General features: G+C 64.7%; 203 protein-coding genes, 4 tRNA genes and 1 rRNA gene (1 of these 208 cut by a window edge). 115 read left to right on the plus strand and 93 right to left on the minus strand.

Going from position 1 to position 230,686, the window contains the following annotated elements; translation table 11 throughout:
- Together rrf and MC381_RS06505 are read left to right on the plus strand one after the other, a co-directional pair.
- Nucleotides 1–99 (plus strand): 5S ribosomal RNA (gene rrf / locus MC381_RS06500); the annotation flags it as partial.
- 456 nt (nt 100–555) lie between these two features.
- The gene (locus MC381_RS06505; RefSeq protein ID WP_251976931.1) at nt 556–756 is read left to right on the plus strand and encodes a hypothetical protein; all 201 of its coding nucleotides are present in this window, start codon (nt 556–558) and stop codon (nt 754–756) included.
- A gap of 80 nt (nt 757–836) precedes the next feature.
- Here the strand turns inward: MC381_RS06505 and MC381_RS06510 are convergent, their stop codons facing one another.
- From MC381_RS06510 to MC381_RS06520, 3 genes are all read right to left on the minus strand, one after another.
- A complete protein-coding gene (locus MC381_RS06510) occupies nt 837–1,667 on the minus strand; it encodes a Tim44 domain-containing protein (RefSeq protein WP_251976932.1) in 831 nt (276 codons plus the stop codon).
- A gap of 116 nt (nt 1,668–1,783) precedes the next feature.
- Complete coding sequence (yaaA, locus tag MC381_RS06515) at nt 1,784–2,572, minus strand: peroxide stress protein YaaA (RefSeq protein ID WP_251976933.1); 789 nt, start codon at nt 2,570–2,572, stop codon at nt 1,784–1,786.
- Between the two features lie 46 nt (nt 2,573–2,618).
- The gene (locus MC381_RS06520; protein WP_251976934.1) at nt 2,619–3,656 is read right to left on the minus strand and encodes an NADP(H)-dependent aldo-keto reductase; all 1,038 of its coding nucleotides are present in this window, start codon (nt 3,654–3,656) and stop codon (nt 2,619–2,621) included.
- Between the two features lie 300 nt (nt 3,657–3,956).
- On the opposite strand from MC381_RS06520, the gene MC381_RS06525 reads away from it, so the two are divergent.
- On the plus strand, nt 3,957–4,451 hold the full coding sequence (locus MC381_RS06525; protein WP_319022834.1) for a tetratricopeptide repeat protein: 495 nt from the start codon (nt 3,957–3,959) through the stop codon (nt 4,449–4,451).
- Nucleotides 4,452–4,569: 118 nt separating this feature from the next.
- Nucleotides 4,570–5,064: a hypothetical protein gene (locus MC381_RS06530; protein WP_251976936.1), complete on the plus strand. Its 495-nt coding sequence runs from the start codon at nt 4,570–4,572 to the stop codon at nt 5,062–5,064.
- Nucleotides 5,065–5,117: 53 nt separating this feature from the next.
- Here MC381_RS06530 and MC381_RS06535 read toward each other — a convergent pair whose 3' ends face one another.
- A complete protein-coding gene (locus MC381_RS06535; protein ID WP_251976937.1) occupies nt 5,118–6,035 on the minus strand; it encodes a LysR substrate-binding domain-containing protein in 918 nt (305 codons plus the stop codon).
- 172 nt (nt 6,036–6,207) lie between these two features.
- Here MC381_RS06535 and MC381_RS06540 point away from each other — a divergent pair, with 172 nt between their 5' ends.
- Complete coding sequence (locus MC381_RS06540) at nt 6,208–7,173, plus strand: DMT family transporter (protein WP_251976938.1); 966 nt, start codon at nt 6,208–6,210, stop codon at nt 7,171–7,173.
- A 15-nt stretch (nt 7,174–7,188) separates the two neighbouring features.
- Here MC381_RS06540 and MC381_RS06545 read toward each other — a convergent pair whose 3' ends face one another.
- The 5 genes from MC381_RS06545 to MC381_RS06565 all read right to left on the minus strand — a co-directional run bounded on the left by MC381_RS06545 (nt 7,189) and on the right by MC381_RS06565 (nt 10,055).
- The gene (locus MC381_RS06545; RefSeq protein WP_251976939.1) at nt 7,189–7,734 is read right to left on the minus strand and encodes an LOG family protein; all 546 of its coding nucleotides are present in this window, start codon (nt 7,732–7,734) and stop codon (nt 7,189–7,191) included.
- Between the two features lie 103 nt (nt 7,735–7,837).
- Nucleotides 7,838–8,359 carry a DUF501 domain-containing protein gene (locus MC381_RS06550; protein WP_251976940.1) on the minus strand — a complete coding sequence of 174 codons (522 nt, stop codon included), beginning with the start codon at nt 8,357–8,359 and terminating at the stop codon, nt 7,838–7,840.
- Nucleotides 8,328–8,654 carry a hypothetical protein gene (locus MC381_RS06555; RefSeq protein WP_251976941.1) on the minus strand — a complete coding sequence of 109 codons (327 nt, stop codon included), beginning with the start codon at nt 8,652–8,654 and terminating at the stop codon, nt 8,328–8,330. Before MC381_RS06555 ends, MC381_RS06550 begins: the two co-directional genes overlap by 32 nt.
- Complete coding sequence (gene ybaK / locus MC381_RS06560) at nt 8,651–9,133, minus strand: Cys-tRNA(Pro) deacylase (RefSeq protein WP_251976942.1); 483 nt, start codon at nt 9,131–9,133, stop codon at nt 8,651–8,653. Before ybaK ends, MC381_RS06555 begins: the two co-directional genes overlap by 4 nt.
- Nucleotides 9,134–9,584: 451 nt before the next feature.
- Nucleotides 9,585–10,055, minus strand: coding sequence for a hypothetical protein (locus tag MC381_RS06565; protein ID WP_251976943.1), 471 nt, complete (start codon nt 10,053–10,055; stop codon nt 9,585–9,587).
- Between the two features lie 40 nt (nt 10,056–10,095).
- On the opposite strand from MC381_RS06565, the gene MC381_RS06570 reads away from it, so the two are divergent.
- On the plus strand, nt 10,096–11,247 hold the full coding sequence (locus tag MC381_RS06570) for a MalY/PatB family protein (protein WP_251976944.1): 1,152 nt from the start codon (nt 10,096–10,098) through the stop codon (nt 11,245–11,247).
- A gap of 73 nt (nt 11,248–11,320) precedes the next feature.
- Here MC381_RS06570 and MC381_RS06575 read toward each other — a convergent pair whose 3' ends face one another.
- Entirely contained in the window at nt 11,321–12,256 is a 936-nt protein-coding gene (locus MC381_RS06575; protein ID WP_251977464.1) for a tetratricopeptide repeat protein, read from the minus strand.
- A 112-nt stretch (nt 12,257–12,368) separates the two neighbouring features.
- Between MC381_RS06575 and MC381_RS06580 the strand changes: the two genes are divergently transcribed.
- On the plus strand, nt 12,369–13,193 hold the full coding sequence (locus MC381_RS06580) for a DUF3750 domain-containing protein (RefSeq protein ID WP_319022835.1): 825 nt from the start codon (nt 12,369–12,371) through the stop codon (nt 13,191–13,193).
- 156 nt (nt 13,194–13,349) lie between these two features.
- Here MC381_RS06580 and MC381_RS06585 read toward each other — a convergent pair.
- Both MC381_RS06585 and MC381_RS06590 read right to left on the minus strand, forming a co-directional pair.
- Nucleotides 13,350–13,426, minus strand: a tRNA-Met gene (locus tag MC381_RS06585).
- A gap of 28 nt (nt 13,427–13,454) precedes the next feature.
- On the minus strand, nt 13,455–16,226 hold the full coding sequence (locus tag MC381_RS06590; protein WP_251976945.1) for a DUF349 domain-containing protein: 2,772 nt from the start codon (nt 16,224–16,226) through the stop codon (nt 13,455–13,457).
- Between the two features lie 234 nt (nt 16,227–16,460).
- Between MC381_RS06590 and minC the strand changes: the two genes are divergently transcribed.
- The 4 genes from minC (at nt 16,461) to sbcB (ending at nt 19,923) form a co-directional block, all read left to right on the plus strand.
- The gene (gene minC / locus MC381_RS06595) at nt 16,461–17,201 is read left to right on the plus strand and encodes a septum site-determining protein MinC (RefSeq protein ID WP_251976946.1); all 741 of its coding nucleotides are present in this window, start codon (nt 16,461–16,463) and stop codon (nt 17,199–17,201) included.
- 46 nt (nt 17,202–17,247) lie between these two features.
- Entirely contained in the window at nt 17,248–18,069 is an 822-nt protein-coding gene (gene minD, locus MC381_RS06600; RefSeq protein WP_251976947.1) for a septum site-determining protein MinD, read from the plus strand.
- Nucleotides 18,066–18,335 (plus strand): cell division topological specificity factor MinE, encoded by a 270-nt coding sequence (gene minE / locus MC381_RS06605; RefSeq protein ID WP_251976948.1) that lies wholly within the window; start codon nt 18,066–18,068, stop codon nt 18,333–18,335. The genes minD and minE overlap by 4 nt, the downstream gene beginning before the upstream one ends.
- 109 nt (nt 18,336–18,444) lie before the next feature.
- Nucleotides 18,445–19,923: an exodeoxyribonuclease I gene (gene sbcB, locus MC381_RS06610; protein WP_251976949.1), complete on the plus strand. Its 1,479-nt coding sequence runs from the start codon at nt 18,445–18,447 to the stop codon at nt 19,921–19,923.
- Between the two features lie 86 nt (nt 19,924–20,009).
- On the opposite strand, the gene MC381_RS06615 is transcribed toward sbcB, so the two are convergent.
- Nucleotides 20,010–22,829, minus strand: coding sequence for an insulinase family protein (locus tag MC381_RS06615; protein ID WP_251976950.1), 2,820 nt, complete (start codon nt 22,827–22,829; stop codon nt 20,010–20,012).
- A 115-nt stretch (nt 22,830–22,944) separates the two neighbouring features.
- The gene (locus MC381_RS06620; protein WP_251976951.1) at nt 22,945–23,619 is read right to left on the minus strand and encodes an SOS response-associated peptidase; all 675 of its coding nucleotides are present in this window, start codon (nt 23,617–23,619) and stop codon (nt 22,945–22,947) included.
- Between the two features lie 277 nt (nt 23,620–23,896).
- On the opposite strand from MC381_RS06620, the gene MC381_RS06625 reads away from it, so the two are divergent.
- A complete protein-coding gene (locus tag MC381_RS06625) occupies nt 23,897–24,511 on the plus strand; it encodes a TetR/AcrR family transcriptional regulator (RefSeq protein WP_251976952.1) in 615 nt (204 codons plus the stop codon).
- Complete coding sequence (locus tag MC381_RS06630; RefSeq protein ID WP_251976953.1) at nt 24,508–26,409, plus strand: MFS transporter; 1,902 nt, start codon at nt 24,508–24,510, stop codon at nt 26,407–26,409. The genes MC381_RS06625 and MC381_RS06630 overlap by 4 nt, the downstream gene beginning before the upstream one ends.
- Nucleotides 26,410–26,466: 57 nt before the next feature.
- Here the strand turns inward: MC381_RS06630 and MC381_RS06635 are convergent, their stop codons facing one another.
- On the minus strand, nt 26,467–27,750 hold the full coding sequence (locus tag MC381_RS06635) for an HlyC/CorC family transporter (protein WP_251976954.1): 1,284 nt from the start codon (nt 27,748–27,750) through the stop codon (nt 26,467–26,469).
- 164 nt (nt 27,751–27,914) lie between these two features.
- On the minus strand, nt 27,915–28,718 hold the full coding sequence (locus MC381_RS06640; RefSeq protein ID WP_251976955.1) for a cytochrome C assembly family protein: 804 nt from the start codon (nt 28,716–28,718) through the stop codon (nt 27,915–27,917).
- Between the two features lie 327 nt (nt 28,719–29,045).
- On the opposite strand from MC381_RS06640, the gene ffh reads away from it, so the two are divergent.
- The 11 genes from ffh (at nt 29,046) to MC381_RS06695 (ending at nt 40,161) form a co-directional block, all read left to right on the plus strand.
- Complete coding sequence (gene ffh / locus MC381_RS06645; protein ID WP_251976956.1) at nt 29,046–30,482, plus strand: signal recognition particle protein; 1,437 nt, start codon at nt 29,046–29,048, stop codon at nt 30,480–30,482.
- A 171-nt stretch (nt 30,483–30,653) separates the two neighbouring features.
- The gene (gene rpsP / locus MC381_RS06650) at nt 30,654–30,905 is read left to right on the plus strand and encodes a 30S ribosomal protein S16 (protein ID WP_251976957.1); all 252 of its coding nucleotides are present in this window, start codon (nt 30,654–30,656) and stop codon (nt 30,903–30,905) included.
- 12 nt (nt 30,906–30,917) lie between these two features.
- On the plus strand, nt 30,918–31,472 hold the full coding sequence (gene rimM, locus MC381_RS06655) for a ribosome maturation factor RimM (protein ID WP_251976958.1): 555 nt from the start codon (nt 30,918–30,920) through the stop codon (nt 31,470–31,472).
- A gap of 61 nt (nt 31,473–31,533) precedes the next feature.
- Nucleotides 31,534–32,298 (plus strand): tRNA (guanosine(37)-N1)-methyltransferase TrmD, encoded by a 765-nt coding sequence (trmD, locus tag MC381_RS06660; protein ID WP_251976959.1) that lies wholly within the window; start codon nt 31,534–31,536, stop codon nt 32,296–32,298.
- Between the two features lie 118 nt (nt 32,299–32,416).
- A complete protein-coding gene (gene rplS, locus MC381_RS06665; RefSeq protein ID WP_251976960.1) occupies nt 32,417–32,773 on the plus strand; it encodes a 50S ribosomal protein L19 in 357 nt (118 codons plus the stop codon).
- A 137-nt stretch (nt 32,774–32,910) separates the two neighbouring features.
- Nucleotides 32,911–33,798 (plus strand): site-specific tyrosine recombinase XerD, encoded by an 888-nt coding sequence (gene xerD, locus MC381_RS06670; protein WP_251976961.1) that lies wholly within the window; start codon nt 32,911–32,913, stop codon nt 33,796–33,798.
- 3 nt (nt 33,799–33,801) lie between these two features.
- Entirely contained in the window at nt 33,802–34,563 is a 762-nt protein-coding gene (locus tag MC381_RS06675) for a DsbC family protein (protein WP_251976962.1), read from the plus strand.
- A 128-nt stretch (nt 34,564–34,691) separates the two neighbouring features.
- Nucleotides 34,692–36,008: a homoserine dehydrogenase gene (locus MC381_RS06680; RefSeq protein WP_251976963.1), complete on the plus strand. Its 1,317-nt coding sequence runs from the start codon at nt 34,692–34,694 to the stop codon at nt 36,006–36,008.
- A 91-nt stretch (nt 36,009–36,099) separates the two neighbouring features.
- Nucleotides 36,100–37,488 (plus strand): threonine synthase, encoded by a 1,389-nt coding sequence (gene thrC / locus MC381_RS06685; RefSeq protein WP_251976964.1) that lies wholly within the window; start codon nt 36,100–36,102, stop codon nt 37,486–37,488.
- Between the two features lie 8 nt (nt 37,489–37,496).
- The gene (gene recJ, locus MC381_RS06690; protein WP_251976965.1) at nt 37,497–39,293 is read left to right on the plus strand and encodes a single-stranded-DNA-specific exonuclease RecJ; all 1,797 of its coding nucleotides are present in this window, start codon (nt 37,497–37,499) and stop codon (nt 39,291–39,293) included.
- Between the two features lie 256 nt (nt 39,294–39,549).
- Entirely contained in the window at nt 39,550–40,161 is a 612-nt protein-coding gene (locus MC381_RS06695; protein ID WP_251976966.1) for a YitT family protein, read from the plus strand.
- A 106-nt stretch (nt 40,162–40,267) separates the two neighbouring features.
- Here the strand turns inward: MC381_RS06695 and MC381_RS06700 are convergent, their stop codons facing one another.
- Together MC381_RS06700 and MC381_RS06705 are read right to left on the minus strand one after the other, a co-directional pair.
- Entirely contained in the window at nt 40,268–43,072 is a 2,805-nt protein-coding gene (locus MC381_RS06700; protein ID WP_335342012.1) for a heavy metal translocating P-type ATPase, read from the minus strand.
- The gene (locus tag MC381_RS06705; RefSeq protein ID WP_251976967.1) at nt 43,069–43,530 is read right to left on the minus strand and encodes a MerR family transcriptional regulator; all 462 of its coding nucleotides are present in this window, start codon (nt 43,528–43,530) and stop codon (nt 43,069–43,071) included. The genes MC381_RS06700 and MC381_RS06705 overlap by 4 nt, the downstream gene beginning before the upstream one ends.
- Nucleotides 43,531–43,839: 309 nt before the next feature.
- Here MC381_RS06705 and MC381_RS06710 point away from each other — a divergent pair, with 309 nt between their 5' ends.
- Complete coding sequence (locus tag MC381_RS06710; protein ID WP_251976968.1) at nt 43,840–45,147, plus strand: OmpP1/FadL family transporter; 1,308 nt, start codon at nt 43,840–43,842, stop codon at nt 45,145–45,147.
- Between the two features lie 64 nt (nt 45,148–45,211).
- Here MC381_RS06710 and MC381_RS06715 read toward each other — a convergent pair whose 3' ends face one another.
- From MC381_RS06715 to MC381_RS06780, 14 genes are all read right to left on the minus strand, one after another.
- Nucleotides 45,212–47,284, minus strand: coding sequence for a M13 family metallopeptidase (locus MC381_RS06715; protein WP_251976969.1), 2,073 nt, complete (start codon nt 47,282–47,284; stop codon nt 45,212–45,214).
- Between the two features lie 93 nt (nt 47,285–47,377).
- Nucleotides 47,378–50,203, minus strand: a complete 2,826-nt coding sequence (locus MC381_RS06720; protein ID WP_251976970.1) for a TonB-dependent receptor — start codon at nt 50,201–50,203, stop codon at nt 47,378–47,380.
- 186 nt (nt 50,204–50,389) lie between these two features.
- Nucleotides 50,390–50,791: an ExbD/TolR family protein gene (locus MC381_RS06725; RefSeq protein WP_251976971.1), complete on the minus strand. Its 402-nt coding sequence runs from the start codon at nt 50,789–50,791 to the stop codon at nt 50,390–50,392.
- A gap of 48 nt (nt 50,792–50,839) precedes the next feature.
- Nucleotides 50,840–51,538, minus strand: coding sequence for a MotA/TolQ/ExbB proton channel family protein (locus MC381_RS06730; protein WP_251976972.1), 699 nt, complete (start codon nt 51,536–51,538; stop codon nt 50,840–50,842).
- Nucleotides 51,539–51,611: 73 nt separating this feature from the next.
- On the minus strand, nt 51,612–52,493 hold the full coding sequence (locus MC381_RS06735) for an energy transducer TonB (RefSeq protein ID WP_251976973.1): 882 nt from the start codon (nt 52,491–52,493) through the stop codon (nt 51,612–51,614).
- A 532-nt stretch (nt 52,494–53,025) separates the two neighbouring features.
- Nucleotides 53,026–54,930 (minus strand): oligoendopeptidase F, encoded by a 1,905-nt coding sequence (pepF, locus tag MC381_RS06740; protein WP_251976974.1) that lies wholly within the window; start codon nt 54,928–54,930, stop codon nt 53,026–53,028.
- A 61-nt stretch (nt 54,931–54,991) separates the two neighbouring features.
- Nucleotides 54,992–56,599 carry an ABC transporter ATP-binding protein gene (locus MC381_RS06745; protein WP_251976975.1) on the minus strand — a complete coding sequence of 536 codons (1,608 nt, stop codon included), beginning with the start codon at nt 56,597–56,599 and terminating at the stop codon, nt 54,992–54,994.
- Nucleotides 56,600–56,609: 10 nt separating this feature from the next.
- Nucleotides 56,610–57,605: an ABC transporter permease gene (locus MC381_RS06750; RefSeq protein ID WP_251976976.1), complete on the minus strand. Its 996-nt coding sequence runs from the start codon at nt 57,603–57,605 to the stop codon at nt 56,610–56,612.
- A gap of 11 nt (nt 57,606–57,616) precedes the next feature.
- On the minus strand, nt 57,617–58,543 hold the full coding sequence (gene oppB, locus MC381_RS06755; RefSeq protein ID WP_251976977.1) for an oligopeptide ABC transporter permease OppB: 927 nt from the start codon (nt 58,541–58,543) through the stop codon (nt 57,617–57,619).
- A gap of 67 nt (nt 58,544–58,610) precedes the next feature.
- Entirely contained in the window at nt 58,611–60,209 is a 1,599-nt protein-coding gene (locus MC381_RS06760) for a peptide ABC transporter substrate-binding protein (RefSeq protein ID WP_251976978.1), read from the minus strand.
- A gap of 84 nt (nt 60,210–60,293) precedes the next feature.
- Nucleotides 60,294–61,844 (minus strand): peptide ABC transporter substrate-binding protein, encoded by a 1,551-nt coding sequence (locus MC381_RS06765; RefSeq protein ID WP_251976979.1) that lies wholly within the window; start codon nt 61,842–61,844, stop codon nt 60,294–60,296.
- 160 nt (nt 61,845–62,004) lie between these two features.
- Nucleotides 62,005–63,000, minus strand: coding sequence for a C40 family peptidase (locus MC381_RS06770; RefSeq protein WP_251976980.1), 996 nt, complete (start codon nt 62,998–63,000; stop codon nt 62,005–62,007).
- Between the two features lie 4 nt (nt 63,001–63,004).
- Nucleotides 63,005–64,603, minus strand: a complete 1,599-nt coding sequence (locus MC381_RS06775; protein ID WP_251976981.1) for a peptide ABC transporter substrate-binding protein — start codon at nt 64,601–64,603, stop codon at nt 63,005–63,007.
- 174 nt (nt 64,604–64,777) lie between these two features.
- The gene (locus MC381_RS06780; protein WP_251976982.1) at nt 64,778–66,358 is read right to left on the minus strand and encodes a peptide ABC transporter substrate-binding protein; all 1,581 of its coding nucleotides are present in this window, start codon (nt 66,356–66,358) and stop codon (nt 64,778–64,780) included.
- Nucleotides 66,359–66,661: 303 nt separating this feature from the next.
- Here MC381_RS06780 and prfB point away from each other — a divergent pair.
- The 7 genes from prfB (at nt 66,662) to MC381_RS06815 (ending at nt 73,432) form a co-directional block, all read left to right on the plus strand.
- Nucleotides 66,662–67,760, plus strand: a protein-coding gene (gene prfB, locus MC381_RS06785; protein ID WP_251976983.1) for a peptide chain release factor 2 whose coding sequence is annotated in 2 segments (ribosomal slippage) — nt 66,662–66,736 and nt 66,738–67,760 — 1,098 coding nt in all. Because the reading frame shifts where the segments join, the coding sequence is not laid out codon by codon here.
- Between the two features lie 211 nt (nt 67,761–67,971).
- The gene (gene lysS / locus MC381_RS06790) at nt 67,972–69,501 is read left to right on the plus strand and encodes a lysine--tRNA ligase (RefSeq protein ID WP_251976984.1); all 1,530 of its coding nucleotides are present in this window, start codon (nt 67,972–67,974) and stop codon (nt 69,499–69,501) included.
- A gap of 274 nt (nt 69,502–69,775) precedes the next feature.
- The gene (locus MC381_RS06795; RefSeq protein WP_251976985.1) at nt 69,776–70,162 is read left to right on the plus strand and encodes a hypothetical protein; all 387 of its coding nucleotides are present in this window, start codon (nt 69,776–69,778) and stop codon (nt 70,160–70,162) included.
- A 64-nt stretch (nt 70,163–70,226) separates the two neighbouring features.
- Nucleotides 70,227–71,615 (plus strand): MFS transporter, encoded by a 1,389-nt coding sequence (locus tag MC381_RS06800; RefSeq protein ID WP_319022836.1) that lies wholly within the window; start codon nt 70,227–70,229, stop codon nt 71,613–71,615.
- A gap of 138 nt (nt 71,616–71,753) precedes the next feature.
- Nucleotides 71,754–72,065, plus strand: coding sequence for a BolA family protein (locus tag MC381_RS06805; protein WP_251976986.1), 312 nt, complete (start codon nt 71,754–71,756; stop codon nt 72,063–72,065).
- Complete coding sequence (locus tag MC381_RS06810) at nt 72,062–72,919, plus strand: hypothetical protein (RefSeq protein WP_251976987.1); 858 nt, start codon at nt 72,062–72,064, stop codon at nt 72,917–72,919. Before MC381_RS06805 ends, MC381_RS06810 begins: the two co-directional genes overlap by 4 nt.
- 24 nt (nt 72,920–72,943) lie before the next feature.
- Complete coding sequence (locus tag MC381_RS06815; RefSeq protein ID WP_251976988.1) at nt 72,944–73,432, plus strand: GNAT family N-acetyltransferase; 489 nt, start codon at nt 72,944–72,946, stop codon at nt 73,430–73,432.
- Between the two features lie 108 nt (nt 73,433–73,540).
- On the opposite strand, the gene MC381_RS06820 is transcribed toward MC381_RS06815, so the two are convergent.
- Both MC381_RS06820 and rsmD read right to left on the minus strand, forming a co-directional pair.
- Nucleotides 73,541–73,744, minus strand: a complete 204-nt coding sequence (locus MC381_RS06820) for a cell division protein ZapB (RefSeq protein ID WP_251976989.1) — start codon at nt 73,742–73,744, stop codon at nt 73,541–73,543.
- A gap of 111 nt (nt 73,745–73,855) precedes the next feature.
- Nucleotides 73,856–74,500: a 16S rRNA (guanine(966)-N(2))-methyltransferase RsmD gene (gene rsmD, locus MC381_RS06825; RefSeq protein ID WP_251976990.1), complete on the minus strand. Its 645-nt coding sequence runs from the start codon at nt 74,498–74,500 to the stop codon at nt 73,856–73,858.
- 161 nt (nt 74,501–74,661) lie between these two features.
- Between rsmD and ftsY the strand changes: the two genes are divergently transcribed.
- The 4 genes from ftsY to rpoH all read left to right on the plus strand — a co-directional run bounded on the left by ftsY (nt 74,662) and on the right by rpoH (nt 78,962).
- Nucleotides 74,662–76,206: a signal recognition particle-docking protein FtsY gene (gene ftsY, locus MC381_RS06830; RefSeq protein WP_251976991.1), complete on the plus strand. Its 1,545-nt coding sequence runs from the start codon at nt 74,662–74,664 to the stop codon at nt 76,204–76,206.
- On the plus strand, nt 76,203–76,871 hold the full coding sequence (gene ftsE / locus MC381_RS06835; RefSeq protein WP_251976992.1) for a cell division ATP-binding protein FtsE: 669 nt from the start codon (nt 76,203–76,205) through the stop codon (nt 76,869–76,871). The genes ftsY and ftsE overlap by 4 nt, the downstream gene beginning before the upstream one ends.
- Nucleotides 76,868–77,848, plus strand: a complete 981-nt coding sequence (gene ftsX / locus MC381_RS06840) for a permease-like cell division protein FtsX (RefSeq protein ID WP_251976993.1) — start codon at nt 76,868–76,870, stop codon at nt 77,846–77,848. Before ftsE ends, ftsX begins: the two co-directional genes overlap by 4 nt.
- 247 nt (nt 77,849–78,095) lie before the next feature.
- Nucleotides 78,096–78,962 carry an RNA polymerase sigma factor RpoH gene (rpoH, locus tag MC381_RS06845; protein WP_251976994.1) on the plus strand — a complete coding sequence of 289 codons (867 nt, stop codon included), beginning with the start codon at nt 78,096–78,098 and terminating at the stop codon, nt 78,960–78,962.
- A 184-nt stretch (nt 78,963–79,146) separates the two neighbouring features.
- Here the strand turns inward: rpoH and slmA are convergent, their stop codons facing one another.
- From slmA to MC381_RS06915, 14 genes are all read right to left on the minus strand, one after another.
- Entirely contained in the window at nt 79,147–79,764 is a 618-nt protein-coding gene (gene slmA / locus MC381_RS06850) for a nucleoid occlusion factor SlmA (protein WP_251976995.1), read from the minus strand.
- Nucleotides 79,765–79,865: 101 nt separating this feature from the next.
- Nucleotides 79,866–80,774 (minus strand): acetylglutamate kinase, encoded by a 909-nt coding sequence (gene argB, locus MC381_RS06855; RefSeq protein WP_251976996.1) that lies wholly within the window; start codon nt 80,772–80,774, stop codon nt 79,866–79,868.
- 75 nt (nt 80,775–80,849) lie between these two features.
- A complete protein-coding gene (locus MC381_RS06860) occupies nt 80,850–82,250 on the minus strand; it encodes a phosphomannomutase/phosphoglucomutase (RefSeq protein ID WP_251976997.1) in 1,401 nt (466 codons plus the stop codon).
- A gap of 18 nt (nt 82,251–82,268) precedes the next feature.
- Entirely contained in the window at nt 82,269–82,832 is a 564-nt protein-coding gene (locus MC381_RS06865; RefSeq protein WP_251976998.1) for a YaeQ family protein, read from the minus strand.
- Between the two features lie 25 nt (nt 82,833–82,857).
- Nucleotides 82,858–83,337 carry a dUTP diphosphatase gene (gene dut / locus MC381_RS06870; RefSeq protein ID WP_251976999.1) on the minus strand — a complete coding sequence of 160 codons (480 nt, stop codon included), beginning with the start codon at nt 83,335–83,337 and terminating at the stop codon, nt 82,858–82,860.
- Between the two features lie 83 nt (nt 83,338–83,420).
- On the minus strand, nt 83,421–84,683 hold the full coding sequence (gene coaBC / locus MC381_RS06875; protein WP_251977000.1) for a bifunctional phosphopantothenoylcysteine decarboxylase/phosphopantothenate--cysteine ligase CoaBC: 1,263 nt from the start codon (nt 84,681–84,683) through the stop codon (nt 83,421–83,423).
- Nucleotides 84,684–84,787: 104 nt separating this feature from the next.
- Entirely contained in the window at nt 84,788–85,975 is a 1,188-nt protein-coding gene (gene uxuA / locus MC381_RS06880; RefSeq protein WP_251977001.1) for a mannonate dehydratase, read from the minus strand.
- Between the two features lie 2 nt (nt 85,976–85,977).
- Nucleotides 85,978–87,528 carry a mannitol dehydrogenase family protein gene (locus MC381_RS06885; RefSeq protein ID WP_251977002.1) on the minus strand — a complete coding sequence of 517 codons (1,551 nt, stop codon included), beginning with the start codon at nt 87,526–87,528 and terminating at the stop codon, nt 85,978–85,980.
- 1 nt (nt 87,529) lies between these two features.
- Nucleotides 87,530–88,813: a TRAP transporter large permease gene (locus tag MC381_RS06890; RefSeq protein ID WP_251977003.1), complete on the minus strand. Its 1,284-nt coding sequence runs from the start codon at nt 88,811–88,813 to the stop codon at nt 87,530–87,532.
- Between the two features lie 9 nt (nt 88,814–88,822).
- Nucleotides 88,823–89,404, minus strand: coding sequence for a TRAP transporter small permease (locus MC381_RS06895; RefSeq protein ID WP_251977004.1), 582 nt, complete (start codon nt 89,402–89,404; stop codon nt 88,823–88,825).
- A 68-nt stretch (nt 89,405–89,472) separates the two neighbouring features.
- Nucleotides 89,473–90,441 (minus strand): TRAP transporter substrate-binding protein, encoded by a 969-nt coding sequence (locus MC381_RS06900; protein WP_251977468.1) that lies wholly within the window; start codon nt 90,439–90,441, stop codon nt 89,473–89,475.
- A gap of 124 nt (nt 90,442–90,565) precedes the next feature.
- On the minus strand, nt 90,566–91,588 hold the full coding sequence (locus tag MC381_RS06905) for a Zn-dependent oxidoreductase (RefSeq protein WP_251977005.1): 1,023 nt from the start codon (nt 91,586–91,588) through the stop codon (nt 90,566–90,568).
- A gap of 78 nt (nt 91,589–91,666) precedes the next feature.
- Nucleotides 91,667–92,878 (minus strand): D-mannonate dehydratase ManD, encoded by a 1,212-nt coding sequence (gene manD / locus MC381_RS06910; protein ID WP_251977006.1) that lies wholly within the window; start codon nt 92,876–92,878, stop codon nt 91,667–91,669.
- Nucleotides 92,879–92,916: 38 nt separating this feature from the next.
- Nucleotides 92,917–93,618 carry a GntR family transcriptional regulator gene (locus MC381_RS06915; protein WP_251977007.1) on the minus strand — a complete coding sequence of 234 codons (702 nt, stop codon included), beginning with the start codon at nt 93,616–93,618 and terminating at the stop codon, nt 92,917–92,919.
- 202 nt (nt 93,619–93,820) lie between these two features.
- Between MC381_RS06915 and radC the strand changes: the two genes are divergently transcribed.
- The 7 genes from radC to MC381_RS06950 all read left to right on the plus strand — a co-directional run bounded on the left by radC (nt 93,821) and on the right by MC381_RS06950 (nt 98,499).
- Complete coding sequence (radC, locus tag MC381_RS06920) at nt 93,821–94,495, plus strand: RadC family protein (RefSeq protein WP_251977008.1); 675 nt, start codon at nt 93,821–93,823, stop codon at nt 94,493–94,495.
- Between the two features lie 343 nt (nt 94,496–94,838).
- Nucleotides 94,839–95,075 carry a 50S ribosomal protein L28 gene (gene rpmB / locus MC381_RS06925; protein ID WP_189444370.1) on the plus strand — a complete coding sequence of 79 codons (237 nt, stop codon included), beginning with the start codon at nt 94,839–94,841 and terminating at the stop codon, nt 95,073–95,075.
- Between the two features lie 11 nt (nt 95,076–95,086).
- Entirely contained in the window at nt 95,087–95,242 is a 156-nt protein-coding gene (gene rpmG, locus MC381_RS06930; RefSeq protein WP_035472447.1) for a 50S ribosomal protein L33, read from the plus strand.
- A 112-nt stretch (nt 95,243–95,354) separates the two neighbouring features.
- Nucleotides 95,355–96,170: a bifunctional DNA-formamidopyrimidine glycosylase/DNA-(apurinic or apyrimidinic site) lyase gene (gene mutM / locus MC381_RS06935; protein ID WP_251977009.1), complete on the plus strand. Its 816-nt coding sequence runs from the start codon at nt 95,355–95,357 to the stop codon at nt 96,168–96,170.
- 231 nt (nt 96,171–96,401) lie between these two features.
- On the plus strand, nt 96,402–97,592 hold the full coding sequence (locus MC381_RS06940) for a class I SAM-dependent rRNA methyltransferase (RefSeq protein WP_251977469.1): 1,191 nt from the start codon (nt 96,402–96,404) through the stop codon (nt 97,590–97,592).
- 79 nt (nt 97,593–97,671) lie between these two features.
- Nucleotides 97,672–97,998, plus strand: a complete 327-nt coding sequence (locus MC381_RS06945) for a putative signal transducing protein (RefSeq protein ID WP_251977010.1) — start codon at nt 97,672–97,674, stop codon at nt 97,996–97,998.
- Nucleotides 97,999–98,058: 60 nt separating this feature from the next.
- Nucleotides 98,059–98,499, plus strand: coding sequence for an acyl-CoA thioesterase (locus tag MC381_RS06950; protein ID WP_251977011.1), 441 nt, complete (start codon nt 98,059–98,061; stop codon nt 98,497–98,499).
- Between the two features lie 126 nt (nt 98,500–98,625).
- Here the strand turns inward: MC381_RS06950 and MC381_RS06955 are convergent, their stop codons facing one another.
- From MC381_RS06955 to MC381_RS06970, 4 genes are all read right to left on the minus strand, one after another.
- Nucleotides 98,626–100,149 carry a sodium:solute symporter family protein gene (locus MC381_RS06955; protein WP_251977012.1) on the minus strand — a complete coding sequence of 508 codons (1,524 nt, stop codon included), beginning with the start codon at nt 100,147–100,149 and terminating at the stop codon, nt 98,626–98,628.
- A complete protein-coding gene (locus tag MC381_RS06960; RefSeq protein WP_251977013.1) occupies nt 100,142–100,420 on the minus strand; it encodes a hypothetical protein in 279 nt (92 codons plus the stop codon). Before MC381_RS06960 ends, MC381_RS06955 begins: the two co-directional genes overlap by 8 nt.
- A 54-nt stretch (nt 100,421–100,474) precedes the next feature.
- A complete protein-coding gene (locus MC381_RS06965) occupies nt 100,475–101,866 on the minus strand; it encodes an amidase (RefSeq protein ID WP_251977014.1) in 1,392 nt (463 codons plus the stop codon).
- Nucleotides 101,867–102,054: 188 nt separating this feature from the next.
- Entirely contained in the window at nt 102,055–102,954 is a 900-nt protein-coding gene (locus tag MC381_RS06970; RefSeq protein WP_251977015.1) for a LysR family transcriptional regulator, read from the minus strand.
- Nucleotides 102,955–103,242: 288 nt separating this feature from the next.
- Here MC381_RS06970 and ald point away from each other — a divergent pair, with 288 nt between their 5' ends.
- From ald to MC381_RS06990, 4 genes are all read left to right on the plus strand, one after another.
- Nucleotides 103,243–104,361 (plus strand): alanine dehydrogenase, encoded by a 1,119-nt coding sequence (gene ald, locus MC381_RS06975; RefSeq protein WP_251977016.1) that lies wholly within the window; start codon nt 103,243–103,245, stop codon nt 104,359–104,361.
- A 114-nt stretch (nt 104,362–104,475) separates the two neighbouring features.
- Complete coding sequence (locus MC381_RS06980) at nt 104,476–105,489, plus strand: tryptophan--tRNA ligase (RefSeq protein WP_251977017.1); 1,014 nt, start codon at nt 104,476–104,478, stop codon at nt 105,487–105,489.
- A gap of 287 nt (nt 105,490–105,776) precedes the next feature.
- Complete coding sequence (locus MC381_RS06985) at nt 105,777–106,991, plus strand: YeeE/YedE family protein (protein ID WP_251977018.1); 1,215 nt, start codon at nt 105,777–105,779, stop codon at nt 106,989–106,991.
- Between the two features lie 316 nt (nt 106,992–107,307).
- Nucleotides 107,308–108,990: an NAD-dependent malic enzyme gene (locus MC381_RS06990; protein WP_251977019.1), complete on the plus strand. Its 1,683-nt coding sequence runs from the start codon at nt 107,308–107,310 to the stop codon at nt 108,988–108,990.
- Between the two features lie 481 nt (nt 108,991–109,471).
- Here MC381_RS06990 and acnA read toward each other — a convergent pair whose 3' ends face one another.
- Nucleotides 109,472–112,234: an aconitate hydratase AcnA gene (gene acnA, locus MC381_RS06995; RefSeq protein ID WP_251977020.1), complete on the minus strand. Its 2,763-nt coding sequence runs from the start codon at nt 112,232–112,234 to the stop codon at nt 109,472–109,474.
- Nucleotides 112,235–112,591: 357 nt separating this feature from the next.
- Here acnA and MC381_RS07000 point away from each other — a divergent pair, with 357 nt between their 5' ends.
- The 3 genes from MC381_RS07000 (at nt 112,592) to trxB (ending at nt 114,702) form a co-directional block, all read left to right on the plus strand.
- A complete protein-coding gene (locus tag MC381_RS07000; protein ID WP_251977021.1) occupies nt 112,592–112,798 on the plus strand; it encodes a zinc ribbon domain-containing protein in 207 nt (68 codons plus the stop codon).
- Between the two features lie 182 nt (nt 112,799–112,980).
- Complete coding sequence (locus tag MC381_RS07005; RefSeq protein WP_251977022.1) at nt 112,981–113,583, plus strand: peroxiredoxin; 603 nt, start codon at nt 112,981–112,983, stop codon at nt 113,581–113,583.
- Between the two features lie 165 nt (nt 113,584–113,748).
- A complete protein-coding gene (gene trxB / locus MC381_RS07010; RefSeq protein ID WP_251977023.1) occupies nt 113,749–114,702 on the plus strand; it encodes a thioredoxin-disulfide reductase in 954 nt (317 codons plus the stop codon).
- Between the two features lie 228 nt (nt 114,703–114,930).
- On the opposite strand, the gene MC381_RS07015 is transcribed toward trxB, so the two are convergent.
- The gene (locus MC381_RS07015; protein ID WP_251977024.1) at nt 114,931–115,209 is read right to left on the minus strand and encodes a SlyX family protein; all 279 of its coding nucleotides are present in this window, start codon (nt 115,207–115,209) and stop codon (nt 114,931–114,933) included.
- Nucleotides 115,210–115,369: 160 nt separating this feature from the next.
- Between MC381_RS07015 and MC381_RS18260 the strand changes: the two genes are divergently transcribed.
- Nucleotides 115,370–115,852: a cold-shock protein gene (locus MC381_RS18260; RefSeq protein ID WP_286009686.1), complete on the plus strand. Its 483-nt coding sequence runs from the start codon at nt 115,370–115,372 to the stop codon at nt 115,850–115,852.
- A 161-nt stretch (nt 115,853–116,013) separates the two neighbouring features.
- Here the strand turns inward: MC381_RS18260 and MC381_RS07025 are convergent, their stop codons facing one another.
- The 5 genes from MC381_RS07025 to MC381_RS07045 form a co-directional block, all read right to left on the minus strand.
- Nucleotides 116,014–116,958 carry a cation diffusion facilitator family transporter gene (locus tag MC381_RS07025; protein WP_251977025.1) on the minus strand — a complete coding sequence of 315 codons (945 nt, stop codon included), beginning with the start codon at nt 116,956–116,958 and terminating at the stop codon, nt 116,014–116,016.
- A 56-nt stretch (nt 116,959–117,014) separates the two neighbouring features.
- Nucleotides 117,015–117,407: a hypothetical protein gene (locus MC381_RS07030; protein WP_251977470.1), complete on the minus strand. Its 393-nt coding sequence runs from the start codon at nt 117,405–117,407 to the stop codon at nt 117,015–117,017.
- 7 nt (nt 117,408–117,414) lie between these two features.
- Nucleotides 117,415–118,587, minus strand: a complete 1,173-nt coding sequence (gene dapE / locus MC381_RS07035; RefSeq protein WP_251977026.1) for a succinyl-diaminopimelate desuccinylase — start codon at nt 118,585–118,587, stop codon at nt 117,415–117,417.
- Nucleotides 118,588–118,609: 22 nt separating this feature from the next.
- The gene (gene dapD, locus MC381_RS07040; RefSeq protein ID WP_251977027.1) at nt 118,610–119,635 is read right to left on the minus strand and encodes a 2,3,4,5-tetrahydropyridine-2,6-dicarboxylate N-succinyltransferase; all 1,026 of its coding nucleotides are present in this window, start codon (nt 119,633–119,635) and stop codon (nt 118,610–118,612) included.
- 124 nt (nt 119,636–119,759) lie between these two features.
- Complete coding sequence (locus MC381_RS07045) at nt 119,760–120,107, minus strand: ArsC family reductase (RefSeq protein ID WP_251977028.1); 348 nt, start codon at nt 120,105–120,107, stop codon at nt 119,760–119,762.
- A 134-nt stretch (nt 120,108–120,241) separates the two neighbouring features.
- On the opposite strand from MC381_RS07045, the gene copM reads away from it, so the two are divergent.
- Nucleotides 120,242–120,628: a CopM family metallochaperone gene (gene copM, locus MC381_RS07050; RefSeq protein ID WP_251977029.1), complete on the plus strand. Its 387-nt coding sequence runs from the start codon at nt 120,242–120,244 to the stop codon at nt 120,626–120,628.
- A gap of 41 nt (nt 120,629–120,669) precedes the next feature.
- Here the strand turns inward: copM and MC381_RS07055 are convergent, their stop codons facing one another.
- Both MC381_RS07055 and map read right to left on the minus strand, forming a co-directional pair.
- Complete coding sequence (locus tag MC381_RS07055; RefSeq protein ID WP_251977030.1) at nt 120,670–123,345, minus strand: [protein-PII] uridylyltransferase; 2,676 nt, start codon at nt 123,343–123,345, stop codon at nt 120,670–120,672.
- Between the two features lie 29 nt (nt 123,346–123,374).
- Nucleotides 123,375–124,166 (minus strand): type I methionyl aminopeptidase, encoded by a 792-nt coding sequence (map, locus tag MC381_RS07060; RefSeq protein WP_251977031.1) that lies wholly within the window; start codon nt 124,164–124,166, stop codon nt 123,375–123,377.
- Between the two features lie 377 nt (nt 124,167–124,543).
- On the opposite strand from map, the gene rpsB reads away from it, so the two are divergent.
- The 18 genes from rpsB to tilS all read left to right on the plus strand — a co-directional run bounded on the left by rpsB (nt 124,544) and on the right by tilS (nt 145,628).
- Nucleotides 124,544–125,275 (plus strand): 30S ribosomal protein S2, encoded by a 732-nt coding sequence (gene rpsB / locus MC381_RS07065; RefSeq protein ID WP_251977032.1) that lies wholly within the window; start codon nt 124,544–124,546, stop codon nt 125,273–125,275.
- A gap of 161 nt (nt 125,276–125,436) precedes the next feature.
- Nucleotides 125,437–126,306 carry a translation elongation factor Ts gene (tsf, locus tag MC381_RS07070; RefSeq protein ID WP_251977033.1) on the plus strand — a complete coding sequence of 290 codons (870 nt, stop codon included), beginning with the start codon at nt 125,437–125,439 and terminating at the stop codon, nt 126,304–126,306.
- A gap of 159 nt (nt 126,307–126,465) precedes the next feature.
- Nucleotides 126,466–127,221 carry a UMP kinase gene (pyrH, locus tag MC381_RS07075; RefSeq protein WP_251977034.1) on the plus strand — a complete coding sequence of 252 codons (756 nt, stop codon included), beginning with the start codon at nt 126,466–126,468 and terminating at the stop codon, nt 127,219–127,221.
- Nucleotides 127,222–127,231: 10 nt separating this feature from the next.
- A complete protein-coding gene (gene frr / locus MC381_RS07080; RefSeq protein WP_251977035.1) occupies nt 127,232–127,789 on the plus strand; it encodes a ribosome recycling factor in 558 nt (185 codons plus the stop codon).
- Between the two features lie 61 nt (nt 127,790–127,850).
- Nucleotides 127,851–128,612, plus strand: a complete 762-nt coding sequence (gene uppS / locus MC381_RS07085) for a polyprenyl diphosphate synthase (RefSeq protein WP_251977036.1) — start codon at nt 127,851–127,853, stop codon at nt 128,610–128,612.
- Complete coding sequence (locus tag MC381_RS07090; protein WP_251977037.1) at nt 128,605–129,405, plus strand: phosphatidate cytidylyltransferase; 801 nt, start codon at nt 128,605–128,607, stop codon at nt 129,403–129,405. The genes uppS and MC381_RS07090 overlap by 8 nt, the downstream gene beginning before the upstream one ends.
- Before the next feature lie 7 nt (nt 129,406–129,412).
- Nucleotides 129,413–130,612: a 1-deoxy-D-xylulose-5-phosphate reductoisomerase gene (gene ispC / locus MC381_RS07095; RefSeq protein WP_251977038.1), complete on the plus strand. Its 1,200-nt coding sequence runs from the start codon at nt 129,413–129,415 to the stop codon at nt 130,610–130,612.
- 14 nt (nt 130,613–130,626) lie between these two features.
- Nucleotides 130,627–131,982, plus strand: coding sequence for a sigma E protease regulator RseP (rseP, locus tag MC381_RS07100; RefSeq protein WP_251977039.1), 1,356 nt, complete (start codon nt 130,627–130,629; stop codon nt 131,980–131,982).
- Between the two features lie 192 nt (nt 131,983–132,174).
- Nucleotides 132,175–134,511: an outer membrane protein assembly factor BamA gene (gene bamA / locus MC381_RS07105; protein WP_251977040.1), complete on the plus strand. Its 2,337-nt coding sequence runs from the start codon at nt 132,175–132,177 to the stop codon at nt 134,509–134,511.
- A gap of 125 nt (nt 134,512–134,636) precedes the next feature.
- Entirely contained in the window at nt 134,637–135,140 is a 504-nt protein-coding gene (locus MC381_RS07110) for an OmpH/Skp family outer membrane protein (RefSeq protein WP_251977041.1), read from the plus strand.
- A gap of 22 nt (nt 135,141–135,162) precedes the next feature.
- Nucleotides 135,163–136,203 carry a UDP-3-O-(3-hydroxymyristoyl)glucosamine N-acyltransferase gene (gene lpxD, locus MC381_RS07115; RefSeq protein WP_251977042.1) on the plus strand — a complete coding sequence of 347 codons (1,041 nt, stop codon included), beginning with the start codon at nt 135,163–135,165 and terminating at the stop codon, nt 136,201–136,203.
- A gap of 158 nt (nt 136,204–136,361) precedes the next feature.
- On the plus strand, nt 136,362–136,805 hold the full coding sequence (gene fabZ / locus MC381_RS07120; protein ID WP_251977043.1) for a 3-hydroxyacyl-ACP dehydratase FabZ: 444 nt from the start codon (nt 136,362–136,364) through the stop codon (nt 136,803–136,805).
- Nucleotides 136,802–137,569: an acyl-ACP--UDP-N-acetylglucosamine O-acyltransferase gene (lpxA, locus tag MC381_RS07125; RefSeq protein WP_251977044.1), complete on the plus strand. Its 768-nt coding sequence runs from the start codon at nt 136,802–136,804 to the stop codon at nt 137,567–137,569. Before fabZ ends, lpxA begins: the two co-directional genes overlap by 4 nt.
- A 69-nt stretch (nt 137,570–137,638) precedes the next feature.
- On the plus strand, nt 137,639–138,805 hold the full coding sequence (gene lpxB, locus MC381_RS07130; RefSeq protein ID WP_251977045.1) for a lipid-A-disaccharide synthase: 1,167 nt from the start codon (nt 137,639–137,641) through the stop codon (nt 138,803–138,805).
- A gap of 13 nt (nt 138,806–138,818) precedes the next feature.
- Nucleotides 138,819–139,442, plus strand: a complete 624-nt coding sequence (gene rnhB / locus MC381_RS07135) for a ribonuclease HII (protein ID WP_251977046.1) — start codon at nt 138,819–138,821, stop codon at nt 139,440–139,442.
- Between the two features lie 100 nt (nt 139,443–139,542).
- Entirely contained in the window at nt 139,543–143,052 is a 3,510-nt protein-coding gene (gene dnaE, locus MC381_RS07140) for a DNA polymerase III subunit alpha (RefSeq protein WP_251977047.1), read from the plus strand.
- 113 nt (nt 143,053–143,165) lie between these two features.
- Nucleotides 143,166–144,119 (plus strand): acetyl-CoA carboxylase carboxyltransferase subunit alpha, encoded by a 954-nt coding sequence (locus MC381_RS07145; RefSeq protein WP_251977048.1) that lies wholly within the window; start codon nt 143,166–143,168, stop codon nt 144,117–144,119.
- Nucleotides 144,120–144,353: 234 nt separating this feature from the next.
- Nucleotides 144,354–145,628, plus strand: a complete 1,275-nt coding sequence (gene tilS, locus MC381_RS07150) for a tRNA lysidine(34) synthetase TilS (protein WP_251977049.1) — start codon at nt 144,354–144,356, stop codon at nt 145,626–145,628.
- On the opposite strand, the gene MC381_RS07155 is transcribed toward tilS, so the two are convergent.
- Nucleotides 145,616–147,124 carry a Ppx/GppA phosphatase family protein gene (locus MC381_RS07155; RefSeq protein WP_374708161.1) on the minus strand — a complete coding sequence of 503 codons (1,509 nt, stop codon included), beginning with the start codon at nt 147,122–147,124 and terminating at the stop codon, nt 145,616–145,618. The genes tilS and MC381_RS07155 overlap by 13 nt on opposite strands.
- A gap of 120 nt (nt 147,125–147,244) precedes the next feature.
- Between MC381_RS07155 and MC381_RS07160 the strand changes: the two genes are divergently transcribed.
- The 5 genes from MC381_RS07160 to folM all read left to right on the plus strand — a co-directional run bounded on the left by MC381_RS07160 (nt 147,245) and on the right by folM (nt 152,505).
- Complete coding sequence (locus tag MC381_RS07160) at nt 147,245–147,634, plus strand: thioredoxin family protein (protein ID WP_251977051.1); 390 nt, start codon at nt 147,245–147,247, stop codon at nt 147,632–147,634.
- Nucleotides 147,635–148,021: 387 nt separating this feature from the next.
- Nucleotides 148,022–149,281, plus strand: a complete 1,260-nt coding sequence (gene rho, locus MC381_RS07165) for a transcription termination factor Rho (RefSeq protein WP_251977052.1) — start codon at nt 148,022–148,024, stop codon at nt 149,279–149,281.
- Nucleotides 149,282–149,387: 106 nt separating this feature from the next.
- A complete protein-coding gene (gene ubiD / locus MC381_RS07170; RefSeq protein WP_251977053.1) occupies nt 149,388–150,887 on the plus strand; it encodes a 4-hydroxy-3-polyprenylbenzoate decarboxylase in 1,500 nt (499 codons plus the stop codon).
- Nucleotides 150,888–151,015: 128 nt separating this feature from the next.
- Nucleotides 151,016–151,822, plus strand: a complete 807-nt coding sequence (locus MC381_RS07175) for a ferredoxin reductase domain-containing protein (RefSeq protein WP_251977054.1) — start codon at nt 151,016–151,018, stop codon at nt 151,820–151,822.
- Complete coding sequence (gene folM, locus MC381_RS07180; RefSeq protein ID WP_251977055.1) at nt 151,819–152,505, plus strand: dihydromonapterin reductase; 687 nt, start codon at nt 151,819–151,821, stop codon at nt 152,503–152,505. The genes MC381_RS07175 and folM overlap by 4 nt, the downstream gene beginning before the upstream one ends.
- A gap of 48 nt (nt 152,506–152,553) precedes the next feature.
- On the opposite strand, the gene MC381_RS07185 is transcribed toward folM, so the two are convergent.
- Nucleotides 152,554–153,261: an anti-sigma factor gene (locus tag MC381_RS07185; RefSeq protein WP_251977056.1), complete on the minus strand. Its 708-nt coding sequence runs from the start codon at nt 153,259–153,261 to the stop codon at nt 152,554–152,556.
- A complete protein-coding gene (locus MC381_RS07190; protein ID WP_251977057.1) occupies nt 153,240–153,794 on the minus strand; it encodes a sigma-70 family RNA polymerase sigma factor in 555 nt (184 codons plus the stop codon). The genes MC381_RS07185 and MC381_RS07190 overlap by 22 nt, the downstream gene beginning before the upstream one ends.
- A gap of 383 nt (nt 153,795–154,177) precedes the next feature.
- On the opposite strand from MC381_RS07190, the gene MC381_RS07195 reads away from it, so the two are divergent.
- Both MC381_RS07195 and MC381_RS07200 read left to right on the plus strand, forming a co-directional pair.
- A complete protein-coding gene (locus MC381_RS07195; RefSeq protein WP_251977058.1) occupies nt 154,178–155,260 on the plus strand; it encodes a 3-deoxy-7-phosphoheptulonate synthase in 1,083 nt (360 codons plus the stop codon).
- A gap of 102 nt (nt 155,261–155,362) precedes the next feature.
- Nucleotides 155,363–157,492 carry a PhoX family protein gene (locus tag MC381_RS07200; protein WP_251977059.1) on the plus strand — a complete coding sequence of 710 codons (2,130 nt, stop codon included), beginning with the start codon at nt 155,363–155,365 and terminating at the stop codon, nt 157,490–157,492.
- A 108-nt stretch (nt 157,493–157,600) separates the two neighbouring features.
- Here MC381_RS07200 and ppk1 read toward each other — a convergent pair whose 3' ends face one another.
- The 15 genes from ppk1 to MC381_RS07275 all read right to left on the minus strand — a co-directional run bounded on the left by ppk1 (nt 157,601) and on the right by MC381_RS07275 (nt 173,895).
- The gene (gene ppk1 / locus MC381_RS07205) at nt 157,601–159,835 is read right to left on the minus strand and encodes a polyphosphate kinase 1 (RefSeq protein WP_251977060.1); all 2,235 of its coding nucleotides are present in this window, start codon (nt 159,833–159,835) and stop codon (nt 157,601–157,603) included.
- Nucleotides 159,836–159,876: 41 nt separating this feature from the next.
- On the minus strand, nt 159,877–160,887 hold the full coding sequence (gene hemB, locus MC381_RS07210; RefSeq protein ID WP_251977061.1) for a porphobilinogen synthase: 1,011 nt from the start codon (nt 160,885–160,887) through the stop codon (nt 159,877–159,879).
- A 160-nt stretch (nt 160,888–161,047) separates the two neighbouring features.
- A complete protein-coding gene (gene tatC / locus MC381_RS07215; RefSeq protein ID WP_251977062.1) occupies nt 161,048–161,821 on the minus strand; it encodes a twin-arginine translocase subunit TatC in 774 nt (257 codons plus the stop codon).
- Complete coding sequence (tatB, locus tag MC381_RS07220; RefSeq protein WP_251977063.1) at nt 161,818–162,279, minus strand: Sec-independent protein translocase protein TatB; 462 nt, start codon at nt 162,277–162,279, stop codon at nt 161,818–161,820. Before tatB ends, tatC begins: the two co-directional genes overlap by 4 nt.
- A gap of 6 nt (nt 162,280–162,285) precedes the next feature.
- Nucleotides 162,286–162,558: a Sec-independent protein translocase subunit TatA gene (tatA, locus tag MC381_RS07225; protein ID WP_251977064.1), complete on the minus strand. Its 273-nt coding sequence runs from the start codon at nt 162,556–162,558 to the stop codon at nt 162,286–162,288.
- Between the two features lie 40 nt (nt 162,559–162,598).
- Nucleotides 162,599–162,940, minus strand: coding sequence for a phosphoribosyl-ATP diphosphatase (locus MC381_RS07230; protein WP_251977065.1), 342 nt, complete (start codon nt 162,938–162,940; stop codon nt 162,599–162,601).
- 77 nt (nt 162,941–163,017) lie between these two features.
- Nucleotides 163,018–164,640 (minus strand): ubiquinone biosynthesis regulatory protein kinase UbiB, encoded by a 1,623-nt coding sequence (gene ubiB / locus MC381_RS07235; RefSeq protein WP_251977066.1) that lies wholly within the window; start codon nt 164,638–164,640, stop codon nt 163,018–163,020.
- Nucleotides 164,637–165,260, minus strand: coding sequence for a ubiquinone biosynthesis accessory factor UbiJ (locus tag MC381_RS07240; RefSeq protein ID WP_251977067.1), 624 nt, complete (start codon nt 165,258–165,260; stop codon nt 164,637–164,639). The genes ubiB and MC381_RS07240 overlap by 4 nt, the downstream gene beginning before the upstream one ends.
- Before the next feature lie 151 nt (nt 165,261–165,411).
- Nucleotides 165,412–166,158: a bifunctional demethylmenaquinone methyltransferase/2-methoxy-6-polyprenyl-1,4-benzoquinol methylase UbiE gene (gene ubiE, locus MC381_RS07245; RefSeq protein WP_251977068.1), complete on the minus strand. Its 747-nt coding sequence runs from the start codon at nt 166,156–166,158 to the stop codon at nt 165,412–165,414.
- 168 nt (nt 166,159–166,326) lie between these two features.
- On the minus strand, nt 166,327–166,710 hold the full coding sequence (locus MC381_RS07250) for a gamma-butyrobetaine hydroxylase family protein (protein WP_251977069.1): 384 nt from the start codon (nt 166,708–166,710) through the stop codon (nt 166,327–166,329).
- 204 nt (nt 166,711–166,914) lie between these two features.
- Nucleotides 166,915–168,291: an ATP-dependent protease ATPase subunit HslU gene (gene hslU / locus MC381_RS07255; protein WP_286009688.1), complete on the minus strand. Its 1,377-nt coding sequence runs from the start codon at nt 168,289–168,291 to the stop codon at nt 166,915–166,917.
- 14 nt (nt 168,292–168,305) lie between these two features.
- A complete protein-coding gene (gene hslV / locus MC381_RS07260; protein ID WP_251977070.1) occupies nt 168,306–168,824 on the minus strand; it encodes an ATP-dependent protease subunit HslV in 519 nt (172 codons plus the stop codon).
- A gap of 207 nt (nt 168,825–169,031) precedes the next feature.
- Nucleotides 169,032–169,730 (minus strand): SPOR domain-containing protein, encoded by a 699-nt coding sequence (locus tag MC381_RS07265; RefSeq protein WP_251977071.1) that lies wholly within the window; start codon nt 169,728–169,730, stop codon nt 169,032–169,034.
- A gap of 3 nt (nt 169,731–169,733) precedes the next feature.
- Nucleotides 169,734–171,419: an arginine--tRNA ligase gene (gene argS / locus MC381_RS07270; RefSeq protein WP_251977072.1), complete on the minus strand. Its 1,686-nt coding sequence runs from the start codon at nt 171,417–171,419 to the stop codon at nt 169,734–169,736.
- Nucleotides 171,420–171,636: 217 nt separating this feature from the next.
- The gene (locus MC381_RS07275) at nt 171,637–173,895 is read right to left on the minus strand and encodes a primosomal protein N' (protein WP_251977073.1); all 2,259 of its coding nucleotides are present in this window, start codon (nt 173,893–173,895) and stop codon (nt 171,637–171,639) included.
- Between the two features lie 202 nt (nt 173,896–174,097).
- On the opposite strand from MC381_RS07275, the gene rpmE reads away from it, so the two are divergent.
- Both rpmE and MC381_RS07285 read left to right on the plus strand, forming a co-directional pair.
- Nucleotides 174,098–174,313, plus strand: coding sequence for a 50S ribosomal protein L31 (rpmE, locus tag MC381_RS07280; RefSeq protein ID WP_251977074.1), 216 nt, complete (start codon nt 174,098–174,100; stop codon nt 174,311–174,313).
- Between the two features lie 598 nt (nt 174,314–174,911).
- Entirely contained in the window at nt 174,912–176,180 is a 1,269-nt protein-coding gene (locus tag MC381_RS07285) for a malic enzyme-like NAD(P)-binding protein (RefSeq protein WP_251977075.1), read from the plus strand.
- Nucleotides 176,181–176,346: 166 nt separating this feature from the next.
- Here the strand turns inward: MC381_RS07285 and MC381_RS07290 are convergent, their stop codons facing one another.
- Both MC381_RS07290 and MC381_RS07295 read right to left on the minus strand, forming a co-directional pair.
- On the minus strand, nt 176,347–177,093 hold the full coding sequence (locus MC381_RS07290; protein ID WP_251977076.1) for a DUF481 domain-containing protein: 747 nt from the start codon (nt 177,091–177,093) through the stop codon (nt 176,347–176,349).
- Nucleotides 177,094–177,185: 92 nt separating this feature from the next.
- The gene (locus MC381_RS07295) at nt 177,186–179,708 is read right to left on the minus strand and encodes a penicillin-binding protein 1A (protein WP_251977077.1); all 2,523 of its coding nucleotides are present in this window, start codon (nt 179,706–179,708) and stop codon (nt 177,186–177,188) included.
- A gap of 236 nt (nt 179,709–179,944) precedes the next feature.
- Here MC381_RS07295 and pilM point away from each other — a divergent pair, with 236 nt between their 5' ends.
- The 10 genes from pilM (at nt 179,945) to MC381_RS07345 (ending at nt 193,582) form a co-directional block, all read left to right on the plus strand.
- Nucleotides 179,945–181,000, plus strand: coding sequence for a type IV pilus assembly protein PilM (gene pilM / locus MC381_RS07300; protein WP_251977472.1), 1,056 nt, complete (start codon nt 179,945–179,947; stop codon nt 180,998–181,000).
- Entirely contained in the window at nt 180,997–181,560 is a 564-nt protein-coding gene (locus MC381_RS07305; RefSeq protein ID WP_251977078.1) for a PilN domain-containing protein, read from the plus strand. Before pilM ends, MC381_RS07305 begins: the two co-directional genes overlap by 4 nt.
- The gene (locus MC381_RS07310) at nt 181,557–182,231 is read left to right on the plus strand and encodes a type IV pilus inner membrane component PilO (RefSeq protein ID WP_251977079.1); all 675 of its coding nucleotides are present in this window, start codon (nt 181,557–181,559) and stop codon (nt 182,229–182,231) included. Before MC381_RS07305 ends, MC381_RS07310 begins: the two co-directional genes overlap by 4 nt.
- Nucleotides 182,228–182,779: a pilus assembly protein PilP gene (locus tag MC381_RS07315; RefSeq protein ID WP_251977080.1), complete on the plus strand. Its 552-nt coding sequence runs from the start codon at nt 182,228–182,230 to the stop codon at nt 182,777–182,779. Before MC381_RS07310 ends, MC381_RS07315 begins: the two co-directional genes overlap by 4 nt.
- 44 nt (nt 182,780–182,823) lie before the next feature.
- Nucleotides 182,824–184,911 (plus strand): type IV pilus secretin PilQ, encoded by a 2,088-nt coding sequence (locus MC381_RS07320; protein WP_251977081.1) that lies wholly within the window; start codon nt 182,824–182,826, stop codon nt 184,909–184,911.
- Nucleotides 184,911–185,471 carry a shikimate kinase AroK gene (gene aroK / locus MC381_RS07325; protein ID WP_251977082.1) on the plus strand — a complete coding sequence of 187 codons (561 nt, stop codon included), beginning with the start codon at nt 184,911–184,913 and terminating at the stop codon, nt 185,469–185,471. The genes MC381_RS07320 and aroK overlap by 1 nt, the downstream gene beginning before the upstream one ends.
- Before the next feature lie 6 nt (nt 185,472–185,477).
- On the plus strand, nt 185,478–186,593 hold the full coding sequence (aroB, locus tag MC381_RS07330; protein WP_251977083.1) for a 3-dehydroquinate synthase: 1,116 nt from the start codon (nt 185,478–185,480) through the stop codon (nt 186,591–186,593).
- Between the two features lie 673 nt (nt 186,594–187,266).
- Nucleotides 187,267–191,718, plus strand: a complete 4,452-nt coding sequence (gene gltB, locus MC381_RS07335) for a glutamate synthase large subunit (RefSeq protein ID WP_251977084.1) — start codon at nt 187,267–187,269, stop codon at nt 191,716–191,718.
- Nucleotides 191,719–191,747: 29 nt separating this feature from the next.
- The gene (locus MC381_RS07340; protein WP_251977085.1) at nt 191,748–193,178 is read left to right on the plus strand and encodes a glutamate synthase subunit beta; all 1,431 of its coding nucleotides are present in this window, start codon (nt 191,748–191,750) and stop codon (nt 193,176–193,178) included.
- 167 nt (nt 193,179–193,345) lie between these two features.
- Entirely contained in the window at nt 193,346–193,582 is a 237-nt protein-coding gene (locus MC381_RS07345; RefSeq protein ID WP_251977086.1) for a hypothetical protein, read from the plus strand.
- A gap of 130 nt (nt 193,583–193,712) precedes the next feature.
- Here MC381_RS07345 and MC381_RS07350 read toward each other — a convergent pair whose 3' ends face one another.
- Nucleotides 193,713–194,921, minus strand: a complete 1,209-nt coding sequence (locus MC381_RS07350; RefSeq protein ID WP_251977087.1) for an NAD(P)/FAD-dependent oxidoreductase — start codon at nt 194,919–194,921, stop codon at nt 193,713–193,715.
- Nucleotides 194,922–195,192: 271 nt separating this feature from the next.
- Between MC381_RS07350 and MC381_RS07355 the strand changes: the two genes are divergently transcribed.
- From MC381_RS07355 to eno, 4 genes are all read left to right on the plus strand, one after another.
- Nucleotides 195,193–196,494, plus strand: a complete 1,302-nt coding sequence (locus tag MC381_RS07355; protein ID WP_251977088.1) for a solute carrier family 23 protein — start codon at nt 195,193–195,195, stop codon at nt 196,492–196,494.
- A gap of 132 nt (nt 196,495–196,626) precedes the next feature.
- Nucleotides 196,627–197,316: a gamma-glutamylcyclotransferase gene (locus MC381_RS07360; protein WP_251977089.1), complete on the plus strand. Its 690-nt coding sequence runs from the start codon at nt 196,627–196,629 to the stop codon at nt 197,314–197,316.
- Between the two features lie 151 nt (nt 197,317–197,467).
- Complete coding sequence (gene pyrG, locus MC381_RS07365) at nt 197,468–199,126, plus strand: CTP synthase (RefSeq protein ID WP_251977090.1); 1,659 nt, start codon at nt 197,468–197,470, stop codon at nt 199,124–199,126.
- A gap of 218 nt (nt 199,127–199,344) precedes the next feature.
- Nucleotides 199,345–200,637: a phosphopyruvate hydratase gene (eno, locus tag MC381_RS07370; protein ID WP_251977091.1), complete on the plus strand. Its 1,293-nt coding sequence runs from the start codon at nt 199,345–199,347 to the stop codon at nt 200,635–200,637.
- Nucleotides 200,638–200,732: 95 nt separating this feature from the next.
- Here the strand turns inward: eno and fdxA are convergent, their stop codons facing one another.
- The gene (gene fdxA, locus MC381_RS07375) at nt 200,733–201,056 is read right to left on the minus strand and encodes a ferredoxin FdxA (protein WP_251977092.1); all 324 of its coding nucleotides are present in this window, start codon (nt 201,054–201,056) and stop codon (nt 200,733–200,735) included.
- 263 nt (nt 201,057–201,319) lie between these two features.
- Between fdxA and MC381_RS07380 the strand changes: the two genes are divergently transcribed.
- Nucleotides 201,320–201,772, plus strand: a complete 453-nt coding sequence (locus MC381_RS07380) for a DUF1203 domain-containing protein (RefSeq protein WP_251977093.1) — start codon at nt 201,320–201,322, stop codon at nt 201,770–201,772.
- 16 nt (nt 201,773–201,788) lie between these two features.
- Here MC381_RS07380 and mutS read toward each other — a convergent pair whose 3' ends face one another.
- Complete coding sequence (mutS, locus tag MC381_RS07385) at nt 201,789–204,371, minus strand: DNA mismatch repair protein MutS (protein WP_251977094.1); 2,583 nt, start codon at nt 204,369–204,371, stop codon at nt 201,789–201,791.
- Between the two features lie 233 nt (nt 204,372–204,604).
- Here mutS and MC381_RS07390 point away from each other — a divergent pair, with 233 nt between their 5' ends.
- From MC381_RS07390 to MC381_RS07435, 10 genes are all read left to right on the plus strand, one after another.
- Complete coding sequence (locus MC381_RS07390) at nt 204,605–204,787, plus strand: hypothetical protein (RefSeq protein ID WP_251977095.1); 183 nt, start codon at nt 204,605–204,607, stop codon at nt 204,785–204,787.
- A 379-nt stretch (nt 204,788–205,166) separates the two neighbouring features.
- The gene (locus tag MC381_RS07395) at nt 205,167–205,733 is read left to right on the plus strand and encodes a CinA family protein (protein WP_251977096.1); all 567 of its coding nucleotides are present in this window, start codon (nt 205,167–205,169) and stop codon (nt 205,731–205,733) included.
- A gap of 99 nt (nt 205,734–205,832) precedes the next feature.
- Nucleotides 205,833–206,897, plus strand: coding sequence for a recombinase RecA (gene recA, locus MC381_RS07400; RefSeq protein WP_251977097.1), 1,065 nt, complete (start codon nt 205,833–205,835; stop codon nt 206,895–206,897).
- A 26-nt stretch (nt 206,898–206,923) separates the two neighbouring features.
- Complete coding sequence (locus tag MC381_RS07405; RefSeq protein WP_251977098.1) at nt 206,924–207,376, plus strand: regulatory protein RecX; 453 nt, start codon at nt 206,924–206,926, stop codon at nt 207,374–207,376.
- Nucleotides 207,377–207,892: 516 nt separating this feature from the next.
- Nucleotides 207,893–210,496, plus strand: a complete 2,604-nt coding sequence (gene alaS / locus MC381_RS07410) for an alanine--tRNA ligase (RefSeq protein WP_251977099.1) — start codon at nt 207,893–207,895, stop codon at nt 210,494–210,496.
- A 62-nt stretch (nt 210,497–210,558) separates the two neighbouring features.
- Complete coding sequence (locus tag MC381_RS07415) at nt 210,559–211,803, plus strand: aspartate kinase (RefSeq protein WP_251977100.1); 1,245 nt, start codon at nt 210,559–210,561, stop codon at nt 211,801–211,803.
- A gap of 232 nt (nt 211,804–212,035) precedes the next feature.
- Entirely contained in the window at nt 212,036–212,233 is a 198-nt protein-coding gene (gene csrA, locus MC381_RS07420; RefSeq protein ID WP_251977101.1) for a carbon storage regulator CsrA, read from the plus strand.
- Nucleotides 212,234–212,450: 217 nt separating this feature from the next.
- Nucleotides 212,451–212,543, plus strand: a tRNA-Ser gene (locus MC381_RS07425).
- 65 nt (nt 212,544–212,608) lie between these two features.
- Nucleotides 212,609–212,685: transfer RNA gene (locus MC381_RS07430), tRNA-Arg, on the plus strand.
- Between the two features lie 44 nt (nt 212,686–212,729).
- Nucleotides 212,730–212,806 (plus strand) — tRNA-Arg (locus MC381_RS07435).
- Nucleotides 212,807–213,093: 287 nt separating this feature from the next.
- On the opposite strand, the gene MC381_RS07440 is transcribed toward MC381_RS07435, so the two are convergent.
- From MC381_RS07440 to MC381_RS07470, 7 genes are all read right to left on the minus strand, one after another.
- Nucleotides 213,094–214,092 (minus strand): tRNA dihydrouridine synthase, encoded by a 999-nt coding sequence (locus MC381_RS07440; RefSeq protein ID WP_251977473.1) that lies wholly within the window; start codon nt 214,090–214,092, stop codon nt 213,094–213,096.
- A 228-nt stretch (nt 214,093–214,320) separates the two neighbouring features.
- Nucleotides 214,321–215,826: a tripartite tricarboxylate transporter permease gene (locus tag MC381_RS07445; RefSeq protein ID WP_251977102.1), complete on the minus strand. Its 1,506-nt coding sequence runs from the start codon at nt 215,824–215,826 to the stop codon at nt 214,321–214,323.
- A 57-nt stretch (nt 215,827–215,883) separates the two neighbouring features.
- Entirely contained in the window at nt 215,884–216,417 is a 534-nt protein-coding gene (locus MC381_RS07450) for a tripartite tricarboxylate transporter TctB family protein (protein ID WP_251977103.1), read from the minus strand.
- Nucleotides 216,414–217,427 carry a Bug family tripartite tricarboxylate transporter substrate binding protein gene (locus MC381_RS07455; protein ID WP_251977104.1) on the minus strand — a complete coding sequence of 338 codons (1,014 nt, stop codon included), beginning with the start codon at nt 217,425–217,427 and terminating at the stop codon, nt 216,414–216,416. The genes MC381_RS07450 and MC381_RS07455 overlap by 4 nt, the downstream gene beginning before the upstream one ends.
- Nucleotides 217,428–217,608: 181 nt before the next feature.
- A complete protein-coding gene (locus MC381_RS07460; protein ID WP_251977105.1) occupies nt 217,609–218,139 on the minus strand; it encodes a chromate transporter in 531 nt (176 codons plus the stop codon).
- Complete coding sequence (locus tag MC381_RS07465) at nt 218,136–218,729, minus strand: chromate transporter (RefSeq protein WP_251977106.1); 594 nt, start codon at nt 218,727–218,729, stop codon at nt 218,136–218,138. The genes MC381_RS07460 and MC381_RS07465 overlap by 4 nt, the downstream gene beginning before the upstream one ends.
- 3 nt (nt 218,730–218,732) lie before the next feature.
- Nucleotides 218,733–220,370, minus strand: a complete 1,638-nt coding sequence (locus tag MC381_RS07470; RefSeq protein ID WP_251977107.1) for a gamma-glutamyltransferase family protein — start codon at nt 220,368–220,370, stop codon at nt 218,733–218,735.
- A 175-nt stretch (nt 220,371–220,545) separates the two neighbouring features.
- Here MC381_RS07470 and MC381_RS07475 point away from each other — a divergent pair, with 175 nt between their 5' ends.
- The gene (locus tag MC381_RS07475) at nt 220,546–221,223 is read left to right on the plus strand and encodes a GntR family transcriptional regulator (RefSeq protein ID WP_251977474.1); all 678 of its coding nucleotides are present in this window, start codon (nt 220,546–220,548) and stop codon (nt 221,221–221,223) included.
- A gap of 66 nt (nt 221,224–221,289) precedes the next feature.
- Here MC381_RS07475 and MC381_RS07480 read toward each other — a convergent pair whose 3' ends face one another.
- Complete coding sequence (locus tag MC381_RS07480) at nt 221,290–221,901, minus strand: IMPACT family protein (protein WP_251977108.1); 612 nt, start codon at nt 221,899–221,901, stop codon at nt 221,290–221,292.
- Between the two features lie 8 nt (nt 221,902–221,909).
- Entirely contained in the window at nt 221,910–222,383 is a 474-nt protein-coding gene (locus MC381_RS07485; protein ID WP_251977109.1) for a LexA family protein, read from the minus strand.
- A 156-nt stretch (nt 222,384–222,539) separates the two neighbouring features.
- On the opposite strand from MC381_RS07485, the gene ccmA reads away from it, so the two are divergent.
- The 10 genes from ccmA to smc form a co-directional block, all read left to right on the plus strand.
- Complete coding sequence (gene ccmA / locus MC381_RS07490) at nt 222,540–223,169, plus strand: cytochrome c biogenesis heme-transporting ATPase CcmA (RefSeq protein ID WP_251977110.1); 630 nt, start codon at nt 222,540–222,542, stop codon at nt 223,167–223,169.
- A gap of 11 nt (nt 223,170–223,180) precedes the next feature.
- Entirely contained in the window at nt 223,181–223,882 is a 702-nt protein-coding gene (gene ccmB / locus MC381_RS07495) for a heme exporter protein CcmB (RefSeq protein WP_251977475.1), read from the plus strand.
- Between the two features lie 50 nt (nt 223,883–223,932).
- Nucleotides 223,933–224,664 (plus strand): heme ABC transporter permease, encoded by a 732-nt coding sequence (locus tag MC381_RS07500; protein ID WP_251977111.1) that lies wholly within the window; start codon nt 223,933–223,935, stop codon nt 224,662–224,664.
- Between the two features lie 15 nt (nt 224,665–224,679).
- Complete coding sequence (gene ccmD, locus MC381_RS07505; protein WP_251977112.1) at nt 224,680–224,859, plus strand: heme exporter protein CcmD; 180 nt, start codon at nt 224,680–224,682, stop codon at nt 224,857–224,859.
- Nucleotides 224,856–225,311 carry a cytochrome c maturation protein CcmE gene (gene ccmE / locus MC381_RS07510; protein WP_251977113.1) on the plus strand — a complete coding sequence of 152 codons (456 nt, stop codon included), beginning with the start codon at nt 224,856–224,858 and terminating at the stop codon, nt 225,309–225,311. The genes ccmD and ccmE overlap by 4 nt, the downstream gene beginning before the upstream one ends.
- A gap of 45 nt (nt 225,312–225,356) precedes the next feature.
- Complete coding sequence (locus MC381_RS07515) at nt 225,357–227,393, plus strand: heme lyase CcmF/NrfE family subunit (RefSeq protein WP_251977476.1); 2,037 nt, start codon at nt 225,357–225,359, stop codon at nt 227,391–227,393.
- On the plus strand, nt 227,390–227,917 hold the full coding sequence (locus tag MC381_RS07520) for a DsbE family thiol:disulfide interchange protein (protein WP_251977114.1): 528 nt from the start codon (nt 227,390–227,392) through the stop codon (nt 227,915–227,917). The genes MC381_RS07515 and MC381_RS07520 overlap by 4 nt, the downstream gene beginning before the upstream one ends.
- A complete protein-coding gene (locus MC381_RS07525; protein WP_251977115.1) occupies nt 227,908–228,393 on the plus strand; it encodes a cytochrome c-type biogenesis protein in 486 nt (161 codons plus the stop codon). The genes MC381_RS07520 and MC381_RS07525 overlap by 10 nt, the downstream gene beginning before the upstream one ends.
- On the plus strand, nt 228,390–229,643 hold the full coding sequence (gene ccmI, locus MC381_RS07530) for a c-type cytochrome biogenesis protein CcmI (RefSeq protein ID WP_251977116.1): 1,254 nt from the start codon (nt 228,390–228,392) through the stop codon (nt 229,641–229,643). The genes MC381_RS07525 and ccmI overlap by 4 nt, the downstream gene beginning before the upstream one ends.
- A gap of 80 nt (nt 229,644–229,723) precedes the next feature.
- Nucleotides 229,724–230,686, plus strand: the 5' portion of a protein-coding gene (gene smc, locus MC381_RS07535; protein WP_251977117.1) for a chromosome segregation protein SMC. The gene runs 2,559 nt beyond the window's last position; 963 of the gene's 3,522 nt are visible here — the first part of the coding sequence; its start codon is at nt 229,724–229,726; its stop codon lies beyond the right edge, outside the window.

Genomic DNA, 230,686 nt, shown 5'->3' on the forward strand with positions numbered 1-230,686 from the left:
AGTGGGAACCACCTGATCCATGCCGAACTCAGAAGTGAAACCACTCCGCGCCGATGGTAGTGTGGGGCCTCCCCATGCGAGAGTAGGTCATCGTCAGGCATCTATACCGAACCCCAGCCAATCGGCTGGGGTTCTTCTTTTTGGGCACCCCGGTCTCGCCAGAGGCCGGGGTGTTCGCGTCTCCGGGCCGCGAAAACCGGGCGTATGGTCTTCGCCCCCAGGCCTGGCGTCATCCCGCATGCCCACCCTCCGGCCTGCCTGAAAGCATCGACATACGCATCGAGGCCGGTGCGGCGGTCGCTACGAGCGAACCACGAGCGAACCCGATCCCGTTAAGTTATCCCCAGTCGGTTCGATGTCAGGCGCGCTAATCCGCTTGTGGATAAGGGGGGGTGGGGAAGATCGGCGAGTGACGTCGCCGGCCGACAGGCTGTAACGAAATGTGCGGCAATGCGCAGGTATTGCGAAAGCGCTTCGATGAGGTGGCTGACTGTGTGATCCCTGACTATGGTGTAAGGGCAAAATCATGGAAGCAGTTATCAAGGAGAGTTTGAGATGCGTACCGATCTGCTAAAGAAAATGGCGATGGCCATGTTGCTGGGTCTGATGGCGTTTGGCGTCGTTGCCTGCGATAACGATGATGGCCCTGCTGAGCAGGCGGGCGAGTCCGTCGACGATGCCGTGGATGACGCGGGCGATGCGATGGAAGACACCGGCGAGAACATTCAGGAAGAAGCCGAAGAGGCGCAGAACTGATTTCGTCACACGCCAGTGACATGCTGATGATCAAAAAAAGCCGGGCAGATTGCCCGGCTTTTTCACGTCCAGAATAACGATCAAGTCGTCGGATTCTGCTCGATTCCCTGGATATACCACGGCGCACCATCGCGCAGCGCCCGCTTGAGGTGCCAGGTCTCGTTGAACTCGCTCTCTTCACCATTCTCTTCGAGGATGCCGTGGAACAGAACCGTCGCTTCGGCTTCGTCGTTCAACGCCTGCACGCTGCCCAGCTCCGCGAACAGGCGAACGATTTCAGTCCGGTTATTGGCGGGCTGCTGTGCTCTTTCACTCTTGAGCAGGTTGTAGAGCTCCGGGGTGACGTACTCCTGGATACGCTCCAGATCGTTATTGTCCCAGGCACGCTGCAGCGTCAGGAAGTGCTCCTTGGCGCCCGCCAGGAAGCGTTCACGATCGAACCATTCCGGTTCGGTCGCGATGCCGCCGCCTGATGTCGGCTGGCCGTCGGCCATGAACGGTGTCGGCTGGGGGTGATGGGGCGCTTCATGATGCGTCGCTTCACGCTGGCTTGCCGCGGCTGTCGCCTGACGCTTGCGTCCGGCGAGCAGTCGGAAGGCGATAAAGGCCAGCAGCGCGATCAACGCGATATCGAGCATGCGGATACCGTCGAAAGCTCCGCCGAAGAAGAGCGAGGCCAGCAGGCCGCCCGCCAGCATGCCGGCGAGTGGGCCAGCAAAGCGGGACAGTCCGGCGCTTGGTTGGCGGGGCGGTGTCGAAGCCGTGCTGCGGCTGGTCGACGGCGTGGATTGGACCGAGCGGGAGTAGGAGCCGAAGCTCTTGCCGCCGCCGAAGCGTCTGGCATCGGCGTGCTCGATTGCGCCCGCAAAGCCGAGCAGGCCGACCATCAACATGACGAGCAGATGTCGCATGAAATTCTCCTGGAAAACCTCTGAATGCAGAACGGTGCCGGTCGCGCACACGCGTCGTCGCGCGCATTGTCGCAGACCGGCATGAATGCAAGCTGAACGGTGGCTGACGTCTCGGGTCAGGCGGCGTCCCGATCCGCCTCACGTCGGCGGAAGACCGGCTTCCCGGACGTAGATTCATCGGCGGCATAACGATAGCCGGCCACGTTGAAGTCGAGCAGGGCGCGAGGATCCTCGACCTGCTTCTGGATCAGCCATGCTGCCATGAGGCCTCGGGCCTTTTTGGCATAGAAGCTGATGATCTTGAACTGGCCGTTCTTCTCATCCTTGAAGACCGGCGACACCACGTCGGCCTCGAGCTGCTTGAAGTCGATCGCCTTGCTGTATTCGTTGGAGGCCAGATTCACCAGGACCTTGCTGTTGCTGGCGGCGATCGCTCGATCGAGATCCTGGGTCAAGGTCTTCTGCCAGAAGGCATAAAGGTCCTTGCCGGCCGGGTTCTCCAGCCGAATCCCCATCTCCAGCCGGTAGGGCTGGATCAGGTCAAGTGGCCGCAGCAGACCATAGAGACCGGAGAGAATGCGCAGGTGCGACTGGGCGAAAGCATTATCGGCGTCGCTGAAGTTCGCAGCATCCAGGCCGACATAGACATCGCCCTGAAACGCCTGAGCGGCGGGCTTGGCGTTATCCAGCGAAAACGGTGGGTGCCAGTCGGCGTAGCGAGCGGCGTTGAGGCCAGCCAGCTTGTCGCTGATGCCCATCAGCGCCGCCAGGCGCTGTGGAGAGTAGTCGCGCAGGATCTCGATCAGCGACTGGCTGTGCTCGAGATAGTCCGGCTGCGTGACCGCTTGCGTGGTCGAGGGCGTCTCGAAATCCAGCGTCTTGGCCGGAGAGATAATACTGAGCATGGCGTGCCTTCCTGATCGTGGTGAGAGACGGGATTGAGCGAACGTCTCAGGGGCAAGGGTTGGAAATGCGACGGTGCACGTTCTCGATCGCCTCCAGAACCTCGTCGGATAGCGTGAGGGCATCGCTTTCGAGATTGGCGTCGAGCTGCTCCAGCGTGGTGGCGCCGATGATGTTGCTGGTCACGAAGGGACGCGAGGTTACGTAGGCGAGCGCCATCTGCGACGGATCAAGGCTATGCTCGCGGGCGATATCGACGTAGGCGCGCGTCGCTTCCTGCGCCAGCTCGGAGGTATAGCGGGAGAAGCGTTCGAATAGCGTCAGACGACCGCCGGCAGGCTTCTGCCCATCGAGATACTTGCCGCTGAGGACACCGAAGGCGAGCGGTGAATAGGCCAGTAGCCCCACGGCCTCGCGATGAGCAATCTCGGAAAGTCCCACCTCGAAACTGCGGTTGAGCAGGTTGTAGGGATTCTGCACGCTGGCGACCCTCGGTACGCCCTGGGTCTCGGCAAGGTGCAGGCAGCGCATCACTCCCCAGGGGGTATCGTTGGAGAGGCCGATGGCGCGGATCTTGCCCGCCTGGTGAGCTTCCTTGAGGGCGTCGAGCGTCTCCTCCAACGGCGTGGCCTGGCTGTCGTCTCCCGGGAGATAGCCGAGCTGTCCGAAGCAGTTGACGTGGCGGTCGGGCCAGTGCAGCTGGTAGAGGTCGAGATAGTCGGTCTGCAGACGCTGGAGGCTTGCGTCCAGCGCCTGATGAATCTGCTCACGGGTATGTTGCGGACCGCCGCGCAGATGCGGCATGCCGCGCCCGGCACCCGCAGCCTTGCTGGCGATGATCAGATCCTCGCGTCGTCCGCGCCGTTTCAGCCAGCTGCCGATATAGGCTTCGGTGCGCCCCTGGGTTTCTGCCTTCGGCGGCACCGGGTACATCTCCGCGGTGTCGATGAAGTTGATGCCGGCGGCAGTCGCGCGATCCAGTTGTTCGTGGGCTTCGGCTTCACTGTTCTGTTCGCCGAAGGTCATCGTACCGAGACACAGGCGAGAAACCTGCATACCGGTCTTGCCAAGTGGGCGTTGCTGCATGTCGCGCTCCAGGTTAAAGGCGGAAAAAACGGTCGCAAAATCGTATGTTACTGGGGGCTTGGAAAAGCGGCAAACGGCCCGTGAACAGGGGGGTTGAGTCGCCACCGGGGTAGGCGTATCCTTGCGGCCTTTCGCCACTCGGGCTCCGGGTGTGCTTGCGAAGGGTCGATTCCGACGCGCTACCAACAGCGTTGCGTCATAAAGAACAAGATGCGTCTTGATCGACAGGGTAGTCCGGATCGTCAGCGGCGGTCCCCGTCACCAAGGTCACTGTCAGTTATGCCACAGGCGTTCTCTTTCTTGACGCGGGTTCAGTTCCGGCTGGCCACGCAGCTATGTCACACCCGCTGGATGACACGCTCTCCCGGCAAGCAGCGTCTCATGCTGCGCTGGTTCAAGCGCTGCGCCGATGCGGGGCACGTCCCGGCACGGTCGCTCTACGGGCGTGTGCTACTGCACCGCGGCATCTCGGCGCGGGAGAAATCCACGGGTGCGCGCTATGTGCTGCAGGCGGCCCAGCAGGGGGATCGGCACGCCCAGTATCAGGCGGGGCGTATCTACGAGCTGGGCTGTTCCCAGTATCAGCCCAATGATCAGCATGCTGTGACCTGGTATGCGCGCGCAGGTGAAAGCGGCCACGCCCAGGCGGCAGAGCGTCTTGCCAGTGCCTACCGTGAGGGGGAGCTTGGGCTGCCCTGCGATGACCGCCGAGCCGACGAGTGGCAGCAGCGTGCGCGCGAGTCAGGCCACGAAGGGGCGCACGACACCACGCGTCCGGCGCTGGCCGTTCACTAGGCCGGCATAACCGGCGCTCTCTCATCCGCGATGGGTGAACTCGGGCGCCAACGCTGTCATGATGGCGCATCATCGGCGTCGCAAGATGAGACGGCATCATGGATAGGGAGCCCGCAAGGTGTTGCTGCCCACCCTGTTAGACATCGAGGCCTCCGGCTTTGGCCGGGGTAGTTATCCGATCGAGGTCGGGTTGGCGCGTGCCGACGGCAGTCAGTGTGCCTTTCTGATCCAGCCGGCCGAGGCGTGGACCCACTGGGATCCCAAGGCGGAGCTGCTGCATGGTATTTCCCGGGCACGCTTGATGCGCGAGGGCCATCCGGCCGTGGAAGTGGCGCGATGGCTCAACGACGAATTGAGCGACATCGGTATCGCCTATAGCGACAGCTGGGGATATGACAATACCTGGCTGTCGCTGCTTTTCGACCAAGCTGGCATGCTGCCGCGCTTCCGCCTCGAATCCCTGCGCCGTCTGCTCTCCGAAGCACAGCTCACCTGCTGGAGCGAAACCAAGGAAACGCTGATTGCCGAACACGGCATTCGGCGCCATCGTGCCGGTGAGGACGCCAGACTCCTCCAGCTCACCTACGCCGCCTCGCGCGATCGGTGTGGCTGAGAGGGCTTGCTGACGACAGCGTCATCTTGCGCCTGCCCAGTCACGGTTCCCGATCAGGCCGACACAAGTAACGGGGCATTGAGCTCGGTCTCGAGCCAGGCCAGTACTCGGTCAGTGCTGGCCTCGTCGCCACGATCCCATCCCCTGTAGAGGCCAATGCCCCGGGCTTGGTGAAGGCTCTCCCGAACCGGATTGACCAGCACGCCGCGCTCGATGAGATCGCCCAGCCCGCGCGCCCAACCGAGCCCGATCCCCTCTCCCGCCATAACTGCCTGGATCATTAGCGGATAGCTATCGTAGACCTCCGCCGGCGGCCCCAGTCGGCCATGAAATCCGACCTGTCGCATCCAGCCTTCCCAATCCAGCCAGGTATCGCCCTCGAGCCGAGTGAACGAAAAACGACGGCACGTGGCCAGATCTTGCAGTGTCAGCGACCCTTGGCTTGCCAGGTCGGGAGCGCAGAAGGGGAAAATCTGCTCGGCTGCCGTCAGACAGCATTCGTATCCACCGTCCGGGCGCTCGGTGCTCTGGATCGCAAGGTTGAACGAGGTCTCCGCCTGACTCAAAGGCTCGGTCGCCGCCGCCAGCTGCACGCGAAGATCGGGATTGGCACGGTGAAAGGCTCCGAGGCGTGGTACCAGCCAGTACATCGCCAAGTAGAGTTCGATACGCAATACGACGTGACCACGGCTTCGTGACCGAATCGCGCGGACGCCGCCCTCGATTTCGGACAAGGCTCGCGCAACCGAACGCGCCAGCGTTTCGCCGTTCGCCGTCAACTTCACTTGGCGATGACCCCGCACGAAAAGCTCGCAGCCGACGTGTGTCTCAAGCTGACGAACCTGGCGACTGATCGCCGCTTCACTGAGCGAGAGTTCCGCCGCAGCGCGTTTGAAACTGAGATGACGCGACGCGGCCTCGAACGGGCGCAGCGTTGCCAGTGGGGGAAGAGAAGGGAAGCGAGTCGGCATGCTTTGACTTTACGCAAACGCAAGTGAAGCGACAAATACATCGTGTGACGACGGGGGCGATGGGGATCAGTATCGAGTCGAATCCATGGATCGATGCCTGTCTATGAGCTGCCCCGAAGGCGGGGCCGATGTTAACGGTGCTCTCATGTCGAAAACCGCCCATAGCCCAAGTATGACGTATGCCGACGGTCGTACCGATCGCGGCGTGGTCGATGCCTCCTCGATGCAAGGTGTCCCTGCGATTCTGACCGGCGTTGCTGCCATGGCCGCCGGCGATGCGCTGGTCAAGTCGCTGGCAACCGACGTTTCCTTATCGTGGCTGATCGTGGTGCGCTCCGCGGCCGCGGTTGTGTTGTTAGCGGCGCTCTATGGCGTATCGCGCCGTGGCAATTCGGCGCGTGCGCGGCGCACCGATACTCGGCATCACTGCGGCCTCGTCGCGGTGAGAAGCCTTCTCCTCGCCGGTATGTGGCTCTGTTATTACGTTGCGCTACCGCACCTGTCACTGTCGTTGGCGGCGGCGCTTTTCTATACCTCGCCGATCTTCATCTGCCTGTTCAGCATCGTGATCAAGGTGGAGTCGTTCAGCCCTCGCCGAGCGCTGGCCCTGGCGGTGGGCCTCACCGGCGTGGTGACCTCGCTTGAGCCGTGGCGGGCCGAAATCAATGGCTACACGCTGCTACCGATTCTAGCTGCCGCTTTGTATGCCGTCGCTCAACTGATGACGCGCACGCGGCTGCGAAATACGGATTCGACCATCCTGGCGGCGGCGATGAACACAGCGCTGCTGTTGTTGAGTGGCGTCATCATGATCGGCGGTATGCTGCCCTGGGGGTGGGAGTCGTTCAGCCCTGCGCCCGAAGCCGTGGCCTGGAGCTGGATGGGCGCTGCTGCCATTACCGCGCTGGCGGTCCTGATCAGCATCACCGCGAAGATGACCGCCAAGGCATTTCAGACCGGTTTGCCGACGGTGATCGGTATCTTCGACTACGCCTATCTGCTTTTCGCGGCGGTGCTGGGATGGCTCTGCTTTGGCGAGACGCCGGCCATGAACAACCTGTTGGGCATGGCGCTGATCATGGCCTCCGGTGCGATCCTGTTGCCGGGATGGCGCCGACTGATGCCCGACCGGCGGTGAGTGCTTCCCGTTGACTTACCGCTGTTGTGACTGCGCTAGCCGATCCAGCAGCGGTTCGATGTTGGTATCGGCGATCAGCGTCCGGCGCGTGCCCGGATCGAGAAAGCCATACTCGACCGTGGTGTCGAGGAAGGTCAGCAGCGGCGTATAGAAGTCGGCGGCATTGAGCACGCCGAGTGGCTTGTCATGCAGGTCCAGATAGCGCCAAGTCCAGATCTCGAACAGCTCTTCCAGCGTGCCGATGCCGCCCGGCAGGGCGATAAAGGCATCGGCGTGTGCGGCCATGGCTGCCTTGCGCTCATGCATGCTGTCGACACGAATCAGGCGTGTCAGGTGCTGGTGAGACACCTCACGCTGGACGAGATGCTCCGGCATCACGCCAATTACCTCGCCGCCGCCGGCCAGGCAGGCGTTCGCCAGGCGCCCCATCAGGCCGTTGCGGGCACCGCCGTAGACCAGACCCCAGCCGCGTGCGGCGATGGCGGCGCCAAGCGCTTCGGTGGCCTCGACAAAACGCGGGTCCTTGCCTTCTCGCGAGCCCAGATAGACACAGATTTGCACGTTGACGCTCCTTGCGATCGTGGAAAAGAGTAACTTGGAAATCGTCGCTCGCTGGGCTGGCCGTTCACTCAACCCCTTTTACACAGCCCCTTTTACACAGCGCTCAGGGAATGCTGTCAGCCACGTCGTGCTGCGCATCGAGCCAGCGGCCGATGGCATTGTCGCCGCAGAGATGATGCGCGTACTGGGTGTGCAGACAGCGGACCTGGTCCCAGTTGGTGATGCCGCCGACACCGCGTCGCCGCATCAGCTCACCGAAGCCGCGTTGCTCGATCTCGTCGCGCTGCGCATCGGTCATGAACTCCCAACGCTGGCGGACATAGTCCTCGTGGCTGGCGTGGTAGCTCGCCAGCCACTCGGGGTCGCGCTGCAGGCTGGCTTCGAGTTCCTTGATCACGCCCGCCGCTTCGAGCCGCGACAGCACGACCTTAAGGCGCTCGCAGCTGAGCCAGTAGAGCGTCGGAAAGGGGGCGTCGTCGACGATCGGTGCCATGCGTAGCACCAGCGGACGGCCGGTGCTGTCGGTCGCGGCGACCGCTTCCAGTCCTCGCGGCGGACGCCCCAGCTGCTCGGTGATCACGGCAAGTTGGGCGTCAGTCGGGGTCTGATGGGTGAGAATCACCATGGTGAGAATCCAGTATGACCTTGTTGGAGCGAGCCACGGCACGATAGAAGGCTCGGCTCAGCTGCATCGGCGTGGGCGAGTAGCAATACTCGCGCAGACAGTACTCGCGTGCGCGTTCGACCAGCGTCGTGTACAGGCGATTGAACGGCGCATCATAGTCGTAGGGATCAGGCCCCGGCAATCGCAGGTGCGGGTAATCCGCCAGGCGCTGCATGAAGTATTCCTCGAGCGCGCGTTCGACCAGGCGGTGGCGCTTGCGGTCGTCGGGGTCGATCCACAGGTCGAAATCGATCACGGGGCTTCTTGGCGGCGCGCCAACGGGTGTGTGCCGGCCTGGGTCAACGCGATCAGATCGGTCGGCGCCAGCGTCAGCTCGAGGCCGCGACGCCCGGCACTGACATGTACGCGGTCCAGCGTGAGCACGCTGGCATCGATAAAACTCGGCAGCGACTTCTTCTGGCCCAATGGACTGATGCCGCCGACCTGGTAGCCGGTGCTGCGCTCGGCGGCAGCGATGTCGGCCATCCGTGCCTTGCGCGCGCCCGCGGCCTTGGCTAGCGCCTTCAGGTCGAGCGTGGCGTCCACCGGGACCATGGCCACCACCAGACGGCCGTCGTCGAGCTGCGCCAGCAGTGTCTTGAAGACGGCGGCCGGGTTCAACGACAGCGCGCGCGCGGCATCGAGGCCATAGGACTCGGAGGCGGCGTCGAGCTCGTAGGCGGTGACGTCATGGGGGATGTCGTGGCTCTCGAGAAGACGAACGGCTGGTGTCATGGGCGCCCTCGATGGGTCCGGCGGTGAACGTCGACGGTTTCTATGTTGATCACCCTATGAAGCCTCCCTCTAGCGACTCGCGATGAATTCCTACCGCGATGGACACCCGCATTAATGAGCGCTGCACCCTCTGTGGCAGAACGGTGCTGTTGATACGCCACCACCTGATACCCAAGACGTTGCATCGCAAACCGCGATATCGCAAGCGTTACGATCGGGAGAGACTGAATGCCGCGATACGGTGGATCTGTCGGCCCTGTCACACCCCTTTGCACCGTACGCTTAGCGAGCGCGACCTGGCAGATACCGGAGCGAGTCGCGAGGCGTTGCTGGCGCATCCGCCGATCCGTGCGTTCGTCGAGAGGCTGGCCACCAAACCGGACGGCTTTGTGCCCAAGCGTCACGCGCGGCTGCGACGTGGCTGAAGGCATCGAACCGGCGCGGGCATGCTTCAAATCAGCCGCTGCCCGCGAAAGTCTTGCCAGGCGGCGGCCAGCGGCGCTTCCAATCTCTCCTGGAGATGATCCGGCAGCGCCCGCAGGGCCGATTCCAGATCCGAAAAGTCCCGGTTGCGTAGCCAGCAGTAGGCCCAGGCACAGGCTTCGTCGGTATTCCGGGGAACGGGCCGGGCCGGCATCTGGACCAGCAGAAAGAGCGCGGTGCGTGCCGCCCAAAGTGGGGGCGTGCCACCGGCACTCCAGGCGGTCAGCGTGGCGCCGTCCGGTGTCGCGTCGGGCTCGCCCAGTTTGGCGATACGAGCCGTATCGGCCAGAATCATGGCCAGACGGTCGGGATCGGCCTGACCCAGCAGCAACCAGTGGCCGACCAGGTTGGGGCTGCCGCTGACCACCCGCGCGTAGAACGGGCGCTCCCGGGCGTCATCCCGTAGAGCGCTATGCGAGGAGGACGAACGTTCGACCATTGAGGTTTCCTTTCCTATCGACAACTACGAGAGCGTTAACGTGAACTTCGATTTTGCCACGCATATCGATCGTCGCCAGCATCCGACGAAAAAATGGCAGCAGTACGACGACGACGTCTTGCCACTGTGGATCGCCGACATGGACTTTCCCTCCCCGCCGGCCGTGATCAACGCGCTGCGTGCGCGCGTCGATCACGGCGTCTTCGGCTACGGTGGGGTTCCCGAACGTCTCAGGCAGACGCTTTGCGACTGGAGCCAGCACCACTACGACTGGTCGATCGAGGCCGACTGGCAAATCTGGGTGCCGGGCGTTGTGCCGGCGCTCAACCTGGCGGCACTCGCCTTCAGCGAGCCAGGGCAGGGGGTGCTGACGGCCACCCCGATCTATCCGCCGTTTCTGGGGGTGGCCGACAATACCGGGCGCGAGGCACAGACCTTTGCGCTGGCAGAGCCGGAGACAGCGGCGGACACTTGGCAACTGGACGTGGCGGCGCTGGAGGCGGCGATTCGTCCCAACACCCGTGTTCTGCTCTGGTGTCACCCGCACAACCCAACCGGTCGAGTGTGGACGCCGACGGCGCTGCGCCAGCTGGGCGAACTGGCGCAGCGCCATGACCTCATCGTCGTGTCCGACGAACTCCACTGTGATCTGATCCTCGACCCGACCCAGCCGCATCGGCCGCTGGGGCGCGTTTGTCCCGAGCTGGCCGAGCGTCTTGTCACGCTCTGGGCGCCGTCGAAGACCTTCAATATTGCCGGTCTCTCCGCCGCTTGCGCGATCATCGCCGACGAGACCCTGCGCCGGCGCTTTCAACGTGCCGCGAGCGGGTTGCTGCCGAGCGTGAACGTGCTTGGGCTGAGTGCCGCCGAAGCCGCCTACGGCGAGGGGGAGGCCTGGCGCCAGGCGCTTCTGGGCGTACTGCGCGACAATCTGGCACTGCTGCAGGATCATGCCGCGCAGTGGCCCGATGTTTCGATGTCGACGCCGGAGGCCACCTACCTGGCGTGGCTGGACCTGCGCCGGAGTTCGTTAGGCATGGAGGCGCAACAGCGTCTGCTGGCGGAGGCGCGGGTCGCGCTTTCCGATGGCGCCGATTTCGGCTGGCCGGGCTTTGTACGGCTCAACTTCGGCATGCCTCGCGGCTGGTTGGAAGAGGCGCTGCAGCGTCTCGACCGTCTGTTGAAAGCGTGATCGCTACGCCATCGGGAAACCCCCGACCCGGCGGCTGGCCGGGGCGGGGGTTTCGCTCAATGCGGTGATCGTCTCAATAGAGCAGGGCGAACAGGCGGCGGCGGTAAGTCACGGTCAGCGGGTGGTCGGCGCCAAGGGCGTCGAAGACCCGTAGCAGGGTCTTGCGGGCGGCGTCGTCACCGTAGGCGCGGTCTGTCTTCAAAAGGGCCAGCAACGCTTCGAGTCCGTCTTCGTAGCGACCGTCCGCGATCTGGCGCATGGCTCGCTGGAAGTTGGCCTCGCTATCGTTGCGCTCTCCGAGGGCGTCGATCTCGGCCTGGGTGGGCGCTTCCTCGCCGAACGCGATACGCGCGCGCACGCCGCGTGCTTTGGGGGCTTCGCGGTGCTCGGGCGGCAGGCTGTCGAGCAGCTGCTTGGCGTCGTCTACCTGATCTGCAGCGACCAATACGCCCGCCAGATCGATCTGATAGTCGTAGTGCTCCGGGTACTGCTGAATCAGCTCTTGGTAGATCGCCTGTGCGGTGGCGGTGTCGCCGTCGGCTAGCGCCGCTTCGGCCATCTCTTCAGGGCTCTGCGAGGCGCCTTCGGGCGCCTCGAGGTACTTGCCCAGCCACTCGCGAACCTGGCTTTCCGGCAGCGCGCCCTGGAACTGATCATAGAGCTGGCCCTGCGCAATCAGCTTGACGTCCGGTACCGAACGGATGCCCAGCTGCGAGGCGATCTGCGGGTAGGCCTCGATATCCAGGCGGGCGAGCACGAAGGCGCCGCCATACTCCTTGGCGAGCTTTTCGAGAACCGGCTTGAGATTCTTGCACGGCTCGCACCAGGAGGCCCAGCTCTGCAGCACCACGGGGCGCTGCATCGAGCCCTCGAGCACGACCTGCTGGAAGTTCTCCAGCGTGACGTCGACGATGACCTGCTCGGCGCTGGCGCCGGTGTCTTGGTTGCCTGAGCCGCTGGTCTCCGGGCTGGAGAGCGGTTGTCCGGTGCGAGGATCGACGATAGCCATGGAAAAGCCCTTGATGTCCGATTCGGATTTGGCAAAGTAGATGTGGGTGATGAGCGTCGGATTCAACCCCTCGGCGCCTCGCTCGCTCTCCTGACGCCACTGGAACTGACCTTTGACACTATTGATCCGCTCGATCGGCCGGCTATTGAAAATGGGCGGTGCGTTGCTGTTGCTGGTCCTGGTTCTGCTGCTCGGGCCGGCCTATATGCTGGCTTCTCAGCAGGTTCCCTTTCATGCCGACTGGCAGACGGCGAACCGCGACTCCAGTGGTCTGGCGCCGGATCCGGATCGTGTCCGCGAGGCGGTAGTGCAGGTTTACGCTGCCCGCACCTTCGAATGGCGTGGCGCCTTTGGGGTTCATACCTGGATCGCGACCAAGGCGGCAGGCGCGAGCCGCTATCGTGTCTACCAAGTATTGAGCTGGCGTCGGCCGACGGTCGAGAGCGGCTACGCGCCCCCCGACCGCCAGTGGTACGGCAATTCACCGACGTTGCTGGCGGATATCCGCGGCGAGCCAGCCGCGCGTGCCATCGATACGATCGAAGACGTCGTGCCGCAATACCCGGAAGCGGATCGCTATCGCATCTGGCCCGGCCCCAACAGCAATACCTTTATCGCTTGGGTGGTGCGGCAGGTGCCCGAGCTCTCCGTGGATTTTCCGCCGAATGCGCTGGGCAAGGATTACCTGCCCGACGGTATCGTCGCTAGGGCGCCGTCGCACACCGGCTATCAGCTCTCTTTTGGTGGCCTGCTGGGTGTGATGGTCGCACTGGACGAGGGTATCGAGTTCGATCTGCTCGGGTTGACCGTCGGCGTCGACTTCCAGTCGCCGGCACTCAAACTGCCGGGCATCGGTCGCGTCGGCATGGCCCAGCCGACCGGTGTCGAGGGCGAGCGAGAGGTCGAGCAGGCGGCGCCCTTGTCGGCCTCAGGCTAGGTTGTCGTCGTGAGATCGGTGGGTCGCAGGTAATCGATCGCGTCGGCTGGCCGCTACCGATCGACGCCATGATCTGTCGCGTGGGGCGCGACCTTTCTGCCAAAAGTGACCGACCAAAAAAAACCGGTGCCTGGGGAAGGCACCGGTTAAAAAATTTGGTAGCGGGGGCCGGATTTGAACCGACGACCTTCGGGTTATGAGCCCGACGAGCTACCAGACTGCTCCACCCCGCATCAACGTGGGGCGAATTATACGTACGTCTTAGGCCCTGTCAAGACTTTCGTTCGATGTCTGATGGTGATGGCTGTGGGCGAGGCGTCCGAGGACGTGCTCGAAGGCGTCCACATAGCGTGCCCAGGTCTCTGCCGACAGCGGGGCGATGGAGAGCAGGCGCGCCAGAGTCTGTTCGAGTTCTTCCGGCGGCGAGGGCGGACGACCCAGGCCGTCGTTCAAACGCGCGACCTGTACCTCTAGGCGCAGCGGCTCGAGCGCTTCGGGAATCGGTTCTCCGGCCAGCAGGTCGAGCTGGACCAGACAGCGTTGTAGACGCTCTTCGGCATCTTGCGGGGTTGTGGCCTGGGCGTGCCGCGCCTTGAGTGCGGCACGCATGTCGGAGGGTACGGCTTCGGGCAGGTCGCCACCGATGGCGGCTTCCAGCGCGGCGCGGTAGCTCGGCCAGCGCTGGGCGCGTTCGGCCAGTGCCAGCCGGTCCAGCGTGACCTCGCGAGCGTGGACGATGCCCTGCCAGCGTTTTTCCATGCCGTCGCTGCGCCGACTGCGCGGCAACGGTGCCAGGCGCTGCGCTTCGGCGAGCGCGGCATCGAGCACGTGGCGTTCGTTGGCGCTGGCGGGCTGCCAGGCATCGAGACGGTCGATGAGTGCCTGCATGGCTTCGAAGTGCTGTAGCTGCTTGGCCTGCTGCTCGCCGCGTACGCTATCGCGAGCCGCGAAGATGGTGTCGCAGTGATTGCGGAACTGTCGCCAAAGCGTCTGCTCCACGCCCTTGGGCGCGCGTCCAAGGGCGCGCCACTGCTGCTGCAGCGCCTTGGCCTGCTCGGCCCGCTGGGCGGCGGAGGCCGAATCCTCGGCGAGCTGTCGAGCCTGTTCGACCAGTGTGCGCTTGTGGGTGGCAATGTCGCCGGCCCGGTCGTCGATCAAGGTCTGCAGCCGGTGACGCAGGCGCGCATAGCGTCGCCCCAGCGCCTGAGCCTGCCGTCGAGGAATCGGCCAGTGTCGATCCCACTGTTCCTGAGCGGTATCGCGGATGCGTCGTAGCCCATCCGGGTCGGCGTTGTCGGAGGGATTGTCGAGCAGGCTCTGCAGATGTTCGCACAGCGCCTGTCGCGCGGCGAGATTGTCCTGTTCGCGGGCGTCCCGTTCTGCTTCCCAGTCGGCCAACTGGGCATGCAGGTTGTCGGAAGCCGCGCGGAAACGCTGGGCGAACTCCCGCGTGGCCGCGGCATCACCCAACTGACGCCACTCGCGAATCAGGCGTTGATGCTGACGGTGGCGCTCGGCGTCGCGCTGCTCCCGGGCCTCGACGAGGGCTTCGAGCGAGTGAAGCAGTTTTTCGCGTTTGGGCGCGGCGGCGAAGCCGCGCCAGTCCCGCAGCTCTGCCAGACGGGCGGTCTGCTGCTTGTAGGTCTGCTCCAGCTCGGCGGGCAAGGGCCCGGTCGCTTCCCGCTGTTGGCGCAGCTCGCGATGGCGCTGCGTGGCGGCGCGATAATGGCCCTGATCGAGCGCCTCAGCGAGAGTCGCCAACTGCTCGGCGAAGGCATCCGGAGAAACGCTGCGGGGCTCGCGGGCGCCGCCGGCGGCCTCGTCGTCGGGCGTGGCCAGACGCTGCTGTTGCGCTTCCTGTACCAGCTCGGTCGGCGGCAGGGCTGCCGGCCAGGCGAGTCGCTCGAGCACTGGCGCGACATCGCGCCCCTCGTCGATCGCCGCCCGCAGCGGAGCGCTCTCTTGCTGCAGCCGCTCCCAGGCCAGCCAGATCGTCTGTACCTGCTGATCCAGCGCTTCGTGGCGTGCGCGCAGGTCGTCGCTGACGCCATAGTGATCGGAAATCTCCTGCCAGCGCTCGGTCTGCAGCCGCCATTTGGCGCTCAGCTGCTGCATGGCATCCGGCGTCAGCGGAGAGACCTGCGTGACCACGGCCAGTGCCTGTTCCAGGGTGTCGAGAATGCTTTCGCGGGTCGCCCGCGCCTCGGCCTTGGCGTGCTTGACCTGTTCGAGTTCCCGATGGGCCCGCTGATGCTCGGCGATCCGCCGGCGGCAGTCGCTCGCGGCGGCATCGAAGCGTTCGCGCTGACCGTCGTCGGCGCCATCGACAAGCGACTCCCACGTTTGCAGCCAGTGCTTCAGGCGAGCTTCGTACATCGGCTCCCATGGGCGGTGGGCATGGGCCTCGATCGCGCTCAGCAGCTTCTCGCGTTCGGCAGCCCGCTCCGCCCGTTGTTCGGCATCGGCGCGGCGCTCGGCCAGGCGTTCGCGTGCCAGCCTTGCGACCTGCTTGTCGCGGCGCGCCTGGCGTGCCAGCTGTGTCAGTCCATCGTTACTGGTGACACGCTCGGCGGCGGCACGGCGCACGGCGGTGATGCCGTTCTCGCTGGCGTGATGGATCAGGCGCGCCTCGTCCTCGATGCGGGCCAGGGCGGCCAGACGCAGCGACTGGTTGTCGCCGTGGGCGACCAGCGCATCGAGCAGGGCACTGTCGTCGAGCGTTTCGATCAGCGCGATCCGCGACGTCAGGTCGGGGCCTTCGCTGACGCGCCCGCCCAGCAGATCGAGCAGGCGCTGGAAGATCTCGTCGCTCGGGTGCGCGGCGTGCCAGGCGAGAAGGGGGCTCGGGTCGTCCACGCGCGCCACGGCCGCGGCGCGTACCGCTGGCACGTCATCGCGAGCCAGGCGGGCCAGTGTGTCTAGGGCATCCGGGCCCAGTTGCGAAGCGGCGCGCGCACGAATGGCGGGGTCCCGATGTTCCCACCGGGCGCTTCGCCACAGGGAAGAGAACAGGCGTTGAAAGAGTCCTGGCATGGCCGATGTGGCATCCTGAAAACGACGGGCTGGCGGTGATCGACCCCGCCTGGGGCGGGTGTCGACAGCAGCTTTCTATCTAACCATCTGACGGCGGGTGATAAAAGCCTGCAAAGGTCGTGACGTCGGCCACTGGCGACACCTGACAAAAGGTCGAGCCGGTCGTATGATCGGTTGCAGCGACGTGCGCCCTCGCTTAGCGTAACCCCATTCCCCCCGCTGCGGAGTTCGGTCATGAGTCTCAACAGGGATCGGGCAGATACTGCCTTTACATTCAAGGGCGGCATGCTGCCGATGACGGTCATGGAGCTGGCCAGCGGCGACCCGGAGCGGATTCGCGCCCAGCTGACCGGCAAGATCAGTCAGGCCCCGGCGTTCTTTCAGCACACGCCCGTCGTTTTGAGCGTGGAGCAGGTCGACGAGCCGCACCTTGCGCTCGAGCGGATCTGTGCGGTGTGCCGTGCGCACAAGCTGCTGCCCGTGGCCGTGCGCGGTGGCTCCGATCCTGTCAAGCAGTCCGCCTGGGCGCTCGGTCTCGGCTGGTTCCCGCCGCAGGAGAATCGCCCGCGTGCGGTCGAGCCGCGCGTCGTGGAGCCTGAGGAACCGGCCGAGGCAGCGCTGCCGGCAGGCACGGTAGAGACGATGCCCGGTGGCCGTATTCATCGCGGCACGGTGCGCTCGGGGCAGCAGGTGTCGGCACCGGAAGGCGACCTGGTTGTCATCGGTGCGGTCAATCCCGGTGCCGAGGTGCTGGCCGCCGGCAACGTGCATGTCTACGGGCCGCTACGCGGAAGGGCGCTCGCTGGCATTCACGGCAACCGCGAGGCGGGCATTTTCTGTCACGACCTGCACGCCGAACTGCTCTCCATTGCGGGTACCTACAAGCGTCTGGAAGACATCGATCCCAGGATGCTGGGCTGCTCGGTGCAGGTGCAGCTCAAGGAAGACCAATTGCGGATCTCGGCGCTGACTTGATCAGCGCGGGAGCGATCAACATTTTTCGGGTAACAGGAAGTTCATCTTGGCCAAGATCATCGTTGTAACCTCCGGTAAGGGTGGCGTCGGTAAAACGACTAGTGCTGCGGCCATTGCCACGGGGCTGGCGTTGCGCGGCAACAAGACCGTGGTGATCGACTTCGACGTGGGCCTGCGGAATCTCGACCTGATCATGGGGTGCGAGCGTCGCGTGGTCTACGACCTGGTCAACGTGATCCAGGGCGAGGCGGGGCTGAAGCAGGCGCTGATTCGCGACAAGCGCACCGAGAACCTGCATATCCTTCCCGCCTCTCAGACGCGCGACAAGGAAGCGCTGACGCTCGAGGGCGTGGAGAAGGTGCTGGCCGATCTGGCTGGCGAGTTCGACTACATCATCTGTGATTCGCCGGCCGGCATCGAGCGAGGCGCGCAGCTGGCGCTCTACTTCGCCGACGAGGCCGTCGTCGTGACCAACCCGGAAGTCTCCTCGGTGCGTGACTCCGACCGCATTCTCGGGTTGCTCTCTTCCAAGTCGCGCCGGGCCGAACAGGGGCAGGATCCGATCAAGGAGCACTTGCTGATCACACGCTACAACCCCAATCGGGTCGATGACGGCGACATGCTCAATCTGGAAGATATCCGCGAGATTCTGGCGATCGATCTGGTCGGACTGATTCCCGAGTCCGAGGCCGTGCTGCGGGCGTCCAACCAGGGCGTGCCGGTCATTCACGATGACAAGAGCGATGCCGGGCAGGCCTACGCCGACACCGTCTCCCGACTGATGGGCGAGGACGTGCCGCTGCGCTTTCAACTGGTGCAGAAGAAAGGGCTGATCGCGCGCATGTTCGGAGGAGGGAACCGCCGGTGAGACTACTCGATTTCCTCAAGGGTGAGCGCAAGAAGTCCGCGTCGGTGGCCAAGGAGCGCCTGCAGATTATCGTGGCGCACCAGCGCGGACAGCGCGGTCAGCCGGACTACATGCCGATGTTGGAGCAGGAGCTGCTGGAAGTGATCCGTCGCTATGTGAAAGTGGATCAGGACGCGATCAATATCAGCCTGGACAGCGACAACGACTGCTCGGTGCTGGAGCTCAACGTGACCCTGCCCAACGACGTCGAGGACGCCAAGCGCTAGCCTGGCGTTCGACAGTGCCGGTGCCGACTGGCTGGCGGGAACGTCCGGCCGGCATGAGACGCCCGGCTGGCTGTGCTAGTCTTGCCGTTTTGCGCAGGCGGAGAGCGGAATGGCCCCGAGCGGAAAAGGTCAGCCCCAGGCAGAGCCCACATTTCTCTGGCACGACTATGAAACCTTCGGCGCCGATCCGCGACGGCATCGGCCGTCGCAGTTCGCGGCGATTCGCACCGACGCCGATTTCAACGAGATCGGCGAGCCGCTGACGCTCTATGCGCGCCCGGCCGATGACGATATCCCCCATCCGCAGGCCTGTCTGATCACCGGTATCACGCCGCAGGCGGCCCTTCGACGCGGAGTGCCGGAGGTCGAGTTCGCCGCGCGTATTCAGGCGGAGATGCGTGTGCCCGGCACCTGCGCGGTGGGTTACAACAGCCTGCGCTTCGACGATGAAGTCAGCCGCCATCTCTTCTACCGCAATCTCATCGATCCCTACGCGCGTGAGTGGCAGAACGGTAACTCGCGCTGGGATCTGATCGATGCCGTGCGCGCATTCTATGCGCTGCGCCCGGACGGTATCGAATGGCCGCTGCGCGACGATGGCGCGCCGAGCTTCAAGCTGGAGCACCTGACCGCGGCCAATGGTATTGCTCACGAGGGCGCGCACGACGCGCTCTCGGACGTACGCGCCACCATCGGCATGGCGCGCTTGCTGCGCGAGCGCAATGCCAAGCTGTTCGACTATCTGCTGTCGCTGCGCAGCAAGCGTCGCGTTGCGCAGTTGCTCGATATCGACGCGCGCAAACCGATGCTGCATGTCTCGCGCCGCTATCCGGCCAGCCGGGGTTGCAGTGCGCTGATCGTGCCGTTGGCGGCGCACCCGTCCAACCCCAATGGGGTCATCGTCTACGACCTGGCAGTCGACCCGGCGCCGCTGTTCTCGCTCTCCGCCGAAGAGATTCGTGCCCGGGTCTTCGTCAGCGATAGCGAACTCGCCGAGGGCGAGGCCCGGATTCCGCTCAAGGTGGTGCATCTCAATCGCAGCCCGGTCGTGCTGCCGATCTCCGCGGCCGATGCCTCGGTGGCCAATCGCCTCGGCCTGGATCGCGATCTGTGCGAGCGCCACTGGCAGGCATTGGTGCAGAACCCGGAATCCGCGACCAAGGCGGCAATGGCGTTCTCCGAGGCGCCGGCCGACCCGCCGCGCGACCCGGACCTGATGCTCTACTCCGGAGGCTTCTTCTCGCCGCATGACCGCCAGGCGATGGAGCGGGTGCATGCCACGCATCCCGAGGCGCTCGCTGATACCGGGTTCGCCTTCCAGGATCCGCGGCTGGAGGAAATGCTGTTTCGACTGCGCGCGCGCTCCTACCCGGAGACGCTCTCCAGTGAAGAGAAGTCGCAGTGGGAGGCCTACCGCTGGTCACGCATGAACGATGCGCAGAGTGGGGCGCTAACGCTGAAGGAGTTCGCGCGCGAGATCGAGCGGCTCAACCAGACCTCGCTCGAGGATCGCCAGCGCCAGATACTCGAGGAGCTGGTGATGTACGTCGAGTCGATCATGCCTGAGCAGGCGTTCGGCACCTACTGAATCGCAGCGGCGGTGTCAGATGAGCCACCCCGGATCGCCGATCCGGGGTGTTTTTGTAGGTACGTTGCCTGGGCGGGCGGTGTCGTTCAGGGCAGCGGCGTGAAGCTTGAGATCAGCGAATCGATATCGCTGGCCTGATCGCCAGCATCGGCACTGATCGTGAGTGGCGCCGTCTGACGCAGCGCCTGCCAGGCCGACTGCAGCTGGTCGGGAGTCAGGCTCTCGACCCGTTCGGCCAGATGCTCGCGGCGCTCGAAGTCGACCTGCGGGTAGGCCAGGGTCTGCCATAGACGGCTGGCGCGCTCCGACAGCGACTGGTCGCGCTGGCGCAGCTGTTGCACCACGGCCTGCCGATAGGGGGCCAGCTGGGCTTCGTCGAGCGCGGCGATACGCGAATCGAAGTCGGCCAGAAAGGCATCCATGCGCTCGCCGATGGTCGTGCTGGAGACACTGGGAGACTGGACCAGCAGCGCCAGCCCGGGAGCGTCCAGCAGCGGCGCATAGCCGGCGTTGACGATATAGCCGAGCTGCTCGTCGGTGCGCAGCGTGGCAAAGAACGGCGGGCCGATCAGCTGGCCGAGGATCGCGAGACTGGCCTGTGTCTCCAGCGAGCGATCGGTGCCCTGAAGATATCGCAGCATGGCGGCATCGTCGCGCGTTGTGGCGGGGTGCAGGACCGGCGGCTGCGCGGGGACGTCGAGCACCGCGAGTGGCGGAATATCGCTCGCGCGCAAGGTGGGCGCAAGCGCGTTGGCGACTTGAAGTCCCTCGCGATGGGCGAGTGTCGCATCCAGATTGCCGACGGCCATCGCCTGTACGTAGAGCGATCCGAGGAACGTGCGGCGATAGGCGCGCAGATCGTCGGCGTCGAGGTCACGAATCGCCGCCAGCAGGTTGGCGGTGCTCACCTGGGGGCGAATCAGTGCTTCGCCGAGGGTGCGGCGCACCTGAGAGTAGAGCGCGTCCTGCGGCGCGTTCTGCCAGTCGCGAATCAGTCCCTGGCGAACGCGTTCGACGCTGGCGTCGGTAATTTCGCCCTGTTCCAGCTGCGCCACCACGGTCTGCATCAGACGCATCTGGTGATCGCGCCAGCCGGAGAAAGCAAGCGTGATGCCGCGGCCGTGGGCGTAGGCGGAGAAGTCTTGCCCGGCCAGCGTTGCCGGATAGAAGCGCTCGTTGAGCCCATCATTGAGCCAGCCGGCCAGCAGGCGGGTCAGCGCGGCGTGGCGGGCATCGATCGAGGCTTCCGGGTTCTGCAGGCTGAAGTGCCATGCCACCCGAGGCGCGCCGAAATCGCTGTCTGCCTGATGCCATATCTCGAGACTGCCCGTCTCGACCAGCTGCTGTGGCGGCTGCGCATCGAACGTCTGCAGGCTCAGATCGTCAGCGATATAGGGATTGGGGGCGGGCAGGGCGAGGCCATCGAGCGGCTCGGCTCGCGGCCATTGGGCGACACGGGCAAGGCGATAGGGGGCGCCGAAATAGGGCGTAGTTTTCTCACCCTCCACGTCAGGCCCGCTGTAGACGCGTAACAGGTTGTCCGGCGTCAGGTCCTTCAGCAGGTCGTCGATCGCGTCGGCATCGAAGTCATCCATGCGGTAGGGCGCGTACTGCACATCCTGCAGCGGGTAATAGGCGAGACTCATGGCGAGCCCGCTGACGGTGTCGATCGGATCGCTGCGTTGCTGGAAGCGGAAGGTTTGTTCGGCCAGCGTCGCTTGCTCGTCGTAGCGCCACGCCTCGACGCCCTGTTCGCGAATTCGGCGGATCTGGTCGAACAGGCTGGCCTGGATCTCGTCGAGATGGGACAGGCCGGCCGGCGTCAGGCTGATCGAGATGTCGAACAGCGCCTCGCGGCCGTCGCTCTGCCGCGTCCCGGCGGAGAGACCGTCGGCCCAGCCGGCCTGACGTAGCCTGGCGAGCAGGCTCCCTTCGCCTTCATGGCCAAGCAGGTTGGCGACATAGTCGTCGGGCTTGGTGGTGTAGTGGGCGATCGGGTCGTCGATCGGAAACAGGAACTCGAGCTGCTGGCGCGCCTCGCGACGCTGGACGCGCAGCGTCGCCGGCAATTCGTCGGCGGTCGCTAGCGGCGCGTCGATGACCGGCTTCTCGAGATCGCGGTCGGGGATCTCGGCGAAGCGCTGACGCACCTGCTGTTCCAGCGTGTCGAGCGGTGCCGGCGACAGAGCGACGAGATGCATCACATTGGCATCGTAGTGGCGTTGGTAGAAGTCGAGCAGGGCCTGGCGCAGCGGACGCTTCTCGCTGTTGAGCGTATCCAGGCTGCCGACCGCGAAATGGTTGATCGGGTGCGCGGGGTTGAGCGCCTTGCCGAGTGCCTCGTTGATACGCCGGCCGTCGTCGTCGCGGCGCGCCTGGTACTCGGAGTTGACGGCGTGGCGCTCCCGGTCGACGTAGTCCGGGTTGAACTGCGGTGAAATGAAGAACTGCGAAAAGCGGTCGAGCGCCTCCGGGAATGCCTCGGGATCGACGTCGAAGAAGAAGTTGGTGTCCTGATCGGCGGTGAAGGCGTTGTGCGAGCCGCCATTCTGGTTGATGAACCGCTGGTAGCCGTCAGGGTCCGGATAGCCTTCGGTCCCCAGGAACAGCATGTGTTCGAGAAAATGCGCCAGACCGGGCATGTCGTCGGGGTCGTTGTCGCTGCCGACGGAGACGTCCATGGCCGCGGCGGCCTTGTCGGCAGCGGGATCGCTGATCAGCAGCGCCTCGAGGCCGTTGTCCAACGTGATCGCGCGGTACTCGCGGTGGTCGTTAGGACTCTGTATCGGTGTCGTCGGTGCGGGATCTGCGAAAGCGGCGGTGGTGACGAGGTGAAGGCCGATCAGCAGGTGAAACCCGGCCAGCCAGCGTCTGGCGCGAGCGGGGCCGGCGTGGAATCGCGGCATGGTAACTCCCTTCTGTGAGTAAGGCTGGTTAACGGACGCGGCGAGCGCTAGCGTCGGCGTGGCGCGGCACCGGTTCGCTCGCGGCATGGGCACGGCATAAGCGCCTTGCCGGCAATCATGGCGTCCAGACGCGCATGGGGCCGACCGGATACGCGCAGGCCCACTCCTGGTGCGCGGGATCGTTCACTCGCTTCGAGACCGGAAAAGCGCCCAACAGTTCCCGGTCTGCCGGTTCGAGCAGGGCTTCGGCGTGGTCCGTTGCGGTATCTGCCGCGAGCCAGGTGGCCGCCTGCCGCGAATCGATAATCGCCGGCAGACGCTCGCTGAGCGGCGCGACGAACGCCGAGACCGGGACGGTGATCAAAGCGAAAGAGTCTCGCGATACCTGGCTATCCAGCGCGTAGCGCGACCATAGCGCCGCGAGCAGCAGCGGGCCACGATCGGTACGAGTGATCAGAAACGGCTGCTTGCCGCGTAGGCCCGGCTGCCAGACATAGATCCCGGAAACCGGCAGCAGGCAGCGACGTGATGCCAGCGCCTCGCGGAACATGGGCCGTTCTTGCAGCGACTCGGCGCGGGCGCAGTGCGGGGCATGGTCGAGCACCTTGAGCCAGGTCGGCGTCAGCCCCCAGAAGGCCTCCCGCAGAACGGTCTCTCCCGCTTCATGACGCAGGATCGACAGCCAGCGGCGGGGAGCCGCGTTGGGCGTCAGGATGGGCGGCTCGCTGCTGCGAAAGCCCGGCAGTGTGCGATCGCGAGTCCAGTCGTCGATATGCAGGCGACCGGCCATGGTTTCTCCTTTCGCGGTGACATGAGGCGGCGGGCAACAGCCTATGCCACTGCCGAGCCTGGGCCAAGGCGTATTCGCCGGCGCGTCAGCGGAACGCACCGGACACTCCCGCCGGCGAGCGCAAAACACTTGCGAAATCGTCGCGTTAATGCGCATAAGCTTGCGTTTACGCACATTGACGATATGCTAGGAAACGCTGTTCGATTTAAAATCACGACAAGATTCCCGGCAAGCGGGATTCGGCAGCGCTTCACCACTATTCCGAGCGAGGGACCCGATGGCTCGACCGCGACAGCACGCTCCCGAGGCGCTTCATGCGCAGGTCATGGCCGCCTGCGACGCCTGGTTGTGCGACAACCCCGTGCATACGCTGTCGCTGCGTTCGTTAGCTCGTGACGTCGGCTGTGCGCCGAGCACGCTGCTCAAACTCTACGGCAGCTTCAGCAACCTGCTGCAGTACGTCAATATCGAGACTCTCGATCGCATGGGCAAGGCGGTCGCGAGCCTGGACGAGAGCGAGCCGGAGCCGCTGCTCAAGGCGCTGGCCCACGCCTATTGGCATTATGCTCACGAAGAGCCCCACCGCTGGCAGATGCTGTTCGAGTTTCCGCTGGCCGAGGAAGGCGAGCTGGACGAGCGTCAGAATCATATTATCGAAGCGCTGTTCGTGCGCGTCGAAAGTGCCCTGAAAGTCCACCAGCCGACGCTGGATGATGCCACGGCGCGGCGTATGGCGCGGACGCTCTGGGGTAGCGTTCACGGTCTGGTGCAGCTGGGGCTCAATGATCGTCTCGGTTACTGGCAGGGGCAGCCGATGGCGGTCGGAGAGCTGCTCGATCAGCTGCTCTCGACCACACTGGCCGGGCTGCGTCACCTGCCAGACGCCTCGTGACCCCCGGGTTGCTCACGCAGCGCCGGTTTGCGCCCTTCTTCTGGACCCAGGCGCTCGGCGCCTTCAACGATAACCTGTTCAAGAATGTCCTGCTGCTGCTGTTGACGTTTGTCGCGGTACCTCGCTATGGCTGGGATACCGGGCTGCTCAACAATCTCGCCGCGGGTCTCTTCATCCTGCCGTTCTTTCTCTTCTCCGCCTGGGGCGGCACGCTCGCCGATCATCTGGACAAGCAGCGGCTGGTACGCCGACTCAAGCTACTCGAGCTCGTGACCATGCTGGTCGCGGCGGCGGCGATCTGGTTCGAAGCGTTCGGTCTGCTGCTGGCGTTGCTGTTCATGATGGGCACGCAGTCGGCCCTGTTCGGGCCGGTCAAATACGCGATTCTGCCGCAGCACCTGGCCGCGACGGAGCTGCTGCGCGGCAATGCCTGGGTCAATCTGGGGACCTTCGTGTCGATTCTGCTGGGCACGCTGCTGGCAGGCGTACTGGCCTCGCTGGAGGGCGCCTGGGCGCGGGCGGCGATTGCCGGGGCGCTGATCGTCATCGCCCTGGTCGGCGTTGTCGCCAGTCTGGGGATTCCACCGGCGCCGCCGAGCGAGCACGGGCGCGTGCCGTGGCGACCGTTCTCCGGCAGCTGGCGTGTCCTGCGAGATGGTTTGCGCGGGCGCAACGTGCGTGCGGCGCTGTTCGGTATCAGCTTCTTCTGGTTCCTCGGTGCCTGCTATCTGACCCAGCTGCCGGCGTGGGTGCGTGACGTGGTGCACGGCAGCGAGGGAGCGGTGAGCTTCATGATCGGCGCCTTTGCCGTCGGCGTCGGTCTGGGCGCGCTGCTCTGTGCACGCCTTTCCGCAGGTCGTCTGGAATTGGGGCTGGTGCCGCTCGGAGCGCTGGTGATCGGGGTTTCCGGCATCGAACTGGCGGCTCAGGGGCCCTTGCCCGGCGAGCATCTGGCGCTGGTCGCGCTGCTGCAGATGACCGACTTCTGGCGCATGAGCACGCTGCTGGCCCTCGTCGGCCTGGGGGGCGGCCTCTACAGCGTACCGCTCTACACGCTGATGCAGCTGGCCAGCCCGGAGGCGCGGCGGGCGCGGGTGGTCGCCGCCAATAACATTCTGAATGCGTTGTTCATGATTCTGGCGGCCGCCTTCGGCATCGTGATGCTGAGCGTGCTGGCTCTGCCCCTGACGACGCTGTTTGCCTGTCTGGGTTGGCTGACGCTGACGCTAGGCGTCCTGCTGCTGGTTCGCAACCCGCGCCCGGCGCTGCGCTTGAGCATCTTTGCGCTGGTGCGCGTGCTCTACCGTCTGCGCTGTCGTGGCCGCCACAATGTGCCGGCGGAAGGTCCGGCGCTGGTGGTCTGCAACCATGTCAGCTTCATGGATGCGCTGGTGCTGGGCGGGGCTTGTCCGCGCCCGCTGCGTTTCATGATGGATCGCCCGATCTACGAGTCACCGTGGCTCAACTGGTTCTTCCGTATCGCCGGGGCGATTCCGGTGGATTCGGACCGGCGCGATCCGGGCGGTGTGCGTCGCGCGCTGGAGGAGGTCAGCCGGGCATTGCGCAACGGCGAAGTGGTGATGATCTTTCCCGAGGGCCGGCTCACGCCCGACGGCGACGTCCACGCCTTCCGTCGGGGGCTGGACCTGGTGCTGGCGCGAGATCCGGTGCCGGTGGTGCCAGCGGCGCTCTCCGGCCTGTGGGGGTCGTGGACCTCGAACAAGGACGGCAAGGCGCTGAGCAAGTGGCCGCGCCGCTTGCGGGCTCGCGTGCTGCTGGTTTTCGGGGAGCCGATCCCCGCGGGGTACTCGCCGCGCCGCACGCTGGAGCGTCGCGTGCGCGGGCTCAAGCGTGCCGGCGACAAGCGTCTGGCGCGACGCCTCGGCACGCCGGTCTAGGGGGCGTCGCCTTCTCGGCGTTCGCCTTGCCGCGTCTCCATCCTCTGTTTCTTACTCTTACTCGCTGCTGCGCCGCCGAACGCCCTGCTGCCAGCAGCGGACCGAGGTGATCAGGTTGTCCTTGATATCGAGGATCTCGAAGCGCGTGGCGCCGATCTGCAGGCACGCCTGAGCGTCGGGGAACGCCTCCAGGTGCTCGAGGATCAGCCCGTTCAGGGTCTTGGGGCCGTCCGTCGGCAGTTGCCAGCCCAGTGCCTTGTTGAGTTCGCGAATGTTGGCCGTACCCTCGATCACGTAGGCGCCGTCGGTCTGCGGGTGGATGTCGCGGTAGGTGGCGGCGACGTCCGTGGTGAACTCGCCGACGATCTCCTCGAGAATGTCCTCCAGCGTTGCCAGTCCCTGCACGTCACCGTACTCGTCCACGACCACCCCGATGCGGCGTTTCTGCTGCTGAAAATTGAGCAGTTGCGTGTGCAGCGGCGTCGACTCCGGCACGAAATAGGGCTCGCGTGCCTCCTGCACGATCGAGGCCTTGGACAGATCCGGTTTGCTCATGAAGCGCGAGGCGTTGCGTAGATGCAGGATGCCGATGATGTTGTTGATGTCACCCTTGTAGATCGGCAGTCGGTTGTGCTGGCTCTGGCGAATCTGCGTCAGCAGGGTCTCGAGGTCGTCGTCCAGATCGAGCCCGATGATCTCGTGGCGCGGCACCATGATGTCATTGACGGTGACGTTTTCCAGGTCGAGAACAGAGAGCAGCATCGCTTGGTGGCGGCTCGGGATCAACGAACCGGCCTCATGGACCACGCTGCGTAGCTCGTCGCGGGTCAGGCTATCCTTGCCCGCCTCCAGGTGGCGCACGCCGATCAGCCGCAGCAGCGAGTTGGAGATGGCATTGACCAGCCACACCATCGGATAGAACAGCCGCAGCAGCGGCGACAGTACGACCGAGGCCGGCAAGGCGATGCGATCCGGGCGAATGGCGGCATAGGTCTTTGGTGTCACCTCGCCGAAGATGAGCACCACGATAGTCAGGGCCAGGGTGGCGATGGCGGGGCCGGAGACATCGCCGAAGAAGTGGATGGCGACGATAGTAGCGATCGAGGCGGCCAGGTTGTTGACCAGGTTATTGCCGATCAGGATGACGCCGAGCAGGCGGTCCGGTCGCTTGAGCAGCTCGGCTACACGGCGGGCCGAGCGCGATCCGCTTGCTGCCTGGTGATTCAACCGATAGCGGTTGATCGACATCATGCCGGTTTCGGAACTGGAGAAAAATGCCGACAGGCAGACCAGAACGAAGAGCAGGCCCAGCATCAGGCCCAAGGGTATGTCGTCACTCAAGACGGGGATTTCCTCGTGGAATTGTCAGATTGTTGTAGGGGGTTGCCCGCGGGCTGTCAACGCCGGGAGGCGGGCGCTGTTGTCTCGTGCCGCTGCCTTTGTCCCTACCCCGCGGCTCGGACGATCGTATCCGGACACCCGGGCGTGAACATTGGTATATCGGCTCAGGCGTTGTAGTGGAAGACGTATTCGAGCACGAACTTGGTGCCGAAGAAGGCCATGACGAGCACCCCGGCGCCGAGTAGCGTCCAGCGCACGGCCTTGGGGCCGCGCCAGCCGAGATAGTGGTGGCCGGCGAGCAGCCCGGCGAAGATCAGCCAGGCGAGCAGGGAGAGGATGGTCTTGTGCGCCAAGTGCTGCGCGAACAGATTGTCGACGAACAGGAAGCCGCTGACGATGGCCACCGTCAGTAGCAGCATCCCGCACCAGATCAGTTCGAACAGCAGCTGTTCCATGCGCGTCAGCGGCGGCAGGACCTGCACGATGCCGCCGGTCTGGCGCCGCTTGAGTGCCTGGTGCTGGAAGGCGACCAGCAGTGCCTGCACGGCAGCGATAGCCAGAAACGCGAAGGCCGCGATCGAACTCAGGATATGGAAGTAGAGGCCGGGCGAGACGCCGGATTCGGTCATCGTGCTGGGCATGCCGATGGCCGCGACGATGGTCACGGCCGCCAAAGGAAAGACACAGACACCGGCGTTGAGCACGGGCTTGAACAGGCTCACCAGCAAAAGCAGTGCCACCACCAGCCAGCCGGCCAGGGCCGCGCTTTGGGTCAGGCCGAGATGCAGGCCATGCGGGCCGAGTACTACCAGCCCCAGGATCACGCCGTGACAGGCCAGCGCCGCCAGGCCGATACTGCGTACCCAGCCGGGACGTTCGGCGACGCGCCGCGCCAGACTGAGGCTCTGCCAGAGCCCGGCAGCGAGATAGCAGACAATAGCGACAAGGGCGAAGGGGAGCGCCGGCATCGGTGATTTTGCCTCGTTGCGCGACCGAAGCGGTCGCAGTGACGGTGAAGTAACCAGAGAGCGGATCCGCCATAACGGTCCGCGAGCATCGTGCCCGAGGACGTCTCGGTGGCCCGGCGCGACGATGGCTGGCATCGCGACGAGGCTCGAACGAGAGTCAATCGCGATTCGTCAGCCACTATACCGGTTCCCCGCCAGCTCGCCCAGCCATGGCGCATGGAGCTAACGGCTCGGCATGCGTATAATGATGCCCCAAATTCTATTCACGGCGCCGCCATGCCCGTTGCCGACGAGCTCGGCGCCCGGCATTGCCGCTCGGAGCGTTCCATGTTCGAAAGTCTTTCCAATCGCTTGTCGCAGACGCTCAAGTCGATTACCGGCCAGGCTCGCCTGACCGAGGACAACATCAAGGATACCCTGCGCGAGGTGCGTCGTGCGCTGCTGGAAGCCGACGTCGCGCTGCCGGTCGTCAAGGACTTCGTGGATCGCGTGCGCGAGCGCGCGGTCGGCCAGGAGGTCTCGAAAAGCCTCTCGCCGGGTCAGCAGTTCGTCAAGATCGTCCAGCAGGAGCTGGAAGCGATCATGGGGCAGGCCAACGAGAGCCTGAGCCTCAAGGGAGCGCCTTCGGTCGTGCTGATGGCGGGCCTGCAGGGGGCGGGTAAGACTACCTCCGTGGCCAAGCTGGCCAAGTACCTGCGCGAGCGCGAGAAGAAGAAGGTGCTGGTAGTCTCCGCCGACGTCTACCGCCCGGCGGCGATCGATCAGCTGGAGACGCTGGCGAAGGAGGTCGAGGTCGACTTCTTCCCCTCGACCAGCGCCGAGCAGCCGGTGGCTATCGCCGAGGCGGCGATCAAGCACGCCAAGATCCAGTTCCATGATGTCGTGCTCGTCGATACAGCCGGCCGTCTGGCGGTGGATGAGGCGATGATGGCCGAGATCCAGGCGCTGCATCAGGCGATCCAGCCGCAGGAAACGCTGTTTGTCGTCGACGCGATGACCGGCCAGGATGCTGCCAATACCGCCAAGGCGTTTCGTGATGCGCTGCCGCTGACCGGGGTGATCCTGACCAAGGCGGACGGTGATGCGCGGGGCGGGGCGGCGCTCTCGGTACGCCATGTGACCGGCAAGCCGATCAAGTTCATGGGCATGGGCGAGAAGGTCGATGCCCTGGAACCCTTCCACCCCGACCGCGTCGCATCGCGGATTCTCGGCATGGGCGACGTACTGTCGCTGATCGAGGAAGCCGAGCGCAATGTCGACAAGGGCCAGGCCGAGAAGCTGGCCAAGAAGGTCAAGAAGGGGCAGGGGTTCGATCTCGAGGATTTTCGCGACCAGCTGCAGCAGCTCAAGAAGATGGGCGGCATGGGTGGCCTGATGTCCAAGCTGCCCGGCATGGGGCAGATGGCGGAAATGGCCCAGAACAAGGGGGCCGAGCAGGAGTTCGGCAAGCTCGAGGCATTGATCAACTCGATGACGCCCCAGGAGCGACGCAAGCCCGAGATCATCAACGGCTCGCGCAAGCGCCGTATCTCCGCCGGTGCCGGCCTGCAGGTGCCTGATATCAACCGACTGCTGAAGCAGCACAAGCAGATGCAGAAGATGATGAAGAAGGCCGGGCAGAAGGGCGGCATGCAGAAAATGATGCGCGGCATGTCCGGCATGATGGGCGGCGGCGGTGGCGGACCGGGTGGCCCTGGCGGCATGGGTGGTCCGGGCGGCATGGGTGGCCCGGGCGGCGGCGGCGGCGGATTTCCCTGGCGCTGATGTCGCGAGACCAGGCATGGGGCGTGCGGCGACGTGGCGTCCCAAGGGCAACAAAAGGTTCCCAAGTCGCGGTCTTTTCCGTAGAATGCTGCGTCTTCGTCTCGGGCGTAGGTCCGAGAAGACTAGATTCCGTGGCGTAACGATTAACTTAACCGAAGGATTATCAACGCAATGGTTACCATTCGTCTGGCACGTGGTGGCGCCAAGAAGCGTCCCTTCTACCATCTGGCCGTCAGCGACTCTCGCGTTTCCCGCGATGGCCGCTTCATCGAGCGTGTAGGCTTCTTCAATCCGATCGCTCGCGGTCAGGAAGAGCGTCTGCGCGTCGATCTCGAACGTATCGCTCACTGGCAGTCTCACGGTGCGCAAATGTCCGAGCGCGTCGCCGAGCTGGTCAAGGAAGCACGCAAGGCCCAGGCCTGAGACTGAATCATCATGCCGATAGCGGTCAGTCATACAGTGGAAGACGACGAAGCCCAGCATGTGCTGCTGGGGCGTCTGACCAGTCCGCACGGCGTGAAGGGTTGGCTCAAGGTCTACTCGTACACCAGTCCGCCCGAGGGCATTTTCGAGTACCCGATCTGGGTGCTGTCGCGTCAGGGCACACTCGCCTCGCGACGGCTGCTCGAAGCGCGCCCGCAGGGCAAGGGCCTGGTCGTACGACTGGAAGGCATCGATACGCGCGAACTGGCCGAGCAGTGGGCCGGTGTCGACGTGTGGGTGGAAAAATCGGCGCTACCCGATCTGGATAGCGGCGAGTATTACTGGCATCAGCTGGAAGGCCTCGAGGTCGAAACGCGCGACGGCGACAAGCTGGGGCGTGTCGATCATCTTTTCGAGACCGGCGCCAACGATGTCCTGGTGGTCAAGCCTGCCGAGGGCAGTCTCGACGACCGTGAGCGGCTGCTGCCGTTTCTGCCCGACGACGTGATCGTGCGGGTCGATCTGGAAGCGCGCCGCATGACGGTCGATTGGGACCCCGATTTTTAACGTCCCGGCCAGGCAGGGCAGCCGAGTTCGGCTCGCCAGCGACGGGTAGGAGAAGCGTACCGTGTGGATTGGTGTCGTCTCCCTGTTCCCGGAGATGTTCGAGGCCATTACCCGGCACGGCGTGACGGGGCGCGCCGTGGATCGCGGATTGCTCGAGATGGCTTTCTGGAATCCTCGGGACTACGCCACGGACAAGCATCGCACGGTCGATGATCGCCCCTATGGTGGCGGCCCCGGCATGCTGATGAAGGTCGATACGCTGCGTGGGGCGCTTGCCGAAGCACGCGCCGGCGCCGAAGCGGCCGGGTGTCAGCCGACAGTGATCTATCTGTCGCCACAGGGGCGACGACTGGATCAGGCCGGGGCCCGGGAGCTGGCGTCGCGTGACGGACTCATCGTCGTGGCGGGTCGCTACGAGGGTATCGACGAGCGCGTGGTGGCCGCCGACATCGATGAAGAGTGGTCGATCGGCGACTATGTGCTCAGCGGCGGCGAGCTGCCGGCGATGGTGATGATCGATGCGCTGGCGCGCGAGGTGCCCGGGGTGCTGGGACATCGCGATTCGGCGAGCGAGGACTCCTTCGCCGACGGGCTGCTCGACTGCCCGCACTATACGCGACCCGAGGTGATCGATGATCACCGGGTGCCGGAAGTGCTGCTGAGCGGTAACCACGAGGCGATTCGCCGCTGGCGCCTGAAGCAATCCCTCGGGCGTACCTGGCTCAGGCGCCCGGATCTGCTGGAGAGCCAAACGTTGGATCGCGAGCAGCAGCGGCTGCTCGATGAATTCATCGAAGAACACGTCGCACGCGACGGCGGTGCATAGGGCGATAGGGCATCGCGCCTGTGCGTCACTCACGATTCCGCGCCGGCATGCGCCGAGCGCCGGGTTATGGAATGGTCCGGCAAAGACCGCCGGCATTTCACCGACAGGAGCAGCAACAATGAGCAGCAAGAATCAGATAATCCAGGCGCTCGAATCCGAGCAGATGAGCAAGGAAATCCCGGCGTTCGCGCCCGGCGATACCGTCATCGTTCAGGTCAAGGTCGTCGAGGGCAACCGCGAGCGTCTCCAGGCATTCGAAGGCGTCGTCATCGGTAAGCGCAACCGCGGTCTGAACTCCGCTTTCACCGTGCGCAAGATCTCCCACGGTGTTGGCGTCGAGCGTACCTTCCAGACCTACAGCCCGCTGGTCGCCGGTATCGAAGTCAAGCGTCGCGGCGACGTGCGTCAGGCCAAGCTGTACTACCTCCGCGAGCGCAGCGGCAAGTCCGCGCGTATCAAGGAAAAGCTGGGCTGATTCGACTGGCGCTCGGGTGCCACGCCGAGCGCTGTCGATTGCCAAGCTTGAAAACCCCGTGGGCCGCTCGGCCCACGGGGTTTTTGCGTTATGCTGATGCCTTTTCGATGATCGGCTCATGAACCGAGAGACTCCGCATGAACGACGTTGATCGACGCGATGCCTTTCTCGATGCGCTATGGCTGGAGCGCGGCGTCAGCGAGCACACGCTGAGCGCCTATCGCCGCGATCTCTCCGGCTGGATTGCCTACCTCGACGCCTGCGAGGAGCGCCTGCTCGCCCCGGGCGAGACGACACTGATCACCTTTGTCGAGCAGCGTCGCGAGACCCATCACGCCCGCTCTATCGCACGTCAGCTCTCCTGCCTGCGGCGTTTCTATCGCTGGGCGCTGGCGGAGGGGCTGATGCACCACGATCCGCTGGCAGAGATTCAGCCGCCGCGCATCCGTCCCAGCTTGCCCGACACCCTGGACGAGGCGGACGTCGATCGTCTGCTGGGGGCGCCGGACACCGAGACGCCGCTCGGTCTGCGCGACCGGACCATGCTCGAAGTGCTCTACGCCTGCGGCTTGCGTGTTTCCGAACTCGTCGGGCTCACGGTCAGCGCGGTCAATCTTCGTCAGGGGGTGGTGCTGGTGCGCGGCAAGGGTGACAAGGAGCGACTGGTACCGCTCGGTGAGGAGGCGCTTGCCTGGCTCGAGCGTTACTTGCGTCAGGGCCGTAACGAGCTGATGCAGGATATTCGGCGGCCGCCGTTATTTCCGGGGCGCCGCGACGGTTTCATGACGCGTCAGACCTTCTGGTATCGTCTCAAGCACTACGCCGAGCTGGCCGCCATCGGCAAGTCGCTCTCTCCGCATACCCTGCGCCATGCCTTCGCGACCCATCTATTGAATCATGGGGCCAATTTGCGTGTCGTACAGTTGCTGCTCGGTCACAGCGATCTGTCGACCACGCAGATCTATACCCATGTCGCCCAGGCGCGACTGGAAGCGCTCCACGCAGAACACCATCCACGAGGTTGAACCATGAGAAGTCGTTTGCTGTCCGCTCTCGCCCTGATCGGCACTACGTTATCCGCCGTCGCGCTCTCGCCTGCCGCGATGGCCGAGCCACCGGCCGACCTGGCCGATAAGCTCAATGCCCATGGCGGGCAGCCTCTGCCGATCGAGTCGATCGAAGAGGCCCCGATTCCCGGGCTTTATGAGGTACGTCTGAGCGGCGGCAATACGCTCTACGCCGATGGTGACGGCGAGTACATGGTCGTTGGCGATCTGTATCGCAATACCGACGACGGCATGGTCAACCTCACCGAGCAGGCTGCCAACGAACGTCGTCAGGCGTTGATCGATGCCGTGCCGGAATCGCAGCGCGTAGTCTATCGACCCGCTGGCGACGTCAAGGCACGGCTGACCGTCTTTACCGATACCACCTGCCCCTACTGCCACAAGCTGCACGCCGAGATGGCGCAGCTCAACGAGATGGGCATTCAGGTCGACTATCTGGCGTTTCCGCGCATGGGGCCGAACTCTGACGCCGCGCGTCAGCTGGCCAACATTTGGTGTGCCGACAATCGCTCCGAGGCGATGAGCGCGGCGTTCCGTGGGGACGAGGTGGCGAATACCGAGCGCTGCGATGCGCCGATCGCCAGCCAGTATCGGCTGGGTGTCGCGTCCGGTATCCAGGGCACGCCGGCGATCATTTTCCCCGACGGCAAGATGGTGCCGGGCTATTTGCCCGCGGGGCGGCTGGCGGCCATGCTCGGCATCGACGACGGAGAGAACGGCTGACGGCGGCTGAAACGCGCAGGCTTGCTTGACAAGGGGGCCGGGGCTTTCTACCGTGACCGCCCTTCAGCACGCAACGTGCGGCCTGGAGGGCGATTCGGTCAGCGATTATCAGCAGGGGGAGTGTCATCTTGAATCCGGTGAGAGTGGGTATCTGCGGTCTGGGCACCGTGGGCGGTGGCACCTTCGATGTGCTGACACGCAACGCTGACGAAATCGCTCGACGTGCCGGTCGTCCGATCGTGATCGAGCAGGTCGGCGCGCGTCGCGACAATCCCGACTGCGATACCTCCGGCGTCAAGGTGACGCGCGATATCTTCGACGTCGCCCGCAACCCCGATATCGACGTGGTGGTGGAGCTGATCGGCGGCTACGATGTCGCGCGCGAGCTGGTCATGACCGCGATCGAAAACGGCAAGCACGTGGTGACCGCCAACAAGGCGTTGATCGCCGTTCATGGCAACGAGATTTTCCGGGCGGCCCACGCCAAGGGCGTGATCGTGGCGTTCGAGGCGGCTGTCGCTGGCGGCATTCCGGTGATCAAGTCACTGCGCGAGGGCCTGGGTGGCAATCGCATCCAGTGGCTCGCCGGCATCATCAACGGCACCGGCAACTACATCCTCACTCACATGCGCGATGAAGGCCGCACCTTCGACGACGTGCTCGCCGAAGCGCAGGCGCTGGGCTATGCGGAAGCGGACCCGACCTTCGACGTCGAGGGTATCGACGCCGCGCACAAGCTGACCATTCTGGCCTCCATCGCCTTCGGCTTGCCGCTGCAGTTCGAGCACGCCTATACGGAAGGTATCGCCCGTATCACGGCCGAGGACGTGGAACAGGCCGACAATCTCGGCTACACCATCAAGCACTTGGGGATCACGCGTCGCAGCGACAACGGTGTCGAGCTGCGCGTGCATCCGACCCTGATTCCCAAGGAGCGACTGCTCGCCAACGTGCATGGCGTCAAGAACGCCATCTCGGTGATGGGCGATGCGGTCGGACCGACCCTCTACTACGGCGCCGGCGCCGGCGCCGAGCCGACGGCCTCGGCGGTCGTCGCCGATCTGCTGGATGTGGCGCGCGACATCACCACCGCACATCACTACCGCGTGCCTTATCTCGCCTTCAGCGGCGTCAACGACGAGGCCAACGCCCTGCCTATCCTGCCGATGGAGGAGATCGTCACCGCCTACTATCTGCGCCTGCTGGCGGTGGACCGGCCGGGCGTGCTGGCCCGGGTCGCGACCATTCTTTCCGAGCAGGGGATCTCGATCGAGGCGATCATCCAGAAGGAAGCGACCGAGGGCGAACTGGTCCCGATCATTCTGATGACGCACCGCACGCGCGAGCAGCACATGAACGAGGCCATCCGTCAGCTCGAGTCGCTCGCCGACATCGCCGGGCCGGTGACGCGGATTCGGGTGGAATCCCTGGACGAGCAGGAATAAGCCACGGCGCGGGCGGTGGCGATAGCGGCGTTTTCCCGCGGCGGGGCATACGAATCACGGGCCAGCGGCTCACTACCGAACGGAAATGACGATGCGTTACATCAGTACGCGCGGGCAGGCGCCGGCGCTCAATTTCGAGGAAGTGGTGCTGACCGGCATGGCCAGCGATGGCGGTCTCTATGTGCCGGAAACGGTGCCACAGCTATCGCGTGACGAGCTGGCCGACATGGCCGGGCTCTCCTATGCCGAGATTGCCTTTCGGGTGATGAAGCCGTTTGTCGGCGGCGAGATCGACGATGACACGTTCCGCGGCCTGGTGCGCGAGGCCTACGCCACCTTCAGTCATGATGCCGTGGTGCCGCTCAACCAGCTCGACAGCAATCATTTCCTGCTGGAGCTGTTCCACGGCCCCACGCTGGCCTTCAAGGACGTCGCGCTGCAGCTGCTGGGCCGCCTTCTCGATCACTTCCTCGCCAAGCGTGGCGAACGGGCGGTGATCATGGGGGCGACCTCCGGTGACACCGGTTCGGCGGCGATCGAAGGGTGCCGCCACTGCGACAATCTCGACATCTTCATCCTGCACCCGCACAACCGGGTGTCCGAGGTGCAGCGCCGGCAGATGACCTCGGTGCTGGCCGATAACGTCTTCAATATCGCGATCGAGGGCAATTTCGACGACGCCCAGGCGATGGTCAAGGCGAGCTTCGCCGACCAGTCCTTCCTCAACGGCACGCGGCTGGTGGCGGTGAACTCGATCAACTGGGCGCGGATCATGGCTCAGATCGTCTACTACGTCGCCGCTGGCGTGGCGCTCGGCGCCCCGCACCGCGAGGTGAGCTTCTGCGTGCCGTCGGCCAACTTCGGCAACGTCTTCGCCGGCTACATGGCCTACAAGATGGGGCTGCCGGTCAAGCAGTTCATCATCGCGACCAACGCCAACGACATCCTGCACCGCACGCTGGCCGAAAACGACTTTTCCAAGCAGGAGCTGGCCGCCACGCTGGCACCGTCGATGGATATCGTCGTCTCGTCCAACTTCGAGCGTTTGCTGTTCGACGCCTACGATCGCGACGGCGAGGCGGTGCGCGAGCTGCTCGAGCGCTTCCAACGCGAGCCGGCGGCACTGGCGGAGGCGCCGTTGGCCCAGCTGCGCCAGAAGTTCGCGAGCTATAGCGTCGATGACAACGCCATTCTCGAGGTGATCCGTGACGCGCACCATCGCACCAAGGAGCTGCTCGACCCGCATACCGCGACCGGTTATCGCGCCGCCGAACAGGCCCGCGCCGATGCCACGACGCCAGTGATCACGCTGGCGACCGCGCATCCGGCCAAGTTCGCGGAAGCCGTGGTCAAGGCGGGTTTCGCCGGCGTACCGCTGCCGCCGCACATGGACGACCTGCTTGAGCGCGAGGAGCGCTACAGCGTGCTGCCGGCGGCGCTGGCCGCGGTGCAGGCGTTCGTCGCCGACAACCGTCGCTGAGCCTGGTGATGGATCAGGCTGGCGAAACCGCCCATGACCCCTCGCGCCGTCGGATCCAGCCTCGTCCGCGCGACGAAGCGATCTATCGCCAGGCGCTGGACGCCGGCACCAGCGAACTGCAGGCGCGTATTCTGGCCGGGCGCTTGCCCGGTCACGAAGGCCCGCTCGAGGCGCTGACCGCCCCGGCGCTGCGTCACTTGAGCCACCCCGAGAAACTGCAGGATGCCCGACGCGGCGCCGAGCGCATCGCGCAGGCGGTGGCGGAGGGCGAGCATATCGGCATCCTGACCGACTACGACGTCGACGGCATCACGTCACATGTGGTGATGCTGCGAGCGCTGACCGAACTCTTCGGCGTACCGGCCTCGAAGCTCCACAGCCTGATCGGTCACCGCATCAACGACGGCTACGGCATCAGTCTACCGCTGGTCGAACGCACCCTGGCGCTCGAGCCGCGGCCGAGCTTGGTGATCACCGCCGACTGCGGCTCCTCCGACGAGCCGCGTATTGCGCGCTTGCGCGAGGCGGGGATCGACGTGGTCGTGACCGACCACCATGCCTTGCCGCTGGCAGGTCCGCCTGCCTCGGCCTATGCCACCATCAATCCCACGCGTGAGGACTGTCCCTACCCCGACAAGACCATTGCCGGCTGCATGGTGGCCTGGCTGATGATGTCGCTGACACGGGCGGTACTGATCGAGCAGGGCGTGCTCTCCGCTTCCACGCCGAAGCTGTCGCCGTGGCTCTCCTATGTGGCGCTGGGCACCGTCGCCGACTGTGTCTCGCTCGGCGCCAGCGCGGCCAACCGCGCCGTGGTCACCTACGGCCTGCAACTGATCAATCGCATGGAGAGCGCCTGCTGGCGCGTGATGGCGGAGCGCCTGGGCGCCGATAGCGTGCCCTTCGATGCCGAGACGCTGGCATTTCAGATGGGCCCGCGCATCAATGCGCGCTCGCGGCTCGATGACCCCTACGCTGCGCTGCACTTCATGCTGGCCAGCGACGAGGCAACCGCGCGCCGCCATCTGCAGATGCTCGACGACGACAATCAGGCGCGCAAGGCGCTGGAAGCCGACATGGTCGATCAGGCGCGTCGGCTGGCGCAGCCGCAGCTGGCCCGCGATCTGCCGGTGCTGGTGATCTACCTGCCCGAGGGGCATGCAGGTGTGCAGGGGATCGTCGCCTCGCGGCTGGTTCAGGCCTATGGGCGCCCGACGGTGATCATGACCCCAGCCATGGCGCCGGAGATGTTGACCGGCTCCGGTCGTTCGATCGACGCCTTGCATCTGCGCGCTGCGCTACAGCGTACCTTCGAGCTGGCGCCCGAGAGCCTGCCGCGATTTGGCGGCCATCGTGGCGCGGCCGGCGTGGGGGTGCCGCTGGCCGAGCTGGAGCGTTTTCGCGAGGCGCTACGGCAGGCGGTGGACGAGCAACTGGGCGGTCGTGAACTCTACCCGGTGGTCTGGACGGACGGCGAGCTGGACGCGCCACAGCTGACGATGACCACGCTCGATGAGCTCGAGGCGCTGGCACCTTATGGCCGTGAGTTCGAGGCGCCACTGTTTGAAGGCCAGTTCGTCATCGAGCAGCAGCGTGCCGTGGGCGCCGACGGCAATCACCTGATGCTCGAGCTCGCCTGCGACGGCGTCGTCAACCGAGCCATCTGGTTTCGCGCGCTAGCCCCCGGCGAACCGGTCCCGACGGCCGTCGGCGACCGCGTGCGCTGCGCGTTCAAGCTTTCGCGCAATCGCTGGAAAGGGCGGGAGTCGCTGCAGCTGATGGTCGAGCACGCCGAGCGCTGCTAGACGCCGGGAGCGCTTCTCCGCGGCCTGAACGCCTCACGCTCGCGCCCTCGAATCGCCGGGAATCTCGGCACTGCCCCGCGCGCGTTGGCCTTTCCATTTCGCCTCTCTCTTTTACGCGCCCCTTAGCTTGCGCCGAGTTTACGCGCCCCTTGGCTTGCGCCGAGCCGATTGCCGTTATAATCCTGCCTCAGGCGCCACAAGCGCCGTTCATGATCACGGCTGCCTACCCGGCGGCGCGAACAACAAGGATTTCGAGATGGAATCGACGCAACGTCACCGTCCCTACGAGGATGTCCTGGCGATCATTCTGGGGTCGACCTGCGCCGCGCTGGGCCTGGCACTGTATCACCATGCCCAGATCCTGATCGGCAGTACCGCCGGCATGGCGCTGTTGGTTACCTACCTGACTGGCTGGAGCTTTGGTCCGGTCTTCTTCGTCGTCAACCTGCCGTTCTACTGGCTGGCCTGGCGACGGATCGGTCATCACTTCACGTTCAAGACCTTCGCCGCGGTGGCGCTGCTGTCGTGGATCTCGTGGATGCTGCCGGACTGGCTGCGAATCGGCGAGGTCGATCCGCTGTTCGCGGCGCTGGCCGGTGGCAGCCTGATCGGGCTGGGCGTGCTATTCCTGTTTCGCCACCGGGGCAGTCTCGGCGGTTTCAATATTCTCGCGGTCTATCTGCAGGACAAGTACGGCTGGCGTGCCGGCAAGGTGCAGATGGCCCTGGATACCCTGATCATGCTGGCGGCCTTCTTCGTGCTGCCGGTGTCCAACGTGCTCTACTCGATTCTCGGCGCCGTCGTGCTGAGCGCGATTCTGACCATCAATCATCGGCCCGGGCTCTACACGGGCGTCAGCCAGAGCTGACCCCGCCTCTTGCCGAGGGGGCGCCGTCGCCTTGTCTAGCCGCGCAGCCAGAACCACCAGACGATCAAGGCGATCAGCGCGATGCCAAGCGTGTTGAGCAGTAGTGTCATGCTTTCGCCTCCTGCGTGGATGCCGTGTGCGATGGGGCCTGCGGCGGCCGAGGGCGGAACAGGCGCAGGCGATTGGCGTTGCTGACCACCGTGACCGACGACAGCGACATCGCCAGCGCGGCGAGCATCGGTGACAGCAGCATGCCGGTGAGCGGGTAGAGCACGCCGGCGGCGATCGGAATCCCCAGCGCGTTGTAGCCGAAGGCACCCCAGAGGTTCTGCTTGATGTTGGCCAGCGTCGCCCGGCTGATGGCGATGGCATCGCCGACACCATGCAGCGAGTTGCGCATCAGGGTGATGCCGGCGCTTTCGATGGCGACATCGGTCCCCTGGCCGATGGCGAAGCCGACCTCGGCGCGCGCCAAGGCCGGCGCATCGTTGATGCCGTCACCGACCATGCCGACCGTCTCGCCTTGGCGTTGCAGCTCGGCGATGGCGTTCTGCTTCTCTTCCGGCATCAGTTCGGCCCGCACTTCGTCGATACCGGCTTCGCGAGCGATTGCCTCGGCGGCGGCCTGGCTGTCGCCGCTGAGCATGACCACCGTCAATCCTTCTGCCTGGAGCCGGGCGATGGCTTCACGGCTGTCGTCGCGCAGGGCATCGCGTACGCCGAAGAGCGCGGCGAGGCGGTCGTCGATCGCCAGGTAAATCACGCTGGCGGCGCGAGCCTGCCACGCCTCCGCCGTCTCCTGCGCCGTAGCCAGATCGACGTCGTGCTCGCGCATCAGCGCGGCGTTGCCGAGTCGCACGGTGCGTCCATCCTCGAGCACGGCGCTGACGCCGCGCCCGGTCAGGCTCTCGAAGTCGTGGATCGTCGCGGCGTCGACCGTGTCGCCGATGTGGGTCAGCAGGGCGCTGGCCAGGGGATGCTCGGAGCCGCGCTCCAACGCGGCGACGATGCCGTGCACCTGGGCTTCTTCCTGCCAGTAGCGGCTGTCGGTCACGCGCGGTTTGCCCTCCGTGAGCGTGCCGGTCTTGTCGACCACCAGCGTGGTCAACTGGCTGGCCGTCTGCAGGGCTTCGCCATCGCGGATCAGGATGCCGTACTCGGCGGCCTTGCCGATCCCGATCATGGTCGAGATCGGTGTGGCCAGACCCAGCGCGCAAGGGCAGGCGATGATCAGCACGGTCGTGGCGGCGACCAGCATGTGCACCAGCTGCGGCGCCGGGCCGACATTCAGCCAGACCAGCGCGGTGATCACGGCGATGATCATGACGCTGGGGACGAAGATCGCCGAGACCTTGTCCGCCAGGGCGCCGATCGGCGGTCTCGACTCCTGGGCGCGGGAGACCTGGTCGACGATCCGACCCAGGCGAGTCTCGTCACCGACATGCGTCGTGCGGTAGACCAGCCCGCCGCGGCCGTTGACGGTACCGGCGCTGACGCGATCGCCCACGGCCTTGCGTACCGGATCGGGCTCGCCGGTGAGCATCGATTCGTCGATGTAGCTTTCGCCCTCTTCGACGTCGCCGTCCACCGGCAGGCGTTCGCCGGGGCGGACGCGAATGCGATCGTCGACCTGGACCCGGTCGATCTCGACATCCCGCTCGCCGTCGGCGGTGATGACCCGTGCGGTCGGGCTCTGCAGGTCGAGCAAGCGCGACAGGGCCTGGCTGGTCCGGCCGCGGGCCTTGAGTTCCAGCGTCTGACCGATGCCGATCAGACCGATGATCATCAGCGAGGCCTCGAAGTAGAGGTGACGCGAAGCCTCGGGAATCGCGCCCGGAAACAGCAGCACGGCCATCGAATAGAGCCAGGCCGCGGCACTGCCGAGCGCGATCAGCGTATCCATGTTGGCCTGATGGTGGCGAAAGGCTTTCCAGGCGCCGTCGAAGAAACGTCGGCCGGCGGTTGCCAGCACGCCTAGCGTGGCCAGCCCCAGCGCGACCCAGAGCCAGCGCTCGCCGCCGGCGATACGCGGCTCGTGGAAGAACATCGCCAGCATCATGGGAACGCCGAGCGCCAGACTGACGGCGGATTCGATGGCGTGGCGCCTGGCCTGCGCTGTCGCATTGCGCTGGCGCTTTTCGCTCGCCTGGCGCAGATCCTCGATCGGTTCCGCGCCGTAGCCGACGCTTTCGACGGCGGCGACCAGCTCGGCAGTGGCGACGTTGCCGGTCACCTGCGCTGTCTCGCTGCCGAAGTTGACCTGCGCGCGCTCGACCCCCGGTGTTTGTGCCAGCGCCTTTTGCACGGTATTGACGCAGCCGGCGCAGGTCATGCCCTGGATCGAAAGCCGGATCAGGCTGGTGTCGCGTTCGGTGTCCTCGGCCGGCGGTGTCTGGTGATCGCCCGCCCCCTCAGGCGCCGCCGTCGTCTCGGCTAACACCTCCTGTGCTTCACTTTCTGCTTGTTCACCTTCAACATCTTCTTCATCTTCCATGCGAGGCGGATAGCCGGCCGCCTTTAGCCGTTCTTCCAGTGCCGTGCGCGTCAGGGTCGAGGTGACCTGAAGACGATGACGAGACGGGTCGCCCTCGACCGTGGCGGTGTCATCCTCGTCCTGTATCGCGCTGCGCAGGCGATTGACGCAGCCCTGACAGTGCATGGCCGGAATCTCGAAGCTCTCGTCGTGATGTCGCGATGCGGTGTGATTCGGGACCGGCGTCGGCGGATAGCCGGCGTCGATGAGTACTGCCTCCAGTGCCGGCGCCGCCAGCGAAGTGCTCACCGTCAACGTGTGCGCCGTGGGTTCGGCGTCTATGTGTGCCTGGTTATCGGCGCTCTCGATGGCTCTGCGAATCGTGGCGACACAGCCTTGGCAGTGCATGGCCTCGACGGTGTAGTGATAGCGGTTCAAGCCTTCCTCCCGGCGTGGCAGCCTCCGTTGGCAGGGGCCGTCGGGCAGATGCCCTCGGTCGGTGTATGTTCGATCAGGCGGCAGATGCTGTGTCCGTCCGGTGTGCCGTCGGGCAGCTGAGCCCAGTCGCGCATGGCGTGCTCCATGCGGTCCGCCAGCGCCTGCAGTTCGCGAATGCGAGCGTGAATTTGAGGTAGGCGCGCTGCCAGCAGGTCGCGCACCAGCGGACAGGGGGAATCGCCCTGATCGGCCTGCGCGAGGATGTCGGCGATCTCCTTGAGGCTGAAACCGAGAGTCCTGGCGCGCTGAATGAAGCGCAGCCGTTCCAGGTCGCGCGCGCCGAACAGCTGGTAACCGTTATCCGGATCCCGCTGCGGCGTCAGCAGCCCCTGCCGCGTGTAATGGCGTACGGTTTCTGCCGTGACGCCGGCCGCCTTGGCCAGTTCGGACACCTTCATGGATGCCTCCTCGCGCTATCGTGTGATTAGCCTAGAACCTATGTGTAACACCTAGGTCAAGCTCGCGGGAAGCCGGCATAACGTTGTTCCACCTAAGATGCATAGCGTTTGGTATTACGACCAAAGAGAGACCCAAAAAGCGATTAAAACGACCGTTTGCCAATTGACGCTAATCCCCCGTTCCGTCACAACGGAAGGCGAAAAGTCGGGCCATGATTCATGCGTGACGGGGCTCGTAAAACAGAGACATGCCGCTGTAGGCGAAAGGGTGACTCGACCGACAGCGGACTCGTGCCAGGGGATACCACCATGCCATATCGATACCATCGTCTGTCGTTCGCCATTGCCGTCGCCGCTCTAGGCGCGGCAGCCTCCGGGCCCGTTCTGGCGGGTGCCTTCCAACTGCAGGAGCAAAGTGTCAGCGGCCAGGGCAACTCCTGGGCGGGGCGCTCATCCAACGTGCAGGATGCGACCATCGTTTTCAGCAACCCGGCGGGGATGTCGTTTCTCGATCGCGCGCAGCTGACGGGCGGGGTCAACTATATCGACGCCAGTGCCGACATCAGCGACGCTAGCGGGACCCAGGCGACCGCGGCCGGCCCTGTGCCGAGCAGCGGCAGCAACGATGGTGACATGATTCCGCACAAGGCGATTCCCTTCGGCTACTACGTGCAGCCGATCAACGATCGCTGGAGCTTCGGGCTAGGGGTCTATGCCCCCTTCGGTCTGATCACCGACTACGATGACGATTTCCAGGGGCGCTACTTCGGCAATTACAGCGAGGTAGAGGTGATCACGGCGCAGCCGACGCTCTCCTATCGGTTCAACGACAAGTTCGCGATCGGTTTCGGTGTGACCTACAACACCATCAAGGGGGAGCTGGAGAGCAAGACACCGAACCCTGTCAGTCCCACCGCGGCCGGAGATGGGACGGTCAATGTGGAAGGGGATGACGAGGCGTGGGGCTACAATATCGGCCTGATCTACCGACCGGTCGAGTCCACCACGCTGGGGGTGACCTATCGCTCCAAGGTCGATTACACCCTGGATGGCGATATCGATGCTTCCCAGGTCTTCGGCGGTATCAATCCCGGCACCGGCGCACCGGTGTTCCTCGATGCCGAGGGCGATGCGTCTCTCGATATTACGCTGCCGGAGACGATCGACTTCTCGGTCACCCATAAGCTCGATGATCGCTGGACGATCATGGCGGGGGCGACCTACATCCGTTGGAGTCGCTTCGACGAACTGGTTGTGGATAACAATCTCGGCATTCCGGTCGAAGAGCAGCAGGACTACGACGATGCCTGGCAGTACTCGGCCGGGCTCTCCTACCGGGTCAACCCGGAGTGGATCCTGCGTGGCGGCCTGGCCTACGACCAATCACCGATCAGCGATGCGGTGCGCACCGTGCGCGTGCCGACCGCTGACCGTACGCTGGTATCGCTGGGGGCGGGGTGGAGCCCGATGCCCGAGCTGACGATCGATGTCGCCTACAGCTATATCTGGGAGAGCAACGCGCCGATCGAGCAGCAGGATGAGAACGGCAACAGCTATCAGGCCGACTACGACAACTCGCTCAACCTGTTCGGTCTGCAGGCGACCTACCGCTTCTGACTCTCGACCGGGTTCGTCAGGCGGCCCCGGCGTTTGCCGGGGCCTTTTTCGTTCCGAGACTCGGTCACCAGATCACCACGCGCTCCTCCGGCGGCAGATAGAGGGCGTCGCTTGGCGTCACGTCGAAGGCGTCGTACCAGGCGTCCATATTGCGCACGATGCCGTTGACCCGGAACTGCGATGGCGAATGCGGGTCGCTCTGTACCCGGTTGATCATTGCCTCCTCGCGCATCAGGCGCCGCCAGACCTGGCCCCAGGCCAGAAAGAAGCGTTGATCTCCACTGAAGCCGTCGATCATGGGAGCCGGCTCGCCATCGAGCGAGCGGTGATAGGCGCTCAGTGCGATGTTGAGCCCGCCCAGATCGCCGATGTTCTCGCCCATCGTCAGCTGTGGATTCAACGGATAGCCCGGTACGGGCTCGTAAGCGGCGTACTGCTCCCCCAGTCGGGCAGCCAGTACATCGAAACGTTCGGCGTCGGTTGGCGTCCACCAGTCGGTCAGCAGCCCAGAGCCATCGGACTTACGACCCTGGTCATCGAAGCCGTGGCTCATCTCGTGACCGATGACCGAGCCGATACCGCCGTAGTTGACCGCCGGGTCGGCATTCGGATCGAAGAAGGGCGGCTGCAGGATCGCCGCGGGGAAGACGACCTCGTTGCGGGAAGGCGCATAGTAGGCGTTGACCGTCTGGGGGTTCATGAACCACTCGTCGTCATCCACCGGCTTGCCTAGCTTGTCGAGGTCGTCCTGCCAGTGCCAGCGTCGGGCCTCGCCGATATCGCCATAGAGGTTATCGGGGTCGATGGTCATGCCGGCATAGGTTTCCCACTTCTCGGGATAGGCGATCTTCGCGGTAAAGGCATCGAGCTTGTCGAGCGCCCGCGCCCGCGTGGTATCGGTCATCCAACCGACCTGATTGACGAGCCGGTCGCGATAAGCATCCTCCAGATTGGTGACCAGTGTCTCCATCTGCTGCTTGGCACTCGGCGGGAAGTGCAGCATCACGTAGAGTTTGCCCGCCGCCTGCCCGAGCTGTTCGTTGATCAGTGCCACGCCACGCTTCCAGCGTTCGCGCTGCTGCGGCTGGCCGGAGAGCTGCTGGCCGTGGAAGGCGAAGTGCGCCTCGGAGAGATCGCGGGCGAGATAGGGGGCATTGGCATCGAGCAGGCGGAAGCGGGTGTAGGCCTTGAGCGTCGAGAGCGGCGTCTCGTCGTAGAGACGAGCGAGATCGCGAATGGCGCTGTTTTCGGTCAGCACTAGCGTCTCCTGCCCGGCGAGGCCGCCATCCTCGAGCCACGTCTGCCAGGGAAACCCGGGGGCGTACTCGGTGAGCTGGTCGGCACGCAACGGGTTGTGGGTACGGTCGCGATCGCGCTGCTCGGCAGGCGCCCACTCGACTTTCGCCGCCGCCGTCTCGAACGCCAGAATCCGGCGGGCGCTGTCGTGCGGCGCCGATTGTCCGGTCAGCGTCAGCAGCGTAGCAATATAGTCGGTATAGGCGGTACGTAGCGCCTGAAAGCGCGCCTCGTCATTGAGGTAGTAGCCACGGGTTGGCAGGACCAGCGGCAGTTGAGAGAGATAGGTCACGTAGCGGTCGGGCGCCTTGGCATCGATGTCGATCGCCGGTACGGCGATGCTCGGCACCCCAAGCCGGCTGTCGGCGGTGAATCGCGCCAGTTCGGCCTTGTTGTCAATCGCGGCCAGCCTCGTCAGGGCCGGTGTCAGCGGCGACAAGCCCCTGGCTTCGATGGCGTCCTCGTTCATCCAGGCGTGGTAAAGATCTCCCAGCCGCTGCTGGGGTGAGTCAGGTGGGGTTGCGGCACCGTCGAGCTGCTCGAGGATGTCGTGTACCTGGGCCTCGGCGCGCTCGGCGAGTTCGGTGAAGGCGCCGTAGTTGTCGCGATCGGCGGGAATCTCGTGGGTCGCCAGCCAATGGCCGTTGACGTGGTGATAGAAGTCGTCGCCGGGCGCGACGCCGGTATCGCGGGCGTCGAGCTCGACCCCCCAGTGACCGAGCGTCGCGGCGTTCGGAAGCGGGGATGATGACGAGGCCGCGTCGACGGCTGGCGCCTGCGTAGCCATGGCCAGGGCAATGGCGAGGGTGACGCGGGGCGTTCGAATCAATCCGATAGTCATGCTACCTCGAGTCCGGAAGACGGATGAAAAAAGCCGCTGCGAATCGCAGCGGCAATCGATCGAGCGTTCAGCGGTCATGATCGCGAATCGTGCTCAGAAGGTGTAGTTGAAGCGGGCGTAGATCGTACGACCCAAGGCATCGGCGTAGCGCGCATCGTAGCCGCTCTGGCCGACCTCCGGCTGGTTGGAGAAGGGCGGGTCGCGGTCGAACAGGTTCTTGACGCCGAGCGTGACGCGCGGGCCGGCGGTAAAGGTGTAGGCGCCGAGCACATCCCAGGTCGTGTAGGAGCCGACCTCGGCGTGGGTTTCGGGCTCGTAGTCGTCGTAGCCACTCATGTAGTGATTGACCACACCCGCGCCCCAATGGCCCTTGCTCCAGTTGAAGGTCAGCTTGTGCTTCCAGCGGAAGATGTTGCCGTAACCGCTGCGGTAGTGGCCGACATTGCTCACGTAGTCGCCATCCGGAGACTCCTGGAAATCGTAGCGGTCGACATAGGTGCCGGTATAGCCGAGCGTGAACATGCCGTACGTGGTCGGCAGACGATAGTTGGCGGAAACATCGACCCCATTGGTTTTGGTCTTGCCCAGGTTCTGGTTCTGTACCGGGATATAGTCGATGGAGCCGTCATCGTTGCGCACGATGGAAGCCGGGTTGTTATCGATGACGTAGGCGGAGGTCGGCGTGGCAACTTCACTCTCGATTTCCACCCACCAGAAGTCGAGCCCGGCGGAGAAGCTCTGGAAGGGTTGATAGACGAAGCCGAGCGTCCAGTTCTTGGCCTCTTCCGGCTCAAGATCTTCGTTGCCGCCCTGCTGTTCCTGAAACTGGGTATTGCAGTCGCGGGTTGCCACGCCGCCGTTGGCAGGGGTGCCGCCGGGGCAGAGAACGGGATCGCTCAACCCGCTGGGTGAGTAGGTCAACTGCGCAGGGTCGTAGAGCTCGTAGAGCGACGGCGCGCGGAACCCTTCGCTGTAGGCGCCGCGCACCAGCAACTGCCGGACCGGCTGCCAGCGGAAGGAGATCTTGGGGTTGGTGGTATCGCCGACGTCGCTGTAGTCGTCGTAGCGTACGGCGGCGGTCACTTCCAGACCTTCGACGATCGGTACGTTCAACTCGCCGTAGACGCCTTTGACGTCCCGATCCTCGTCGACCGAGGCATCCGGGGAGAGCCCACCGCTGGTTGCGCGGGCGGCAACATCCGGATCGGTCTCGAGCTGCAGGCGCTCGTGACGATAGTCGGCACCGAGGGCAAAGGCCGAGGCGCCGGCGCCAAACCAGTCGCCGATCTCGCGGCTGATCTTGCCGTCCCAGGCGTAGACGTCATTCTGGGCCGACCACACCAGCCCGCTCGCCTCGGCATCGGCGAGCGCCTGCAGGCCGGCATCGGTCAACGGGTCGGTGGAAAAGGGATCGATCAGGCCGTTGTTGAAGGCGTCTTCCAGGTCGTCATCCGAGAGGTAGCCACTACGGTAGTTGAGGTCGGTGTCGCTGCGATTCCAGGAGACGGCGCTGTCGTAGTTGAAGCCGGAAACATCACCGGTGAAATCCAGCACCAGGCGTTTGGCGTCGATGGTGCTGTCGGTCACGCGTGGGCCGGCCGGGATGCCGCGCCAGCGCACGTCGACCGGCTGGGTCGGATCGAGCGCCGGGTCATCCGGATAGAAGGGCGTGCCGGGCTGGATCTGTGGGGCCTCGGAGGTCGGAGAGGGCGCCGAGAGCGAGGTGTTCTTGTTGCGCGACCAGAGAAACGAGAGCGAGGCGGTGTGATGTTCCGCCAGCTTGGCAGCAGCGCGCGTGTAGAGCGAGGTGGTTTCGGTCTCCTGCTGGATCTGGCCGTAGCGGCCGTAGTCGTAGGAGCAGGTGCCGCCACCGGTGTCGATCAGACCCTCGCCCTCGCAACCTTCGGCGGCCAGCGGGTTGCCCGAGAGGTCGCCTTGGTAGTAGTTGGCCGGGTAGGCAAAGGAAGAGGCCGAGTAGATACCGCTGCCCGGGTCGTAGACGCTGCGAATATTGCTGCGGTCGGTGTAGTCGACGTCGTCCTGACTGCGATAGCTGATCGAACCCATGACATTGAAGCCGTCGTCCTCGAGGTCACCGTTGCCCCAGGTCGCGCTGAGATCGCCGGTATCGCCACCGCCGCTGTGTGTGGGTGCCTCGTAGCCGAAGTCGACGCTACCGCCGGACAGATTCTTCTTGGTGATGAAGTTGATCACGCCGCCAATGGCATCGGTGCCGTAGATCGCAGATGCCCCATCGCGCAGCACCTCCACCCGTTCGATGGCCCCGAAGGGGATCGAATTCAGATCGACGGCGCCGCCGTCGAGCGAGTTGTTGGCAAGCCGCCGGCCGTTCAGCAATACCAGCGTCTTGTCGGTACCGATGCCGCGCAAGTTGGCGAAGCTGGCGCCGCCGGTAATTTCCGCCCCTGTACCGCGACCGGCGCCGTAGCCGGTATCGTTGGAGCTGAGTTCGGCGACCAGCTGTTCGGTCGAGGTGATGCCTTGTTCGCGGATCTCCTCAGCCTGGAGGATCGTCACCGGCACGGCGGTTTCGGCATCCGTTCTGGCGATAGCGGAGCCGGTGACCTCGACGCGGCCAAGATCCTGTGTCGGAACTGCCGCCGGAGCCGCTGCCGTCGCTGCGGCTGCGGGTGCCGCCGCCGCAGGAGCTGCCGGTTCGGCCGGTGCCGCGGCGGCGGGGGCTGCGATGTCGTCGGTAGCGCCGGCCGGCGGGGCCACATAGTCATCGTCACTCTGCTGGGCCAATACCGCCGTGCTGGCGCTCAGCAGGGCGAAGGTCGAGGCCACCAGCGACAGTTTCAGCCACGGCTGTGGACGGGAGACGGCTCTCCCGGGGACTAATTTCAGACAAGGGGTTCCCGCGAGATGCTCGGCATCTCGAAATTTTGTCGTTCTCATTGGTGTTCCTTGAATAGCGGTTTCTAGTCTTTAAAAGTCGAAGCTACTGTTTGGATAACGCGCTTTATCGAGTGCATTGTGTTTGTTTGGCCCGTGTTACCGCGCGGCGCTTGTCGCTCCCTCCCCTATGGTGTGGCCGCGTCCTGTCGCGGCAATGAATGAGCCTGAGCTGGCTGAGCGTTCGACCTACTGCTGGGTCAGCACGGCGACCTTCTGAATGCCGGATCGCTCCAGGGCGGCCATGGCCTTGGCGACCGTGCCATATTCCACCCCCTCGTCCGCTTGCAGCTGCACGGCCTGCTCGGGGTTCTCCTCGTGAGCCGCCACCAAGGCTTCCTCTAGCGCCTCGACACTGTAGGTTTCCTTGCCGATGTAGTAGGCGCCCTCGGCATCGACGCTCACGACCATCGGCTCTTCGGTGTCCGGCAGCGCGACGGCGCCGGTTTCGGGTAGGTTGACGTGGACCGCGTTGGTCATCAGCGGCGCGGTGACAATAAACACGACCAGCAGCACCAGCATGACGTCGACCAGCGGTGTCACGTTCATCTCACTGAGTACTTCATCGTCATCGTGATTGGAAAAGGCCATCTCTCTTACCTCTCGTGGGGTAACGGAAACGCGGCATGAAGCAGATCTTCAGCTCATGGCAGGCGAGGGCGTGTGGATCGATTCGGCGACAGCGACCTGACGCTGGCTCTGGAACGCGTGCTGCTGGGCGAGGCTGTAGAAGTCGTTCGCAAAGTCGTCCATCAGCGAGACGGCGAGCTTGAGACGGCGGGTGAAGTAGTTGTAGACGAGCACCGCCGGGACCGCGACGGCGATACCTACACCGGTCGCGATCAAGGCATGGCCGATGGGGCCGGCCACGGTATCGAGCCCGGCTTCGCCGGTTTCGCCGATGGTGATCAGGGCCTCCATGATGCCCCAGACCGTGCCAAACAGGCCGATGAACGGCGAGGTACTGCCAATACTGGCAAGAATCGCCAGGCCGCCCTCCAGGGAGCGCCGCTCGCGTTGAATCTGCTGGCGCAGGCTGCGTTCCAGGCGGTCGGAGCGATTGATCTTCTGCGCCAGTTCCTGATTGCCGGGGGCGATATCCCGGCCGGTAATGACGGCAAAACCCGACCGGGCGATGGCAGCCATGGTGCCGGTGCGGTTTTCACTGATGGATTCGCCTTCCTCCATGCTCCGGGCCTCCCAGAAAAGCTTCTGGAAGCGCTTGTTTTCAGTACGGTCTCTGGCGAACTGCAGACCCTTTATCAGCAAAATGGCCCAGGTCACAATCGAAAATCCGATCAGTGCCCAGAGCACGGTCGGGACAATCATCGCGGTCATGTCATTGTTCTCTATCATCGGAAGTTCCTCGTGAATAACGTCGAATCGTTGGTTGTCGCCAGCTTGCTTGGCATCAATTGGGAAGTTGGAAGGCAATGGTCTGCAGCGCCCATCCCCGGATGGGTGTATCGCCTCGACGGGCCGGTCTGAACTTCCAACCCTTGACGGTCTCTACTGCGGCCTCATCGAGTTCGCGATGGCCACTCGACTGCACGATGTCGACCTGGCCGGCGGTGCCGTCCGGCATGACCAGAATCTTCAACTGCACGTTGCCTTCGTAGCCGCGTCGCAGGGCCAGCGATGGGTAGCTCGGCGGCGGATTGCCGAGGCTCTGCATGCCCGATACGGCGGGGGTGACCTGATTGCTCGAAGCTGCTGCGTCGCTCTGGCTGGCCTGTGAGCTGGGGGCACGCTGACTGGGTGCCGATTGCTGTGGCTCCGGCTCCGGCTCCGGCTCCGGCTGTGGTTGGGGCTCCGGCTCTGGCTGAGGTTCGGGCTCCGGCTGAGGCTGAGGTTCCTGCTCTGGCTGAGGCTGAGGTTCGGGCTGAGGCTGAGGCTGAGGTTCGGGCTCCGGCTCGGGTTCGGGTTCGGGTTCGGGCTCTGGCTCTGGCTCTGGTTCCGGTTGAGGCTCGGGTTCGGGAGTCACTTCCTCTTCCGCCGGCATGACGGCGTACTCATCGACAACCGGTGTCTCCTGGACCTGGGGTGGCGGGACTGGCTGCGGTGGCGGCGGTGGAGGGGCCGCACTCAAGGTCACCGTCACTTGAGAGGGCGACGACGCCTGGTTGGGCAGCACCGCCGCGTCGACCAGCGGCTGACGATTGAATGACCACCACAGCAGGCCGTGAATCATGACCGATACCACGATCAGCACCATGACTTCAGGGCGTGAAATCGAGCGGCGGTGCCGGTCTCGGATCGATGGCTGAAAAGAGAGATTCTCGATGGCTGACATGGGAGCTCTATCGTTGTCATGGCAAGTCTTCTCGCCCTGGTCATCCAGAGCGCTCGCGTGGTGACTATGCGCAGCAACCAATGTGCCAATATCGACAAACTCCAAGACATATCTTCAGCGCCTTGTCGGCAAGGAAGCGTCAGTTACTGGGTTGCGATGGTGTCTGCGGTGGGAGGTTTCAATACTTCTCTTGGATTTGTAGATAATTTCTTTGTTTATCGTTTTTTGTAGTTATTATCGCTTTTTGTTGATAGAGGGAATGCATGGGGTGAAAGAGAAAATGAATGAAGTTTTCAGGGTTTTATTGTGAGTTTTTGTATGCCTCGGGCGGGGCTTTTTGAGAGTGGTAGGTAAGGGATATCAATGCCCTTTTTGTGGTCGAATAAGGTGCGTTATTTAAAGGATGGGCAAAAATAACGCATGCAATATTTATATGACGTTATAGAGTTTTTGCAGGTGGCATAGTGCCGATAAAAAAGCGTCTCCTAAGAGACGCTTTTTGGCGATTGGCGAGGATCTTTACCTGGGCCGCTCAGCGTTCGTCCAGCAAGTCTTCGGCTTGGTCCATGAGGGCGTTCATGCGGGCGATCAGTGCGTCGTAGGGTGCCGAGGTCGCCAGATCGACGCCCGCCGCGCTCAGTAAGGTATATCCGCTCTTGGCCCCGCCCTGAGCCAGAACATTGAGATAGGGGCCCCGCCAGCGTGCCGGGTCACGCTCGAGACGTTCGGCGAACAGGCTGGCCGCCGCGATCGAGGTCGCATACTGGTAGACATAGAAGTCGTAATAGAAGTGCGGCACGTAAGCCCATTCGGCGTAGTTATGCTCGTCGATCTCCATGATGCCCTCGTCAACGCCGTAGTACTGGCGCAGGATTCGACCATAGAGCTCAGTCAGTCGCGCACCGGAGAGCTGCTCGCCCTGCTCGGCGGCTTCATGGATCGTCAGCTCGAACTCGGCAAACTGCGCCTGGCGGAAAAAGGTGCCGCGCAGCGCTTCCAGGGCCTGGCCGATGTAGAAGAGCTTCTCCTCCGAGCTGGCCGACTGTTCGATCATGCGGTCGACCAGCAGCTGTTCGTTGGTGGTCGAGGCAACTTCGGCGGTGAAGATCGGATAATCCGCGGTAGAAAAGGGCTGCGACTCGTTGGCCAACCGGCTGTGGATACCGTGCCCCCACTCGTGGGCGTAAGTCGACACATCGCTGTAGCGGCCGTTGAAGTTCATCAGGACGTAGGGATGGACATCATAGGCCGAGCCGTTCATGTAGGCACCGGAACGCTTGCCCCGGCTTGGATAGGCACTGGTCCAGGGTGAGCGAGTGGCCTCGTCGAGCAGGTCGGCATAGTGCTCGCCCAGTGGACGAGTGGCTTCCCGTGTCAGACGACGCGCGTCATCCAGGCTGAACTCGCGGTCGAGCGTGACCAGCGGGGGATAGAGGTCGTAGTCGTGTAGCGAGTCGACATTCAGCAGGCGCTGGCGCAGGGCGAGATAGCGGTGGAGCGTATCCAAATGCTCATGCGTGGATTCGAGCAACTGATGATAGACCGCTGTCGGGATGTCGTCCCGGGAGAGGGCTGCCGCCATGGCGCTGTCATAGTGGTGGAGGTCGGCATTGGTAACGTGCGCCTGCACCTGGGCATTGAGCAGCGAGCCAAGGCTGGCGGTGTAGCGCTGCCAGACCGGCCAGTAGGCCTCGAAGACCCGTCGGCGGATATTCCGGTCGCTGGACTCTCGCCAGCGGCTGTAGCCTGCGGCATCCAGCGTGACTTCCTGGTTGTTCAGGGTCAGCACGGGCCAGTCGATATCCGAATTGGCGAGCAGGGCGTAGGGTGTTTCGTGACTCATGACCGGCGCCAGCGCGGCCAGCGCCGATTCCGTCTGGGCCGAAAGCGTATGCGGCGCTTCGCGAATCACATTCTCCAGAAACCGACGGTGCTCCCGCAGCGCGGGGTCGTCCAGCCACGCCATCAGGGTGTCACGATCCATGGCGATCAGTGCCGGGCGCAGATAGCCAATGGCGGATTCGAAATTGGCCTCGAGGCGCTCGGCCCGGGCACGACGCGCCTGCGCCTCGGCGTTGCGTAGGTCCTCGTCCGCCTGCAGTGAGGCATAGGTGTCGAGGCGCTGCGTCGCTTTCTCTATGGCACGGATGGTATCCAGTGCGTTCGCCAGCGCCGTCGGGCTGTCGGTCAGGGTCGCCCGGTAATCGTCGAGACCGTCGATATGCGTCTCTAGCGTTTCCCGTGCCTGTTGCCAGGCCGGAAGGGAGGGATAGAGATCGGTGAGGCGCCAGCGACCGTGCTCGGCGGAGGGCGCGTCTGTCTGCGCGATGGCCGTCGTCGGCAGGGCCAGCGAAGCACCAGCCCACAGGATGGCCAGCGCCAGCGAGGTGTGCAGGTGGCGATTGCGTACCGCTTTCCGGATAGGGGAGACAGGCAAGATCACACGGGCCTCTCGAGTCAGGTTGTTGTTGTGGACAGGATTGGCACGACGCCATCGATCAGGCGGCAACCTCTTCGTTTTCCAGAAACGCGGCCTTGAGCAGTGCTCGGGTATAGGGCTCGGCCGGTTCAGTGAAAATCGTCTCCGCTGGGCCCTGCTCGATGACTCGCCCCTCCTTCATCACCAGGACATGGTCGGACAGCGCGCGGACCACCGACAGGTCATGGCTGATAAAGAGATAGGTAAGCCCATACTTCTGCTGCAGGTTGCGCAGCAGGTCGATGACGCGCACCTGAACGGAGCGATCGAGCGCGGAGGTCGGTTCATCGAGCAGCAGCAGCTCCGGTTTCAGGATCAGCGCACGGGCAATCGCGATCCGCTGGCGCTGGCCGCCGGAGAATTCGTGCGGATAGCGATTACGCATGGCCGGATCGAGGGCGACCTCTTCGAGGGCGGCGATCACTTCGGCCTCGCGTTGGCGACGATTCAATTCGGGATGATGGACCTTGAGACCTTCGCTGATGATGTCGCCGACGGTCATGCGCGGCGACAGCGAGCCGAACGGGTCCTGGAACACCACCTGAAGCTTTGAGCGCAGCGGGCGCATGCCGGACTTGTCGAGCGCCGAGATATCGCTCTCCTCGAAGCGGATATCTCCCTCGGATTCCAAGAGCCTCAGCAGCGCGCGCCCGAGCGTCGACTTGCCCGAGCCGGACTCGCCGACGATCCCGAGCGTCTCGCCTCGCCTGATGGTGAGATCGATACCGCGCACCGCCTCGAAATAGGCGTTGCCGCCGAACAGGCGTCGATGGGTCACGAAGCGGACTTTCACATCGCGTGCCGAGAGCATGACCGGGGCATCCGCCGGTGCCGGCGCCTTGCGTCCGCGGGGAATGGCATCGAGCAGCATGCGGGTGTAATCGTGCTGCGGGGCGTCGAAGACGTCGACGGTGCGGCCGCTCTCGACCACCTCGCCCTGGCGCATCACCGCCACGTGATCGGCGAAATGCCTGACGATGCTGAGATCGTGGGTGATGAACAGGATCGCCATGCCGTATTGCGTCTGCAGTGACTTGAGCAGATCGAGAATCTGCGCCTGCACGGTGACGTCCAGGGCGGTAGTCGGCTCGTCGGCGATCAGCAGCTTGGGCTCGCAGGCCAGTGCCATGGCGATCATCACGCGCTGGCGCTGACCGCCGGAGAGCTCGTAGGGGTAGCTCGAGAAGCGCCGCTCCGGTTCCGGAATGCCGACCTGTTTCAGCAATTCCAACACGCGCCGGCGGTTGGCGTCGCCCTTGAGCCCCTTGTGCTTGGTCAGCACCTCGCCGATCTGACGGCCGATGCGGTGGAGCGGATTGAGCGAGGTCATCGGCTCCTGGAAAATCATCGAGATGTCGTTGCCGCGTACGCGACGCATGCGCTTGGCGCTGACCTCGAGCAGGTTCTCGCCATTGAATCGAATGGCACCGGTGGTTTCGGCCAGCTCCGGCAGCAGCCGCATCGCGGCGGTCGAGGTGACCGACTTGCCGGAGCCGGACTCGCCGACCAGCGCCAGCGTCTCGCCCTCGGCGATGGAGAAGCTGACATCCTTGACCGCGGTGACCGGGCCGGTGGGGAGCTGAAACGTCACGCTGAGCTTGTCGACGTCGAGCAGGGGTTGAGTCATCGATAAGTCCTTAGCGCGTGCGCGGGTCGAGGGCATCTCTCAGCCCATCGCCCAGAAAGTTGAGACAGAACAGCGTGGCGGCGAGAAAGAACGACGGCACCAGCAGCATCCACGGCGCGCTCTCCATCATGTCGACGCCTTCGGAAATCAGTACACCCCAGCTGGTCAGCGGCTCCTGCACGCCGAGGCCGAGGAACGAGAGAAAACTCTCGAGCAGGATCACCTTCGGCACGGTCAGCGTGACGTAGATGATCACCGGGCCGATGGCGTTGGGGATCAGGTGACGGGTGACGATCTTGGTGTCGCGAACGCCGAGGGCATGGGCGGCCTCGATGAACTCGCGGCGTTTCAGCGCCAGCGTCTGGCCGCGCACGATACGCGCCATGTCGAGCCACTCCACCGCGCCGATGGCGGCATAGATCAGGAAGATGTTGCGGCCGAACACCACCATCAACAGGATCACCAGGAACATGAACGGCAGCGAGTACATGATGTCGACAAAGCGCATCATCAGGTTGTCGACGCGCCCGCCGAGATAGCCGGAGATGGCGCCGTAGAGCACGCCGATCACCAGGCTGACGAGGGACGCGACCAGCGCCACCGAGAGCGAGATGCGGCCGCCGTAAAGCACGCGGGTGAGCAGGTCGCGACCGTTGGCGTCGGTGCCGAGGAAGTGAGCGTTATCGAGTGTCGGGCCGGTGCCGAAGGCGTTCCAGTCGACCTCGGCCAGCCCCCAGGGCAACAGCCAGGGACCGATGACGCAGACCACCACGATCGCGATCAGCAGCGCCAGACTCGCCATGGCGGCGCGGTTCTGGGAAAGACGTCGCCAGGCATCGCGGGCCAGGCTCTCGCCGGCAGGCGCGGCACTGGCCGCCGTTGTCTCTGGTTCTGGTGAGTGCGGCGGGTTCGGGCCGCTGTGAGAGTGCGGCGGATTGGGGCCACCGGCGGGCAGCGGTGCGCCATCGGCATTGTCGCCGCTATAAGGCTTGGATTCAGACGTCATTAGCGGCTACCTCAGTCGTCATAGCGAATTTGGGGATCGAGCGCCGAGTAGAGCAGGTCGACGATCAGGTTCATCAGCACGATCAGCACGCCGTAGAAGACCACGGTGCCCATGACCAGGGTGTAGTCGCGGTTGAGCGCGCCCTGCACGAAGTAGCGGCCGATGCCGGGGATGCCGAAAATCTGCTCGATCACCACGGAGCCGGTGATGATCCCGGCGATGGCGGGGCCGAGATAGGACATGACCGGCAAAAGCGCCGGGCGGATGGCGTGACGGAAGATCACCTCACCCTCGTTAAGGCCCTTGGCGCGAGCGGTGCGGATGAAGTGACTGCCCAGCACCTCGATCATGCTGGCGCGCATCATGCGCGCGATATAGGCGATCTGCTGGATGGAGAGCGCAACGACGGGCAGCACCAGGTTGGGCAGGGCGCCACCGTTCCAGCCGCCGGCCGGCAGCCAGCCCAGCAGCACGCCGAAGACCAGCGCGAAGATCGGCGCCAGCACGAAGTTAGGCACGGCGATGCCGGTCAGCGCGGTCCCCATCACCAGGTAATCGACGGTCGAATTGCGTTTGATCGCGGCGGCAATGCCAAGCGGCAGGCCGATGATCAGCGCCAACAGTATCGCCAGCCCGCCGATCTCGAGGCTCACCGGAAAGCCCTGCATGATCAGCTCGGTGACCGAGAAGTCCTTGTACTTGAACGAGGGGCCGAAATCGCCTTGCAGCAGGTTGCCCATGTAGCGCAGGTACTGCATCGGCAGCGGCTCGTCGAGATGGTAGGCGGCCATCAGGTTAGCCTCGATCTCCGGCGGCAGCTGGCGTTCGCCGTCGAAGGGGCCTCCCGGCGCCACCCGCATCAGGAAGAACGAGATCGTGATCACGATCAGCAGGGTGGGCACGGCCTGCAGCAGGCGCTTGAGGGTGTAGATCAGCATGGCCGGGGCTCTCTTGGTGTTGCGGGCATTCCGGATGGCTCCCGTTATCGGTTGTCGGTGGCTCGTATCAGTGTTCGGTGAAGTGCATCCAGCGGCTGGGATGATCGTCCATCGGGTTGGCTTCCCAGCCTTCAAGCGTTGGCGAGACGAGCGCGAGCTTGATGTAGAAATAGAGTGGCAGCAGGGCGTAGTCGTCGAGCAGCACGCGCTCGGCACGAGCCATGGTAGCGCTGCGCCCGCTCGCATCTAGGGTGTTGGCTGCCTCGTCCATCAGTGAGTCGTACTCGGAGTTACTGTAGCCGGAGTGGTTGTTGGGCACGCCGGTATGGAACAGATCCAGGAAGTTGCTGGCATCGTCGTAGTCGGCGATCCATGGCGCCATGCCGATCTGGAAATCGCCCTGGCGCAGCTTGGCGTAGTAGACGGCGGCGTCGCTGTTCTGGAGCGTCACCTCGACGCCAAGCGGTTTCCACATAGCGGCCAGCGCGACCGGAATCCGTTTGGTATCCGGGTTGGTAATGGTGTCGAGAGTCAGGTGCAGCGGGTTCTGCGGACCATAGCCGGCCGCCTCCAGCAGGGCTCTGGCGCGGGCCAGGCGTTCATCCATCGTGTCGTCGACGAAGGCGAACCGGGGGCCGTCGTAGTCGCTGATCGCCGTGGGCACCAGGCTGAAGGCCGAGGGTTGGTCGAGCCTGGTGATCTGACGGGTGATGACCTGTCGGCGCAGGGCCAGGTTGAGCGCCTCGCGGATGCGACGGTCGTTCAGGACGCTGCCGTCACGCTGATTGAAGGCGAAATAGAAGGTCGCCAGGATGGGGGCTTCATGCAGGGCCTCGGACAGATTCTCGCGCGCCCACTCGATCCGTCCCTGAGGCACACTGTCGGCCATGTCGACTTCGCCGGCGCGGAAACGGTTGAGCGCGGCGCGAGCATCATCGATCGGCAGAAAGCGCACTTCGTCCAGCGCGACGTTTTCGGCATCGTGAAATTCGGGATTGCGGGTCGCGGCAATGTGATCGTGGGAGACCCACTCGCTCAGGGTGAAGGCGCCGTTGGAGATCAGGTTGCCGGGTTTGGTCCAGTCGCTGCCATAGGTGTCGATGGCTCGCTCCGGCACCGGAAAGGTCGAGGGATGACCCAGCATGTCGATAAAGTAGCCGGTCGGGCGCTCCAGCGTGACCTCCAGCGTGTGAGGATCGCTCGCCGTGACACCGAGCGTGTCGACCGGCTGATCGCCGCGATTGACCGCTTCCGCGCCCTGGATCGGGAACAGCATGTAGGCGTAGGGCGCGGCCAGCGCCGGGCTGAGGATTCGACGCCACGCATAGACGAAGTCGCCAGCCGTGACCGGCTCGCCATCCGACCATTTGGCGTCTTCCCGCAGATGAAAGGTGTAATGCAGTCCATCGTCGGAGCGCTCCCACGATGCCGCGACGCCGGGAACGATGTTGCCTGCCGCGTCGCGCGCTACCAGCCCTTCGAATAGATCGATAAGGATACTCGATTCCCAAGACCCGGTCGCCAATTGGGGGTCGAGCGTGGAGGGCTCGGCACCGTTGGCGCGACGGAGCACCTGCTTGCCGTCTTCGATAGCGGCTGCCGCCAGCGGTGGCGTCAGGGCTATCAGGGCGCACCCCACGCCTGCGATGAACTGCCGGATCGTCATGTTCGCGATGTCCTTTCCGCCGTGAGGCCGGCGGTCGTCTTGTTGTCATTGGCGGTTACCGGGGCCGCGCGCCCCGGTAAGCGTTCACTCCCGCGACAGCCAGCGTGACAGGTGCCGGTTCAGCGCGTTGTCCTCCCAGCCCTTGAGCTGCGGGTTGACCAGGTTGCGCGAGACATCGACGTAGATCGGTGCCACCGCATAGTCGGAAAGCGCCTGCCGCTCGGCTTGTTGCAGCAGCTGTTGACGAGTGTCTTCGTCGGTCTCGCGGCTGGCCTGCTGCATCAGCGCATCGAATGCCGGGCTACGGTAGCCGCCGTAATTCTTCGGCGCCTCGCTCTGCAGAATGCCGAGGAAGTTGCTGGCATCGTCGAAGTCCGCAACCCAGCTGGCGCGGCCGACGTCGAAGTTGCCTGCCGCGAGCTCGGCGTAATGTACGGCGCCTTCGGCGTTGACCAGTTCGGTCTCTACATTGAGCGGCTGCCACATCGCTGCGAGTGCCACGGCGATGCGCTTGTTGGCTTCGGTGGTGGAGTAGCGCAGGGTCAGTTCCAGCGGATGCTCCGGGCCGTAGCCTGCGTCCTGCAACAGCGTTTGTGCTCTGGCGAGGCGTGCGTCCTGGCTCTCTTCGACACCGGGCATCGTCTGGGCGTCGTAGTGAGCCACGCCCTGTGGCACGAAGCCGCTGGCGGGCGAGACCACGCCGCCCATGATTTGCTCGGCGATCACCTGGCGCCGAATGGCCAGATTGAGCGCTGCGCGCACGCGTCTGTCGGCGGTCGGGTGGCCGTCACGCTGATTGAGCGCGAAGTAGTAGTTGGCGAGCTGCGGCGCGAGGTGAGTGGCTTCGGGCAGGTTGGCCTGCAGCCACTGATATTGATCCGGCGAGAAGTCGCGCACGATATCGAGCCCGCCGGCACGGAAGCGCTGCAGCCCGGCGCTGCGATCCTCGACGGGGTAGTAGTCGACGCCGTCCAGGTTGACGTCGCCGGCGGCGTGGAACTCGGGGTTTTTCCTGGCAGCGATATGATCATGGGAGACCCAGCTCGTCGGCGTGAAGGCGCCGTTGGTCGCGATGTGGTCCATCTGTGTCCAGTCGTTGCCATAGCGATCGAGCAGGTGCGAAGGCACGGGCGACGCCGCGATATGCGCGAGCAGCGTCGGGAAGTAGGGCGTCGGCTGGTTGAGCGTGATCTCCAGCGTCTTGTCGTCGAGAGCCTCCACGCCCAGCGTCGGGGCGTCCGGTTCGCCGCGAGTCAGCGCCTCGGCGCCGCGAATCGAGTAGAAGAGGCTGGCGTAGACGGCACCGTTGGCAGGATCGAACAGGCGCCGGAAGGCGGTCACGAAGTCGTCTGCGATCACCGGCTCGCCGTCGGACCAGTCGGCGTCTTCCCGCAGGTGGAAGGTGTAGACCGTGCCGTCATTGCTGACGTCCCAGCGGCTGGCGGCGCCGGGGATGTATTGCCCCGCCGGGTCCAGCGTGACCAAGCCCTCGAACAGGTCGCCAAGCACATCGTTTTCCCAGGTGCTGCCGCCGATCCTTGCGCTGTCGAGCGAGGCCGGTTCGCCCTGAATGCCGATGGCCAGCGTGGCGGCGGAGGCGAGGCTGCCGAGCGGGGCGGTGCTCAGCAGCAGCAACAGGCCGATCCGGCCAAGTCGGCGAGTCTTTAAAGACCGGTGAACCTGTGAAGACCTGTGAATCCGTGAAGAGATAAGCTGTTCGAGCATGATCGAGTCCGTCCGTCGTCAGGCGCTGGTGATAACTGTTGTCGAGGCCGTTGTCTGCCTCGTCTCGATCCTACGCCGAGGGCTGTCCGGGAAGGTAGCGGCGAACCGCGCAAAGCTGTCGGTGATAGTCGCTGCCGCTGAGGCGGCGACACTCGATGCGCGCGTTGTTGGTCGGCGCATGCAGCATGCGATCGCCACCCAGATAGAGCGCCACGTGGTCGACCCGAAGGCGCCCGCTGTCGTCGGGCTTTTCGAAGAAGAGCAGGTCGCCGGCGGCCTGCCGGTCGATCGGGACGATCTGGCCGGTCTCGACCTGATCGCCGGTATCGCGAGGCAGGCGAATCCCGACGGCGGCAAACAGCGTATGCACCAGCCCGGAACAGTCATAGCCGAAGCTTGAGTTGCCGGCCCAGAGATAGCGCAGGCCGGCGAAGCGTCGCCCCAGTGTTTCCAGCATCGCTGCCGTGGCGGGCGGACGCGGCGTGTCGACGCGCACGGTGTCGCGCGGCAGGTAGCCCCGCCCCAGCGCGCAGCGGACGTACACTCGCTCGGCATCATAGCGACTGTCGGGGGCCGGGGGCTCGCCGAGTGGCTCTGCCGGGCGCAGGCGCGTCTGAAAGCTCAGTTTGACGGCCCGGTCGTTGGGTAGCCCCCGCAGCCAGGCAGTTGGCGCGGCAATCGAGAGCCTGGCCGCCGCGTCGAATGGCTCATCAGGTGCCGTGCTGTCCGCGACCAGCTGATCGGCAGGCAGCCAGCCCGGATAGCCTCGGGGATCCTGCGAGGAGGGCTGATCGGGGACCACGATGCGGCACCAGGCGCGGCCTTGGCTGTCTGTCGATCGCTCGAGAATCCTGACCGGGGTATCCAACAGGGCTTGGGTCACCAGCAGCTTGTCGTGACAGAGGCGCGCCCGCGTCGTGTCATCGAGCGCGGCCAGCCACGGCTCGAGTCGCGGCGGTTGCTCGAGCGCCGGTGCATCGATGCCGCGCGGTGCATCAGGCGAGCGCCAGAGACCGGCGACAGCCACGCCGATCCGTGCTCGATCCGTTGCCTGGACGCCGGCCATGCCGCTACTCCGAGAACTCGACCCAACGCGAAGGGTGGTCGTCCCCGACGTTGTCTTCCCAGCCGTCGATCTGCGGATTGACCAGGTTACGGGTGACGTAGGTCAGCATGGGAATAAAGGCATAGTCGTCCAGGGCCACGTTTTCGGCCTGCTCGAGCAGCGCCTCGCGGGCGTCGAGGTCCTGGGTCTGTGCAGCTTCATCCATCAGTGCGTCGTAGTCGTCGCTGGCATAGGCGCCGTAATTGTTGCCCACCCCCGAGTGCAATAGCGTGAGGAAGTTCTCGGCATCATTGTAATCGGCGATCCAGCCAGCACGGGCGACGTCGAAATCCCCCTGCTGAATGGTCTGGTAGTGGACGGTGGCTTCCGAGTTGATCATCTCGACGTCGACGCCCAAGGGTTGCCACATCGCCGCCACGGCGATGGCGATCTTCTTGTGCTCGTCGCTGGTGTTGTAGCGCAGACGCAGATGCAGGGGATGGTCCGGTCCGTAGCCGGCCTCCTCGAGCAGCGATTTCGCCCGGGCCAGGCGGGCGTCCATGTCGTCGCTGCCGAGGTCCATCTGCTGTGCGTCATAGTGGTTCGTGCCCGGCGGCACCATGGCCGTAGACGCCTTGAAGCTGCCGGCCATGATCTGCTCGGAAAGCACGTTGCGGCGAACCGTCAGGTTGAGTGCCTCGCGCACGCGCCTGTCGGCGGTGGCGTAGCCCTCGCGGTTGTTGAGCACGTAGTAGTAGGAGCCGAGCATCGGGCTCATGTGTGTGGCGTCGGGCAGGTTGTCGGTCAGCCACTGATAGCGGCTGGAGGGGTAGTCGCGCAGCACGTCGAGCTCGCCGGCACGGAAACGCGAGATGCCGGCATTGCGGTCCTCGACGGTGTAGTAGTTGACGCCATCGAGCGCGACCTCGTCGGCATCGTAATAGGTCGAGCTCTTCTCGACCGAGATGCGCGACTGGGAGACCCATTCGACCGGCTTGAACGCGCCGTTGGTCGCAATATGGTCCAGCTTGACCCAATCGCGGCCGTACTCGTCAACCAGGTGCTTGGGCACCGGGTAGGCGGTGTAATGGGTCAGCAGCTGGGGAAAGTAAGGCGTCGGGTGGTTGAGCGTGACCTTGAGCGTCCTGCCATCGTCGAGCGATTCGGCACCGAGCGTGTCGGCTTCGGCCTTGCCGGTGTTGATCGCCTCGGCGCCCTGGATCGGGTAGAGCATGTAGGCGTACTTGGAGGCGTTCTCCGGCGCCAGCAGATGCTGCCAGCCGAACACGAAGTCTTCGGCGGTCACCGGCTCGCCGTCGGACCACTCGGCGTCTTCACGCAGATGGAAGGTGTAGGTCTTGCCGTCGTCGGAAACGGCCCAGTCGGTTGCCATGCCCGGCAGCAGTTCGCCGTCCGGTGATTGCTTCAGCAGCCCCTCGAACACGTCCATCAGCACCTGGGACTCCCACACGCCGCCGGAGACCTGCGACGTGTCGAAGGAGGCGAGTTCGCCCTGAACGCCGATGTTCAGCGTCTCGGCCAGGGCAGCAGGGGACGGCAGGGCAATGGCAAGTGCCACGGCGCTCAGTGGCAGCAGCGTGCGGGCGGCGAAGGGGGTTGGCATGAATCTCGAACTCCAGCTTGTTCTTGTCTCGCTCGTCTCGAACGAGCGCGATACGGATGGCAGGCCGCCACCGGTCAGGCCGCTACCTTCGCGCGTACGCCCCGCCACGTCTAATTCAAATGGTGAATGGTGCGTTTCATCTGGCGAATATCGTGCATGACCGGTAGCCGCGGGTTACTCGTCGAGCGAGACCCAGCGCGAGGCGTGCATGTCGAGCGCATTGTCATGCCAGCCCTCGAGCGCCGGATTGACGAGGTTGCGCGAGCTGTAGGTGTAGATCGGCGTGAGCGGGTAGTCGGCAAGCGCCAGCGACTCGGCCTGTTGCATCAACTCGGCACGTTGGCCGGGGTCCTGCTCGGCATCCGATTGGCGCATCAGCGCATCGTACTCGTCGTCATGGTAGTCGCCGTAATTGTTCGCCTCCGCGGAGAGCAGCTGCAGGAAGTTCTGGGCGTCGTCGTAGCTCGAGATCCAGGCGGCCCGCGCGACCTGGAAGTCCGCTTCCATCAGGTCGGCGTAGTGGATGTTGGCCTCTGTGTTGCGAAGCTCGACATCGACGCCGAGCGGTTCCCACATCGCCGCCACGGCGACCGCGATCTGGCGGTGCTCGTCGCCGCTGTTGAAACGCAGCGTCAGTTCGAGCGGGTTATCGGGGGTATAGCCTGCCTCCTGCATCAACGCTCGGGCACGCGCTATCCGCGAGTCCATGTCGTCGTCGAGCCCCGGCTGGGATTGTGCCTGGTAGCCGCTGGTCCCCGGCGGCACCAGGGAGGAGGCCGGCTCGACGGCGCCTTTCAGTAGCTGTCGGGCAATTACCTCGCGGCGGATCGCCAGGCTCAGGGCCTCGCGGACGCGCGCATCGGCGACCGGCGAGTCGTCGTGCAGGTTGAAGACATAGTAGTAGGTGCCGAGCGAGGCAAAACGGTGCGTGGCATCCGGCAGGTTCTCCGAAAGTCGCGGATACTGCGCGGCCGGGTAGTCGCGCAGCACGTCCAGTTCACCGGCGCGGAATCGCTGGATGCCGGCGTTCTTGTCCTCCAGTGGATAGTAGTCGACCCCGTCGAGCGCGACATTGGCGGCGTCGTGATAGGCCGGGTTCTTCACCGTTTCCAGCTCGGTGTTGGCGGTCCAGCTCACCGGTTTGAAGGCGCCGTTGACGGCAATGTTCTCGGGGTTGCTCCAGTCATCGCCATACCTCTCGACGAGGTGTTGGGGAATCGGATAAGCGAAGGGCAGAACCAGCGTCTTGAGGAAATAGACCGTGGGTTCGGCCAGTGTGATCTGAAGCGTTTGTCCCTCGTCCAGCGAGGCCACGCCGAGGCTCTCGAGCGGTTTGTCACCGGCGTTGATCGCCCGGGCGTTGACCACCGGGTAGAGACGGTGCGCGTAGTTGGAGGCAGTCGCGGGGTCGACCTGGTGGCGGTAGGCATAGACGAAATCGTCGGCGGTGAGCGGTTCGCCGTCCGACCACTGGAGGTCGTCGCGCAGGTGGAAGGTGTAAGTGAGGCCGTCGTCCGAAATATCCCAGCGTTCGGCCGCGCCGGGGATGATCTGGCCGTCGCTGTCGATCGCGATCGGCCCTTCGAAGAGATCGCGCAGGACGTCCTCTTCCCACACGCCGCCGGTGATCCGGGCCGGGCTCAGCGAGGCGGGGTCGCCGGAGATTCCCATTTGCAGGGTGGCGGCCTGCAGCGGCAGGACGGTCAGGCTGGCGGCGGCGCCGATGGCGGTGGCAAGACGGGTGGCTGGCTTCACGGTGCGTTCCCTCGCGGCTGGATGGGTTTGGGTATCAATCGGCGCTTTCTGTCGCGCCAGGTTCTTGTGGTCTCGCCATGATCTCGGCGGCAGTCAATCTCGGCGACAGTCAATCTCGGCGCCGAGCGGTGATTTTCCCACCTTAGCGCATTGCGCGCCGCCGCACAGCGCCGCCTGGCCGCTACCGGGCGGGATGACGCTATGCCGGCCTTTGGCTACAATAGGCGTCCTTTTTTCGGCGAGTCGGCCTGCGCCCCCGGCGGTGCGTACCGGCTCGCCCCTGGCGATGTTGGCAGGAGCCCCATGCAAGAGATCAACCCGATCAACAACCTCATCAAGGACCTGTCCGAACGGACAGACGTCCTGAGGGGGTATCTTTGACTATGCCGAGAAGCAGGATCGGCTAGAAGAAGTCTCCCGCGAACTGGAAAACCCGGACGTCTGGAACGACCCCGACTATGCCCAGAAGCTGGGCAAGGAGCGGGCGTCGCTGGCTGCCGTGGTCGAAACCATCGATACGCTCGATGCGGGCCTCGCCGACAATCGCGAGCTGCTGGAGCTGGCGGTGATGGAGGAAGACGAGGAGACCGTCGAAGAGGTCAAGAAAGAACTCGGATATCTCGAAACCCAGCTCGACAAGCTGGAGTTCCGGCGCATGTTCTCCGGCGAGATGGACGAGAATAACGCCTATCTCGATATCCAGGCCGGCTCCGGCGGCACCGAGGCGCAGGACTGGGCTAACATGCTGCTGCGCATGTACTTGCGCTGGGCCGAGCACCACGGCTTCAAGGCGGAACTGACCGAGGTCTCCGCCGGCGAGGTGGCGGGTATCAAGTCGGCGACCGTGCATATTCAGGGCGAGTACGCCTTCGGCTGGCTGCGCACCGAGACGGGCGTGCATCGCCTGGTGCGCAAGAGCCCGTTCGACTCCGGCGGCCGTCGCCACACGTCGTTTGCCTCCGTCTTTCTTTCGCCGGAGGTGGACGACAACTTCGAGGTCGAGATCAACCCGGCCGATCTGCGCACCGACACCTATCGCTCTTCCGGCGCCGGCGGTCAGCACGTCAACACCACCGACTCCGCCGTGCGTATTACCCACGAGCCGACCGGTATCGTGGTGGCGTGTCAGAGCCAGCGCAGCCAGCACGCCAACCGCGACTTCGCCATGAAACAGCTGCGGGCGAAGCTGTGGGAACATGAGATGCAGAAGCGCAACGAGGCGAAGCAGGCCGCCGAGGACTCCAAGGCCGATATCGGCTGGGGCAGCCAGATCCGCTCCTACGTGCTCGACGATCAGCGCATCAAGGATCTGCGCACCGGGGTGCAGTCGAGCAACTGCGACAAGGTGCTCGATGGCGATCTGGATCAGTTTATCGAGGCGAGCCTCAAGCAAGGCCTCTGACGCGCGTGTCTGCGCTCGACGAGGCGGTGTTGCGCCGAAGCTCATCCTGCTCATGGACAACCACGTCCACTCCGCGGATTCGCGTCGGTGCGCCTACCCTCGTCATCGCTCGAACCACGCGCAGTGCTGGCGGGTCGGGCGGACATTCAAACCCGCTACCGGCTCGCGGCTCGCGGCTCGCGGCTTAACTTTCTTTTCGACAGGCGATGACATGGCGAATCAGGACAATCCGCAAACCCCCTCCGAGGCACAAACCGACGCGCAGGAAGAAAACCGGCTGATCGCGGAGCGGCGTGCCAAGCTGGCGGCACGACGCGAGCAGGCGGCGGAGCAGGGCGGTAGCGCCTTCCCCAACGATTTTCGTCGCGACAGCTTGGCAGCGGACCTGCAGGCCGAACTGGGTGACAAGGAGAAGCCGGAGCTGGAGGCGCTGGATCGCCAGGCGTCGGTTGCCGGGCGCGTCATGCGCAAGCGCGGCCCATTCGTGGTGATTCAGGACGCCTCCGGCCAGATCCAGTTCTACGTCGACAAAAAAGGGCTACCGGCCGAGCTGCTCGAGGATATCCAGAGCTGGGATATCGGTGACATCGTCGCCGGCACAGGGCCGGTTCACAAGTCCGGCAAGGGCGACCTCTACGTGATGATCGTCGAGGCGAAGCTGCTGACCAAGAGCCTGCGTCCGCTGCCCGACAAGTTCCACGGCCTGACCGACCTCGAAGCGCGCTATCGCCAGCGCTACGTCGATCTGATCATGAATCCGCAGTCGCGGCGTGTGTTCGAAGTCCGTTCCGGCGTGATCGCGGCCATCCGCCGTTTCATGGTCGAGCGCGGCTTCATGGAAGTCGAAACACCGATGTTGCAGCCGATCCCCGGCGGTGCCACGGCGCGTCCGTTCACGACGCATCACAATGCGCTGGATATCGACATGTATCTGCGCATCGCGCCGGAGCTCTACCTCAAGCGCCTGGTCGTCGGCGGCTTCGAGCGCGTGTTCGAGATCAACCGCAATTTCCGCAACGAGGGGCTGTCGACCCGACACAACCCCGAATTCACCATGCTCGAGTTCTACTGGGCCTACGCTGACTACCAGGATCTGCTCGATCTGACCGAAGCGATGATTCGTGAGGCGGCCCAAAGCGTGCTGGGCACCACCACTATCACTTACCAGGGCACCGAGTACGACCTGGGGCAGCCGTTCCAGCGGCTGACGCTGCGCCAGTCGATCCTCGAGTATGGTGATGGCATCGGCGAGGGCGATATCGATACCGTGGAGGGGGCTGCGGCAGTCTGCGAGCGTCTGGGTATCGCCATCAAGCCGAGTTGGGGGCTGGGCAAGCTGCAGACGGAGATCTTCGAGGAAGTCGCCGAACACCGGCTCGACCAGCCGACCTTCATCACCGAGTACCCGGCCGAGGTCAGTCCGCTGGCGCGGCGCAACGATACCAATCCGCACGTGACCGACCGCTTCGAATTCTTTGTTGGCGGGCGCGAACTGGCCAACGGCTTCTCCGAGCTCAACGACGCCGAAGATCAGGCCGAACGCTTCGCCGCCCAGGTTGCCGAGAAGGATGCCGGCGATCTTGAAGCGATGTACTACGACGCCGACTACGTGCGCGCGCTGGAGTACGGCATGCCGCCGACCGCGGGGGAAGGCATCGGCATCGACCGCCTGGTGATGCTGCTGACCGACAGTCCGTCGATTCGCGATGTGTTGCTCTTCCCGGCGATGCGTCCGGAATAACGCGAAGACGATACTCGTGCCGCCCAGCTGCGGCGTGGCGCGGTGCCTGGCGCGCCTCGTCGCCGATTGACGGCCTGGGCGCCTTGCCGTGAGGCGGCTGCCAGGCTGCCCTGGCGCCTGGCCAGCGCGAAACCACCCGGGGTCGCGTGCGGGGCTGGCGACATTGCGGCCCGCCTCCAAGAAACGCCATTGGTCACGAGCGCGACGAGCGCCCATAATGTCGGCGTTCTGCTATCTACCGGACTATGCCGGTTCTCATCACAGGGGTGACACCATGAAGCTGCTCAACCGTTCCGCACTCAGCGTGAAGCCCACTCAGGCATTCGTCGACTGGGTCAACTCACTGGAGCCCACCGTTGGCGACGACGATCTCACGCTCGATGATATCCGCGGCGAGAACACCGTCTACCTGATTCCCGAGATGGACACGCCGGAGGCGCTCAACGCCTACGTGGCGGAGCGCTACGTGGATATCCTCGATAGCGAGCTGCGTGCCTGGGAAGAAGATGAGCGGCAGTGGCCGGAAACGCTGGATTGGGCATTGTTCAATGCCTTTCTCGTCGTCGAACACAGCTACCTGGCTGTCGATCTCGATGACGAGGCGGCGATCGAGGTGTCGGAGGTCGACGACGCGCTGCTGATGGAGACCGACGAAGAGTGAGTGTGTGGGCTGATCTTCGAGGAATGACGGCGTCGGCGTGCCCGGCGGGTAGGTGGCGCAGCTCGTGCTGAGACGGCTTTTCGAGGAACGCGAGGGAGACGACGGCCTTCCCGGGCGCGAGCGCAAGCTGGCAATGCTGGCGATGATCACCGGGACGCAGATGGCGGTGCTCGATAACGGCATCGTCAATATCGCGCTGCCGACGCTGGCGGAGCAGCTGGCGATCAGCGGGTCGGAGTCGATCTGGATTGCTAACGTCTACCAGCTGGTCACGGCGGCACTGCTGCTGACGTTTGCCGCACTTAGCCGTCGGATCGGCCGGCATCGGCTCTATATCGGCGGGCTGGCGATCTTTACCCTTGCCTCGCTGGGCTGTGCTCTGGCGCGCTCGTTCGAGTTCCTGTTGGTCACCCGTGGGCTGCAGGCCATCGGTGCCGCGGCGATGCTGAGCATCGGCCCGTCGCTCTATCGCATCATCTTTCCCACGCGCCTGCTGGGGTCGGCGATCGGCCTGAGTGCGCTCACCGTGGCTTTCGGAATCGCCGCCGGGCCCTCGCTCGGCGGACTGATCCTGCACGTTGGCAGCTGGCCGTGGCTGTTCGCGATCAACGTGCCGATCGGAGTGGTCGCGCTGGTGCTCGGCATCCGCTCCTTGCCGCGTGAAGCGCCGCAGGCGGTGCGTCTCGATATATGGGGCGCCCTGCTCTCCATTGTCATGCTGAGCGGTAGCGTATTCGCACTCGACCAGTTCGGGCACGGCGAAGGCGGTGCAACGGCGATTGCCACGCTGGCTCTGGCGATGGCCTGTCTGGCGGGCTTCATCTATCGCCAGCGTCACGTCTCGCAGCCGCTGGTGCCGCTGGCCTTGTTCACGGAGCCACGCTTCTCGTTCGCCGCGGCGACCTCGACCTTCGCGTTTCTGGCCCAGGGCATCGCTTTCGTGGGGCTGCCGTTTCTCTATCAGACCGTCATGGGCGTCTCGCCGATCATGTCGGCCGTGCTGTTCACGCCCTGGCCGCTGGTGATCATGATTATCGGACCGCTGGCCGGACGGCTGGCGGACAAGCGCAACCCCGCCTTGATCAGCTCCATCGGGCTGGCGCTTTTCCTGCTCGGTATGCTGGCATTGAGCGGTCTCGGTGCGGCATCGAGCTATCTGGACGTGATCTGGCGTACGGCGCTCTGCGGCATCGGCTATGGCCTGTTTCAGGCCCCCAACAATCGCGAAATGATCGGCAGCGTGCCGGTCGAGTTGAGCGCCAACGCCTCCGGCGTGCTGGCCTCGGTGCGAACTTTTGGGCAGTCGTTGGGGACGGCCTCTGTCGGCTTGGTGCTGGGGCTCTCCTTCGGCTCGCTGACGCTATCGCTGTGGCTGGGCTGTGTCTCGGTTATGGTGGCGCTGGCACTGAGCCTCTATCGCGTGCCAATGGCGACCCGGCGACACCCGCGCTGACGCTAGCCGATATGCCAGTCGTGCCGGCGAGGGATGGCAGGAGAGGGCGCGTACCCGTCGCTTGGCGTGACGCTCGCGGCATCGCCGCACACCGCGGCGGGACGTTACACTGGATTTCCAGGCACAGGAGGAGCTGACATGAGTGTTCAGGCACGAATCGAAGAAAAGCTCGCGGCGCTGAGCCCCGTCCATATGACGGTCGAGAACGAGAGCCACATGCATCATGTGCCGCCCGATTCCGAAACCCATTTCAAGGTCACGCTGGTCTCCGAGCGCTTCACCGGGCTAATGCCGGTCAAGCGCCACCAGATGATCTATTCGACGCTGGCCGACGAGCTGGCCGGGCCGGTGCACGCGCTGGCGCTGCATCTCTATACCCCGCAGCAGTGGGCGGCACGCGGGGCGAACCGGCCCGACTCGCCCCACTGCCGGGGAGGAGGCCACCCGTGACGCCGGATCCGCAGCGTCTGCAGTATCTCGAGGCCATGGGCATCGCTGCCTGGACCTCGCGCTACCGTTTCGTCAACGCCCGCGCGACCGAGCAGGGCGAATGGCAGCCGGCTGGCCGGCCGGCGCAGGCGGCTCCCGGTGAGCGGCTGCATGCGCTGCTCGAAGACGCACAGCGTGCGCCGGCGGCACCGCCGGCCGAAGCGGTAGCGTCCGCCGATCCGTCGCCGACCGAGACGAAGGGGCCGACCGGCAGCGAGTCGGTGCCGGCGACCTCGCGGGTTCGCGCGCTGCTCGGCGACCAGACGCCGGAGACCAGTCCGGCAACCGCTGCGGCTGACGACAGCGAGATCGTCGAAGCGCGCGAGCCGGAAGTGCTTGCCGATCCGTTGCGCTTCTCGCTGTCGCTGGGCGTGATCGGTGAACGCTGGTGGCTGATGCTCCCGGGCGAACGGGCGCTATCGCCCCAGGACGAAGCGCTGCTCTGCCAGCTGCTGCAGGCCGCCGGCTTGCCGCCGCGCTGGCGAGCGGTAGCGACGCTCGACTGGCCGCTCATGGCCACCCGGGTGGCCGATCCGGCGGGCGAAGCGCGAGAAGGGATTCAGGTCTTCTGCGCCGGACAGGCCCAGCGCAACGGTCTGTCGATCGACGGGGCGATTGTCGTCGAGGGCGATGCTGCCTGGCAGGCACTGCTCGAGCGTGACTATGGGTCGTCGGAATCGGTAGCAGAGCTGGATTTTGCCACCTTCCGCTGGCCTCACCCCGCGGACCTGCGCCTCTCGGCGGCTGCCAAGCGAGCTGCCTGGCAGCGCCTGCAGTCGGCGTCGGCGGCCTGGCGCGATCTTGCTCCGGCCTGAGCCAGGGTCCGGTTGCTCGATACCATGATCTCATCCCCTCTGCCTGTCCGGCTCGGCCCCGAACACCTCCCGGCGCTGCTCGCCTTCGAGCAGGCGGCGAATGACGACGCCTGGTCTGTGCCGCTGCTGCGTGCTGCGCTGGCCGACGCCGACTATGACGTCTGGGCGCTATGGGAGACGGATAAGGCGCTGTGTGCGGTGGCCATCGTCGCGCACCTGCCGTTCGATGCCGAGCTGCAGTCGATCTGCGTGCTGCCCTCGGTCCGCCGGCGTGGCGTGGCGGCTCGCCTGCTGGCCTGGGTGTTGGATCAGGCCGAAAGGCGGGGAGCTGAGCGGCTGCTGCTGGAACTGCGCGAGTCCAATACCGCGGCGCGGCGTCTCTACGAGCGCCAGGGTTTCACGTTCGACGGCCAGCGTCGTGGCTATTACCGACGTGCGGATGGGGGGAGCGAGGACGCGATACTCATGTCGCGATGTCTGAACGAATATCTGAACGATAGCCTCGATACCTGAACAACTCTTTCAGTCATTAGGCGATCGTCTGGTATCCGAAAACCCAGGGGCAAGCGGGGAACAGAAGGCGGGCGGCGACGGGGGCGCCGCCCTGACGGCGCGCCGTGATCAGGCGGTCTCGCCGTTGCTGCTCTCGTCCAGCGACTGCAGCTTGTCGAGCAGACCGCCGAGACGCTGTTCCCACTCTTGGCGCTCCTGCTGGAGACGGGCGTTCTCCGCCTTGAGCTCTTCGTTTTCCATTTTCAGCATCTCGATGCTGTCGACCGCGTTCTGAATCTTCTGCTCGAGCTGGGCGAAGAGTTCACCGTTCATCGCTATCTCCTGAAACGTTCATGGGGGTTCCCGGGCTGGCCGCCGGGGAGTCCGGCTGGCGCCAGCGTACGTGGCGAGTTCGTCGCCGACAAGCGTCTCGAATCGGCGACGTCAGCCGCTGTCGCCGTGGCGGCGAAAGAGTCGTCCATGGCTGTCTCCGGCGCGAACCTCGCGATGCAGATGCCACCCCGCCGGCGGCTGCCAGTCGAGCGTGTGCTCGGTCTCGACATAGATCATCGCATCCGGGGCCAGCCAGCCGCGTTGCTCCAGGCATTCGCAGGTCGCCTCGGCCAACCCTTGGCGGAAGGGCGGGTCGAGAAAGACGATATCGAACGGCGACGGGGGGCGCGCCAGAAAGTCGGCGCTGGTGGCGGTCTGGATCTCACCCTCGGCATCGAGTGTCTTCAGATTGGTCGCCAGCGCTTCCGCCACGGCCGGCATGGATTCCACGAAGGTGACCTGACCCGCGCCGCGGGAGAGGGCTTCAAGCCCCAGTGCGCCGGTGCCGGCGAAGAGATCGAGCACGCGACGACCGGGCAGCTCGAAAGCGAGCCAGTTGAACAGCGTCTCGCGTACTCGGTCCGGCGTCGGGCGCAGTCCCGGACTGTCCGGTATCGGCAACTGGCGGCGACGAAAACGGCCGCCGATCAGGCGCAGCTGGCCTTTACCCCGGTGCGGGGTGTTGCGGTCCTGACTGGGAGGTCCGCCCGGTGTGCGGCGGGCGCGTTCGGAGGCGCGGGAACGTCGTCGATTCATGACGCGGGATTGTATGACAAGCGCGATGGCGTGACGAGCGGTTGTACCCCCGTCATCCTCGCGGTGATACGATGAGCGTTCGATATCGAACTTTTTCCGAAGCCACATCGACGGTTGCCCTTGCGGTGTCGACGATGTCGCTGTCAGCAGTGAAGCCATCCATGTTCGGACTATTCAAGAGTCGCAAGAAACAGCAGCAGGAGCAGGAAGCGGCGCGCCGCCGTGAAGCGGAAGCCGATGAGAACCGTGCCGCTTCGGAATCCGCGTCATCCGAGGAGACGCTGGAGAGCGAGCCGGTCGCCGCTAACACTTCCGAGAGTGCCGCGACGGCATCCGCTGCTCAGCCGCAGCACGCCGCTGAGGGCGAACCACAGGAGACGGTGCGGGAAAAAGCGGCCGCCAGTGAAGCCGCGGAGATCGAAACCGCCGCTGTCGCGCCCCCACCGGATGGCGAGCCCCATGCCGAAGAAGAGACGGCCGCCGAGTCTGAATCTCAACGGCCTGCAGCCCCTTCTTCGGCCCCCGAAGACGCGGCCGATGAGGCGGGCGACGCGAGTCCGGTCAGCGTTGCCGAGCCGGCCCCCGAGGCGGTGGTCCACTACGACCCGGCGGCGGTGGAAGAGGAGGCCGCCCGCGAGGCCCTGAGCGAGCCGCTACCGGCCGAGGCGTCTCAATCCGCCGTCGAGGAGACGCCGGCCGAGGGCACGCGAGAAGCGGAGCTGGCGACCGATGTCACGCCGGCGCCAGCACCGCGAGAGAAGCCCAAGGGAGGCTGGCTGGCGCGCGTGCGAGCCGGTCTCAGCCGTACCCGTTCGAATCTGACCGACGGTATTGCCGACCTGCTATTGGGCAAGAAGCAGATCGATGACGACCTGATTGAGGATCTCGAGACGCAGCTGCTGATGGCGGATGTCGGCATCGAGGCGACCAGCGAGATCATCGAGCGGCTGACCGAGCGGGTTTCGCGCAAGGAGCTGGCCGATGCCGAGGCGCTCTATCGGGCGCTGCAGGAGGAGCTGGCTGCGCTGCTCGAGCCGGCGACGCAGCCGCTCGTGCTGCCGCCCAAGGGGGAAGGGCCGTTCGTGATCCTGATGGTCGGGGTCAATGGCGTCGGCAAGACGACCACGATCGGCAAGTTGACCCAACGCTTTCAGAACGAAGGACGCAGCGTGATGCTCGCTGCCGGTGATACCTTCCGGGCGGCCGCGGTGGAGCAGCTCAAGGTCTGGGGCGAGCGCAATCACGTACCGGTGATCGCTCAGCACACCGGGGCCGACAGCGCTTCTGTGATCTATGACGCGCTGGCAGCGGCGCGGGCGCGCGGCGTCGATGTGCTGATCGCCGACACCGCCGGCCGCCTGCACAACAAGAGCCACCTGATGGAAGAGCTCAAGAAGGTGCAGCGGGTGATGTCCAAGCTCGACGCAGCGGCGCCTCACGAGGTCATGCTGGTGCTTGATGCTGGCACCGGCCAGAACGCCCTGTCTCAGGCAAGTACCTTCAACGAGGCGATCCCGGTCACCGGGATTACGTTGACCAAGCTCGATGGTACCGCCAAGGGTGGCATCATCTTTGCGCTGGCGCAGAAAATGGGCATGCCGATCCGCTTTATCGGGGTCGGCGAGTCGCTCGAGGACCTGCGCCCGTTCGACGCGAATACCTTCGTCAAGGCGCTCTTCGACCGGGACGGTGACGCCGATTCATGATTGCGTTCGAGCACGTGGGTAAGCGTTACGGCGGGCGCTTCGAGGCGCTTGCCGATATCCACTTCCGCATCGGGCGGGGGGAGATGGTGTTTCTCACCGGTCACTCCGGTGCGGGCAAGAGCTCACTGCTGCGTTTGATCATGCGGCTCGAACGGCCCTCGCGCGGTCGCGTCATGGTGGCCGGTCACGATATCGATCGGCTGCACATCAGCCAGATTCCCTTCTATCGCCGGCAGATCGGCGTCGTCTTCCAGGATCACCAGCTACTCTTCGATCGCGACGTCTTCGCCAACGTGGCCCTGCCGCTGACCATCCAAGGGGTCGAGCCGGTGGACGCAGCGCGCCGGGTGCGGGCAGCGCTGGACAAGGTCGGGCTGCTGCATCGCGAGCGCGCGTTGCCGATCGAGCTTTCCACCGGCGAGCAGCAGCGGATCGGCATCGCACGGGCGGTGGTCAACAAGCCGGCGCTGCTGCTCGCGGACGAGCCAACCGGTAACCTCGACCCGCAGCTCTCCACCGATATCATGCGTCTGTTCGAGGACTTCAACCGAATCGGCACCACGGTGATGATCGCCAGTCACGATCTGGCGTTGATCGCTCGCTTGCGTCATCGCGTGCTCAAACTGCGCGAGGGGCGACTGATCAACGACGAGGGGGCGGCATGAGTGAGCGTCAGGCGACGGGGGCGTCGCGGCGTAGCACGCAGCGTCCGCAGCGTCGGGCGGGTGGCGGTGGCCGAGCTTGGCTTCGACACCATCGGGCGATGATGACGGACAGCGCCGGCCGGCTGGTACGCCATCCGGTCGCGACGCTGCTGACCATGCTGGCGATCGCCATTGCGCTGATTCTGCCGGCGGGGCTGTGGCTGACGCTGGATAGCGCTCGCCTGCTCGATGCCGAACTCGACGACAGCGCCACGCTGACGTTGTATCTCGCCGCGGATGTCGACGAGACCCGGGCCATGGCGGTAGCCACCGAGGTCGGTCAGCAACCGGGCGTCGGCGGCACCCGCCTGATTACGGCAGCTGAAGGATTGTCGACGTTCCAGCAGGCGCTGGGGCTGGAAGATGCGCTGTCGCAGCTCGGCAGCAATCCACTGCCGGCGAGCGTGGTGGTGACGCCTGAACGGACCGATCCCGACGCCGTACAGGCGCTGGGTGGCCAACTTCAGGCGGTCGAGGGGGTCGGCGAGGTGCGTCTCGATCTGGCATGGCTCGATCGGTTGCAGCAGCTGGCGGCGCTGGGCCGGCGGGTCGCGCTGGGGCTCGGCGTGTTGTTTGGCCTCGGCGTCCTGCTGGTCGTCGGTAATACCGTGCGGCTGGCGGTCGAGAGCCGTCGTCAGGAGATCGAGGTGGTGACGCTTATCGGCGCGACGCATGCTTTCGTGCGACGGCCGTTTCTCTATAGCGGCGCCTGGTACGGGCTCGGCGGCGGCCTGCTGGCACTGCTCATTCTGGGGCTCGGCGGCAACTGGCTGGCGTCTCCGGTGGCCGCCCTGGCACAAAGTTACGGTGCCCAGTTCGCGTTGCCGTCGATGAGCTTGACGAATTCGGCATTTCTGCTGTTTTTTAGTACCATGTTGGGCTGGCTTGGCGCGTGGCTCGCCGTCGGTCGTCATCTTGCCGACATCAAGCCGCGCTAGCCTGCGTCGGGCTCGTCAAAGGTCGGTTTCCTGTCATGGTGGAAGCAGGCGAAGCTCGAACGGTGGCGGCGATCGCGCCGCGAATCCGGCCGGAAGACGCTGGCCGGCATTGAACTTTTGTCTAGACTGAGGGTCATAAAGGCAACCTCGTAGACAGGCAGAACAACCTGCTGCGACGTGTCGCGGCAGCGGATCGAGCGCTGGCTCTCCGCGGTCAGACACGTCGCCTAGTACGGAGACATTGCATATGAGCACGAGTCTTCAACCCATCGGGAACCTTTCCCCGGGGAACGATCTCAACGGCTACATTCAGGCCGTGAATGGCATTCCGGTACTGACCGCGGATGAAGAGCGCGACTTGGCCGTGCGTTTGCACGAAGAAGATGACCTCGAATCCGCCCGCCGGTTGATCATGTCGCATCTTCGCTTCGTGGTGCACATTGCACGCAGCTACTCCGGTTACGGCCTGCCGCAGGCCGACCTGATCCAGGAAGGCAACGTCGGCCTGATGAAGGCCGTCAAGCGCTTCGACCCTTACCAGGGCGTGCGACTGGTGTCGTTTGCCGTCCACTGGATCAAGGCCGAGATTCACGAATACGTGTTGCGCAACTGGCGCATCGTCAAGATCGCGACCACCAAGGCCCAGCGCAAGCTGTTCTTCAACCTGCGCAGCGCCAAGAAGCGTCTTGCCTGGTTGAACAACGACGAAGTCGATGCGATCGCCAAGGATCTGGACGTCAAGCCGACGGTGGTACGTGAAATGGAAGGGCGCCTGTCGGCGTATGATGCCGGCTTCGATGCCAATCCGGCTGAAGACGAAGACCAGGGGTATCAGGCGCCGGCGCAGTATCTGGAAGATCGCAGCTTCGACCCGGCCGCGCAGCTCGAGGCGGATGACTGGGAAGCTGACTATACGCGTCGGTTGCGCGAGGCGCTGGGTGAGCTGGACGAGCGGTCGCGAGACATCCTGCAGCGGCGCTGGCTCGCCGAGCAGAAGTCCACGCTGCACGAGCTGGCCGATGTCTACGGCGTTTCGGCGGAGCGTATTCGCCAGCTCGAGAAGAATGCCATGAAGAAGATTCGCCAACGTCTGGGCGACTCTCTCGCGGCCTGATCCGACAGCGCTCAAGACGTCGATTGATGGGGACCGGAGTCACAGCGGACCGGCGGCGAATCGATAGTGCAGAGGCAGCGAATGAAAAAGCCCGGCCACTGGCCGGGCTTTTTCGTGGGCGCTCGTCTCGATGTACTCACTCAGGTCTGACTGGCCGTCCGGCGGTACGCCGAGGCGTTGTAACTCAGACCGATGAAGTCTGCGGCGCCTGCGCCAGCAAGCCGCTGCCCAGCAGTCGCCACTGATCTTCCCAGTGGGTGGTCGGCCGGTGGCGAAAATCACTGCGCACGTATTGACTGACTCTTCCTTCGACAAAGGCCGAGAGCAGGTTGGCCGCGGCCGAGGTGGGCAACTGGGCTTTCAGCCCCTCGCGTAGCTCCGCCTCGCGCAAGATCTGCTTGAACTGGGTCTCCAGGCGCTCGAATAGTTGCGACATGCGGGTGCGCAGTCGAGCGGTTTCACCCGTCAACACGTCACCATCCATCAGGCGGCTGAGCCCCGGATTCTTTTCGGCAAAGACCAGGACGAGCTGCAGGATGCGTTCGCAGCGATCGAGTGCGGTCGGCGTATCGTCGAGAATGCGCCGAATACGCTCGAACAGGCTGGCCTCGATGAACTCGATCAGCCCCTCGAACATGCGTGCTTTGCTCGGGAAGTGGCGATACAGCGCCGCTTCACTGACCCCGACCTGACGAGCGAGGGCGGCGGTCGTGATTCGCTTGCCGCTGTCCTCTTCCAGCATCAGAGCCAATGCCTGGAGGATCTGGTCGCGGCGGGAGAGTGGGGAAGTTGCCTGCGTCATGACGTTGTTATCTACCGCTTAGGTTCTGCTCCATCCTGGAGCGACCCGGCCCCTGAGTGCCGGGGCGGGCCTTCCCGGCCCGCGATGGATCGGATGCCGCCTTACGAATCGTCGCGGTTGTCGATGATCTGGGTGCCGACACCGGCATCGGTGAAGATTTCCAGCAGCGTCGAGTGCACCACGCGGCCATCGACGATGACGGCGCTGCCGACGCCGCCCTTGACGGCATCCAGCGCGCAGCGGATCTTCGGCAGCATGCCACCATAGATGGTGCCGTCGGCGATCAGGGCGTCGACCTGTTCGGTTGAAAGCCCAGTCATCACGTTGCCCTCGGCATCCTGCAGGCCGGCGACGTTGGTCAGCAGCATCAATTTCTCGGCCTGCAGTGCCTCGGCGACCTTGCCGGCCACCAGATCGGCGTTGATGTTGTAGCTGTGGCCTTCACGGTCGACACCGATCGGCGCGATGACCGGGATGAAGTCCTTGGCGGCGAGCATTTCGATCAGATCGGTGGAGACATGCTCCACCTCGCCCACGTGGCCAATATCGATAATCTCCGGTTCGGTCATTTCCGGCGCGTGCTGGTGCACTTTCAACTGGCGGGCAAGGATCTGGGCGTTGTCCTTGCCGGTCAGGCCGATCGCCTTGCCACCGCACTGGTTGATCTGGTTGACGATGCTCTTGTTGACCAGCCCGCCCAGGACCATCTCGACCACATCCATCGTTTCGGCATCGGTGACGCGCATGCCGTTGACGAAACGCGACTCGATGTTCAGCCGCGCCAGGAGCTGACCGATCTGCGGGCCGCCGCCGTGCACGACGACCGGGTTGATGCCGACTTCCTTCATCAGCACCATGTCGCGAGCGAAGGAGTCGATCAGGGTGTCTTCGGTCATGGCGTTGCCGCCGTACTTGACCACGACGGTCTTGCCCGAGTAGCGCTGAATGTAGGGCAATGCCTCGGAAAGAATCTCGACCACGTGACTCGGGTCGCGTGAATTCGCACTCATGAACATGTCTCTCTTGGTGATTCGATGCGCCATTGGCGCGCTACCGTTGGCATATCGGTCGGAAAGGGGTGTGCCTCAAAATGGCAGCTCAAGACCCGGCTCGACCGCTAACAGCGCCTCGCGGAAACGGTCCTGCACGCGCGTCAGTGCGTCGCGATCCCGGCCTTCGAAGCGCAGGACCAGTACAGGCGTGGTATTGGAGGCGCGACACAGGCCCCAGCCATCGGGATAGTCGACACGGATACCATCCAGAGCCGTCTTGATGCCGTCCTTGCCGAAGTCGCCGTGCTCGGTCACCCGGGCGACGAGAGCGAACTTGGTGTCGTCGGTGACTTCGACGTGAAGCTCTGGCGTACTCTCGTCCTGAGGAAAACGTGCGAAGAAGGTATCGGTGTCTTCCGGCTGACGAGCGAGGATCTCCAGCAGCCGCGCCGCGGCATAGAGGCCATCGTCAAAGCCGTACCAGCGCTCCTGGAAGAAGATATGACCGCTCATCTCGCCGCCGAGCAGAGCGCCGGTCTGCCTCATGCGCGCCTTGATCAATGAATGGCCGGTAAGCCACATTTCCGGCTCGCCACCGGCCTGCTCGATCAGGTTGGCCAGGTTGCTTGAGCATTTGACGTCGAAGATCACCCGGGCGCCGGGTTGCCGCTCGAGTAGATCGAGCGCGAAGGCCATCATCAGGCGGTCGGGATAGAGAATCTCGCCGCGTGGCGTGACTACGCCGAGGCGGTCGCCGTCGCCGTCGAATGCCAGGCCGATATCCGCCTGAGTCTCGTGCACACGGGCGATCAGATCTTGCAGGTTTTCCGGCTTGCCGGGATCGGGATGATGGTTAGGGAAGTCGCCATCGATCTCCGCAAAGAGCGGGATGGTGTCGACGCCCAGCGCCTCGATCAGGCGCGGCCCCAGTTCGCCGGCGACGCCGTTGCCGCAGTCGACGACCGCCTTGAGTGGGCGCTCGACGACGATACCCCCGAGGATACGCTCGAGATAGGCCTGGCGGATATCACGCTGCTCGAGCGTGCCGTTGCCGTCGCTCAAATCCTGCTGCCGGATGCGTGTTCGCAGGGCGGCAATGGCTTCGCCGTAGAGGGCTGCGCCGTTGAGCACCACCTTCAGGCCATTGTAGTCCGGTGGATTGTGACTGCCGGTGACCATCACGCCGCTGGCGCTCTCTGGCAGGGTGGCGGTCGCGAAGTAGAGTACTGGCGTCGGCACGCGACCGATGTCGATGACGTGGCATCCGGCCCCGCGCAGACCGCGAATCAGGGCGGCCTGCAAGGCAGGGCCGGAGTGGCGGCCATCGCGGGCCACGATCACCGACTGCTCTCCACGGGCGAGTGCCTCGCTGCCGATCGCTCGCCCGATCCATTCGACTCCGGCCTCGGTGAGCGTCTGGCCGACGATGCCTCGAATGTCATAGGCACGGAAGATCGAGTCGGGTATCGGGTTGACGGGCGGTTCATTCGTCATCGTGTTGTTGTCGCTCCCTCATCGTTGTTGCGCCGACGTGTCACTTTGGTGCCACGGTTCGAGTGCCAGGGAGACGGACGCCGTCCCATCGGTTATCAGCCACTCGCCTTCCATCAAGGTGGCGTCGAGCGCCAGATTGCGACTGACCCGTTCGGTCAAGGCGGCGAGAGGCTCCGCGGGCAGGTTCCAGACCTCGACGCGGGACAGGGCGCTGACATCGGCACCCAGTTTTTTCCACCATTGCTCGGCGCTGCGCGGGGAATAGGGATAGATCCGTACGCGCTCCGCCCGCGAGAGCCCCTGCTTGATGCGCTTCAGGGAGGGTTCGCCCAACTCGATCCACAAGCGCGTTCGCCCGTCTTCTGCCTGCAGCCACAGATCCGGCTCGTCGTCATTGCTCAGGCCGCGCGTCATGGCAAGATCATCGTGTGCGTTGTCGATGAACGCGATGAGCCGAGCCATCAGTCGCGTCGGCGTCTCCGAGGGATGACAGGCGATCGTCAGCGCGTGGGCGCCGTAGTAGTGGCGGTCAAGATCGCTGACGTTGAGTCGGGTTTTATAGATGGTTGCGCTAAGGGCCACGGCGATCCGCTCTCGAGAAGGTCAATCACTGGCGCCCGGAGTGGCCGAAGCCACCCGCGGCGCGTTCGGTGGCGACGAACTCTTCGACGATCTCCAGCTCCGCCTGGACGACCGGTACCAGCACATACTGCGCCAGACGCTCGCCAGGCTCGAGGATGAACGTCTCCTGCCCCCGGTTCCAGACCGAGATCATCAGTTCGCCCTGGTAGTCGGAGTCGATCAGGCCGACCAGGTTGCCGAGGACGATACCGTGCTTATGGCCGAGCCCCGAGCGCGGCAGCACGACACCGGCGAGCTGTGGGTTACCGATATGGATGGCCAGGCCGGTACGCACCAGCTCGCTGTCGCCGGGCGCAAGGGTCAACGGTTCGTTCAGCAGGGCGCGCAGATCCATGCCGGCGCTGCCCTCGGTGGCGTAATGCGGCAGCGGGTAGTCGCGTACCCGCTCGTCGAGAATCTTGACCGAGAGGCTGGGTGCGGTGGCGGATGTCGGGGGGAATGACATGATGAAGAAGCGTTCCTGATAAAAGCGTGTTGCCACTAGCTTACCACCGCTCGGCGTGAGAGCGGTCAGCCGACGAGAGCCGATCAGGGCAGGCGCGTGGCGATGTGATCGAGGATGGCGCCGGCCAGTGCCGGTTTGGGCTGGCGCGATAGTGCCAGTCGCCGGATATCGCGATCTTCCTGCCATAGCAGCGTAGCCGCATTGTCGTCGCTGCCGAATCCGATGTCGCGATCGGAGACATCGTTGGCGACGATCAGGTCGAGCCGCTTGCGTGCGAGCTTGTCACCGGCATGGTTCTCCAGCTCGCGGGTCTCGGCGGCGAAGCCCACGGTAAAGGGGCGGTCGGCGCGGGCGGCGATGGTCGCAACGATATCCGGGTTGCGTACCAGGGTCAGGCTGAGTCCGTCGTCGCCGTCGCCTTTTTTCAGCTTGTGTTCGGCAATCTCGGCGGCCCGGTAGTCTGCCACCGCGGCGCAGCCAATGAAGAGATCGCAGGGCTGTTGCGCCTCGACCGCCGCGAGCATTTCCGTGGCCGAGAGCACGTCGACGCGTGTCACTCCCGGCGGCGTGTCGAGGGTTACCGGGCCGCTGACCAGCGTGACCTCGGCGCCCCGCGCGACGCAGGCCGCGGCGAGCGCGTAACCCATCTTGCCGGAGCTGTGGTTGGAGAGATATCGAACCGGGTCGAGGGCTTCGCGTGTCGGGCCGGCGGTGATCACAACGCGCAGGCCGGCCAGTTGTCGAGCCGTCGCGTCGCGGTCGGTGAGAAGTGGCACCCCGGCATCGAGCGATGCACTCAGCCGGCCGAGGATCGTCTCGGGTTCGAGCATGCGACCGGGGCCGATGTCGCCGCAAGCCTGGTCGCCGGCATCCGGGCCGAGCAGCGTCCAGTCCAGCGTCTCAAGGCGTTCCGCATTGGCCAGCGTGGCGGGATGGCGCCACATGGCCTGATTCATCGCCGGTGCCATTAGGCAGCGCGCTTCGGTGGCGAGACAGAGCGTCGTCAGTAGATCATCAGCGTGGCCATGGGCCAGGCGTGCCATCAGGTCGGCGGTAGCTGGAGCGATCAGGATGATATCCGCCCACTTCGCCAGTTCGATATGACCCATGCCGGCTTCTGCCTCCGGGTCCAGCAGCGAGGTGCGCACCGGCTCGCCGGTCAGAGCCTGCAGCGTCAGTGGAGTGATGAAGGCCTGGGCGCCTTCGGTCATCACCACGCGCACCTCGGCGCCTGCCTTCTTCAACAGGCGCGCAAGGTGGGCGCTCTTGTAGGCGGCGATGCCGGCACTGATGCCCAGCAGGACGCGCTTGCCGAAGAGCGAAGGGGAGAGCGACGAGGTCGACATGGCCGGAAATCCCGAGGAAAAAGGCAGGAGAAGACAGGCTCCAACCTTATCACTCGCATCCGGCATTGCGTAGCGCCCGGCGATCGCAGGGTGACCGATGGCGCTCAGCGCTCAGGCAGTAGCCGGGCGACGGCATGCTCGACACCGCGCAGTTCGGCCAGCCCCTTGAGACGCCCGATCAGCGGATAGCCCGGGCGGCTGTCACGGTGGAGATCGTCGAGCAGGTGGTGACCGTGATCGGGGCGCATTGGCAGGCGCGGATCGCCGTCGCCGCTCGTCATGCGACGGCGCTGCTCGCGGATCAGGGCGGCGATGACTCCCACCATATCGACATCGCCGTCGAGATGCTCCGCCTCGTGGAAGCTTGCCGGATCGGCCTCGCGCCGGGTCGCGCGCAGATGCACGAAATGGATATGCGGTGCGAATCTTTCTGCCATCGCCACCAGATCGTTGTCGGCACGCACGCCGTAGGAGCCAGTGCAGAAAGTCAGGCCGTTGCTCGGGTCGGGGGCGCTATCGATGACGAACTGGGCGTCATCGGCGGTGGAGACCACGCGCGGCAGTCCCAACAGTTCGCGCGGCGGGTCATCGGGGTGAATCGCCAGGCGCACCCCGGCCCGCGCGGCGGTGGGTACGACCGCTTGTAGAAAGTGGCGGAGATGGCCTCTGAGCGTCTCGGCGTCGATCCCGCTATAGGCGTCAAGCGCGTGGCGAAAATCCTCGAGCGTGTAGTGTTCTTCGGTACCGGGCAGACCGGCGATGATGGTCTCGACGAGGCGGGCTCGAGCGGTGTCGTCGAGCGTCGCCAAGTAGGCGTGCGCGGCCGCTCGCTCGCTGTCGTCGTAGTCGTTGTCGGCCCCCTCCCGCGCCAGTAGGAAGAGATCGAAGGCGGCAAATGCGGTCTGGTCGAAGCGCAGTGCGGTGCCGCCGCTCGGCAGGGGCCAGGCGAGGTCGGTGCGCGTCCAGTCGAGAATGGGCATGAAGTTGTAGCAGACCACGTCGATGCCGCACGCGCCGAGATTGGTTAGCGTCTGGCGGTAGCGGTCGAGATGGATCGCCGCCGCCGGCAGCCCCTGCTTGATCGATTCGTGTACCGGCACGCTCTCGACCACCGACCAGCGCAGGCCGGCGGCTTCGATCAGTCGCTTGCGTTCGACGATCGCCTCGACCGGCCAGACCTCGCCGTTGGGAATCTCGTGCAAGGCGGTAACGATGCCGGTCGCACCGGCCTGGCGGATCTCGTCGAGCGTGATGGGATCGGCCGGGCCGAACCAGCGCCAGGTAGCTTCCATGTTCAAGACTCCCGGGTTGCGGCATGAAAGTGCGCGTCGATGGTTCGCTCGATTCCCTCGCGCTCGATCTGTTGCAGGCTGCCGGTGACGGCCTGGCTGAAGCCGGGGTGATCGCGCAGGGCGGCGGGGAAGATTGCGTCGAGGGCGAGGAAGGCCGATACCAATGCGGCCGGATTGCCGGTGTGGCGGCGGTGAAGTGCCGCACAGGTGTCGGCCATGGGATCGCTGACTGTCAGCGGTTGCCCCGCAAGGTTGGTACCGGCCGTGAAACGGATCCAGGCGGCCACACCCAGGGCGGTCGCGCGCAGATCGTCCCCCGTTCGATGTTGCTCGACGGCCCCGGCGAGCCAGCGCTGGGGCAGCTTCTGTGAGCCGTCCATCGCGATCTGGATCAGCCGGTGGCCGAGGCTGTCATTGGCGAACCTCGCCAGCAGACTGGCGGTATAGGCGTCGGCGTCCGCCTGCGGTGGCAGCGTTAGCGTCGGAATGGCCTCGTCCTGCCAGTAGCGGGCGAGCAACCGACGGAATGCCGGGCGACTGACCGCCGCATCAACCGTTTCGATGCCGGCCAGCGCACCAGCGTAAGCGAGCAGCGAATGCGCGCCGTTGAGCAGGCGTAGTTTCATGGTCTCGAACGGTGTGACGTCGTCGACCATCTCGACACCATCGGCCGCCCAATCCGGCCGCCCGAGCGGGAAGTTATCCTCGATCACCCACTGCCGAAAGGCCTCGCAGATCACGGCGGCCGGATCGTCTATGCCTAGCCGGCGTAGTCGTTCGTGATCGTCCTCGGTCATCGCCGGCACGATGCGATCGACCATGCTGGAAGGAAATGCGACAGCTTCCGCGATCCAGTCGGCCAGGGCCTTGTCGTGTTGAGCGGCCAGCGAGACGATCGCTTGCCGGGTACGCTTGCCGTTTTCCGGCATGTTGTCGCAGCAGAGCACGGTGAACGGTGCGATACCGGCGACCCGCCGTCTTGCGAGCGCGGCCACCAGCAGTCCCGGCGCCGTGAACGGTGCGCTTGGTTCGGCGATGTCATGGGCAATCGGCTCGGCATCGGTGAGCAGCTCGCCGCTGGCGGGATTGAGGAAGTAGCCTTTCTCGGTGACCGTCAGCGTGACGATGCGGACATCCGGATGGCTCAGACGGGCGAGCAGGGCCTCGCGGTCGGCCCCGCCAGGGCCGGCGAAGAGCGCTTCGCGAATCGCGGTAATCTCCCGCAGGGTGGCGTGGGTGCTGTCCTGGTATTCGACCACGTGATAGCGCATGCCGTTGGTCTGCAACTGATCGACGAGCGTGCGATTGGCGCGGATATTGGCGCTGGTGATGCCCCAGTCGTCGGGCGAGAGCGCGACCTCTGTCTCGCTGCCGGTCATCGCAGGATCCGTGCTTTTTTCGCCGGATGCCATGACGCAGCGGTTCAGGTGTTGCTGCAGGTAGACCGCCTGGTGGGCGCGATGAAAGGCGCCCAGGCCCAGGTGCACGATACCGATCCGTGCCGGCGTGTGCCGACTCGGCTGGCGGTCGAGCGTGACGTCGACGGTGCTCATGTCATGACGCTCCCATCAGCAGATTGGGCAACCAGAGCGAGAGTGCCGGCACGAAGGCGACCAGCAGCAGTACGGCTAGGTTGCAGAGTAGAAACGGCATGATGGCCCTGGCGACCCGCAGCATGGGCAGCTTGCCGATGCTCGAGACCACGAACAGGCAGACCCCGACGGGCGGCGTGGTGAGGCCGATCATCAGATTGAGAACCGCCATGACGCCGAAATGGATCGGGTCCATGCCGACGCCGGTGGCGACGCCCAGCAGCGCCGGGAACAGGATGATCAGCGCGGCGATGGTTTCCATGAAGGCGCCGACGCAGAGCAGGATCAGGTTGAGAATCAGGATCACCACGATCGGATTGTCGCTGAAGCCGAGAATGGCATCGGCGATCATCTGCGGGATCTGCTGACTGGTCAGGATCCAGCCGAACAGATTGGCGAGTCCTACCAGCAGCATCAGCGCGGCGGAGGTGATCACGGTGTCCGAGAGAATGCCGCCCAGGTTGCGCCAGTTGATGCCCTTGTAGACGAAAGTGCCCACCAGCAGCGCATAGAGGCTGGCAACGATAGAAGCCTCGGTCGGTGTGAACAGGCCGCCGATGATGCCGTAGAGGATGATGAAGGTCATCAGCAGTGCCCAGAAGGCGCTGCGTCCCTCCTTCAGCAGGACACCCAGCGTCGCGCGCTTCTCCTTGGGGTAGCCGCGACGCACGGCAAGCACATAGACCGTGATCATCATCGCCACGCCAAGCAGTAGGCCCGGCAGGGCGCCGGCGAGGAACATGCGGCCGACCGAAATCCCGGAGAGCGAGCCGACGATGATCATCGGCACGCTGGGGGGAATGATCGGACCGATGGTGGAGGACGCGGCGGTCACGGCGGCCGCGAAGGGCTTGTCGTACCCGGCCTTGGACATGCCCGGAATCATCACCGAACCGATACTGGCGGCGTCGGCCACGGCGGTGCCGGAGATACCGCTAAAGATCATCGAGCCGCCGACGTTGGCCAGCCCCAGCCCGCCGCGAATGTGTCCCACCAGGGCGTTGGAGAAACGCACGATATGCTGGGTGATATTGCCGACGTTCATCAGATTGCCGGCCATGACGAAGCCGGGGATGCAGAGCAGCACGAAGGCGTCGATACCGGAAAACAGGCGCTGCGGCACGATCGTCAGCGAAATATCGCTGAGCAGTAGATAGACCAGCGACGAGACGCCGAGGCAGAAGGCGATCGGCAGGCCGATCAGCAGCAGCACCAGGAACGTCGAGAAGAGAACGGCGATTTCCATGCAGTCACCTCAGGGAGCGTGTGCTGCCGCACGCTCGCCTCGAACCAGGGCGATGATCCCCTCGAGCAGGCAGATCGCGGCGTAGAACAGCAGAGTGGCGAACAGCAGTACCGACGAGTAGTAGACGTAGATCATCGGTATGCGCAGCGTTGGCGACGTCTGGAAGGCGCCGATCTGTGCGAACTGCCAGGCGTGCGGCAGCACCATCGAGGTGAAGCCGAACGTGATGGCGGAGAGGACGATGAGGTAGAAGGCGCGACCGCGAAAGCCGAGCCGGCCATGAAACAGCTCGACGTTGACGTTGCGGTGGCGATGCAGCACCACGCCGGCGCCGAGAGCCACCATGTAAATGAAGAGATGGCGCGTCAGCTCCTCGGTCCAGGAGATCGTGATGGGCAGGAAAAGCCGCGAAGCCACCTGCAGCAGGACGGTCAACGACAGCCCGACCAGCGCAACGACCGCGAGTACCAGCAGCACGCGATCCAGCACCTCGGCCAGCCGACCGAGCGGACCGCCAAGACGCGGTACGCGCGTCAGTATCTCGAGGTTGTCCTGCCGTTCCGTCGGGGTTTCCGTGGGTCTATCCGACATGGCGCTCTCCTGACGTCAGCGTGAATCGAAGCGGGGGACTGCCCCCCCGCCAGGCGAGATGAGAGCGATCAGAGGTCCTGGATCGCCTGGTAAAGCTCGCGCTGCTCTGCGTCGAGCGACTCGAGTACGGCCGGTTCGGCCTGTTCGGCGAAGGCTGCCTGATCGACGTCGACGAAGGTCATGCCGCTCTCCTCGAGCGATTGGCGCAGGCGCTGCTGATCCTCGACGAAGAGTGTCTGCTCGTAGCGTTGCATCTCGTCGGCGGCATCGCGGACCACCTGCTGCAGATCGTCGGGCATCGACTCGAGCTTCTGCTTGCCGATGACCACGTAGATCCAGCTGCGTACGTGGTCGGTGACGTTCACGTAGTCCTGCACTTCGTTGAGACTGGCGCTCTCGATCAGGCTGAGCGGGTTCTCCTGCCCCTCGATGGTGTTCTGCTGCAGCGAGGTGAACACTTCGCTGAAGGCCATCGGCGTCGGACGGGCGCCGAGCGCTTCCCACGTGTCGACGAACAGCGGCACGTTGGGCACGCGCAGACGCAGCCCGTCGAGATCGGCGGGCGTCTCGATCGGCCGGTTCGATGTCAGCTCGCGTGGGCCGCGCTCGAACCAGGCGAGGGGGACCAGGCCGGTACGCTCGGTAATCTGCTGCTCGATCTGGCGACCGACATCGCTCTCCACGGTCCGGCGCAGGTGCGCCTCGTCCCGGAACAGGTAGGGAACCGCCATCATCGCCGCCTTCGGCGCCCAGTTCTGCAGGCTTTCGCCGGTGATGGTCATGTCGGCGGTGCCCAACTGAATGCTGTTGATCACGTCCATCTCGCTGCCGAGCTGTTCGTTGGGGAAGACCTGAACGGCGATGCGTCCATCGGAGTTGGCCTCCACCTCCTCCTTGAACTTGAGCGCCGCCTGATTCCAGATGTTCTGCTCATTGGCGAGATGACCGAACTTGAGCGTGTAGTCGGCGGCCAGTGCGGCTTGGCTGCCGAGCAGGGAGGCGCCGATGGCGGCGCCGGCCAGCAACTGCTTGAGGATCGTGGTGGAGAACATGGCGTGAAACTCCTGTCGATGAAGTCGCGTCGGTCGGCGTCCGGCGTGGCGACGTCGCTTTATTGTCGTGTGCCCGGCCTGGCGGACCGGAGCGCACGGTCGGGTGGGCTCAGGCCCCGACGCGCACCAATACCTTGCGCGCCTGTTTCGGATGGTTGTCGAGCAGATCGATGGCGTCTGGCATCTCGCCCAGCGCGACGCGGTGACTGATCAGCGCCTTGGGGTCGAGCCGGCCGGCGGCGATGTGCGCGATGACCTCCGGGAATTTGCGGTTGTTGAGTCGCGAGCCGACCAGCGTCAGCTCCTTCTTGATGACCTCCAGCTGGATCAGGTCGCTCGGCGTCGGACTGAAGCCGAGCAGACCGAGGCGTCCGGCCGGGCAAGCCATGCGCAGCATGCCGGGCAGCATCGCCGGCACACAGGCGGCATCGGCGATCAGTGGCACACCTTCGCCGCGGGTGGCGGCCATCACCGCCGACTCGAGATCCGCTTCACGGCCGTTGATGACATGGCTAGCGCCGAGTTCGCGCGCCGTTGCCAGGCGCGCATCGAGGATGTCGGTCACGATGATCTCTTCGATGCCGATGGCACGGGCCATCTGCAGCACGGTGAGGCCGATAACGCCGGCGCCGATCACCAGCAGGCGATCGCCGGGCTGCGGCTGCATACGCGCGAGAACGTTGGCGGCGATGGAGTAGGGCTCGACCAGGGCGGCGGCATCGAGATCGAGCGAATCCGGAACCTGGTACGCATTGGCAGCCGGCACATTGACCTGCTCGGCGAAACCGCCGCTGCGATGGACGCCGACCACCTGCATGGCACTGCAGACGTTGGGTCGGCCAATGCGGCAAGGGTAACAAGCACCACAGGCGACGACCGGATCGATGCAGACCCGTTCACCGACGCGACCGCCATCCACGCCGTCACCGACGGCGCGGATGACGCCGGCGAACTCATGACCGGTGATCCTCGGGAAGCGCACGAACGCGTTGTCGCCGTGAATGATGTGCATGTCCGACCCGCAGATGCCGGCAAAGGCGACGTCCACCAGCACTTCTCCGGGCGCCGCCGTTGGCGCCGGTTGCTCGGCGACGTGAAAGTCGTGGGGGGCTCTAACTTCAAAGGCTTGCATCGAGAGTTCTCCTGAAACAGTCGCAACCGCGGTCGCGTGCGCTGACTCGTACCTGGTTACCGTTCACTCGAGGTTCCATCACCAGTGCCACAGCGTGCCGTCCTCGAGCCGGTTGACCGGGAGGCTGGCGCGCCTGAACGGATACTTCGCCGCGGCTTCCTCGTCGATATCCACCCCGTGTCCCGGTGATTCGCCAACCAGGAAGTGGCCTTCCTCGAAGCGATAGTCGTGCGGGAAGACGCTGTCGGTCAGCGCGTCGTGCGGCATATGCTCCTGCACGCCGAAGTTCGGTACCCAGGTATCGAAGTGGATCGCGGCGCCGAGGCAGACCGGCGACAGGTCGGTCGGGCCATGGAATCCGGTGCGGATGTGGTAGAGCGAGGCGAGATCGGCGATGCGGCGCACGTGAGTGATGCCGCCACCGTGGGTCAGCGGCGTGCGGATATAGTCGATCCACTGGTTCTGGATCATCTCGCGGCAGTCGTGGATCGAGTTGAACACCTCGCCGATCGCGAGGGGGGTGGTGGTGTGTTCGCGAATCAGGCGCAGGCTCTCCTGGTTTTCGGCGGGAACGCAGTCCTCGAGCCAGAAGAGGTGGTAGGGCTCCACCGCCTTGCCGAGACGCGCGGCCTCGATCGGCGTCAGCCGGTGGTGAACGTCGTGCAGCAGGTGCAGATCGTGACCGAAACGCTCGCGTACCGCGGCGAAAAGTTGTGGCACGTGGTTGAGATATTTCTCGGTGCTCCAGACATGCTCGGCCGGCAGCTCGGCATCCGCCGGCTCGTAGCGTTCGCCCTCGTGCTTGGCGACGCCGTAGATCGTCTTGATGCCGGGTACGCCGGCCTGGACACGCACGGCCTTGTAGCCCATCTCGACATGACGTGCGACCTCCGCCAGGCAACTGTCGATGTCCTTGCCGGTGCAGTGGGCGTAGGTCATCACCCGTTCGCGGCTCTTGCCGCCGAGCAGCTGATAGAGCGGCATGCCCGCCGCCTTGGCCTTGATATCCCACAGAGCCATGTCGACGGCGCCGATCGCGCTCATGGTGACCGGGCCGCGCCGCCAGTAGGCCCCGCGATAGAGATACTGCCAGGTATCCTCGATGCGGCTGGCGTCGCGTCCGATCAGCGCCGGCACGACGTGATCCTCGAGGTAGCTCGCGACCGCCAGCTCGCGACCGTTGAGCGTGGCATCGCCGATGCCGTAGAGACCGGATTCGGTGATCAGCTTGAGGGTGACGAAATTGCGTCCCGGCGAGGTGACGATGACACGGGCGTCGAGGATCTTCATGGCGGTTTCCTGCCCTTCTGGTGCGGATGCGGTGCGAGTCAGCGGTGTTCGAAGAGATCGGGGAAGCGCTCGATCAGTCGCGGCAGTGAGGTCAGCAGTTCGCGCAGGTGCGTCTTGACTGCCTGCTCGGCGCCTTCCGGCGTGCGCGCGGCGATCGCTTCGACGATGGCCTGGTGCTGCTCGGTCAGCGTCTCCAGCGGTGTGCCGTCGGGGACGCTGATGTAGCGGACGCGATCGAAGTGCGCCTTGACCTCCTCGGTGAAGCGCCAGGCGGATTCGTGACCGGCCTCGCGCGACAGCGTCTGGTGAAAGGCTTCATCGAGTACATAGAAGCGGTCGTAGTCGCCGGCTCCGATAACGCGACGCTGGCGCTCGACCAGCTCGAAAAGGTCATCGAGCGCGCCTTGTCGGAGCCCGGTCTCGGCGGCGGACTTGGCTACCGCGACCTCGATCGCCTCGCGCACGAAGCGTGCGCTGTAGACCGCCTGCGGCGAGATCTTGACCACGAAGGTGCCGCGCTGCGGTCGGACCTCCACGAGCCCCGCTTCGGATAGCCGGATGAACGCTTCGCGCACCGGCTGGCGGCTGACCTGAAAGGTGTCCGCGATCTCCTTTTCGGAGAGTGCCTGCCCTGGCGCCAGCACCAGTCGGATGATGGCGTGGCGGAGGACATCGTAAAGACGTTGACGAACGTGGGGCGCGTCCGAGATGGGCCAGAGATCCTGCAGCGACGTGCTCAAAGCGAGGCTTCCTTTGCTTGTCTGACTAGTATGGTAGCTATCTGGCAGTCATTGACGATTCGACTTTGGGCGCAATCGGCGTGCCGGGTCCCATCGCCGCTCATCACAGTTTTCGTGCTAACGGCCGATCACCCTGACAGGTGCGTGGCGGTTCTCGTCGAGGGCGTCCGTGACAGGTGTTCGGAAGAGTACAGGAGCGGATATGGGTATTCGTGACTGGCCGGAAGGGGAGCGGCCGCGGGAAAAACTGCTGACGCTGGGGGCGGACGCACTGTCCGATGCCGAACTGCTGGCCATCTTTCTACGGGTCGGCGTCAAGGGGCGTTCAGCGGTGGATCTGGCGCGGGATCTCCTGAGCGCCTTTGGCGGCCTGCGGCCGCTGCTGGAGGCCGATCGGGCTCGTTTCTGTGCCGAACATGGGCTGGGCGCGGCGAAGTACGTTCAGCTGCAGGCGACGCTGGAGCTCTCGCGGCGCCATCTCGGCAGCCTGCTGGAGCGCGATGGCGCACTGACCTCGCCGGCGCTGGTGCGTACCTTTCTCAGTGCCCAGCTGCGTCATCTCGATCACGAGGCCTTCGCGGCGCTCTTTCTCGATACCCAGCATCGGGTCATTCGCTTCGACATCCTGGCCGAGGGCACGTTGGACAGCGCGTCGGTCTATCCGCGGGAGGTGGCGCGCCGGGCGCTGGCGCGCAACGCCGGTGCAGTGATCTTCGCCCATAATCACCCCTCCGGCGTGGCCGAACCGAGCGATGCCGATAGGCGCATTACCGAGCGTCTGCGAGACGCGCTCGCGTTGTTCGACATTCGCGTGCTGGATCACTTCGTGGTCGGCGATGGCGAGGTGATCTCGTTTGCCGAGCGTGGCTGGTTATAGCGGTCCACGATGGAAAATCGCCATGAGGTTCATCGATGCGCCAACCGCCCTTGCCGCTGCAGGGGAGATTCGATTGGGAACCCGGGCGCGAATCCGGTATCATGCCGCGCCAGCGGTTTCCGGGGTTGGTGAGACAGGCGCCGGGCCGGTATGGAAAGGTAAGCGATTGCTTGCGATAGAGGGGGGCGTCTGGTATAAAGTACGCCCTTTGAATCAGGGCACACGGTGAGAGCCCGTCATTTCGTGCGTTTTCCGAGATGGCCGGGAGCGTCCCGCAGGGGAATACCGAAGATCTGTGCTCGATAACCCGAACAACCCAACCCGCCAGTGGTCGGAGGCTTCCATGTCCCAAGTTTGTCAGGTTACCGGTAAGCGTCCGGTGACTGGTAACAACGTCTCGCACTCTCAGCGCAAGACGCGTCGTCGTTTCGTCCCGAACCTGCATACGCATCGTTTCTGGGTCGAGTCCGAAAAGCGTTTCGTCAAGCTGCGTATCTCTTCCAAGGGCATGCGCATCATCGACAAGAAAGGCATCGAAGCGGTGCTGAGCGATATCCGCAAGAACGGCGCTAGCGTTTAAGGAGTTTCAAGATGCGTGACAAGATCAAGTTGGTGTCCAGCGCCGGTACCGGCCACTTCTACACCACAGCCAAGAACAAGCGTAACACTCCGGACAAGCTCGAATTCAAGAAGTACGATCCGGTCGTTCGCAAGCACGTCATCTACAAGGAAGCCAAGATCAAGTGATCTAGCTTCTCTGTAGTACGGAAAACCCGGTCCTCGACCGGGTTTTCTCGTTTGTGGTGAACGCGTTTGTGGTGAATGCGTTGGTGACGAAAGAGCCGCGAGAACAGATGCCATGCCAGAGCTTCCCGAAGTCGAGACCACCCGCCGGGGCATCGCTCCTCACGTCGAGGGGCGCGAGATCGTCGAGGTGATCGTACGCCATCGTGGCTTGCGTGTGCCGGTGCCGGCGGACCTGGAGTCGTCGTTGATCGGTACGTCGCTCGGCGCCATCGGGCGGCGCTCCAAGTATCTGCTGCTGCCCTGCGGCGAGCGAACGCTGCTGTGGCATCTTGGCATGTCCGGCAGCCTGCGCATTGCCCGCGTGGGCGATCTGCCGAAGAAGCACGATCATATCGACATGGTCGTCGAGAGCGGCAATATCCTGCGCTATCACGATCCGCGCCGCTTCGGGTTCGTCGACTGGCTGGACGGCAGCGTCGAGCGCGATGTCCGCCTTACCCGGTTGGGCCCGGAACCGCTCTCGGATGCCTTCGACGGCGATCGTCTCTATCGTCTCTCGCGCGGACGCCGGGCGGCGGTCAAGCCGTTTCTGATGGACAATGCTGTCGTGGTCGGTGTCGGCAACATCTATGCCAGCGAAGCCCTGTTTCTGGCCGGGATCGACCCGCGTCGCGCAGCGGGGCGTATCTCGCGGGAGCGCTATGACCAGCTGGCGTCGGCCATTCGCGAGGTGCTGGCGGCGGCGATTACCCAGGGGGGGACCACGCTACGCGATTTCGTCAGCGGCACCGGCGAGCCGGGCTACTTCGCCCAGCGGCTCAATGTCTATGGCCGTGCCGGCGACGCGTGTCGGCGCTGCGGGCACGAGCTGCGCCTGGTGACGCTCGGCCAGCGGGCGAGCGTATTCTGCCCGCTGTGTCAGACCTGACCGGGATTCGGCACAACGCTATCCGTACGCGATGCCGACGGCGGTACCGGAACCTGGCGGCGACCGGGGTGGTCGAAACTTGTCATCGACGGGTTCGCGCGCGCGGCTGGCGCGGTAGAATGCGGCCCAATCCCGGCGGCGCGCGGGCGTAGCGCCAAGCGTGCACTGCCGCTGCCTGCTATCTCATGTTTTTCCTCGCTCATCGATGGAGCCCTGCCCATGGAGTCCCCCGTGACCCAGACACTGCGCCTCAAGAAGAATGCCGACCGTCGCCTCAAGGCAGGCCATCTGTGGCTCTATTCCAATGAGATCGATATCCAGGCTACTCCGCTCAAGGGGCTCGAGCCGGGCGCCCAGGTCGTGATCGAAGCGGCCAACGGCAAGCCGCTCGGTGTCGCCTACGTTAACCCGAACTCATTGATCTGCGCGCGCGTTGTTTCCCGCGACGCCGATGTACGCCTGGATCGCTCGCTGCTGGTTCACCGTTTCAACCAGGCGCTGGCGCTGCGCGATCGGCTCTTTGCCAAGCCGTTCTATCGCCTGGTGCATGGTGAGGGCGACCTGCTGCCGGGGCTGATCGTCGATCGCTTCGATGACGTGCTGGTCGTGCAGCTCAATACCTTGGGCATGGAAACGGTGCGTGACGAGGTGATCGCTGCGCTCGACAAGGTGTTGTCACCGCGCGCGATCGTGTTCAAGAACGATTCCAGCGGTCGTCGACTCGAACAGCTCGAGTCGGAAGTCGCCGTTGTGCATGGCGAGTTGCCGGAGGAAGTGCTGCTGGAAGAGAACGGCGTACGCTTCGTCGCGCCGGTGCTCGATGGCCAGAAGACCGGCTGGTTCTATGACCATCGGGCCAATCGCGCCTGGCTCAACGGTCTGGTTGCCGGCAAGCGCGTGCTCGATCTGTTCAGCTACGTCGGCGGTTGGGGGGTGCAGGCTGCCGCTCACGGTGCCAGCGAGGTGCTGTGTGTCGATGCCTCGCAGACAGCGCTCGATCGCGTGGCCGAGAATGCCGCTCTCAACGGGCTCCACGAGCAGGTGGCGGTCGGTCGGGGCGACGTGTTCGAAGCCATGACCGCACTGCGCGCCGAGGGTGAGAAGTTCGATGTGGTGGTGGTCGATCCGCCGGCTTTCATCAAGAAGCGCAAGGACCTGGCCAACGGGGAACGCGCCTACGCGCGCCTCAATCGCGAAGCGATGCGTCTGCTGGGGCGCGACGGCCTGCTGATGTCAGCCTCCTGCTCCATGCATCTCTACGAGGAGCGCCTGGTCGAGTGCGTGCGCGGTGCGGTACGCCACCAGGATCGCCATGGCCAGATCATCTACCGCGGTGGCCAGGCCGGTGACCACCCGGTCCATCCGTCGATCCCGGAGACGGCCTATCTTAAGGCGCTCGGCGTGCGCGTCTTTCGCAACTGAGATCGACCGCAACTGACGTCCGCCGAAACTGAGATCGGCGGTCACGAACGTCGGCCGCGACAGGGAGGGGAGCGTCGATATGGAGACGCGTCGTGTCTGCATCTTCCGTCATCCCAATGCCTTGCTGGTCGGGCATGTGCGTAACGTGCTGGAGAGCGCCGGTCTCCGTGCCGAGCTGCGCAACATGACGCTGGCGGGTGGGGCGGGCGAGCTGCCGCCGGATCAGTGCGAGGGCGAGGTGTGGGTCGCGGCGATAGTTCGCGAGCGGGCCGGCGCGCTGGTCCGCGAGGCTCTGGATGGGCCGGTGGATGCGCCGGCCGACTGGCGCTGCCCGGGCTGCGGCGAGTTACTCGCGGGCGTCTTCGACGCCTGCTGGCGATGCGGCCTCGAACGCGACCCTGGTTAGGCACTTGGCCGCCGCACATCGCTGGCGTCGGCGCTCGTATCGACATCTGAGGAGACGCACATGGACTGGGATTTTGCGGACCCTTTCGTTATCGAGCTGCAGGTCGACGCCACGAGCATCGATCACTATGGACACGTCAACAACGCCGAGTATCTGCGCTGGATCGAACGGGCCAGCTGGTCGCACAGTCGGGCGCTGGGCCTGACGCTCGATGACTATCGCGCGCTCAACCGTGGCATGGTCGTGCATCGCCACGAACTGGACTATCTCGCGCCCGCCTTCGAGGGTGACCGATTGGCGCTCGCCACCTGGATTGTTGCCTGCGATGGCCGCCTGACGCTCCATCGACGTTTCCAGCTGGTCCAGGTTGAGACATCGCGCACGCTGCTGCGCGCCCACACCCGGTTTGCCTGTATCGATCTGGCGAGCAGCCGGCCGAAGCGCATGCCGCCGCGTTTTGTCGACGTCTACGGTGGCGCCTGCGTGACCGCCGGCGCGTGATCATTGGCGCGTAAGCCCCCGAGCGCGTGACATCGGGGCTGTTCTCAGGGGCGCCTGTTATCGAGGCTGCCCCTGCCATCTTTTCTCCTTATCTGACCGTCTGCTTGTCTTGCCGTCTGCGTGTCGTCAGGACTCCGGCGCCAGCGACGCATTGGGGCGTTCGGCGTCGCACGGGGCCTTCGCTCTTGCGCGCTGCGGTGCGACGATTGCCAGAAAGCGCGCCAGTGTCGCCTCGCTGGCCGGCCGCGTGACCCGCGAGACCACCACGAACAGCGGGAGGTTGACGATCAGCCCCCAGGCGCCGGCGTGCACGCCAAGCGGGTTCGACCACACCACGGTGAACAGGGCGGTGACGACAAAGCCGCTGACCAGGCCGCAGAGCACACCGGCTCGGGTTGCCCGCGGCCATATGAACAGGCCGATGAACGCCGGCAGCATCTGCGCGGCAAAACCGAGCCCCACCAGCAGTATCATGATCAGGTTGCCCGGGTTCGTGGTCGCCACCGGCCCCACGATCAGCAGCATGATCGGGAAGATCATGTAGCGCGCCAGCTGGCCGGTGCGTCGTTCCGAGAGCTTCAGCAGCGGACGGATCACGTCGCGGGTCCAGGTCAGCGCGGTGCCGTGGATGTAGGGCTCGCTGGAAGACATCGCGGCGGCCAGGGTGCCGGCGCCGAGCAGCCCGACCAGCACCGAGGGCATCTGCTGGAAGGCGAGCTGCAGTGCCACGGTGTCGGCGCGGTCCAGATTCGGCAGCGAAAAGATGCCGATGAAGCCGACTACCACCATCGGCAGGATGACGAAGTAGTAGGTCGGCAGCCAGCTGGCGCTGCGACGGATGCTTTGGGCCGAATCCGCACTCATCCACTGTAGCCACACCGGCTGCTGAAACGACACCATCGAGACCAGGATCGATGAGGTCCAGAAGGCGAAGCTCATGTCGCCGAGCCCACCCGGCAGGGTCAGAAAATCGGGGCGCGTGTCGCGGACGCGTTCGAAGACGCCGCCGAACCACCAGTCGCCGGTCATCTGATGGGCTGCCCACAGCCCGATGACCCACGCGACCACCAGCATCAGCCCGCCCTGAAACGCGTTGGTGACGCCGATGGCACGCTGGCCGCTGAGGAAGAGATAGATCGAGATCGTGCCCAGGACCAGCCAGACGTTGAGCGTGAAGGGCAGGGCGCCACCGCTCATCACCTCGAGGATGTAGGCGGCGCCGATGGTTTGCAGGATCGCGTAGGCGAGTGCGCCGATCGACATCACCAGCGAGGTCAGCGCGCCGAGCAACGGGCTTTCGAAACGATCCGCGACCGCTTGGGCCTGTGTCACATGGCCGAGTTTGGCGCCGAAGGCCCAGACGCGCGGCCCGCAGTACCAGGCCAGCAGCGCCAGATAGCTCAGGTAGATGATCACGTAGAAGACCGGGACGCCCTTGCTCCAGGCCCAACCGGGAGCGCCCATGAAGGTATAGGCGCTGATGCTGCCCGCGCCCATCAGCAGATACATCACCAGCGGCCCCATGCTGCGCCCGGCCACGCCCCATTGCTCGAGACTGTCCATGCGATGGCTGCCGCGAGCACGTACGCCCAGCCATAGCGCAATGACCACATAGGCGAGCGTCATCGCCAGCGGTAGGGGATCACTCATGGGAGGTTGCCTCCGTCACCGAGCTAGCCTCGGGGTGGGCGTTGGCAATGGCGTCGGGCAATGGCAGCAGCCGATTGCCCAGTAGCATGACCGCCGTGCTGGCGATGACGATCAGGCAGGCCCAGGCACCCAGCATTGGCAGGCCCAGCACCAGCGCGGCCTGGTTGACCAGCAGCACGGTCGGCCATAGCCCGGCCAGGATCACCAGCACGAACAGGGCCAGCACCAGCCTGCCGGCAGCAGTGGCGGGAAGAATCGGTCGTTGGTTCATCAACTCGCTCCAGCGTCTTGTTGTTGTCAGGATACCTGTCTGCGGCGCCGACGTTCAGCGTTGCGGTGGCTGTGGCCACTGACGAATCGGCCCGCGCCAGGTTTCGAAGGCATGGGCCAGCTGCAACACGCGTTGGTCTTCGAAGCGTGGGCCGATCAGTTGGACGCCGAGTGGTAGCCCCTCGTGGCTGAAGCCCGCATTGATCGACACTGCCGGCTGTTCCCCCATGTTCCACGGTAGCGTGAAACCGAGATGTTCGAACGGCTGCGCCGGATCATTGGAAGGGTGGCCGTATTCTGCGGGAAAGGTATGGATCGGTGTCGTCGGAGAGAGAATGGCATCGACGCTATCGAACGCCGCCTCAGTCGTACGCCGCATGGCGAAGGTCTGCTCGAACCCGTGGACGGCATCCACGGCACGTAGCTCGGCACCGCGGGCTGCCCACTGCGTGATCATGGGGAAGATGCGGGCGCGTTCAGATTCGCTCAGCGTCGCCAGGATCTTCCACTGGCGCGCGCGCCAGAAATTGTCGAGGCCATCGAGCATCTCGCGGGTCATGACCGGTGCGATGGGAATCAGCGTGGCACCGGCACGCTCGAATAGGGCGGCTGCATCCTCGACGGCGGCAATCAGCTGCGGGTCGACCGGCAGACCGCAGCCGGCGTCGAGCATCACGCCGAGCTTGAGCCCCTGAAGATCGATCGACAGATCCTGCCAGTCAATGCGGCTCGGCGGCAGCCGGGTCGGGTCGCGCCGATCAGTGCGCGAAAGCGTCGTCATCATCAGCACGGCGTCCTCGACCGTGCGGGTCATCGGTCCGGCGCAGCGACCGGTGTAGTACGGGTCGATGGGAATGCGACCCAGCGTCGGCTTGAAGCCGACCAGCCCGCACCATGCCGCTGGCAGGCGCACCGAGCCGCCGATATCGGTCCCCACGTGTAGCGGGCCGAGGCCAGCGGCGGCGGCGGCCCCGGCGCCGGAGCTCGAGCCGCCCGGGTTGGTGTCGAGCTTCCACGGATTGCGCGTCAGGCCGTGAAACGTTGAGACACCGGAGGACATCATGCCGAAATCCGGACAGGTCGTCTTGGCGAAGATCAGCGCCCGGTCCTCTTTCAGGCGAGCGGCGGGCGGGGCGTCTGCCGTGGCCGGTGTCAGATCGGACACCACGGTCCCTTGCGGGATCGGCGTCCCCTCGGTGGCGATCAGTTCCTTGACCGTGACCGGAATGCCGTCGAGCGCGCCTTGAGGCGTGCCTGCCCGCCAGCGTTGGGTCGCTTGTGCGGCGCCTTCCCGCAGGGTCGCTTCGTCGAGGGCATAGAGCGCATTGATATGCGGCTCCCAGGCGTGGATGTGCGGGATCAGTGCCTCCGCGTAGTCGGTCGGCGTACAGCGGCCGTCGCGGAATCCCGCCAGCAGTTCGGTGGCGGTTGCCTCTATCAAATCCATGGGATGCCTCATGGTTCTTGTTGTTAAGGGGAGTATCGAGTTTGTTGTTGGAAAAGTGGGCGCGGTCGCCGCGTCTCGCCGCCTAGCATCTCGCCCGGGAGTGAATCGAACCAGTGCCAATTGGCGGGCAGGGTGCATCGGTTTAGTGTGCACGCTTTCCAGTGATGGGCGTTCCGGCGCGGCCGGCTTCAGTCCGAAGCGGTAAGGAGTTGCCGGCGCAGGTGGTCCAGGCAGGTCTGGCCGGCAAAGCCCAGCGGCCGATACTTGGCGTGACAGACATCCAGCCGCGCGCGCTGCAGATCCGGCTCGGCAAAGGGGATGGAGACCAGATGGCCCGCTTCGCACAGTCGCGTGGTCGCCATGGTGGGCAGCAGGGCGAGGGCGGCGCCTTCGCAGGCCAATGTCAGCTGCATGCTGAGCGATCCGGTCGTGAAGCGTGGTGCCAGCGTCAGGCGCCGTTGGCCGACGAGACGCTCTAGGGTCTGGCGCAGCCCGTAGCCGGCCGGCGGCAGGACCAGCGGCTGCTCGATCAGTTGCTCCAGCGTGATCTCGGGCGCCGCTGCCAGCGGAGCCTCGGGCGCCATGACCACGCTGTGCGGCAGCTGCAGGCTGGTCAGGCGATGGATGTCGTCGTGGCGCGGCATGAAGAAGCTGACGCCGATGTCGGCGCTGCCTTCGATCAGTGCCTGGGTCACGTCGCTGGCGCTGGCCGTTTCGAGGGTCATGCTGATGCCGGGGAAGCGCGCGCTGAATTGCGACAGCATCGGGCCCAGGATCCCCTCGAGGATGCCCTCACTGACGCACAGGGTGACATGGCCGGTCTTGAGACCCCGCAGGTCACCGATGGTCGACTTGACCCGTGCGAGTTGGCGCAGGGTCTGGCCTGCTTGGCCCGCGAGCAGCTCGCCGGCCGCGGTCAGACGAATGCCGCGGGCGCTGCGCTCGAGAAGCGGGGCGCCGAACTCGTGCTCCAGCTGCGCCAGGTGGCGAGTCAGTGCGGTCGGCGTGATATGAAGCTGATCGGCGGCTTGGCGGATCGACGTACTGCGCGAGAGCACGCTGAAATAGTGGAGCGCTTTGAGCTGCATGTGAGGTCGTCGACGTCGGGAGGTTGCGCCGTGCGATCGTGCGTCGGCGTATCCCGCATCTTAGTGGGTTGGGCCGCCGCCTGGCCAACGGGCGACTGTCGGGGGCGGTTGTTTATTGGTCTGCGTCAAGATAATCATCTTTTTTATCGCTTTTTGTAGGATTTTTAATCGATAAAAATCGCTTATATAGGGTTTTATCGTCTTTTTCTGGGCGCTATGCCGTCGTCGCGATAGCTATGCTGTAATCCGCTCGATCCCCATTGACCATCCGTGATCGAGGAGGCTGCCATGCGTATCAGCGTACCCCAGGAAATCAAGAACCACGAATATCGCGTCGCCCTGACGCCGGGCGGCGCACGGGAGCTCGTGGCGCGCGGGCATCAGGTGCTGGTGCAGAGCGGCGCCGGGGACGGCGCCGGCTACCCCGACACGGCCTACCGCGAGGCGGGTGCCGAGCTGATCGACGACGTCGAAGCGGTCTGGGCGCAAGCCGAGCTGATACTCAAAGTGAAGGAGCCGCAGGCGGAAGAGGTGGCGCGTCTGCATTCCGGGCAGACGCTCTTCACCTACCTGCACCTGGCCGCCGAGGAGCCCCTGACGCGAGGGCTGATCGAGAGCGGCGCCACCTGCATCGCCTATGAAACGATCACCGACGATCTCGGCGGTCTGCCGCTGCTGGCGCCGATGAGCCGCGTTGCCGGGCGCATGGCGGTACAGGCCGGGGCCCACAGCCTCGAGAAGGCCCAGGGCGGGGCCGGTATCCTGCTGCCGGGCGTGCCCGGGGTGGCGCCGGCCCGCGTGACCGTGATCGGCGGTGGCGTGGTCGGCGAGAACGCCGCGCGCATGGCGCTGGGGCTCGGCGCCGAGGTGACGATTCTCGACAAGTCGCTGGCGCGTCTCGAAGTGCTGGACCACCGCTATCAGGGGCAGATCCGTACGGTCTACTCGACCCGGGAAACGCTCGATGCCGCGGTGCGCGACTCCGACCTGATCATCGGCGCCGTCCTGGTGCCGGGGGCAGCGGCGCCCAAGCTGATTACCCGGGCGATGCTCGCAGAGATGAAGCCGGGCAGCGTGCTGGTGGATGTCGCGATCGACCAAGGTGGCTGTTTCGAGACTAGCCGGCCGACGACCCACGCCGAGCCGAGCTACGTGGTCGACGGTATCGTTCACTACTGTGTCGCCAACATGCCGGGCGCCGTGGCGCGCACCTCGACCCAGGCCCTGACCAACGCCACGCTGCCCTTCGTGCTCGCACTGGCGGACAAAGGCTGGAAGCAGGCCCTCGCCGATGATGTTCATTTCCGCGCCGGGCTCAATGTGCATGCCGGCCGGGTGACCTATGCCGCAGTGGGTGAAGCATTCGGCATCGATACGTTGACGCCGGCGCAGGCGCTCGAGGGCTGACGGCGCCGGTCACGGGTTGGTCTTGGGGGCGGGTTCGCCTTGAAGAAGGTGGCAGGGTAAACTGCCACCGCTTTCTTATCATCCAGCCATTTCCCCAACCGATTCGAAGAGTCCATGAGCCAGCGACGCGTTCTTACCGGCATCACCACCACGGGTACGCCGCATCTGGGCAACTACGTCGGCGCGATCAAGCCGGCGATTGCCGAAAGTCAGAACCCGGATGTGCAGTCCTACTACTTTCTCGCTGACCTGCACGCGCTGATCAAGGCGCAGGATCCACAGCGGGTACAGCAGTCGCGGCTCGAGATCGCGGCGACCTGGCTTGCCCTGGGGCTGGATACCGACAATGCCATCTTCTATCGCCAGTCGGACATTCACGAGATTCCGGAGCTGACCTGGCTGCTCTCCTGCGTCTGCGCCAAGGGGCTGATGAACCGTGCCCACGCCTACAAGGCGGCCGTGGCGGAGAACGAGGAGGGTGGCGTCCCCGATCCGGATCGCGGCATCACCATGGGCCTGTTCGGCTATCCGGTGCTGATGGCGGCGGACATCCTGATGTTCAACGCGCACAAGGTGCCGGTCGGGCGTGATCAGATCCAGCACATCGAGATGGCCCGCGACATGGCGGGGCGTTTCAATCACATCTACAAGGGTGACTACTTCACGCTGCCGGAAGCGATCGTCGACGAGAAGGTCGAGGTGCTGCGCGGGCTCGACGGACGCAAGATGTCCAAGAGCTACGACAACACCATTCCGCTCTTCGTCAGCGAGAAGAAACTCTTGAAGCTGGTGCGCAAGATCAAGACCAACTCGCTGGAGCCGGGCGAACCCAAGGATCCGGATACCTGCACGCTGTTCCAGATCTATTCGGCCTTTGCCACGGCGGAGGAGAGCGCGGCGATGCGCGGTCGCTACGAAGCGGGTATTGGCTGGGGCGAGGCCAAGAACGAGGTGTTCGAGTACTTGAACGCCCACCTGCGCGAGCCGCGTGAGCGCTATGAGGCGCTGATGAATGACCCCGGTCATATCGAGCAGGTGCTGGCCAAGGGGGCCGAGCGAGCTCGGGAGGAGGCCAATGCGCTGATGGAGAAGCTGCGTATTGCCGTCGGCCTGGGACGATTCCAGTAGGCGCTCAGGCAAGCGTCGGTCCGCAGTAGCCCCTCCTCCGGCGCGGCAGGCTGATAGCCAGGAAAAGCGTCAGCGATCGACATCGCTGGCGCTTTTTTCGATAGAGCCTCTCCGTTGAGCGCCGCAAGCTGCGGCGCGAATGACCAGACATCGATAGCCGGATCGTTTGTCGCCGGGTCGTTTATAGCCAGAGCCTCTATCGACAGATCGGATCGTCGTTTTCGAATGCCTGACTAAAAGACTAAAGTATCGACCATTCGATTTTGGTCTAATAGGGGAGTCCGTTTATGACGACGTTAACTCGCACCTCACCGCCGGGTATCGGCCGCCTGTCGCCCAAGGCGTGGGTCGCGGCGCTATTGCTTGGGCTCGGCTCGCTCGCCGTCGGTTTGACCTTCGGTGGGCATCAGGGCTGGCTGATGCTGGTCGGTGGTGCATTGGGCATCGTGCTCTATCATGCCTCCTTCGGGTTTACCTCGGCCTGGCGTGTGTTCATTACCGAGCGACGCGGCCGCGGCCTGCGCGCGCAGATGGTGATGCTGGCGCTTGCGGTCGTGCTCTTTCTGCCGGCGCTGGGGGCTGGCACGCTTTTCGGAGAGCCGGTCAGAGGCTTCGTCTCGCCGATTGGTGTCTCCGTGATCGTCGGTGCCTTTCTGTTCGGTCTCGGCATGCAGCTCGGTGGCGGCTGCGCCTCGGGCACGCTGTTCACGGTCGGCGGCGGCAACGCGCGTATGGTCATTACGCTGATCTTCTTCATCGTCGGCTCGGTGATCGGTACCGCTCACTTTGCCTGGTGGCAGAGCCTGCCGGCGTTTCAGCCAACGTCGATGATCGATCTTTTCGGTACCGGTGGCGGCATCGCCGCCAGTCTGTTGCTGTTCGCGGCGATCGCGATGCTGACCGTGGTCATGGAGAAGCGTCGCCACGGCCAGCTCGAGACGTCGACCGGCACCAGCGCAGGGCCGGGACGCTGGTTGACCGGCCCCTGGCCGATTCTTGCCGGTGCCATCGGTCTGGCACTGCTCAACTTCCTGACGCTCGCGCTGGCCGGACGCCCCTGGGGGATCACTTCAGCCTTCGCGTTATGGGGCGCCAAGGTCTTCCAGGCGGTCGGCGGCGACGTGACGGCCTGGGGTTACTGGCAGAACCCAGGCCGGGCGGCCTCGCTCGAGGGCAGTGTGTTCAGCGACGTTACCACGGTGATGAACATCGGGGTGATTCTGGGTGCCGGCCTGGCGGCGACTCTGGCAGGTCGTTTCGCACCCAGTTTGCGCATCCCGCTGCGCTCGGTGGTTGCCGCCGTCATCGGTGGACTGTTTCTGGGTTACGGTGCGCGCCTGGCGTTTGGTTGCAACATCGGCGCCTACTTCAGCGGTATTGCGTCCGGTAGCCTGCACGGCTGGCTGTGGCTGATCGCGGCTTTTGCCGGCAACATGTTCGGCGTCAAGCTGCGCCCGCTTTTCTTCCCGGGGCCGGCTAAAGCCGCCGCCGCCAGCTGCTGAGGCGTATTGGCAGCCATCAGGAAGCCCCGCCCAGGCGGGGCTTTTTCGTGGTGGTCATCGGCGTGTCTCATGCCTTCGGATGGCAGGCATCCGACTATTGGCGCGGGCGGGTTGAGCCTTTGGTATGCCACCGCATGACACAAGATGGCATACTGTTCGGCCCTCGATCAGCCATGGGCTGGTTGCGCGTTCGTTCGCTGCCGCTACCGACGAGCGAACGTCTCGACAGTGCGCCACGGGCCAGACCGGTGAACGCGGTTCTCGCCCACTCGACCGGCGCCTTCATCCGTTTCGTTGGTTCTACGAGAGTCGATTCATGACCGATCACGCCAAGCGCCCGCTCTACATCCCTTACGCCGGCCCGTCACTGCTGGAGATGCCGCTGCTCAACAAGGGCAGTGCCTTCACCACCGAGGAACGCGTCGAATTCAACCTGGTGGGACTGCTGCCGCAGAACGTCGAGAGCATCGAAGAGCAGCTCGAGCGTGCCTATCACCAGTACACGCTGTGCCAGAACAACCTCGACAAGCACATCTACCTGCGGGGCATTCAGGACGACAACGAGACACTCTTCTTCCGTCTGCTCGAAGAGCATCTCGAAGAGATGTTGCCAATTATCTACACGCCGACGGTCGGCGAGGCGTGCGAGGAATTCTCCAATATCTATCGCAACCACCGGGGGCTGTTCATCTCCTACCCGGATCGTCATCGCATGGACGACATCCTGCGCAGCGCGACCAAGGACAAGGTCCGGGTGATCGTGGTTACCGACGGCGAGCGCATCCTGGGGCTGGGTGACCAGGGCATCGGCGGCATGGGCATTCCGATCGGCAAGCTTTCGCTCTATACCGCCTGCGGTGGCATCAGTCCGGCCTATACGCTGCCGATCACGCTGGACGTGGGGACCAACAACCAGAAGCTGCTCGATGATCCGAGGTATATGGGCTGGCGCCACGAGCGGGTTTCGCCGGACGAGTACGCCGAGTTCATCACCCTGTTCATGGAGGCGATGCAGCGCCGCTGGCCCAACGTGCTGCTGCAGTTCGAAGATTTTGCGCTGACCAATGCGATGCCGTTGCTCGAACGCTACCGCGACGAGCTGTGCTGCTTCAACGACGATATTCAGGGAACGGCGTCGGTGGTGGTGGCGACGCTACTGGCGTCGTGCAAGGCGAAGAACGCCAAGCTCAGCCAGCAGACAATCACCTTCGCCGGCGCCGGTTCGGCCGGCTGCGGGATCGCCGAGCAGATCGTGGTGGCAATGACGCGCGAAGGGCTCTCCGAGGCGGAGGCGCGTCGGCGTATCTTCATGGTCGACAAGGATGGCTTGCTGACCCGCGATATGGACGGGCTGCATGACTTCCAGCGGCGTCTGGCGCATGACGCCGGCGAGATCGCTTTCGACGGCGAGACACGCGGTTTGCTCGATGTGGTCAGAAACGTCAAACCGACGATCCTGATCGGCGTCTCCGGCCAACGTGGACTGTTTACCGAAGAAGTGATCCGGACCCTGAACGCCGGCTGCGACAACCCTCTGGTGATGCCGCTCTCGAACCCGACCTCCAAGGTCGAGGCCACGCCGGAAGATGTGTTGACCTGGACGGACGGCCAGGCGATGGTCGCGACCGGTAGCCCGTTCCCGCCGGTCGAGATCCATGGGCGCCAGATCCCGATCGCACAGTGCAACAACTCCTATATCTTTCCGGGGATCGGTCTCGGCGTGATTGCGGCCAATGCCAATCGCGTCACCGACAATATGCTGATGGCGGCGTCCAATGCGCTCGCCGACAGCGCCCCGATCGTGCAGACCGGAGAAGGGGCGTTGCTGCCGGCGCTGAGTGACATCCGCGAGATCAGCCAGCAGATCGCCTTCGCGGTGGGCAAGCAGGCCCAGGCCGATGGTGTCGCGCTCGCCTCCAGCGACGAGATGCTGTGGGATGCGATCCATGCGCACTTCTGGTATCCGCGCTATCGGCAGTATCGTCGCCGCTCGATCTGATGGCGTGAGCGACGATGGCGCCGGCTACGGGGCGCTAAACAAGCAGCTGCGAGCTACGAGCTATGAGCTGAAAGATACGACAAGCCCCGCCTAGTGCGAGGCTTGTTCGTTGATGGCCTTGCTTATTGATTTCAAGGCGATGGTTTCTCAACGGTTGGATTCTGTACGACCGTTGTCGTCGTTGATGTGAGGGGCAAGCCCCTCGCGCTCCCCTTTTTGACGCCACAAGACGATGAAACCCTGGCCATTCGATCAACTCGCTCGGGTCGGCGCGAAAGGGCATCCTGCCCAACGCGCCTCTTGCGGCATCCCTGCCGCAAGCCCCGGCTTGTTGCTCGCCTGTCCAGCATCGTCTCGGAGGCGTCGTTGGGTGGCCAATTCAAGATTGCCGTACAAAAAGCCCCGCCGTGTGGCGGGGCTTCGTGGATGGCCTTCAAGCCATTCGATCGACGCAGCGTACATCACACTGCACGTTGCACGCTTACAGCATGCTGCGCAGCACGTAGTGGAGGATGCCGCCGTGGCGGAAGTACTCCAGCTCGTTGGCGGTATCGATGCGGCACAGCGCGTCGATCTTCTTCTCGCCCTGGTCGGTCTGGATCGTCACCTTCACATGACACCCGGGCTCGAGGTCGGCAAGCCCCTCGACGGAGACGGTCTCGTCGCCGGTGAGGCCGAGCGTCTCGCGGCTTTCACCTTCCGGGAACTGTAGCGGCAGCACACCCATGCCGATCAGGTTGGAGCGGTGGATGCGCTCGTAGGACTCGGTGATCACGGCGCGCACACCCAGCAGGCGCGTGCCCTTGGCCGCCCAGTCGCGCGAGGAGCCGGTGCCATACTCCTTGCCGGCGATCACAACCAGTGGCGTATCGTCCTCGGCGTATTTCATCGCCGCATCGTAGATCGACATCTGCTCGCCGCTCGGTACGTGGCGAGTGTAGCCGCCCTCGACGCCGTCGAGCATCTCGTTGCGGATACGCACGTTGGCGAAGGTGCCGCGCATCATCACTTCATGGTTGCCGCGACGCGAACCATAGGAGTTGAAGTCCTTCACCTGAACGCCGTGCGCCTGCAGGTACTGCCCGGCGGGGCTATCCGGCTTGATCGAGCCGGCCGGCGAAATGTGGTCGGTGGTCACCGAATCGCCGAGCTTGGCCAGCACGCGCGCGCCTTGAATGTCCTCGACCGGCTTGGGTTCCTTGTCCATGCCTTCGAAGAAGGGCGGATGCTGGATATAGGTAGAGTCCTGGGACCAGGCGTAGACCTCGCTTTGCGGCACCTCGATCGACTGCCAGATCTCGTCGCCGTCGAAGACCTCGGCGTACTCCTTGCGGTACATCTCGGTCTTGACCTTTTCGACCGCGGCGGCGATCTCGGCCTGCGAGGGCCAGATGTCCTTCAAATAGACGTCGTTGCCGTCCTGATCCTTGCCGAGCGGCTCCTTGGAGAGATCCTTGCGCACGTTGCCGGCCAGGGCGTAGGCGACGACCAGGGGCGGCGAAGCGAGCCAGTTGGTCTTGACCAGCGGATGCACGCGGCCTTCGAAGTTGCGGTTACCCGACAGCACCGAAGCGACAGTCAGATCCCCGGAGTTGACCGCTTTCTCGATCGGCTCCGGCAGCGGACCGGAGTTGCCGATGCAGGTGGTGCAGCCGTAGCCGACCAGGTTGAAGCCGAGGTTGTCGAGATCGTCCTGCACGCCGCCGGCGGCGAGATAGTCGGTCACCACCTTGGAGCCGGGCGCGAGCGATGTCTTGACCCAGGGTTTGGTGGTCAGTCCCTTCTCGTGGGCCTTCCGGGCCAGCAAGCCGGCGGCCATCATCACGCTCGGGTTGGACGTGTTAGTGCAGGAGGTAATGGCAGCGATCACCACGGCGCCATGGTTGAGCGAGAAGGTCTCGCCGTCGTATTCGACCTGCTGGCTATCGCCGGTGCGATAGTCCTCGCCGTTCTGATAGCTTTCGCCATCGGCGGGCGGGGCGCCGACCGCGGTATCGCCACCTTCGGACATCCACTTGCCCTGTTCCTCGGCAGAGGCGTCCGGCTTGTCGCCGTTCATCAGCGATTCGAAGGTCGACTTCATGTCGGACAGCGCGACACGATCCTGCGGACGCTTCGGCCCGGCCAGGCTGGCTTCCACCTCGCCCATGTCGAGATGCAGCGTATCGGTAAAGGTGGGCTCGGCGCCCGGTTCGCGCCACAGGCCCTGCGCCTGGGTATAGGCCTTGACCAGTTCGATCTGCGCTTCGTCGCGGCCGGTCAGGCGCAAGTAGTTGAGCGTCTCGTCGTCCACCGGGAAGAAGCCGCAGGTCGCGCCGTACTCCGGCGCCATGTTGGCGATGGTGGCGCGGTCCGCCAAGGGCAGATCCTTGAGACCGTCGCCGTAGAATTCGACGAACTTGCCGACCACCCCTTTCTTGCGCAGCATCTGGGTCACCGTCAGCACCAGGTCGGTGGCGGTGATGCCCTCGTTGAGCTTGCCGGTCAGCTTGAAGCCGACCACTTCAGGAATCAGCATCGAGACCGGCTGGCCGAGCATCGCCGCTTCGGCTTCGATCCCGCCGACGCCCCAGCCGAGAATACCCAGACCGTTGATCATGGTGGTGTGGGAGTCGGTGCCGACCAGCGTATCGGGGAAAGCGTAAGTCTTGCCGTCGACCTCCTTGGTCCAGACGGTCTTGCCCAGGTATTCGAGATTGACCTGGTGGCAGATGCCGGTGCCCGGCGGCACGACGCGGAAGTTGTCGAAGGCGTTCTGCCCCCAGCGGAGGAACTCGTAGCGTTCGCGGTTACGCTCCATCTCGATGGCGACGTTGTCCTTGAACGCGGAAGGATCGCCGAAATGGTCGACCATCACCGAGTGGTCGATAACCAGATCGACCGGGGAGAGCGGGTTGATGCGCTCGGCCTTGGCGCCGAGTGTCTTCACGGCGTCGCGCATGGCCGCGAGATCGACCACGCCAGGCACGCCGGTGAAATCCTGCATCAGCACGCGGGCCGGGCGGTAGCCGATTTCCCGGCTGGACCTGCCTTCCTTGAGCCAGTCGGCCAGCGCCTGAAAGTCCTCTTCGGAGACGGTCGGGTCGTCGACGTAGCGCAGCTGGTTTTCCAGCAGTACCTTCAACGTCATCGGCAGCTTGTCGATGTTGCCGAGGCTCTCCGCCGCCTTGGGTAGGCTGTAGTAATGGAACGTCTTGCCGTCGACGTCGAGCGTCGACAGGGTTTCGCTGGGTGCTCTAGACATAAGTCGTCCTCCTCATGGCGGTCGTGCCGCCGCGTTTCCTGTCAGGGCGCGGCGTCCCGGTCCAATTCCTTGGCGACGATTGGCCGTGGTCGACCTGCGAACGGCGGAGATCCGTCCCGGTCGGTTCCGGTGTCGCTCTTGCTCTGCCCCCTCCCATACCCTCAGACAGCGTGGCAGGGCGCGGAATCAACCGATGACTCGGTTGATTCGTCAGGTTGTCGACAATCATGATGGGCGCGCGCTTGTGACTTTTCAATCTCGCTTTTGATCCTCTCAGTCCCAAAGACGACCTTGAAACCCGCCGGTGTCGACACCACTTCAGCGTAGTTCAGACGTGGCGATCTGCAGGAGTCATCCATGCCCCACGATGTCATTGTCGAATGGCCGGTTCACTGTCCGTATTGCGATGCCCCGTTTACGCTGCTACTGGACACCAGCGCGGGCAGTCATACCACTTGGGAGGATTGCGCGATCTGCTGTCAGCCGATTCAGGTATCGGTGACCACGACGCTGGACGGCGAGCTGGAAACGGTTGAGTTGGGTAGCGATGACGATGTGCTGTAGCGTCGTCGACGTGGCCATCGAATATTGCGACCGTCGCCTGCGGCGCCGTGGATGACATATCCCTGATAGCAGCAGGCTATACAACTCATTGCGGCAATTAAATTGGAGCATGAGAGGATAAGCCATTAGTCTATCCGCTCACGTTTCGAAAGCACCAAGTCAACCACCATCAGGAGATGTACATGAGTGTACTCGTAGGACGCCAAGCACCGGATTTCGAAACTTCCGCTGTCATGCCGGATGGCTCCATCAAGGACGATTTCCGCCTGTCCGATTCCAACGGCAAGCTGCGCGTGCTTTTCTTCTGGCCGCTGGATTTCACCTTCGTCTGCCCGTCCGAGATCATCGCTCATGACAACCGTCTGGCGAAGTTCAAGGAACTCGGTGTCGAAGTGATCGGTGCTTCCATCGATTCCCAGTACACGCACCACGCCTGGCGCAAGACCTCTCCGGACGCCGGTGGCATCGGCGAAGTCGGCTTCCCGGTCGTGGCGGACGTCAAGCACGAGATCTGTCAGGCCTACGGCATCGAGCATCCGGAAGCGGGCGTTGCGCTGCGCGCGTCGTTCCTGATCGACGAAGACGGTGTCGTTCAGCACCAGACCGTCAACAACCTGCCGCTCGGCCGTAACGTCGACGAGATGATCCGCATGGTCCAGGCGCTCAAGTACCACCAGACTCACGGCGAAGTCTGCCCGGCTGGTTGGGAAGAAGGCCAGGAAGGCATGAAGGACACGGCTGAAGGCGTGGCCAAGTACCTCGGCACGTACGCTGGCAATCTGTAAGCCGGCCAGCGAGTCCGGAGGCGACCCATCGGGTCGCCTCCGTCGTTTCTGGTATCATGCCTGCCGATCGCAGTGTCCTGTGGCATGGCCCGCACGGCGAGCCATGCCACAGGACGTTGAGTTCTCCAACCGCCAACCGAACCGTCCCCCGATATCGAGGTAGCCATGAGCGACGCGCGCCACGAACGACTGATCATCCTGGGCTCCGGGCCCGCCGGCTACACGGCCGCCGTCTACGCGGCGCGAGCCAACCTCAAGCCGTTGCTGATCACCGGCATGCAGGCTGGCGGCCAGCTGACCACGACGACCGACGTCGACAACTGGCCCGGCGACGACGAGGGGGTACAGGGCCCCGAGCTGATGGAGCGGATGCGCAAGCATGCCGAACGCTTCGATACCGAAGTGCTTTTCGATCATATCAACGAGGTCGAACTCCGCGAGAAGCCTTATACCCTCAAGGGTGACAACGGCACCTATACCTGCGATGCCCTCATCATCGCGACCGGTGCCAGCGCGCGCTATCTGGGACTGCCCTCCGAGCAGCAGTTCATGGGTCAGGGGGTTTCTGCCTGTGCCACCTGCGATGGCTTCTTCTATCGCAACCAGCATGTCGTGGTGGTTGGCGGTGGCAATACCGCCATGGAAGAGGCGCTCTATCTTTCCAACATCGCCTCGAAGGTGACCCTGGTGCATCGGCGCGATGGCCTGCGCGGCGAGAAGATTCTGCAGGACCGAGTGTTCGAGAAGGTCGACAACGGCAATATGGCGATCGAGTGGAATCACACGCTCGACGAGGTGCTCGGGGACGGCAGTGGCGTGACCGGTGTCCAGCTGCGTTCGACTCTCTCCGGCGAGACCAAGCAGCTCGACGCCATGGGCGTGTTCATCGCGATCGGTCATACGCCGAACACCGGCATCTTCGAAGGCCAGCTCGAGATGGCCAACGGCTATATTCGCGTCCAGTCGGGGCTCGAGGGCAATGCCACCGCCACCAGCGTGCCCGGCGTGTTCGCCGCGGGTGACGTCATGGACCATGTCTATCGTCAGGCGATCACGTCCGCCGGCAGCGGCTGCATGGCGGCGCTGGACGCCGAGCGCTTTCTGGATGGCCTGGAATAGTCTCCTCGCTGGTTGTGTGATGAGCCCGGCTTCGTGCCGGGCTTTTTTATGCGGCGAGCCTGGACGGCCGGTTGCGATATGCCCGGATGCGCTCGGTCAGCATCGGCAGACGTTCGGCGGCGTTCAAGGGGCGTCGCTTTTGATCGTGGTCGTATGTCGTATAAGAGTCGTTGTTTGAGAGTGGTTGTTCGAGAGTCGCTGTTGAGCGGTGGCAGTGCCGGGCGCCGCTCAATAGTGCGGTGGCAGTTCATCTTCAGGCCGGGGGAGGTCGGCGCCCATGTCGTCGATCGCCTGCCGCTGTTCGCGCAGCCGTTGCTGCAGGAGTTCGTTGAGTCGGCCTAGACGCTGCGTCTCGCCGGACTGTTCGCGAACCAGTTTATCGAGTGTCTCGAGCCAGTCCTCCTGAAAGGCCAAGCGGCTCTCGAGCGCCTCCAGACGGGCCTCCAGGGACGTGCCCGAGGTCGTGATCGACGTGGTAGACTTCGCTGGCTGTGTGTCATCTTTCATTCACGGCACCTTACTGATGTACGACATTGATGTTTGGCAATTGGGTATCGCTGCGATGTCATGACCCCGGGTCAGATATCTTGCAACACAACCGTTCACGCCCGTCCGCACCGCGGCGGTGCGATTTCCGTTATCCCCACGTCCAGAGAAACGAGACTCCATGAATAGCAAGATCATTGTGCGTTGTACGCTGATTAGTCTACTTCTATCCATCCCGTCGCCGCTGCTGATCGGTCTGCTGATCACGCTGATCAGCAGTATGTTGGCCACCGATCTGACCTGGTTCCTGAACGTCGAAGGCGTTTCTGCCATCTATGCGGCCACGGTCATTGCCGTGTTCGTCGTGCTGCTGTTGGCGACGCTGGTTGTGTCGGTGCTGGCGCCGGCGACGCCCAAGGCCGTTACCGCCGCCATGCTTGCGGACGTCGAAAACGACGATCGTGAGCTGGGCGAGGTGAAGTGGTTCAACGTCAACAAGGGCTACGGGTTCATCACGCGTGCCAGCGGCGAAGACGTGTTCGTGCACTTTCGGGCCATCCGCGGCAAGGGGCACCGGACCCTGGCCGAAGGCCAGAAGGTGCGCTATCACGTGGTCGAGAACGACCGTGGCCTGCAGGCGGATGACGTCACCGTCATTACCTGAGGCGTGCCAGCGCCTTCCTGGCTGTGCCCATCGCACCAGCGCCCCCGACGGCTTGCCGTCGGGGGCGCTGACGTTGGTGTGGCCGTTAGGTAACGGCGTACCGGCCCCTTGTCGTCTCGGTAGCCCGGTGCCGATCACCGGGACGGATCAAGACACTGGCGCTACTGAGCGGTCTCGGGTGTAGCCGACGGGACGTCGTCGACGCCCGCGCGGGCCTCGGCTTCGACGAACACCCGCTTGACGCTATCGTGCGATGCCTTGATCCGGCAGTCGAGATCGGCGATGGCGGTTTCGATCCGTTCGGCAGGGGTTCCTCGCGTGAAGCGGACGCTGAGCGTGACCAGGATGAAGTTCGGTCCCATATGCATGGTCAACACTTCGTTGACTCCCTCGACCCCGTCTGCCGCGGCCGCGAGTTCGCGGATATCCTCGACGACATGGCGATTGGCGCTTTCGCCGATCAGCAGTCCCTTGGTTTCCCGGGCCAGCCAGATGGCGGTGCCGCCGAGGATCAGGCCGATCACCACCGAGGCGATGCCGTCAAAGACATACAGTCCGGTCCACTGGCTCAATGCCACCCCGGCCATGGCGACCAGCAGCCCCAGCAGGGCGGCGGAGTCTTCGAACACGACCACGAACAGCGAGGGGTCCTTGCCGCGGTGGACGGCTTCGACGTAGCCCCACTTACCCTTGGTCTTGCGGAACTGGTTAAGCGCGAAGGCCCAGGAGGCGCCCTCGAACAGGATGCCCAGGCCGAGCACGATATAGTTGACGATCGGCGACTCGATCGGCTCCGGATGCAGGATATGGATCACGCCCTCGTAGAGCGAGACGCCGGCCCCGACCGCAAAGATCAGCAGCGCCACGACAAAGCTCCAGAAGTAGACCTCCTTGCCGTGCCCGAATGGAAACTGTGGACTGGCGGGTTGCTTGGCGCGGTGCATGCCAAGCAGCAGCAGGATCTGGTTGCCCGTGTCGACGACCGAGTGGATGCCTTCGGAGAGCATCGCCGAACTGCCGGTGATGCCGGCGGCGACGAACTTGGTGACCGCGATGGCCAGATTGCCGCCCATGGCCGCGAAGATGACCGCTTTGGATTCCGCCACGTGCTTGACTCCCTGTCGATATGGCTGCCCCGGGGGCAGCGATGGCATTAGATGGATTACTGTCCCGAATCGGGCCAGTCGATGGTGGCTTCCTGGCCATCCGGCAGGACCTGCCAGAAACGGTCGGGATCGTCGCCCGGCTGCCAGCCGCCCAGCGAGCAGCGGGCCTCGCAGGCCAGAGCGCGGGCAGCGTCACGGGCGCAATCCGTGTCCCGTGGCCAGGGCGTGGCATCGCAGTCGAACCAGAGACTGGCGAAGCCGTCCGCGGCGCGCTCGACCAGCATGATGCCGACACGGCGTCCGCCGCACGTCGCATTGGCGCGCCAGATGCCCTTGCCGGTGCGCTTCAGCTGCAGCTCGGCGTCCTCCAGGGCTGTCTGCAGCCAGTTCTCGATGGCATCGGCATCGAGACGGGCGAGATAAATTTCGATATCCGGGAAACGCTCCATGGTCACCTCAGGCAAATAGCCGCTCGAGCGTCGTCTCGTAGACGCGGCTCAATGTATCGAGGTCTTCGGCACGGATGCGTTCGTTGACCTGGTGGATAGTGGCGTTGACCGGTCCCAGTTCGATGACCTGTGTCCCCAGTGTCGCAATGAAGCGCCCGTCGGACGTGCCGCCGGAGGTGGAGAGGGTCGGGCGTCGCCCCGTGATCTGCTCGCAGGCGGCATTAGCCGCTTCGAGCAAGGCACCGCCGGCGGTCAGGAACGGTTCACCGTTGAGCGTCCAGTCGAGCTGGTAGTCGAGATCGTGCTTATCGAGCAGCTGTTGCGTGCGCTCCCTCAACACGTCGTCGGTCACTTCGGTGGAGAAACGGAAGTTGAAGGTCACTTCCAGCGTCCCGGGAACCACGTTGGTGGCGCCGGTACCGGCGTGGACGTTGGAAATCTGGAAACTGGTCGCGGGGAAGAAGTCATTGCCTTCGTCCCACTGGGTGTCGACCAGCGCCTGCAGGGCGGCCAGTGCCTGATGAATCGGATTGCGCGCGAGATGCGGGTAGGCGACATGCCCCTGGATCCCGCGCACGGTGAGCACCCCGCCCAGCGAACCACGACGTCCGTTCTTGATCACGTCGCCTAGATGGCTGGTCGAGGAGGGTTCGCCGACGATGCAATAGTCGGGCGCCTCGTGGCGTTCGCGTAGACGTTCGACCACGGCACGCGTCCCGTGAACGGCCGGCCCCTCCTCGTCGGCGGTGATCAGGAACGCCAGGCGCCCGTCATGCTCGGGATGGGCGGCCACAAAGCGCTCCACCGCGGTGACCATGGCGGCGAGGCTGCCTTTCATGTCCGCCGCGCCGCGCCCGCGCAGATAGCCTTCCTCATCGATGCGCGGGGAGAACGGCGGCACCTCCCATTCGCTCTCCGGGCCGCTGGGAACGACGTCGGTATGGCCGGCGAAGGCGAGGACCGGGCCATGCTGGCCCCGGGTTGCCCAGAAGTTGTCGATGCCGCCGATCGTCATGCGCTCGACGTGAAAGCCGATGCGCTCGAGGCGCGCGATCATCAGCGCCTGACAGCCGTGGTCGTCGGGCGTCACCGACGGGCGCTCGAGCAATTCGAGCGCCAGCGCCAGCGTGGCCGAAGGGGAGTGGGGCGACGAGGCGGTCGTCGACGACGCCTGAGACATGCGTATTTCTCCCGCGGCAGGATCAGTTGTGAGCGTGAAGCGCGTCGTTGAGCGCCACGGCACTCTTGTTGGTGAGGCACTCGATACGCCCGTTGAGCGAGTTGCGGCGTAGCAACAGATCGCTCTGGCCGGCCAGGTCGCGGCCGCTGACCGTGTCTGCCAGCTCGCCCTCTGCGTCGAGCACGGCGATCTTGGAGCCCGCGGTCACGTAGAGGCCGGCTTCGACGATACAGCGATCGCCGAGCGGAATGCCGATCCCGGCGTTGGCGCCGATCAGGCAGTCCTCGCCGACCTTGATGACGATATTGCCGCCGCCGGAGAGCGTGCCCATGGTGGAGCAACCGCCACCCAGGTCGGAGCCCTTGCCGACGAAGACACCGGCGGAAATACGCCCTTCGACCATGCCTGGCCCTTCGGTGCCGGCGTTGAAGTTGCAGAAGCCTTCATGCATGACCGTGGTGCCCTCGCCGAGATAGGCGCCGAGACGCACGCGGGCGGTATCGCCGATACGGATGCCCTTGGGCACGACGTAGTCGGTCATCTTGGGAAACTTGTCGACGCAGTCTACCGACAGCGGCCGGCCGGCCAGGCGAGCTTTCAGGCGGCGTGCGGAGAGCTCTTCGACATCGATCGCGCCTTCGCTGGTCCAGGCGATGTTCTTGAGCAGGCCGAACATGCCGTCGAGCTGGATACCGTGGGGCTTGACCAGACGGTGCGACAGGAGGTGCAGCTTGAGATAGACCTCCGGCACGCTGGCCGGCGCGTGATCGTCGTTCAGGAACACGGCGACCAGCGGACGCTGGGCATCGGCGAAGGCTTCCGTCACGTTGGCCTGCTCGCTGGCACCGGCATCGCGTAGCGCCTGGGCGAGAGCCGTCGCCTGTTCCGGCAGGAAGCTCACCACTTCTTCACTCTCCGCGGCACCGAGCGCCTTCCGCGCGGCGTCGACGACATCGGCCGCCGGCTGGTGAAGCGGTTCCGGGTAGTAGACTTCGAGCCACTCGCCCTGGGTGTTCTGGGTACCGATTCCTAGTGCGAAGCTCAGCATCGCGGTTTCCTCTTGTTCACGTAAAGGCGTATTCATGTCAAGGCGGATGATTCTTGCCGCGCGGCGGTCGTGGCGATGTAGCGCAACGCCTGCCGATCGAGGCAGGCGCTCCGGCCTCGATCGCTCAGTCGGCCAGCGCGGTGTAACGTGTCTTGTCGAAGCCGACGATCAGCGTGTCGTCGATGGCCAACAGCGGGCGCTTGATCAGCGTCGGATGCGCGAGCATCAACGCCCGCGCGCGCTCGGCATCGAGATCCTGCTTGGCCGTGGCGTCGAGCTGGCGCCAGGTGGTGCTGCGAGTGTTGAGCAGCGCTCGCCATTCGGTGGCGGCCAACAGCGCGTCGAGTAGCGCGGCATCGAGGCCGTCCTCGCGCAGGTCGTGATAGTTGTAGGGCGTGCCCTGTGTCTCGAGCTGGCGGCGGGCCTTGCGGCAGGTGTCGCAGGTCTTGATGCCGTAGAGCGTGATGGTCATGACAGCCGGTCGTCAGCGGTGGCGGAAAGGCGACGATTATAGGCGCCTGGGGGCAGGGGCTCAAACCGCCGGCTTGACTCGCGTGTAGCCCACAGGTGCTAGCGTCGGGCTTTACCCGTTCGAGGAGGTGAGAGATGTCGAGAATGCGCAGTGTCTGGTGGGGGATCGCGGGCGTCGCGATAACAGGCTGGCTGCTGGGCGCTCAGGCGCTGGCCGATACCCAGGGCGAGAGCGGGGCGCATGCTTCGCGGGAGGGGCCCTCGGCGGCCTATCGCGAGGCAACGGCGACGATGGAGCACGCCATGGCCATGGCCGACAGCGGCGATCCGGACGTGGACTTCGCGACCGGCATGCTCGCGCATCATGAAGGTGCCGTGGCCATGGCTCAGGTCGAACTCGAGTACGGCACGGACCCGGAGATGCGCGCTTTGGCCGAAAAGATCATCGCGGCGCAGCAGGCCGAGATCGAGCAGATGCGCGCCTGGCTCGAGGCCAACGCGTCCGAGGAGGCCGCCGAGTAAGCGGGAGTACCGGCGACGTCAGCAGGTCGCCGGGATTCGGTTCAGACGTCGAGTGCCTCGCACAGGCGCTGGCGCAAGTGGGCCTGGGCCGCCGGGTCGGTCAACGGCCGGCCCTGCTTGTCGGTAATGAAGAAGACGTCTTCGACGCGCTCGCCCAGCGTGGCGATCTTGGCCGCCGAGAGGGCGATATTCTGCTCCATGAAGACGCGCCCGACTCGCGCCAGCAGCCCTGGACGGTCAGGCGCTATCAGTTCGAGCGAGGTTCGCTCGTTGGCCGGATCCTGCTCGATGATCACTTCGATCGGGACCTTGAAGTGCTTGAGCTGTCGCGGCGTATGCCGGCTGACGATCTGCGGATAGTCATCGGGATCGTCGAGCTCCTCCACCAGATGGCGCCGGATACGCTCCAGTCGCTCCGGCTCGCGAATCGCCTCGCCGTCGTCGTCGAGCAGGATAAAGGTGTTGAGCGTCCAGTCGTCGCTGGAGGTGGCGATGCGTGCATCGTGGATCGACAGCCCGAGCTGCTCGATCGCCGCCGCCGTGGCGGCGAACAGATCATCAGCGGAGCGGGTGTGGATGAAGATCTTGGTGCCGCCTTCGGTCATGTCCTCGCTCGGGCCGCTGACCAGAATCAGCGGCAGGGACTGGTCCTGGTGGCCGAGAATGCCCTGGGTTTGCCAGGCGATCTCGCTGGGTGTGTATTGCAGGAAGTAGTCCTCTCCGAACGTGCGCCAGAGCGCGTCAACGCGTTCGCCGTCGGCGCCGATCGCGCGCAGCAGCCCCTGGGCTTCCTCTCGGGTCTCGTCGACCCAGCCCTGGCGATCGACCGTATTGTCGAGACCCCGTCGCAGCACGCGTCGCGTTTCGGTGTAGAGCTGGCGCATCAATGAGGCGCGCCAGCCGTTCCACAGGGAGGGGTTGGTGGCGCTGATGTCTGCCACTGTCAGCACGTAGAGGTAGTCGAGATGCGCTTCATCGCGCACCGTGCGGGCAAAGGCGTGAATCACGTCAGGGTCGGAGATGTCGCGCTTCTGAGCCGTTTTCGACATCAGCAGGTGGTGTTCCACCAGCCAGGCGACCAGCCGGGTATCCCAGGCGGATAACGCATGGCGGCGGCAGAAGGCCGCCGCATCGATCGCGCCCAGCTGCGAATGATCGCCGCCGCGACCCTTGCCGATATCGTGGTAGAGCCCGGCGATCCACAATAGCTCGAGCTTCGGCAGCTTCTGGATGACATCGATGGCAACACTGTATTCGTCGCTGTCGCGGGCCTCGCGGAAGCGCTGCAGAAAGCTCAGCAGGCGCAGCGTGTGGGCATCGACGGTATAGATGTGGAAGAGGTCGTGCTGCATCAGCCCGACGGCTTCGCCGAACGCCGGCAGATATTTGCCCAGCACGCCGTAGCGGTTCATGCGCGTCAGTTGCATCGGGACGTCGCCGCCGCTGCGTAGCAGCTCCATGAAAAGGCTCTGATGTCGCAGGTCGTCGCGGAAGGCGGCGTCGATCAGGTGACGGTGGTCGCGGATCTGACGAATGGTATCCGCGCGCACGCCCTCGATCTCAGGATGCTGCGCCATCAGCAGGAATAGCTCCAGCAGCGCGCCGGGTCGCCGGACGAAGACGTTGGCGTGGCGCAGCTGAATGTAGCCCCCCTTGACCTCGAAGCGCGGATTGATCGGCTTGACCTCGAGCACTTCGCCGGCACGCAGAATCACCTCGTCGAAATGCTGCAGCAGCATGTCGTTGAGGCCGGCCAGGGCGGTCACATGGCGGTAGTAGGTCTTCATGAACTGTTCGACGGCCAGGCGCTCGCGCGTGTCGGCATAGCCGAACAGGGCGGCGAGCGTGCGCTGGTGGTCGAACAGCAGGCGATCCTCGGCGCGCCCGGCGAGCATGTGCAGGGCGTACCGCACCTGCCACAGAAAGGCCTGGCCCTGACTCAGAATGCGTAGCTCGGCGTCGTTCATGAAGCCTTGCTCGACCACATCCTCGTAACGCAGCGGCCCGAAGTGGCGCTTGGCGACCCAGCCGATCATCTGGATGTCGCGCAGTCCGCCCGGCGCGCTCTTGATGTTGGGCTCGAGATGGTACTCGGAGTTGTTGTGCTTGTAGTGGCGGGTGATCTGTTCCTGCCACTTGCCCTCGAAGAAGGCGGCCGACGACCACATGTGCTGCGCCGACAGCCGCTCGCGCATCGCTTCTCGCAGACGCTCGGGGCCAGCCAGCGTACGCGTCTCGAGCAAGTTGGTGATAATGGTGATGTCGCCGCTTGCCTCGCGCTCGCAGTCGTTCAGCGAGCGCACGCTCTGGCCGATCTCCAGACCGATGTCCCAGAGGAAGGTGATGAAGCCGGTCAACGACTCCCGGTAAGGGGTGTCGTCGTCGTGCTCCAGCAGCAGCAGCAGATCGATATCGGAATGCGGGTGCAGCTCGCCGCGGCCATAGCCACCCACGGCAAGCAAGGCTACGCCCTCGTCCGGCCACTCGAAGCGCTCCCAGGCGATCTGTAGCAGGCGGTCCAGGTACCAGGCGCGACCATAGATCAGATCGCGGATATCGGTGCCGGCGCGGAAGCGTTCATCGAGGCGGTCATTGAGCGTCGACAGGGCTTGCTTGAACAGCGCGATCGGTTGGCGCGCACGCTGCAGCTCCTCCCGGAAGGCCGCCGCATCGAACAGGGTATCGTCGGGATGGAAGCGGTAGTGGTGCAGCAGCATACGCTGGGGCTCTCCGTGGCGACCGTGGATCAGGGCGTGAGGAAGCTGAAGTCCTCGTCGGCGCGGGCCGTGAGCACTTCGACGCCGGTCTCCGTCACCAGCAGGGTGTGTTCCCACTGCGCCGACAGACTCTTGTCCTTGGTCACGGCGGTCCAGCCGTCCTTCAAGACGCGCGTGCGGTAGCCGCCGGCGTTGAGCATCGGCTCGATGGTCAGGCACATGCCCGCAGCGAGCTCGGCATCCGCCTCGGGCGCGTAGCCGTCGTAATGCAGCACCTGCGGTTCTTCGTGGAAACCGGCGCCGATGCCGTGGCCGCAGAAGTCGCGAACGACGGAATAGCCGTGACCCTCGGCGTGGCTCTGTATGACCTTGGCCAGCGTCGACAATCGGACGCCCGGGCGGACCTCGGCGATGGAGCGATACAGACACTCCTGGGTGATGCGGCTCAGCCGTTCGCCCTGGATGGTGTCGCCGATCACGAACATCATGCTGCTGTCTCCGTGATAGCCGTCGGCCGTCTTCACGGTGATGTCGATATTCATGATGTCGCCGTTCTTGAGCTTCTTGTCGAAGTCGGGGATGCCGTGGCAGACCACATGGTTGATCGAGGTACAGATCGACTTGGGGAAGCCGTGGTAGTTGAGCGGCGCCGGCGTGGAGCCGAGCTCCTTGACGATGAAGTCGTGGCAAAGGCGGTCCAGTTCGCCGGTGGAGACGCCGGCCTGGACATGGGGCGTGATCATCTCGAACACTGCGGCGGCCTGGCGGCCGGCCTCGCGCATCTTGTCGATTTCTTCGGGCGTCTTGCGTGGAATGTTCATGCGCTCTCGCAGTGGCGTTTGGGTGGGGTGTCGGGCCGTCCTGGGTGGCGCTGATATCGGGGCATCAGCCCGGGAGTTTCGACGACCGGCGACTTCATCTCGAGTGGCATCTATGGTATAAAGCCGCGCGCTCGACTGCAATTCTCGCTCCGTCGCGACGTCTCCCTGGCATGCCTCGTGCATCGCCCGGTGGCGCGTCGACATGAAGCGGGTCGACCAGCGTGCGGGAAACGGCAAGGGCAAGCCGCCTTAGCGAGCCTGCCGCGCCACCATAAAACACACACGCACCGACACATGGTCCCGGGTGCCGCCAGGTTAGCCGAGCGGTCGGATCCATGGGGTGTGTGGAGGCCCAACCCGATTCTTCAGGAGTCACCATGGCACAAGTCAACATGCGCGATCTGCTCAAGGCAGGCGCACACTTCGGTCACCAGACCCGTTACTGGAACCCGAAAATGGGTCAGTACATCTTCGGTGCCCGTAACAAGATTCACATCATCAACCTCGAACATACGCTGCCGGCACTGCTCGAAGCGACCGGCGTTGTCGAGAAGATGGCCTCTTCCAACAACAAGATCCTGTTTGTCGGCACCAAGCGTTCCGCCAGCAAGATCATCAAGGAAGAAGCGAATCGCGTCGGCCAGCCGTTCGTCAACCACCGCTGGCTCGGCGGCATGCTGACCAACTTCAAGACCATTCGTCAGTCGATCAAGCGCCTTCGCGAGCTCGAGACGATGCGCGAAGATGGCACCTTCGAGAAGCTGACCAAGAAAGAAGTCCTGATGGCGACTCGCGAGCAGGACAAGCTCGAGCGCTCCATCGGCGGTATCAAGGACATGGGCGGCCTGCCGGACGCGCTGTTCGTGATCGACGTCGATCATGAGCGTATTGCCATCAACGAAGCCAACAAGCTGGGTATCCCGGTGATTGGCGTTGTCGATACCAACTCCAATCCGGATGGCGTCGACTACGTTATCCCGGGTAACGACGACTCTATTCGCGCCATCCAGATCTACGTGCAGGCGATTGCCAATGCCTGCGCCAAGGCGAAGGAAGGCCGTCCCGACGAGTTCGTCGAGGTCAGCGAAGAGAGCGAAGCCACCGAGTGATGGCATCGAGTCTGCGTTGAGCGTGCTCCCGCAGGGTGACAGTCGGCTCGCCGACATTCGCGCAGACACAGGGGGCTCTCGGGCCCCCTTTTTATACCTGGAGCGGTGCCCGCGAGGCGTCGCTCGTCGGATGAAACAGCGATTCTCTTAGAGGGACTATCATGGCAGCTATCAGCGCTTCTCTAGTCAAGGAACTGCGCGAGCGTACCGGTCTCGGCATGATGGAGTGCAAGAAGGCGCTCACCGAAGCCGAAGGTGACATCGAGCGCGCGATCGAAGACCTGCGCAAGAACTCCGGCCTGAAGGCCGCGAAGAAGGCCGGTCGCACCGCCGCTGAAGGCGCCATCGTGACCCAGGTTGCTGAAGACGGCAGCTACGGCGCGATGCTGGAGGTCAACTCCGAGACCGACTTCGTCGCCCGCGACGAAAACTTCAAGGGCTTTGCCCACAAGGTGCTGGCCAAGGTCTTCGAGACCAAGTCCGAAGATGTCGCCGCGATCATGGATGGCGAGCTGGAAGACGCACGCAATCAACTGGTCCAGAAGATCGGCGAGAACATCTCCGTGCGTCGCGCCGTTGTCGTCGATGCGCCGGCCGGCGGTGTCGTCGGTGCCTATGTCCACGGTGACCGTATCGGTGTGCTGACCGTGCTCGACGGCGGCAACGGCGAAGTCGCCAAGGACATCTCCATGCACGTTGCCGCGATCAACCCGGTCGTCTCCCATCCGGAAGACATGCCGCAGGAGCAGCTCGACAACGAGAAGGCCATCATCCTGGCGCAGCCTGACATGGCGGGCAAGCCGGAGCAGATCGCCGAGAAGATGGTCCAGGGCCGTCTCAAGAAGTACCTGGCGGAAAACAGCCTGACCGAGCAGCCGTTCGTCAAGGACCCGAACCAGACCGTCGCCGAGTACGCCAAGACGGCCGGTGGCAAGGTGGTCGGCTTCACGCGCTTCGAAGTGGGTGAAGGCATCGAGAAGGAAGAGGTCGACTTCGCCAAGGAAGTCATGGAACAGGCTCGTCGCAGCTAAGTTCCGTGCAGTATGAGGAGAGGATGTCATTCGTATTAGAATGACTTCATACTCCAGTCGATGGCGTGCGCGAAAGCGCACGCCATCGCGTATCCGGCGGATGAGAAGTGCATCTGCCTGACTTGCCGACACCGACGCGTTTAACCAGGAGAGATCGTCATGCCCGAAGTCATCGACCGTCCCGTCAAGCCCAACGAACGCAGTGACAAGTCGAAGTACAAGCGCATATTGCTGAAGCTTTCCGGCGAAGCGCTGAGCGGGGATCAGGAGTTCGGTATCGACCCGCGTGTGCTCGACCGCATGGCACTGGAGATCGGTCAGCTGGTGGGTATCGGGGTGCAGGTTGGCATGGTGATCGGCGGCGGCAACCTGTTTCGCGGCGCGGCCCTGCATGCGGCTGGCATGGAGCGTGTCACCGGTGATCACATGGGCATGCTGGCGACGGTCATGAACGCCCTGGCGATGCGTGATGCGCTGGAGCGCTCCAACATCCGCTCGCGCGTGATGTCCGCGATTCCCATGAGCGGCGTGGTCGAGCATTACGATCGTCGTACCGCCATTCGCTATCTCACCTCCGGTGACGTGGTGATCTTCTCGGCCGGCACGGGCAACCCGTTCTTCACCACCGATTCGGCGGCCTGCCTGCGCGGTATCGAGATCGATGCCGACGTCGTGGTCAAGGCAACCAAGGTCGACGGCGTCTACGACAAGGATCCGGAGAAGCATCCGGAGGCCATCAAGTACGAGAGCCTGAGCTACGATGACGTGCTTGACCAGAAGCTGGGCGTGATGGATTTGACCGCTATCTGCCTGGTGCGTGACCATGACATGCCGGTTCGCGTCTTCGATATGACCAAGCCCGGTGCGTTGTTGAATCTGGTGGTCGGTGGGCGAGAAGGCACGCTGATTGAATGAGGTTTAGGACATGATCGACGATATCAAGAAAGACGCATCGGCCCGCATGCAGAAGACCCTGGAGTCTCTGCAGGCCAACTTCCACAAGATTCGTACCGGGCGCGCCCATCCGAGCATTCTGGATGCGGTGATGGTCGAGTACTACGGCAGCGACATGCCGCTCAACCAGGTGGCGAACGTTAACGTCGAAGACGCGCGTACGCTCAGCATCATGCCCTGGGAGCAGTCGATGGTGCCCAAGATCGAGAAGGCGATCATGACCTCCGATCTGGGGCTCAATCCCGCCACGGCCGGCAACGTGATTCGCGTGCCGATGCCGCCGCTGACCGAAGAGACGCGCCGCAACTACATCAAGCAGGCGCGTGCCGAGGCAGAGAATGCACGTGTCGCCGTACGCAACGTGCGTCGCGATGCCAATGGCGACCTCAAGGATCTGCTCAAGGAGAAGGAGATCACCGAGGACGACCAGCGTCGCGGCGAAGAGGACGTCCAGAAGCTGACCGACAAGTTTGTCGGCGAGATCGACAAGCTGCTGGAAGCCAAGGAACAAGACCTGATGCAGGTATGAGTCGTCTCGGCGCCCGTGACGTGGTCGCGGGCGCCGCGACTCGCCTGTCTTGCGAGCTATCATGACAGACATGCAGTTGCGTGACGCCAACGCGACGTCGTCGATGCCTCGTCACGTGGCGATCATCATGGACGGCAACAATCGCTGGGCTCGCGCCCGGGGGCTCTCCAGTGCGCAGGGACATCGCGCTGGCGTCGAGTCGTTGCGCGCGGTGATCCGTCGCGCCGCGGAGCGCCGTGTCGAGACCCTGACCCTGTTCGCCTTCTCCAGCGAGAACTGGCGCCGTCCTTCGGCCGAGGTGAGTGCGTTGATGGAGCTGTTCATGCTTGTGCTCAAGCGCGAGGTGAAGAAGCTCCACGACAACGGCATCCGCCTGACGATCATCGGTGATCGTCGCCGCTTTTCCAGTTCGCTGCAGAAGCATATGCAGCGAGCCGAAGCCCTCACGCGTGACAACCCGGGCATGCATCTTGTCGTCGCTGCAAACTATGGCGGGCGCTGGGATATTGCCCAGGCGGCCCGACGGCTGGCACAACAGGTGGCGGATGGCCGGCTGGACCCGGAGGCGGTCGATGAATCGGCGCTGGATCGCGAGATCTGTCTGAGCCAGGACGCGCCGATCGATCTCTGTATCCGCACCAGCGGTGAGCAGCGTATCTCCAACTTCCTTCTCTGGCAGCTGGCCTACGCCGAATTCTACTTCTCTCCCGAACTGTGGCCGGATTTCGACGGTGACTCGCTCGATGTCGCGCTGGACGCTTTCCAGCAGCGTCAGCGCCGCTTCGGCATGAGTCAGCAGCAGGTCGAGGTCCAGGGTGCTTAGACAGCGAATTTTGACGGCGCTGGTGCTGGCGCCACTCGCCCTGCTGGGGTTGTTCGGCCTGTCCGGCGGCGGTTTCGCGCTCTTCACGGCAGTCGTACTATTGCTGGGCGCCTGGGAGTGGGCACGCCTGGCAGGGTTTGACTCGTCTGTGCCGCGCGCGGTCTATACGGCGGCCGTCGGACTGCTGCTGCTGATTGTCTGGTCCGCCGGCTGGGCCGACGCTCACTGGCCGCTGTGGCTGGGTGCGCTCGGCTGGCTGCTGAATGCCTGGTGGGTATCGCGCTATCCGCAGGCGTCCGAGCAGTGGCGGCGCACGCCTGTCCGCCTGGTCATGGGCGTGTGGGTGCTGATGCCCTGCTGGGTTGGCTTCTACCAGTTGCGCCAGGAGGGCAGCGAGTGGCTGCTGTTCGTGCTGCTGCTGGTCTGGGTCGCGGATATCGGCGCCTACTTTTCCGGTCGCCGCTTCGGTCGTCGCAAGCTGGCGCCCGCGGTCAGTCCCGGTAAATCCTGGGAGGGCGTCTACGGCGGTTGGGTGGCGGTGGCCGTGCTGGTGCTGCTCTACGCGATGATCCTGCCGCTCGGCGCGGGACAGTCGCTCGGCCTGTTGCTCCTGGCTCTGATCGTGGCGTTCGTCTCGGTCGTGGGCGATCTGCTCGAGAGCATGCTCAAGCGCTCTCGCGGACTCAAGGATTCCAGTCATCTGCTGCCGGGGCATGGTGGCATCCTCGACCGGATCGATAGCCTGACGGCCGCGGTGCCGCTCTTTGCCCTGATTCGACCATGGCTGGGATAGCAGGCCGATGACTTCTTCTAATCTGCAGCGTGTCACCGTGTTGGGCGCGACCGGATCGATCGGCCGCAGCACGCTCGACGTGGTTGCGCGCCACCCTGAACGCTATCGGCTGCATGCCGTGACCGCCCACCGCTCGCGCGAGGCTTTGTTCGAGATCTGCCAGCGGTTCGTACCCGCGCAGGCGGTCATCGGGCGCGAGGAAGATGCCATCTGGCTGCGTGATCGTCTGCGCGACGCCGGGCTGGGTCGCATTGAGGTGCGGAGCGGCGCCGAGGCGCTGGTCGAGGTCTCGCGGGCGAGCGAGGTCGATGTCGTTATGGCGGCGATCGTCGGCGCCGCGGGGCTGCTGCCGACGCTGGCAGCGGTCGAGGCCGGCAAGCGCGTGCTGCTTGCCAACAAGGAGGCGCTGGTGATGTCCGGCGGCCTCTTCATGGCGGCGGTCGAGCGTCACGGTGCGACCCTGCTGCCGATCGATTCGGAACACAATGCCATCTACCAGTGTCTGCCGTCGCAGCACCGCGGCGGCCTCGAGCGCCAGGGCGTGTCTCGGTTGCTGCTGACCGCCTCCGGTGGGCCGTTTCGTGGCTGGTCGATGGCCGACCTCGAGGCGGTGACGCCGGCCCAAGCCTGCGCGCATCCCAATTGGTCGATGGGTCAGAAGATTTCGGTCGACAGCGCGACCTTGATGAACAAGGGGCTCGAGCTGATCGAGGCCTGCTGGCTGTTCGATGCCAGCCCTGGCCAGATCGAGGTGGTCGTGCATCCGCAAAGCATCGTGCACTCGATGGTCGGTTACAGTGACGGCTCGGTGATCGCGCAGATGGGCAATCCTGACATGCGCACGCCGATCGCCTACGGCCTGGCCTGGCCTGCGCGGATCGATGCCGGCGTCGAGCCGCTCGATCTGTTCGCGCGGGCACGGCTGGATTTCGAGGCGCCGGACGAACGCGGCTTCCCCTGTCTGCGCCTGGCGCGGGAGGCAATGAAGGCCGGCGGTACGGCGCCCGCCAGCCTGAATGCCGCCAATGAAGTAGCGGTGCAGGCATTTCTCGAGTCTCGGCTCTCGTTCCTCGGCATTGCCAGACTCGTCGAGGCCACGCTGGAGGCCATCGACGTACAGCCTGCGGCGTCGCTCGACGTGATACTGTGCGAAGACACCCGGGCGCGGCGGACGGCCGAAGCGCTCTTGCAACAACGATCTTTCTAGAGGGGGCGGGCGCCATGGATACGCTCCAGAACGTGCTGGCGGTCATTGTTGTGCTTGGCCTGCTGATTACGTTTCACGAGTTCGGGCACTTCTGGGTCGCGCGTCGTTGCGGGGTCAAGGTGCTGCGATTCTCGGTGGGCTTCGGTAAACCGCTGTGGTCGCGGCGCGACCGACACGGGACCGAGTTCGCGCTGGCGGCGATTCCTCTGGGCGGATACGTCAAGATGCTCGACGAGCGTGAGGGGCCGGTGGCTGCCGAAGAACGCGATCGCGCCTTCAACCGCAAGAGCGTGTGGGCGCGCATCGCGATCGTCGCAGCGGGGCCCGCGGCGAACCTGTTGTTGGCGCTGGTCGCTTACTGGGCGTTGTTCGTCTACGGCACCACGACCGTGGCGCCGGTGATCGGTGAGGTGGCGCCAGATACGCCGGCGGCTCAGGGCGGCCTGAGTGCCGGTCAGGAAATCGTCAGTATCGAGGGTGAAGCGACGCCTTCCTGGGGCGACATCAACCTGCGTCTGATCGCCGCGATCGGCGCCAACGGCGAGCTCCAGGTGGCGACGCGCGATCCCGATGGCGGGACGACGCAGACGCATGCGTTGCCGGTGTCGCAGTGGCTGGTGCGGCAGGACCCGCCGCAGCCGCTGGCCTCGCTGGGCATTACGCCTTGGCGGCCGGCGGTGCCGGCGGTGCTGGGCCAAGTGCTCGAGCCGGGGCCGGCAGCGGCTGCCGGTTTGGTGCCCGGCGATCGCATCCTCAGCGTCGAGGGGCAGGCGATCGAGACCTGGTCGGATTTCGTGGTCGATGTCCGTGCCCATCCGGAGCAGGCGCTGGCGGTCGTGCTCGAACGCGACGGCACGCAGCATGACATCACGCTGACGCCGGAAGTGCGCGAGACCGATGGTGGCGAGCGCATCGGCTACATTGGCGCCGCCGCCGAGCGCGTCAACTGGCCCGAGAGGTATCGGCGCGACATTCGCTATGGCCCGCTGGCAGCTATCGGCCAGGCGCTGGACAAGACCGGCGAGATGACATGGTTGACGCTGGACTCCATTCGCAAGATGGTCGTCGGCTGGATTTCGCCGTCGAATCTCTCCGGGCCGATTACCATCGCGCGCATTGCCGGGGATTCGGCGCGCAGCGGCGTGGAAGCGTTCGTCGGCTTCCTGGCCTACCTGTCGATCAGTCTGGGCGTGCTCAATCTGCTGCCGATTCCGGTGCTCGACGGCGGTCATCTCGTCTACTACGTGATCGAGCTGGTGCGTGGCAAGCCGGTCTCCGAGGCCGCACAGGCCATGGGGCTGCGCATCGGCGTAGCGCTGGTGGGCTGTCTCATGGCGATGGCGCTCTATTTCGACCTGATGCGTCTGTAGTTCAACCGATAGTTCGGCTGATAGGTCGACCGAGGCATCGACCACGGCAGGACGCCGTGGCCGGTGCTTCGGCAACACGCGACGCGTGAAAGAACGCCCTGACTGGCAGTGACGAACCTTGTCAGTCACAGGGTGAAATGTATAAGGTGCCTGTTCGATACGCGGGCGGACCCCAGAGAAGCGACTGATTGCATGAAACTCAAGACCATCGGATTGGCAGGACTGCTGTTGGCCAGCTCCCCCGTGGCGTTGGCGGCACCTTTCGAGATTTCGGACATTCGAGTGGAGGGGCTGCAGCGCGTCTCGGCCGCATCCGTGTTCAACGCGTTTCCGGTCAGTGCCGACCAGACGGTCGATGACCAAGAGCTGGGGGAGGCCGCCCGGCAGCTTTTCGATACCGGCCTGTTCGACGATATCAGCCTGTCCCGTGATGGTGACGTGCTGATCGTCAATGTGGTCGAGCGTCCTTCCATCGCCGAGATCAACATCGACGGCAACTCGCAGATCTCCGAAGACGATCTGCGCGACGGCCTGCGGGATGCCGGCCTGGCCGAAGGGCAGGTGCTGCAGCGTTCCACCCTTGAGGAAATGCAGCGCGAACTGGGCAGGCTCTATCAGTCCCAGGGTCGCTACAGCTCCAACATCGAGACCTCCGTCGAACAGCTCGAGCGCAACCGCGTGCGCATCAATATCGACATCAACGAAGGCGCGGTCGCCAAGATTCGCCAGATCAATATCGTCGGCAACGAGGCCTACGATGACGAGGCCCTGCGTGACCTCTTCCAGCTCGAGGACGAGCCGAGCTGGTTCTTCGGCTGGTTCTCCGACGACGAGTATTCCCGCGAGGCGCTGTCCGGAGACCTGGAGACGCTGCGCTCCTGGTATCTCGACCGTGGCTACGTCAACTTCTCGATCAGCTCTACGCAGGTGTCGATCAGCCCCGATAAATCGCGCATCTTCGTCACCATCAACGTCGACGAGGGCAAGCGCTACGACATCGGCGAGGTCCGCTTCGACGGCGACCTCAAGATGGATGAATCCGAGGCGCGCTCGCTGGTGACCATCGAACCGGGCGAAGTCTTCTCCCAGAGCGACCTGACTGCCTCTTCCGAGGCGTTGCGTCAGAAGCTTGGCGCGGAAGGTTTCGCCTTCGCCGATATCAACGCGGTACCGACGGTCGATGACAGCAACGATACCGTGGATATCACCTTCCGTGTCGATCCCGGTCGTCGCGCCTACGTGCGCCGCATCAATTTCGAAGGCAATACCACCACTCAGGATGAGGTGCTGCGTCGCGAAATGACGCAGATGGAGGGCGCGCCGGCCTCCACCGACCAAATCTCCCAGTCGCGTCAGCGGCTCGAACGGCTCGGCTTCTTCCGCCAGGTCGACGTTGATACCCGCCCTGTGGCCGGTCAGCCGGACCAGCTCGATGTTACCTACAACGTCGAGGAACAGCCCTCCGGCTCGATCTCCGCGAGCATCGGTTTCTCGCAGTCCGCCGGCGTGATCTACGGGGCCGCCCTGTCACAGAACAACTTCCTCGGTACCGGTAACCGGGTGAACATCGGTGCCCAGCGCAGCGATACCTTCACCAATATCAACTTCGGCTTTACCGATCCGTACTGGACCCTCGACGGCATTTCCCGCGGCTACAACGTCTTCTACCGCGAGACGGACTACGAAGACTCGGACATTTCGACCTACTCCACCGACTCGTTCGGCGGCAACATCAACTTCGGCTATCCGATCAACGACCTGTCGCGCCTGAACTTCGGCGTCGGTCTCGAGAATCTGTCGATCGATACCTATGACGATACGCCAGCCGAGATCATCCAGTATGTGGACGACGAGGATGAAGACTTCCTCAACTACAAGCTGACCGCCAGCTGGACGCGCAACAACCTCAACCGCGGGGTCATGCCGACCGCCGGCAGCTATCAGCGGGTCTCCCTGGAGGCAGCGGTTCCCGGTTCCGATGCCGAGTATTACAAGCTGCGCTACCGCGGTCAGAAGCTGTTCGAGCTGAACCCCGACTGGTCGTTCAAGTTCAGTACCAATCTTGGCTATGCCGACACGCTGGGATCGAACGATCCCTATCCGTTCTACGAGAACTTCTACTCCGGCGGCCTGGGCTCCGTGCGTGGCTATACCGGCAACACGCTCGGGCCGAAGACGACCGAACGTGGCGATGGCGACGACGACACCCTGGGCGGCAACGTGCTGGTCGAGGGCTCCGCAGAGCTGCTCTATCCTTTCCCGTGGGTCGACGACCGGCGCTCGCTGCAGACCAGCATCTTCCTGGATGGCGGTAACACCTACCTGACCGACTGCTACGACGTGCCGGATGGTTATACCTCCAGCTGCAGCAGCGGGATCGACATGGGGGATCTGCGCTACAGTGTCGGTCTCGGTCTGTCGTGGCTGACGCCGGTCGGACCGCTGACCTTCAGCGTGGCCAAGCCGCTCAACGAGAAGGATGGCGACGACCCGCAGGTGTTCCAGTTCTCGCTCGGTCAGACGTTCTAGCGAAGTGACTGCTGCAGCACCCCGTGCTGCGGCCGATCAGAGGGTGTCGCGCCACCGAGCGGCGCGGCATCGACCCAGACCCAAGCTCCAGTGTGTTAGAGCGCTTTTTTGCAAGGAGAATCGGGATGCGCAAGATGGCAGGAGCCTTCGGGCTCGGATTGTTGACGCTGGTATCGCTGCCGGCAATGGCGACGGAAGTCGGTGTGCTCGACTGGCGCGAGGCGCTGATGTCGTCCGACTCCGCTCAGGCGTCGATGAACCAGCTCAAGAACCGGATCAGTCCGCAGCAGCAGCAGGCGGAATCGCTGCAGCAGGAGCTGCAGCAGCTTCAGCAGCGGCTGCAGCAGGATGGCGACGTGATGTCCGAGTCCGAGCGCAATTCGGTGACCCAGCAGCTGCGTCAGAAGGGCGGTCAGTTCCAGCAGTTGCGCGGCCAGATCTCGCAGGCGCAGCAGCAGGCGGAGCAGCAGTACCTGCAGGGCGCAAAGCCCAAGCTGGATCAGGCCATTCAGCGTGTGGTCGACGAGCACGACCTCGATATGGTCGTTGACCGTGACGCCGTCGTCTTCGCCGGCGATAGCCTTGATGTGACCGACGAAGTCACGCAGATTTTCAACTCGCTCAACTGATGGATAATGCCGGCGCCCGTTCATGAACCCTGATGCTGCTATCTCCTACACGCTCGGCGAGTTGGCCGAGCGTGTCGAGGCCCGACTCGTCGGCGATGCCAACCAGCGCGTCGGCGCGCTGTCGACTCTGACCGATGCCGGGCCGGGTGATCTCTCGTTCCTGGCCAATCGGGCGTACTTGAAGCACCTTGCCGGCACTCACGCCGGTGCGGTGCTGCTGCATCCAGAGCATGCTGCCTCCTGTCCTTGCGCCTATCTCGAGCTCGACAACCCCTATCTGGGCTACGCCAAACTGTCGCGGTTGTTCGATCCGCTGGCGAATCGTACCAGCCGGGGGGTGCATCCCGCCGCCAGCGTGGCCGCGGATGCGATCATCGGGCAGGCAGTTGAGATCGGTGCCAACAGCGTCATCGAATCGGGCGTCGAGATCGCCGATGGCTGCGTGATCGGCCCCGGTTGCTTCATCGGGGCCGATAGCGTGATCGGGCGCGATTCTCGGTTGCATGCCAATGTCACGCTCTATCATGGCGTGACCATCGGGGAGCGGGCGATTCTTCACAGCGGCTGCGTCATCGGCGGCGACGGCTTCGGCTTCGCCCACGATGGCCGGCAGTGGGAAAAGATCGCGCAGCTTGGCGGCGTAACGCTGGGAGACGACGTCGAGGTCGGCAGTTGCTCGAGCATCGACCGCGGCGCGCTCGGCGATACCCGTATCGGCAATAGCGTCAAGATCGACTCTCAGGTGCAGATTGCGCATAACGTGCAGATTGGTGACGGCTGCGCGCTGGCCGGCTGCGTCGGCATTGCCGGTTCCACGCAGGTGGGACGTAACTGCCTGCTGGGCGGCGGCGTCGGTCTGTCGGGCCATCTGACGCTGACGGACGGTGTCCAGATCACCGGCATGAGTCTGGTGACCAACTCGATTCTGGAGCCCGGCGTCTACTCATCCGGTACGGGGTCGATGCCGAATGGCCTGTGGCGCCGGAACGCCGTACGCTTCAAGCAGTTAGACGACATCGCCAAGCGCCTGGGCCGACTCGAGCGCGACATCCGCGAGAGCTGATCGCGCTTGCCTTCATCCCGGCGCCGCGTTGCGAGGCTGGCAGCCGAAGTCCGCGCCTGTATAATGCCCGGCCACGACGGGTGGATGCGCCGCCGCCGCCCCCTTGCCTGCTGCCGGTCTCTCGGGGCGGGCATTTCGTTATTTCAGAGGTCATATTGATGATAATGGACATCAACCAGATTCGTGAGTATCTACCGCATCGTTACCCTTTTTTATTGGTAGATCGCGTGATGGAGATCACGCTGGGCGAATCGATCGTGGCGTACAAGAACGTCAGCATCAATGAACCTTTCTTCAATGGCCACTTCCCGCACCATCCGATCATGCCCGGAGTGCTGATCATCGAGGCGATGGCGCAGGCGTGCGGCATTCTCGGTTTCAAGACGGTCAACAAGCTGCCGGCCGACGGCTATGTCTACTATCTGGTCGGCAGCGACAACGTGCGCTTCAAGCGACCGGTCATGCCCGGTGACCAGCTGCGGCTGGAAGCCAACGTGATCAAGGGCAAGCGCGGCATCTGGAAATTCGCCTGCCGAGCCAGTGTCGATGGCGAACTCGCCTGTGAAGCGGAAATCATCTGCGCCGAGAGGAAAGTCGCTTGATTCATCCCACCGCCATCGTCGATCCTGCCGCGCAACTGGCCCCGGACGTCGAGGTGGGCCCGTTCTGCGTGATCGGCCCCGACGTCGAGATCGATGCCGGCTGCGTGATCGGCCCGCACGTGGTGATCAAGGGGCCTACCCGCATCGGTCAGCGCAATCGTATCTTCCAGTTTGCCTCCGTGGGCGAGGATTGCCAGGACAAGAAGTACGCCGGCGAACCGACACGGCTCGAGATCGGCGACGACAACGTGGTTCGCGAGAGCGTGACGCTGCACCGCGGCACGATCCAGGATCGTGCCCTGACGTCGATCGGCAGCCGTAACCTGTTCATGGCCTACTCCCATGTCGGCCACGACTGCACCATCGGCAGCGACTGTATCCTGGCCAATCAGGCGACGCTCGCGGGGCACGTGACGCTAGGTGATTTCTCGATTCTGGGAGGCCTGTCGGCGATTCACCAGTTCTGCCACATGGGTGAACATGCGATGGCCGGTGGTGGCTCGATCATCACCAAGGACATTCCCGCGTTCATCATGGTCAACGGCAACCCGGCGGCGGCGCATGGGCTCAACTCGATTGGCCTGAAACGCCGTGGTTTCTCGGCGGAGGGCGTGCGCGCCCTGGGCGAAGCCTATCGTCTCGTCTATCGCAAGGGGTTGACGCTGGAGCAGGCGATCGACGAAATCGACCAGCGCTTCTCGCTGGACGAAACGCGTCGCTTCGTCGATTCGCTGCGCGCCTCCAAACGCGGTATCACGCGCTAGCGCCCTGGCGCCTGCCGGCCATGCCGGAAGGCGCGGCGCCATCTCTACAGTCCAGTCTCGAGGCGAAGCATGCGCGTCTATCTAGTCGCCGGGGAACTCTCGGGAGATATTCTCGGTGCCGGGCTCATGCAGGCGCTCCTGCGACGGCATCCCGAGATCGAGTTTCGGGGGATCGGTGGGCCGCGCATGCAGGCGCAGGGGCTCGATTCCCTCTATCCGCTGGAAACGCTGTCGGTGATGGGGCTGGTGGAAGTGCTCAAGCACCTCCCGGGTCTGGTCAAGGTGCGCCGCCATCTGAAGCGCGATGCGCTGGCGTGGCAGCCGGATGTGATGATCGGTATCGATGCGCCGGACTTCAATATCGGACTGGAACGGCAGCTCCGCGAGGCCGGCGTGCTGACGGCGCACTATGTCAGCCCGTCGGTCTGGGCCTGGCGTCAGGGGCGGGTGAAGACGATCGCGAAAGCGGTCGATGCCATGCTGACGTTCCTGCCGTTCGAAGCGGATTTCTATACCGAGCATCGGGTGCCGGTGGCCTATGTCGGCCATCCGCTCGCGGATGAGCTGCCGCTGGTCAACGATCGCCAGGCGATGCGCGCCGAGCTGGGCCTGGCGCTCGACCGGCCGACCCTGGCCGTGCTGCCGGGCTCGCGGAGCAACGAAATTCGCTTTCAGGGCGAGGTGTTTCTACGTGCCGCCAGCGCCCTGCGAGAGCGGCTGGGCACGCTACAGGTGGTCATTCCGGCGGCATCGCCGGCGCGGCGGCAGGAGCTCGAGGCGTTGCTGGCTCGCTTTCCCGAGCTGACCACCGACACGCTGATCATCGAGTCGCGCTCGCGCGAGGCGATGACCGCGGCCGACGCCGTACTGCTGACGTCCGGCACGGCGGCGCTGGAAACCATGCTGTGCCATCGGGCGATGGTGGTGGCCTACCGTATGGCGCCGGCGACCTACTGGCTCGCGCAACGACTGGTGAAGACGCGCTGGATCTCGTTGCCCAACCTGATTGCGCAGGAGGGGCTCGTGCCCGAGTTGATTCAGGCAGCGGCGAGTACCGAGAATATCGTCGCCGAGCTGATGCCCTGGTTCCAGGACCCCGCGCGTCGCGAGGCGCTGGAGGCGCGCTTCGCCGAGCTGCACGCCGGTCTGCAGCGCGGCGCCAGCGAGCGAGCTGCGGTCGCTATCACCCAACTGGTCGAGCGGGGGCGTCTGGACTCCGCCACCGACGCCATCTGAGACGAGGAGCGGCATGTCGTCGACGTCATCCCCGCTGGCATGGCCTGAACTGGTCATCGAGTATGCTGGCCAGCATCTGGCTGGCGTCGATGAAGTCGGGCGGGGGCCGCTGGTGGGCCCGGTGGTCGCGGCAGCCGTGATTCTCGACCCGGCCTCGCCGATCGCCGGATTGACCGACTCCAAGGCGTTGAGCCCGGCGCGGCGCGAGGCCTTTGACATCCGCATTCGCGAGCAGGCCCTGGCCTTTGCGATTGCCGAGGCCAGTCCGGCCGAGATCGATGCGCTCAATATCTATCACGCGACGCATCTCGCCATGCGGCGAGCGATCGACGCGCTGCCAGTGATGGCGGAGTATCTGCTGGTCGACGGCAATCGTCTGCCGGGGCATCGCTGTCCTGGACAGGCGGTGGTCAAGGGCGACCTGCGTCACCCCGCGATCAGTGCGGCATCGATCCTGGCCAAGGTGGCGCGGGATGCGCAGATGGTGGCGCTCGACGCGCGCCACCCCGAGTATGGCCTTGCGCGCCACAAGGGCTATCCGACGCGGGAGCACCTCGACGCGCTGGCGCGCCTGGGGCCGTTGGCCGAGCATCGGCGCTCCTTCAAGCCGGTTCAGCGGCTGCTGCCGGCGTCCTGACACCCGCCCGCTTCGCGTGTCATTGTGACCCGCGGCGGCTTTGGGCATGCTGGTAGCTGTCCGCCGCCGTCATTCATCCGTCGTTCGATCCGAGTTCGTCATGACAACACCCTTCGTTCATCTTCGTGTCCACAGCGAATACTCCCTGGTCGACGGGCTGGTCCGCCTCAAGCCGTTGATCAAGGCGACCACCGCGGCCGGCATGCCGGCGGTCGCGGTGACCGACGACACCAATCTCTTCGGGCTGGTCAAGGTCTACAAGGCGGCGCAGGGCGCCGGGCTGAAGCCGATCATCGGTGCCGATTTCTGGCTGCACAATGCCCATGACGAGAGTCACCCCTATCGCCTGACGCTGCTGGCGATGAACGATACCGGCTATCGCAATCTCACCGAGCTGATCTCGCGCGCCTGGACCGACGGCCAGCGCCAGAACATGGCGATACTCGACAAGGCCTGGGTTTTCGACCAGAGCGAGGGGCTGATCGCGCTCTCCGGCGCGCGGGAGGGGGAGATCGGTCGCTTTCTGGTCGCCGAACACATCGATACCGCGCGCGAGCTGCTGGCGGAGTGGAACCAGCACTTTGCGGGACGCTTCTACCTGGAGCTGCAGCGGACCGGCCGCCAGTACGACGAAGAGTGCGTGCATGCCTCCGTGGCGCTGGCATCGGAAACCGGCACGCCGGTCGTGGCCACCAACGATGTGCGCTTCCTCGAGCGCGAGGACTACTGGGCCCACGAGACGCGGGTCTCGATCGGCGAGGGCAGGGCGCTCGAGGACCCGCGACGCGAGCGCAAGTACAGCGAGGAGCAGTACCTCAAGTCGCCCGAGGAGATGGCGGAACTCTTCGCCGACATTCCCGAAGCGCTCGAGAACAGCGTCATGATCGCGGCGCGCTGTACTGCCAGCGTTCGCCTCGGCGAGATCTTCCTGCCGGAATATCCGATCCCCGAGGGCATGACCCAGGACACCTTCTTTCGCAAGATCTCCCACGACGGGCTGACGGCGCGACTGGAGATGCTGTTCGGCGGCGATAACCCGATTTACCCGGGACGCCCATTGGCCGAGCACGAGCCGGCGTATCGTCAGCGGCTCGACTTCGAGCTCGACATCATTCTCAAGATGGGCTTTCCCGGCTACTTCCTGATCGTGATGGACTTCATCCAGTGGGCCAAGGACAACGATATCCCGGTCGGGCCCGGGCGTGGCTCCGGCGCCGGCTCGCTGGTTGCCTATGCGCTCAAGATCACCGATCTGGATCCGCTGGAATACGACCTGCTGTTCGAGCGCTTTCTCAACCCGGAACGTGTCTCGATGCCCGACTTCGACGTCGACTTCTGCATGGAGAAGCGCGATCGGGTGATCGACTACGTGGCCGACCGCTACGGGCGCAACGCGGTCTCGCAGATCGTGACCTTCGGCACCATGGCCGCGAAAGCCGTCGTACGTGACGTGGCGCGTGCCCAGGGCAAGCCCTACTCGATGGGTGACAAGCTCTCCAAGTTGATCCCGTTCGAGGTCGGCATGACGCTGGCCAAGGCGATCGAGGACGAGCCGCAGCTCAAGGAGTATCTCGAGTACGACGAGGAAGCTGCCGAAATCTGGGAGATGGCGCTCAAGCTCGAGGGCGTGACGCGCGGTACCGGCAAGCACGCCGGCGGCGTGGTGATCGCGCCGACCAAGCTGACCGACTTCTCGCCGCTGCTGTGTGAGCCGGACGGCTCCGGCCTGGTGGTGCAGTTCGACAAGAACGACGTCGAGGATGCCGGCCTGGTCAAGTTCGACTTCCTCGGTCTGCGAACCCTGACCATCATCGACTGGGCGCTGGAGATGGTCGATGTAGTCCGGGCGAGGGAAGGACTGGGAGCGCTCGATATCGAGACGATCCCGCTCGACGATAAGCCGACCTTCGACATGCTCAAGAAGGCCGAGACCACGGCGGTATTCCAGCTCGAATCCCGTGGCATGAAGGAACTGATCAAACGCCTGCAGCCGGATTCGCTGGAAGACATGATCGCCCTGGTCGCACTCTTCCGGCCGGGGCCGCTGCAATCGGGCATGGTCGATGACTTCATCAACCGCAAGCACGGGCGCGCCGAGCTCGCCTTCCCGCATCCGGATTACCAGCACGAGCTGCTGAAGCCGGTGCTCGAACCGACCTACGGCATCATCCTGTATCAGGAGCAGGTGATGCAGATCGCGCAGGTGCTGGCCGGCTACACGCTGGGACAGGCCGACATGCTGCGCCGCGCCATGGGCAAGAAGAAGCCCGAGGAGATGGCCAAGCAGCGCGCCGGTTTCATGGAAGGTTGCGCCAATAACGGAATCAATGCCGATCTGGCCGGCAACCTGTTCGATCTGGTGGAAAAGTTCGCCGGCTACGGCTTCAACAAATCGCACTCGGCCGCCTATGGCCTGGTCTCCTATCAGACCGCCTGGCTCAAGGCACATTACCCGGCGCCGTTCATGGCGGCGGTGCTCTCCACCGAGATGGACAATCTCGACAAGGTGGTGCCGCTGATCGAGGAGTGCCGCCATATCGGGCTGACGGTCACGCCGCCCAACGTCAATGTCGGCGCCTACAAGTTCACCGTCGACGAGGCGGGGCAGGTGGTTTACGGCCTCGGCGCGATTCGTGGTGTCGGCGAGGGCCCAATCGGCGCCATCGTCCAGGCGCGCGAAGCCGAAGGGCCGTTCAAGGATCTGTTCGACTTCTGTCGGCGTATCGATGGCAAGCGCATGAACAAGCGGACCATCGAGGCGCTGATCCGCTCGGGCGCGCTGGATAGCCTGGGGCCGACGCGCGCGATCCTGTCCGCCTCGCTGGAAGCCGCGCTCAAGGCGGCATCGCAGAACCAGGCCAACCAGAACATCGGCATGATGGACATGTTTGGCGAAGCCTTTACCGAACCCGCCCAGGATGGCGATATCTACGCCGATTATCGGCAGGCCCGCGACTGGAGCGACAAGGAGCGGCTCGCCGGCGAGAAGGATACGCTGGGCCTCTACCTGACCGGGCACCCGATCGACGAGTACGAGCATGAGCTCAAGCGCTTTGTGGCCACGCGTATCGTCGACCTCAAGCCGTCGCGCGAACCACAACGGGTCGCGGGGCTGGTGGTCGCGATGCGCACGATGAAGTCAAAGCGTGGCGACACCATGGCTTTCGTGACGCTGGATGATCGTACCGGCCGAATCGAGGCGTCGCTGTTCGGCGAACTGTTCGACCAGGTGCGCGGCCAGCTCGCCGCCGATCAGGTGCTGATTATCGAAGGCGAGGTCTCGAGCGACGACTACTCCGGCGGTTTGCGCCTGCGCAGCAAGGACGTCACCCTGATGGCCGATGCGCGGGCACGCTTCGGCGAAGCCGTCGAGCTGGCGGTCGACGGCGGGCGCCTCAATGGTCGCTTCTCGCGCTCGCTCCACGACAGTCTTTCGCCGTGGTTGAGCGAGACAGGCCTGCCGCTGCGTATCCGCTACCGCAACGCGGCGGCCAGTGGCTGCTTCGAGCTGGCAGCGTCGTGGAAAGTGTCGCCCTGCGACGAACTGCTGACCGCGCTGCGCGACGTCGAAGGATTCGACGCCGTGTCGCTGCGCTATCGCGGCGGTTGATCGCCGCCACCTTGCTTACACTCGTGAGGGTGCGATAATGGCGCGTTTACGCCGCATGTCAGCCGCCTTCATTCAGACATCGACGCTTGCCAGGATCACACAGTAGAAGCCCTATGAATCCCAATTATCTGGACTTTGAACAGCCGATTGCCGAACTACAGGCCAAGATCGAGGAGCTGCGACTCGTCGGTAATGACAGTCAGATCAGCCTGAGTGACGAGATCGGCAAGCTCGAAGAGAAGAGCCGCAAACTCACCGAGCAGATCTTCCGTGATCTGACAGCCTGGCAGGTAACGCAGCTATCGCGTCACCCGCAGCGTCCCTATACGCTCGACTATCTCGAGAACCTCTTCACCGATTTCGATGAACTCCACGGCGATCGTCATTTCGCCGATGATGCCGCTCTGGTCGGCGGCGTGGCGCGTCTCGAGGGCAAGCCGGTCATGGTGATCGGCCATCAGAAGGGGCGTGACGTCAAAGAGAAGGTGCGCCGCAATTTCGGCATGCCGCGCCCGGAAGGCTACCGCAAGGCATGCCGTCTGATGGAGATGGCCGAGCGTTTCAAGATGCCGGTTTTGACCTTTATCGACACCCCCGGGGCCTATCCCGGTATCGACGCCGAAGAGCGTGGCCAGTCCGAGGCCATCGCCTACAACTTGGCGGTTATGTCCCGGCTCAAGACGCCGATCATCTCCACGGTGATCGGTGAGGGCGGTTCCGGTGGCGCCTTGGCAATCGGCGTCTGCGACGAGCTGCAGATGCTGCAGTACGCTACATATTCGGTCATCTCGCCGGAGGGCTGTGCTTCGATTCTGTGGAAAAGTGCCGAAAAGGCCTCCGAAGCCGCGCAGGCCATGGGCATCATCGCCTCGCGCCTGAAAGAGCTCGGTTTCGTCGATACCCTGATCGACGAGCCGCTGGGCGGTGCGCATCGTCATCCTCAGCAGACCGCGGGCAAGGTCAAGGATGCCCTGCTGGCGAGTCTCGACCGGCTCGAGCATATGGATACCGACGCGCTGGTGGAACGGCGGTATGAGCGCCTGATGTCCTACGGCGCGCCTCAGTAGGCGATCGGCTGCACTCACGCATACGGCGTTGAATGCTCGTTCGGACTGCTCATGTAGCACGCTACACTGCGCGTCCGCACTCGCCTTCGCCTTGTCTGAGTATCGTTCGCTCGACCGCATGGCCTCAAGGGGTGAATGGGCTGATCGCGCTAAGCGAGCCTGCGACGGCGGCCTCAGATTCGTTCATCGTTCGCACTCCGGTAAGCACAGTGTCTCAAAGCGAGGCGCATTGTCATGACTCCCAATCGACTCGTCGATGACGCCCTGGCGCAGTGCGCGCCGGGGCGTCGTGTCTGGGTGGCGCTCTCCGGCGGTCTGGACTCTTCGCTACTGCTGCATGTCACGGCACCGCTGGCTCACGCTCGCGGGCTTTCCCTTCGTGCGATCCATATCAATCATGGTCTGCAGGCGACCGCTGTCGATTTCGAGACGCACTGTCGCGATCTGTGTGATCGGCTGGCGGTGCCGCTGACCGTCGTACCGGTCGAGGTGGTCCCCGACGGTGTCGGCATCGAGGCGGCAGCACGGGAGGCGCGCTACCGGGCCTTCCGGCAGCATCTTGCCGCGGGCGATTTGTTGCTGCTGGCCCAGCATGCCGACGATCAGGCGGAAACCTTTCTGCTGGCGGCACTGCGTGGCAGCGGCGTGCGTGGACTGGCCGCCATGCCGCCGCTTCGCCAGGAGGCAGGCATCGTGATCGCCCGTCCGTGGCTATCGCTCTCCCGCGCGGCGTTGGTGGAGGAGGCATCGCAGCGAAAAGTGAGCTGGGTCGAGGATCCCACCAACGGCGATGACGGCTATGACCGCAACTATCTGCGTCTTCGCGTGCTGCCAGCGCTCGCCGAGCGCTGGCCTCAGGGCGCGCGCGCGCTGGCTCGGAGTGCCGACTGGCTGCAGGAGGCCGACGACCTGCTTGGGGAGCTGGCCGCGCAGGATCTGAGTGCCGCCGGTGGAGAGCCCGCCCGGCTGGCCATAACGGCGTTGAGGCCCTTGCGCGAGTCGCGACGTCGTCTGTTGATCCGCCATGCCCTCGAACGTCTGGGTGTGCCGCCGATCCCGCGCTCGCGGCTGGCCGAGCTTGATCGCCAGTTGCTAGGCGCCGGCGAAGATCGCCAGGTGTGTGTCGACTGGCGAGGTGGCGAAGCGCGCCTGTGGCGCGAGACACTCTACTTGATGGCGCCGCTGGCGCCGGTCGCTCCCGACTGGCAGCGGGAATGGGATGGGCGAGCGTCGCTCGAGACGCCCTGGGGTGTTCATCGCATCGCGCTGATGCCGCTGGAGGATCGTGATGTCGTGGCTTCCTTCCGGGTGACTGTCAGGCGCGGCGGGGAGTGCTTGCGTCTCGAGGGGCGCGGGCGGCGCGATCTCAAGCGGTTGCTACAGCAAGCGGGTGTGCCGCCGTGGCAGCGCGAACGGCTGCCGCTGATCTGGCACGGCGACGCATTGATCGCCGTGCCGGGGGTAGCCACGGCAGCGGGCTGGCGCCTGACGCGGGCTCAGGCGTCGTAGGTCAGCGTCTGACCGACGGCCGCCTGATAGGCGGCTTCCTGTTCGAGATCGTTCAGCAGCAGGACGTGACGTTGCTCCGCCGGCAGTGCGATATGAATGGCATCGCCGTCGCTGTCGAGCCGGAAGTCTGTGATGGCCTGCTCGGGACGGGCGTGGTTGAGCATCACCGCCAGTCGCAGCAGTCGGGCGAGGCGGCCATAGAGAGGCTGGGCCGCCGCCGGTAGTTCCTCGAGCTCCTTCTGGGCGAACTTGCGCCGATGTGCCCGAACCAGAAACGCGAGTGCCTGCTGCTCGGGCCGCGAGAACCCCGTCAGGTCGGAGTACTCGAGCAGGTAGGCGCCGTGACGGTGAAATTGGCTGTGGGAGACCGCCAGGCCGATCTCGTGCAGCTGCGCCGCCCAGTATAGGAACAGACGCTGTTCCTCGGACAGGTGCCAGACGAGCTTCATTTGGTCGAACGCCACCATGGCACTCTGGGCGACATGGTCGGCGTGAGCGGTGTCCACGCTATAGCGGCGCATCAGCAACGCGACGCTGTGCCGGCGGGAGTCTTCCGGGGTATCGCGACCGATCAGGTCGAACAGCACTCCCTCGCGCAGGGCGCCGTCGGCATAGCGCATGCGTTCCAGTCCGAAGGCCTCGAAGACGGCACACAGGATCGCGATGCCGGCCGGGAACACCCGGGCGCGGTCCTCTTTCAGCCCTTCCATCGCTACCTTGTCGAGGTGGCCGAAGGCGATCAGCTTCTTGCGTAGCTTGAGCAGGGCTTCGCGCTCGATCACGGAGGCATCGCCGTCGCCGCGTGCCCCGATCACCGCCGCCGCGGCCTTGATCGTGCCACTGGAGCCGATCGGGTCCTGCCAGCCCAGCTGGCAATAGTGGCGCTGAATATTGGCCAGCTCCGAGAGTGCGGCCAGCTCGGCTCGGCGGAAGCGCTTCTCGCTGATTTCGCCGTCGGCAAAGAAACTGCCGGTATAGGCCACGCAGCCCATATGCAGGCTCTCCAGTGCCTGCGGCTCGAAATCCTCGCCGATGATGAACTCCGTGGAACCGCCGCCAATGTCGACGATCAGGCGACGGCCATGCACTTCGGCCAGTGCATGGGCTGCGCCGAGATAGATCAGGCGAGCTTCCTCGCGACCGCCGATGATCTCGATCGAATGCTGGATCAGCGCTTCGGCCTGATCGATGAAACGGCGTGCGTTCTTGGCCGCGCGCAGGGCATTGGTGCCGACGATTCGCAGATTGTCAGCGTCGACGCCCGCCAGGAACGGCGCGAAGCGCTCGAGACAGCCGAGCGCACGGGCCATTGCCTCCTCGGTGAAATTGCCCTGGGCATCGAGCCCGGCGGCAAGCTGTACCTTCTCGCCCATCTTGGCCACGACCTGAAGCTGGCCGTCCTGATGATTGGCCACCAACAGGTGAAAACTGTTGGAGCCGAGATCGATGGCGGCCAGACGACGCGTCGCGTCCTTGGCGGTCGGCGTTCCGCTCATGCGCGGCATCCTCGAAAGCTGGCAAACGTCGTGGGCGGACTTCCCGTCTCGGCCCGTGGGCGGCGGCGCGTGGGGACGCCGCGGTGCGGTCAGGTCCAAGGTTGCGGTGGGGTGGCTGGCTTGTCAATTCCCGAGCCGCGCTTCATGCTGGCGCGATTCCGACACGGTAAGGACACCCTCGACATGCCACGCCAGATTCTCGACGGCGACACGTTCGATCGACAGCGTGAGACGCATGAGGCGCCTTGGCTGGCCGTTTTCGTCAGCGACTGGTGTCAGCCTTGCGAGACGCTGCTGTCGCGGCTTTCCGGTAGCGCCCACGACATCGTGCGCGCACTGCCGTTGGGCGTCGTCGATATCGAACGCGAGCCCGCCTTGGCGGAGCGCTATGGCGTCAAGGGGACCCCGACGCTGGTGCTGTTCGTCGACGGTGAGCCTCGTGCGACGCGGGTAGGTGCGCTGAGTGACGACCAGCTGCGCCAGCTATGCGAGGAGGCCGGCCGCAGTTGATAGGCGTCGCCGAATCGGTGGGCTTGCTTTCATGTCATAGCTTGTCTACCATCTGGACGTTCGCCTGTTCCGAATGCTTCTCGACCGCCCCGCGGTCCCCCAAGTCGTCAGTCACCCCAGTCCCGATCTTCGGCCGATACCGACCTTCGGACACAAGATACGTCTTTCGGATATCACCACGCCGAGAGATGGCAGGCGAATCGAACCGCTCTCCCGATATCATGGCCTACGGTAGGCTGCTACCCGGCAACCGCCCGCCATGCGGAAAGCCTGACTGTTTCTGGGACGACTGAACGCGCCGCGTGGCGTTTGAACCGACCGCCTCCTGTCCTTCTTCTTTTCTCGGCAAGTCATTGCCAGCGACACGAGCCATTTCTGACCGAACTCATGAATCTGACCGAACTCAAGCAAAAATCCGTCCCGGAGCTGCTGGACATTGCCCGGGAAATGGGCATCGACAATCTGGCCCGCTCACGCAAGCAGGACATCATCTTCGCGATTCTGAAGAAGCACGCGAAGAGCGGTGAGGATATCTACGGCGACGGCGTCCTCGAGATCCTTCAGGACGGCTTCGGTTTTCTGCGTAGCGCCGATTCCTCCTATCTTGCTGGCCCCGATGACATCTACGTCTCGCCGTCGCAGATCCGCCGCTTCAACCTGCGCAAGGGCGACTCGATCGCCGGCAAGATTCGCCCGCCGAAGGAAGGCGAGCGCTACTTCGCGCTGTTGAAGGTCAACGAGATCAACTTCGACAAGCCCGAGAATGCCAAGCACAAGATCCTGTTCGAGAACCTGACGCCGCTGTTCCCGCAGGAGCGTCTGCTGATGGAGATCGGCAACGGTTCCACCGAGGATATTACTGCTCGCGTTCTCGATCTCACTGCGCCGATCGGCAAGGGCCAGCGTGGCCTGATCGTCTCTCCGCCCAAGGCGGGTAAGACGCTGATGCTGCAGAACATCGCGACCTCGATCACGCGCAACAATCCCGAGTGCCATATGATCGTGCTGCTGATCGACGAGCGCCCGGAAGAAGTGACCGAGATGTCGCGGACGGTGCGCGGCGAAGTGGTCGCCTCGACCTTCGACGAGCCGCCCGCACGCCATGTCCAGGTGGCCGAGATGGTGATCGAGAAGGCCAAGCGTCTGGTCGAGCACAAGAAGGACGTGGTCATTCTGCTCGACTCGATCACTCGTCTGGCGCGCGCCTACAACACCGTGGTGCCGTCATCCGGCAAGGTGTTGACCGGCGGGGTCGACGCGCATGCGCTCGAGAAGCCGAAGCGCTTCTTCGGTGCCGCGCGTAACATCGAGGAGGGCGGTAGCCTGACGATCATCGCCACGGCGCTGGTCGATACCGGCTCCAAGATGGACGAGGTGATCTTCGAGGAGTTCAAGGGTACCGGCAACATGGAAGCCCATCTCGATCGCAAGCTGGCCGAACGTCGTGTCTATCCGGCGCTCAACATTCGCCGCTCCGGCACACGTCGCGAGGATCTGATCGCGTCCGAGGAGGAGATGCAGCGCATGTGGATTCTGCGCAAGCTGCTCAATCCGATGGACGACGTGGCCGCGACCGAGTTCCTGATCGACCGCCTCAAGGACACCAAGACGAACCTCGAGTTCTTCGAAGCCATGAAGCGGCGCTGATCCGACGCGCGCCGGTGGACGCGCGCGTTGTATGAGCAGACATCAGAGGGCAGCATGTTATGCTGCCCTTTTTTGCGTTCTTGGCTAGCGGGATGCGGGCAACGGTATGAAATATCACGATTTGCGCGATTTCATCGCGGCGCTCGAGTCGCGTGGCGAGCTGAAGCGCATCAGCGTCGAGGTGGATCCGTATCTGGAGATCACCGAGATCTGCGATCGCACTCTGCGCGCGGGAGGGCCGGCGCTGCTGTTCGAGAACGTCAAGGGCAGCGAGATGCCGGTGCTCGGCAATCTGTTCGGGACGCCAACGCGTGTCGCGCTGGGAATGGGGCAGGAGAGCGTGGATGCGCTGCACGAGGTCGGCAAGCTGCTGGCCTTTCTCAAGGAGCCGGATCCGCCCAAGGGGCTCAAGGACGCCTGGGACAAGCTGCCGATTTTCAAGCAGGTGATGAGCATGGGGCCGAAGACGCTCCGCTCAGCGCCCTGTCAGGAGATCGTGCAGGAGGGCGACGCGGTCGACCTCGACCGACTGCCGATCCAGCACTGCTGGCCGGGCGATGCCGCGCCGTTGGTGACCTGGGCGCTGGTGGTCACGAAAGGGCCGCACAAGGCGCGCCAGAATCTGGGCATCTATCGTCAGCAGAAGCTTGGCCGGAATCGCCTGATCATGCGCTGGCTGAGCCATCGTGGTGGCGCGCTCGATCTTCGCGAGTGGCAGCAGGAGTATCCCGGCGAGCCTTTCCCCGTGGCCGTGGCGCTGGGGGCGGACCCGGCAACGATTCTCGGCGCGGTGACGCCGGTGCCCGATACGCTTTCGGAGTATGCCTTCGCCGGGCTGCTGCGAGGCTCGCGTACCGAGCTGGTCAAATGCGGGCATGCGGATCTGCAGGTGCCGGCTTCCAGCGAGATCGTGCTCGAGGGGTATATCTATCCCGACGATATGGCACCCGAAGGCCCGTTCGGCGATCACACCGGCTACTACAACGAGGTCGAGACCTTCCCGGTCTTTACCGTCGAGCGCATCACGCATCGCCGCGACCCGATCTATCACTCGACCTATACCGGTCGCCCGCCGGACGAGCCCGCGGTACTGGGGCTGGCGCTCAACGAAGTGTTCGTACCGATCCTGCGCAAGCAGTTTCCGGAGATCGTCGACTTCTACCTGCCGCCGGAAGGGTGCTCCTACCGCATGGCGGTGGTGACCATGAAGAAGCAGTACCCCGGGCATGCCAAGCGCGTCATGATGGGCGTCTGGAGTTTCCTGCGTCAGTTCATGTATACCAAGTTCGTGATCGTGCTCGACGACGATGTCGACGCGCGCAACTGGGAGGACGTGATCTGGGCCATTACCACGCGCATGGATCCGGCGCGGGATACGGTCATGGTGGAGAACACGCCGATCGACTATCTCGATTTCGCCTCGCCAGTTGCCGGCCTGGGGTCCAAGATGGGGCTAGATGCGACCAACAAGTGGCCGGGCGAGACCAGCCGCGAGTGGGGCGAGCCGATCGTGATGGACGCCGAGATCAAGGCGCGAGTCGATGCGCGCTGGGGCGAGTACGGCATCGATATCCGGCCGCCGGCGGCGCGTCATGGTGACGATTGAGCGCGACGACGCGCGTATGGAGGAAGCCCGGTGAGCGAGCGATCCGCTATCGTCGCCGGGAGACAATTTCGGATTGCCGTGACGCGGTTGCGGATAGCGCCGCGCACGGTCTGACACAGAGGTGAAGCATGACGGTCAGAATCCTGACCTGCCAAGTCGAGTCGGTCGAGGACCTGACACCGGATGTCTTTCGCGTTGTTCTCGAGGGTCGTGGTGAAGCCATCGCCCACGCGCCTGGACAGTATCTCGAACTTGCCGTGGACGACGACACCTGGGTGCCGTTCTCCATCGCCAGCGCCCACCGCGGCGATGATCGGCTCGAGCTGCATATCCAGCACTGGCCGGAGCGCACGAACTCCGCGCGTCTGCGGGAGCTGCTGATCCATCAGGCCAGACTGTCCGTGCGTCTGCCCAATGGCGACTGCTACCTGCCCGAAGCGCGAGAGGAACCGCTACTGCTGGTGGGTGCCGGCACCGGCTTTGCCCAGCTCAAGGCGATTGCCGAGGCGGCGCTGCGTGAGGACCCGTCTCGCGAGATTTCGATCTGGTGGGCGGTCCGCGAGCGGCGGGATCTCTACGCCGAGACGCTGGCCGCGCAGTGGGCCCTGGACCATCCCGCAGTCGAATTTCACGCGGTGATCGAAGCGCCGGAGGTCGAGCTGGAGCCGCAGCCCGGCGTCATCTGGCATCAGGGGCGCATCGACGAGGTGCTGGCAACCGAGCTCGAATCTCTCGCCGGACTCGAGATCTATATCGCCGGTTCGCCGGGCATGGTCTATGCCTGCGTCGACACGCTCGCGCCGCTCGGCCTGGAGGAATCGCAGGTGCACTCGGACGTGTTCAGTTATGCGCCGCGTGTGCCGTTTCTGCCGCTGCCGGAGGCCGATCCCGAGAGCGCGCCGTTGAGTCCCGGTGAAGCGCGGGAGAAGTCGTGAGCCAGTCGCCGATTCTCATCACCGGCGGTGCGCAGCGCCTCGGACGTCACTGCGCCGAGCGCCTGCTCGATGATGGGCACCCGGTGATCGTAACCTACCGCCGCGAGCGAGACACGCTGGACTCGCTGCGCGAGCGTGGTGCCATCACGCTGATGGCAGATTTCTCGAGCGAGCGGGGGATACGAGAGTTCATCGCCCGGCTCACCGAGACGACCGGGAGCCTGCGTGCCATCGTGCATAATGCCAGCGAATGGGTGGCCGATCCGGACGTCGAGGCAGCGGGTGAAACGTTCGAGCGATTGTTCCAGGTCCATATGCAGGCACCGTACCTGATCAATCTGCACGCCCGTGCACTGCTCGAGGCGTGCCAGGAGCCGCAGCGCGACATCATTCACATCACCGACAGCGTGGTGCAGCGCGGCGCTGCCGGGCAGGTGGCGTATGCCGCGACCAAGGCCGGGCTCGAGAGCCTGACGCGCTCCTTCGCGGCGCAGTTCGCCCCGCAGATCCAGGTCAATGCGGTCGCGCCGGGACTGATCATGAGCGCGGAACTCGGGGCACCGGTCGACGCTCGCCGGGTTCCCGGCCCCGGGGTTATCTACCAGACGATTCGCTACCTGCTCGACAATGACTTCGTGACCGGCACGGTCATGCCGGTCGATGGGGGCCAGCATCTCACCTGATGCCGGCAGGTTTCAGCTCCAGGACCCTGCTACAACGATACGGTCGCGCTAGAGCGAGACCGTATTGCCGCGAATCTGCACGAGCTTGCCTTCATCGATGACCGGGCCCGAGGGCTTGCCACCAGGCGCACCGGCGCTCGGCTCCATGCTCACGGCAAAGTCGGCGGTCTTCATCAGATTGAGCATCTTCGCCGGCAGCTGCATGGTGGCCTGTCCCTGGGTCGGCAGCATACCCAACGAAACCGGGGTGCCATTTTCCATCATCCACAGCTCCCCGCCCTTGCCGACGGGCATTGGACCGGGGGCCACGGCCTGGACCATCATCTTGCCGTTGAGCGTGGCGTTGAGAATCCAGGCTGGCTGACCGTTAGGCTGGTTGATCACGAAGACGTACTCACCGGGCATCATCGCTGGCTCTCGCGGCGCCAACGCCATCACGGCCAGGGCCAGCGCGGCGGCGGTCGCGACGCCGCTGATCGTCCGCCAGAATCCGAGTCGTTGTAGCAGTCCGGTGCGAAGGCCCAGCCGCTGGGCGATCTCTGGCCACAGGCGCTGCGGCGGAGAAACAGGCGTCAGCTGCTGATTGAGCAGTTGCAGGTGCTCGCGCCAGGCATCGACGCTGGCTTGCAGGTCGGGGCTGACCGCGAGCAGCGCTTCGAATTCGGCGCGCTGTGGCGCTTCCAGCGTGCCAAGCACGTACTCGCCGGCGGCTAGGTCGCGCTCGTCGGGGTCGCTCAGGCGAAACGAGTCATGCATGCTTTCAATCTCTCCAGACCGCGGCGGACCCAGCTCTTGACCGTTCCTAGCGGCGTGGTCAGATGCGCCGCCAGATCGTGATGCGTCAGCCCCTCGAAGAAGGCCAGTTCCAGGGCCTGGCGCTGCGGTGCGGAGAGCTCCTCCAGGCACTGCTGCAGCGATGCTGCCTGCTGGTGGAGATCGCTCTCCCGTTCGACGTTCGCCTCGCCCGGCAGGGTTTGCAGAATCGTCTCGCTGTCGGACTCCCGTGGACGCTGGCGGCGAAGCCAGTCGATGCCGATATTGCGGGTCAGGGTCGACAGCCATGTCATCGGACGGGCGCGGCTGGCATCGTACTGCCCGGCGACCTGCCATACCTTGAGGTAGACCTGCTGCAGGCAGTCCTGGGCCGCGGCTTCCTGACGAACGATACGCAGCAGTTGCGCGTATAGATGCGGGCTGGTCGCGCGGTAGAGCTTCTCGAACGCCTTGCCGTCGCCGCGGGCGGCAGCGTGAAGGTGCTCGATCAGTACCTCGTGGGGTGGGTAGGCCATGAAATTCCCTGCTTGCGCGGCGTCGTCGTCAGTCTCGTCAACGCTTGGCAACAAGTAAAGGCCGCAGCACGCTCGCGATGCCGGGGGTTGCCAAACGTCGCCGGCGCGTTAAGATGAAAGGGATTTCCGCGAGATGCCATCATGAATCCCAAACACGCCTACAACGTTGTCGAGACTGCCGCACCCGCCGGCGGTTATCTGGCATCCGTGTTTTGGGGCTATGGCTATTGGTTTAGCACTGGCGTGCCCGCCGGTGGGTCGACATGACCTGAACCGCGAGGCACGCCCGGAACTGGGCTGCCTCCCTCGCACGAGAACCCCCGGATGGCAGCCCCACCCGGGGGTTCTCGCGTTTCAGGCACTACTCTGGAACGAGAATTGCCATGAACGCTGTGACTCCTGCCCTGACATCTGCTGCCGACAGCTCCGCCCCCGCCGCTGGCGAGCGTCGGACGCTCTCCCTCCCTACCGCGCGCGAGCTACGCGAGCAGCTGCCGCTGTCGGCGGCGCTGCAACAGACGATCGCCCAACAGCGCGAGGCCATTCGCGCCATCCTCGCGGGCGAGGACGACCGCCTGCTGGTGGTGACCGGCCCCTGTTCGATTCATGATACCCGGGCGGCGCTGGAGTATGCCGAGCGCCTGGCGCCGCTCCAGGCCGAGCTTGGCGATCGACTGCTGCTGGTAATGCGCGTCTACGTCGAGAAACCCCGGACGACGGTGGGATGGAAAGGTCTGGCTTACGACCCCTATCTCGACGGCAGCGACGACATGGCCGCCGGCCTGGCCATGGCGCGGCGTCTGATGCGTGATATCGCAGAGCTGGGCCTGCCAGTGGCGACCGAGGTGCTGCAGCCGATGGCGGCGGCCTATTTCGAGGATCTGCTGAGTTGGGTCGCGATCGGGGCGCGGACCACCGAGTCGCAGATCCATCGCGAATTGGCCAGCGGCCTCGGTGCCGCGGTCGGCTTCAAGAACGGCACCCAGGGCAATGTCGACGTGGCGATTGCGGCGATGCAGTCCGCTGCTCACGGGCATCGCCACTTCGGCGTCGACGAGCACGGAGCACCGGCGATGGTCGAGACCGCCGGCAACCCGCATACGCACCTGGTCCTGCGCGGTGGCCATCAGGGCCCCAACCACGATATCGCCAGCGTCGCCGCGAGCCGCCGTGCGCTCGAGCAGGCCGGGCTGGCGCCGCGGCTCATGGTCGACTGCAGTCATGCCAATTCGCGCAAGGATCATCGTCGCCAGGTCGAGGTGCTCGAAACGGTGCTCGATCAGCGCCTCGATGGTGAGCGGAGTCTGATGGGCGTGATGCTGGAGAGTCATCTGTTCGAGGGCAAGCAGCCGCTTGGCGAGCCTTTGCGCTACGGTGTCTCGGTGACCGACGCCTGTCTCGGCTGGGAGACCACGGCGAGACTGCTGACCCGCGCCGCTGCGCGTCTGCGCCAGGCAATGACATGATGAGACGTCATGGCCTGAAAGACGGGTCTTCTTGGAAACCGTTCTGTCATCGTTTCGACCCTATTCTCTTCCGCGGAATCTACCGTGACGAGGAGAAAGAAGATGAGTCGGGAAGTCGAAGATCATCGCTTGCATAACACGAGTGCCAATACCCCGTTCGACGAGATTGTCGCGCGTCATCTGTCACGCCGCCAGATTCTGCAGGGAGGGCTCGGTCTCGCCGCCTTCTCGATGATGGGCGGCTTCGGGCTGGGTTCGAGCGGACTGGCCCTGGCGGAAGAGAAGACGCCGCTGTCGCTGGCGTTCGAGGCCATCCAGGGCTCGCGCACCGATGCGGTCGTCGTGCCCACGGGCTATCGAGCCCAGGTACTGATCCCGTGGGGAACGCCGCTGACCGCCGAGGCGTCAGCCTGGCACAGCGATCTCGCGATGACGCCGGCGCAGCAGGCTGCGAGTGTGGGCATGCATCACGATGGCATGCATGCGTTTGCGCTCGACGCGGACAGCGGATCGCGTCGGTTCCTGCTCGCCCTCAACAACGAATATATCGATCAGGATGCGCTCTGGGCGCCACAGGGTGGCCCGACCCACCCCGATGGACTGCGGCCGGCGAATGAGGTTCGTACGGAGATCAATGCCCACGGCGTGACTATCGTCGAGATCGAACGGCAGCCGGATGGCAGCTGGTCCCATGTTGTCGATTCGCGCTACAACCGACGCTTCACTACCGCGACGCCGATGATGCTCTCGGGCCCGGTGGCAGGCAGCGACTATGTCGTGACGGCCTACTCGCAAGACGGCACCCAGACTCGGGGCACCAACAACAACTGTGCCAATGGCTATACGCCATGGGGTACCTATCTGACCTGCGAAGAGAACTGGCCGGAGGTGTTCGTCAACACAGGCGAGCGATATGCCGACGACGCACGACTCGGTATGCCGACCGATCGCGGGCGTTACGGCTGGGAGACCGCGGCAGGCGAAGACGAACAGTCGAGCGAGTTCTCGCGCTTTGACGTCACGCCGCGTGGCGAGCGGGCAAGCGATGACTATCGCAATGAAGCTCGCACCTTTGGCTATGTCGTCGAGATCGACCCCTACACGCAATCCCAGGCGATCAAGCGAACTGCGCTCGGACGTTTTCGCCATGAGGGTTGCTGGCCGGGGCCGGTGCGCGAGGGCGAACCGCTGGTGTTCTATACCGGCCACGACTCGCGCAACGAGTATATCTACAAGTTCGTCAGCGCGGCGAATTGGGACCCGGCAGACGCCCCGAGCCCGGGCAACGAAGCGGATCGCCTGGCGATCGGTAACAAGTACCTCGACGAAGGGACGCTTTACGCTGCGCGCTTCGACGAAGACGGCAGCGGCGAATGGCTGCCGTTGACGCCGGATGCCAGGACGCCTGCCGGGAAGACGCTGGCCGAATCGCTTGGGCTCGAGGCGGGCGATCTCGCCGGCGTGATCATCCATACCTGCGATGCCGCCGACCGCATGGGCGCCACACCGATGGATCGCCCCGAGTGGTCCAGTGTCGACCCGGTTTCCGGCGAGGTGTACTTCACGCTGACCAATAATTCCAAACGCACGGCGGAAGGCAGCGAGGCGACCTATACCAACGAAGGCAGCGCAATCGACGAGGCGGGTGTCGGCTATGCCACGGCACCCACCAACGCGGCCAACCCGCGTGCCGACAACGGCAACGGTCATATCATTCGCTGGCGCGAGCGGAATGATGATGGTCGCTTCGACTGGGAGATTTTCGTCTTCGGCAGCGACGCCGAGGACAAAGCCAATCGTTCCGGACTCACGGCTAGCAACCAGTTTGCGAGTCCGGACGGACTCTGGTACGACGAGCGCGGTGACGGTCGCGGTATACTCTGGTTCCAGACCGACAACAGCGATAACGCGGTGGCGGAGTACACCAACGATCAGCTGCTGGCGGTGGTACCCGCGTCACTGAAAGCTGGCAACGGGGGGGCGGTGATCGATGACGGCAATCAGGATCAGCTCAAGCGCTTTGCGGTCGGCCCCAACGACTGCGAAGTGACGGGAATCTTCGCCACGCCCGATAGAACGGCACTCTTCATCAACATCCAGCACCCGGGCAACTGGCCGGCGGATGGCGATGCGCTGACGCAGGATGCCACCTTGCCGACGTCCGGAACGGTTCGCCCACGCGCCTCGACGGTGGTGATCTGGAAGGAGGATGGCGGACAGGTCGGCGTCTGACACGATGCCGGGTGCGCATCGCACTGCAGCCGGGTGGCAAGCTTGCCGCCCGGCTTTTTCATGTCTATCCAGAACGCCACGCTGACGGACTGGTTCGCGCAGCCGACGTCATGCCTGAGCGGCGTAGGCGTAGAGCAGGGTTTCCTGGGCGCTGATCGGCTCGGCATCGCCACTCTGCTGCAGATGGTACTGGCCTTCGCTATCCAGCACCCAGCTCTGGCAGTTGTCGAGCAGGTAGGTATCGAGATCCTTGCGCACCTGCTGGGCGACCTTTTTCTCCAGTAGCGGGAAACAGGTCTCGACCCGGTGGAACATGTTGCGCTCCATGGCGTCGGCGCTGGAGCACCAGACCTCGTGGGCGCCGTCGTTCAGGAAGTAGTAGACCCGCGTGTGCTCGAGGAAACGACCGATGATCGAGCGCACCTGAATGTTTTCCGAAATACCAGGCACACCGGGGCGCAGACAGCACATGCCGCGGATGATCAGATCGCAGCGCACGCCGGCCTGGGAGGCGCGATAGAGCGCGCGAATCAGCTTGGGTTCGGTGATCGCGTTGCACTTGATCACCAGGCGCGCCTTCTTGCCGCGCTCCGCCAGCCTGGCCTCGCGATCGATCATCGCTACCAGGGTGTCGTGAAGCGTGAAGGGGGCGTGCAGCAGCCGATCGATCTGGCGCGTCTTGCCCATGCCGGAGAGCTGCTGGAAGACGCGATGGACGTCCTCGCAGATCGTCTCGTTGGCGGTCATAAGACTGTAGTCGGTATAGAGCTTGGCGGTCTTCGCGTGGTAGTTGCCGGTGCCGAGATGGGCGTAGTGGCGCAGCTCGCCACGCTCGCGACGCACGATGTGCATCAGCTTGGCGTGGGTCTTGTAGGCCATGACGCCGTAGACGACGATCGCGCCGGCTTCCTGCAGGCGCGAGGCGAGCGCGAGATTGTCGGCCTCATCGAAACGGGCGCGCAGCTCGATCACCACCGTGACCTCCTTGCCACCGCGCGCGGCTTCCACCAGGGCGCTGACGATTGCCGAGTCGGCGCCGGTGCGGTAGAGCGTCTGCTTGATCGCCATCACGTCCGGGTCGCGGGCGGATTGGCGTAGCAGCTCCTCCACCGGCGTGAACGACTGGAACGGATGATGCAGCAGCACGTCGCTCTGGGCGATGGCGCTGAACAGGTTGACCTCGCCACGTACCGGCTTGGGCAGGCCCGGCGTGAACGGACGATAGCGCAGGTCCGGTCGCTGCACGTCATCGAGCACGGCCATCATGCGCGTCAGGTTGACCGGGCCATTGACCCGATACAGATCGCGTTCGTCGAGCTCGAACTGGGTCAGCAGAAATTCGATCAGGCTATCCGGGCAGTTGTCGGCGACTTCGAGGCGAACGCCGCTGCCGTAGCGCCGAGCCAGCAATTCGCCGCGCAGGGCCGAGGCCAGGTCGGAAACCTCCTCGGGATCGACCGAGAGATCAGCGTTGCGGGTCAGTCGAAACTGATAGCAGCCCTCCATCTCCATGCCCGGGAACACCTCGTGAGCATGCGCGTGGATCATCGACGACAGGAACACGTAGTCGGTGAAGCCCGACTCGCAGAGCGCTTCGGGCAGCCGGATCAGACGCGGCAAAGAGCGGGGCGCCGGCAGGATCGCCATGCCGCCCTCGCGACCGAAGGCGTCGGTGCCCTCGAGTTCGACGATGAAGTTGAGACTCTTGTTGACCAGCCGAGGGAAGGGGTGGGAGGGGTCGAGGCCGATCGGGCTGATGACCGGCGCGATCTCCTCCTCGAAATAGTCGGCGACCCAGGCCGCCTGCGCCGGCGTCCATTGCGAGCGGCGGCGAAAGCGGATGTTCTGCTCGGCCAGCGCGGGAACCAGCATATCGTTGAGAATGTGATACTGGCGCTCGACCTGTTCATGCGCGATGCGCGAGATCTCTTCCAGCACGCGCGCGGGCGGCATGCCGTCGGCGCCGGTCTCATCGTGGGCCAGTGCCAGCTGGTGCTTGAGACCGGCGACGCGAATCTCGAAGAACTCGTCGAGATTGGAGGAGAAGATCAGCAGGAACATCAATCGGTCGAGCAGCGGATGCGAGGGGTCCAGCGCCTGCTCGAGCACGCGAATATTGAACTGTAGATGCGACAGTTCGCGGTTGAAGTAGAGGCTGGGATCGCTGAGATCCGCCTGCGGCGACGGTGTCGCCTTGGCATGGATGCCCTTGCGAGTCCGGTTGACTCGAAGTGGCGGCGAGGCAGCTTCCTCGCCGCCGCCCCCGACGGACTGCGCTTCCTCGTGCTCGCGCGCGGCGTCGGACCTTTCCGGGCTATCGGACTTGTCCAGCATGTCGGTCATCACGTTCTCCTCACGTGTCGGGGCCGACATGCCCGCGACACTCAGACTTCGTTGAGCAGTTGCGCCGCCCGCTTGGCGAAGTAGGTCAGGATGCCGTCGGCACCGGCTCGCTTGAAGCAGGTCAGCGACTCCAGAATCACGCTGTCCGGGTCCAGCCAGCCCTTCTCGAAGGCCGCCATGTGCATGGCGTACTCGCCGCTGACCTGATAGACGAAGGTCGGCACCCCGAACGACTCTTTGACGCGCTGTACCACATCAAGATAGGGCATGCCGGGCTTGACCATCACCATATCGGCGCCTTCCTGGATATCGAGTGCGGTCTCGTGCAGTGCCTCGTTGGTATTGGCCGGGTCCATCTGGTAACTGAACTTGTCGGCGCGGCCCAGGTTACCGCTGGAGCCGATCGCATCGCGGAACGGTCCGTAGTATTTCGAGGCGTACTTGGCCGAATAGGCCATGATCTGCGTTTCGTGAAGCCCTTCGCGCTCGAAGGTGGCTCGGATCTCGCCGATACGCCCGTCCATCATGTCCGACGGCGAGATCACGTCGGCCCCTGCCTCTGCGTGAGAAAGCGCCTGCTTGATCAGTGCCTCGATGGTGCGGTCGTTCTGCAGGTAACCGTTCTCGTCGGGGATGCCGTCCTGACCGTGGGACGTGTAGGGGTCCAGGGCCACGTCGGTGATGATGCCCAGATCCGGGAACCGTTCGCGCAGGGCGCGAATGGCGCGCTGGATGACACCGTCCGGATTCCAGGCTTCAGCGCCGTCGACGCTCTTGCGCTCTTGCGGCGTCACCGGAAACAGGTCGATGGCCGGGATGCCCAGCGCGACCAGTTCTTCGGTCTCGCGCAGCAGTTCGTCGATCGACAGGCGCTCGACGCCGGGCATGGACGGCACCGCTTCGCGGCGCTTTTCGCCCTCCGTCACGAAGACCGGCAGGATCAGGTCATCGGTTGTCAGGACCGACTCCCGGGCCAGACGGCGAGAAAAATCACGCTTGCGCAGGCGACGTAGACGGGTGGCGGGATACTGACGGGACAGGGTATGACGCATGCAACTCTCCACGAAAGCGGCGACGCGTCCGGGGACGCGTCGCGACGCCGATCAGTAGATTATCGGCGCGGGATGACAGAATGATGACGATCGATGCCCTCGAGTATAACAACCGTGCCGAGGAGCGAGGCGAGGGCGATTGTCGCGGGGCCCGCGAGGGCTAGGCGTCGCCGTCCTGCGGCTCGGCGCGGCGGCGGTGCACGATGCGGCCGAAGATGATGCCGACCTCGAACAGCAGCCACATGGGCAGTGCCAGCAGGCTTTGCGAGATGATGTCCGGGGGCGTCAGCAACATGCCGATGATGAAGCAGATCAGCACCACGTAAGGGCGTTTTTTGCTCAGCGTGCGAACGTCGGTGATACCGGTCCAGATCATCAGGAAGGTCGCGATGGGAATCTCGAACGCTACGCCGAAGGCGAAGAACATCTTCAGCACGAAATTGAGGTAGGCGTTGATATCCGTCATGACCGTGACATCTTGCGGGCCGGTATGGACGAAGAAGCTGAATAGCAGCGGAAAGACCACGTAGTAGGCGAACGCGGCGCCGCAGTAGAAGAGCAGGATACTCGAGGCCAGCAGCGGGAACGCCAGGGCTTTTTCGTGCTTGTAGAGCCCCGGCGCGATAAAGGCCCAGGCCTGGTAGAGCACGAACGGGATCGCCGCGAAGATGGCGACGACCATGGTCAGCTTGAACGGCGCCAGAAACGGCGAGGTCACCTCGGTGGCGATCATGCGCGAGCCGGCCGGCAGCAGCGCGACCAGCGGATCGGCAACGAAGCGATAGATCTCGTTGGAGAACGCGTAGAGGCCGGCGAAGATCACCACGATGACGATCACCGCCTTCATGAGCCGCGAGCGCAGCTCGATCAGGTGCTCGATCAGGGGGGCCTGTGGTTGCTGTTCGTCCGGCGGGGTAGAGGAGGCATCACTCATCGGGCAGCCGAGTCCTTATCCGCGGGAGAATCCTTGTCCGTCCGATATGCCTCGTCAGGACTGGCCTGAGGGGAGTGTCTGACGGGCGTGTCCGCTGCTGAGGTCTGGTCGGCCGACGGAGACGCGGGCGACTTCGCCTCGGCAGCCGCGCCGCTTACCGACGACGAGTCGGCGCGATCGCGCTGACGCTCGTCCTCGGTCTCGAAGGTGCGTTCGATGCCCCGGCGGGTCTGGTTGACGCTATCGTCGAGCTTCTTCTGTTGCTCGGCGAGTTTCTGACGCAGCTCCTCCGCCTCGAGCTGGGAGGTGATCTCCCGCTGCATGGTCGAGACGCTACGCTTGATCCGGCCGACCCACAGGCCGGCGGTTCGCGCCGCGCGCGGCAGTCTCTCCGGCCCCAGTACCAGCAGCCCGACGATGCCGATCAGCAGCAGTTCGAAGAAACCGATATCGAACATGATCGGTTACTTGCGCTCGGTCTTGTCGTCGGCCGGTTGCTTGGTCTCTTCACGGTGGCTATCGAAGGTGCTGTCCTGCGACTCCTGTTGGGAGTGGTCGAGACGGCTCTGCGTGGTGCTCTCGTCCTTCTTGTCGTCATCTTCGTTGACCGCCTTCTTGAATCCCTTGACGGCGCCACCGAGATCGCTGCCGACGTTGCGCAGTTTCTTGGTACCGAAGATCAGGATGATGATCCCGAGGACAATCAACAATTGCCAGATACTGATACCGCCCAGCATGACTTTCTCCTTAACCCGTGCGCGATGGCGCGATGATGACTTATTGATTCTGTTGGCGTGAGGCCTTCTCGTCGAGGCCGGAGACGCCGAAGCGGCGTGCCAACTCGTCGAGCACCTCGCGATGATCGATATCGAGATGTGACAGCATGACCAGACTGTGAAACCACAGGTCGGCAACTTCACCGATCAGGTCCTGGCGGCTGCCGGCATCGTCTGGCGTGACGTCCTTGGCGGCCAGCACCGTTTCGGTCGCTTCCTCGCCGATCTTCTCGAGGATCTTGTTGAGACCGCGATGATGCAGCTGCGCGACATAGGAGCTGTCGGGCTCGGCGGTCCGGCGGCTCTCCAGCACGGCCGCCAGTTTCTCGAGTGTATCACTCATGCGATGAAATTCCTGAGTCTGGGCGAACGGCGGTGGCGCGTCGTCCGCTGCGGTTCACGGTGGCCACCATCATACACTCAGCGCCAGGCCAGCAGCAGTACCCCGAGCCCGGCCGCGACCAGTACCGGCCAGGGCTGCTGCTCGGCCCATGCCAGCATCGGCTGCCACGCCAGCGCCAGCGCCAGCAGCAAGGCACCAAGACGCAGTCGCCGGGCGCGTGGCGCGGCGTTGGCGAAGCGTTCCTGCAATCCTTTCAGAGCTTCGGTCTGCTGGCGGCTGAGACGGCGCTGCTCCTTGTTGTCGGCCAACGCCTGATGGGCCAGCACGGGCAGCTCGGGTACCTGATGGGCCAGTTCCGGGGCATGCTTCTTGAGCGTCTGCCAGAACCCCTTGGGGCCGGCGCGCTCGTGCATCCAGCGTTCGAGATAGGGGCGCGCGGTACTCCACAGATCGAGATCCGGATAGAGCTGGCGTCCCAGACCCTCGATGTTGAGCAGCGTCTTCTGCAGCAGCACCAGCTGCGGTTGCACCTCCATGTGGAAGCGCCGTGCGGTCTGGAAGAGCCCCAGCAGCACCTGGCCGAAGGAGATATCCTTGAGCGGCTTCTCCAGGATCGGTTCGCACACCGCGCGGATGGCAGCGGCGAACTCGTTGGCGCGCGTGCCCTCACCGACCCAGCCGGATTCGATGTGCAGCACGGCGACTTCGTAGTAGTCCTGGCGGAAGAAGGCGAGCAGGTTGCGCGCCAGATAGTCCTGATCCTCGCGGGTCAGGCTGCCGACGATGCCGCAGTCGATCGCGATATAGCGGGGCGTTGTCGGATTGTCGCGCGAGACGAAGATGTTGCCCGGGTGCATGTCGGCGTGGAAGAAGTTATCGCGGAACACCTGGGTAAAGAAGATCTCCACGCCGCGCTCGGCCAGCTGCTTGAGATCGGTCCCCTGAGCGCGCAGCGCCTCGATATCGGCCACCGGGATGCCGTCGATGCGCTCCTGGACCATGACCTGGCGGTGCGTCAGTGACCAGTAGATGGTCGGCACGTAGAGCAGCGGCGAGTGCTGGAAGTTGCGCTTGAGCTGGGAGGTATTGGCGGCTTCCTTGTTGAGATCCAGCTCGTCGAACAGGGTCGCTTCGTAATCCTGAACCACCTCTACCGGTCGCAGTCGGCGCGCTTCGGGAACGCGTCGCAGCAGGCGCGCGAAGGTATAGAGCAGGCCGATATCCTCGCGCATGGTGCGCTCGATACCGGGACGGATGATCTTGACCACGACCCGCTCGCCACTATGCAGTTCGGCGGCGTGGACCTGGGCGATCGAGGCTGAAGCCATCGGCTGGGTATCGAACGCGGCGAAGGCCTCGTCGACCGGCTTGCCCAGCTCTTTCTCGACCATCGCCTTCGCTATTTCTCCGGGGAAGGGCGGCACCTGATCCTGCAGGCGCTTGAGCTCGTCGGCGATATCCGGCGGCAGCAGGTCGCGCCGGGTCGACAGCATCTGGCCGAACTTGACGAAGATCGGTCCCAGCGACTCCAGGGCCAGCCGCAGGCGTTCGCCACGGGAATAGCCGCCGGTCGGCATCAGCCGCACCGGCGCGAAGCGCCACAGCCAGCGCAGTACGACCGGCAGGCGCTCCAACGGCACCAGGGTATCGAGACGATAGCGCGAGATGGTCCAGCCGATGCGCAGCAGGCGGAGGCTCATGAACGTCTCTCCTGCCACCGCTCGAGCCTGGCGACGCGTGCCGCCAGGCGGTCGACGCCCTGCTGGAGCTCGGTCAGATGATCGCGGGCGACGGCCAGCTGATCGCGACCGGCCAGCCAGCGGCGCTCCTCGAACAGGTATTCACGCATGTCCTGTTGCCACTCTCGTTGCAGAAAACGTGCCTGGCCAATCAGGTGGCGCAGGCCGGCGGCGATGCCGTGAGCCGTGCCGTTGCCAAGCCCTTTGGCAAGCGCCCCCTCCCAGTCCAGGTCGAAATCCAGGAACAGTGCCTGGATCGGCGTCAGCAGCCCGACCTCGCCGCTGACCGACAGCTGTCCCGAGAACATCAAGCGTTCGAGACTATCGCCGGCGACGAGACGCCGAAGCGCCGTTGCATCCAGCGCCAGCGTGAGGTCGTCGCGCGCTTGCCAGTCGCGCACGCGCTCGAGCGACAACCCGTCGTCGTGAAAACGCAGGCGCAGGGCGAGTTCGGCATCGTGGAATGTCAGGCGCAGGGTCTTGCCGGACAGCGCCGCCAATCGGGCCGGCGTGGCCGGATCGCGAGCGAGCAGCGGGTTGATGGCCCGTTCGAGGGCGACCAGAAGGAAGGTATCCAGCATCGCTTATCCCTTGTGCGGCCGGTCGAATGCGACTCGGCCGGCGCCGGGCTGCACCCGGCGTCGTGGCTCGTCTGTCATGGGTATCATCGGACCCGAGGTGCGGTGTCAGTGCGGACCGACCTTACCGTGACGTGCGCTCCTTGCGCCGGCGCTAGAGCTTGATACCGCGGTGCAGCGCAACGATGCCGCCGGTCATGTTGGTGTACTCGACGCGCTCCAGACCGGCATTCTGCATCATACCCTTCAGCGTCTCCTGGTCGGGATGCATGCGGATCGACTCGGCCAGATAGCGGTAGCTGTCCGCGTCGTTGGCGACGAAGCGGCCGACCTGCGGCAACACGCGGAACGAATATTCGTCGTACGCCTTCGACAGCAGGCCGTTGACCGGCTTGGAGAACTCGAGCACAAGCAGGCGGCCGCCGGGTTTCAGAACCCGAGCCATCGAGCGCAGCGCGGCATCCTTGTCGGTGACGTTACGCAGCCCAAAGGCGATGGTGATGCAGTGGAAACTGTTATCGGGGAACGGCAGTGCCTCGGCGTTGGCCTGGACGTACTTGACGTTGTCGCCGACACCACGGTCAAGCAGCTTGTCGCGGCCGACGCGCAGCATGGATTCGTTGATATCGGCCAGCACGACGCGACCGGTGGGGCCGACACGGCGAGCGAACTGGCGGGTCAGATCACCGGTGCCGCCGGCGATGTCGAGTACGCTATGACCGGTACGCACTCCGCTGCGCTCGAGCGTGAGCTGTTTCCAGAGGCGATGGATGCCGAACGACATCAGATCGTTCATCACGTCGTAGCGAGCGGCCACCGAATGAAAGACATCCGCCACGCGGGCGGCCTTCTCCTCGACCGCGACCTCTTCATATCCGAAGTCGGTCGTGCGCTTGTCCATGAACTTCTCCCTGAGATGACGCAGGCGGCGCCAGGCGCGATATGACGGCGAATAGGGTGGTGGACCGCAGGGGCCGACCGAGTCCGCATTGTAGCGGCTGGTGCCGGTCTTGTCTTCGCGCGACGCGCGTCGAGCATGATGGCGCGACCCGGCATCGCGATGGCGCCGTCAGCCCTGATGAATCTGGATCACGCGCGGTTCCCGCGAGGCGCCGGCGCGTTCGATGCGATCGAGATAGTCCTGCCACCACTGCTCGCGATGGGTCGCCATCTCATGCAGGTATGCCCAGGTGTAGAGCCCGGTGTCATGGCCATCGTCGAAGTGCAGCTTGAGCGCATAGCGACCCGCTTGAGCGATATCGAGCAGACCGACATCGCGCTTGCCTGTCTGCAATACCGCTTCGCTCGGGTGATGGCCTTGAACCTCGGCCGAGGGAGAATAGACGCGCAGCAGTTCGATCGGCAGTCGATAGGTCGATCCGTCGGGATAGCCTAGCTCAAGCTCTCGCTGAGCCTTGTGGTAGTGCACGCGGTTCGGGATGGGAGCGGACATGGATGACTCCTGGAGTCGAGCCTCGAGCGCGGAAGCCGTGAAAAGAGAGCGGCATCGGGCGTCAGGGACGAGAACGGCATCGGGTGCCCTGGAAAGCGAGCGACATCGAGTACTGTAGACAGCCCGGCACGTCGGCAGCCAGCGACTATCGTTGCTGGCTTGTCGCGAGACGCCGCCCCAGCCGGTCGGCTGCGGCGGGCAGCGTTACAGAATATACCGCGACAGGTCCTCGTCCACCGCGAGTTCGCCGAGATGCGTATCGACATAGGCCGCGTCGACGACCAGCGGGCTGGCGAAGTCGCCACCCTGATAGGAGGCCTCCTCGAGCAGGCGCTCCATGACCGTGTGCAGGCGGCGGGCGCCGATGTTCTCGGTGCCGTCGTTGACCTGCCAGGCGATTTCGGCAATGCGCGAAATGCCGTCCTCGGTGAACTGGACGTCGAGACCCTCGGTGCCGAGCAGCGCCTGATACTGCTTGGTCAGCGCGGCGGAGGGTTCGGTCAGGATGCGCTTGAAGTCATCCGGTGTCAGCGCCTGCAGCTCGACGCGGATCGGCAGGCGGCCCTGCAGCTCCGGGATCAGGTCGGACGGCTTCGACAGGTGGAAAGCGCCGGAGGCGATGAACAGGATATGGTCGGTGCGCACCATGCCGTGCTTGGTGGAGACGGTGGAGCCCTCGATCAGCGGCAGCAGGTCGCGCTGCACACCCTCGCGGGAGACGTCGCCGCCGCTACCCGATTCGCCGCGCTTGGCCACCTTGTCGATCTCGTCGAGGAAGACGATGCCGTTCTGCTCGACCGCTTCCAGCGCGCGCTGCTTGATCTCCTCTTCGTTGACCAGCTTGGCGGCTTCTTCATCCTGCAGCAGCTTCCAGGCGTCCTTGACCGTGACCCGACGGCTCTCGGTCTTCTGTTTGCCCATGTTGGCGAACAGGCTCTGCAGCTGGTTGGTCATCTCCTCCATGCCCGGCGGGGTCATGATGTCGACGCCCTGGCTGGCCGGGGTGACCTCGATATCGATCTCCTTGTCGTCGAGCTGACCCTCGCGCAGCTTCTTGCGGAAGGTCTGGCGCGTCGCGGAGTCATCGCGGCCGGCATCGTATTCGCTGCCCCGCGGGCGCGGCAGCAAGGCGTCGAGAATGCGGTCCTCGGCGGCGTCCTCGGCCTTGTGGCGCACCTCGACCTTGGCCTGCTCGCGGACCATCTTGATCGACATTTCCATCAGGTCGCGCACGATCGACTCGACGTCGCGCCCGACGTAGCCCACCTCGGTGAACTTGGTCGCCTCGACCTTGAGGAAGGGGGCGCCGGCCAGCTTGGCCAGACGTCGCGCGATCTCGGTCTTGCCGACACCGGTCGGGCCGATCATCAGGATGTTCTTGGGCACGATCTCTCCGCGCATGTCCTCGTCGAGGCGCATGCGCCGCCAGCGATTGCGCAGGGCGACGGCGACGGCACGCTTGGCGTCGTGCTGGCCGATGATGTACTGATCCAGAGAGTGCACGATTTCGCGCGGCGTCATCGCCGACTGGGTCAGCGCGGGCTGTGAAGACACGCTCTGCGGGGATTCGCTCTGAGACATGGTAGGGGCTCCCGTTACAGCTCTTCGAGCGTGATCTGATGGTTGGTGAAGACGCAGATGTCGGCGGCGATATTGAGCGATTTCTCGGTGATCTCGCGCGCATCCAGTTCGGTATTCTCGAGCAGGGCACGCGCGGCCGACTGCGCATAATGGCCGCCGGAGCCGATGGCGATGATGCCGCGCTCGGGCTCGACCACGTCGCCGTTGCCGGTGATGATCAGGGACGCCGTCTTGTCGGCGACCGCCAGCATCGCCTCGAGGCGACGCAGGGCGCGGTCGGTGCGCCACTCCTTCGCCAGCTCGACGGCCGCCTTGGTCAGGTGGCCCTGATTCTTTTCGAGCTGTGCCTCGAAGCGCTCGAACAGCGTGAAGGCATCGGCGGTGCCGCCGGCGAAACCGGCCAGGACCTGCCCGCGATAGAGTCGGCGTACCTTGCTGGCGTTGCCCTTCATCACCGTATTGCCGAGTGACACCTGGCCGTCGCCGGCCAGGGCGACCTGCTCGCCACGGCGCACGGATACGATTGTGGTCATGCAATGAACTCCCAATGGCGCGCCGCCGCGAGTCTGGCCTGGGCCGTACCGGCGGCGCTGAAAATCGGTGCGGTCACGCCTGCCATCGAGGCGGCGTGACGCAGCATGAGAGAACAGGTGTGGGCGGTGGAGCGGGAAATCAAGCCGGGCGGCACCGGGAGATGCCGCCGGCAGCACCGGCAGGCTGGTAGCCGCCGACGCGAACGATCAGTTCTGCAGGCGCAACAGCAGCGGCTCGATGCCCTGGGTCACCATCAGATCCTGGGCTCGCGACAGTTCGCGACGGTCTTCGTAAGGGCCGACCTGCACGCGATGCCAGATCTGGTCGCCGTTGGCGCGGACGTCGGTGATCTTGGCCAGCAGACCGAAATCCTTGAGTCGATTGGCAAGCCGCTCGGCATCGTCGATATCGCGGAAAGATGCCGCCTGGAGCACGTAGCGGCCGCTGTCGGGCGTCGGCTGTCGCGTCTGGTTGGCGGCGTCGTCCGCTGCCGCTTCGCGCGACGCCTGCGAGGAGGGCTCCGGCGAGGCGCTATCGCTGTTCGGCGCGATGACCTCGGTTTCCGGCAGCAGCGTGTAGAACTCGAAGGTCGGTGTCGCTGGTTGGGTGGGCGCACTCGCCCCGCTGCCGCTGGCGCTAGCCGGTTCCGCGTCGCTGGCCGAGTCGCTACCGCCCGCCGACTGCTGGCTCGAAGCCGGCTTGGGCACCACGGCGGCCACCGGCTCAGGGGCCGAGTGATCGAGATACTGCGACAGCGCAAAGCCGCCGATCAGGCCGGCGATCGCCCACAGCCATCCCGGAATGCCGCCGAGGCCACCACCGCTCTTGTCGGGGGTGCGCTGGCGGGACTTCGTGGTCGCGCCCTTGGGCGGCGGGCGGCGGTTTTGCGCGGGACGGCGTGCCATCGTTTACATCTCCTCGGGGGCGCTGACGCCAAGCAGCGTCAATCCATTGCCAATGACCTGGCGTGTCGCCAGACCCAGCGCCAGGCGCGCATTGCGCAGCTCGGCGTCGTCGACCATGACCTTCTGGGCGTTGTAGCAGGTGTGGAAATCGCTGGCCAGATCGATCAGGTACTGGGCGATCTGATGCGGCTCGCGCTTGCGGGCGGCGCGCTCGAGCGTCTCCGGATAACGCGCCAGTCGGTTCATCAGCGCCTTCTCCTGCTCAGCCTCGAGACTCTTCAGGTTGGCCATGGCCAGCGCATGATCGAAGGCGAGGCCATCGTTCTCGGCCTTGCGCAGCACGCTGCAGACACGGGCGTGGGCATACTGGATGTAGTAGACCGGGTTGTCGTTGGTCTGCGAGCGGGCCAGGTCGATATCGAAGGTCAGCTGGGAGTCGGCGCGGCGCGCGGCCAGGAAGTAGCGGGTCGCGTCACGGCCGACCTCGTCGATCAGGTCGCGCAGGGTGACATAGCTGCCGGCGCGCTTGGAGAGCTTGACCTCCACGCCGGAACGGGTCACCAGCACCATCTGGTGAAGCACGTAGTCCGGCCAGCCCTGCGGGATGCCGGTCTCCAGCGCCTGCAGGCCGGCGCGCACGCGGGTGACGGTGGAGTGGTGGTCGGCACCCTGCTCGTCGATCACGGTGGTGAAACCACGCTGCCACTTGTCGAGGTGATAGGCGACGTCGGGGACAAAGTAGGTGTAGTCGCCGTCGGTCTTGCGCATGACGCGATCCTTGTCGTCACCGAAATCGGTGGTGCGCAGCCACAACGCGCCGTCGGCCTCGTAGGTGTGCCCCTTGTCGATCAGCTGTGCGACGGTGGCATCGACCCGCCCCTCGGCATAAAGCGAGGATTCGAGGAAATAGACGTCGAATTCGACGCCGAAGGCCTTCAGATCGAGATCCTGCTCGCGGCGCAGATAGGCGACGGCGAAGGCTCGGATCGCATCGCCATCGTCCGGGTCCGCCGCGGCGGTGACTTCGCGGTCATCGGCGGTGACCGTCTCGCCGGCCAGGTAGGCCCGGGCGACATCGTTGATGTAGTCGCCGCGGTAGCCATCCTCCGGCCAGCCGTCGTCCTCCGGCGAGAGACCGCGCGCGCGCGCCTGCACCGAGCGCATCAGATTGTTGATCTGCGCGCCGGCGTCGTTGTAGTAGAACTCCGCGGTGACATCGAAACCGGTCGCCTCGAGCAGCCGGCAGAGGCAGTCGCCGATCGCGGCGCCACGGCCATGGCCCACGTGGAGCGGGCCGGTCGGGTTGGCCGAGACGAATTCGACCTGCACCTTTTCGCCGCCGCCGACCAGGCTGCGGCCAAAGGTATCACCTGCATCCAGGATGGTCTCGACGATGCCGGCAATGGCATCGGTGGCCGCGAAGAAGTTGATGAAGCCCGGCCCGGCGATCTCGGTACGCCGTACGACGGCGTTTTCCGGCAGCGCCGCGACCAGTTTCTCGGCCAGATCGCGCGGTTTGCAGGCGGCGGGCTTGGCCAGCATCAGTGCCAGGTTGCTGGCGTAGTCGCCGTGCGCCTTGTCGCGAGTCGGTTCCACCTTGATCGCGGGGTTCACGTCCGTCGGCAGCTCGCCCGACTGCTGGAGCGTGGCGATGGCGGCGTTAAGCAGTTCTGTGATCGTCTCTTTCATTGCCTGATTCGTGTCTGAGGGCCGGTGCCGGATCCCGCGGGTGTCGGCGCCGTGCGTCGGGCGCCCCTGATACTTGAAAAGCCGGCCATTATCGATGATTGCGGGGTGGCTTTAAACCCTGGCTCGCCGGGCATCATCGGCGAGACGTGCCGTGCGGTGGAAAAACGCCGACACCGCCGCGTGACAACGGTGCTCGTCGGCGTGTCGCGGCGCCGCTTCAACTAAGGGTCATCGGGTCGATGTCCAGCGACCAACGGACCCGGCGCGAGCCGGTGTTCTCGAGCCAGCCGGCCAGCCAGGCACCGGCTTCGTGCAGGGCGCTGCGCTTGTCTGCGGAGAGCATCAGCTGCATGTGATAGCGATTCTGCCGTCGCTCCATGGGGGCGGGGACCGGGCCCAGGCAGTGCACCGCCAGATGGCGCTCGGCGAGCCATTCTCGCGCGGCCGTGCCGGCGGCCTCGGCGGCATCACGGGCGTCCTGCTCCTGTACGGCCTCGAAGCGGGTCAGGGCGAGGTGGCGGTAGGGCGGCAGCATCGCCAGTCGCCGCTCCTCCAGCAGCTGGTAGGCCAGGGCGTCGTAGCCGCTGTCCGCCAAGAGGCGCAGGTTGGGATCGTCCGGATGCAGCGTCTGCACGAGCACACGACCGGGGCGCTCCGCGCGGCCGGCACGACCGGCCACCTGGACCAGCAGCTGGGCGCTCTGTTCGAGCGCGCGGAAGTCGCTGGCGTAGAGCCCGGCGTCGGCGTTGACCACCACGACCAGGGTGACGTGGGGCAGATGATGGCCCTTGGCCAGCATCTGCGTGCCGACCAGCAGACCCGGTTCACCGCGCCGGATCTCGCTCAATAGCTGGTCGAAGGACTCCTTGCGTCGCGTGCTGTCGCGATCGATCCGGTAGACCGGTGTGTCGGGGAAGAGCGCCGCGAGGGTCTCTTCGCTGCGCTCGGTGCCGGCGCCGAGCGGGCGCAGATCGCCGCTGCCGCAGGCAGGGCAGGCATCCGGCGGCGGCATCTGCTGCTCGCAGTGGTGGCACATCAGGCGCTGCGGCTGGCGATGGAGCGTCTGGCGGGCATCGCAGTGCGGACACTCGGCGATCCAGCCGCACTGGTGACAGGCCAGCGACGGGGCGAAGCCGCGACGATTGATGAATACCAGCACCTGGCCTTCGGCGGCCAGCGCCTGACGGATGGCGTCGATCACCGGGGGAATCAGCCCGCCCTGGCGCAGGCGTCCGCGCAGATCCACCAGTTCCAGCTTGGCTGGCGCATGTCGGCTGGCGCGCTGGGTCAGGCGCAGGTGGCGGTAGCGGCCTGCCCGCGCCTGGGCGAGGCTCTCCAGCGACGGCGTCGCGCTGCCGAGCAGAATCGGGATGCCGTCCTTGTGCGCGCGTGCGATGGCCAGGTCACGGGCGTGGTAGCGCAGTCCGTCCTGCTGCTTGAACGAGCCATCGTGCTCTTCGTCGACGATGATCACGCCAGGGCGGGCCAGCGGGGTGAAGACGGCCGAGCGGGTGCCGATGACGATGGGTGCGCGGCCGCTGCGCGCTGCCTCCCAGGCATCGAGACGCTCCAGGTCGGTCAGCCCCGAGTGCAGGGCGACGACCGGGGCCCGGAAACGGCGGCGAAAACGCGACAGTGTCTGCGGGGTCAGGCCGATTTCCGGCACCAGGATCAAGGCCTGCCCTCCCTTGGCCAGGATCGCTTCGATCAGCTGCAGGTAGACCTCGGTCTTGCCGCTGCCGGTGACGCCGTGCAGTAGGCAGGGATGATAGCTGTCCAGCGCCTCGTGCAGCGTCGACAGCGCCGCGGCCTGTTCCCGGTTGAGGGTCAGCGACGGTTCGGCGAGGATCGTCTCCTGGCCACCGCTGCCGGCGGTGAGCGGTTCCTCGTGGCAGGAGACCAGTCCCTTGTCGGCGAGCGTTTTCAACTGGGCGCGAGTGAAACCCTGCGCGGTGGCGGCCGAGGTGATCAGCCCCTGGCGATGCTGTGCCAACAGGGCGATCAGTTCACGCTGGCGCGGCGCACGCGCCAGCTGCTCGAGCGCGGCCTCGCTGGTGACAAGAAGCTGCCAGCGTTCGCGTGTCCTGGCTTCCAGCGGGCGCCCTTGGCGCAGCGGCCCGGGCAGCGCCAGATGCAGAGTGTCGCCCAGCGAGTGCTGGTAGTAGCGGGCGGTAAAGCGGCACAGCCAGAGCCAGTCGGCGGGAAGCGGTGCCGCATCGAGGCACTCGACGATCGGCTTGAGCTGTGTTGTCGGCCAATCGCTGCGGGAATCACAGGCGATGACGATACCGACCAATTGGCGCCGGCCGAACGGCACCTTGACGCGCAGCCCCGGTTGCCAGCCATCGGCCGGTGGTCGCCCGGCCGGGCGATAGTCGAACAGGCGTCGCAGCGGGGTGGGGACCGCGACCCGCAGGACCGCCGGCGCGGCGCCGGGTGCCGGCGTGTCCGGGCTCTCGTCCTTGGAATCTGCCAATTGGCCTCCCTGTAGAGTTCTGCTAAAATACGCCGCCTTCCGACGTAGGGTGCGTCTTTTATCCGGGGTGCGCGGGCCATGTCCAGCGATACTTCGGGATTCCAGGCGTTCCGGTCGCGCGGGAGTGAACCGCGATTCCCTATCCGTGTACGGTGCCTGACACATGATCAGGTGGCGGTACACCGCAAAGCGAGGCTTCACGATGAAACAGTCTATCCATCCGGAATACAAGACAGTCACGGCGACCTGCTCCTGTGGCGCGACCCACGCGATCGGCACCACCGCCAGCGAAGACTTCCATGTCGACGTCTGCTCGCAGTGCCATCCGTTCTACACCGGCAAGCAGAAGCAGGCGACCACGGGTGGTCGCGTCGAACGCTTCAACAAGCGTTTCGGTGCCGCCGTCCGTCGCGGCTGATAGCCCGCTGCCGTGACTAGCGACTGCCGTTAGTCGAGTCGGCTCTCGCTGATTCGGCCCGTGGTAGCGCCGAAGGCCCGGATTCCGTTTTACGGGGTCCGGGCCTTTTACTGTCTGACTTCCCCTTGCCTTGTGCCCATCGACCCTCGGGCTCACCGCTCGGTGTGTCATGTCTCGGCCTCGTGGGCCAGGGTGCTCGCCTCTCGAGCTGTTCGTCTTTTCGTCTCTAGCCTTCGTCTGTACGCACTTCCTGTTCGGCACAGGGGGCAAAGTGCCAATCGATGGCAGTTGGTCGCGTCGCCATACGGGTCAAGGCGTTAGCAAAAAGGTCAAATGCCACCTCGCTGGCCGGCGAAGAAAGGCTTAGGTTTTCACTTAATTAATTTACAAAACCTGGGTGATGTCGGGCCAGTAAAGGAGCCAGAATAAGGGATGTTTTATAGCTGGGCTTTTAGGCATAAGTTTTGACAAATGAGTGAAAAATAAAGAGAACGTGGTGGTAAAATTACCTAAGCGTCATGATCTTGCGAGCGTTGTCTGCCTCATTGTTTTCCGATAATCTGAGGTCACTTCGACTGAATGGTTGTGGAAAAATCCCATGAGCGACGACAAGAGACAGGCGGCTCTCGACTATCACGCCAAGCCGATTCCCGGGAAATTGTCGGTAGAATTGACCAAGCCTACCAACTCGGCCAAGCATCTGGCATTGGCCTATTCGCCCGGCGTAGCCGAGCCCTGCCGCGAGATCGCCGAAAACCCCGAGAATGCCTACCTCTATACCGGCAAGGGCAATCTGGTTGCCGTGGTCTCCGACGGTAGCGCGATTCTTGGTCTCGGCAATCTCGGGCCGCTGGCGAGCAAGCCGGTCATGGAAGGCAAGGGCGTGCTGTTCAAGCGTTTCGCCGGCATCAACTCGGTGGACATCGAAGTCGAGGCGGATTCGCCGGCGGAGTTCATCGATACCGTGGCCAACATCGCCAAGACGTGGGGCGGAATCAATCTCGAGGACATCAAGGCGCCGGAGTGCTTCGAGATCGAGGCGGCGCTGAAGGCGCGCTGCAATATTCCGGTTTTCCATGATGATCAGCACGGCACGGCCATCGTGACCGCGGCGGGGATGCTCAATGCGCTGGATATTGCCGGCAAGACGCTCGCCGAGGCGCGCATCGTCTGTCTCGGCGCCGGCTCCGCCGCCATCGCCTGCATGAAGCTGCTGATCGAGTGCGGTGCCAAGGCAGAGAACATCTTCATGCTTGACCGCAAGGGCGTGATTCACAGCGGCCGCGACGATCTCAACGAGCACAAGGCGCAGTTCGCCACCGAGACTGAACATCGCACGCTGGATGACGTGATCGAGGGGGCGGATGTGTTTGTCGGTCTCTCCGGTCCGAATCTGTTCAGTGCGGAGCAGCTCAACAAGATGGCTAGCGATCCGATCGTCTTCGCCTGCTCCAACCCGGACCCGGAGATCCATCCGGATCTGGCGCGTCAGACGCGCAGCGACGTGATCATGGGCACCGGTCGCTCCGACTACCCCAACCAGGTCAACAACGTGCTCGGCTTCCCGTTCATCTTCCGCGGTGCCCTGGACGTGCGCGCGACGTCGATCAACGAGGCGATGAAGATCGCGGCGGTGCATGCGCTCAAGGATCTGGCACGGGAGGCGGTGACGCAGGAGGTGCTCGACGCCTACGAGATCGACTCGCTGACGTTCGGTCGCGGCTACATTATCCCGACACCGGTCGACTCTCGCCTGCTCGAGCGGATTCCCGCCGCCGTGGCGCGTGCGGCGGTGGAGACCGGCGTGGCACGCAAACCCTATCCGGAGCACTATCCGCTCAAGAGCGTGAAGGATATCTACGGCTGATCGACGCTGTTTCGCACTATACATACGATGCCGCCCCTTTAGACGATGCCGCCCCTCGGGGCGGCATCGTCGTTTCAGGAAGAGCTATCGTCGCAGGGATCGAGATGGCGCCGCGCGCGCGTGGGTATCTGGCTGGGGGCGCCCTCGAATCGACGGCGCCGTCGCGCTACCAGCTGTAGAGCAGCGAGACGGACGTCGTGGTGTCCGTGCGCGCCTCGGCGTCGGGGGGCGGCTCGGTGTTGCTCTTGACGTCGTATGAGACGCGCAGGGCCAGATGCGAGTTGAGCTGTGAGGTCAGCGAGGAGAGCGAGCGGGTGGTGACGTTGATATGGGTCGCTTCCGCCGAGAGCTCCTGATCGAAGGAGATGTCGTCGCTGAAGTTGTACGTGTAGTCCAGCGCCGAGTAAGCCAGCGCCAGATCGTCGCTGCCGCCCTCGGCATAGGCATCGTGACGGTAGCCGGGGCCGACTTCCGCCGACAACGTGTGGGTCGGGCCGGTCAGTATCTGGCGGCCGTAACCCGCGATCATGCTGAACTGCGACTCGTAGCCGCTGAAGCGGTCGCGCTCCCAGCGGGTGAAGCCAAACAGGTAATGGTCGTCCTCCAGCTCGTAGCGCTCGCGGGCCGCGGCCAGATAGCGCTCCGAGGTGGTATCGTCGTTATCCTGTACGCTGCGGGTCTCGGCGCGGAACGTATGAGTAAAGCGGCCAGTGAGCCAGGTCAGGCGCCCCTTGGCGAGCAGGGTCTGGGTATCCGTGTTGCCAGTCAGGCGAGTGTACCCGAGCTCGGCGCTGCCGCTGAAGTTGGGGGCGTTCTCTTCCGGTGCCGGGGGCGCATAGAAAAGGTCCGCGTACGTCGGTGACGTCAGTAGACAGGTGGTCAGCAGCCACCATCGGCAACTGGGCAGGGGCATGACATCTCTCTCAGCGTCGCTGCGACGTCCTGTTGCGGTGACGAGCGAGGGTGGATAAAAAACGCCGGGGCCGCGAGGCCCCGAACAATGTATCAGAAGATGGCTTCATACGTGCCCGTTCCCTGAGACCCGCTCTCATCCTCCAGCTCTGGCCGCATGCCGCGCGGCTGATACTCGGGCAGATTGTCTTCGCGGAAGATCTCGCGGATGCCGCCCGGCTGGTCGTCGTGCAGGCGCTTTCCGGTGTCCGGATCGATGCGGATCTCGACGATGTTGTCAGGGCGAGGCGGGACCGCTTCCGGGGTGCCGGCCAGCGCCTGACCCATGAACGACTTCCAGATCGGCAGCGCCGCCTGGGCGCCGTACTCCGCGGTCGTGGAGTTGTCGTCCTTGCCGACCCAGACCGTGGTGACGAGATTGTCATTGAACCCGGAGAACCAGGCATCCCGCTGGTCGTTGGTGGTGCCGGTCTTGCCGACGATGTCACCGCGTTCCAGCGACAGGGCACCGCGGCCGGTGCCGCGTTCGATGACGTCGCGCAAAATGCTGCGCAGGATGTAGAGGGCATCGGGTTCCACCACCCGGGGCGCGATGCGGCGCGGCTCGCCTTCGATCTCGGTCTGGGTGGCGTCTTCCGCGCAGTCGCGGCAGGCGACCAATGGGTTGGCCTCCTCGACGACCGTATTCTGGCTGCCCTGGGTCACTTCCTGGATATACCACGGCGAGACCTGGAAGCCGCCGTTGGCGAGGACGGCATAGGCATTGGCAATCTCCAGCGGTGTCAGCGAGGCGCTGCCCAGCGCCAGGGAGAGTCCGTGAGGCAGGCGGTCGCGAGAGAAGCCGAAGCGCTCGAGAAAATTGAGCGCGTTGTCCAGTCCCAGCGACTGCAGTACGCGGATCGTCACCAGGTTGCGCGAGGTGTAGAGCCCGACGCGCAGGCGTGTCGGCCCCTGGAACTGGCGCTCGGCGTTTTCCGGGCGCCAGTCGTCGCCGCTGAACTGTTCCATCACGACCGGGGCGTCGTTGATGATGGTGGCCGCGCTCATGCGGCCTTCCTGCAGTGCCGCCAGATAGACGAACGGCTTGAAGTTGGAGCCGACCTGGCGCTGGGCCTGAATGGCGCGGTTGAACTTGCTGGCGGCGAAGCTGAAGCCGCCTTGCAGTGCTTCGATGGCGCCGGTCTGCGGGTCGAGCGCGACGATCGCGGCTTCCGCGTCAGGCCGCTGCGAGAGTCGCCAGTGATCTCCCTCGTCGAGAATTCGGACGAGGTCTCCGCGGCTGGCAATCGCGGCGGCATCGGCCGGCACGTCGCCGCGCCACTTGGCGCTGTGGTAGGTCCGGGCCCACTGGAGTCCGTCCCAGTCGAGATCGATCAGCTCGCCATCGGCGTTCAGCACGCGCATCTCGCGGCCGTCGGTCGACACCACGATCGCCGGCTTGAGCGGGCCGTAGGCAGGCGTGCGTGCCAGCACCTTGAGCCAGTTGCTGACGTCGCCATCGATGCCCTCGACGCTCGCCTCGCTGCTCTGGGCCGCCTGGCGTGCGGTCTCGATCACCTCGGGGGATTCGGAGAGCTCTTCTTCCAGTCCCTGGCGCTCGGTCCGGTCCTGCGCTTCGACCAGGCTTGGCGGAATGTCCTTCTCTTCCGCGCCGCGCCAGCCGTGACGCGTGTCGTAGTCGATCAATCCCTGCACCAGGGCACCTCGAGCCTCGGTCTGACGCTGACTGTCGAGCGTGGTGGTAATGCGGATGTTGTCGGTGTAGGCCTTGTCGCCGAAGCGTTCCACCGCGTAGCTGCGTGCCATCTCGGCCACATAGGGCGCCTCGACCTCGGCCTGGGCCACGTGCTGGCTGGCCGTGATCGGTGCCTTGACCGCTTCCTGATACTGCGCCTGATCGATCGAGCCGAGTTCGCGCATGCGGTAGAGGATCCAGTTGCGCCGAATCAGCGCGCGTTCCGGATTGGCCAGCGGATTGAAGCTGGAAGGGGCCTTCGGCAGGCCGGCGATCATGGCGAACTGCGGCAGCGTCAACTCGTCGAGCGGCTTGCCGTAGTAGGTATTGGCCGCGGCGGCGATCCCGTAGGAGCGGTGGCCAAGATAGATCTTGTTGACGTAGAGCTCGAGGATCTCGGGCTTGCTCAGGATCTGTTCCATCTGCAGCGCCAGCAGGATCTCGCGAATCTTGCGGGTGAAGGTCTGGTCCAGTGTCAGCAGGTAGTTACGCGCAACCTGCATGGTGATGGTGCTGCCGCCGGACTGGATGTTGCCGCTGGAGGCAAGCTCCACCGCCGCGCGCAGCAGGCCCTTGGGGTCGACGCCGGGGTGGGTGTAGAAGCTCGCATCCTCGGCCGCCAGCAGGGCGTCGATCAGCGGTTGGGGAATCTCGTCGTAGCTGACCGGCATGCGGCGCTCTTCGCCGTACTCCCCGATCAGCTTGCCATCCTCGGTGAAGACCCGAAGCGGCGTCTGCAGTTCGTAGTTCTGGAGCTGGCGGACATCCGGCAGGCCGGGCGCGAAGTACAGCGCTGCGCCGACGACCGCCAAGGCGACACCGGTGCCGAGCGCCAGCAGCAACCAGATGGCGGAGGTCAGTAGGCGGGTGAAGAGCTTCATAGAAAGGCGTGATTCCTTGACTGGTGGCGATCCGGCCGCGTGCGTGTCCGCATTCCCTGGGCCCGGTAAGGGCTCTAGCCTGCCGCATTATATGGACGCGGCGAGGTGGGAGCCAGTTTCGCGCTCGCCGCTTCCTGCAACCAGTGCGAAATAAATGTAACAAAATGTCTCAAGTCATGGCTTTCTAGGCCGTTAAATCCTTTTAGGATTCTTGGATTTCGCGAGGAGAGGCAGTGCTGCGCTTGAACCGGTCCTCCCGTGGCATGGTGGGAGTGGACATCACCTCGGCTACCGTCAAGCTGATCGAGCTGGAGCGCCACGGTAGCGGGCTGCGCGTCGACAGCTATGCCGTCAGGCCTTTGCAGGAAGGGGCCGTGGTCGAGCGCCGCATACGCGACAAGAGCGAGGTGGTGGACGCGCTGCGCCGGGCGGTCGAGCACGGCAATCTCAAGTCGCGCCGGGCCGTGGTGGCGGTGCCCACCGCCGCCGCGATTACGCGTCATCTTTCCCTGCCGGCGGCGCTGAGCGACGACGATATCGAAGCGCGAATCCAGATGGAATCGGAAAAGTACGTGCCGTTTCCGCTCAATGAGGTGGCGTTCGATTTTCAGCGTCTGGGGCGTCACCCTCGCTACGACGATCAGCAGGAGATTCTGCTGGCGGCCTGCCGTCTGCAGGATATCGATACCCTGACATCGACGCTGGAGGCGGCGGGGCTCGAAGCTGTCGCGGTCGACGTCGAGGGGTTCGCGCTGGAACGGGCCTGCCGGGCGCTGCAGACCCAGTATGCGGGCGGGGGCGATGAGACCATCGCGCTGGTCGATATCGGTGCCAATCTGTGTGCCTTTCACGTGATCCGGGCCGGTCGCATCGTCTACAGCCGTGACAATCTCTACGGCGGACGGCAACTGACCAACGCGATCAGCAAGCGCTACGGTCTCAGCTTCGAGGCGGCCGGGCGGGCCAAGAAACGCGGCGGGTTGCCCGACGACTATCGTCAGTCGGTGCTGATGCCGTTCATCGATACTCTGATCCAGCATATCGGACGCTCGCTGCAGCTCTATTCCACCACGGCTGGCCAGCAGGAGATTCGTCACCTGGTGCTGGCTGGCGGTTCCAGCGCCCTGCCCGGCTTTGCCGAGCGTCTGCGCGCCCAGAGCGGGCTCGAGGCGACCCTGGCCAACCCGTTCACGCAGATGCGGATCAGCTCGCGGCTCGATGTCGGGGCGTTGGCGGCGGATGCGCCGGCCATGCTCACCGCCTGCGGCCTGGCGATGCGGGTGCAGTCATGACCATCGAGATCAACCTGCTGCCCTGGCGCGAACGCCAGCGCCAGCAGCGAACCCGGCGCTTTCAGCAGCTCCTGTTCGCGACTCTGCTGCTCGGTCTGCTCGGCGGCTGGCTGATCGCCCAGTACGAACAGGCGCAGGTGAGAGCCCAGCAAGCGCGACTGGCAATGGTCCAGCGAGATGCCGAGGCGCTCAATAGCGATATTCAGGCGGTCCGCGACTACCGGCAGCTGCGCGAACGCATGCTCGAGCAGATCGAGCTGATTACGGCGCTGCAGGCAAGCCGGCCGGGCACCGTGCGGGTGTTCGACCAGTTGGCCGCGACGCTGGTCGATGGTGTCCACTTCACCGAGCTTTCCCGGCACGACCGGCGTCTCGAGCTGAATGGCGTGGCACTCGCCAATCGTCAGGTTTCCGACCAGATGCGCGCGCTGGAACGGAGTCCCGTCTTTGGCGTTCCGCTGCTCTCCGATGTGCAGTCCGGCGAGTCTCCCGGCGCGCCGAAGCGCTTTCACATGAGCGTTGAAGAGCGTCGCCTGCCGAGCCAGGAGACGACGCCATGATGCCGCTCGAGGCAGTGCGCTCGCGCGCGGCGCGTCTGAAGGCAACGCTGCGTGACCAGGGGCGCCAGCTACGCGAGCTGCCGTGGCGCGAACTCGACGTCAAGGAGGCCGGCACCTGGCCGGCCAGTCTGCAGGCGCTGATGGCCGTGGTGCTGTTCGTGGCCGCCGGCGGCGGCGCGCAATGGTTTCTGGCCACGACGCCACGAGCGCAGCATCACCGGCTGACTGTCGAGGAGTCACAGGCCTTGCAGCGCTTCGAGACGCTCTCGTATCAGGCGGTCAATCTCGCGGCCATGGAGCGCCAGATGGCCGAGCTGGACCAGCGTATGCAGCAGGTGCTGCGGATGCTGCCCGGCGACGCCGAGGTGCCCGCGCTGCTGGATGCGATCAGTGATGCCGCTCGCGAGCAGCAGCTCGATATCGACAGCATCACGCTGCGCCCGGCGGTCACGCGGGATTTCTATCTGGAGCAGCCCTTCGATATCGAGGTGCGCGGAGGCTACCACCAGATCGCTGCCTTCCTGGCACGCGTCGCCGCCATGCCGCGTATCGTCACGCTGCACGATTTCACGCTGAAGCCGGCGGCGAACGGGCTGCATCTGTCGATGTTGGCGAAGACCTATCGCTATCGCGACGAGGCCTTGCCGGGTGCGACGGGAGGTGACCAGTGATTCGACAGCGCTTGGCGGGGGGGCTGGTGGCGTTGCTTTGGCTGGGCGGCTGCGTCGATGCCGACCTCGATGCCCTGCAGGCGCATCTGGATGCTCTGCGCAGCCGGCCTCAGGGGCAGATCAGTCCATTGCCGGCGATGCCGGACTATCGGATCGCGCACTATCACCAGCGTGATCAAAGAAGCCCGTTCATGGCCGATCAGGTGCTGCCCGAGGCGACGCCGGAGCCGTCGCCGCCTCCGGATGCCGGTCGTCCCCGTCAACCGCTGGAAAGCTTCGAGCTGGACCGGCTCGCGCTGGTGGGGACACTGGCTCTCGGTGGAGTGACGTCGGGACTGGTAGCGGCGCCCGATGGTCGCGTGCGGCGCATCGGTGTCGGCGACCATCTTGGGCGCGATCGTGGCCGTGTCGTCAGTGTCGGGCGTCGTGCGCTGACGCTGGTGGAGACGGTGCCCGACGGCGAGGGGGGCTGGCGCGAACGCACGCAGCGGCTGTCAATGACTTCACAAGACGCCGGCGACGCGAACCCGGGATCGGTAGGGGAATGAGCATGAACTTTCGAGGGACAGTCAGGCGCGCGGTGCTGGCGATAATGTTATGGAGCGTTGCGCTGGTGGCCTGGGCGCAGCCGACGCTGACGGCGCTGACGTTCACCGAGCGGGGACCTGGGCGACTCGATGTCGATCTGCGCTTCGTGGGGGGCGTGCCGGAGATGCGCGGCTACCGCACCGAATCGCCGGCGCGTCTCTCGCTCGACCTGCTCGCGGCGCAGAGCGGCCTGTCGCAATCGCGCTTTCGGGTCGACAGCGGCGGCGTCGAGTCGGTCCGGGTGCTGGGCGCCGGCGAGCGCACGCGCCTGGTGTTCGATCTCGAGACGCCGTCGGCCTATCGCCTCGAGCGCTTCGATCAGCGGGTCGTGTTGCATCTCGGTGAGCCGGTCGATACCGACTCGTCATCGGGCGAGACGGGTGACGCCCCGCCTGCGGTGAGCGCCAGCGATTCGGTGATCGCTGATAGTGGTTCGGTGATCGCTGATAGTGGTTCGGCGGCCGAGGATGAAGAGGTGGCGACGCCGACGGTGAGTGCAATCGATTTTCGTCGTGGTCCGGCGGGCGAGGGGGTGCTCGAGCTGACGCTGAGCCAGGCCGGTGCGGCGGCGCAGGTCAGTGGGCAGGGCGAGCGTGCGAGTATCCTGCTGCCCGGCGTGACGCTGCCGGACGCCCAGTATCAGCGCCTCGATGTCAGCGATTTCGGCACGGCAGTCACGCGTATCGAGCCTCGGCGCGAACGGGGCGGCGTCCGGTTCGACATCGTCGCCAATGCCGCGGTCGAGCCGCTGGTGGCCCAAAGCGGACGCAACCTGACGGTCACGCTGGCGCCGGCCGGTACCCTCGAGCGACCGGCGGCGCGCGAGGCGTCCTATACCGGTCAGCGCATCACCTTGGATTTTCAGGACATCCCGGTGCGCGACGTGCTGTCGATCATCGCCGAGGTCTCGGGGCTCAATGTGATCGCCAGCGACAGCGTACAGGGTAACGTGACATTGCATCTTTATGATGTGCCCTGGGATCAGGCGCTAGCACTGGTGCTGCAGAGTCGTGGGCTGGCGTCGCGCCGAGAAGGGGACGTCATGATGGTAGCGCCGGCTGACGAGCTGGCCGGCCTGCAGCAGCGCACGCTGGCTTCGCGCGAACAGTCGCGCCAGCTGGCGCCGCTGGCCACCGAATTCATGCAGATCCGTTATGCCAAGGCGGAGACGCTGGCCGCGATGCTGCGCGGCGGCGAAGGGATCGGGCTGATGTCCGAGCGGGGGCGCGTTACCGTCGATGCGCGAACCAATACGTTGATTTTGCAGGATACCCGAGAGCAGATCGAGGCGATCCGGCGCACCATCGAGCATCTCGATATTCCCGTGCGTCAGGTGCAGATCGAGGCGCGCATCGTCATCGCCCGCGATAGCGCGACGCATGAGCTGGGGGTCAACTGGGGGCTCTCTTCGCCGGCGGGTAGTCGTTTCAATTTCAGTGGCGCTGCCGACGGCGATCCCGCTAGCGTGCCAGGGACCGCCGACGATCCGGCCTCCTACGGCGGGGGGCTGGCAGTGGATCTGGGCAATGCCGTCAACCCGGGCTCCGCGTTCAGCTTCGGCTATCTGTCCGGCGATGTGCTGATCGATCTCGAGCTGCGCGCGCTGGAAAGCGAAGGCAAGAGTCAGACCATCTCCCAACCCAAGGTGATTACCGCCAACCAGCGGACCGCGGTCATCAAGCAGGGGCAGGAGGTGCCGTACCAGGAGGCCTCGTCGAGCGGAGCGACCAGCACCGAGTTCAAGGAGGCGGTGCTGTCGCTCGAGGTCACGCCGCAGATCACGCCGGACGATCGCATCATCATGGATCTGCGCGTCAACAACGACGATATCTCCGATACCCGTTACGACGGTGTGCCGGCGATCGATACCAACGAGATCGAGACCCAGGTGCTGGTGGATAACGGCGAGACGGTGGTGCTGGGCGGTATTCTGACCTCCGAGCAGATGCGTACACTGTTCAAGACGCCCCTTCTCGGCGACATCCCGCTGCTCGGGCAACTGTTTCGGTATACCCAGGAAAGCAACGAGAAGGTAGAATTGCTGGTATTCATCACGCCCAAGATCATCGAGGACGGACTGGCCATTCCCTGATGCGGTCGCTTCCCAATCTTTTTCTCATCGGTCCCATGGGGGCCGGCAAAAGCACAATCGGCCGCCTTCTGGCGGCCGAATTGCAGCGCGAATTCCTGGATAGCGACCATCAAATCGAGGCGCGGTGCGGGGCGAATATCCCGTGGATCTTCGATGTCGAGGGCGAGCAGGGGTTTCGCGACCGGGAAACAGCCATGCTCGACGAGCTGACCCGGCGCGACGACATCGTCATGGCGACCGGCGGCGGGGCGGTGATGCGCGAGGAGAATCGCGGCATCCTGCGCGAGCGCGGTACCGTGATCTATCTCGCCACGACCGTCGAGCAGCAGATTCGCCGAACTGCCCGCGATCGCAATCGCCCCCTCTTGCAGAACACCAACCCCGAAAAGGTCCTGCGCGACCTGTTCGCCGTTCGCGATCCGCTCTATCGTGCCACTGCCGACGTGATCGTGCGTACCGACCGGCGTGGCCCGAAGAGCGTGGTCAACGAAATCCTGCGCCGCGTGTCGCGGCTGTCCGAACCGCTCAAGGTGCAGCGCTCACTTTCCCAGCAAAGGTAACTCGTCATGTCGTCAGTCTCGCCGCGCTCCGTGGATACCCTCGATGTTTCGCTCGGCGAGCGCAGCTATCCCATCCATATCGGGGCGGGGCTGCTGACGAGTCGTGATCATCTGCTGCCGCATCTGGCCGGTCGCCAGGTCATGATCGTGACCAACGAGGTCGTGGCGCCGCACTATCTGGCCACGCTTCGCGCCACGCTGGCGAGTGCCGATCTCGACGTGCGCGAGGTGATCCTGCCGGACGGCGAGGCGACGAAGACCTTGGCTTCGGTCGAGCGTATCTGGGATGCGCTGCTGGCCGCCGGTTTCAATCGCCGCTGCACGCTGATCGCGCTGGGCGGTGGTGTGGTCGGTGATATGACCGGCTACGCCGCCGCCAGCTATCAGCGCGGCGTGGGCTTTATCCAGATTCCCACGACTCTGCTGGCGCAGGTCGATTCCTCGGTTGGCGGCAAGACCGGCGTCAATCATCCGCGCGGCAAGAACATGATCGGGGCCTTCTGGCAGCCCCGCGCGGTGCTGGTCGATACCGACACCCTGGTCACGCTGCCGGCTCGCGAGCTCTCCGCCGGACTGGCCGAGGTGATCAAGTACGGTCTGATTCGGGATCGCGAGTTCCTCGTCTGGTTGGAGCGAGAAATGTCTGCCTTGCGGGAGCTGGCGCCCGACGCCGTCAGGCATGCCATTCGCCGCAGCTGCGAGATCAAGGCGGAGATCGTCGCCGAGGATGAGACCGAGCAGGGCGTACGCGCCCTGCTCAATCTGGGGCACACTTTCGGCCATGCGATCGAGGCGCACCAGGGCTACGGCAACTGGTTGCATGGTGAAGCGGTGGGTGCCGGCATGATGATGGCGGCGGTGCTCTCCGCGCGTCGCGGCTGGCTCGACGCGGATGCCCTCGCGCGGGTTGGCGGCATTCTCGAAGCCGCGGCACTGCCGGTCAGGGCGCCGGCCAACATGACCCCTGACGACTTCCTCGTACGGATGCGTCTCGACAAGAAGAATCTGGACGCCCGGCTGCGCTTGATCCTGCTCACCGCCCTGGGAGAGGCCTGCATTCGCGACGATACGCCGCCCGACCAGCTCGAGTGCCTGCTGGCCGAGTTCCCCCGTCTGGCATGATTCGCCCGTGTTGAGTGCGCTGTTGTGGCGCGCCAACACGCTCCGTCGCGCGCTGTCGACCCGACGCGCCTTCCCTATCTCGCCAGCGATGCCTGTGGCGCATTCTCTGTTATCCACGGCGGCCGCACGCCCCGGTCTCCTGACGCCAAGTTCGTGGCTGCAGGCTCGCCGAGCTTATCGGTGTCCCTGTCGGTAAGAAACCGGTCACGTCGGCGAGACGGCCGAACGGCGCATGACGCTGGCCGAATGATGCGTCGTCGAGGCGTTTTTGCGGTGCGATCTGCATGCTCCATGCCGTATCGGTATGGGGCGGGCGTTATCTTGAGCCGGTGAGGGCGCCAGGTGCCTTGCTGGCGGCCTTCTCTTAGACTTTGGTCTAACGCATCCTGCTAAGTCTTTGAGATGGCGAGTGATTTCGGAGAAAGTATCGCTAAGTTCTCGATTTCCAATACCTTTGTAGGGCGAAAGCGGGAATCGGCGATTGCACGGGCGTGGCGGACTGGCTATTCTGACCGGCCTTTTGACTGCGGTCTGAGGCGATATTGTCGGCATCTTTCGACGCCGAAAAGCGCCAGTGACGCTTGGTTATAATAATAAAAAACCCTCCAATATATATCCTTGTTCGACCTGACGCAAGGACCTGGATTTTGATACAGCTTTGTGAGGCACGCCCATGATGAGAGGTCTTCACCAGCCCGGCGAATTCCGTGACAACTGCGGCTTCGGTCTGATCGCGCATATGGAAGGGCAGGCCAGTCACGATCTGCTCGAGACGGCGATCGAGTCGCTGACCTGCATGACGCACCGTGGCGGGATCGCGGCAGACGGCAAGACCGGCGATGGCTGTGGTCTGCTGCTGAAAATGCCGACCGGTTTCATGCGCGATATCGCGCGCGAGGCGCTGGACGCTGAACTCGGTGAGCGTTTCGCCGTCGGCGTGGTGTTCTTTCCGGATGATGACGCCCGCGAGACCGCGGCTCGAGAAGTGCTCGAGGGAGAGCTTGTCGAGCGCGGTCTGCGCGTCCAGGGGTGGCGCGATGTCCCCACCGACCCGAGCGTCTGCGGGCCGATGGCGCTTGACTGCATGCCACGTATTCGCCAGGTCTTTGTCGAGGGGGATTCGGCGCAGTCCGATGCCGCCTTCAACGTCGAGCTGTTCATGGCGCGTCGCCACGCCGAGCAGAAGCTGCGCGGCGAGTCGGAGTTCTATGTCTGCTCGCTGTCGTCCAAGGTCGTTTCCTACAAAGGGTTGATGATGCCCGCCGATCTGCCGACCTTCTTCAAGGATCTCGGCGACGAGCGGCTCGAGACCGCGATCTGCGTTTTCCACCAGCGTTTCTCGACCAATACGGCACCGCGCTGGCCCCTGGCGCAGCCATTCCGCTTCATGGCGCATAACGGCGAGATCAATACGATCGAGGCCAACCGCGGCTGGGCCAATGCGCGCAAGGCGAATTTCGTCAACGAGCTGCTGCCGGATATTGACGGTCTCGACGAGATCGTCAATACCACGGGGTCCGACTCGTCGAGCATGGACAATATGCTCGAGGTGCTGCTGACGGGCGGTATGGATCTCTACAACGCGGTGCGCATGATGGTGCCGCCGGCGTGGCAGAACGTCGAGACGATGGATGGCGACCTGCGGGCGTTCTACGAGTACAACTCCATGCATATGGAGGCGTGGGACGGCCCCGCCGGGATCGTCATGACCGAAGGGCGTCACGCGGTCTGCATGCTCGATCGCAACGGTCTGCGTCCGGCGCGCTGGGTCATTACCGACAACGGCTACATCACGCTCTCGTCCGAAATCGGGGTCTGGGACTACCAGCCTGAATCGGTCATCGCCAAGGGGCGCGTAGGGCCGGGGCAAATTCTCGCCGTCGACACCGAAACCGGTGAGGTCCTGCATACCGATGACATCGACAAGCGGCTCAAGTCGGCCTATCCCTACCGTCGCTGGCTCAAGGAGCGGGCCCACTACCTCGAGTCCGCGCTGACGGAGCTGGCACGTTTCCAGCCGATGTCGCTCGAAGAGCTCAATGTCTACCAGAAAATGTTCTCGGTGACCTTCGAGGAGCGTGACCAGCTGCTGCGTCCGCTGGCGGAAAGCGGCCAAGAAGCGGTCGGTTCGATGGGCGATGACACGCCGATGGCAGTGCTGTCGCGCCAGAATCGACTGCTCACCGATTTCTTCCGCCAGAAGTTCGCGCAGGTCACCAACCCGCCGATCGACCCGCTGCGTGAAGCGATCGTGATGTCGCTTGAGACCTGCATGGGCGCCGAGCTCAATGTCTTCCAGGCAACACCTGAGCACGCGCATCGTCTGATTCTGACCACGCCGGTGCTGTCGCCGCGCAAGTTCACCACGCTGCTGTCGCAGGATGAACCAGCTTTCACCTCGCTCAAGCTGCCGCTGCACTACGACCCCGAAACGACCTCGCTGAAGCAGGCGCTGGTTGCGCTCTGCCAGCACGCCGAGCAGGCGGCCAACGACGGCAAGGTCATCCTGGTGCTGTCGGATGCCGAGCTCGAGCCGAATCATCTGCCGATCCAGGCGCTTCTAGCGACGGGGGCCGTGCATCATCACCTGTCGAAGCTGGCGCTGCGGCCCAAGGTCAATCTGGTGGTCGAGACCGGCTATGCGCGCGACGCCCATCAGATGGCGGTCTTCTTCGGCGTCGGCGCGACGGCGGTCTACCCCTATCTTGCCTACCAGGTGATGGCGGACATGCACCGTACCGGTGAGCTGGTCGGCAACCCGGCGGATGCGCGCGAGAACTATCGCAAGGGCATGCAGAAGGGGTTGTTCAAGATTCTCTCGAAGATGGGCATCTCGCAGATCTCCTCCTATCGTGGCTCGCAGCTGTTCGAGGCGGTGGGGCTGGGTTCCGAGGTCATGTCGATGTGCTTCGACGGCATGATGTCGCGGATCGAGGGTACCGGCTTCAGCGAGCTGCAGATGCAGCAGGCGCTGGCGGCGCGCGACGCCTGGGTGCCGCGCAAGGGCATCAAGCAGGGCGGTCTGGTCAAGTTCGTCCACGGCCATGAGTTCCATGCCTACAACCCCGACGTGGTGATGACCCTGCAGCAGGCGGTTCAGCAGGGCGACTACGCCAAGTGGAAGGCGTTCGCACGACTGGTCAACGAGCGGCCGGTGGCGACCATTCGCGACCTGCTCAAGCTCAAGCCGGCGCCCGAGCCGTTGCCGCTGGACGAGATCGAACCGGTCGAGAACCTGCTGCCGCGCTTCGACAGCGCCGGCATGTCGCTCGGCGCACTGTCGCCGGAGGCCCACGAGGCCCTGGCACAGGCGATGAACGAGACCGGCGGGCGCTCCAACTCCGGTGAAGGCGGTGAGGATCCGGCGCGCTACGGCACCATTCGCTCCTCCAAAATCAAGCAGATTGCCTCCGGGCGCTTCGGTGTGACGCCGGCCTATCTGGTCAACGCCGAGGTCCTGCAAATCAAGGTGGCCCAGGGAGCCAAGCCGGGCGAGGGCGGCCAGTTGCCGGGTGGCAAGGTCAACGACACCATCGCGCGGCTGCGCTATGCGGTGCCGGGCGTCACGCTGATCTCGCCGCCGCCGCACCACGACATCTATTCGATCGAGGATCTGGCGCAGCTGATCTTCGACCTCAAGCAGGTCAACCCGAGTGCGCAGGTCTCGGTCAAGCTGGTCTCGGAGCCGGGCATCGGTACCATTGCCACCGGCGTGGCCAAGGCGTATGCCGATCTGATCACCGTCTCCGGCTATGACGGCGGTACCGCAGCGAGCCCGATCACCTCGATTCGTCATGCCGGCAGCCCATGGGAGCTGGGCCTGCCCGAGGTGCACCAGGCGCTGCGCATCAACGGGCTGCGCGACAAGATTCGCCTGCAGACCGATGGTGGCCTGAAGACCGGGCTCGACGTGGTCAAGGCAGCGATCCTGGGTGCCGAGAGCTTCGGCTTCGGTACCGCACCGATGGTCGCGCTGGGCTGCAAGTATCTGAAGATCTGTCACCTCAACAACTGTGCCACCGGTGTCGCGACCCAGCATCAGGAGCTGCGCGACGAGCATTTCCGCGGCACGGTGGACATGGTCAAGCACTACTTCCGCTTCATTGCCGAGGAGGTGCGCGAGCTGATGGCGCTGCTCGGCGTGCGCCAGTTGACCGACCTGATCGGCCGCACCGACCTGCTGGAGCTGCTCGAGGGCGAGACCGCCGCGCAGCGCAAGCTCGACCTGACGCCGCTGCTGACCAACGATTTCGTCGACGCCTCGGCGCCGCAGTTCTGCCAGGTCAGTCGTAACGTGCCGCACGATCCGGGTGCCAAGAACCAGGAGGTGTTCGACGCGCTGGCATCGGCAATCGAGTCGAAGTCCGGCGGTGACTTCTCCTTCACCCTCACCAATTGCGACCGCTCGGTAGCGGCGCGCGCTTCCGGCGAGATCGCCAAGCGCTACGGTGAGGCGGGTCTCGAGGACGCACCGATCAACGCGCATTTCACCGGCGTCGCCGGGCAGAGCTTCGGTGTCTGGAATGCGCGCGGGCTCAACCTCTATCTGGAGGGTGACGCCAACGACTACGTCGGCAAGGGCATGAACGGCGGCAAGGTCGTGATCGTGCCGCCGCGGACGAGCCGCTTCGCAAGCCACGAAACGGCGATCATCGGCAACACCTGCCTCTACGGTGCGACCGGTGGTCGGCTGTTCGCCGCCGGTATGGCTGGCGAGCGCTTCGGCGTACGCAACTCCGGGGCGCATGCGGTGATAGAGGGTGCCGGTGACCACTGCTGCGAGTACATGACCGGCGGTCTGGTCTGCGTGCTGGGCAGGACCGGCATCAACTTCGGCGCCGGCATGACGGGCGGTTTCGCCTACGTGCTCGACGAGGATCGTGCCTTCGTCGACCGCTATAACCACGAACTGGTGGAGATCCATCGTATCAATACCGAGTCGATGGAGGCTTACCGCCGACACCTGCGCGAAGTGATCACCGAATACGTCGAGGAGACCGGCTCGGCGCGTGGACGCGCGATTCTGGAGGATTTTTCCGACTTCATCCGCCATTTCTGGCTGGTGAAGCCCAAGGCGGCCAGCCTCAACGGCCTGCTCGCCCAATCGCGGCGTCAGCCTGAATAAGTCGCGCAGATCGAGCGAGGAGAGAGCACATGGCAAACCGTTTGAGCAACGACTTCCAGTTCATCGATGTCGGCCGCCGCGATCCGCAGAAAAAGGACGCTCGCAGCCGCGCAAAGGAATTCGCCGAGATCTACGAGCCGTTCAAGCCCAGCGAGGCGGCCAGTCAAGCGCATCGCTGCCTGCACTGCGGCAACCCGTACTGCGAGTGGAAGTGCCCGGTACACAACTACATCCCCAACTGGCTCAAGCTGGTCAGCGAGGGCAATATCCTCGAGGCTGCGGAGATGTCGCACCGCACCAATTCGCTGCCGGAGGTGTGCGGTCGTGTCTGTCCGCAGGATCGCCTGTGCGAGGGTGACTGCACGCTGAACGATGGTTTCGGCGCAGTGACCATCGGGTCGGTGGAGAAGTACATCACTGACACGGCGTTCGCCATGGGTTGGCGGCCGGACATGTCCAACGTGAGCTGGACCGACAAGCGCGTCGCGATCATCGGCGCCGGCCCGGCCGGCCTCGGCTGCGCCGATATCCTGGTGCGCAACGGCGTCAAGGCGGTGGTCTATGACCGCTACCCGGAGATCGGCGGCCTGCTGACCTTCGGCATCCCCGAGTTCAAGCTCGAGAAGCATGTGATGGAGCGCCGTCGGGCGGTGTTCGAGGAGATGGGGGTCGAGTTCCGCCTCAATACCGAGATCGGCCGCGACGTCACCTTCGAGCAGCTCGATGACGAGTACGACGCGGTCTTCCTCGGCATGGGGACCTACAAGTACATGGTCGGCGGCTTTCCCGGCGAGGAGATGGACGGTGTCTACAAGGCGCTGGATTTCCTGATCGCCAACGCCAATCATCATCTCGGTTTCGAGAAGGATTCGGCGGACTACGTCTCGATGCAGGGGCGGCGCGTGGTGGTGCTCGGCGGCGGCGATACCGCCATGGACTGCAATCGCACCTCGATTCGTCAGGGCGCGGCCAGCGTGACCTGTGCCTATCGTCGCGACGAGGAGAACATGCCCGGTTCCAAGCGCGAGGTGGCCAACGCCCGCGAGGAGGGCGTGGAGTTCCTGTTCAACCGTCAGCCGGTCGCGATCGTGGGAGAAGACAAGGTCGAGGGCGTCAAGGTGGTCCGCACGCGCATGGGCGAGCCGGATGAAAAAGGCCGTCGCAGCGCCGAAGTGGTACCGGGCTCCGAAGAAGTCCTGGCCTGCGATGCGGTAGTCATCGCCTTTGGTTTCCAGCCCAGCGAGATCGAGTGGTTCGACACCCACCAGATCGAGGTTGATGCGCGGGGGCGCGTGCTGGCGCCGGAGATTCCGGCACAGATGGCGCGGTTCGCTTATCAGACTAGCAATGAGAAGGTCTTTGCCGGCGGCGATATGGTGCGAGGTTCCGATCTCGTGGTCACCGCCGTCTACGAAGGTCGTCAGGCAGCCGAGGGGATTCTCGACTATCTCAAGGTCTGAAGCCTCGTCGGTCGCTGTTCCGGGGTGCCAGCGGTTTCGCTGGCGCCTTTTTTATCGCCTGCCGGGACGACATGACTCGGCGGATGTTGGCGGTTTGCGGTGGTATCGCCAGCGTGGAATCTATAGAGTGGCGCGCTTCATATGCATCGCCCGCAGAGGAGAGACCCATGATCAGACTCGAACGCAGCATTCTGGACCAGGCCAACGCGCGCCTGCGAGCGCTGGAAGAGCACGTGCTGGAAGGCACGGGTGATCTCGCGCAGGCCCTGGCCGACTATCATCAGCTGCAGGCTTACTTCTCGCTGCCGAAGGAGAACGACAGCGGCATGTCGGAGGAGTGCCAGGGGATGCTCGAGGAGATCGAGCGCCGAGCCAACATCATCCACGCTCGCCTCGACCAGTAGCTTTCCCGCTCGGCCGGCGCGCGTCGCCACGCGCCGGCGCGTGATCCCGCGGGTTCATGCCTAGGGCCGTTCCAAAGGGCTGTTCTAAAGGGCAATCCCCAAGGCCGGTCCGGAAGGTCAATCCGAAAGGTCAGTCCAGCGGGATGCGCCCGATCAGCGATTCGGCCGGCAACGGCTCGGGCACCGCGAGGACGTCGCGGGCCAGGTCCAGTCGGTCGGCATCGAGCCCCAGTAGCAGTATGCCTTTCACGCGCCCGCCTGTCTCATCGCTCTCCCTGCCTCGATAGTAGTAGACCCCCTTGCCATCCCTGACGTCCTCGACGATGTCGAGCGAGCTGTCGAGGGTACCGATCGCTTTCCAGGCGATATCGAAGACGTTGGAGTAGAAGTAGGGCGTGTGCGTGTAGCGCTCGTCGCTGCCGGCCATGATGCGTCCGACGGTGGCGCCCATGAAATTGGCGTTATCGACATGCTCGGCCTGCCAGCGCCCGAGAATTCGGTCGGGGTAGATCGCGACGTCGCCGGCGGCAAAGATCGCATCGTCGGCGGTGGCGAGGCGGTCGTCGACGACAATGCCGCCATCGACCTCGAGTCCCGCCTGCTCGGCCAGTTCGCTACAGGCAGTAACGCCCAGCCCGAAGACGACGGCGTCGACCTCAAGTCGGCTACCGTCATCGAGCGCCAGAGTGACCTTGCCGTCGGCCTCTTCACCGCCCTCGACCTTGCGCCCGCCGAGCAGTTCGACACCTCGGTCGAGGTAGGTCTGGTGGAGGCGATCGGCGAGCGAGGGCGGCAGCATGCCGCCGCCGAGGACGGCCTCCGGGTAGACGAGCGTGACGCGACAGCCGTTCTGGATCAGCGCGGCGGCGAGTTCGGTGCCGATGTAGCTGCCGCCGATGACCGCGACATGGCGAGGCTCGCTCGCGAGTTCCCGCAGCCGACGATAGTCCGCATAGTCGCGGAAGTAGCGTACCTGCTCGCTTTCGGGCAGCGCGTCGAGTCGCACCGGGGCGCCGCCCGTGGCCAGCAGCAGCTTGCCGTAGCCGATCGCTTCCCCGCTCTCCACGGTCACCGTGCGGGCGTTCCGGTCGATTGCGGTCACTCGGGTGTTGGTGTGCAACGTGGTGTGCGCGTCATGCTCTGGCTGCATCCAGATCTTGTCTTCGGTGAAGTCCGGGTCGGTCCAGAGCTTCTTGGAGAGCGCCGGGCGCGTCACCGGCCCGTGTGGCTCAGCACCCAGGATGCCGATGCTGCCGTCGGTGTCTTGCTCGCGGATGCCATCGATGGCATTGGCCGCCACCATGCCGGCGCCGACGATGAGATAGTCGTAGCGTTGCATAACCGCTCCTTAGTTCTGCGAAGCGCGTGGAAAGGGCTCCCGAGCCGCGCGGCCAGGGCCGGTGCCGGCTCGGAATTGTCAGCCTAGTTCACACCTTCGCGACGTGGCGAATCGGCTTGCGAGACCGGTCCGGGCGGACAGCGACAGGGCCTGGCGGTAGAATGTGCGGGGTACGGCGTCCGCTGCGCCCGCGCGGGCCGTGCACAATCGATCATTCAGGCCGCTCGCCGCTTTCGGTGCCGTGCGACGGCTTCGCTGGAGAACAACACCGATGTCTTCCTGGTTTCCCCGCTGGCGACGTGTCGACGCCACCCGCGACGGTCTGGTCGCGCCCGATGAAACACTGCCGCCGCTGCAGACGCTGGCGATGGGCGTGCAGCATGCGGTCGCGATGTTCGGTTCCACCGTGCTGGCGCCGCTGCTGATGGGGTTCGATCCTAATCTGGCGATCCTGATGTCTGGCATCGGGACGCTGCTGTTCTTCGTCATCGTCGGCGGCCGCGTGCCGAGCTATCTCGGCTCCAGCTTCGCTTTCATCGGGGTGGTGATCGCGGCAAGCGGCTACGGCGGGAGTGGCGGCAACCCGTCGATCGCGCTGGCGTTAGGCGGCATCATCGTGTGTGGCGCGCTCTATGCCGTGGTCGGGCTGGTGGTGATGGCGGCGGGCACGCGCTGGATCGAGGCGCTGATGCCGCCGGTGGTGACCGGGGCGATCGTCATGACGATCGGGCTCAACCTGGCGCCCGTGGCAGTCTCCAGCGTGGCCGACTCCAACTTCGACGCGATCATGGCGCTGGTGACCATTCTCTGCGTCGGGCTGGCAGCGGTGCTGACCCGCGGCATGCTGCAGCGCCTGTTGATTCTCGTCGGCCTGGTGGCCGCTTACCTGATCTACGTACTGGTCACCAATGGCCTCGGGTGGGGCGCGCCGATCGATTTCTCGATCATCGGTGCGGCCCCGTGGTTCGGCCTGCCGAGCTTTACCGCGCCGACGTTCACGGCGCATGCGGCGGTGCTGATTGCGCCGGTCGCGGTCATTCTGGTGGCCGAGAACCTGGGGCATATCAAGGCTGTCGGGGCGATGACCGGGCGCAATCTTGATCCCTATATCGGGCGCGCGTTCTTCGGCGACGGCGTGGCGACCATGGTTTCCGGCGCCGCCGGCGGTACCGGCGTCACCACCTATGCCGAGAATATCGGGGTCATGGCGGTGACGCGGGTCTACTCGACGCTGATCTTTGTCGCGGCAGCCGGTTTTGCCATTCTGCTTGGCTTCTCGCCGCGCTTCGGCGCGTTGATCCAGACCATTCCCGGCCCGGTGCTGGCAGGCGCTTCCATCGTGGTCTTCGGTCTGATCGCGGTCGCCGGTGCGCGGATCTGGGTACAGAACGCGGTCGATCTCGGCGACAACGTCAACCTGATCGTGGTGGCGGTGACGCTGGTGCTCGGCGCCGGCAACTTTTCGCTGGCGCTGGGTGGCTTCACGCTGGATGGTATCGGCACCGCGACGTTCGGGGCGATCCTGCTCAACGCGCTGTTGCGCCGACTGCAGCGCCCTCCGAGCGCGGCGTGAAGCGCTTCGTTTTATATCCTTAGCGCGTTAGGCTGTTCGGGGAGGCGTCGATGACGTGCTCCCCGATGGTTTTCATGACCCGCTCCGTTCGTGACCCACTCCTTTCATGACCCGCTCCGGCAGAGAATCGAGATGACCAAGCAAGCCGGCGAGAAGTCGATCGCCATGACGCGCGAGGTGCTGGAACAGGATCTGATCCGTCATCACTTCGAGCATGCTCACCCCGAAGTCGCCTTGCAGAGCCAGCAGCAGCTGCAGCGTTCGATTCATCACATGCTGGCGACTGCGCCGCCGGGGGCGCGCCACCTCGACGGCGTCTATCTGTTCGCCTACGGATCGCTGATCTGGAACCCTTGTGTCGAGGTGGCGGAGCGCCATACCTGCCGGCTGTTCGGTTTTCACCGAGACTTCTGCCTCAAGCTCGACCATGGTCGAGGCACCCCGGAGACGCCGGGATTGATGCTGGCGCTTGCTCCCGGGGGCTCCTGTCACGGCGTTGCCCTGCGCGTGCCCGGCGAGCATCTCGAGCGCGAACTGACCCTGGTGTGGCGTCGCGAGATGCTGACCGGTGCCTACCGCCCGCGCTGGGTCAAGCTGAAGACCGATGTCGGCCCGATCTGGGGCATCGCCTTCGTGATCAACCCGCAGCATGACCGCTATATCGGCCGGCAGAGCGACGATGTCGTGATCCAGCTTCTGCGCACCGGTCGCGGGGTGCTCGGCTCGTGTCGGGAATATCTCGACAACACCGTGGGCGATCTGCATTCGCTGGGAATTCGCGATCGTCGTCTGGAGTGGTTGCAGCGCGCCGTGCGTCAGTGAGTTGAAGCCCTGAGTTGAAGCCCGTCGAGCGCCTTTCTCGGCGGCGGGTGGATCCAAATTGAGGCTGGCTGAGGAATCTGGTAATCTGACGACCCATCCTGGCCCGACTTTCTCCCCCGGGCTCTTACGACCACGATTCGACAGGTTTTCCATGACACGATATATCTTCGTGACCGGCGGCGTTGTGTCCTCTCTGGGCAAGGGCATCGCGTCGGCTTCGCTGGCGGCGATTCTCGAGGCACGCGGCCTCAAGGTCACCATTCTCAAGCTGGATCCGTACATCAACGTCGATCCGGGGACCATGAGTCCGTTCCAGCATGGCGAGGTGTTTGTCACCGAGGATGGCGCGGAGACCGATCTCGATCTGGGTCATTACGAGCGTTTCATCCGCACCAAGATGACCCAGGGCAACAACTTCACCACCGGTCGCGTCTACGAGCACGTGCTGCGCAAGGAGCGCCGCGGCGACTATCTCGGCGGCACGGTGCAGGTGATCCCGCACATCACCGACGAGATCAAGCATCGTGTGATCAAGGGGGGAGAGGGCTACGACGTGGCGCTGGTCGAGATCGGCGGCACCGTGGGCGATATCGAATCGCTGCCGTTCCTGGAATCGATCCGTCAGCTGCGCAGCGAAGTCGGCGCCAGCCGCGCGCTGTTCATGCACCTGACGCTGGTGCCCTACATCAAGACCGCCGGCGAGACCAAGACCAAGCCGACCCAGCACAGCGTCAAGGAGCTACGCTCGATCGGTATCCAGCCGGATATCCTGATCTGCCGTAGCGAGGTCGAACTCGAGGAGAGCGAGCGACGCAAGATCGCGCTGTTCACCAACGTCGAGGAGCGTGCGGTCATCCCGCTGCAGGATGCCGACACGATCTATCGCATTCCGCTGATGCTCCACGAGCACGGGCTCGACGAGATCGTCTGCGACAAGTTCCGTCTCGAGGCGGCGCCGGCGGATCTCGCCGAGTGGATTCACGTGCTCGATGCCAAGCTCAATCCGCTCAAGTCGATCAATATCGCCATGGTCGGCAAGTACATGGAGCTGCTCGACGCCTACAAGTCGCTCAACGAGGCGCTGATTCACGCCGGCATTCAGACCCGGGTGAAGGTCAATATCGAGTATGTCGACTCGGAACTGATCGAACGTCACGGCACCGAGCGCTTGGCCGGCAAGGACGCGATCCTGGTACCGGGTGGCTTTGGCGAGCGCGGCGTGGAAGGCAAGATCCAGACGGCCCGCTTTGCCCGCGAGAATGGCATCCCCTACCTCGGCATCTGCCTCGGCATGCAGGTGGCGGTGATCGAGTTCGCCCGCCACGTGGCCGGCTGGGAAGACGCCAACTCGACCGAGTTCACCCGTGATACCAAGCACCCGGTGGTCGGCCTGATCACCGAATGGATCAATGCCGAAGGCCAGATCGAGCTGCGCGACGAGGCTTCCGACCTTGGCGGCACCATGCGTCTGGGCGGTCAGGAATGCCAGCTCAAGCCGGGCTCCAAGGCGCATCAGATCTATGGACTGGATACCATCACCGAGCGCCATCGCCATCGCTTCGAGGTCAACGACCAGTTCGTCGCCGAGCTAGAGTCGGCCGGGCTGATTGTCTCCGGCAAGAGCGGCGATCAGTCGCTCGTCGAGATGATCGAGCTGCCGGATCATCCCTGGTTCGTGGCCTGCCAGTTCCACCCGGAGTTCACCTCGACACCGCGTGATGGCCACCCGCTCTTCACCGGCTTCGTCAATGCCGCGCTGGAGCACAAGGCGAATCGCCAACGGCTGCAAGGCGTCAGCCACGCAGAGTGAGGCCCGCAGCGGGGGATGAAGCGATTCATCCCCCGCTTTCGTTGGTCGGAGTGGACCGCGAACGGAGAGTCTCGCTAAGCTCGGGAGGCGTGTCTACATGCTGGCGAGCGTTCGCCTCGCCGCGACGGACACCGCGCCGGCTTCTGATCATCGCGCCCGGCACGAGCACGCCTCGGGCGCTTCACTCGTTGAAAACGCAACCGACAGGATGACGTAACATGGCTGAGATCGTTGATATTCGTGCGCTCGAAGTGCTCGACTCCCGGGGCAATCCGACCGTGCAGGCCCAGGTCACGCTGGCGGGTGGCATCGTCGGCAGCGCTTGTGCCCCGAGTGGTGCCTCTACCGGCTCGCGCGAGGCGCTGGAGCTGCGCGACGGCGACAAGAGTCGCTATCTCGGCAAGGGTGTGCTGAAGGCCGTCGAAGCCGTCAATGGCCAGATTCGCGAGCGCCTGCTGGGCATGGACGCCAGCGACCAGCGCGCGCTGGATGACGCCATGCTCGCGCTCGATGGTACCGACAACAAGGCGAATCTTGGCGCCAACGCCATTCTCGCCGTGTCGCTGGCGGCGGCCAAGGCGGCGGCGACCGAGAAAGGCGTGCCGCTCTACGCGCATATCGCCGAGCTCTACGGTCAGCCGGGTCACTACCTGATGCCGGTGCCGATGATGAATATCCTCAACGGTGGCGAGCACGCCGACAACAACGTCGACATCCAGGAGTTCATGATTCAGCCGGTGGGGGCGCCGAACTTCCGCGAGGCGCTGCGCACCGGGGCCGAGATCTTCCACGCCCTGAAGAAGGTGCTTTCCGCCAAGGGGCTCTCCACATCGGTCGGCGACGAGGGCGGCTTTGCGCCCAACCTGTCGTCGAACGCCGAAGCGCTGGCGGTGATCCAGCAGGCGGTGGAAGATGCCGGCTACACCCTGGGCAAGGATGTGACGCTGGCGCTCGACTGCGCCTCTTCCGAGTTCTACCAGGATGGCGTCTACGACCTTTCCGGTGAAGGCAAGCAGTATGACGCCTCCGGCTTCGCCGACTACCTGGCCGAGCTTTCCCGTCAGTACCCGATCGTGTCGATCGAGGATGGCATGGACGAGTCCGACTGGGACGGCTGGAAGGCGCTGACCGACAAGATCGGCGACAAGGTGCAGCTGGTCGGTGACGATCTCTTCGTCACCAATACCCGCATTCTCAAGCGCGGTATCGACGAGAAGATCGGCAACTCCATCCTGATCAAGTTCAACCAGATCGGCTCGCTCTCCGAGACGCTGGATGCGATCAAGATGGCGCAGGATGCCGGCTTCACCGCGGTCATTTCGCATCGCTCCGGCGAGACCGAAGATACCACCATCGCCGATCTCGCCGTGGGCACCGCCGCCGGCCAGATCAAGACCGGTTCGCTCTGCCGCTCCGACCGTGTCGCCAAGTACAACCGTCTGCTGGTGATCGAGCAGGAGCTGGGTGACAAGGCCGCCTATCCGGGCTTGAAAGCGATCAAGGGGCAGTGATGTTCGCTTGACTCGCCATACCCAGCATCGTCAAACGAAGAAGGCCGCTCATCGAGCGGCCTTCTTCGTTCACGCGATGAAACGGCCTCGCCGGATCAGCGCTCGAGCAGTTCGATCTTGTTCGACTTGCCGTCCCACTCCTTGGCGTCCTCGGGCGGATCCTTCTGCTCGGTGATATTGGGCCACACTTCCGAGAGCTCCGCGTTCAGTTCGATGAACTGCTGCTGACCGTCGGGCAGCTCGTCTTCCGAGAAGATCGCTTCGGCGGGGCATTCCGGTTCGCACAGTGCGCAGTCGATGCACTCGTCGGGGTGAATGACGAGGAAGTTGGGGCCTTCGTAGAAGCAGTCTACCGGGCAGACTTCGACGCAGTCGGTGTATTTGCACTTGATGCAGTTCTCGGTGACGACAAACGTCATGGGGGATCTCTCCTGTTGCGGGGCTGGCCCTTCTTGTCACGGTCTTGGCGGATATGGGAAACGCTTGATAGAAATCACCGTGCATGACGGTGCCGCCGATGCTGCTCGAATGGCGCCATATTCTAGGCGGCGGGCGCCAATCCCGGCAAGCCGGGCTTGGGAACATCGAGGAATGGTGTTATAGCTTCAGCGCCGAAAACGGCCGGAATGAAGCGCAATAGGAGGGCAGACTCCTGATCGACTGCTGTGAAGGAGGAATGCCAGTGTCATTTCGTTTTGTCGGTCTCGATGCCCAATCGATCGACTTCGCCCATCTCTCCCGTCGCGGCCTCGCGACGCGCCTTGTGGTGACGCCAGGGGAGAACCTGCCGTGTCGAGCGACGCTCGACGACGCCCCGCCGGGCAGCGCGGTGTGGCTGTTGCACTTCATGCACCATCCGGTGGATTCGCCCTATCGCGCCGCTGGCCCCATCTTCATCGCCGAGGATGCCGCTCGTGGGATCTACCGGCACGATGAGGTGCCGCCGTCGCTCGCCAAGCGATCGCTGGCGCTGAGAGCTTACGACGGCGCTGGCTTTCTCACCGCCGCCACGCTCTGCCACGGCAGCGAGACAGCGGCGGTAGTCGAAACGCTTTTCCAGCAGGTGCGCGTCGACTACCTGCATGCTCAATATGCCGCGCCCGGCTGTTTCGCCTGCCGTGTCGAGCGCGAGTGACGCTCGCCGCCTTTCGCTATCTGGCGTCCATCTCCTTGAGACGATAGAGCAGATCCAGCGCGGCGCGCGGGCTGAGCGAGTCGACGTCCAGCGTTTGAAGTGTCTCGAGCGCAGGATGCGGCGTGGCGGCGAAGAGATCCGTTTGCTGGGGTGTCGGCGTGGTGCCGGCCTTCGGTAACGGCATCTCGGGCGGCTGTTCGAGGCTGGCAAGCTTCTCGCGCGCCCGCGCCACCACGTCCTGCGGAACGCCGGCGAGCTGGGCGACCTGCAGGCCGTAGCTCTGGCTGGCGGGGCCCTCCTCGACCCGGTGCATGAACACGATCCCGTCCTTGTGCTCGGCCGCCGTCAGATGCACGTTGGCCACCGTTTCCTGCTGTTCCGCCAGTGCGGTCATTTCGAAGTAGTGCGTCGCGAACAGGGTAAAGGCACGCTGCGCCGCCAGGTGCTCGGCGCTCGCCCAGGCCAGCGACAGGCCGTCGAAGGTACTGGTGCCGCGACCGATCTCGTCCATCAGCACCAGGCTTTCGGCGGTGGCGTTGTGCAGGATGCTGGCGGTTTCGGTCATCTCGACCATGAAGGTCGAGCGGCCGCCGGCGAGATCGTCGCTGGAGCCGATACGCGTGAAGATGCGGTCGATCGGGCCGATCTCGGCGCGCTCGGCGGGTACGAAGCAGCCGGTGTGGGCGAGCAGGGCAATCAGCGCCGTCTGACGCATGTAGGTCGATTTACCGCCCATGTTAGGGCCGGTGATGACCAGCATGCGCCGGCCGTCGTGGAGGCGCAGGTCGTTGGGCACGAACGGGTGCTGGCTGACGTGCTCGACCACCGGGTGGCGACCGCCGACGATCTCGAGGCCGGGTGCCGGCGCCAGCTGCGGCCGTACGAGCTCGAGCGCGCGTGCCCGCTCGGCAAAGGTGCCGAGCACGTCCAGCGAGGCCAGGGCGCGGCCGGTGGTCTGCAGGGCTTCGAGGTCAGCGTTGAGCGTGTCGATCAGGCTCTCGTAGAGCAGCTTTTCCCGGGCCAGTGCGCGGGACTTGGCCGACAGCGCCTTGTCCTCGAACTCCTTGAGCTCGGGGATGATAAAGCGCTCGGCGTTCTTCAGCGTCTGGCGGCGGATATAGTCCGCCGGCGCCTCGCGCGCCTGGGCGCGGGGAATCTCGATGTAGTAGCCGTGTACGCGGTTGTAGCCGACCTTGAGCCCGCTCAGGCCGGTGCGTTCTCGCTCGCGTGTCTCCAGCTGCACGAGATAGTCGCCGGCGTGTTCGGCGAGGCCACGATATTCGTCGAGCTCCGCGTCGAAGCCCTCGCGAATCACACCGCCGTCGCGGATGACCACCGGCGGGTTGTCGATCACGGCCCGCGTCAGGGTCTCGGCCAGTTCGGGATAGGGGCGGATATGGCGGGCCAGCTCGTCGAGCGCGCTCTCGCCCTCGATCCGCTCGAGATCGGCCTGCAGCTGGGGCAGCGCGACGAGGGCGTCGCGCAGACGGGCCAGGTCGCGGGGGCGGGCGCTGCGCAAGGCGACGCGGGCCAGGATGCGTTCGACGTCGCCGACTGCCTTGAGCGACTCGCGAATCCCCATGGCGTCGTCGTGGTCGAGCAGCAGTTCCACGGCGGCCTGGCGGGCAATGACCTGCGCCTGGTCGCGCAGTGGGCGGTTGAGCCAGCGCTTGAGCAGGCGCGAGCCCATCGGTGTCACGCTGGTATCGAGAACGCTGGCCAAGGTGTTGTCGCCACCGCCGCCGAGATTGACGTCGATCTCCAGGTTGCGCCGGCTGGCGGCGTCGATCACGACCGATTCGTCGCGGCTCTCGACGCCGAGGGCGGTGACGTGGGGCAGGCGCGAGCGCTGGGTGTCGCGGGCGTAGTCTATCAGCACGCCGGCGGCGACCAGCGCCGTTTCCAGGTGGGTGCAGCCGAAACCGCGCAGGTCGACCACGCCGAACTGGTCGCACAGCAGGCGGTTGGCCGTCTCCAGGTCGAAATGCCAGTCACTCTGACGTCGCAGGCCGGTGCGCTCGGCCAAGCTCGGCGGCAGCTCGAGGCTCTCGGCGGCGAGCAGCTCCGCCGGCTGCAGGCGATGAACTTCGGCCAGCATGTCGGCCTCGCCGTCGATCTCGAGCACATTGAAGCGCCCGCTCGACAGCTCCAGCCAGGCCAGTCCCCAGCGCTCGCCGACACTGTGCAGTGCGACCAGCAGATTGTCGCGGCTGGCATCGAGCAGGGCCTCGTCGTGCAGGGTGCCCGGCGTGACGATGCGCACCACGCGACGCTCCACCGGGCCCTTGGACGTGGCCGGGTCACCGATCTGTTCGCAGATCGCCACCGATTCACCGGATTTCACCAGCCGCGCCAGGTAGGACTCGGCGCTGTGATAGGGCACGCCGGCCATGGGGATGGGCTTGCCCGCGGACTGGCCCCGCGCAGTGAGCGTGATATCGAGCAGCTGTGCGGCGCGTTTGGCGTCGTCGTAGAACAGTTCGTAGAAATCGCCCATCCGATAGAAGAGCAGCACGTCCGGATGGTCGCGCTTGATCTTCAGGTATTGGGTCATCATGGGCGTGTGCTGCTGGGTCTTGCTGGTGGCCGCGTCCGGCATGGCGTCTCGATCCACTCTGTCGCGTTCTGGACGTCGACATGCCAGGGCGGCACGTCTTGGGAAAGCCGCAAGGTTATCATGTCGCCGACCCGGTCTACATGGACGGCCCCAGGTTGGCGCGCGTGCCCCCCCGACGCTGGAGGGCGTCATGCGCTAAGGTCTAATGATTTCACCCTCGGCATCGGCCAATAAGCCGTTACAGTGTCAGGAAGCGGCTATCCGAGGACACGCGCATGGCCAGGCTGGTGCTCAACCACCTCAGTGATTCGACCTACCGGCAGCTCGCCATCGAAGCCAATCGGCGCAACGTCAATATCAGTGAGCTGGCGGTCGTCCTGCTGGAGATTGCGGTATCGGAGATGGCAGGGCGGGCGCCGCCGCTCATGCCCCCCGATGATCCGCAGGAAGGCGATTGACCACGGCTCGTGGGCTGCTGCATCGACCTGGGCGACAGCGGCCTGTAGCGTGCCTGATGTTTCGCAGCCTGATGGAGTTCGACGGAAGGGGGGGCTGTGCCGGCCGCTCGCCAGCTCTTCTTATTTATCTTCATCGCCTTTTCTTCTCTACCTTCCGCTGCCGCTGACGCGGCCTTGTCGATTCGATACCTGCGTCAGGCGCGTGCGAGCGCCGTCGACGCCGCCACCGATACGCGTGCAGCGGCGGGGCACATGCCGATGAATGTCGGCGGTGGTTGCGTGCGTTTCGATAGCGCGCATACTGGGGCGGCACACCTCGTACTGACGCCCAACGAAAGATCGTTGGGCGAGGGGGAACACCGCGAGAGAGAGCCTGCTCATGACACCGGACAGCGTGCTGCCTGCGGGCACCGATGTGGACATCGAGACCCTGTCGTATCGTCTGGCCGAGGCGTGTCGACGGATGTCAGCGAGCGTGACCACCGCCGAGTCCTGCACGGGCGGTGGGGTCGCCAGCGCGATCACGGCGGTCGCCGGCAGCTCGGCCTATTTCGAAACCGGCTACGTGACCTACGCCAATGCCGCCAAGCAGCGACTGCTGGGGGTGTCCGCCGCGACGTTGGAGACGCATGGCGCGGTCAGCGAAGCGACCGTGCGCGAAATGGTCGCCGGCGCCTGCCGCGACAGCGGTGCCTCGCTGGGCGTGGCGATCAGCGGTGTGGCCGGGCCCGGTGGTGGTAGCGACGAGAAGCCGGTAGGGACGGTCTGGTTCGCCTGGGGAGAGGCTAACGAGCAGCGCGTTGCCTGCTATCGGCTACCGGGAGATCGTCAGCGCGTGCGGGAACTGGCGGTAGCCGTGGCGCTGTTGGGACTGATCGAGGCGCTGAATGCCGATCAGGACTCGCCCGACGCCTCGGCATCGAGGAAAATCGCCGACAGGGGATAGGCGAGCGCGCGATTTTTCGCCATACTACTGTCTAGTCATACAGTATGTGAGCCGAGCGCCGACGCCCCGTCTCACCCTGCGTACTCATAGGAGACCTTCATGGCACAGGACGAAAACCGCAGCAAGGCACTCAATGCGGCTTTGTCACAGATCGATCGCCAATTCGGCAAAGGCACCGTGATGCGTCTGGGCGATGCACCGCGTACCGCCGTGCCGGTGGTGTCCACGGGCTCGCTGGGGCTGGATATTGCACTCGGCGTGGGCGGGCTGCCCTATGGCCGCGTCGTCGAAATCTTCGGGCCGGAGTCCTCGGGCAAGACTACGCTGACGCTGTCGGTGATCGCGCAGGCGCAGAAAGACGGCAAGACCTGCGCCTTCGTGGATGCCGAGCACGCGCTCGACCCGAGCTATGCCGAGAAGCTCGGCGTCGATCTCGACGAGCTGCTGGTTTCGCAGCCGGACACCGGCGAGCAGGCACTGGAAATCTGCGACATGCTGGTTCGCTCCGGCGGCGTCGACGTGATCATCATCGACTCCGTGGCGGCGCTGACGCCGCGTGCCGAGATCGAGGGCGAGATGGGCGACTCGCACGTCGGCCTGCAGGCACGACTGATGTCCCAGGCGCTGCGCAAGATCACCGGCAACATCAAGAACGCGAATTGCATGGTGGTGTTCATCAACCAGATTCGCATGAAGATCGGCGTGATGTTCGGCAGCCCCGAAACCACCACCGGCGGCAACGCGCTCAAGTTCTACTCCAGCGTACGTCTCGATATCCGCCGTATCGGTTCGGTCAAGCAGGGCGACGAGGTCACCGGCAACGAGACGCGCGTAAAGGTTGTCAAGAACAAGGTCGCGCCGCCGTTCCGCCAGTCCGAGTTCCAGATCCTCTATGGCAAGGGGATCTATCACGCCGGCGAGGTCATCGACCTGGGCGTGCAGTGCAATCTGGTCGACAAGGCCGGTGCTTGGTACAGCTATCAGGGCAGCAAGATCGGTCAAGGCAAGGCCAATGCCGCGCAGTATCTCGAGCAGAATCCGGCGATCATGAAAGAGATCGAAGATCAGATTCGTGCTCAGCTGCTGGCCGTGCCCACCCCCAAGGAGAAGGAGTCCGAAGCGGCGGTAGCTGCCGGTGACGACGCCGACGATTCCCTGCTCTGAGCCTAAGTGAGCCCGGACCCTCGGCCATGAGCGAGACTGGCGAGCTTTCCCCCCGCGAGATCGCGATTCAGTTTCTGGCCCGGCGCGAATATGCCCGGGCCGAGCTGGCGCAGCGACTGGCAGCCAAGGCGGTGGCCGAAGAGGCTATCGCGCCGGCACTGGATGCCTTGGCGGCGGACGGACTGCAGTCTGACGAGCGCTTCGCCGAAGTGTTCGTGCGTTCGCGCATCGCCCGTGGTCAGGGGCCGGTCAAGATTCGTGCCGATATCCGCCAGCGCGGTATCGATGATGCGCTGACCGCGCTGGCACTGGAGAGCGAAGCGCCAGACTGGGACGAACTTGCCTGTCAGGCGCTTGCCAAGCGCTTCGATGGCCCCGGAGCGAGCCCACGAGAGCGCGCGCGTCGCGAGCGCTTCCTTGCCGGGCGTGGCTTCGAGTTTGACCAGGTCAGGCATGCCATGACCCACGCCTGGGACTGAATCGTAGCGATACCCGGTGGCCCTCCCGCTCGCGGATCTCTCTTTTGAGGCTTCCTCTTGGGGCTCCCTCCTGCCGTTAGCAGCCTTTCTTGCCGTTAGAAGATTTCTCTTGCCACCAGAGAACCGTCTTGTGGTGACAAGTCCTTCCTCGATGCCATCTCCGTGTTCGCGCGACAAGCGCGGCCACGACAGGGTGTGCGGGTGACCGGGATGGCTGTCGTTGTTCGGCCGGCGTATTGCCGATCCGATCTGGCCGGTTGCTTTCCCGACTGACCGATGGTTTTCCTGCCTCAACCCTACGCCGCTCGGCTTTCGTGCCGGCGACTGATGCCTCGATCTGGCCGCTGAATCCGGGCGACAGGGGTGTCGCACTCGACAGACTCACACTCGACCACGTTATACTAACGCGCTTTGCGATGGCTCGATGCCGCACTCGGCAGCGACATCGTGCCCGATTCTGCGTCGCCACGTGGTCCGTTCACCGCCGTGGGCACGCCTATCGCCACGGATTTTTTCATGAAAAGTGCAGATATCAGACAGGCTTTCCTGAGCTACTTCGAGGAGCGCGGACACACTATCGTGCCTTCCGCCTCTCTGGTACCGGAGAACGACCCGACCCTTCTCTTCACCAATGCCGGCATGGTCCCGTTCAAGGATGTCTTCCTAGGTCGCGACCCGCGCCCCTATGTGCGTGCCACCTCGGCCCAGCGCTGCGTGCGCGCCGGTGGCAAGCACAACGACCTCGACAATGTCGGCTATACCGCGCGCCATCACACCTTCTTCGAGATGATGGGCAACTTCAGCTTCGGTGACTACTTCAAGGCCGATGCCATCCGCTTCGCTTGGACTTTTATCACCGAAGTGCTGGCGCTGCCTAAGGAGCGCCTCTGGGTCACGGTACATATCAGCGACGATGAGGCGGCGAAGATCTGGACCGAGGAGATCGGCGTCGATCCGGCACGTCTCTCGCGCCTCGACGAAGACAACTTCTGGCAGATGGGCGATACCGGCCCGTGCGGTCCCTGCTCCGAAATTTTCTACGATCATGGCCCGGAAGTCTGGGGCGGCCCCCCGGGGACGCCGGAAGAGGACGGCGATCGCTACATCGAGGTGTGGAATCTGGTCTTCATGCAGTTCGACCGCGACGCTGCCGGCAATATGACGCCGTTGCCGAAGCCGTCGATCGATACCGGCATGGGGCTCGAGCGCATGGCCGCGGTCATGCAGGGCGTTCATTCCAACTACGAGATCGACCTGTTCCAGAACCTGCTGCTGGCCGCCGCCGAGCTCACCGGACACGACGATACGCGCGCGCCGTCGCTGCGCGTCATCGCCGACCATATTCGTTCCTGTGCCTTCCTGATCGTCGATGGCGTGCTGCCCTCCAACGAGGGGCGTGGTTACGTGCTGCGCCGCATCATCCGCCGTGCCGTGCGTCATGGCCACAAGCTGGGTGCCACCGAGCCGTTCTTCCACAAGCTGGTGGCTGCGCTGGATGCCGAGATGGGCGAGGCCTACCCGGAGCTGCGTCAGGCTCGTGAGCAGATCGAACGCGTGTTGTTGAAAGAAGAAGAACAGTTTGCGCGGACGCTGGATCACGGCATGGGGCTGCTGGAAGCGGCCCTAAGCGGACTTGAAGGCGACGTGCTCGCCGGCGAGACCGTGTTCAAGCTCTACGACACTTACGGCTTCCCCTACGACCTGACGGCCGATGTCTGCCGCGAGCGCGGCGTGACGCTCGACGAGGCTGGCTTCGAGCGCGAGCTGGAAGCGCAGCGCCAGCGCGCTCGCGCCGCCAGCCAATTCGGCGGCGACTATGGCGCCGCGCTCGAGCTCGAGGGGACGACCGAGTTCACCGGCTACGAGCGTCTCGAGGATCGTGCCACCGTCACCGCAATCGTCGATGCCGAGGGTAACGCGCTCGACTCGCTGGCGCCGGAGCAGAAGGGCGTTGTCGTGCTCGATCGCACGCCGTTCTACGGCGAATCGGGTGGCCAGGTCGGTGATACCGGCTATCTGCTGCTCGACGGTGGTCGTTTCCAGGTCACCGACACCCGCAAGCAGGCCGGCCATCATCTGCACGAAGGCCTCGTGCTCGAGGGCGAGGTGCGCGTCGGCCAGGCGGTGACGCCGCAGGTCGATCCGGCGCTTCGTCAGGCCACCATGCGCAATCACTCCGCAACTCACCTGCTTCACGAGGCGCTGCGTCAGACGCTGGGTGAACACGTGCAGCAGAAAGGGTCGCTGGTGAGTGCCGAGCGCCTGCGTTTCGACTTCAGCCACTTCGAGGCGGTCACCGGCGAGCAGCTGGCGCAGATCGAGCGCATCGTCAATGCTCAGATCATGGCCAACGCGCCGACGCAGGTCGAGGAGATGACGCTCGACGAAGCCAAGGCGCGCGGCGCGCGGGCGCTGTTCGAAGCCAAGTACGCCGACAGCGTGCGCGTGCTGACGATCGGTGCCGATGCGTTCTCGGTCGAGCTCTGCGGCGGGACCCATGTGGCGCGCAGCGGTGATATCGGGCCCTTCCATATCGTCGCCGAGACCGGCACGGCGTCGGGCGTGCGTCGCATCGAGGCCGTGACCGGTGAAGGCGCGCTTGCCTGGTTTGCGGCTCAGGAGCGTGAACTCACGGCAGTGGGCGAACGGTTGAAGGCCAAGCCCGAGCAAGTCGTCGAGCGTCTCGACGCGGTTCTCGAGCGTCAGCGCGGCCTGGAGAAAGAGCTCGAGCGACTCAAGGCCAAGCTGGCCAGCGCCGCCGGCAACGATCTGCTCGCCGAGGCGCAGGACGTGGCCGGCATCCGGGTCCTGGCGACCCGGCTGGAGGGCGTCAGCGGCAAGGACCTGCGTGGCCTGCACGACCAGCTCAAGCAGAAGATGGGGTCCGGCGTGCTGGTGCTGGCGGCGGCGCAGGAAGGCAAGGTCAGCCTGATCGCGGGTGTCACCGACGACCTGACCGGCAAGCTCAAGGCGGGCGAACTGGTCAATCACGTCGCGGCGCAGGTCGGCGGCAAGGGCGGTGGCCGCCCCGACATGGCGCAGGCGGGTGGCAGCGAGCCGGCGCAACTGCCCGGCGCGCTTGCCAGCGTGGCCGACTGGGTGGCGGAACGTCTCGGCTAAATGCATTCCGGTCGATGTGCAGGCACGTCGGCCGACAACGCTAGGGAGCGATAGACAGACTCATGGCGCTATACGTACAAAAATTCGGCGGCACTTCCGTCGGTTCGGTGGAGCGGATCAAGGCGGTCGCCGAGAAGGTCAAGCGCGATCGCGACGCGGGTCACCAGGTCGTGGTTGTGGTCTCGGCGATGAGCGGCGAAACCAATCGGCTGATCGATCTGGCGTCGCAGATCAACGAGGACCCGACGCCACGCGAGATGGACATGCTGGTCTCCACCGGTGAGCAGGTGACCATCTCGCTGCTGGCGATGGCTCTGCATCAGCTCGGCGTGCCGGCGACCTCCTATACCGGTGCGCAGGTGGGTATCCGCACCGATAGCGCCCATACCAAGGCGCGCATCCAGCGCATCGAGACCGATGATCTCAAGGGCGATCTCGATGACGGGCAGGTTGTCGTCGTCGCCGGCTTTCAGGGCGTCGATGAAGAGGGCAATATCACCACGCTGGGGCGCGGCGGTTCGGATACCACCGGGGTCGCGCTTGCGGCGGCGTTGAACGCCGACGAGTGCCAGATCTACACCGACGTCGATGGCGTCTACACCACCGATCCGCGCGTCTGTTCGAAGGCGCAGCGCCTCGAGCGCATCACCGTCGAGGAGATGCTGGAGCTGGCGAGTCTGGGTTCCAAGGTGTTGCAGATCCGCGCGGTGGAATTCGCCGGCAAATACAATGTACCGCTACGCGTGCTGTCGAGCTTCGAAGAGGGCCCGGGCACGCTGATCGTGGCTGACGAGGAAATCGAATCGATGGAAGAACCCCTGATCTCCGGCATCGCCTTTACCACGAACGAAGCCAAGCTGACGCTGCTCAACACGCCCGACGTGCCCGGCGTGGCTTCGCGTATTCTCGGGCCGATCGCCGATGCCAACATCGAAGTCGACATGATCGTCCAGAACGTGGCGCCGACCGGCGACTACACCGACTTCACCTTCACCGTCGCCAAGGGCGACTACAAGCAGACCATGCGCATCCTGCAGAACGATGTCATCCCGGCGCTGGGTGGCGGCGAGCTGCGTGGCGACGACAATATCGCCAAAGTGTCGCTGGTCGGTGTCGGCATGCGCTCCCACGCGGGGGTTGCCTCCAAGATGTTCCGCGTCCTGGCCGAAGAAAACATCAACATTCGCATGGTCTCCACTTCCGAGATCAAGATCTCTGTCGTGATCGACGACAAGGCCATGGAACTCGCCGTGCGCGCATTGCATACGGCCTTCGGTCTCGATAAAGACAGCATTCATAGCGAATAATCCGAATAACACCTTCAAGATTGTCTCAGGCGTTCTACGCTTAGGGGGGAGTTGGAACGAAGTGAATGGAATCGAGCGCTTTTTTCAACGCAACCACGGGTGTCATGGAACGGCGTCATTGGCCTGCCGGCTTGTATGACGCATAATCGCTTCTCGGGTGCATACCTGCACTGCAGACGGCCCGAAAGCGTGACCCGAGAATGGAAGAAGGTCCTGAGAAGGAGATCAGACAATGCTCATCCTGACCCGTCGAGTGGGAGAAACTCTCATGATCGGCGACGAGATTACCGTCACCGTTCTGGGGGTGAAAGGGAATCAGGTGCGCATCGGCGTTAATGCGCCCAAGGATGTGGCCGTCCACCGTGAAGAAATCTATCAGCGCATTCAGCGCGAGAAGACGGAAGACGAAGACGACGGTCCTGGCGTATAAGTGTTCGAGGTGCGTGCTGGAACCGTCTGAGCTGGTGAAGTCGTCCCCTTTATCGGCTCGGGCTTGTCCCTCGACCCTACCTTCATTAGCTCGATCACGTTCCGATATCACCACCCTCCGGTAAGCTGTTCATCCCCTGAGGTTTTTTTCGAAAAAATTGAGTTTTCTTCTGGACATGACGCAATCGAATCGGTAACCTATGCGCCGTGCTGATCGGGGAGAGGTGGCCGAGTGGCTGAAGGCGCTCCCCTGCTAAGGGAGTATAGGGTTTATAGCCCTATCGAGGGTTCGAATCCCTCCCTCTCCGCCATTTCCAATTCGTTGGAATTCGATCAAGCCAACGCCACGTGATCGTGGCCTGTTGAATGTGAATTAGCGCCCGTAGCTCAGCTGGATAGAGTACCTGACTACGAATCAGGTGGTCGGAGGTTCGAATCCTCCCGGGCGCGCCACATCCGACAGGATTGCTGCGAAAGCGGCGATCAACCCAGTTTCAGCGCCCGTAGCTCAGCTGGATAGAGTACCTGACTACGAATCAGGTGGTCGGAGGTTCGAATCCTCCCGGGCGCGCCATACAGACGACACCCGCACGCTTTGCGTGCGGGTGTTTTCGTTTGTGTATCCGCAGTTCGTTCGTGCATTCGCGGTTTGTTCGTCATCCGCTACGGGTACTGGTCGGCAAGCTTACGGCTTCGCGCCATTCTCGCCCGCCTTCCCACTTCTTGTGGCACCTTGAGACGTCCTGACAGCGTCAGCGGTCAAAATGAGGGCGTGCGTCGGCGTGCTGTCCGCCCGTCGTCGCGATTCGTGCCGGTCCCCATCGCCTGTATCACCTGTCGCCGGGGCGCCTGCGAGCGCGCTCAGGGTGTCGCTGTCAGCTGCGCCTCGGGCGCTTCGTCCGTCGTGTCGGCAGACCACGCCTGCAGTCCTTCGAGAAAGGCGTGCAGGTCCTGCTCGCGCCGAATCGCGGCGAAGCAGGCGGCCGCGTTGGCATCGCGACCTCGCATGATGTTGAGCCACTGCTTGAGTAGCGAGACGATAAACTTCGCCGGCAGGCCGTCGGCCTGCTTGCTCGCCGCATAGCGGCACAGCGTTTCACGTCGCACCGACCAGGGGGTGGGGGGGAGGCGCTCGCCGCCGCTCGTCTGCCAGTGACGAATACGTCTTGCCAGCCAAGGATCGGCGAGGATGCCGCGCCCCAGCATCACGTCGCGACAGCCGGAGAGCGAACGCGCCTTCCAGTAATCCTCGAGTGTCCAGATATCGCCGTTGGCCACCACGGGCACCGACACGGCGGCACGAATGCGTGCGATCCACTCCCAGTGCGCCGGCGGGCGATAGCCTTCGCGCCGGGTGCGGGCATGTACCACCAGCTCGGCGGCGCCGCCGGCTTCGGCCGCGCGGGCGCATGCCAGGGCCAGACGCTTGTCATCGAACCCGAGCCGCAGCTTGGCGTTGACCGAGGCGCCATGGCGGGCAGCAACGTTGGCCACGGCGGCCACGGCCGCTTCCACGCGTGCCGGTGTGCGTAACAGCGAGGCGCCGCCGTCGTGGCGATTGACCAGTTTGGCCGGGCAACCGAAGTTGAGATCGAGGAGCGTCGCGCCGAGCGCGATCGCTTGCTCGGCATTGGCCGCCAAGGCAACCGGGTCGGAGCCGAGTAGCTGTAGCGTGACGGGCGTGCCTGTCGGTGTCAGCGGTCCGCTCTCGCCCGTCTGGGCCAGCTCCGGGCAGTGGCGAAGGAAAACTCTGGCCGGCAGGCGGGCATCGACCACGCGAACGAATTCGGTCACGCACCAGTCAAGTGTCCCGTCGGCGCTCAGCAGCGCCCGGGTATCGGCATCGATCACGCCCTCCATGGGCGCCAGGCCGATGCGTCCGGTGGCATGTGGCTCGAGAGCGGGCGTGGGGGAGAAGAGAGAAGCGGGGTCGGACATGCGGCCTCCGTGAAATCGGCCGCCAAGCTAGCACATTTTGTCGTTGTCGCGAATGCCGTGCTCCGCTGATTCGGCGTTTCAGGGGGCCGGTGAGGGGAGCGCTCGCGGCCATTGGCGGTATCCGCGAGCGCTATCCTGCCTGGTGAGGGATTAGCGTCGTGCCGCGGCGCGCTGGCGCAGCAGGCCGCGCACGGTGAAGGCGACCGAGAGCACGGCAAGGATCAGTAGCCCGGCCGAGATCGGGCGGGTGAAGAACAGTGTCCAGTCTTCGTCGGCCATCAGCGCCCGGCGCAGGTTGGTCTCGGCGATCGGCCCGAGGATCACGCCGAGCACCAACGGTGCCAGCGGATAGTCGAGCTTGGCCAGCGCGTAGCCGACCAGGCCGATGCCGACCAGCAGATAGAGATCCGTGATGCGGTTGTTGAGGGCCAGTGCACCGACCGCGCAGCAGGTCAGCACCACCGGCACGATGACCGACTTGGGAATGGTGGTGATCTTGAGAAACCAGCGCAGGCTGAGCAGGCAGAACACCAGCACCATGCCGGCGGCCAGGAACATCGCCAGGAACATGCCGTAGACCAGATCGGCGTTGTCCATGATCAGGCGCGGCCCGACGCTGACGCCCTGCACCATCAGGGCTGCCATCAATACCGCATCCACGGCGCTGCCGGGGATGCCTAGCGCGATCATCGGAATCAGTCCGCCACCGGCGGTGGCCGAGTTGCCTGACTCGGAGGCGACCACGCCGTCAGCGATACCGGTGCCGAAACGCTCCGGCGTCTTCGAGGCACGCTTGGCCTGATCGTAGGCGATCAGGTTGGCGATGCTGCCGCCGGCGCCGGGTACCGCGCCAATGATCACGCCCACGAGCGACGAGCGCAGCAGATTGACGGGGCGGGCGAGCACTTCGCGCATGACGGTCAGTGGCTGGAGCTGGAGGCGTCCGTGAATCAATGCCTTGCCCTGGCGCAGCTCCTCGGGATTCTCCACTTCGCCGGCCAGCTGGCTGACGGCGAAGATACCGATCAGCACCACCAGAAACGGGAAGCCGGCGGCGAGCACGTCGACGCCGAAGGTGAAGCGGGGTACGCCCATCATCGGATCCTGGCCAACGGTGGCAATGAACAGTCCCAGCAGGCTCATCATCAGCCCCTTGAGCACCGACTTGCCGACCAGGCTCGCGACCACGGTGATGGCGAACAGGATCAGCGAGAAATACTCCCAGGGGCCGAGCTTGACCGCGATCAGCGCCAGCGGTGGTGCCGCGACGATCAGCACGATGGCGCTGACCAGCGCCCCGAAGAACGACGCCCAGATGCCCAGCCCGAGCGCGCGGCCCGGCTCGCCGTTACGCGCCATGGGGTAGGCGTCGAAGGTGGTGGCGACCGAGGAGGGGGTGCCGGGAATCCCCAGCAGGGCGGCGCTGATCAGGCCGCCCGAACAGCCACCCACATAGACCGCGAGCATGGTGGCGACCCCCTGCAGTGGCGGCATGGAGAACGTCACCGGTAGCGTCAGCACGATCGCCATGGTGACGGTAAAGCCGGGGATGGCGGCAGCGATCACGCCGGCCACCACCCCGATCAGCATGCTGGCAATCGTGGCCAGCGAGAAGAGTTGCTCGACACTGGAGAGCAGTGCGTCGGTCATCGGCATCGGAAGGCTCCCTCGGGCCCTGGTGCTTGTACGAGTCGAACGGCCGAGGCCGTGGAATCAGAAGAGTCGGCCTGGTGGCAGCGAGATCAGGAAGACCTGGCTGAACAGCGCATGCAGCCCCACGCTGAACAGGACGGATACGATCAGGGCGGTCAGCAGGCGCTGGCCTCGACGCGCGCCGAGAATCCACTGCACACCCAGCAGGAATAGAAACGAGGCGACAGTGAAACCGACCCACGGCATCAGCGCGGCATAGAGCGCGAAGGTTGCCAGCGTCGCGAAGGCGAGGCGGCGGTGGATAAACCAGGCCAGGGTGCCGGTCCTGCAGGCCGCGTCACTGCGCCGCCAGGCGTTGACCGACTGCAGCAGCAGCGCGACGTTGAACAGCACCAGTGCACCCAGTACCAGGCGTGGAAAGGAGCCGGCGCCCAATGGTTCCCACATCGAGGAGGGGAGCTCGCCGGCCTGCACGAAGAGCGCGCTGAACAGGGCGGCCAGTGCGGCGTTGAACAGACCGTTGGCGAGCGCCTTGCCGCGGGCGTCCGACGCCTCCCGCGGTGAGCGGGAGGCGGTATCGGTGGCGTCGTTCATCGGGCCAGCTTGCCTGAGAGGCGCTCGATGGTGGCATCGACGTCGGCGAGGTAGTCGGTATAGGCGTCGGGGCCCATGAATTCGACCTGCGCGCCGGCGCGGTTCATGCGTTCGATGAATGCCGGATCCTGCGACATCGTCTCGAAGGCGTCGGCCAGGGTCTCGACCTTGGCGTCATCGATGCCCTGGGGCGCGACGATGCCACGGTTGACGCTCAGGTTGAGGCTGTCGTAGCCCAGCTCCTTGAACGTCGGTACGTTGGGTGTGTCGTCGAGGCGCTGGTTGCTGCCCACGGCCAGAAAGCGCAGATCGCCGTTCTTGACGAACTCCAGACTGGAGGAAATATCGCCGATGGCGGCGTCGACGTGCCCGCCGACCAGGCCGCGAATACGCGCGCCGGTCCCTTCATAGCCCACATAGCGGAACTCGGCGCCGATGGCATCCTCGATCATGGCGGCGTGGACGTGCGGGATACCGCCCAGTGTCGCACCGACACGAATCTCGCCGGGATGCGCCTTGGCATACTCGGCGAAGTCGTCGAACGTCTGCCAGTCACTGTCGCCGTTGACCACCAGATACTGTGGCGAAGAGGCCAGCGAGGCGATCGGCTGGAAGTCGTCCCAGTCGAGCTGGGTCAGGCCGGTGGCGTTGGCGGCCATCAGTCCCTCGTGGATCTGGCCAACGGTGTAGCCGTCCGGATCGCGATCGGCCAGTTCCTTGAGTCCCAGCGTGCCACTGACGCCGGGCATGTTGATCACCGGCAGGGGCTGGCCGATGGCATCGTCGGCCGCGTTGGAGATGATCCGCATCAGCGTGTCGCTGCCGCCGCCCGGTGACCAGGGCACGATAAACTCGATGGCGTGGTCGGGGTACGCCTGCGCTTGCGCCGTGGCGCTGGTGGCGAGGGCGCCGACCGTGAGGCCGAGTGTCAAGCTGGCAACGGTGCCGCTGGCGGTCAGCAGGCGGCGCATACGGCCTTCACGGGCATGGCGGAGAGAGTTCTGAAGCATGATGTTGTCCTTGTCCTTGTCGTTGTGCGATCCAGATCGCGTTGTCGAGTCACGGTTGCTGTCGTTGTCGTTGTCGTTGCTGTCTTTGTTGTCGCTGCTGTCGTTGTCACCCGGTTGGTCGTTGGCCCGATCGCGGCAGGGCGCGGCGATCGGGTCAACGGGTGGCCGGCGAGTGTGATGCCTAGCCGAGCAGCAGTCCGCCGTAGACCAGCCCCAACAGGACTGCCCACACCGGATGGCAACGGAACCGCCACAGCAGCAGGGCCGAGGCGAGCCCGATGATGGCAGTATGCAGCCAGCCGGCGCCGGCGGCGCCCTCGCTCAGGAACGACCAGGTGAGGTAGGCCATTAGTACCATGATGACCGGTCGCACCCACTGGCTCATGGATTTCACCTTGATCGACTCGCGGTAGCGGTAGAGCGTCCCCAGCGCCACAAGCATCAGCAGCAGCGACGGCGCCACGGTGGCGAAGGTCGCGACCAGGCTGCCGCCAAGCCCGCCGACTTCGTAGCCGATGTAGCCGGCCATCTTGGTCGCGATGGGACTGGGCAGGGTGTTGCCGAGTGCCAGCGTCTCGGCGAACTGCTGTGAGGTCATCCAGCCGTAATGGCCGACGACTTCATTCTCGATCAGGGGGATGATCGCCGGGCCGCCGCCGTAGCCGATGATGTTGGGAATGAAGAAGGCGAGGAAGAGGTCCCAGTAGATCATGAGCCCGTCTCCGGTGGCGGTGCGTCCGGTGTCTTGCGCTTGGGCTCCGGGCGCATCAGCGCGGCGATCAACAGCGCGCCGATGACCAGGCCGGGGTGCACGCCGAGACCGTAGATCAGCCCGCCCGCGACGATGCCCATCACCAGCGTGGCGATCCAGCCCAGCGCCAGGCGCGACTTCTGGAAGAAGTCCCAAGTGAGCTGGGCCATCATGATCATCACGACCGGCACCACGCCCTCGCTCATGCCCTGGATCCAGCGCTGATCGCGGAAGCGCGTGAAGACGCCGAGCAGCAGTGCCATCGCCACGATGCACGGTAGGATTACCGCGAGCACGGCATTCACGCAGCCGAGCGTGCCGCCGACCCGGTAGCCGATATAGCCGGCCATCTTCGTGGCGATGGGCCCGGGCAGGGTATTGCCGATAGCGAGGACGTCTCCGAAGTCGTCATCGGTCATCCACGAGTAGCGCGTGACGGCCTCGGCGCGCACCAGCGGGATCATCGACGGGCCGCCGCCGAAGCCGAGCAGGCCGATGCGCAGGAATGCGACGAACAGTTGTCGCTGAGTGGTCAGGGATCGGGAGGCCATCGGTCAGAGCACCGCGATGCTGGCGTCGGTACGCGGTTCGGTGCCACCGCAGTAGACCCCGCTATTCGGGTCGCGCAGGATGACCTGGCCGCGGCCGTAGCCGGTGCTATCCACGGCGATGCTGATCCGGTGGCCGCGTTCCGCCATATCGCGGATGAGGTGCAGCGGGTAGCCGGGTTCGATGCCGATCTTGCGCTCGCCCATCCACTGCCAACGCGGGGCGTCCAGCGCTGCCTGCGGGTTGAGGCCGAAGTCGACCAGGTTCATGACTACCTGCATGTGGCCCTGGGGCTGCATGAAACCGCCCATGACGCCGAAGGGACCCAGCGCAGTGTCACCCTGGGTGAGGAAGCCCGGAATGATGGTGTGGAAAGTGCGTTTGCCGGGCTCGAGCACGTTGACGTGGTCGGCATCCAGGCTGAAACCGTGGCCGCGGTTCTGCAACGAAATACCGGTATCCGGTACCACGACGCCGGCGCCGAAGCCGTGATAGTTGCTCTGAATGTAGGAGACCATGTTGCCGTCACTGTCGGCCGTGGCCAGATACACGGTGCCACCCGCCTGCGGTTCGCCGGGCGCCGGGTCGATGGCGCGTTCGCCGATCAGGCGCCGGCGGGTATCGGCGTAGGCGTCGCTCAGGAGCGCCTCGACCTCGACGCGCATGCGATCGGCCTGGGTGATGTGGAAGTGGCCGTCGGTATAGGCCAGTTTCATCGCTTCGAGCTGGCGATGGAGCGTCAGCGGTGCGTCACGTACGCCGGGGTCGAAGCCCGCCATTACCTTGAGCGCCATCAGCGCCACCATGCCCTGGCCGTTGGGCGGGATCTCCCACACATCGTAGCCGCGATAGTTGACCGAAATCGGCGTGACCCACTCCGGTGCATAGGCGGCGAGATCGGCGGCGCGCAGATAGCCACCGGTGGCCTGCGAGAACGCATCGATCCTGGCGGCCAGTTCGCCACGATAGAAACTGTCGCAGTGGCTCTCGGCCAGTGCTTCCAGCGTGCGCGCCTGGGCCTCGTTGCGATAGAGCTCGCCGGGCTGCGGTGCGTGGCCGTTGGGCGCAAAGGCGTCCAGCCAGGGGGCGACGGCCGGATCATCCGACAGGGCGCGGAATTCGATCTCGGCGCGCTGCCACAGCTGGCTGATCACCGGCGAGACCGGGAATCCCTCGCGGGCGATGCGGATCGCCGGCTCGAGCAGCGTCGCGAAATCGAGCTTGCCATACTGTTTCGACAGCTCGGCCCAGGCCGCGGGCACGCCGGGCACCGTGACCGGCGTCCAGCCGTGAAGCGGCATCTCGTCATGCCCCGCGGCCAGGACCGCGTCGCGTGTCAGGCTCGCAGGCGCCTGGCCGCTGGCGTTGAGGCCGTGCAGCTTGCCTTGGCCGCCGCCGCCCGCTGGGTCGGCGATCCAGACCAGCGCGAAGGCATCGCCGCCGATGCCGTTGCCGGTCGGCTCGACCACGGTCAGCACCGCGGCCGTAGCGATGGCGGCATCGATGGCGTTGCCGCCGCCAGCGAGAATATCCCGTCCTGCCTGACTGGCCAGCGGCTGTGAGGCGGCGACCATGCCGCGCTTCGAATAGGTGGCGCTGCGGCGCGACGGATAGGGATTATTGTGGTTCAAGCCGAGGCTCATGGCCGGGTTCTCGCTGGTTGTCCGAGCGTTCGCGTCTTGTTCCGGCGTGCTATGCGCGCTCGGGTGCGAATCGGTTATCATGGAAAAATCGATTTTTTACTATGGCGTCGATATCGATATCGGGTCAAGGCCCGATGACGAGGGTGCCACCACCGCGGCAGCGAGAGCAGCGTTCATGGGGAGTCAGGAGTCTTTGGCGGCGAGTGCCACCAGCGAGATCTATACGGCGCTCAAGCGCGATCTGATCGGCGGTCGGTTTCGCGCCGGCGAGAAGCTGGCGATCAATGCACTCAAGCAGCACTACCGGATCGGTCTGAGTCCGTTGCGCGAAGCGCTCAATCGGCTGGCCGCCTATGGTCTGCTGGAGCAGGAAAATCAGCGCGGTTTTCGCGTGCCGGCGCTGTCGCGCGATGAGCTCGATGACATCATTGCTCTACGTCAGCGTTTCGAGGGCGAAGCGCTGACGCAGGCGTTGGCGCGTGGCGATGCCGATTGGGAAGCGCGGCTTATCGGGGCCGGCCATCGGCTCAAGCGGGCGGACGAGACGGCCACCGACCTCGAGCAGTGGGAACAGGCACATCTGCAGTTCCATCGCTGCCTGTTGGAGCAGTGCGGTTCGCCGTGGCTATTGCGCTTCATCGAGCAGCTCCATGATCAGTTCGACCGCTATCGCCGTATGGCCCCCGCCAACCCCGCCATTCGCGAGACGCTCGACAGTCAGCATGCCGAGTTGGTGACGCTGGCGCTGGCGGGTCACAGTCGGGCGGCCTGTGACCTCCTGCAGGCGCATATCCGGCTCTCCGGCGAGGTGGCGCTCGGCGCCTGCCAGATCGATGAGCGGGGTCAGAGCTAGGCGCTCGACACGACAGCGCGTGGACGTTGAGACAGGCGGGCGGGGACAGGGCGGCCACGTCGAGTGCTAGCGCCGGATCAGACCGCCACGCAGGCGCTGCGACAGCGTCTCCAGCGACAGACTATCGTCCATCGGCCAGCCGAGCGTCAGGGTCACGCCCTGGCTATCGTAGTCCGCGCCGTCGACCGGCACCTCGTGCGTGTCGAGCCAGTGGCGGGCTTCGGCCTCCTGGCTGAAATCGACCTGTACACGGCAGACGCGGCGCTCGGTATGGTCCCGAAGCGGCAGTGTTTCCAGCGCTTTCAGCACGGCCTGGGTGTAGGCGCGAACCAGGCCACCGGTACCGAGCTTGGTGCCGCCGAAGTAGCGCGTCACGACCGCACCGACCTGACCGAGCCCGCTGCCTGCCAGGGCCTGGAACATTGGGCGCCCAGCGGTACCGCCGGGTTCGCCGTCGTCGGAAAAGCCGATCGCCACCTGTTCCTGCGGCGCACCGGCAATAAAGGCGGAACAGTGATGACTGGCATCGGGATGGCGGGTCCGGGCGCACGCCAGCAGACGGTCGAAGGCGGCCGTATCGGGGGTATGCGCCAGCCAGCAGAGGAAGCGGCTCTTCTCGATCTCGAGGGTGTTAGCGTGGATTGCGTCGGGCGCGAGTGCGGGAATCGAATAGCGCATCGGGCGCGTCAGGCGGCCTGGGGCGGATTGCGCATCACGCCCATGACCAGTCCCAGCACCTGAACATCCTCGTTCTTCAAATAGATCGGCGGCATGGTGTCGTTGGCGGGCTGCAGACGCACACCAGATTTCTCGATGAACAGTTTCTTCAAGGTGACTTCCTGGTTGTTGATCAGCACCACGGCGGTCTCGCCGTTCTCCGCCGATTCATAGCGTTCGATGATGATCACGTCGCCGTCGAAGATATTGCAGTCGATCATCGAATCCCCTCTGACGCGCAGCGCATACGTATTGCGCCGCACCAGCCGTGCCGGCACCTGGACCATCTCGTGGTCGAGGCAGGCTTCCATCGGCAGGCCGGCGGCGACGCGCCCGAGCAGCGGGATCTCGACCAGGTCGGTGGCATCGATGGATTCCCAGTTGCCGTCGATCAGCGGCAGGTTCGGCTGGCGTTGCAGGTAGCTCGGTGCGGTGGTTGTCATCGTCTTCTCCCGAGTGAAGTGAGCTCATCATAACAAGGCAGCGTCGTCGGACAAGATAGTGCGTCGCCCGGACTCGCGCCGCGTGTCCGGGCGACGATGCCGGTTCGCGGTGGTAAAGTGGCGCCCTTTCTATGGAACGACCGGGAGTCGCTCGTCGTGAACGTCGTGCTGGATGCCCATGAACTCGCCTGCGAGCGCGACGATCGCTGGCTTTTCGACAGCCTGGAACTGCATCTTCGCGATGGCGATATCGTCCGTATTGAAGGCGCCAACGGCAGTGGCAAGACCTCGCTGTTGAAGCTGCTGACGGGCCAGCTGGTGCCCGACGCCGGACGCATCGAGTGGCACGGGCAGCCGCTGGCGCGCGCGCGCGAGGCCTTCCGTCGCTCGCTGCTGTTCATCGGCCACGAGCCCGGGGTCGCGGCGGCGCTCACGGCGCAGGAAAATCTTGCCTGGTCGGCGGCGATGGCCGGGGTGGGGGTGTCCGCAGCCGCAATCGACGACGCCCTGGCCGGTGTCGGCCTGACGGGCTTCGAGGACGTCGCGGCGAACCAGCTCTCCGCCGGGCAGCGGCGACGCATCGCGCTGGCGCGGCTGGATCTGGTGCCGCGCCCGCTGTGGATTCTCGACGAGCCCTTTACCGCCATCGACCGCCACGGCGTCGCGTGGCTCGAGCAGCGCGTGCTTTCCCACGGCGAGCAGGGCGGGGCGGTGATCATGACCACGCATCATACTTTTCAGGCTAACGATCGTGTAGACTCGCTGATCTTGGGAGCGACGGCATGAGCTCACGCGAGATGCCTGTCGCGACGCCGACACGGCTCGGCTGGGCACATGTCTGCCTGGCGCAGCTGCGTCGCGAACTGGCCCTGGCCCGGCGGCGTGGCGGTGACTGGCTCAATCCGTTGCTGTTCCTGGCGCTGGTCGTGGTGCTCTTTCCACTCGGTATTTCGCCGCAGCCGGCACGACTGGCCGACGTGGCGCCAGGGCTGCTGTGGGTCGCCGCGCTGCTGGCGATGCTGCTGTCGCTCGATGCCCTGTTTCGCACCGACCATGCCGACGGCACGCTGGAGCAGATGCTGCTGGCGCCGCAGCCGCTGCCGCTGCTGTGTCTGACCAAGGTGGTCGTTCACTGGCTGTTGACCGGCGTGCCGCTGGCACTTTGCGCACCATGGCTTGGCGTGCTGCTGTCGTTGCCGGCCGGCGCCGCGCCAGTGCTGATCGGTTCGCTGTTGCTGGGCAGTGCCACGCTGAGCCTGATCGGCGCCATCGGCGCGGCGCTGACGGTAGGGTTGCCGCGCGGCGGTATCCTGCTGTCGCTGCTAATTCTGCCGCTCTACATCCCGGTGTTGATCTTCGGCGCCGGCGCGGTGCAGACGGCGCTTGCGGGCGGTAGTGCGGCACCGGCCATGGCGCTGCTTGGGGCCATGCTGGCGCTCGCCGTGGCCGGCGCGCCCTTTGCCATCGCCGGCGCGCTGCGAATCAGCGTCAACGGATAAACGACGACCGGTAGCGGTCGTCGCAGGACTGTCGAGGTAGCGGTTAACGCATGTGGACCTTTGTACACAAGTTGGGCTCCCCGAAGTGGTGCCACGCGCTTTGCGCGCGGCTGCAGCCGGGATTCTGGATCGCGGCGGGACTGCTGCTGGCGGTCGGCGCCGTCTGGTCGCTGGCCTTCTCGCCGCCGGACTACCAGATGGGCGACAGCTACCGCATCATCTACGTGCATGTGCCGGCGGCGATCCTCGCCCAGAGCGTCTTTGTCGGCATGGCGCTGGCGTCGGCGGTCTTCCTGATCTGGAAGATCAAGGTCGCGGATATGGCGGCCACCGTCATGGCGCCGTTCGGCGCGGCGATGACCTTTCTCGGCCTGTTCACCGGTTCGCTATGGGGCGTGCCGACCTGGGGCACCTGGTGGACCTGGGATGCGCGCCTCACCGCGATGCTGATCCAGCTGTTCCTCTACATCGGCGTTATCGCGCTGCGCGGTGCCTACGGGCGAGATGACCAGGGCGCTAAGGCCGTAGCCGTGCTGACGCTGGTCGGCGTGGTCAATATTCCGATCATCAAGTATTCGGTGGTGTGGTGGAACACGCTGCATCAGCCGGCCACCTTCACCCTGACCGAGCGACCGGCGATGCCGGCATCGATGTGGGTGCCGCTGCTGATCATGGTGCTGGGCTTCTACAGCTTCTTCATCGCCCTGACCCTTTATCGGCTGCGCAACGAAATCATGCGGCGCGAGTCACGCACCCGCTGGGTACAGGCCCTCGCCGACTGACCAAGAGACCGTGACATGGCTTTCGACTCCTTTTCCGCCTTTCTGACCATGGGCGGCTATGCCCGCTACGTCTGGCCCGCGTGGGGGCTGGCGACATTGATGATCGTCGGCTTCGTGCTCTGGGCGCGCCGCGAGCGGCGCCAGTTGATGCAGCAGCTGCAGCGCCGTCGGCGGCGCGAGGCGGACAGCGCATGAGGGCCAACCGCAAGCGACGCCTGGTTATCGTGCTCGCGCTGGTCGCACTGGTCGCCGTAGCCGCCGGCCTGACGCTTTATGCGTTACGCGCCAACATCAACCTGTTCTTCACCCCCAGCCAGGTGGCGGCGGGCGAAGCGCCGCTCGGGCGGACGCTGCGCCTCGGTGGCGTGGTCAAGAAGGATAGCGTCGAGCGCCACCAGGACACGTTGCATGTCAGCTTCCAGGTGACTGACTTTGCCAGCGATGTCGAGGTGAGCTTCGACGATATCCTGCCCGACCTGTTCCGCGAGGGGCAGGGCGTGGTGGTCGTCGGCCAGCTCGATGCCGATGGCGAATTCATCGCCCAGCAAGTGCTGGCTAAACACGACGAAAACTACATGCCGCCGGAAGCGGCCGAGGCGCTGAAGGCGGCCGGTAACCTCCCCGACGGCAGCGTGCCGTCCTCCTGAGGGCGGCGTTTCGTAGCGAGTGCGAGTGACCTCATGTTGATTCGAATGCTTCCCGAACTGGGACACTTTGCGCTGATTCTGGCGCTGGCCATGGCGCTGCTGCAGGCGGTCGTGCCGCTGGTAGGGGCCGCGACGCGACGTCCGCTGTGGATGGCGTTTGCCCAGCCGATGACCTGGGGCCAGTTCGCGTTTCTGGTGATCGCCTATCTCTGTCTCACGGCGAGCTTCGCGCTGGACGACTTCAGCGTCGCCTACGTCGCCAACAACTCCAATTCGCTGTTGCCGTGGTACTACAAGCTGAGCGCGGTATGGGGTAGCCACGAGGGCTCGGTCCTGCTGTGGGGCCTGATCCTTGGTGGCTGGAGTTTCGCGGTGAGCCTGTTTTCGCGGCGCCTGCCGCGGGACATGCTGGCGCGAGTTCTGGCGGTGATGGGCTGGATCAGCAGCGGCTTTCTGCTGTTCATCCTGCTCACCTCCAATCCGTTCGAGCGGGTGCTGCCCAACGTGCCGAGCGACGGCAGCGATCTCAATCCGCTCTTGCAAGACTTCGGCCTGATCGTGCATCCGCCGATGCTCTACATGGGCTATGTCGGATTCTCGGTGGTCTTCGCCTTCGCCATGGCGGCGCTGCTCGGCGGGCGACTGGACGCGGCATGGACCCGCTGGGCGCGACCCTGGACCAATATCGCCTGGGCATTTCTCACCGTGGGCATCGCGCTCGGTAGCTGGTGGGCCTATTACGAGCTTGGCTGGGGCGGCTGGTGGTTCTGGGACCCGGTCGAGAACGCCTCGCTGCTGCCGTGGCTCGCCGGCACCGCGCTGATCCACTCGCTGGCGGTGACCGAGAAGCGCGGCACCTTCAAGAACTGGACCGTCCTGCTGGCCATCTTCACCTTCTCGCTGTCGCTGCTCGGTACCTTCCTGGTGCGCTCCGGCGTGCTGACTTCGGTCCATGCCTTCGCCAACGACCCGTCCCGCGGCACCTTCATCCTCGGGCTACTCGGACTGACCGTGGGTCTCTCGCTGGCGATCTTTGCGTGGCGTGCACCGCGGGTGCAGTCGCTCGCCGGGTTCGGCTGGCTATCGCGGGATTCGTTGCTGCTGGTCAACAATATCCTGCTGGTGGTGATGACCGTCACGGTGCTGCTCGGGACCGTCTATCCGCTACTGCTGGATGCCCTGAATCTGGGCAAGATCAGCGTCGGGCCGCCGTACTTCAATGCGCTGTTCGTGCCGCTGACCGCGCTGCTCTGCCTGTTCATGGGACTCGGTCCGCTGGCGCGCTGGAAGCGCATGCCCGGACGCGAGCTGGCGCGGCGGCTCGCGCTCTCCGCCGTACTGGCGATCGTCATCGCCGCCGGCCTGCCGTTGCTCTACGGCGGCAGTTTCAGTCTTGGCGTCACCCTTGGCCTGCTATTGGCGCTGTGGCTGATGTTGTCGCTGGCGCGAGATGTGTTCGACAAGACGCGCCCGGCCCACGCCGGCAAGGCCGGCCGTCGCGGACGTCTGGCGAATCTGCGCAAGCTGACGCCAGCCTACTGGGGCATGGTGCTGGGACATCTCGGACTGGCAGTGACCATTGTCGGGGTGGCGATGGTCAGCCATTACAACGTCGAGCGTAATGTCCGCCTGGCACCCGGTGACAGCGTCGATGTCGCCGGCTATCGCTTCGCGATGACCGATTTTCGCGAGCGTCAGGGCCCTAACTATGTCGCCGACACCGCGACCCTCGAGGTGACGCGTCCTGGTCGCGGCGGCTTCGTCATGCAGCCCGAGAAGCGTTTCTACACCGCCAGCGGCATGCCGATGACCGATGTCGCACTGCGTCCGGGCTTGTTTCGCGATCTCTACGTCGCCCTGGGCGAGGAGCTCGACAACGGCGACTGGTCGCTGCGCATCCAGCTCAAACCGTTCGTGCGCTGGCTCTGGCTCGGCGCCTTGATGATGGCTGCGGGGGGGCTCCTCGCGGTGCTCGACCGTCGCTACCGCCGGGTGGCTCGGCGGGATGCCGCGCTCCGCCGCGCCGAGACGCCGGCCGCCGAACTGAACGATGACCGCGTCTCACCGGAGATTTCGCGATGAAACGACGTCTGCTGCTACTGATACCGCTGGCGATCTTCGCGGTGCTGGTAGCGTTCTTCTACCGGGGGTTGGCGAAAGATCCCGCGGCACGCGATTCGGCGCTGCTGGCCAAGCCGTTTCCCGCCTTCGAGCTGTCGACGCTAGCCGATGCTTCGCAGCGGCTCGACCGCTCGTTGCTCGAGGGCCAGGTCACGCTGGTCAACGTCTGGGGTGAATGGTGCCCGACCTGCAAGCAGGAGATGCCACAACTGCTGGAGTTGGCGGATCGCGGCGTGCGTCTCGTCGGCGTCGACTACAAGGACACGCGTGAGAACGGTCGTCGTTTTCTCGACGAGTACGGCGACCCTTTCACGGTATCGCTGTTCGATCCGGAAGGCTCGCTCGGTTTCGATCTCGGCGTCTACGGCGCCCCCGAGAGTTTTCTGGTCGATGCCGATGGCGTGATCCGCTATCACCATACCGGCTATATCACGCCGCAGGACGTGGAGCAGGTCATCCTGCCGCAGGTGGCGCAATGGCAGTGATTCGCTGGCTGCTGCTGGTCTGTCTGCTGGTCGCCTCGTCGGCCGCGTCGGCCGCGATCGAGATTCAGCATTTCGACGACCCGGCGCTCGACGGTCGCTACCGCGCGCTGACGGAGCGGCTGCGCTGCCCCAAATGTCAGAACGAGTCGATCGGAGCGTCCAACTCGCCGATCTCCGCAGACATGCGTGCCCGCGTCGCCGAGCGCCTGCGTGCGGGTGATAGCGACGCCGAGATCGAGCAGGCGATGATCTCGCGCTTCGGCGACTACGTGCTCTACGATCCGCGCCTCGACGCGCGGACCTGGCTGCTCTGGGGGCTGCCCTTTGCGCTGGTCGTCGTCGGCGGCGGGGTGATCGCGGCCTTCGTGATCCGGCGCCGGCGCTTGCGTCACGCCGACCTTGACGCCGAGGAGCGTCGCCGACTGCAGGCCCTGATGGCACGCCACACCGACGACGCGGCCAAGGAGACGTCATGACCCCTCTATGGATCGGTATCGCGCTGCTGCTGGCGCTGGCGCTGGCGTTACTGTGGCTGCCGCTGCGCCGTGTCGCCGGGGTGCGCGATGCGCTGATGACCTTCGAAGCGGACGATCGCAACAACGCCGAGAACGTGGCCATCTATCGCCAGCGGCTCGCCGCGTTGGAGCAGGCGCTGGCGGCGGGCGAGATCGATCAGACGCGTTTCGCCGAAGACCGCACCGAACTGGAGCGGCGTCTGCTGGAGGATGCCGGCAGCGCGGGTCGGCCGCCGCTCAAGCGCGTGCGGGCCGGGCGCTGGCTCGTGCCGGTGGCGGCGATCCTGACCGTTGCCGGTTCGCTCGCGTTCTATCTCGAGACCGGCGCGCAGCGGGATCTGGCGCTCTATCAGGTCGTTCGCTCGCTCGCCCACGCGCCGCCGGAGACGCGCATCGCCGCACTGGAGAGCGAAGCCCGGCGCCAGGGTGACAACCCCAAGGCGTGGGCGGAACTTTTCCCGCTCTATCGCGACAGCGGCCAGCTCGGACGCGCGATCGACGTGCTCGAACGCCTGATCGCGCTACAGGGGCGCCAACCGACGCTGCTGGCGCAGCTGGCGCAGATGAAGTTCTTCGCCGCCGAGCGCACGCTGACCGATGCGGTGCAGGCGCTGGTCGACGAGACCCTGGACGCCGATCCGCGCCAGCCCACCGCGCTCGGGCTGCTTGGGATCGATGCCTTCGATCATGCGCGCTATCAGGCGGCGATCGACTACTGGCGCCGTGCGATGGCGGGTTATGACGATGCCGAGTCCGGCGAGGCGCTGCGCCAGGTGATCGCGGTCGCGCGTCAGCGTCTTGAGGCGCAGGGCGGCCAGTCGGCAACCGCCGCGTCGGCCGACCGTGGGGCGGAAAGCGCGGCGGAAAGCGCCCTGGCGGTGGATCTCACCCTGGCGCCCTCGCTGCGCGCGCGCCTCCCCGATACCACACCGGTCTTTCTGGTCGCCCGCGACGTCGACGGCCAGCGCCCGCCGCTGGCGATTACCCGGACCACGCTCGGCGCGCTGCCGACTACCCTCACGCTGAGCGATGCCGAGGCGATGACCGCCAACGCGCGACTGTCGCAGGTCGAGCGCGTCGACCTCGTCGCGCGCGTCTCGCCGAGCGGTCAGGCGACGCCGCAGTCCGGAGACCTCTACGGCCGGCTCGAAGGCGTGCGCGTCGGCGAGACGCATTCGTTGACGCTGGATATCGATCACGTGGTGCCGTAGGCTCTGCCGAAACCGCTTCGGGCGGCGGCCCCAAGCGCCGCTTCCCGGGCCTTTCGGTAGCAGGAGAGTCCCCCTTCCGCATGCGTCTCAAGTCGATCAAGCTCGCGGGCTTCAAGTCGTTCGTCGATCCGGTGACCGTGCCGTTCGACGGCAACATGACGGCCATTGTCGGGCCCAACGGTTGCGGCAAGTCCAACGTCATCGATGCCGTGCGCTGGGTCATGGGCGAATCCTCGGCCAAGACCTTGCGCGGCGAGTCGATGACCGACGTCATCTTCAACGGGGCGACCGGGCGCTCGCCGGTAGGCCAGGCTTCGATCGAACTCACCTTCGACAATCGCGACGGCGGCCTCGGGGGCGCCTGGGCCAGCTACAGCGAGATCGCCGTCAAGCGGCAGGTCACCCGTGAAGCGCAGTCCACCTATTTCCTCAATGGCCAGAAATGTCGCCGGCGCGATATCGCCGACATCTTTCTCGGCACCGGCCTGGGCCCGCGCTCCTACGCGATCATCGGTCAGGGCATGATTTCGCGACTGGTCGAGGCCCGCCCCGAGGAGTTGCGCAGCACGCTGGAAGAGGCGGCCGGCATTTCCAAGTACAAGGAGCGTCGGCGCGAGACCGAGAACCGGCTGCGACGCACCCAGGAAAACCTCGAACGCCTGGACGATATCCGCGAAGAGCTCGACAAGCAGCTCGAACGACTCAAGCGTCAGGCCGACGCGGCACGACGCTATCGCGACCTCAAGACGGAAGAGCACCGGCTGCGTGGGGAACTGACCCTGCTGCGCGAACGGAGCCTGCGCGGTCAGCAGGCGGAAGCGCAGGCCCGCGTCGGCGAACTCGAGACACAGGTCGAGCGCGAGGTGTTGAGCCTGCGCCAGTGCGAAACGCGCTTGGCGGAAGGGCGTGACAAGCATGATCGGCTCGCTCTCGAGCTCGAGCAGCATCAGGCTGCCTTCTACCAGACCGGTGCCGATATCGCCCGGCTCGAGCAGTCGCGGGAGCATGTGCGCCAGCGCGACCAGCAGCTCGCCGCCGATCTC

It is taken from the genome of Salinicola avicenniae, from assembly GCF_023736115.1.
Taxonomy (GTDB): Bacteria; Pseudomonadota; Gammaproteobacteria; order Pseudomonadales; family Halomonadaceae; genus Salinicola; species Salinicola avicenniae.

Coding starts and splice junctions, on each gene's coding strand:
- MC381_RS06860 (WP_251976997.1), bottom strand. CDS start 82,250: ATGACGAATGAACCGCCCGTCAACCCGATACCCGACTCGATCTTCCGT.
- slmA (WP_251976995.1), bottom strand. CDS start 79,764: ATGACGCAGGCAACTTCCCCACTCTCCCGCCGCGACCAGATCCTCCAG.
- map (WP_251977031.1), bottom strand. CDS start 124,166: ATGAACATTCCACGCAAGACGCCCGAAGAAATCGACAAGATGCGCGAG.
- MC381_RS06540 (WP_251976938.1), top strand. CDS start 6,208: ATGACGTATGCCGACGGTCGTACCGATCGCGGCGTGGTCGATGCCTCC.
- argS (WP_251977072.1), bottom strand. CDS start 171,419: ATGAAAGAGACGATCACAGAACTGCTTAACGCCGCCATCGCCACGCTC.
- fdxA (WP_251977092.1), bottom strand. CDS start 201,056: ATGACGTTTGTCGTCACCGAGAACTGCATCAAGTGCAAATACACCGAC.
- rnhB (WP_251977046.1), top strand. CDS start 138,819: ATGTCGTCGACGTCATCCCCGCTGGCATGGCCTGAACTGGTCATCGAG.
- MC381_RS07000 (WP_251977021.1), top strand. CDS start 112,592: ATGCCCCACGATGTCATTGTCGAATGGCCGGTTCACTGTCCGTATTGC.
- MC381_RS06695 (WP_251976966.1), top strand. CDS start 39,550: ATGGAATCGACGCAACGTCACCGTCCCTACGAGGATGTCCTGGCGATC.
- MC381_RS06710 (WP_251976968.1), top strand. CDS start 43,840: ATGCCATATCGATACCATCGTCTGTCGTTCGCCATTGCCGTCGCCGCT.
- dapD (WP_251977027.1), bottom strand. CDS start 119,635: ATGCTGAGCTTCGCACTAGGAATCGGTACCCAGAACACCCAGGGCGAG.
- MC381_RS06520 (WP_251976934.1), bottom strand. CDS start 3,656: ATGCAGCAACGCCCACTTGGCAAGACCGGTATGCAGGTTTCTCGCCTG.
- MC381_RS07175 (WP_251977054.1), top strand. CDS start 151,016: ATGACGGTCAGAATCCTGACCTGCCAAGTCGAGTCGGTCGAGGACCTG.
- rpmB (WP_189444370.1), top strand. CDS start 94,839: ATGTCCCAAGTTTGTCAGGTTACCGGTAAGCGTCCGGTGACTGGTAAC.
- MC381_RS06770 (WP_251976980.1), bottom strand. CDS start 63,000: ATGGCCGGCGTCCAGGCAACGGATCGAGCACGGATCGGCGTGGCTGTC.
- dut (WP_251976999.1), bottom strand. CDS start 83,337: ATGTCATTCCCCCCGACATCCGCCACCGCACCCAGCCTCTCGGTCAAG.
- MC381_RS06590 (WP_251976945.1), bottom strand. CDS start 16,226: ATGCCAGGACTCTTTCAACGCCTGTTCTCTTCCCTGTGGCGAAGCGCC.
- MC381_RS07320 (WP_251977081.1), top strand. CDS start 182,824: ATGTTATGGAGCGTTGCGCTGGTGGCCTGGGCGCAGCCGACGCTGACG.
- eno (WP_251977091.1), top strand. CDS start 199,345: ATGGCTGAGATCGTTGATATTCGTGCGCTCGAAGTGCTCGACTCCCGG.
- ccmI (WP_251977116.1), top strand. CDS start 228,390: ATGACCCCTCTATGGATCGGTATCGCGCTGCTGCTGGCGCTGGCGCTG.
- rpoH (WP_251976994.1), top strand. CDS start 78,096: ATGAGCACGAGTCTTCAACCCATCGGGAACCTTTCCCCGGGGAACGAT.
- MC381_RS06720 (WP_251976970.1), bottom strand. CDS start 50,203: ATGAGAACGACAAAATTTCGAGATGCCGAGCATCTCGCGGGAACCCCT.
- MC381_RS07460 (WP_251977105.1), bottom strand. CDS start 218,139: ATGATCTACTGGGACCTCTTCCTCGCCTTCTTCATTCCCAACATCATC.
- lysS (WP_251976984.1), top strand. CDS start 67,972: ATGGCGAATCAGGACAATCCGCAAACCCCCTCCGAGGCACAAACCGAC.
- yaaA (WP_251976933.1), bottom strand. CDS start 2,572: ATGCTCAGTATTATCTCTCCGGCCAAGACGCTGGATTTCGAGACGCCC.
- MC381_RS06760 (WP_251976978.1), bottom strand. CDS start 60,209: ATGACGATCCGGCAGTTCATCGCAGGCGTGGGGTGCGCCCTGATAGCC.
- hslV (WP_251977070.1), bottom strand. CDS start 168,824: ATGACCACAATCGTATCCGTGCGCCGTGGCGAGCAGGTCGCCCTGGCC.
- MC381_RS07155 (WP_374708161.1), bottom strand. CDS start 147,124: ATGAGCGGAACGCCGACCGCCAAGGACGCGACGCGTCGTCTGGCCGCC.
- MC381_RS07525 (WP_251977115.1), top strand. CDS start 227,908: ATGGCAGTGATTCGCTGGCTGCTGCTGGTCTGTCTGCTGGTCGCCTCG.
- hemB (WP_251977061.1), bottom strand. CDS start 160,887: ATGCGTCATACCCTGTCCCGTCAGTATCCCGCCACCCGTCTACGTCGC.
- ubiD (WP_251977053.1), top strand. CDS start 149,388: ATGAAATATCACGATTTGCGCGATTTCATCGCGGCGCTCGAGTCGCGT.
- minC (WP_251976946.1), top strand. CDS start 16,461: ATGAGTCTCAACAGGGATCGGGCAGATACTGCCTTTACATTCAAGGGC.
- MC381_RS06625 (WP_251976952.1), top strand. CDS start 23,897: ATGGCTCGACCGCGACAGCACGCTCCCGAGGCGCTTCATGCGCAGGTC.
- ftsY (WP_251976991.1), top strand. CDS start 74,662: ATGTTCGGACTATTCAAGAGTCGCAAGAAACAGCAGCAGGAGCAGGAA.
- MC381_RS06955 (WP_251977012.1), bottom strand. CDS start 100,149: ATGAGTGATCCCCTACCGCTGGCGATGACGCTCGCCTATGTGGTCATT.
- uppS (WP_251977036.1), top strand. CDS start 127,851: ATGACAGACATGCAGTTGCGTGACGCCAACGCGACGTCGTCGATGCCT.
- oppB (WP_251976977.1), bottom strand. CDS start 58,543: ATGCTGATCTACACCCTCAAGCGCCTGCTGCAGGCCGTGCCCACCCTG.
- MC381_RS07230 (WP_251977065.1), bottom strand. CDS start 162,940: ATGAGTGATACACTCGAGAAACTGGCGGCCGTGCTGGAGAGCCGCCGG.
- MC381_RS07015 (WP_251977024.1), bottom strand. CDS start 115,209: ATGAAAGATGACACACAGCCAGCGAAGTCTACCACGTCGATCACGACC.
- MC381_RS07480 (WP_251977108.1), bottom strand. CDS start 221,901: ATGCGCTATTCGATTCCCGCACTCGCGCCCGACGCAATCCACGCTAAC.
- MC381_RS06905 (WP_251977005.1), bottom strand. CDS start 91,588: ATGCAAGCCTTTGAAGTTAGAGCCCCCCACGACTTTCACGTCGCCGAG.
- MC381_RS06820 (WP_251976989.1), bottom strand. CDS start 73,744: ATGAACGGTGAACTCTTCGCCCAGCTCGAGCAGAAGATTCAGAACGCG.
- MC381_RS07310 (WP_251977079.1), top strand. CDS start 181,557: ATGATGCCGCTCGAGGCAGTGCGCTCGCGCGCGGCGCGTCTGAAGGCA.
- lpxD (WP_251977042.1), top strand. CDS start 135,163: ATGAACCCTGATGCTGCTATCTCCTACACGCTCGGCGAGTTGGCCGAG.
- MC381_RS07360 (WP_251977089.1), top strand. CDS start 196,627: ATGACCAAGCAAGCCGGCGAGAAGTCGATCGCCATGACGCGCGAGGTG.
- MC381_RS07290 (WP_251977076.1), bottom strand. CDS start 177,093: ATGCCCCTGCCCAGTTGCCGATGGTGGCTGCTGACCACCTGTCTACTG.
- MC381_RS07415 (WP_251977100.1), top strand. CDS start 210,559: ATGGCGCTATACGTACAAAAATTCGGCGGCACTTCCGTCGGTTCGGTG.
- tatA (WP_251977064.1), bottom strand. CDS start 162,558: ATGCTGGGCGGTATCAGTATCTGGCAATTGTTGATTGTCCTCGGGATC.
- MC381_RS07190 (WP_251977057.1), bottom strand. CDS start 153,794: ATGGCCTACCCACCCCACGAGGTACTGATCGAGCACCTTCACGCTGCC.
- ppk1 (WP_251977060.1), bottom strand. CDS start 159,835: ATGACCGACATGCTGGACAAGTCCGATAGCCCGGAAAGGTCCGACGCC.
- rsmD (WP_251976990.1), bottom strand. CDS start 74,500: ATGAATCGACGACGTTCCCGCGCCTCCGAACGCGCCCGCCGCACACCG.
- ftsE (WP_251976992.1), top strand. CDS start 76,203: ATGATTGCGTTCGAGCACGTGGGTAAGCGTTACGGCGGGCGCTTCGAG.
- sbcB (WP_251976949.1), top strand. CDS start 18,445: ATGGCCCCGAGCGGAAAAGGTCAGCCCCAGGCAGAGCCCACATTTCTC.
- MC381_RS07465 (WP_251977106.1), bottom strand. CDS start 218,729: ATGGCCTCCCGATCCCTGACCACTCAGCGACAACTGTTCGTCGCATTC.
- MC381_RS07240 (WP_251977067.1), bottom strand. CDS start 165,260: ATGCTGGATACCTTCCTTCTGGTCGCCCTCGAACGGGCCATCAACCCG.
- MC381_RS06535 (WP_251976937.1), bottom strand. CDS start 6,035: ATGCCGACTCGCTTCCCTTCTCTTCCCCCACTGGCAACGCTGCGCCCG.
- MC381_RS07485 (WP_251977109.1), bottom strand. CDS start 222,383: ATGACAACCACCGCACCGAGCTACCTGCAACGCCAGCCGAACCTGCCG.
- MC381_RS07395 (WP_251977096.1), top strand. CDS start 205,167: ATGACACCGGACAGCGTGCTGCCTGCGGGCACCGATGTGGACATCGAG.
- MC381_RS06890 (WP_251977003.1), bottom strand. CDS start 88,813: ATGGAAATCGCCGTTCTCTTCTCGACGTTCCTGGTGCTGCTGCTGATC.
- MC381_RS06970 (WP_251977015.1), bottom strand. CDS start 102,954: ATGCAGCTCAAAGCGCTCCACTATTTCAGCGTGCTCTCGCGCAGTACG.
- MC381_RS07005 (WP_251977022.1), top strand. CDS start 112,981: ATGAGTGTACTCGTAGGACGCCAAGCACCGGATTTCGAAACTTCCGCT.
- MC381_RS07295 (WP_251977077.1), bottom strand. CDS start 179,708: ATGAAGCTCTTCACCCGCCTACTGACCTCCGCCATCTGGTTGCTGCTG.
- ccmD (WP_251977112.1), top strand. CDS start 224,680: ATGGCTTTCGACTCCTTTTCCGCCTTTCTGACCATGGGCGGCTATGCC.
- rho (WP_251977052.1), top strand. CDS start 148,022: ATGAATCTGACCGAACTCAAGCAAAAATCCGTCCCGGAGCTGCTGGAC.
- uxuA (WP_251977001.1), bottom strand. CDS start 85,975: ATGGAAGCTACCTGGCGCTGGTTCGGCCCGGCCGATCCCATCACGCTC.
- MC381_RS07145 (WP_251977048.1), top strand. CDS start 143,166: ATGAATCCCAATTATCTGGACTTTGAACAGCCGATTGCCGAACTACAG.
- MC381_RS06980 (WP_251977017.1), top strand. CDS start 104,476: ATGAGCCAGCGACGCGTTCTTACCGGCATCACCACCACGGGTACGCCG.
- MC381_RS06965 (WP_251977014.1), bottom strand. CDS start 101,866: ATGGATTTGATAGAGGCAACCGCCACCGAACTGCTGGCGGGATTCCGC.
- MC381_RS07515 (WP_251977476.1), top strand. CDS start 225,357: ATGCTTCCCGAACTGGGACACTTTGCGCTGATTCTGGCGCTGGCCATG.
- gltB (WP_251977084.1), top strand. CDS start 187,267: ATGATGAGAGGTCTTCACCAGCCCGGCGAATTCCGTGACAACTGCGGC.
- MC381_RS06895 (WP_251977004.1), bottom strand. CDS start 89,404: ATGTCGGATAGACCCACGGAAACCCCGACGGAACGGCAGGACAACCTC.
- MC381_RS07520 (WP_251977114.1), top strand. CDS start 227,390: ATGAAACGACGTCTGCTGCTACTGATACCGCTGGCGATCTTCGCGGTG.
- MC381_RS18260 (WP_286009686.1), top strand. CDS start 115,370: ATGAATAGCAAGATCATTGTGCGTTGTACGCTGATTAGTCTACTTCTA.
- MC381_RS07470 (WP_251977107.1), bottom strand. CDS start 220,370: ATGAGCCTCGGCTTGAACCACAATAATCCCTATCCGTCGCGCCGCAGC.
- MC381_RS06510 (WP_251976932.1), bottom strand. CDS start 1,667: ATGCGACATCTGCTCGTCATGTTGATGGTCGGCCTGCTCGGCTTTGCG.
- ubiE (WP_251977068.1), bottom strand. CDS start 166,158: ATGGACAAGCGCACGACCGACTTCGGATATGAAGAGGTCGCGGTCGAG.
- MC381_RS07285 (WP_251977075.1), top strand. CDS start 174,912: ATGAGCGACGACAAGAGACAGGCGGCTCTCGACTATCACGCCAAGCCG.
- MC381_RS06750 (WP_251976976.1), bottom strand. CDS start 57,605: ATGACGTCTGAATCCAAGCCTTATAGCGGCGACAATGCCGATGGCGCA.
- bamA (WP_251977040.1), top strand. CDS start 132,175: ATGAAACTCAAGACCATCGGATTGGCAGGACTGCTGTTGGCCAGCTCC.
- MC381_RS06805 (WP_251976986.1), top strand. CDS start 71,754: ATGAGTGTTCAGGCACGAATCGAAGAAAAGCTCGCGGCGCTGAGCCCC.
- MC381_RS06885 (WP_251977002.1), bottom strand. CDS start 87,528: ATGAGCACCGTCGACGTCACGCTCGACCGCCAGCCGAGTCGGCACACG.
- ubiB (WP_251977066.1), bottom strand. CDS start 164,640: ATGAGCCTCCGCCTGCTGCGCATCGGCTGGACCATCTCGCGCTATCGT.
- hslU (WP_286009688.1), bottom strand. CDS start 168,291: ATGTCTCAGAGCGAATCCCCGCAGAGCGTGTCTTCACAGCCCGCGCTG.
- tilS (WP_251977049.1), top strand. CDS start 144,354: ATGACTCCCAATCGACTCGTCGATGACGCCCTGGCGCAGTGCGCGCCG.
- trxB (WP_251977023.1), top strand. CDS start 113,749: ATGAGCGACGCGCGCCACGAACGACTGATCATCCTGGGCTCCGGGCCC.
- MC381_RS07195 (WP_251977058.1), top strand. CDS start 154,178: ATGAACGCTGTGACTCCTGCCCTGACATCTGCTGCCGACAGCTCCGCC.
- MC381_RS06725 (WP_251976971.1), bottom strand. CDS start 50,791: ATGGCCTTTTCCAATCACGATGACGATGAAGTACTCAGTGAGATGAAC.
- rpsP (WP_251976957.1), top strand. CDS start 30,654: ATGGTTACCATTCGTCTGGCACGTGGTGGCGCCAAGAAGCGTCCCTTC.
- MC381_RS06550 (WP_251976940.1), bottom strand. CDS start 8,359: ATGGTGATTCTCACCCATCAGACCCCGACTGACGCCCAACTTGCCGTG.
- xerD (WP_251976961.1), top strand. CDS start 32,911: ATGAACGACGTTGATCGACGCGATGCCTTTCTCGATGCGCTATGGCTG.
- csrA (WP_251977101.1), top strand. CDS start 212,036: ATGCTCATCCTGACCCGTCGAGTGGGAGAAACTCTCATGATCGGCGAC.
- MC381_RS06795 (WP_251976985.1), top strand. CDS start 69,776: ATGAAGCTGCTCAACCGTTCCGCACTCAGCGTGAAGCCCACTCAGGCA.
- MC381_RS06950 (WP_251977011.1), top strand. CDS start 98,059: ATGGACTGGGATTTTGCGGACCCTTTCGTTATCGAGCTGCAGGTCGAC.
- mutM (WP_251977009.1), top strand. CDS start 95,355: ATGCCAGAGCTTCCCGAAGTCGAGACCACCCGCCGGGGCATCGCTCCT.
- MC381_RS07200 (WP_251977059.1), top strand. CDS start 155,363: ATGAGTCGGGAAGTCGAAGATCATCGCTTGCATAACACGAGTGCCAAT.
- MC381_RS06575 (WP_251977464.1), bottom strand. CDS start 12,256: ATGGCTATCGTCGATCCTCGCACCGGACAACCGCTCTCCAGCCCGGAG.
- MC381_RS07340 (WP_251977085.1), top strand. CDS start 191,748: ATGGCAAACCGTTTGAGCAACGACTTCCAGTTCATCGATGTCGGCCGC.
- thrC (WP_251976964.1), top strand. CDS start 36,100: ATGCGTTACATCAGTACGCGCGGGCAGGCGCCGGCGCTCAATTTCGAG.
- MC381_RS06960 (WP_251977013.1), bottom strand. CDS start 100,420: ATGAACCAACGACCGATTCTTCCCGCCACTGCTGCCGGCAGGCTGGTG.
- lpxB (WP_251977045.1), top strand. CDS start 137,639: ATGCGCGTCTATCTAGTCGCCGGGGAACTCTCGGGAGATATTCTCGGT.
- MC381_RS06675 (WP_251976962.1), top strand. CDS start 33,802: ATGAGAAGTCGTTTGCTGTCCGCTCTCGCCCTGATCGGCACTACGTTA.
- tatC (WP_251977062.1), bottom strand. CDS start 161,821: ATGAGTGATGCCTCCTCTACCCCGCCGGACGAACAGCAACCACAGGCC.
- MC381_RS07500 (WP_251977111.1), top strand. CDS start 223,933: ATGTGGACCTTTGTACACAAGTTGGGCTCCCCGAAGTGGTGCCACGCG.
- MC381_RS07185 (WP_251977056.1), bottom strand. CDS start 153,261: ATGCATGACTCGTTTCGCCTGAGCGACCCCGACGAGCGCGACCTAGCC.
- tatB (WP_251977063.1), bottom strand. CDS start 162,279: ATGTTCGATATCGGTTTCTTCGAACTGCTGCTGATCGGCATCGTCGGG.
- dnaE (WP_251977047.1), top strand. CDS start 139,543: ATGACAACACCCTTCGTTCATCTTCGTGTCCACAGCGAATACTCCCTG.
- ispC (WP_251977038.1), top strand. CDS start 129,413: ATGACTTCTTCTAATCTGCAGCGTGTCACCGTGTTGGGCGCGACCGGA.
- MC381_RS07055 (WP_251977030.1), bottom strand. CDS start 123,345: ATGCTGCTGCACCACTACCGCTTCCATCCCGACGATACCCTGTTCGAT.
- ffh (WP_251976956.1), top strand. CDS start 29,046: ATGTTCGAAAGTCTTTCCAATCGCTTGTCGCAGACGCTCAAGTCGATT.
- rseP (WP_251977039.1), top strand. CDS start 130,627: ATGGATACGCTCCAGAACGTGCTGGCGGTCATTGTTGTGCTTGGCCTG.
- MC381_RS07305 (WP_251977078.1), top strand. CDS start 180,997: ATGACCATCGAGATCAACCTGCTGCCCTGGCGCGAACGCCAGCGCCAG.
- MC381_RS06735 (WP_251976973.1), bottom strand. CDS start 52,493: ATGTCAGCCATCGAGAATCTCTCTTTTCAGCCATCGATCCGAGACCGG.
- rplS (WP_251976960.1), top strand. CDS start 32,417: ATGAGCAGCAAGAATCAGATAATCCAGGCGCTCGAATCCGAGCAGATG.
- aroB (WP_251977083.1), top strand. CDS start 185,478: ATGTCGTCAGTCTCGCCGCGCTCCGTGGATACCCTCGATGTTTCGCTC.
- MC381_RS06945 (WP_251977010.1), top strand. CDS start 97,672: ATGGAGACGCGTCGTGTCTGCATCTTCCGTCATCCCAATGCCTTGCTG.
- pyrG (WP_251977090.1), top strand. CDS start 197,468: ATGACACGATATATCTTCGTGACCGGCGGCGTTGTGTCCTCTCTGGGC.
- coaBC (WP_251977000.1), bottom strand. CDS start 84,683: ATGTCGACCTCGTCGCTCTCCCCTTCGCTCTTCGGCAAGCGCGTCCTG.
- rimM (WP_251976958.1), top strand. CDS start 30,918: ATGCCGATAGCGGTCAGTCATACAGTGGAAGACGACGAAGCCCAGCAT.
- radC (WP_251977008.1), top strand. CDS start 93,821: ATGGGTATTCGTGACTGGCCGGAAGGGGAGCGGCCGCGGGAAAAACTG.
- aroK (WP_251977082.1), top strand. CDS start 184,911: ATGCGGTCGCTTCCCAATCTTTTTCTCATCGGTCCCATGGGGGCCGGC.
- rpmG (WP_035472447.1), top strand. CDS start 95,087: ATGCGTGACAAGATCAAGTTGGTGTCCAGCGCCGGTACCGGCCACTTC.
- MC381_RS07045 (WP_251977028.1), bottom strand. CDS start 120,107: ATGACCATCACGCTCTACGGCATCAAGACCTGCGACACCTGCCGCAAG.
- MC381_RS07030 (WP_251977470.1), bottom strand. CDS start 117,407: ATGGAGCGTTTCCCGGATATCGAAATTTATCTCGCCCGTCTCGATGCC.
- alaS (WP_251977099.1), top strand. CDS start 207,893: ATGAAAAGTGCAGATATCAGACAGGCTTTCCTGAGCTACTTCGAGGAG.
- MC381_RS06775 (WP_251976981.1), bottom strand. CDS start 64,603: ATGCCAACCCCCTTCGCCGCCCGCACGCTGCTGCCACTGAGCGCCGTG.
- MC381_RS07250 (WP_251977069.1), bottom strand. CDS start 166,710: ATGTCCGCTCCCATCCCGAACCGCGTGCACTACCACAAGGCTCAGCGA.
- ccmB (WP_251977475.1), top strand. CDS start 223,181: ATGCCTGTCGCGACGCCGACACGGCTCGGCTGGGCACATGTCTGCCTG.
- MC381_RS06715 (WP_251976969.1), bottom strand. CDS start 47,284: ATGACTATCGGATTGATTCGAACGCCCCGCGTCACCCTCGCCATTGCC.
- ccmE (WP_251977113.1), top strand. CDS start 224,856: ATGAGGGCCAACCGCAAGCGACGCCTGGTTATCGTGCTCGCGCTGGTC.
- MC381_RS07475 (WP_251977474.1), top strand. CDS start 220,546: ATGGGGAGTCAGGAGTCTTTGGCGGCGAGTGCCACCAGCGAGATCTAT.
- copM (WP_251977029.1), top strand. CDS start 120,242: ATGTCGAGAATGCGCAGTGTCTGGTGGGGGATCGCGGGCGTCGCGATA.
- MC381_RS07440 (WP_251977473.1), bottom strand. CDS start 214,092: ATGGAGGGCGTGATCGATGCCGATACCCGGGCGCTGCTGAGCGCCGAC.
- rpsB (WP_251977032.1), top strand. CDS start 124,544: ATGGCACAAGTCAACATGCGCGATCTGCTCAAGGCAGGCGCACACTTC.
- MC381_RS06705 (WP_251976967.1), bottom strand. CDS start 43,530: ATGAAGGTGTCCGAACTGGCCAAGGCGGCCGGCGTCACGGCAGAAACC.
- MC381_RS07345 (WP_251977086.1), top strand. CDS start 193,346: ATGATCAGACTCGAACGCAGCATTCTGGACCAGGCCAACGCGCGCCTG.
- recJ (WP_251976965.1), top strand. CDS start 37,497: ATGGATCAGGCTGGCGAAACCGCCCATGACCCCTCGCGCCGTCGGATC.
- MC381_RS07455 (WP_251977104.1), bottom strand. CDS start 217,427: ATGCTTCAGAACTCTCTCCGCCATGCCCGTGAAGGCCGTATGCGCCGC.
- MC381_RS06815 (WP_251976988.1), top strand. CDS start 72,944: ATGATCTCATCCCCTCTGCCTGTCCGGCTCGGCCCCGAACACCTCCCG.
- fabZ (WP_251977043.1), top strand. CDS start 136,362: ATGATAATGGACATCAACCAGATTCGTGAGTATCTACCGCATCGTTAC.
- frr (WP_251977035.1), top strand. CDS start 127,232: ATGATCGACGATATCAAGAAAGACGCATCGGCCCGCATGCAGAAGACC.
- MC381_RS06990 (WP_251977019.1), top strand. CDS start 107,308: ATGACCGATCACGCCAAGCGCCCGCTCTACATCCCTTACGCCGGCCCG.
- MC381_RS06565 (WP_251976943.1), bottom strand. CDS start 10,055: ATGGTCGAACGTTCGTCCTCCTCGCATAGCGCTCTACGGGATGACGCC.
- MC381_RS06620 (WP_251976951.1), bottom strand. CDS start 23,619: ATGGCCGGTCGCCTGCATATCGACGACTGGACTCGCGATCGCACACTG.
- dapE (WP_251977026.1), bottom strand. CDS start 118,587: ATGTCTCAGGCGTCGTCGACGACCGCCTCGTCGCCCCACTCCCCTTCG.
- MC381_RS06985 (WP_251977018.1), top strand. CDS start 105,777: ATGACGACGTTAACTCGCACCTCACCGCCGGGTATCGGCCGCCTGTCG.
- ald (WP_251977016.1), top strand. CDS start 103,243: ATGCGTATCAGCGTACCCCAGGAAATCAAGAACCACGAATATCGCGTC.
- tsf (WP_251977033.1), top strand. CDS start 125,437: ATGGCAGCTATCAGCGCTTCTCTAGTCAAGGAACTGCGCGAGCGTACC.
- MC381_RS07445 (WP_251977102.1), bottom strand. CDS start 215,826: ATGCCGATGACCGACGCACTGCTCTCCAGTGTCGAGCAACTCTTCTCG.
- MC381_RS07450 (WP_251977103.1), bottom strand. CDS start 216,417: ATGAACGACGCCACCGATACCGCCTCCCGCTCACCGCGGGAGGCGTCG.
- MC381_RS07355 (WP_251977088.1), top strand. CDS start 195,193: ATGTCTTCCTGGTTTCCCCGCTGGCGACGTGTCGACGCCACCCGCGAC.
- pyrH (WP_251977034.1), top strand. CDS start 126,466: ATGCCCGAAGTCATCGACCGTCCCGTCAAGCCCAACGAACGCAGTGAC.
- MC381_RS06730 (WP_251976972.1), bottom strand. CDS start 51,538: ATGACCGCGATGATTGTCCCGACCGTGCTCTGGGCACTGATCGGATTT.
- recA (WP_251977097.1), top strand. CDS start 205,833: ATGGCACAGGACGAAAACCGCAGCAAGGCACTCAATGCGGCTTTGTCA.
- mutS (WP_251977094.1), bottom strand. CDS start 204,371: ATGCCGGACGCGGCCACCAGCAAGACCCAGCAGCACACGCCCATGATG.
- MC381_RS06640 (WP_251976955.1), bottom strand. CDS start 28,718: ATGCCGGCGCTCCCCTTCGCCCTTGTCGCTATTGTCTGCTATCTCGCT.
- rpmE (WP_251977074.1), top strand. CDS start 174,098: ATGAAACAGTCTATCCATCCGGAATACAAGACAGTCACGGCGACCTGC.
- ftsX (WP_251976993.1), top strand. CDS start 76,868: ATGAGTGAGCGTCAGGCGACGGGGGCGTCGCGGCGTAGCACGCAGCGT.
- MC381_RS07265 (WP_251977071.1), bottom strand. CDS start 169,730: ATGGCACGCCGTCCCGCGCAAAACCGCCGCCCGCCGCCCAAGGGCGCG.
- MC381_RS06505 (WP_251976931.1), top strand. CDS start 556: ATGCGTACCGATCTGCTAAAGAAAATGGCGATGGCCATGTTGCTGGGT.
- MC381_RS06745 (WP_251976975.1), bottom strand. CDS start 56,599: ATGACTCAACCCCTGCTCGACGTCGACAAGCTCAGCGTGACGTTTCAG.
- ybaK (WP_251976942.1), bottom strand. CDS start 9,133: ATGACACCAGCCGTTCGTCTTCTCGAGAGCCACGACATCCCCCATGAC.
- MC381_RS07390 (WP_251977095.1), top strand. CDS start 204,605: ATGGCCAGGCTGGTGCTCAACCACCTCAGTGATTCGACCTACCGGCAG.
- MC381_RS06615 (WP_251976950.1), bottom strand. CDS start 22,829: ATGCCGCGATTCCACGCCGGCCCCGCTCGCGCCAGACGCTGGCTGGCC.
- argB (WP_251976996.1), bottom strand. CDS start 80,774: ATGAGTGCGAATTCACGCGACCCGAGTCACGTGGTCGAGATTCTTTCC.
- MC381_RS07350 (WP_251977087.1), bottom strand. CDS start 194,921: ATGCAACGCTACGACTATCTCATCGTCGGCGCCGGCATGGTGGCGGCC.
- MC381_RS07405 (WP_251977098.1), top strand. CDS start 206,924: ATGAGCGAGACTGGCGAGCTTTCCCCCCGCGAGATCGCGATTCAGTTT.
- manD (WP_251977006.1), bottom strand. CDS start 92,878: ATGAAGATCCTCGACGCCCGTGTCATCGTCACCTCGCCGGGACGCAAT.
- acnA (WP_251977020.1), bottom strand. CDS start 112,234: ATGTCTAGAGCACCCAGCGAAACCCTGTCGACGCTCGACGTCGACGGC.
- MC381_RS07110 (WP_251977041.1), top strand. CDS start 134,637: ATGCGCAAGATGGCAGGAGCCTTCGGGCTCGGATTGTTGACGCTGGTA.